Genomic DNA, 230,686 nt, shown 5'->3' on the forward strand with positions numbered 1-230,686 from the left:
ATCCAGTGAACAGCAATGTTCGTGCGGGTTCAAGTCCCGCTCTGAGTACAAGGAACTTCAGTTCGCTAACGCCCGCTGAAGTTTTTTTTAAATTATTAAAATTGATTTATGGAGAATCAATTTCTCCCGATACCTATCGGGACTAAAGGCTACTTTCCCAGTTTGTTCAATGAGCCATCTTTTGCCTGTGATATGTTGCCTTACTGGTGTCCGCGGATTGGGAAATCTTGAACGGTTATCTCTTCAAAAAGTCCTTTGTAACTTAATTTGCTTCCTCTGTATTCCTTTGGAATGGAATTTATATCCTTTAAATAAGATGAAGTATTTCTTCTCCTTTTTGATAAGAATTCAGTTCGAAATAATCAACAATAATTTCTGGTAATAATAATTTGACAAGTTCTAAAAATGATTCTTGTATTTCTATTTAGTTTTGAAATACAAATATCCAAATTTAATATTTCCCCACAACTTTTAGACTTTAACCGTACTATTTGATAAGAGTTTCGTCTGTTACTATATTCCACCCGATATCTATCGGGACTAAAAACTACTTTTCATTATTCTCATTAAGCCATCTTCTACGGGCGATACCAAATTATACTGATGCCCTCGTATAGGGAAATCCTGAAGAATTATCTCATCAAAGAACCCTTTGGAGCTTTATTTTGATCTACGGTATTCTTTAGGAATTTAATTGATTTCTTTCGAATACAAGTGAAGTATCTCATCTCTTTTTCATAAGAGGTAAGTTCAACATATGCTACTATAATCTCGAGTAATAATAATTTGAGAAATTCTCCAAATTAATCTTGCATTTATTTATAATTTTGTAATAAAAAAAATCTACCTTTTAATATTTCCCCAAAACTTTTAGTGTTGTTCCGTTATGAACATTGCTGTTTAACCTCTTTATTTTTAAGTAGTTAAATTTTTATTAAAATTTGATTTGTTCATTGAAAATAAAAGAATACTTTTAAGGATTGAAAATATTATATTGTTATATATTAACTACAAAAATCAGTTTATGAAGAAAAAATTACTTTCATTTTTATTATTTCATATATTATTTGGGTTTACATTAAGTTCAAAAAATTTAAGCAATCATGTTAAATTATATGATATGAATTTTGATGTTTATTCAAAATTGATTTTTCCAGATACAATAAAAAAAAATATAAAATCATCAAGGGTTTCAAAAACTAAAGCTGTTCTAACTCCACCTTCAACGACTGCTGGTAGTTCATGTGGTGATGGTGTTTCTTTAGTTCAGGTTAATGTTTATGCATTTGGAGCTAATAGTTCAGAAACAATTGAATGGTTTACTTCTCAAACTTCAGTAACTCCAATATATACTGGGACAGTTTATAGTCCGAGTATTAGCTCAACCAGAACGTATTATGTACGCAGTCGATCAGGAAGTGATATTAGTATACGTGTGCCGGTTGTCGCTTCTGTTTATGTAGCACCTTCAGCAGTTACTTTGACAGCTTCTCCACCAAATAATACAACAAGCCCTCTATGTTTTGGGACGCCAGTTACTTTTACTGCATCTGGAGGAGCTGATTTGTTTGAATTCTCTGTTGATGGTGTAGTAATGCAAGGTATGTCAACAAATAGAATGTTCACAACTAATACTTTAACTGATGGACAGGTTGTCAAAGTTAGAACTAGATATGCAGTTACCATGGACGGATCTATTACTGAGACATCATGGGGAACTGGAGCTTTAGAGGATAATTTTCTTTCTGCGCCATTATCTGTGAATGCTTCATCAGGATATGTAAATTCTTTGAAAATTAGCGCTTTAGAAGATAAAGTTGTTTTAGGGATTGCGGGTAAAGTTGGAAATAATAGAAGTATTTTGCTGTTTCTTGATACCAAATTAGGAGGGTTTAATTTTTCAAATTATGTAGATGAAGCAGATGGTGATCCATTAGTGAGAGCTTTTAATATTTTTAACAATAATCCCAGTACATTTGATTCTTATTTTCAAGCCGATTATTGTTTAGTTATTTCTACAGATGTAGCTGAAAATAATTATTATGCAAATGTTATTGAATTAAGAACTGGCGCTTCTGTTAAAACCTATTTGGGAAGTGCTGCTACAGGTTTTCCTTCAGCTGTCATGGGTGTTAATAAAAATAATAGTGGAATTAATGATTATAGTCTTGGTTTTGAAGTAGAAGTTTTAAAATCTCTTATTGGTTATACAACAGGAGATATTAAGTTTTTTGCATTGACTATGAATGACAAGGAAGATGGCAGCCAGTTGGTTACTAATTCATTTTTGAGTCCGGAAAGAAGTAGTAATTTAGATTATGGTATTGGTGCTATAGATTATAATAGCAAAGATCCAAATCCTGTTGTTGTTGCTTCAGCGGCATTAACACCTTGTTATTCTGAGGCTAATATTACAATGAATTTTGTTTCTATTCCCACGTCTGCCAGTATAACACAACCAACTTGTGCTTTACAAACCGGAACTATTTTAATTACGACACAACCTGGTGTTGAATACAGTATAAATGGTACCCTTTATCAAGATTCCAATAGTTTTTCGGGATTAGTACCAGGAAATTACACCTTATATGTTAGGAATAAATTAGATACTACTTGTATACTTTCATCAGTAACACCAGTTGATATAAATGCAATTCCAACTCCGCCAGTAACACCAACAAGGGCAAGTGTTGTTCAACCTACTTGCGGAACACCATCAGGAAGTATAGTGATAACAGCACAGACTGGAGTAGAGTATAGTTTAGATGGTGTAGCCTATCAGACTTCAAATACTTTCAGTGGATTAGCACCGGGAAGTTATCCTTTATATGTTAGAAATATAGCTGATACAACTTGTGTAACTTCGTCTGGGTCATCAACAACAATTAATGCAATTCCAACTCCTCCAGTAGTTCCAACTACGGCTAGTGTTGTTCAGCCTACCTGTGGAACACCATCAGGAAGTATTACTATAACTGTACAAACAGGAGTAGCGTACAGTTTAGATGGTATAACGTATCAAAGTTCGAATCTCTTCACAGGATTAACTCCAGGAATTAGTTATACTTTGTATGTAAGAAGTCTTTCGGATGCAACTTGTGTCGCTTCTTCAGCATCAAGAACAACAATTAATCCTATACAAATAGTGCTAGTACCAACAGCAGTTAGCGCGGTGCAGCCAACATGTGCTGTGCAATCAGGAACTATTGTAATAACAACACAACCTGGAGTAGTGTATAGTTTAAATGGTTTAACGTATCAGGCTTCAAATACATTTACAGGATTGGCTCCGGGTAATTATACCTTGTATGTAAGAAACACAGCTGATATTAGCTGTTTAAATACATCAACATCTCCAGTAACTATTAATGCTATTCCAACTCCTCCCGTAGTTCCAACAACTTCTAGGGTTGTTCAGCCAACATGTTCCGTTACATCTGGGACTATTGTAATAGCTACTCAATCTGGAGTAGAATATAGTTTGAATGGCACAACCTATCAAGCTTCAAATACGTTCACGGGATTAGCTTCAAATAATTATATTTTATACGTTAGAAATATTGCTGATAATACATGTTCAGTTCAAAGTCTTACAAGTGTAACTATTAATCCACTTCCTTTATTGCCGTCAACTCCAACTTTGGTTCAAGTTGTGCAACCAACATGTTTAGTGCCATCAGGAAGCATTACAATTAGTACTCAGGCAAATGTTCAGTACAGTTTAGGTAATGGCTACCAAAACAGCAATGTGTTTAATAATTTGGCGCCAGGGAAATATACAATGAGTGTGCGATTTACAAATAGTATTGCATGTATAACTCTAGGTGCTGAAATAACTATAAACGTGATTCCTCCACAAATTCAATTTGAAACAATAGGTGATTGCGAAAATAAAGAATATGTTATAACAGCAAATCCATTATCAGGCTCATATGATCCAAACAATGTTTCTTATCAATGGAAAGATAATTTCGGAGCTCCTGTAGGAACTAATTCAAATGTGTTAAATGTAACTGATGTTATAGCCTCAACTCTAAGCGGACAAGTAGTATTTCCTGTAACATATACCCTTACTGTAACTTCTACAAATACGGGTTGTGAAACATCAAGTAAAGTACTTATAGAGTCTGCTTATTGTAATATCCAAAAAGGTATTTCTCCTGATGGTAATGGTTCAAATGACTTCTTTGATTTAAGATTAATGGATGTTAAAAAACTGGAAATATTTAATAGATATGGTATTAAAGTTTACAGTCAGTCGGATTATACAGACCAATGGAAAGGTCAGTCAAACAAAGGAGAAGATCTTCCAAGTGCTACCTATTATTATGTGATAGAATTCAATAGTGGAGAACCAAAAACAGGTTGGATTTATTTAATCAGAGAAAAACAGTAATTAATATATTTATTTGTCTGTAAATTTTGAATAGACCAATAAACCGAAAAATAAATAGATATGAACAAAAAAATATTGATGTCTCTTTTAATTCTTATTGCTTATATAGATGTAAAAGCGCAACAAGACCCACATTATACTCAGTACATGTATAATATGAATGTTATTAATCCTGCCTATGCAGGTTCTAATGAGAGTATTTCTTTTGGTCTTCTATATAGAAAACAATGGGTAAATATTGAAGATTCACCCGCTTCATTTACTTTTGCAGGTCATACTCCTGCAGGCAAGAATGTTGGTATTGGTCTATCATTTATATCAGATAAGATTGGACCGGTAACAGAACAAAATGTATTTGGAGACTTCTCTTATACTTTAAAATTAAGCGACACGCAAAGATTGGCTTTTGGTTTAAAAGCTGGAGTTTCTTTTCACAAAGTAGGACTTAGGGATATTCAATCGAGTTTGCCAGATCCTAATGAAGGTGTTTTTGGAGAAGACATAAATGACACATCATTTAATTTAGGATCTGGATTGTTTTATTACACAGATAAATATTACGTGTCATTTTCGATTCCAAATATGATTAAATCGGCGCATTTAGATTATAACGGACGTGAATACGGTTCAGATGTAGCTCACTATTTTTTAACAGCTGGTTATGTTTTTGATGTTAATTATGAATTGAAATTCAAACCTTCATTAATGTTAAAATCGGCATTTGATGTATCTCCGTCTTTAGATGTTTCTGCCAATTTTTTATATCAAGAAAAATTTGAGATTGGAGCAACTTATAGATTGGAAGACAGTTTTGGCGGAATGGTCAATTTTGCTATTACACCTGAATTACGAATAGGGTATGCTTACGATCATATTATTTCAGATTTGAAAGTAACTTCCCCATCCTCACATGAATTCATATTATTATATGATTTATTTGAATCGAAAAAAGTTTCACGTTCTCCTAGATTTTTCTAAAATATAATTTTTATAATTAATGAAAAAAAATACACTATTACTGTTTTTTGTGCTTGCAGGTTTTTCACTTTGCGCACAAAATAAAGAGACTAAGAATGCAGATAAATTATTTGAAAGCTACGATTATGTTGAAGCTGTCGAAGGATATTTAGCCTTAGTTGAAAAAGGAAATACAGATGCTTATGTAACTAAACAGCTTGGTTATAGTTATTATTATATGCACAATACCGCAGAAGCCGAAAAATGGTATGCAAAAACTGTACAAACTAAACAGGATGCAGAAACGTATTATAGATACGCTCAAATTTTAAAATCTAACGGGAAATACACGGAGTCTGATACTCAAATGAAAATATTTTCTGGTTTAGTGCCAGACGATTTGAGAGCCAAACAATTCAATAGAAACCCAAATTATCTTTCGGAGCTGTTGAATAAAGAAAAACTTTTTGTTGCGGATAAGATTTCCGTTAATTCTCAAAGATCTGATTTTGGGGCAAGTCTGTATGGAGATGAACTTTATTTTGCAAGTGCCAGAAATGAAAGCAACAAAATATACGGTTGGAATAACGAACCTTATTTAGATATTTTTCAGTCTACTTATAATTCTGATGGGAGTTATTCAGAGCCAATTCCTGTTAATGAATTAAACAGTAGGTTTCATGAAGGTCCGGTAACAATGACCAAAGATGGTAATGTTATTTACTTTTCAAGTGAAAGTTTTCAAGATAAATTATTCGAGAAAGATAAAACGCACAAGCTAAAGTTTGGTCAAGTGAATCTTTACAAAGCAGTTAAAGATAATGGTAAATGGGGAGCCGTTACTCCATTGCCGTTCAATAGTAAGAGTTTTTCTATGGGGAATCCATCCATAGACAAAGATGGCAAAGTGCTTTATTTTGCGTCTAATATGCTTGGCTCAATTGGAGGAACGGACATTTGGAAAGTAACAGTGAATGCTGATGGAACATTTGGAATACCAGAAAATTTGGGAAATAAAATTAACACAGTTGAAGATGAGAATTTTCCTTTTGTAACTGATGATTCTATTTTGTATTTCGCTTCAAATGGACTAACGGGTTTTGGAGGTTTAGACGTTTTTTCTGTTGATTTAAATAAAAATTGGGAACCCAATAATCTTGGAAAACCAATAAATACGGAGAAAGATGATTTCGCTTTTACTTTCAATACAGATAAAAATATAGGATTTGTATCTAGTAATCGTTCCGGTAAAGATGATATTTATAGTGCGACTCCAATTTGTAAGGCCCAAATTTCTGTCGTTGTGAAAAATGCTAAAACGGCAGCTTTTTTAGCAAATTCCAAAGTAGTAGTTTTAGATGTAAACAATACTATTATTGACTCCCAAATGACAAATCGTAGTGGTGAAGTTATTTATAATGTAGAATGTAAAAAGCCGTATAAATTAGAAGTTTTTCAAGATGGTTTTGTAACTAAATCATTTTCTGCAATAAGTGAACAAGGCAAAATATATATTGAAGCAGCATTAGAGCCTATTGATGTTATTGTTACAGAAACAGAAATTATATTAAATCCTATTTATTTTCACTCTAACAAAAGTGATATTACAGATCGCGGCGCAGTAGAACTTGATAAATTAGTTTATGTTATGTCACAAAACGATGCAATTAAAATTCATGTAAAAGCGCATACTGATTCCAGAGGAAAGGATGAGTATAATTTAGATTTATCTGAGAGAAGAGCGCAATCTACTGTTGCTTATGTTATTTCTAAAGGGATCAATTCCGACAGGATTATAGGAACGGGATACGGTGAATCACTACCAAAAATTGATTGTCAAGATAAATGTACTGAATTAGAATATGCCTTAAACAGACGATCTGAGTTTATGTTTGTAAAATGATGTGCTGGATTTTGAGTAAACAAAAAAGGATGCCGAAAAGCATCCTTTTTTGTTTACTATTATATTTTTATTTAACCGTGGATAGTTTCTTGTTTACCATAGTTAGTGATAATTGAAGTTTCAAATTCAATCCATTCCTTCCATCTTTTGTCTACATCAATATTGTCGGCATATTTTCTTGCAAAGCCCAAAAAAGTGGTGTAATGTCCCGCTTCAGAAATCATTAGATCTCTATAAAAAGTGGCTAATTCAACATCTTTTATGTTTTCTGATAAAACTTTAAACCGCTCGCAACTTCTTGCTTCAATCATTGCTGAAAATAGCAATCTGTCACAAAGAGCATCCTTTCGGCTCCCATCTTTTTTCATAAACTTAAAAAGTTCATTTACATAATGATCTTTCCTTTCTCTGCCTAAAGTCAATCCTTTGCTTTTGATTAAATTATGAACTAATTGCAAATGATCTAATTCTTCTTTTGCAATGATTAGCATCTCGGTTACTAATTCTTCTAATTCGGAGTTATAAGTAACCAAACTTATCGCATTTGATGCTGCCTTTTGTTCACACCAAGCGTGATCCGTCAAGATTTCTTCTATATTTGATTCAACTATATTTACCCAACGCGGGTCTGTGGCTAATTTTAATCCTAACATGATGATGAAATTTAATTAAAACAAAATTAGTGTTTTCTAATCTATTTTTGGTCTAAATGACCAGATTGAACTCAAAATAGCATTATTTTGTAATTGAAATTTATAATAGTATGAATCTAGTTCAAAAGCTTTTAATTATTGGTTTTGTTTGGCCAGAACCCAATTCGTCAGCAGCAGGAGGAAGGATGCTGCAACTGATATCACTTTTTAAAGCACAAGGTTTTAGCATTACGTTTGCCAGTCCTGCGCAAAACAGTGATTTCATGGTTGATTTACAAGAATACGAAGTGGATAAAAAATCAATCGAATTGAATAATTCTAGTTTTGATATATTTATCAAAGAATTAAATCCATCCTTAGTTTTGTTTGATCGTTTTATGATGGAGGAGCAATTTGGTTGGCGTGTAGCTGAAAATTGCCCTGATGCGTTGCGAATATTGGATACTGAAGATTTACATTGTTTGCGTTTGGCTCGTCAGAAAGCGTTTAAGGAAAATCGTTCTTTTAGTACAACTGATTTATTTGTAGAAGAGGTTGCGAAACGCGAAATCGCCAGTATTTTACGTTGTGATTTGTCTTTGATGATTTCCGAATTTGAAATGGAATTATTAGAATCTGCATTTAAAATAGATATTTCTTTATTGTATTATTTGCCTTTTTTATTGGAACCAATCATCAGTTCTGAAATGGAGGAACTGCCTTCTTTCGAAAATCGAAAAGATTTTGTTTTCATTGGGAATTTTCTTCATGAGCCCAATTGGAATGCGGTTCAGTATTTAAAGGAAACGATTTGGCCTTTAATAAAAAAGCAAGTGCCAGAAGCTGTTTTGAACGTTTATGGTGCTTATCCGTCGCAAAAAGTACTAGAATTACATAATAAGAAAGAAGGCTTTTTAATAATGGGACGAGCTATTGATGCTCAAGAAGTTGTTCGCGAATCGCGTGTTGTTTTGGCTCCCTTGCGTTTTGGTGCCGGTATTAAAGGAAAATTATTGGAAGCGATGCAATGCGGAACACCAAGCGTAACGACTTCTATTGGTTCAGAATCCATGCATGGTGGGTTGCCATGGAACGGTTTTATTACGACTGATATTGCTGATTTTGCGGATAGAGCAGTACAATTGTATCAAGACAAAACAATTTGGCTTAAAGCCCAACAAAATGGAATTGCCATTATTAATCAACGATATTCTAAAATTTTATTCGAAACTGACTTTAGTACTAAAATAGAATTTTTACGATCTAATTTTGAGCAACATCGGTTGAGCAATTTTATGGGGGCGATGTTGCAACACCATACTTTAAAAAGTACTAAATATATGTCGCGTTGGATTGAGGCGAAGAATAAATAAAATAAAAAATCCCGTCAAGTTTTTAAACAAGACGGGATGTGTGTTTTAAAAACAGAGTTATTACGCAAGCATAGTAACAGGGTTTTCTATAAATTGTTTCAATGTTTGTAAAAATTGAGCTCCAGTTGCACCATCAATTGTTCTATGGTCGCAAGCTAAAGATAACATCATTGTGTTTCCTACAACAATCTGACCATTTTTCACAACCGGTTTTTCTACAATAGCTCCTACGGATAGGATAGCAGAATTAGGTTGATTGATGATTGAGTTGAATTCTGTAATACCAAACATTCCAAGATTAGAAACTGTAAAAGTACTTCCTTCCATTTCTGTAGGTAATAATTTTTTGTTTTTAGCTCTTCCTGCAAGATCTCTGACATTTCCACCAATTTGAGATAAACTCATAGCGTCTGTAAAACGTAATACTGGAACTACTAATCCGTCTTCAACAGCTACAGCTACTCCAATATTTACGTGATGGTTGATGATGATAGCATCTTCTCTCCATTGAGAATTTATTTTTGGATGTTTTTTCAATGCTAATGCACACGCTTTTATCACCATATCGTTGAATGATACTTTTGTATCAGGAACGCTGTTAATGATAGCTCTTGATTTCATTGCTTCGTCCATAGTTACCTCTATTACTAAGTTGTAATGTGGTGCTGTGAATAAAGATTCTGCTAAACGTTTAGCAATGATTTTTCGCATTTGCGAATTCTTGATTTCTTCTGTGAAAACTTCTCCTGCTGGAACAAATGGTTTTGCAGCAGCAACAGTTTCTGCTTTGGCTGGAGCAGCACTTGGCGGTGCTTGAGCAGCGCTAGTTTGTGGTGTGAAGTTTTCGATATCGCTTTTTACAATGCGTCCGTTTTCACCAGAACCTTTTACTTGTGTTAATTGAATTCCTTTGTCACTTGCAATTTTCTTTGCTAATGGTGATGCTAAAATTCGTTGACCGTCAGTTGATGGTTCTTGAACGATTGGTTCCGAAGCTTTTTCTGTTGAAGCAACTTCTTTTTCTTCTGCCACTGCAGGAGCAGCTTGTGTCGCTCCGCCAGTTTTGTAGTTTTCAGCAATTCCGCTAATATCAGTTCCTGCAGGTCCAATGATTGCCAAAAGGCTATCAACAGGTGCAGTATTGCCTTCTTCGATTCCTACATATAATAAAGTTCCTTCGTTGAAAGATTCGAATTCCATTGTAGCTTTATCGGTTTCGATTTCAGCAAGAATGTCACCCTCAGCAACAGCATCACCTACTTTTTTCAACCAAGTAGCTACTGTTCCTTCTGTCATGGTGTCGCTTAAACGAGGCATCGTGATAACTACAACTCCTTTTGGTAATGAAGCTGTTGCAGGTGCTGCAGCTTTAGTAACTTCAGGAGTAGTTGCTGTTTCTTCAGTAACTTTTGTTTCTTCATTAGCTGGAGCTGCATCAGCTGGTTTTCCTGCTAATAATGCTGAAATATCCTCGCCTTCTTTTCCTATAATTGCTAATAATGAGTCAACCGGTGCAGTTTCACCTGCAGGGATTCCTATGTGTAAAAGTGTTCCTTCGTTGAAAGACTCAAATTCCATTGTTGCTTTGTCAGTTTCAATTTCTGCAAGGATATCTCCTTCGCTTACTTTATCACCTACTTTTTTTAGCCAAGTCGCTACCGTTCCTTCCGTCATCGTATCGCTCAAACGAGGCATTGTAATTATTGTTGCCATAATTGATTTATAGTTTATGAGGTAAAAATGGATAGTTCTCTTGTTCGTATACTACATCGTATAGCTGTTGAATTGGTGGGTATTCAGATTCTTCGGCAAATGTTACACATTCTTCCACTAAATCTTTTACTCTTTGATCAATTACTTCGATTTCTTCTTCTGTAGCATATTTTTGATCTTTAATTACATCTAAAACTTGAGTAATTGGATCAATTTTTTTGTACTCTTCTACTTCTTCTTTCGAACGGTATAATTGTGCATCCGACATAGAGTGACCTCTATAACGGTATGTTTTCATTTCTAAGAAAGTTGGTCCGTCTCCACGACGTGCTCTGTCAATTGCTTCAGTCATTGCTTCAGCAACTTTTACAGGGTTCATTCCGTCAACTGGTCCACAAGGCATTTCGTAGCCTAAACCTAATTTCCAGATATCAGTATGATTGGCTGTTCTTTCTACAGAAGTTCCCATGGCATATCCATTGTTTTCAACAATAAATACAACTGGAAGTTTCCATAACATGGCCATGTTAAAAGCTTCGTGTAAAGAGCCTTGACGTGCTGCGCCATCACCAAAATAAGTCATAGTAACACCGCCAGTTTCAAAATATTTGTCTGCAAAAGCTAATCCTGCACCTACAGGAATTTGTCCTCCTACAATTCCATGTCCACCATAAAAACGGTGCTCTTTTGAAAAGATGTGCATAGAACCACCCATGCCTTTTGAAGTTCCGGTAACTTTTCCTAAAAGTTCTGCCATTACGCGTCTAGGATCAACTCCCATACCTATTGGTTGAACGTGATTTCTATAAGCAGTAATCATTTTATCTTTTGTCAAGTCCATTGCGTGCAATGCACCAGCTAATACAGCCTCTTGACCATTGTATAAATGTAGAAATCCTCTAACTTTTTGTTGGATGTATAATGCTGCAAGTTTGTCCTCAAACTTTCTCCAAAGCAGCATATCTTCATACCACTTTAAATATACTTCTTTTGTAACTTCTTTCATCTGAATTTTTCTTTTGCTAAAGTGTTATTGTATTATCAATTTGTACCTATAACGCAAAATAGTTTCCTCCCACAAATTTGCGAAATGCAAAAATAAGACATTCCAAGTAAGAACTAAAATTTAATAGGTAATTTTTGGAATTTTTACAAGAATTTTTTATCGAACATAAATGGAAGCAAGTTTTTTAGGGATTCTGATTTATAAATTGCACCAATTTCTCCCATAAAATAGATTTCTATAGGGGTCTCTTGTTTGATTTCATATTCTGCAATTGATTGTCTGCAAGAGCCACAAGGTGGAATTGGAGCTGTAGTTTGGTTTGAGTCTGAGGCAGCTGTAATTGCCATTTTTAAAATTTTGGCTTCTGGATACATTGCTCCGGCATAAAAAATAGCGACACGTTCCGCACAGAGTCCCGAAGGATAGGCTGCGTTTTCTTGGTTTGAACCTAGTACAGTTTTACCGTTGTCTAAAAAAATTGCAGCTCCAACTCTGAATTTTGAATAGGGTGCATAAGCATTTTTTCGAACTTCAACGGCTTGTGTCATTAAATCCTGAATATCATTTGGTAACTCTTGAATAGAATCGAATGCTTTGAATTGAGTGGTAATTGTTATTTCTTTCATGCTTTTTTAAGGAAAAAAAATCCAAATTTCATCCCGATGCTTCGGGATTGAAATTTGGATTATTATTTGTGGATTTTATTTATGTTTAATACTCGTCATATTTTTCTCCAAAATTGAAGGTAAGAGAAAAACGCAGTGTGTTTTCTAAAGGGTTTGGCGTTTTAGATGCTGAGAATAAATATGAAACATCTACTTTGACTACATTGTATTTGAAACCTGCTCCAAGCGATAAAAATTGGCGAGCTCCTTTTAGCGGACTTTCGTGAAAATAGCCCAAACGCATTGCAAAAGAATCTTGGTATAAATATTCTGCACCTACAGCATAGGTGACTTCTTTTAGCTCTTCGCTGAATCCATCAGGAGCATCACCAAATGATTTGAAAACCCCAGAAGTCCATCCGATGGAACGGTAGTTATTAAAGTCTTCTGAACTGCCAGATTCTCCTTCATCGGTTGTGTCTCCATCACCATTTAAATCAGCTGGAAATTGAGGTGTTGGAACTAACAATTTATTAAATTCAACATTGATAGCAACCTTATTATAGTCGTCTAAAATAAAGTCAAAACCAGTTCCTATTTTTAAATTAGCGGGTAAAAAGTTATTGTTAAAATCATCATTATCATAACTGATTTTTGGACCTAAATTTTGAATATTAAATCCTGCTCTCCATCTTCCGTTGAATTCGTTGTATGCTATTTCTTCGGATTGGTAAAAACCAGCTATATCTACAGCAAATGTACTTGCAGATGAGGCATCGTTATTATCTGAAGCTACTTTTAGATTAGAGTTGATAAATCGTCCTGCAATAGCCATAGAGAATTTCTCACTTAGCTTTAAGGAATAAGAACCATCAATGGCAAACTCGTTTGGAGATACTGTAGGGAAGTCTTCAGTAGGATCTCCTGTTTGACGTAATTCAATATCTCCTAATCCAAAGTAGCGAAGGCTTCCTGCAAAGGCACTTCTTTCGTTCAGTTTTTGGTAATAGGTCAATTGTCCTAGTGATATATCATTAACCAGTGCAGTAAGGTATGGTGTGTAGCTTATAGAAAATCCTTTTTGGTCCGTTGCAAAGGCATATTTTGCCGGATTCCATTGTTGTGAAAAAGCATCGGCTGATGTTGCAACTCCTATGTCTGCCATACCTGCAGCTCTAGCGTCGGCTGCGACTAATAAAAAGGGAACCCCCGGGTTTATAACTCTATCTTGTGCTTTTGTGAAAGAAATTACAAATAAAAAGATAAAAAGTAATGTTATTTTTTTCATTATTGTATGGAGTTTTATTAAACAAATATAATATTTTATTAAAGTATTACAAGTTTTTCAAATTTTTCAACTTTCTTATTTGTTAAACTTGATTTGACAGTTAGTTTGTAGACATAAATGCCTTTCCCTATTTTATCTCCAAAATCATCCTTGCCATTCCAAGTGATTTCTTTTGATAAAAATCCTTCAGTTGTAATAATTTGATTTTTCGTCCAAATCACTTTCCCTGTTACTGTCATTACTTGAACCTGAACGTCCAATGGTTCAAATGGTCTGTTGTGTGTAAACCAAAACTCAGTATAATTAACAAACGGATTTGGATAATTCAACACATGTGTCAAAGTTATCGTTTCATCACCCACCACAATAAACTGAATCTCAGCGGTTATCGGGTTGTTATATACATCCCACGCTTTGAGTGTTATGGTGTGTAATCCGGGAGCTAAATTGCGCAACGGAAATCGGAGCATTCCACTTTTAAAATCGTCTAGTGTTGTTTGATAATAATCATTCAGTACAAAGGGATTACTTACATCTCCATCAAGAATAGCAACAATATCATGGCCTATTCCGCTTGCCGTATTTATTCCGTTTTCATCTTCAAGCAGTGCAACAAGAAATGGGGATTCATTAGTTATTCCGCCAGAAACAAAAGTCTCGTCATTCATATATAACTTAACTCTTGGACTAATATTGTCTGCGGTTGCATTTTCATTTATTCCGCCTATTTTTATTGTTGAATCGTACCCGGTTTCGTTCTGTAATAATTGATTTTTTTTGGAATAAAAACTAATCCTTCCGTTGGCCAATGGGACTCTAATGTCTCTTGGTACAACAAAACTAAACTCAAACTGACCATTAGTGACTGATGCGTTTCCTCTGAATATTGTTTCTCCTAAAACATTGAAATTAATAGGCGGACTATTACCGTCATTGTTATATGTTGTTCTTGAAACTGTTTTGTCAAAAATAGTTGTAGAAACTTCTCCGTTATAATTAGTTAACAAGTTATTGTTTTCATCTGTAACTTCTCCGGTTAGTTTCATTTTTGCCAATGATTTGAAGTCGTCAATGGTTTGGGTAACTGGAATGTCATTTACTTTAGTTAATCTAATTTTGGGTTTTGGAATAGCAAGCATTAATGCTGGATCGCCAATATAAAAAACAACATTGGTTGCTGAATTTGGATTGCTATTTTTTGAAATTCGCAGTGCTTCTGCAATTGAAGTATATTGATTTGAATTGTATGATAATAAATTTCTTGTCAGCAAGTCATTGAAATTTTCTGCGCTGAATTGCCCAATAGAACGAATGGTAGTAATCATTGCTATTGCACCGCCTTTTGGGTTCCAATATGTATATTCTCCAGCTGTTGGTCTTAAAGGATTGTCAAAACGTGAAAATTCACAAGTAATAGTTATGAATAAAGGATACTTATATTGATTGCTTAAGTTTTGTCCGTCTGATTTTTCCCAAATGCGTTCGCTTGATAAGCCATCTTCGCCGCCATGTCCTAAATAATTAAATACCAAAGCCCCTTTTTCGAAAGCATTGAAGAAGTCCGTTCTAGCTTTTGGATATCTGGAACCTCCTGCTGATGCTTCTTGTACATAAGAATCTAAAAGAATTTTAGTTACATTTAAAAATGGTTTCTCGGTAGTAATTGTGTTTGCAAGGATGTTTTGCCTGTTTTGTAAACTGGCATCAGATAGGATGTCTGAATCATCAGAAACTAATGCGAAGTTGTTTCTCCAGCTTCCGTAGGATTTTAGATCATGATATTCTATTACTTTTTTTACCATTTCGTCAGCCTGTTTAGCATCATTGACTAACATTCTGCCTACTGCAATATCTATTCCTCCAAAATACGACACAACATTTCCTTCTGTTGGGTCCATCAGTCCAAAAAAATCATCCGAGGCAAAGGATGATTCGCCAGTTGTGCTGCTGTTTAAAGCGTGATAAATAGGTACAACATTAGTGTTATTTGAGATTCTGTTTTTAAAATCATATGAGGCATCCCCAAAAAGATTGACAAATTTTACTCTTTTCTCTGGTACAGAAGCGTTTTCGTAGATGTATTTGATGCAATTTCGTATTGCAGCAACATCTTGTTTTCCGGATGAAAATTCTTGATATATGGATTCTAAAGGAATTACTTTTACATTTAAACCGGATTGGGTGCGATGGAAAGTAGCTAGTTTTTCAGCTTGAGTAGCTAGAAAGGTTGGTGTTATAATCACGTAATCGATGTCTTGAAATTGACTTTGTCCGTTTCTAAATAATGTTCCTTTTAGATTTTGATTCGCAATTTTCGATCTGGTATCTTTTAAAGGGGTGTAATAGTCCGCAGCATCTAAAGCGATATATTTTCTGAGCTCTCCTAAGTTTGCTTTGAAATTTATTGTGCTCTGATTGGAATTTTCGATTTTGGTTACATTATAAATATCAGTAACATCCCAGATTTGTGGAATATTTGCTGTGTTTGAGATGCTGTAATTCACAATCCCAAAATTTGAACTGGATTGGTCGTATAGAAAATGAAATTGTTTTCCGTAGCCTTGCAGTTTTCGTTTGGCGATAAGTCTGATGTTGTCCAGAAAACCTTTGGAACCTGGAACACCATTGTTATTGTATTTCAATTTTATTTTAATGTTTTCTGTACCGTTGAAACTGGTGTTGTTTGGTAAAGAGCCTAAATAAAACTCCGTTTCGGTATTGTTATTTAAAGCAGGGAAAGAAATAGTTCCGGCTGCTGTACCGTTTGCAGTCGCATTCAAAGAAGTAGGAGTGAATGCAGCTGATGCAGCGGTTAGCATCAGTTTTACAGGAGTTGCAGAGTCAATATTAGGGAAAGTAAAATCGAATTCCTGTTCGTCTTTAACTTCAAATGATTCGCCAAACCATTGACGACCTAATCGCGCTATATTAATAAGGTCTACTTCGTGGTACTGATGATCGTCAAAAGAAGTTACGGTTAAAGTACTGTTTCCGGGAGGTTGAGCTATAGGAGTGATTCTTTTTCCATCGGTGCCCTGAACAGTAATGTAATAATAGGATTTTGTATCGTACAAATTAGTAAAGGTCAGACTTTCGGTATTCCAAGTATCAACTCCTTCGCCATAAAAAAGAATGTAGTCGTCGTTGTTGAAAATTCCGTCAGCTTCACCATCAATTTGAATTGCATTTTCGGTTAGGTCAATTGGATAAAGAACACTGTTTGATAAAGGAAGCATTCGTCCGCCATTACCATAAATTTTTATTTTTCGAGGATCTAATGTATTTACGTCTAATCCTAATTGTTGTAAAAAAGTTTTAGTGATTTTATACACACCGGATTTTTCAATGTAAAATTGATACCAGTTGCCTGTTGCTAAAACAGAATTGACGATGCTATTTGTGTTGGCACTTTTGCTGGATTGTGAAATTCTATTACTGTTGTTTTCCACTTCATAGGAAAAAGACGTAATTCGTTTGAATCCGAAGTCGTCTTTAATTATCGGTGATAGCGTAATGAAAGCTTCTTTGGTGTCTCTTGAAATATTTACTCTTAGATTTGAATTTATGGTTTTAGGAATGTTTTTAGAATCCAAATCGCCAAGTTGATCAGTTGTGATTGTTTCGTACGTAATATTTGTTATTATGACTTTTCCTTCGTTAAAAGAGACTGCTTCTTTTATTTTTAAAGTATAAAGCAATGCCTTTTGAGAAGCATCATAATGAAAGTTGTTTTCAGAAAATTGAGGGATAATGACTTTAAAATCGCCGTAGGACATTTCTTTTTTGTCTGTCCATTCAATTACTGCGTTGTCTTTAATTTGAGCAATACAAACAAAAGGAATCAGGCTTAAATAAACCAAAAGTATTTTTCTCATCGTTTTTTTAACGTGATTAATAGTGAGTTATTATTTATCAGTAAAAATAAACCATTTCGTGTGATTTAAATAATAAATATTATAAATTTGCGTTTTGATATATAATTTATTGTTAAAACTATACTGGCGAAAATTATTTAAAAGTATGATGTTGATTAATGGTTAATTATTATATTGCGGCACTTAAATTATTACCTACTAAAGAGTATGAAAGCAAACAAAATTATGGGCTTACGGTTGTTGATCTCAATCTTATTAGTAATTGGTTTTTCCAGTTGCAGTAAAAAGTCTAGCTCCAAAAATACCTCAAGAGCAACTGGTTGGAATATGGACAGCAAAAAAGCAGGTTCAAGTAAAAAACAACAAGCAGGACCAGGTTTGGTTTTTGTTGAAGGGGGGACTTTTACTATGGGAAAAGTAGAGGATGATGTTATGCATGATTGGAATAATACCCCAACACAACAACACGTTCAGTCATTTTATATGGATGAGACTGAGGTTACTAATTCTATGTATTTAGATTATTTAGATTGGTTGAAAAGTGTTTATCCACCCACAGAAGAAAATTATAAAAACATATACGAAGGCGCCTCACCTGATACGTTGGTTTGGAGAAATAGATTGGGTTACAATGAAACGATGACGAATAATTATTTGAGACATCCCTCTTACGCTGAGTATCCTGTTGTAGGAGTAAATTGGATTCAAGCAGTTGAATTCAGTAACTGGAGAACACAACGTGTAAATGAAGCGCTTTTAGAAAAAAATGGATATCTTAAAAAGAATGCAAAAACATTAGATGTAACTGCTGACAGTAATTTTGATACTGAAACGTATTTGAATTCGCCTACTTTGGCTTACGGAGGAAATGAAGAAATTGTATTAAAAGGAAAAAATGGAGGTAAAAAAACTCCTAAAGCTGGAAAAGACGGTAAAGTTATTGAGCCTAAAAATGTTTATGCACAACGTTCTTCTGGAATACTTCTTCCTGAATACAGACTGCCAACTGAAGCAGAATGGGAATATGCAGCTGCTGCTGATGTAGGACAAAGAGAATATAATATCTACAAAGGTCAGAAAAAATATCCTTGGTCTGGTGGTTACACCCGTTCAGGTAAAAGACAAAGTAAAGGAGATCAGTTAGCTAATTTCAAACAAGGTAATGGAGATTACGGTGGAATTGCAGGCTGGTCAGATGATGGTGCAGATATCACAAATGAGGTTAAAAAATACCCTGCAAATGATTTTGGATTGTATGATATGGCTGGAAATGTTGCCGAATGGGTGCAAGATGTTTACAGACCAATAATTGATAACGAAGCGAATGATTTCAATTACTTTAGAGGAAATCAATACACTAAAAATAAAATTGGTGCAGACGGTAAGGTTGAAATTGTTACTGCAGCTAACATGAAATTTGATACTTTAAGTAATGGTAGAATAGTTGCCAGAAAATTCCCAGGTCAAATTGCTCAAGTTCCTGTTGATGAAAAAGAGACGTATTTGAGACAGAATTTCGATAAAAGTGATAATACTAATTACAGAGATGGTGATAAACAATCTACAAGATATTATAACTTTGGATCTTCTGAATCTGACACTGAAAAACAAAAAGATGAGAAAATCATGTATAACTCTCCTAAACATAATGTTACTACAGATAGTTTAGGTAAAATGGTTAGAAAATATGATAAATCAAGTAAGAGAACAACTTTAATAAATGATGAAGTTAGAGTTTATAAAGGTGGTTCTTGGAGAGATAGAGCTTATTGGTTAGATCCTGCGCAAAGAAGGTATTTTCCACAAGATATGGCTACAGATTACATCGGTTTTAGATGTGCAATGTCTAGAGTAGGTCCTAAAGCAGACAAGAAAAAATCAGCTAGAAATTAAATTTTTTATAAAATAAAAATAAAAGCCCTTTGATTAGGGCTTTTATTTTTTTAAATCGTTTCAAATGGATATTAATTACATTCATAGTTTATTTTTAAAATGTAAATCGGTTTCGATAGATACCCGCAAGATTGAGTTAAATTCTTTATTTGTCGCCATAAAAGGGGAACGTTTTGATGCAAATACATTTGCTAAAGAGGCATTAGATAAAGGTGCTTCTTATGTGATAATCGATGACGAATCTTATTTTATTGACCACAGAACTATCTTAGTCGATGACAGTTTAACAGCATTGCAGAATCTGGCTAAATTTCATCGGGAATATTTGAAACTGCCTATAATAGCGCTTACCGGAAGTAATGGTAAAACAACGACCAAAGAACTGATTCATGTCGTTCTTTCTAAAAAATTCAATACCAAAGCAACTGTAGGAAACCTAAACAATCACATTGGAGTTCCATTGACATTGCTTTCGTTTAATTCAGAAACAGAAATTGGGATAGTTGAAATGGGAGCTAATCACAAAAAAGAAATTGAATTTTTATGTGAATTAGCAAAACCGGATTATGGTTACATCACTAATTTTGGTAAAGCACATTTAGAGGGTTTTGGTGGTGTTGAAGGAGTGATTGAAGGAAAAAGCGAAATGTATAAATACCTTTCGGCAAATGATAAACTTGCATTCATAAATCTGGAAGATCCCATTCAAGTTGAAAAGTCAAGGTCGTTAAAGGCCTATTCTTTTGGAGTTAATAAAACAGATGCGGATGTAAATATTGCCTCAGTTAAAGCAAATCCATTTGTGGCAATAAACTATTCTGATATAACTATTTCAACGCATTTAATAGGCTTGTACAATGCCAATAACATCAATGCGGCGCTAACTATAGGAAAGTATTTTAAAATTGATGATATCGCAATAAAAGAAGCTTTAGAAAGCTATGTGCCTGAAAATAACAGGTCGCAATTATTGACAAAAGGAACTAACCAAATTATTCTGGATGCCTATAATGCAAACCCGAGCAGTATGGCCGTAGCTATTGAGAATTTTATGCAGTTAGAGAGTTCAAATAAAGCAATGATTTTAGGAGACATGTTTGAGTTAGGACAGGAAAGTCAGGAAGAGCATAAAGCAATAGTTGACCTGCTTTCGAATGAAGATAACGTGAAATGTTATTTTATCGGTTCAGCATTTTATGCCAATAAATTTGAAAAAAGCAACTTTTGGTTTTACAATACATTTGATGAATTTTCAAATGATTTTCCAATGACTGAATTCAATAATTGTACTATTTTGATAAAAGGATCCAGGGGAATGGCATTGGAGCGAACTTTAAATTTCTTGACATAAAGAACAGCTGTTTTTATCATAGAAATGCCATCATAGTAATTTATGATGGCATTTTGGTTTTTATTAAATGCTCATTAGAAATCCAATCAGATTTTCTTTTTTATTGAGTCCTAGTTTTTTTCTCAATCGGTAACGCGCCAGTTCTACTCCTCCGTTTGAGATATTCATGATTTCGGCAATCTCTTTCGTTGACATATTCATTAATAGATAGGTTGATAAATCCAATTCTCGGGGAGATATTGTAGGATATTTTTCTTTTAATCTCTTGAGGAAATCAAAATGGACATTTTTAATGTGTTTCTCCAAGTCTTTCCAGCTTTTATCCGCATTAACTTCTTTGGTGATGCTTTTATTCAATTTTGTAAATTGAAATTTGGTAGAATCATCAAAGGATTCAACATTGATGTCTTTTAATTTATAAATGATGCCATTTAGGATTTTGTTTTTCTTAACTACTTGCAGCGAGTTGTTGACTAATTCTTTATCCTTTGCTAAAATCTTAATTTGTAGCTTATCACTTTTCAATTTTTCAATTTCTTTTTCCAGTTCATATTGTTCCTGTCTTATTTTAGATTCTTTCTCTAAATAAAGTCTTCGCTGTTCAATGGTTTCATAATATTTGTTTTTTCTAATTTTCATTTTCACTCTGTTTCGAATGAAAAATACAGAGGCAACAACTAGTAGAATATAAAATAAATATGCTAAAAAATGTCTGTACCAAGGTGGAGAAACGGTAAAAGTAGCAATAGATTCTTCTGATTGAATTCCATGACTATTCCTCACTTTTAATTTCATTTTATAATCACCCTCTCTTAAGTTGGTGTATTCTTTAATTGAAATAGAAGACCACGTGCTCCAACGATCGTCAAAACCTTCCAATTGATAAGAGAATTCTACATTTTCCAGATTTTCATAAGTTGGTGACGAGAATGTAAATTTCACTCGATTTGCTGAATAAGGTATTTTAAGCATCTCAATTTTATTGGATCCATTTCCTAATATTATAGTATCTCCAGGATATGAAAAACTTCGTATAAATGCCATTGGTTTTGATGCGGAATAATTTTGTAGTTTGGAGTTATAATGCGCTAAACCATCGGTTAAACCAATTAATATATTTTCAGGATTAATCGTGTTTATAGATATGTAGTTGTTTACGAGATTGCCGGTTAAACTGGAAAAAGGAGCAATTGTGTTTTTATAGCCGCCACTTTTCTGCTTCATTAAAACGCCTAATGACTCACTAAAAACATACCAGATATTACCATAATTATCTTCGGTTATAGAATGTATTTGTGGAAGGCCTTTGAAAATTGCACTGATTTTTTTATCTTCAAAAAACAAATCTTGCTCCTGTGAATATTTATAAAAACGATTATTAGTTTGAAAGTATAAGTTGTTTTTCATTCGTTGCAAACTTCCTATTCCTTTAACTGAGTTGGATAAATTTTTATGCGTTTTTATAGATTTAAATTTGTTTAAATTTTCAGAGAGCGTTAACTGATAGATTAAATTATCCTTTATTAACCATAAATTATGTTCGTCTATTTCAAACGTATTTGCAGATAGGTCAAATCCTTCTACTCGATTTTTATAGGATAATCCGCTAACTGTTTTTTCAAATATTGTAAATCCATTGTATGTGGATCCTATTAAGTAATTAGGGCGATTAGGAATAGGCTTAAAGCCAAAATGTCCCTTATTGTCTAATGTTTTAATAACTTTTCCTCCAGAAACTAACAATGCTCCTCTATTGTGAGCGCAAATTAGCTGGTCGTCTATCACTTGAATGTTCCAAGCCTGACCAGTAGTTCCTTCAACAAGTTTAAAAGTATCCTCTTTAATGCTGTTGTTCCAAGAATGGTAAAAAAGACCTTGATTAGTAGCTACATAAAGATTTCCTTTATAAGCTACAGAAGCATAAACGGTACTTAAATCATAACTGAATCCAAAATAGGTAAACGGAGAGTTTTCATTGATAAAAGCAATTCCATTGTCTAGGCCAAGCCAAAGATTGTTTTTGTTGTCAATAAATGAAGTTAGGACGGTATTGTTTTGAAGTCCCTTTTTATGGTTGATGTGCTGAATTATATTTCCGTTGAAGTCGCAGATGATCATACCGTCTAATACCGAATTCAGAATGATAAATGTGTCTTTTATAATTACGCCTCCAAGGGAACTGTTTTTTTTGATAAAATAGTTGGCTTCAGTGTCCCAATAAGTGATTTTTTCATTGTCGTATATATAAAGTCCTTTGTCTAAAGTGGTAATAAGAATTTTATTTTCCGGCATTGGAAGCATACCCCAGATTTCTGTAGTGTTTAAAGCGGTAGTTCCTTTTAACGGGAATAATTTTCCGTTTTTATATTCTAATATTCCTGCAGAAATATCCTGAAAATAAAGTTGGTCTTTTACCTGAAATGAAAACTGAAATCTGTTGGGAGACTCAAGTAATTTAAGTTTCTGTTTTTTGAAAATATAGGCTCTTGTAAAAGATTGGAAAATTACTTCTCCTTTATGAATGTGAATTTTCCAGATAAAGTCAATTGCTTTGATGTTGTCAATATTTATCAGTTTTGAAACTGAAAAATAAACTAGTTTTCCTTTAGAATTAGCCTTGAAATATCCAAATTCATCATAGCCTCCTACAAAAATTTTTCCCGAATCATCAATTTTTAAGCATCTGATAGCTGATGCATTTGGAAGACTGTACTTCTTCCATGACGATCCATCAAATTGAAAAAGACCATTGTTATTTGCAAAATATAAATTACCATTTTTATCTTGATCTATACTCCAGTTTTGAGTGCCTCCTTTATAGTCTGTTCTTTTATAATTTCTGATTTCTGGCAAGCCAATGTTTTTTACCTGCCCATAGATAGGTGTTAAAGATGATAAAGTCAAAAAAATTAGAATATGTAGTTTGATAAATCTCATGATTGAAGTCTAAGCTGACAAGTTGATTGTTATTGAAAAAAGACACTATTTTGTTATAAGAAGATGGTTTTTAGATTGTTTTCCATCGAATTCTATAAATTAAACGCAATATCTCTTTATTTTATAAATGTAGTGGTTTTTATTCTAATTAACATTTAAATAACAATGTAAAAATATTCATAAAATGTTTAAATATAGGTATTTATATTTTTTTTGATGTGTTTTTGTTATGTGTTAAAAAACAGTTTGATGTGTTTTTGTAGTAAGTAATTAAAATGAATATAGAAAAAATAACAATAATATTGCTTCAAATTACTAATTAATTAACCAAAATTTTTAGAAATATGAAATTTACAAAACTGTTCATTTTTTGTCTTTTATCTATTCTATTCTCAGTTTATGCACAAGCACAAGATGTTACTGTAAACGGAAAAGTATACGATGAAAACGGGCTGCCCATACCAGGAGTTAGCATTTTAATCAAAGGAACTTCTAAAGCTGCGGCTACGGATTTTGATGGAACCTATCAAATTAAGGTCGATTCAAAAGGTACTTTAGAGTTTAGCTATTTAGGCTATATCACCTCAAAAGAAGCTATTAATGGAAGAAGCCGAGTTGATGTTAGACTTAAACCTTCAACTGAAAGCTTACAAGAAGTTGTCGTAGTAGGTTACGGAACTCAAAAGAAGAGTGTTGTTACTGGAGCAATATCTAGTGTAAAAGCAAAAGATCTTGAAAAAGTGCCAAATGGTCGTATCGAGCAAGCTTTACAAGGTAGAGTTTCCGGGGTTACTATTGCTGCAAGTTCTGGACAGCCCGGTTCTGCATCCACAATGCGCGTTAGAGGGGTAACTACTTTTGGCGATGGAGGTAATAATCCACTCTGGGTTGTTGATGGTGTTGTTGTTGATGGTGGAGGAATAGGATTCCTTAATCAATCAGACATAGAGTCGATAGAGGTGCTTAAGGATGCTGCTTCTGCTGCAATTTATGGTACTCGTGCTGCAACAGGAGTAATTTTGGTGACAACTAAAAAAGGAAAATCAGGAAAAATTTCGGTGAACTACAATGGTTTTTCAGGGATTTCATCACCAGAAAAGATTTTAAATTTACTAAATGCCACACAATATGGTGCTTTGTTAAATGAAAAATCAGTTGCCGCCGGCGGTCCAGCAATATTTCCTAATTTATCTGCTTTAGGTGTTGGTACAGATTGGCAAAAAGCAATTTTCAACACAAGTGCTTTCCGTTATTCTCATGAATTGAGTATTAGTGGAGGAACTGATGTTTCTAATTTTTATGCTTCTTTTGGACTTCAAGAACAAGAAGGAATTGTTTCAACAGAAATATCAAATTACAGCAAAAAGAATTTCCGTTTAAACTCGACACATAAAATATCTAAAATATTTACTTTCGGACAAACTTTAGGTTTTTCGAGACAAAAAACAATTGGTATTGGAAATACAAATAGCGAGTTTGGTGGGCCTTTAAGTTCAGCAATCAACTTGGATCCAACTACTCCTTTGGTAGAAACAGATCCTGTAAAAGCTAATAATGCGCCTTATAGTACTAATCCTGTAATTCGCGATGCAAATGGAAATCCTTATGGAATCTCAAGTTTAGTTGGCCAAGAAATGACGAATCCTTTGGCTTATGCCAAAACAAGATTAGGAAGTTATGGAACTTCAGATGACATCGTTGGTAACGCATATATTGAAGCGGCTATAACAAGTCATATTAAAGTGAGATCAACTTTTGGTGCAAAACTAGCAACATGGGGAGGTCAAGGATTTACACCTGTTTTCTATTTGAGTGCTACTTCAAACGTGCTTAAAAATAACTACAGTAAGTATGAAAATAAGAGTTTTGCATGGAATGTTGAAAACATATTGACATATACAAATAAATTTGGGAATCATAACTTAACGGTTTTATTAGGTCAAGGATCTTATGTTGATAATATTGGTGGAGGTCTTGGCGCTACATTGTTTGGATTACCTGTGACCAATTATAAAGATGCCTCTTTCAACTTTGATATACCTCAATCGGATAGAAGCAGTTATACATTTGATATGACTGAACATAAATTGACATCATTGTTTTCACGTGTGAATTACGATTTTAAAGAAAAATATTTGTTTACAGGGATTATTCGTCGAGATGGTTCAAGCCGCTTTGGAGCCAATAATAAATTTGGGGTATTTCCTTCGTTTAATTTAGGATGGGTTTTAACCAAAGAAGATTTTTGGAAAGAAAGCAAAGTACTTAATACTTTTAAAATAAGAGGTGGATATGGAGTTGTTGGGAATGATGCCATACCAGATTTTAGATATCTTTCTCTAGTTGAAGGAGGTTATAATTATTCTTTTGGAAATTCAGGAGCTATCACTACTGGTTATGCTAACCTTACACTTGACAACCCTGATTTGAGATGGGAGGAAACTTCTCAGGCAAATGTTGGTTTTGAATCGAAACTTTTTAATGACATAAGCTTTACTGTAGATTTATATAAAAAATCAACCAAAGGTATTTTGCGTCCAATAAATATTCCAGGTTATGTAGGTGTTACTGCAAGCCCAATTGGGAATGTAGCTGATATGGATAATAAAGGAATCGAGGTTGAATTAGGGTATAAAAAGACTTTTGGTGACTTTAATTTTTCTGCAAATGGTAATGTTGCATACTTAGAAAACAAAGTGACTTACCTGGCAGCCGATTCTGATTATATTTCAGGAGACGCTTCTTTCCAATCTATGGGACAAGTGACAAGAACGCAAGTAGGACAATCCTATAATTCATTTTACGGATTTAGAACAGCTGGTATTTTTCAAAATCAAGCAGAAATTAATGCTTATACAAATTCATCAGGAGGTTTGATTCAGCCAGCTGCCCGTCCTGGAGATTTCCGTTGGGTGGATACAGATGGTAATGGTTCAATTGGAGATGATGACAAACAATTTTTAGGAAGTAATATTCCAAAATACACTTTTGGTTTGACATTAAATTTAGATTATAAAAACTTCGATTTAATGGCATTTGCTCAGGGAGCTGCAGGAAATGAAATTTTCCAAGGCTTGCGAAGACTTGATGTAGGAAATGCGAACTATCAAACAATAGCTTTAAGCAGATGGACAGGTGAAGGAACTTCAAATGATTATCCTAGGTTGACTAATGATGATACCAATGGGAATTTCGGAAAAATGTCGAATTTTTATTTAGAGGACGGAGATTATCTAAGACTGAAATTAGTTCAACTTGGATATTCATTGCCTAGTAGTGTGGTGAGTAAAATTGGAGCCACTAAAGTACGCTTTTATTTAACTGCCGAGAACTTATTGACTATAACTAAATACACGGGTTATGATCCAGAAATTGGTGGCGGTGTATTCGGGATAGACAAAGGAATTTATCCACAAGCAAGAACATTTATGCTTGGAGCTAATTTACAATTTTAATACAATCAAGAATTATGAAAACGATAAAATTTAAATATTTATTTATTGCAGCAGCTGTGGTTTCATTCGGTTCCTGTACAGAAGAATTTGTTGATGTAACACCAAAAGGGTCATTTCTTTCGGATAATTATTATTCAAATCAAGACCAAGCTACTGCAGCTCTGGTAGGAGTTTATGATGCGATTAGAAAGAATACAGGTGGTTTCGAAAACATGGTAGGTATGATGAATGCTGGTTCTGATGACTTCTACGCAGGTGGAGGTGGTTCGACGGACGGAGCAGGAATTCAGGGTTTTTCTACGCATACACTTACAGGGACAATTGTTCCGGGAAGTTTTTGGAATGATCATTACCAAGGAATTTTTAGAGCAAACACTTTACTATTAAAATTACCGGGTGTTGCAATGCCAGATGATGTGAAAGCGCGATTTTCAGGAGAATCAAAAGCATTGAGAGCCATGTATTACTTCAACTTGGTAAGATTGTTTAAGAATGTTCCATTATTATTGGATCCTTTGACAGCTACTAATATGTATGAAGTTGAACAAGCGACATCAGAAGCAGTCTATGCTCAAATAGAGAAAGATTTAATTGATGCAATAGCCACTTTGCCGACAACAGTTCCTGCTGACACAGAATCTGGACGTCTTACAAAAGGTGCCGCACAAGCTTTGCTTGGAAAAGTGTATTTACAAGAAGGTAAAAAAACCGAAGCAGCTGCTATTCTAGCCTTAGTAAATGGTACGCCGGGAGGAACAAATCAATATGGTAATAAATTGTTGTCCAATTTTAGTGATTTATGGGTAGTTTCTAATAAGTTTAATACCGAGTCACTTATTGAAGTTTCACATACCAGTGCCGGTAATTCTGATTGGGGTTTCTGGGGTTCAGGTAGAGACGAAGGGAATTCATTGAATGTTATGGTAGGTCCTAGAAGTTATTCAAGACCGTCAGGTTCTACAGCACCTGATTTACCATCAGGATGGAGTTTTAATGTTATCACTCAAGATTTATATGATGCCATTAAGTTAGATCCAAGATTTGGAGCTACAATATTAGATTTGAAAGCTCTGAAAGCTGCTGGTAAAGCAGATTATATTGGTGGATATCAAGATACAGGATATTTCTTAAACAAATTTCTTCCTCGAAAAGAAGATGTAAGAACTGGTGGTGGAGCCGCAGAATTGAATTATAGACAAAATTCTTATATCATTAGATTAGCAGATACTTATTTGATGGAAGCCGAAGCATTAGGTTCAGGAGCAAGAGCTCAAGCTTTACTTGATGCAGTTAGATTAAGAGTTGGTTTGCCTTCTGTTCCAGTTACACTGGCAGCCATTAAAAATGAAAGAAGAATGGAACTTGCAGGGGAAGGACACCGATTTTTTGATCTTGTTCGATGGGGTGATGCAGCTACTAAGTTATCAAACAGAGGTTTTGTTGCCGGTAAAGATGAAATTTTCCCAATACCAATAAGAGAACTTCAAGGAACCAAATTGAAACAAAACCCTGGCTATAATTAATAAAAGATAAAATTATGAAAAAGATAAAATTAATTTTCAGCTTTATACTAGTACTGCTTGTAGCTATAAGTTGTACCGTGGAGGGAATCAGCGATGATACGGCTCTTCTAGGAACAGAATCATCTGCTAATCTCAATAAGATATTTGATATCAGCACTGATAATTCAGGAAAAGTAACAATAACTCCTACTGCAGATGGTGCTGTTTCTTTCAAAGTAGAATACGGACATGGAACAGTATCGTCAGTTAAAGTAGCTCCTGGAGCAAGTACAACCCATGTTTATCCAGAAGGAAAATATACGGTAAAAATCACTGCGACATCAATTTCTGGAGCGACAACTGAGCAAACATTCCCGTTAGATGTTGTGTATAGAGCGCCAGAAAACTTAGCTGTTACTTTAAATAAAAACATTCACAATTTAAAAGTAAAAGCCAAAGCGGATTATGCAAAATCGTATTTAGTTTATTTTGGAGATGTTCCTAATGAAGTTGGAACGCCATTAGCTACTGATGGAGAAGTTGCTCATGATTATGCAGTTGCAGGAACGTATAATGTAAAAGTTGTTGCGTTAAGCGGTGGTGCTGCCAAAACGGAAAAAACGACACCAACTATTATTTACAATGCGTACGGGTTACCAATTACCTATGAATTAGCGACTCAAAATTATGGAGTTGGTGGAACTTTTGGCGGAATTTCAACAGCAGTAGTAGCAAATCCTTTTCCAACAGGATTAAACACTAGTGCTACAGTTTGGAAGTATACAAAAACTACCGGAGCTGAAACATGGAGTGGAACTTATTCTACTTTAGATTCTCCAATAGATTTTGCAACAGGAAATAAAATCAAGTTACTGATGTATGCTACAGAAGTGGGTAAAAATCTAAATGTAGAATTAGAATGGGCTGTAGGCGGAACACCTGCAAATGGTGTTGCAGTTTTAAAAGTAGCCAATACTGTTGCCAATTCTTGGCAAGAATTAGTATTTGATTTCAGTACAATTGCAGCAATTCCGGCTAATGCCAAATTTACTCAACTTGTATTTAGATACGATGATTCAGCAAAAGGATCAGGAGAAGTAATTTATATAGACAATATTAGATTAACTAATTAAAAAAAATATGAAAACAAATATCAAATACATTTTAGGGATTTTCATAGTAGCACTAACATTTATTAGCTGCAACGAAGAAGAATATAGTTTGGGCGAATTATCGGCACCAGCAAATGTTGTCATAAATGCTGAGGTTGTCGGAGTAGATGCTACGCATCCAAACGGTGATGGTTCTGGAAGTGTAAAAATTTCGGTAACAGGAGACAATGCTCTTTCGTATAAAATCGATTATGATGCAAGTACTCCATTGGATTTAGTGTATTTACCAACGGGTAAGGCTACTAAGAAATACACTTCTGTTGGGGTAAACACTTATAGAATAACTGTCGTAGCTTATGGCAAAGGAGGATCTTCTACTAATGTTACTAAAGACGTTACTGTAAGAAGTGATTTTACCGTTGCTCCAGAAATTGTTACTGCATTAACGAATAATGCTTCAAAAACATGGGTAGTAGATAAAGGTGTAGGAGGTCATATAGGTGTTGGCCCTTGGAACGTTGCTTCGATCAGACCGGAATGGTGGGCTGGGGGTGTTAATGAAAAAGCAGCCTCTGCAAATTGTTTTTACACAGCTACTTATACTTTTGCTAAAGTAGCTGCTTCGGGAACATACTCCTTGCAAGTTGCTACTCCAGACGGTGCATTTACAAAAACGGGTTCACTAACAACTCTTCCAGGTATTCCGGGTTCAGGAGATGAAGGATGTTATAATTATGGTGGCGGAACTTCTGCTTTTAGTTTTATACCAGCGTCATCAGGTGCACCTATAGTAATCACGAATGCTGATAATTCAACTTCGACTCAAACCAGTATTTTATTATCTGGTGTCAATACTTTCATAGGATATGGCGCAGTTCAAAAAGAATATGAAATTTTGGTTATAACACCAACTTATCTATATGTTCGTGTACAAGGAACCGAAACTGGAAATGCTTGGTATCTAAAATTGAAACCGGCATTGTAAAAAATCATAAAATATAAGCTCAGAGTGATCAAAAATTCTGAGCTTTATTTTAAGCATTAATCTTAAAAAGTTTTTAAAGGATGAGGAATAATCGGGTACTTCAATTTTCGAAAAATAAGAATTATATGTTTTTATTGGCTTTGGCTAATTTTTTCCTGTTGTTTTCTTGCAGTGGTAGCAATAATAGTGAAGATGAAACAGTAACAGTGCCTTCAAATCTTTCGGTTTCAGCGACAGTAGTTGGAGTAACAACACAAAATCCAAACGGCGATGGCAGCGGAATAGTAAATTTTAACCTCAGTGCAACTAATGCGACTTCTTATAAAATTTTACTTGGTAATGGAGAAACTAAAGAGCTAACAAATGGAAGTTTTATTCATACCTATACAACAGCGGGTACTCATACCTATGTTATATATGTGTCAGCATATAATTCAGGACAGTTTGTTTCTTCCACTATTTCAGTAACGGTTTTTGTGGGTTCTGCTTTAGTTTGGTCAGATGAGTTTAATGTCAATGGTGCTCCCGATAGTTCAAAATGGGGTTATGATTTAGGTGCTGGTGGCTGGGGAAACAATGAATCCCAATATTACACGAACAGGCCTGAAAACGTTATTGTTCAAGATGGTTTGTTAAAAATTAAAACGCTGAAAGAAAGTTTTAGCGGAAGCAATTATACTTCGGCTCGAATTCTTTCAAAAGATAAATTTTCGTTCAAATACGGAAGAGTGGAAATTAAGGCAAAACTGGCTTTGGGTGCTGGAACTTGGTCTGCATTATGGATGTTAGGAAGTAACATAAGCACAACTGCTTGGCCCGCATGTGGAGAAGTTGATATTATGGAGCATGTTGGCAACAGCCAAAACAGGGTTCATGGGTCTTTGCATTCTCCCGGACGTTCAGGAAATACACCTGATACAAGCACGGTTATGGTTCCTAATGCTTCAACAGAGTTTCACATTTATTCTATAGATTGGTCAGCAACATCAATTAAGTTTTACGTTGACAATCAATTGTTTTATACGTTTGCAAATTCGGCTAGTCTTCCTTTTAATCAGAATTTTTTCTTAATCATAAATTGTGCAATGGGAGGGAATTTTGGCGGAGCAATTGACCCTAATTTTACGGCTTCCACTTTTGAGGTAGATTATATTAGGGTTTATAATTAAATATGTTTTTGTTAGGTCTTCATTGGGGGCTTCTATTTGTAAGTTGGATAGAAGTTCTAATGAAGAATATGAATTTAAAATAAAAAAATGAATCAGGTAAAAAAAATAATTGTTTCGGTAGTTTTTCTGCTAATGGGAATTTTTTCTAATGGGCAAACATTGAAAGTGATGACGTATAATATTCGCTTAGATGTCGCCAGTGACGGAGAGAATGCTTGGAGTCTTCGCAAAGATTATTTTATTTCTCAAATTCAATTTTACAATCCTGATATTTTTGGAGTCCAAGAAGCAAAGCCCAATCAGGTTATTGATATTGCAACGTCACTTTTGGAATATAATAATGTAGGTATTGGAAGAGACGGAATTGGGCAAGGAGAATCGTCCAATATTTTTTATAAAAAAAAAGATTTACAGTTAAAGAAAGCAATACGTTCTGGCTTTCTGAAACACCCAACACAATTTCAAAAGGTTGGGACGCTGCCTACAATAGAGTTTGTACGTATGCACTGTTTAAAGATTTGAAAACAAAGCAACTCTTTTGGGTTTTTAACACACATTTGGATCACATCGGCGAAGAAGCCAGAACCAAAGGAATCCAATTAATTCTTTCGAAAATTAAGGAACTAAACACAAAAAATTATCCTGTAATTCTTATGGGTGATTTAAATTCAGAGCCTAAAGAGGACAGAATAATACTGCTTAAAAAAGCAATGGATGACGCAAGAGAAGTTTCGAAAGAGAAACCTTTCGGGCCTTATGGAACATTTAATAATTTTAAACACAACCAACCCGTAACTAAATTGATTGATTATATTTTTATTTCGAAGAATAGCATTTTGAAAGTAAAAAAATATGCCGTTTTGAGTGATTCAAAAGACTTGAAATATCCATCAGATCATTTGCCGGTTTATGTTGAAGTAAACTTTAAATAAATTATGAACACTATAAAAAACACTATGAAATTTTTAGTTGTATTAACCCTTACGTTGCTTATGTCAAAGTGTTCTCCGTCTGGAGATACTGTTGATCCGGCTCCAGCACCTACCCCAACTCCGCCAGTGGCAGTCACAAGTGAAATGGATTTTTGGTTGACAAAAGGCAATCAAAGTGCGGTGCTTCAAAAACAAACATCAGTTTTAGCATTTGGCACAGCCTATAATACCTATGCTAATATTGAGGTTGACGATTCTAAAGTGTTTCAAACAATCGATGGTTTTGGATATACCTTAACGGGAGGAAGCGCTCAGGTTATTAATCAATTAAATACCCAAAAGAGACAAGAATTATTAAAAGAATTATTTGGAACCAATGACAATTCTATTGCAATAAGCTATTTAAGAATTAGCATTGGCGCATCCGATTTGAATGCCGCGCCATTTACGTATGATGATTTAGCAAGCGGACAAACGGATATGAATCTGGACAATTTTAGTTTGGCGCCAGATAAAACGGATTTGATTCCAATGCTGAAAGAAATTTTGGCAATCAATCCAAATATTAAAATAATGGCAACTCCGTGGTCGCCTCCAGTTTGGATGAAAGACAATAATGGTTTTGTTGGCGGAAGCTTGAAGCCGGAATATTATGCGGTTTATGCAAAATATTTTGTAAAATACATTCAAACTATGAAAGCCGAAGGAATTGCTATTGATGCTGTTACGCCTCAAAACGAACCCTTGCATCCGGGCAATAATCCTAGTATGTTGATGATTGCATTACATCAGGCTGATTTTATAAAAAATCATTTAGGTCCTGCTTTCAAAACTGCAAACTTATCGACTAAAATTGTGGCATACGACCATAATTGTAACAAACCGGAATATCCTATTGCAGTGCTGAATGATCCAGGAGCAAATCCTTATGTTGATGGTTCTGCCTTTCATTTGTACGAAGGAGATATAAGTGCTTTGTCTACAGTTCACAGTGCTTTCCCCAATAAAAACATCTATTTCACGGAGCAATACACGTCTTCAACAGGAAGTTTTGAAGGGGATTTGAAATGGCATGTAAAAAATGTAATTATCGGCTCGATGCGTAATTGGAGTAAAACAGCATTAGAATGGAACTTAGCCAATAATGCTTCTTTTGGACCAAATACTCCGGGCGGTTGCACCACTTGTAAAGGTGCATTGACAATTAACAGCAGTGATAGTTTTACAAGAAATGTAGGATATTATATCATTGCTCACGCTTCTAAATTTGTTCCTTCAGGTTCTGTGAGAATTTCGAGTAACTTTAGTGGGAATTTGAATAATGTGGCTTTTAAAACGCCTAGTGGGAAAAAAGTTTTAATTGTTGAAAATGATGGAAATACTTCCGAAATTTTTAACATTAAATACAATGGAAATTGGATAACAACTTCACTGGAAGCAGGTTCAGTAGGAACATATATCTGGTAAATAAAATAGATAATAATATCATGAAAAGAATAACGACAGTAGTACTTTTGGCAACATCTTTTTTTGCTTTTTCTCAGCAAAAAAGCCAAGCTAAACTTAAATCTTTTTCTACAAAAGACAAAACGATTACCGTTTATACTACAGCAGAAAATACAAAATTGCGATTAACACAAACCGATAAATTGAGTTTTAGCATTTCCAAACAGCCTTTAGAAACAGAGATTTCTGTTTTTGTGGAACCAACTAAAACATTCCAAAACTTCATGGGAATAGGCGGAGCAATCACGGATGCCAGTGCTGAGGTTTTTGCAAAATTGAGCAAAGAGAAACAACAGGAACTTTTGAATGCCTACTATGATAAAGAAAAAGGTATTGGGTATTCGTTATTAAGAACCACCATTCATAGTTCTGATTTTTCGAGCGGAAGCTACACGTATATCAAAGACGGAGACAAGGATTTAAAAACGTTCAATATTGATCACGACAGACAATATCGCATTCCAATGCTTAAAGAAGCCATAAAAACGGCTGGTGGAAAATTATTGCTTTATGTTTCGCCATGGAGTCCTCCCGCTTTTATGAAAAGCAATGGCAACATGCTAAAAGGAGGAACGTTACTTCCGGAATACTATCAATCTTGGGCAAACTATTATACGAAATTTATCAAAGCGTATGAGAAAGAGGGAATGCCAATTTGGGGATTGACCGTTCAAAACGAACCTATGGCAACCCAAACCTGGGAATCATGTGTGTATTCTGCAGAAGCCGAAAGAGATTTCTTGAAGAATTTCCTTGGGCCAACAATGAAAAAAGAAGGTTTAGGAAGTAAAAAAATTGTGGTTTGGGATCACAACCGTGATTTGATGAACCAGAGAGCCAATGTTATTTTTTCTGATCCGGAAGCTTCAAAATATGCTTGGGGAATGGGATTTCATTGGTACGAAACTTGGGCAGGAGGAGAGCCAATGTTTGATAATGTTCGAAAAGTACACGAAGCTTATCCTTCTAAAAATTTAATGTTTACCGAAGGTTGCGTCGAAAAATTTGATGCTAAGAAATACCAATTTTGGGCAAACGGAGAACGATATGGAACTTCTATGATTAATGATTTTAATAATGGAACTGTGGGTTGGACGGATTGGAATATTCTTTTGGACCAAAATGGTGGACCAAATCACGTAGGGAATTTTTGTTTTGCACCCATTCATGCAGATACTAATTCAGGAGAATTAATTTACACACCTTCGTATTATTACATCGGACATTTTTCAAAATTCATTCGACCAGATGCTAAAAGAGTTAGTACAGCAGTAAGTCGAAGCAGTTTGATAAGTACTTCATTCCTGAATAAAGATGGAAAAATGGTTACTGTAGTAATGAATCATAGCGATAAAAGTGTTACGTATAATTTAATTATTGCTACTGAGAAAACGGTTGTTGTAATTCCTGCTCATGGGATTCAAACATTAGTGTATTAAATTTTAAACGGTCTTATTCTAAAACCTACTTTATGAAGAAAATAGTTTTAATGGTCTTTATTTCTTTTTCAATAGCCTCGTTTGGACAGGGATTTTTACATAGAAATGGACAAGAAATTGTCGATGGAAACGGGAGAAATATTGTGTTGCGCGGTTTGGGATTGGGCGGATGGATGGTTCAGGAAGGATATATGCTTCAAACCGGTTCATTTGCTGGTCCTCAACATATAATTAAGCAAAAAATAACGGATTTAATTGGTGCTAAAAACACCAAAGAATTTTATGATGCTTATAAAGCAAATGGAATAACAAAGAGAGATATTGATTCATTGGCGGCTTGGGGTTTCAACTCTGTTCGTTTGCCAATGCATTACAATTTATACACATTGCCTCTTGAACAAGAAGCGGTTTCTGGTCAGAATACTTGGCTGGAGGAAGGTTTCAAAATGACCGATGATTTATTAAACTGGTGTGCTGCCAATAAAATATATCTGATTTTGGATTTGCATGCAGCTCCGGGTGGACAAGGAAAAGACGCTAATATCTCTGATTATGATTCTGCAAAACCATCACTTTGGGAAAGTACGGCCAATCAGGATAAAATGGTGGCGCTTTGGGAAAAATTAGCAGAGCGTTACAAAGACAATCCTTGGATAGGAGCTTATGATATTATCAATGAACCCAATTGGAATTTTACGGGAACAAATCAAAATGGTTGCGATGAAACATCGAATGCGCCTTTAAGAGCCTTGCAAGTTAGAATTACAAATACCATTCGAGCCATCGATAAAAATCATTTAATTTTCATTGAAGGGAATTGTTGGGGAAATAATTACAACGGAATGTTTCTGCTTTGGGATGAAAATATGGCGTTGAGTTTTCATAAATATTGGAATCAAAATGACACAGCTTCGATACAAAAAATGTTGGATTACAGAACCCAATACAATGTTCCAATTTGGTTGGGAGAAAGTGGTGAAAATTCTAATGTTTGGTTCAAGGAAGCCATCTCTCTAATGGAGACAAATAATATTGGTTGGGCTTTTTGGCCAATGAAAAAAATTGAAAATTTAGCTGGAGTTACTTCGGTTACAAAAACTCCTGAATACGATCAATTGTTGAAATATTGGAATAATGAAAGAGCGAAGCCTACTGTAGATTTTGCCAAAAAAGGAGTAATGGATATCGCTGAAAACTTCAAAATGAAAAATCTTACCATCAGATATGATGTGATTGATGCGATGTTCAGGCAAGTTCAAACAACCGATACTAAGAAATACAAAAATCATTCTTTGCCAGGGAAAGTATTCGCAACAGAATATGATTTAGGACAAAACGGATATGCTTATTTGGATAAAGATGTCGCTAATTATGACGGGACAAAGTTTACTAAATGGAACAAAGGTGGAATGATGCGAAATGATGGAGTTGATATTGAGTCTTGCAATGATACAATGACAAATGGATTTCAGGTTGCTTTTATTGAAGATGGTGAATGGTTGCAATACACCGTTGAGGTGAAAGCTAAAACTACTTTTGATGTTGCTATTCGTTATGCGAGTGAGGCTTCAGGTGGAAAACTTTATTTAGAAGATGAAAACGGGAAAATCTCTGAAATAATAACAATTCCATCTTCAGGCGGAAAAGACAATTGGAAAACGGTGATTTTAAAAAATGTACTTTTAAAACAAGGAACGAATAAAGTTAAAATACATTTCGAAAAAGGAAATTTCAATTTGAACTTTTTGGAATTTAAAAAGGCAAAAAAATAAAAGCGTACAAGACTATAAACTCGTTTCATACTATTCTAAATAGCTAGTGAAACAACAAAGAAATTTGAAATGAAAAAAATAGGAACTACAGTTCTTTTATTGGTTTGTTTTATTGGGTTTTCCCAACAAAAAACAATTGACCAAAAAGTGAATGCTTTGCTAAAGCAAATGACACTCGAAGAGAAAATAGGACAGCTTAATCAATATACGGGAAACAATCAAGCGACTGGACCTATAACCATAAATCCAAATAAGGAAACCGAAATTAAAAAAGGTTTAATTGGTTCGATGTTGAATGTCTTAGGAACTAAATATACGCGACAGTATCAAGAATTAGCGATGCAATCTCGATTGAAAATCCCATTGTTATTTGGTCAGGATGTAGTGCATGGATACAAAACTACTTTTCCACTTCCTTTAGCAGAAGCTGCAAGTTGGGATTTAGAAGCGATGGAACTTTCAGCAAGAATTGCCGCTGTAGAAGCATCTGCAAGTGGAATTCACTGGGCGTTTGCACCCATGGTTGATATTTCTCGTGATCCGCGTTGGGGACGAGTAATGGAAGGTGCTGGAGAAGATACTTATTTAGGTTCAAGAATTGCTTACGCCAGAGTCAAAGGTTTTCAGGGTAATTTAGGCGATGTCAATTCGGTAATGGCTTGCGTGAAACATTTTGCTGCTTATGGAGCCGCTGTGGGCGGGAGAGATTATAACTCGGTTGATATGAGCGAAAGAATGCTTTGGGAAACGTATTTGCCTCCTTTCAAAGCAGCATTAGATGCAGGTGCCGCCACTTTTATGAATTCCTTTAATGATATTAACGGAATTCCGGCTACAGCAAATAAATACCTGCAAAGAGACATTCTTAAAGGAAAATGGAACTTTCAAGGTTTTGTAGTTTCTGATTGGGGTTCGATAGGAGAAATGGTCAATCACGGATATTCAAAAGACAATAAAGAAGCCGCGTTACAAGCCATAACTGCAGGAAGTGATATGGATATGGAAAGCAATGCGTATCGATACCATTTAGCGGAATTAGTTAAAGAAAATAAAGTGCCAATTGCCTTGATTGATGATGCCGTAAAAAGAATTTTGCGCAAAAAATTTGAATTAGGACTTTTTGATGATCCTTATAAATACTCGAATCCGGAGAGAGAACAAGCTGCATTAAACAATCCGGAGCACAGAAAAGCAGCAAGGGATATTGCGGCAAAAAGTATCGTGTTATTGAAGAATGAGAAAAACATTTTACCACTTTCCAAAAACACAAAAACAATCGCTTTTATTGGGCCTTTGGTTAAAGAACACAAGCAAAATATGGGTTTTTGGGCTGTAGAATTGCCAGAACTGGATTATGACAAACAAGTGGTTTCGCAATGGGAAGGTGTTCAAAATAAAGTAAGTAGTTCAACTAAACTGCTTTATGCCAAAGGGTGTGAAATTGAAGGGGATAACAAAGATGGTTTTGCGGAGGCAATTGCTGTTGCCAATCAAGCGGATGTTGTGATTTTGAGTATTGGTGAAAGAGCAGATATGAGTGGCGAAGCTAAAAGTCGCAGTAATATCCATTTGCCTGGAGTTCAGGAAGAACTGGTAAAAGCGATTCAAGCAACTGGGAAACCTGTTGTGGTTTTGATTAACGCGGGAAGACCGCTTGTTTTTAATTGGACTGCAGATAATGTCCCAGCAATTGCTTACACCTGGTGGTTAGGGAGTGAAGCAGGAAACGCCATTGCTGATGTTTTGTTTGGCGATTACAATCCTTCGGGGAAATTGCCAATGTCTTTTCCAAGGGAAGAAGGACAAATTCCTATTTATTACAATCATTTTAATACAGGAAGACCAGCTCCAAATGAAACGGCTTTCAATTATGTTTCTGCGTATACTGATTTAAAAAACAGTCCTAGATTTCATTTTGGCTTTGGATTGAGTTATACCACTTTCGAATATTCAGATTTGAAGTTATCCAAAAATAAAATCAAGAGTACGGAAAGTATCGCCGTTTCATTAAACGTAAAAAATTCTGGAAAAGTAGCTGGTGAAGATGTAGTTCAGTTGTATTTGAGAGACAAAGTTGGATCTGTGGTTCGACCAATAATTGAACTGAAAGATTTTCAAAAGATAAAACTGACTGCAGGTGAAACAAAAACTATCAAATTTATCATTGATAAAGAAAAATTATCTTTTTATAATGTTGCACTACAATGGATTGCTGAGCCAGGAGATTTTGATTTGATGATTGGTTCTTCTTCTTCAGATATTCGTTTGAAAACGACTTTTGAATTACTAAAATAAAAAAACTCAATCGACAGTATTTCTAAGAATACTATCGATTGAGTTCTAAAATAAAAAAAAAGTATTGACTCTACATCTATTGCCTAATGAACTTGTAGTTATGGTATTTAAATTAGGAAAATAGATTTGATACGAGAGAATTTAATCCAGATGTGCTCTATAGACGATATCCAATTAAATTCTTTTTCAATACTTTTTTAACAACAATTAATAACAATTTTTAATTTTGGTTGACAGCTTTCAAAATACCATCCAGATTTTCTTCTGTAAATTTCCCTCCAGATAATAAAAGGAATTTATTTATTGGCATATCGGCTAACATAGCTTCTAAAAATGAAGCTGCTTTTTTCTCATCTTCCGTTTCTGGTTTTTTATTTGCACCAGTGAAACTTTGAACTAGTTGTTCGTATATCGCTTGACTATTTGGAGAATTTTTAAACTCTTTAAATAGTGATTCACGTGTTAGTACTATTTTTGCAGCTTTTGTAGATTCAATAGTGATGGTTTGTTTTAAAGGTAAATCACGAGAGGAACTTCCAATAAGGATATCAAAGTTTCCTGATTTTATAGCCCAATCATGAGATTTTGAATTAAAATAAGCAAAGTCACGAGAAGTTAATTGAAATGTAACTGTTTTTTCTTCTCCGGCTAGCAATGCTACTTTTTCAAAGTGTTTTAGTTCGTTTTCGGGTCTTGCCACCTCGCTTTCTTGTTCATGAACATATAGCTGGACTACTTCTTTTCCCGCAATTTTACCTGTATTTTTCACTTTTACTGAAATGGTGATTGCATCAGAATCTTTAGCTGATGTAGTATTGGCTTTAATATCAGAATACGAAAAAGAGGTGTAACTCAAACCATATCCAAAAGGGAAGTTAGGTTCGATTTTCTTTTTGTCATAATAACGGTATCCAATAAAAATTCCTTCACCATAATTGGCATTTCCATCTTTTGAAGGGAAATCCATTGCAGTTGGAGTGTCTTCCAAGCGTGCAGGAAAGGTTTCAGATAATTTTCCAGAAGGATTTACTTTTCCAGTCAACACGTCAGCAATAGCACCACCACCGGCTTGGCCACCAAGATACGCTTCAACAATTGCAGCAACATCGTTTTTCCATGGCATAGAAACAGCAGCGCCATTCATCAATACCACTACAATGTTTTTGTTAACTTTTGCTACTTCTGAAATCAATTTGTTGTGACCTGCAGGCAAGTCCATGTTATTTCTGTCAAAACCTTCTGATTCATAACTGTCCGGTAAACCAGCAAAAACAATTACTAATTCTGAATTTTTTGCATTTTGAACAGCTTCAGCAATTTTAGCATCATCTGTTTCTCCAGCAGTATTATACCCTGTTGAAAAGGAAAATTGAGTTCCTTTTACCATTTTTTGTAATTCATTCAATGCATTTACAATTTGTGTAGGTCGCACTTGTGAGCTTCCTGCTCCTTGATAACGTGGGTTTTTTGCAAAATCACCAACAATAGCTATCTTTTTCACAGTTGATTGCAACGGTAAAATCGCATTGTCGTTTTTCAATAAAACAATGCATTCGCCACTTACTTGTCTGGCTAATTCATTATGTTTTACTTTATCTACAACAATTCCTTTTTTGTGGCTGTCTTTTGCTTTTAAAGTAATGACAAGTAAATCAGCTACAATTTCGTCTAGTCTGGCTTCCGCCAAAGTTCCTTTTTTTACTGCTTCAACAATTTTTTTATCATTAAATCCTCCGCTTGCAGGCATTTCTAAATGCAATCCGGCATCGACTCCTAAAGCTCTTTCATTTACTGCGCCCCAATCAGAAACCACAAAACCTTGTAAGCCCCATTTTTGCTTTAGCATTTGATTCAATAAATAGGAGTTTTCAGAAGCATATGTTCCGTTAAGTTTATTGTAAGAACACATTACTGTCCATGGTTGTGCTTCTTTTACGGCCATTTCAAAGGCTGGAAAATAGATTTCGTTCAAGGTACGTTCGTCAACATTAGAACTATTAGACATACGTTCTGCTTCTTGACTGTTTGCCGCAAAGTGTTTCATGGAAGTTCCTACGCCTTGACTTTGAACTCCATTTATAAAACCGATAGCAATTTTTCCGGCTAGAACTGGATCTTCAGAAAAATATTCGAAGTTTCTTCCTCCAAGAGGCGAACGCTTCATATTAACTCCGGGTCCTAACAATATTTGAACATCGTTTGCTTGAGATTCAACTCCTAAGGCTTCACCCATTTTTTGTGCCAATGCTGGATTCCAAGAAGAAGCAAGTGCAGATGCTGTTGGAAAGCAAGTGGAAGGAACACTATTAGTAAAATCAAATCCTTCTGCTTTACGTAAACCATGCGGTCCGTCCGTCATAAAAATAGAAGGAATTCCTAATCTGGTAATTGCTTTTGTAGACCAAGCTGTTTCACCAGAACACAAAGAAGCTTTTTCTTCTAAGGTCATTTGTGAAACTAATTTTTTTGCTTTAGCGCGGTAATCTATTACTTGGGCATACGATTGTGATGACAATGTAAGTCCAATAAGTAGTAAAATGATTTTTTTCATAGTCTTTAGTTTGGTTGTTTTTTGGTAACTATTTTAAATAACTAATCATATGTGTTATTTTGACGCAATGTACATCTTTTTTTGATTCACAAAACATTTACTGTAAAATTTCACAATTTTTTTTCATAAATGATTTTTTTTACTATTTTTTTATCTAAATGTGTTTTCTTGTCAAATGGATTTGTTTCTTTGCCGAAATATTTTTTTGTTTAAACCAAAAAGCAACGATGAGTTTTCAAAATTACACGCACTTTTATTTTCTTTAAAAAAATAAACTAAATTGCGTCTTTCAAAGGGTATATTAATTACTAGAATAAATCACATGTTAAAAACCATTTTAGATAACAAGGAAGACTATCAGCCGGGTTTATCGATAGATTGTGTGATTTTTGGATTTCATGACAATCAGCTTAAAGTGTTATTAATAAAAACAAAGTACAGTGATAAATGGGCTTTGCCAGGAGGTTTTGTATCTGTAAACGAGGGTATTGATGAGGCTGCTGTCACTGTTTTACATGGCAGAACAGGATTGAAAGGGATTTTTCTGAGGCAGTTTTCTACCTTTGGAGCAGCTAGAAGATGTAGTGTTGATGTTAGTAATGCTGTTCTGGATTTTTACGGAATACCTTTGGACGAGGGTAAATGGTATGCTAGCCGTTTTGTAACGGTTGGGTATTATGCATTAGTCGATTTTTTACAAACGGTTCCACAACCTGATGGGAAAAATGAAATCGTGGAGTGGATTGACCATAATGTGGTACCGGAATTGATTTTGGACCACAGACAAATACTAGATACGGCATTAGAAACCCTTCGCATGGAGTTAAATCTAATGCCGGTAGGCTATAATTTACTTCCTGAAAAATTTACTATTCCGGAATTACAAAAATTATATGAAACCATTCTAGGAAGAAAGTTAGACCGAAGAAATTTTTTACGTAAAATAACGGCAATAGGCATTTTAACAAAGTTGGACGAAAAGAAAAGTAATGTAGCCCATAAAGCTCCAAATTTATATAGTTTCGATAAAGAAAAATATGAAGAAGTTGTTAAGAATGGATTGACTCAAGGGTGGTAATCTTAAAAATGAACATAAAAAAACTCCATTAGAAATAATGGAGTTTTTGTGTATTGCTATTTTTTTTGTTGGGGTTAACTAATCTTTTTGTTTAACCTCCAACTTTTGAACTTGATCCTATTACAGGAGGGGGAAATATTTGACATAAAAAAAACTCCATTATTTCTAATGGAGTTTATTGCGGGCGATGAGGGGTTCGAACCCTCGACCACTTCCGATAGAATCGGAATGCTATGAGTCAGCTGAACTAATCTTTTTTTGAAATTAGTTCCTGAATTTTAATCCTGCTTTTCCAAGATTTGATTTGTAATTCTCTTTTTTGAGCTAATTCTTTTGTTTCGTGTTTTTCGATATAAACAACTTTCCAATCATTTACGTTGCCGGTAAAACCTTTGCTTTTTTGATTGTGTCGAATTATACGTTCTTCTAAATCAGAAGTGAAACCAATATAATATCTATTTTTAATTCCGCTAAAAAGGATGTAGGTAATGTGTTCCATAAACTATTAGACATAAAAAAACTCCATTATTTCTAATGGAGTTTTTTGTGGGCGATGAGGGGTTCGAACCCCCGACCACTTCCGATAGAATCGGAATGCTATGAGTCAGCTGAACTAATCTTTTTTTGAAATTAGTTCCTGAATTTTAATCCTGCTTTTCCAAGATTTGATTTGTAATTCTCTTTTTTGAGCTAATTCTTTTGTTTCGTGTTTTTCGATATAAACAACTTTCCAATCATTTACGTTGCCGGTAAAACCTTTGCTTTTTTGATTGTGTCGAATTATACGTTCTTCTAAATCAGAAGTGAAACCAATATAATATCTATTTTTAATTCCGCTAAAAAGGATGTAGGTAATGTGTTCCATAAACTATTAGACATAAAAAAAACTCCATTATTTCTAATGGAGTTTTTTGTGGGCGATGAGGGGTTCGAACCCCCGACCCCCTCGGTGTAAACGAGGTGCTCTGAACCAGCTGAGCTAATCGCCCTAGACAATTTGGTTACTTTCGTTTCCGTTATTGCGTGTGCAAATATACGCCACTTTTCTAGATTTGCAAGTAAAAACCAAAAAAATTATAAAATTTCTGCAACTACAAAGGTGCTTCCACCAATGTATATAAAATCAGATTTTGCTGCGTTTTTAATTGCTTTTTGATAAGCTTCTGGAACAGAATTATATACTTCGCCTTTTAAGTCGAAGCTAGCCGCTTTTTGTTTTAAAATTTGAACATCCAGGCCGCGAGGAATATTAGGTTTACAGAAGTAATAGATTGCTTTTTTAGGGAACAAAGGTAGGATTTCATCTAAATCTTTGTCATTTACAACTCCCAAAACAATATGTAAAGTATCAAAATCTTCTTTTTGTATTTGATTCAATACAATTTCCAGTCCGTTTTTATTGTGTGCCGTGTCGCAAATAACTTTTGGGAACTCATTCAATTGTTGCCATCTTCCCTGAAGTCCGGTGTTTTTTACCACGTTCAACAAACCAGATTTTGTATTTTCGAGAGTGATTTTAAATTCGCTCTGACTGTTTAAAACAGTGATAGTTTGTAATACCGTCTTTTTATTGTGTATTTGATAATCGCCAATTAAGTCAGAAGGAAAGGTTTCTAAAATCAAATCAGCAGCAAAATAGATATCCGAATTGCATTCTTTGGCTTTGGCCAAAAAAACAGGTTTTGTTTCAGGAGTGTATTCTCCTATTATTACAGGAATATTTGGCTTTATGATTCCAGCTTTTTCAAAAGCGATTGATTGAAGTGTGTTGCCTAAAAATTGCATGTGATCCAATCCTATATTGGTGATCACCGAAACTAATGGAGTGATGATATTGGTAGCATCTAATCTTCCGCCCATTCCCACTTCAATAACGGCGATGTCTACTTTTTCTTTGGCAAAATAATCGAAGGCTAAACCAACTGTCATTTCAAAAAAACTCATGTCATTGGATTCAAAAAAACTTTTGTGCTCATTGATAAAATCAGTGACAAATTCTTCAGATATATCCTTTCCGTTAATTTTTATGCGCTCCCGAAAATCCTTTAAATGGGGTGAAGTGTACAATCCAACTTTATATCCAGCCTCTTGAAGTATGGATGCTAACATGTGTGATGTCGAGCCTTTTCCGTTAGTTCCCGCAACATGAATGCACTTTAGTTTTTCTTGTGGATTATGAAGATGAGCTATGAGTAAATGCGTGTTGGTTAAATCTTTTTTATAGGCCGAAGCGCCCTGAAGTTGGTACATCGGGAGTTGATTAAACATCCAATTTATGGTTTCCTGATAGTTCATTTTTGTAATAAAATAGTAGTTGTTTAAAATATTTTTCGATTTTTTTAGTTTAATAGTACATCGAAAAGTATCTTTAGTGCAAAATTGAAATAATTTTTAGAATTAATGATTAAAATACAATAATATTATATGTTTAGTTTTATACAATTACAGGCCGACACCATTACCAACGCTGCTTCAAACGTAGTTATCGAAAAAATTGCTCCAAATACCGAAATATCCACTTTAGGATTCCTTTTAAAAGGTGGTGTTTGGCTTATTCCAATCGGGATTCTATTATTTTACACTTTCTATGTGATTATTGAACGTTATTTGTACATCAGTAAAGCATCAAAAATTGATGCACTTTTGATGCGCGATGTTCGGGATAACCTAAATTCAGGAAATCTTGATTTGGCTCGTTCCACTGCTGAAAGAAATAATACGGCTTCGGGTAATATTGTAAAAGAAGGTATTCTTGTTATTGGGCGACCTATTATTGAAATTGAATCCAATATGGATCGTGCTGCAGACATCGAAATAGGAGGGATGGAAAAGCATTTAGGTCATTTGGGACTTATTGCCGGTATCGCACCTACATTAGGATTTATTGGAACTATTTCTGGAGTTATTAAAATATTTTACAGCATTTCGGTAACTGAAAACATTAGTATCGGTAATATTTCTGGAGGATTATATGAGAAAATGATCAGTAGTGGTGCTGGATTAATCGTTGGTATTATTGCCTATAGCGGATACCATTTATTAAACGGCAAAATTGATAATTTTGCTTTAAAAATTCAAAAACAAATATTAGAATTTGTAAATATTATTCAAAGATCATAATATGTCTATAAAAAGAAAAAGAAGATTTCATGCCGAGGTCGCGACTTCTTCATTAAGTGATATTATGTTTTTCCTGTTGTTGTTTTTCTTGATTATTTCAACGTTGGCAAATCCAAATGTTATCAAGATGACGTTGCCAAAAGCACAGTCCAATGAGAAAACAAATAAGCAATACATTAGTTTATCTGTCACAGAAGATAAAAAATTCTATATCGACAAGCAACCTGTTTCATTTGAAGAACTCGAAACGACCTTGATGTCTAAAATGGATGCGACAAAGGACCAGACGGTTGTTGTGAGAATTCCATTCAATTTACAAGTGCAAGATTTAGTTGACGTACTGCAAATAGGAGTGAAGAACAATCTGAAGTTTGTGATTGCCACGAGTCCGAAATAAAAATGATTTCTAAAAAGAAAATTATAATATATTCGATAGGATTTTTAATCCTTGAAACTCTTTTTCTGGGATTATTTATTTATAATATGAAACCTGACCCTAGTGTTTCTATTGCCCTAGTTTTAATAATTCCATTCTTATTTATTTTAAACATAATAGTTGCAACTGTATTATATTTTTTTAAAAAGGAAATTGCAAAGTTATTTTTTGTAAACTCAATAATTTCTCCAATAATATTTTATGCTTTGTGGAGTTTGTGGTTTTTAGATTATCAAGAAAGAAATAATAAAGAGTATTATTTCAAAATTGAAAATAAAAATTTTGAAATTAGTTTGTCAAAAACATCAGATTATTTTTTGATTTCCGATTCCGAAAACATAGGTCGAGTTTATGGGGGGAAATATGAAACAAAATTTGATAGTATAATATTAGTGGACGGGAAAATAAAAATGGCAATTATAAATAACAAATTAATTGGTTTTCCAGAATCATCTAAAGAAATTAAACTGAGTGAAAATAAATAGAAAATGCCTCGATAATTGGAGGCATTTTTTTTATATAATTTAAGTTCCTGAGTAGCTTTTAATTCAAATTGAAGTTATAAACAATCTTCCCGACTTGCTTTTCCTGGGCATCGCTGCTGGCATCCCATCTCGTGTTCATCGCTGCGATTCGGGCTTGGTCTAATAAACATTTTGCTGTGTTTGTTGTTCCTTTTACTCCGGCAACTGCATTTATGGTTCTCCCGTTTCTGTCTACAGAAACTTCTACTACGACTTTTCCTTGTTCGTTACACGTATATTTTGGTGCTGGTTTGGATAATGCTTTTCTGTTTCCTAACGAATATCCAACTCCTCCGCCAGAACCACTTCCGGTTCCACCGCCGCTTCCGGAGCCATATCCGCTACCAGTTCCTATTCCGGTTCCAGTACCATTTCCTCCGCCTGTTCCTCCACCGGAACCACCTGTTCCATAATACCCGTTAGAACTCAAGCTTCCGTTAGATTTTCCTTTGTTTCCGGCTGCCTTGTCATCACCATCGCCACCTTTATTAGAACCTTTTAGAATGCTGGATAAAGCATCATTTGTATTGTTAGAAACTTTAGGTTTTACAACCACTGGTTTTGTTTCTTCTTTTACAACGACTGTTAGTTTTTTAGTTTTTTCTTTCGTCGGAATGACAACAGTTTCCTCGGTGCTGTTTTCCTGAGATAAAATAGCTTCCTCTGGAGTTGATTTTGCAGGAGTTTGTCTGGTTTGGTTTTTTATTTCCAAAACTTCGCTTTTATAATTCGCACCCGAACCTAAATCGCTGTCGCCAAAATTTACCGTAACGCCACCGCCACCTCCACCACCGGCAAGTTCATCCATGTTTGCAGGAGGCCAAAATCGAATGAAAAATAAAATTAACAACATTGTCGCATACAAAAGAATGGATAGTGCTAAGGATTTCTTTTGATCTGATGAAATGGTGGAACTCATTTGTATTTTAAATTTTAAAAAGTGTATTACTAAAAAACGTTGAAAAGTACTAAAAATTGTCAAGAGTAAAAAGCTACGGACAGAATATAAATAAGTTTGCTTTTATTTAAAACTAGAAATAAGAAAAGGGATTAAATAGATTTTAAATCTGCTTAATCCCAGTTCCGATAAATAGAAATAGTGCTATTTTATTTTAAGTAAGTTGTTTTAATGCGATTTCAAAAGCAGTAGCACTAATATTTGTTTTACTTGGGTTTAAAGCATGTGCTTTTTCAATTGCTTTTTTGATAATTTCTGAAGTGTCTTGGAAGATAGCTTCGTCTGTCATTTGAACTTTCTTTTCCATGAAGTAAGCAAAAACACGCGCCATACCACAATTAGAAATAAAGTCCGGAATTAAACTCACTTTATTATCTACATGTTCCATAATTGGACCAAAAAAGATTGCTGTGTCGGCAAAAGGAACATTTGCACCACAAGAAATTACTTCAAGACCGTTCGCGATTAAACTGTCGATTTGCGATTGAGTTACTAATCTGGAAGCGGCACATGGAGTGAATATTTCAGCACCAATGGTCCATATTTTTTGATTGATTTCTTCAAAAGGAATCATGTTTTCGGCAACTAGTTTGTTTCCGTCTTTTGCAAGAAATAAAGTTCTTATTTCTTCGAAAGAGAATCCTTCTTCGTTGATTAATCCACCATCTCTGTCGATAATACCAATTACTTTAGCACCCATTTCGGCTAAGTAAAAAGCAGCAGCTGAACCTACATTTCCAAAACCTTGTACAATTGCTTTCTTCCCTTTTACGTCTCCACCATAAATCGTGTAATAATTACGAACGGCTTCGGCAACTCCGTAACCGGTAATCATATCGGCAACAGTATATTTTCTGGAAACATCAGGTGAGAATTTTGGATTTTCAATCACTTTCACCACACCTTGACGCAATTGTCCAATTCTGTTGATTTTGTCTGCTTCGGTCGGCTTGAAATGACCGTTAAAAACACCTTCTTGTGGATGCCAAACACCACACTCCTCCGTCATTGGGATTACTTCGTGAATTTCATCTACGTTCAAATCACCGCCAGTTCCGTAATAACTTTTTAATAATGGAGAAACGGCTTTATACCAACGTTGCAAAACGCCTTTTTTTCTTGGATCGTTCGGATCAAAATTAATTCCAGATTTTGCTCCGCCAATAGCAGGTCCAGAAACTGAAAATTTCACTTCCATGGTTTTTGCCAAAGACAAAACTTCATTCATATCCAACCCTTTTCTCATTCGTGTTCCACCACCGGCAGCACCACCACGAAGCGAATTGATGACTGTCCATCCTTCGGCTTCTGTTTCAGCATCTTTCCAATGGAAAACTATCTCAGGTTCTTTATTTTCGAATTTCTTTAATAAATCTTTCATTTGTTGCGATATGTTTAATTTTGGCAAATATAAAAAATAGAATAATGTGAAATATGTATTTTTAATTTTATTTTGGAGAATAAATCATTCCAGAGCTGTGATTTGTTTTTGCACCCGTAACGCTGCTTAAAACATTGATTTCTCCACGTAATTTTAAAACGCCAAGTAATGCAAAAATCAATGCTTCTTTGAATTCCAATATTTTAGCTGACGGAATAATGAGTTTCATTCTAGGTACATGGTGCTGAATTCTCTCGATGAGAAAATCATTGTAAGCGCCACCGCCAGTTATAAAAAGGCTTCCGTTTTTATTGGGCAAAGCCAAAGCAATTTGTAAAGCCACGTGTTCCGTGAAAGTGTGGAGCTTGTCTTCAATGGGAATAGGATAGCTTTCGATTAGAGGCAAAATTGTTTCTTTTACAAATTCGAAACCCAACGATTTAGGATGTTTCTTTTGGTAAAAATCCAAAGCATTTAATTCCTGTAATAAATTTTCGTTACAAATTCCGGTTCTCGAGATACTGCCTTTGTCATCATAATCTAATCCCAATTGATTGGCGTAAAAATTCAAAACGGTATTTATAGGTGAAATATCAAAGGCGATTCGCTCTTTGTTTTTTTCGAAAGATACATTTGAAAAACCACCTAAATTCATGCAATAATCGTATTCAGAAAATAAAATCCGGTCGCCAATAGGAACCAAAGGTGCGCCTTGACCGCCAAGTTGTACGTCCTGAACCCTAAAATCACAAACTACGGTTTGATTTATTAAAGTAGCGATTTCGGGTAAATTACCAATTTGTAGTGTGAATCCGTTTTGGGGCTGATGCAGAATAGTATGGCCATGGGAACAAACGGCATCGAGATTTTGTATGTCGTATTTTTTGATAAAATCATAAATAATAACAGCCAATTGTTGCGTGTAGTCTTGATTTAATTTTTCGAGAGCAGCTTCAGAAAAACTAACAGCTATTTTCAATTTGTTTAACCAATCAATGCTATACGAAACGGTTTCTGATTCTAGGATTTGAAAGTCCCATTTGTTGTTTTTGACAGTAAAGACAATGTGTGCCAAATCGACTCCGTCCAGTGATGTTCCGGACATAACACCTATAATAGTATACTTTTCTTTAAACATTGGCTAAATTTACGAAATCGTTTGAAATCTGATATTTAATAATTACTTTTGAGCACAAATTTAAGAACATTTAATTTACAATAAAAATATGGATTTTAATCTAACCGAAGAACATTTAATGATTCAGCAAGCCGCTAAAGATTTTGCTGTAGCAGAATTATTACCGGGTGTTATTGAACGTGATGAACATTCAAAATTCCCAACGGAGCAAGTAAAAATGATGGCCGATTTAGGTTTTATGGGAATGATGGTAGATCCTAAATATGGTGGATCTGGTTTAGACAGTATTTCCTATGTTTTGGCAATGACGGAAATTGCAAAAGTTGATGCTTCTGCAGCTGTAATCATGTCTGTAAACAACTCTTTGGTTTGTGCAGGTCTTGAAAAATATTGCAATGAAGAGCAAAAAATGAAATACTTAGTGCCACTTGCAAAAGGAGAAGTGATTGGAGCATTTTGCTTGTCAGAGCCTGAAGCGGGAAGTGACGCTACATCTCAAAAAACAACAGCAATAGACAAAGGGGATCATTATTTATTAAATGGAACTAAAAACTGGATTACAAACGGATCAACCGCTTCAACGTACATTGTAATTGCTCAAACGGATATTGAAAAAGGACACAAAGGAATCAATGCTTTTATCGTTGAAAAAGGTTGGGCTGGATTTGATATTGGACCAAAGGAAAGAAAAATGGGAATTCGTGGAAGTGATACGCATTCTTTAATGTTTACTGATGTAAAAGTTCCTAAAGAAAATAGAATTGGTGTTGACGGATTTGGATTTGCTTTTGCTATGAATGTTTTAAATGGCGGAAGAATAGGTATAGCATCGCAAGCGTTAGGAATTGCGACAGGTGCTTATGAAATTGCACTAAAATATTCGCACGAGAGAAAAGCATTTGGAAAAGAAATTTTCAATCATCAAGCTATTGCTTTCAAACTGGCTGATATGTATGTGAAAGTTACTGCTGCAAAATTATTGGTAATGAAAGCGGCTTGCGAAAAAGATGAAGGTAAAGATATTGCGCATTCTGGTGCGATGGCAAAACTATACGCGTCAGAAATCGCTTTAGAAGTAGCCAATGAAGCTGTCCAAATTCACGGTGGAAATGGTTACGTCGCTGAATATCATGTGGAACGTATGATGCGCGACTCTAAAATCACACAAATTTATGAAGGAACTTCTGAAATTCAACGAATTGTGATTTCAAGAGGATTGGTTTCGTAAAGAGTACAAAATAGTTGTTTAAGCCCTTTCTAATTTCGGTTAGAAAGGGCTTTGTTTTTTTAATATATTTACGAAAATAATTTTATATGTACGAAGATTTAAAATATTGGTATTTACGCGATCACAAATTGTTTAGAACGTTGAGTTTTGGACAAATAAGACAATTGTGTATCATTACTGGTTTTAAAAAAGCAAATAAAGGCGAGATTATCTATTTTTCTTCTTCGGATTTGCCGAGAATTTTTTTGCTAAAAAAAGGAAATATAAAAATTGTTGCGGTCGATGAAGATGGGAATGAAACTATTAAAGATATTATTCAAAAAGGAGATTTATTTGGAGAGCTGACTTTGGAAGCGGATAGCTTTTCTAATGAATATGCAAAAGTACTTTCGGATGATGTGGCAATTTGTAGTTTTCTAATGTCGGATTTTGAAGATTTATTGTTAAGAAATCCAAGTTTGGCTTTATCCTACACAAAATTTGTAGGACTAAAAATGAAACGGATTAAGAACAGTTATTCTAATTTGATTTCCAAAGATGCAAAAACCAGATTATTTCAGTTCCTAAAAGATTGGGCTGAAAAAGAAGGTGAAAAAATAGATGATAAAGTGGTAATTGAAAATTATCTGACCCAAAATGATATTGCTCAAATTATTTGTACTTCAAGGCAAACTGCAACTCAATTGCTTAATGAAATGGAAGCAAACGGTACAATCATGTACAGTAGGAAAGAAATCATTATTACAGATATCCGTAAATTATAATTATTTTAGTGGAACTGTAATCTAGCCGACAAATCTAGTTGAAATTACACAATAGTTTTACAACATCAAAAAGTAATACTATGAAAAAAATAATTTGTCTGGCTTTATTAGCAATTGGACTATCTGTTCACGCTCAAAATGACTTACCAAAACAGGCAATAGAAATCGCTCCATTACTCATTGGGGAAAAAATTCCTAATGTAACTTTGAAATCTGTAGAAAATACAGATGTTGATTTAATGGAATTAATCAGTAATAAAAGAACAGTTTTGGTTTTTTATCGTGGTGGTTGGTGTCCGTATTGTAATGCACATTTAGCGGCATTGGGTGAAGCCGAAAAACAATTACTGGACTTAGGATATCAAATTATAGCAATAAGTCCGGATGCCCCAAAAAGCTTGAAAGTCACGGATGATAATGAAAAATTAAATTATTTATTACTGTCTGATAGTACAGGCGAGTTGTCTAAAGCTGTTGGAATTGCATTTCGGGCTCCAGAAAATTATAAGGCTACAATAGCTAAAGGTTCCGAAGGTGTGAATAGTTCTTTTTTGCCTGTTCCAGCGGTCTTTTTTTTAAATACAAATGCTGTAATTGAATTTGAACACATTGCCCCAAATTTCAAAAACAGAATTTCAAATGATTTATTGATTGCTGTTGCAAAATCTTTAAATAAATAATCATGAAAAAGCTACTGTTTGTTCTAAGTGTATTGTTTACTCTTTCTGGCTTTGCGCAAAAGTACAGCAAACAAATGACTCATTTTAATCTTGAAAAAAACGTGGCTATTCAAGGATATGACCCTGTGGCTTATTTTAAACAAGGAAAAGCAGTCAAAGGAAAAAAAGAAATAGCAGCATCGCATGAAGGTGTGGTTTATTATTTTTCGATGTCCGTAAATAAAGATTATTTCTTGAAGAATCCTTCAAAATTTGAACCGCAATTCGGCGGCTGGTGTGCTTTTGCTATGGGAGATTCTAATGAAAAAGTGTCTGTAAACCCAGAGACTTTCAAAATTAGTAATGGAAAATTGTATTTGTTTTACAATGCTTTCTTTAATAATACATTGAAAAGCTGGAACAAGAATGAATCTGGATTGATGATGAAGGCTGATACAAATTGGAATAAAATAGTTAAATAAAAAAATAGAAATCATGAAACTATCTCTGTTTTTCTGGTTGCTGAGACTTGTAGTAGCAGTAATTTTATTGCAAACACTGTACTTCAAATTTACGGCCAGTGAAGAGTCGGTTTATATTTTTTCTGCTCTTGGAATAGAACCTTATGGAAGAATTGGCATTGGAATTGCCGAGTTGATTACAGTGATTTTGATTTTAATACCAAGAACTTCATTATTTGGTGCTATAATGGGTTGCGGTGTGATGGTTGGTGCGATTTTTGCTCATCTGTTTGTGCTTGGGATTGAAGTTAAAAATGATGGTGGTACACTTTTTATTTTGGCACTAATTACCTTTCTTTGTTGTATTACTTTGATTTTTAAGGATAGAACTAAAGTGATGAATTTGTTGAATTAAAACTTAAATATGCTAATACCTTCTATTAATAATAGTTTAAACGAACTAATTGATTTGCTAAATCAATTGTCTCAAAAAGAATATTCAAATTCTTGTGCGGAATTAAGTAATGCAACTATTGGGGAGCATACAAGGCATATTATTGAAATGTTTCAGTGCTTAGAAAATCAATATGATTTAGGCATTATGAATTATGATAAAAGAGAAAGAAATATTCGTATTCAAACGGATACTGATTTTGCTATTGAAAACATCGTCTTGATTCAACAAAATTTAGATAAAAAAAATAAAAATATCGAGTTGTTGCAAATTATTGATGGAGAGGAAATTAGAATTGAAAGTAATTATTTCAGAGAATTACTGTATAATCTAGAACATTGTATTCATCATCAGGCGCTTATAAAAGTAGCTATTTTGCAATGTGAAACAGTAACAATTGATCCTAATTTTGGTGTTGCTCGATCTACCATAGAATATAGAAATCAATGTGCACAGTAAGTTTTGTCGCAACAAATGATAAAATTATCATTACTTCAAATCGGGATGAAAAAACAGTAAGACCGAGTGCAATACCACCAAGAAGTTATACTGTAAACGGGAAAAATCTTATTTTCCCAAAAGATCCAAAAGCAGGAGGGACTTGGTTTGTGGCTAATGCAGACGGAACAATTTTAGTGCTGTTAAATGGTGCCGACGAAAAACATGAAGTACAGCTTCCGTATCGAAAAAGCCGTGGCTTGATTGTTTTAGATATGATCAGCAGCTTATCGCCAAAGGATTTCTGGAGCGAAATTGACTTGGAAAACATAGAACCTTTTACGTTAGTTTTATTCCAAGATAACGCTCTTTTCCAATTGCGCTGGAACGGAATAGAAAGGCAAACAACTCCTTTGGATATTCATCAAAATCATATTTGGTCTTCATCGACTTTGTATTCCTCATCGATTCGTGAAAAGCGTGCCGAATGGTTTCATAATTTTATGGATGGAAATTCTGAAATTTCCGAATCACAAATGCACGATTTTCATCGCTACACCGAAGAAGAAAATGATGAAAACGGTTTAGTTATCAATAGAAATAACGAGATGAAAACGTTGAGCATCACACAATCGGTTATTGAAAAAAATAAAGTAGCTATATTGCATTACGATTTGATTGCGCAACAGGATTTTTCGACCTCATTTATCACCGTTTAAACAACTTAATTTGAAACTATTTTTTCATAAAATTACCCATTGGGAATATTGGCCTTTCCAGATTGTTTATATTCCAATTTATTTTCTTTGGTCGTATTATTCCATCAAGGCAAAATCTATTTTTTTCTTCAATGCCTCTAATCCAACTATAAAAAATGGCGGTTTTATGATGGAGTCCAAAAAAGAAATCTACAATTTGATTCCACAACAGTATTACCCAAAAACAGAATTAATAAAAGAAGGAGCCACTCTTGAAGATGTTTTAAATGTCATTGAAGCAGCAAAAATAAAATATCCTTTGATTGCAAAACCAGATATTGGACTGCGAGGTTCTGGGGTCAAAAAAATTAACACAGTTCAAGATTTAAAAGAATATGCTGAAAAAGCAAATTTCGATTATGTAGTGCAGGATTTAATTCCGTACGAGAATGAAGTTGGAATTTTCTATGTGCGTTATCCTCATGTAAAAGTGGGCAGAATTACAGGAATAGTTTCCAAAGAATTTTTGATTATTACCGGAAACGGATTCTCTACCGTAGAAGAATTAATTAAAGAAAATCCTCGGTACGAACTGCAATTAAAGGTTTTGAAACAGGAATACGGAAAAAAACTACTCGATATTCTTCCAAAAGGGGAAAAATTGAATTTGGTACCTTATGGGAATCATGCACGAGGTGCAAAATTCATTGATGGAAGTCATTGGATAACACCAAAATTAACACAAACCATTAACGAAATGTGTCTCCAAATTCCAGGTTTCTACTTTGGTAGATTGGATGTGATGTACAATACAATTGAAGAATTAGAACAAGGATTACATTTTTCAGTTGTGGAACTGAATGGTGCTGCAAGTGAGCCCACACACATTTATGACCCAAAACATTCTTTGTTTTTTGCATGGAAAGAACTTGCGCGTCACATTACGTATATGTATGAAATAAGTGTGGCAAACCATAAAAATGGCGCTCCATATTTACTGCATAAAGATGGGATGAAGGAATACAGAATGCATTTGGAACAAAGCAATAGAATTGTAAATTTCTAAAATTATGAAGGCATTAAAAAACATTTTTGTTGGTTTTTTAGTGAGCTTTATCGGTTCGATACCCTTGGGATATTTGAATGTAGTAGGTTTTGAAATTTATTCAAAACTAGGAATGAACAGTTTGATTCTCTTTTTATTGGGGGTTATTTTTGTGGAGATGTTTGTGATTTATTTCACCTTAATTTTTGCAAAGCAATTGGTCAATAGTAAAAAACTTATGAAAATTATTGATTTTTTTGCCGTTTTCTTTCTGTTGATTTTAGGGTATTCTTTTTATGCTAATTCCAATCAAACAGTTGAAGAACAAGGGATTTTAGAGAAATATGCAATGTACTCTCCTTTCCTTATCGGCGTGTTTTTAAATTGCATTAATTTTCTTCAATTGCCGTTTTGGACCGGTTGGAATCTTTATTTGATGAATGGGAATTATATTTCCATTGTAAAAAAGCTAAAACTGTATTATGTTTCAGGGACTTTGATAGGTACATTTTTTGGGATGTTAACTTTGGTTTTGGTGTTAAACACCTTATCTAAAAACACAACTAGTTTTTCTAAATATGTAATGCCCGTAATAATTCCGTCATTTTTTGTGATTTTAGCTTTTGTTCAAATGGTTAAAGTGTACAAGAAATATTATCGAAATAAAGCCATATTATAAAATAGAAACCTCAATATTATGAAAATAGCATTCCTATCTCTTTCTTTGGTTTTCTTCGGTTGTTTGTCAACACAAGTTATCATTGCCCAATCAGCTAGTGAGGCGCAATTAAAAACAGTTGATATTGAATATAAAGTGAAAGAAAATAATGTTGCCGAAATATTGAAATATTTAGCTTCGGATGAACTGGAAGGACGGGAAACCGGAAAAGCAGGAATGGTAAAAGCTGCTGATTATTTAGAACAAATTTTCAGGGATAATAATGTGAAGCCGTATTTCAAATCGTATCGCGATACGCTATCAACGTTTAAGGGAACTGCTTTCAATATCGTCGGTGTTGTTGAAGGAAACGATCCAGTTCTAAAGAATGAATTTATAATTCTAAGCGCTCATTACGATCATATTGGATTAGATAAAAAAGGGGTGAATGGAGATTTCATTAATAATGGAGCCAATGATGATGCCTCAGGAACAACTGCAGTTGCTGAAATGGCAAAATATTTCAGTATTGCTAAAAACAATAAACGCAGTATTCTTTTTGTGTTTTTTGCAGGTGAAGAAAAAGGCTTGTTAGGTTCTAAACATTTAGCCAAAAAACTGAAAGCACAAGATTTTAAATTGTACACTCAATTTAATATTGAAATGATTGGTGTGCCAATGAAGGGAGAATATCTAGCTTATATTACTGGTTTTGATAAATCCAATATGGCGGGTAAAATAAATGAATACACTGGAAAAAATACGATTGGTTTTCTTCCAAAGGAAGCCGAATATAAATTATTTTACAGATCGGACAACTTCTCTTTTTATGATGTTTTCAAAGTGCCTTGTCAATCTGTGAGTACATTTGATTTTGAAAATTTTGAATTCTACCATCATGTTTCTGATGATTTCAAAGCGATGGATATTCCGCATATGACTTCTTTTATTCAGGAATTATTACCTGCTGTAACGCAAATGGCAAACACGCCAACGCAAGAAATTATAATGTTTAAATAGTTAAGAAACAGCTTGATTCATCTCGTACGCTAAAATAAAGTATTCATTATTGTTGAATTGAAAATCCCCAATAATGGTCCATTTTAGTTTTTCGGTATGCGCTTTTGTAGACGGGATATTGACTTTGTTGATAAAAGTCAAAGCCAATGGATATTTATGGAGCATGTGTTTTCTCATGAACTCAAAAAGTGGGATTATCAATCCCTTTCCACGATATTCCTTGTGAATGCAAATAGGACCGTATTGAAAACTATTGGTAGTGGTGATGTCAAAATCTAAGAAAGTTAGTTCCGGAAACAAGGAACTCATATAGTCGAAAATAGGCCACTGTTTGAAAAAATCCCAACTTCCCGCAAAGATATAAGCAATGATTTTATTATTGTCTTTGGCAATAAATAAGTTGTTTTCATTGATGACTTCGGTTAGTTGCTCAATAGTAAATGGTGTAGTAACAAACCCCGAAGTTTTTTCTTTTTCGGATAAATTAGCTACAAGATACAATTCCTGTAATGCCAATACGCCATCAATATCACTTATTTTTGCAGTTTCAAATTGTATGCTATCTGTCATTTTTCTTAAAATCTAATGTTAATTTGGTTTGTCAAAAATAAGTAAAATTTTAGGAATCTTTAATTTTTATTACAGCAAGAATCCTTTGCGTAAAGCATTAGTTTTTTATCGTTTTTGTTTATTTTTGCTCTATGAAAAATATCATCATCACAGGAACGAGTAGGGGAATAGGATTTGAGTTGGCATTGCAATTTGCTAATGCGGGACACCAAGTGTTAGCCATTTCCAGAAAAATTCCTCAAGCTTTATTGGGTAACGAAAATATTACCTGCCTTTCAGTTGATTTATCCACTGAATCTGAATTAGTGAAAGTAAGCGATTTCCTTTCCAAGTCTTGGAAACAAATAGACGCAGTCATTCATAACGCAGGAAGTTTATTGCTAAAACCTTTTTCAGAAACCACTCAGGAAGATTTTGAAAATATCTATAAAGTCAATGTTTTTGGAGTTGCTAATTTGACTCGAATTTGCCTGCCTTATTTACAAAAAGGAAGCCACGTAGTAACAATAAGTTCTATGGGCGGAATTCAGGGAAGTTTAAAGTTTGCAGGATTGGCTGCATATAGCTCGAGTAAAGGTGCAGTTATTACTTTGTCTGAATTGTTAGCTGAAGAATATAAAGAGCGTGGGATTTCTTTCAATGTTTTAGCTTTGGGTTCCGTTCAAACAGAAATGCTGGCAGAGGCTTTTCCAGGCTATCAAGCACCTATATCAGCGGGCGAAATGGCAAACTATATTTATGATTTTACTTTGACTGGAAATAAATACTTCAATGGTAAAGTACTGCAAGTTTCTTCTACGAATCCTTAATTCATAATTACTTTGAGCGAAACCTTAGCCAGATACATTCCAGAGCATGCGGTAAAACCCGTTTTCGAACTTATTGTTGCCAATCAAGTGCATCTTAAGATTGTAAACGAGCGTCAGACGCGTCATGGTGATTATCGAAAAGGGTTGAATGGAAAGCATGAAATCACGGTAAATTCAAATCTGAATAAATATAAGTTCTTGATTACCTTGATTCATGAAATCTCGCATTTAGTGGCGTTTGAGAAATTTGGAAGAAACATTAAACCTCATGGTAACGAGTGGAAATATTCTTTTCAACGGTTGATGATTCCTTACATTCGACCAGAAATTTTCCCGAATCACTTGTTGCCTTTATTAGCGAGGCATTTCAAAAACCCCACAGCCAGCAGCGATACTGATGCTACTTTGGCATTAGCCTTGAAACAATTTGATCAGCAAAATGATAAGAATTATGTTTTTGAAATTCCGTATGGCAGTGTTTTTCGAATACAAAACGGAAAGATTTTCAAGAAAATAGCGATAAGAACCAAGCGTTTTGAATGCCTCGAAATGAGTTCTGGAAAGACTTATTTATTCAATCCTAATGCTGAGGTAGAATTGTTGAAATCAAGTTAGCCTTCTATTCTTTTAAATATGCTTCTCTTACTTTTTTGAACAAATTTGAAGAATAAACAAAGGCAACGACAGCTTCGTTATCAGTTCTGAAAATTTCTTCTTTGGTTCCTTCCCAAGCTTTTAAACCATCTTTTAAGAATAGAATTTTTTCTCCTATTTCCATCACAGAGTTCATATCGTGCGTATTTATAACCGTTGTGATATTGTATTCTTCGGTGATTTCTTTGATAAGATTATCAATTAAAATAGCTGTATTTGGATCTAAACCAGAGTTTGGCTCATCGCAAAACAGGTATTTTGGATTGTTTACAATCGCGCGTGCAATCGCTACCCTTTTTTGCATTCCTCCTGAAATTTCTGAAGGTAGTTTTTTATGGGCTTCAGTTAGGTTGACTCTTTTTAATACAAAGTCTACGCGCTCCTGAATTTTTGAATTATTGTCTTTGGTAAACATTTTCAACGGGAAGCCTACGTTTTCGGCAACTGTCATGGAATCAAACAAGGCACTTCCTTGAAAAACCATTCCTATTTCAGTACGTAGATCTCTTTTTTCATCTGGATCAAGCTCAGAATATATTCTTCCGTCAAATGAAATGGTTCCGGATTCTGGAGTGTGTATTCCTAAAAGACTTTTAAGTAGAACAGTTTTTCCAGATCCACTTTGTCCAATAATTAAATTCGTTTTTCCTGTTTCAAAAATAGTGGAAACGCCTTTAAGGATTTTGATACCGCCAAATGATTTTTCTATGTTTTTTACTTCTATCATGAGCCAAGTAACAATTGAGTTAATATGTAATTAAAAGTAATTATGGTAACTGATGTCCAAACAAAGGATACAGTACTAGCGCGTCCTACTTCGAGTGCGCCACCTTTCATATAATATCCGTGGAATGAAGGTATAGTTGCTAATAACATAGCAAAAATTAAAGTTTTAAGAAAAGCATAAACGATATGAAACGGAATAAAATCCAATTGTGCGCCATTTATAAATTCATCGCTGGAAGTAAATCCACCATAAACTCCAGCCATCCAGCCACCCAAAATACCTAGAAACATACTGATTCCAATAACAAAAGGATAAAGAAGTAAGGCAATTATTTTTGGGAAAACCAAATAGTTTAGTGAGTTTACTCCCATCACTTCCAAGGCATCAATTTGTTCTGTTACTCTCATTGTTCCAATACTTGACGTGATAAAAGAACCCATTTTCCCTGCCATAATCACCGAGATGAACGTAGGGGCAAATTCTAAAATTACAGATTGTCTCGTAGCAAACCCAATAAGGTATTTTGGAATTAATGGATTAGTCAAGTTTAATGCAGTTTGTATGGCAACAACACCTCCAACAAAGAAAGAAATGAATGCTACAATACCAAGGGAGCCAATAATTAAATCGTCTATTTCCTTAAAAATCAGATTTTTCATCACAGACCACTTTGTCTGTTTGTTGAAAATTTCTTTGAGCATTAAGAAGTATCTTCCTATTTGCGTTATATATCGAATGAGCATCATAGTTTTGTGATTATGGGCTAAATTACAAAAATAGTTATGAGTTATAAGTTATGCGTTCGTTGTTTTCGTTAGAAAATTTTTTCTTTCATTTTCTTCAAACGATACTTGCGAATGAATTTAGCTTGTTCTGCGGTTACTAATAATGGTGTTTTAGCTGCTTTTGCTTTCCAAAAACCTTTGATGTAATCTAAAAAGAGTAACGGTTTCTTTTTCATCATCGCCAGTTTTGCCGAAGCTATGCAAGTGATTAAAAATCCGTAGCCCAAAGTATAAAACGCTTCTCCTTGTTTATAACGGGCCGTTTTATTGTAATTAGCTCCAGTTGGTTTTAAATGCTTCACGATTAAGGAAGCATCGGTAACGACTTTCCAACCGTAAAATTTTGACAATAATTCATCAACAGTATCCCAACCCATAGCCGGTTTTAAATTTCCTATTTGTTGGAAGCATGCTTTTCTATAGGCTTTAAACGCACCACGAATATGATCTTTATCGGTTAGATTTTCCAGAATCCATTCGCCATTTTTTTCAATGTAGGCAAATCCGCCAGCCATTCCTATTGTTGCATCTTTTTCGAGAATGTTTAAGATAGTTTCGAAATAGTTGTTGGGTAGAATTAAGTCGGCATCCAGTTTTACTATAACGTCATACTCATCGTCCAATGTTTCGAATCCTTTATGAAAAGCCTGTATAACTTTACTTCCCGGTAAATGTATGGCACTTGAAGTTTTGTTTACCAAAGAGATAAAAGGATTTTCTTTGGCGTAAGCCGTAACGATTTCGGCAGTTTTATCAGTAGAATTATCATTGACAATCACTACTTTTTTGGGTAAAACAGTTTGAGAAATCAAAGAATCTAAAGTTAAAGCGATGAAAGCTTCTTCGTTATGAGCCGGAATAACAATATAATAATTCATTATTTTATTTTTTCGGCGTAAACAACATAATATCGGTTGGTGAACTTTCTTAATAATGGGCGAAGGCCAAATTTCTTTACTGGATTTGTCCATTTTTCACGGTCTATTATTTTCCAGCCTGTTTTTTCCAAAAGCCAGTCTAATTGCCAATCTTCAAATTCATGATAATGTCTGTCCCACATATCGGTTTTGCTTCGATAAGCTGGTGAAAACCACAAACGCATTGGGATAGATATAAAAAGTTTGTCCGATTTTATTTCGTTTAAAATCGTGTAAGGATTTAGTAAATGTTCAAAGATTTCGAAAGCGGTTACTACATCTTTTTTTTCTGTTGAAAATACGGATTGGTCTTTGTCTAAGTCCTCTCCTGTTGTATTTGTAACTGCAAATCCTTCGGATTTCATGATTTTAGAGAAAGGATTTTCTACACCTAAATCCAATATCGTCTCTGAAGTTGAGACGTGTTTTTTTAGAAATTCTAAAGTATGTTTGAATCTTTTATTGGGAAACGTTTTTTCGTACATGTTTTGTTGATTTTGCCACTAGGGCACCAAGGCACAAATATAGTAATAAATGTGTTTTTGGGCGTTGTTTTTTAGCCCGGATGGGAATGAAAATCCCGGAGCTTCAAAATGTAGTTTTTCAAGGTGCAAAAAGCGACAGAATGAAGCTTTCTTGCACCTTAGAAAAACAAGTTTTGTGGTGAGGAATTGTAGTGTACAGCCGGATTTGCTCCTGATTGTTGTGTTGCTCGAATGATTAATATCTGTAAACAAATGCGTTGATGTTCATTCCTGCTCCCACGGATGCAAAGAGAAGAACATCTCCTTTTTGTATGGATTGGTTTTCTATTTGTCCGCGAATTAACAGATCAAAAAGAGTAGGTACGGTGGCTACGCTGCTATTTCCCAATTCATGGATACTCATGGGCATGATGTCTTTTGGGACGGGTCTGTCGTGTAATTTGTAAAAACGTTGAATTATGGCTTCATCCATTTTTTCATTGGCTTGATGGATAAGAATCTTTTTTACATCATCAATACCTAATCCACTTTTGTCCAGGCAACTTTTCATTGCTGCAGGAACTTGGTTTAATGCAAATTCATAAATCTTGCGCCCATACATTTTTATGTAACGAATGTCTGGATCTAAATCTGGGTTGTATGATTTTCCAAAAAACAAGTAATTAGCTTCATCATTAGCATAAGTTGCACTTTCATAAGCTAGCATTCCAGTTTCGTCATCAGAAGCTTCAATGATAGAAGCGCCAGCACCATCCGAATAAATCATGGAGTCTCTGTCATGCGCATCAACTACTCTCGAGAGCGTTTCAGCTCCAATTACTAGACATCGTTTTGCCATGCCGGATTTTATAAATGCATTGGCTTGAAGTACGCCTTCAATCCAGCCCGGGCATCCAAAAAGGATATCGTAAGCAACGCATTTTGGGTTTTTTATTTGTAATTTATTTTTAACACGTGTGGCTAAACTTGGAATCATATCGGATTGAGTTGTTCCAGATTTTACATCACCAAAATTATGAGCAAAGATGATATAGTCAATCGTTTCCGGATCAATTCCTGCATTTTCTATTGCTTTTTGAGAAGCAAAAAAAGCTAAATCAGAAGAAGTGTATTGGTCTTCGGCATAACGTCTGTGTTCTATACCGGTAATTCCTTTAAATTTATTAATGACTACTTCATTAGGGTATCCAAAAGCTGTACCGTCTTCATTCAAAAAAACATGTTCACTAAAGTCAGTATTGCTTACTTTTTTCTCAGGAATATAACTTCCTATTCCAGTTATTTTTATTTTCATCGGGTTGTTTTTCCAAAAATTCAGGCTAATTTAATGATAAATAAATTAGTACACTCACAAAATTTACTATGCACGCATATAATTATGAAATAATAATTTATTGGCAAAAATATTAATTATTTTATTACGAATCGTAAAAAAAGATGCGATATTTATATCGAAATTGTTGCAAATGATAAAATTGATATTTCGAGTAATTCTAATTCATATTTTATTTGGGTTTAAATATTATTATATGATTGTTTCTAAGCTATGACTTTTTTATGAAAACATTAATTAGAAATTATAATTAGATTAAGTACACAAAAATAAAAAAGAGCCACTAACAAGTGGCTCATAAGGGAACTATTTAATGTTTATTTTTTCTAAATGTATATTTATTTCTTTTAGTTTTTTATCATATTCCAGTAATAAAACATTTCCAACTTTTGCTGGTAAAACTCGAAAATCAGTATTGTTATTATCGCTTTTTAAATAAATTTTATCTTCGGATAGTTGTCCATTATCACAAATTATGGTTTTAAAAGCGCTTTTATTTTTTTCTCCTTTTAATCTTTCATAATCTATGAAACAAGCGTAGAAGCGATCATTTGTTTTATCTAGTTGGGTGTATTCATAATCAAATGCTCCATAGGCTTTTAATGCGTGTGCGTTTAATTGAGGGCTGCCAAAATCAGATAAACTTGGAGCTCTTGATTTTCCTTTTTCAAATTCTTGAATGCCTGTAAGTTTAAAATCAGAGTTGAACTTAAAAACTACAGAATTTGTAATTGTAAGTTGTGTGACACTTGCGCCACCGCCACCACCGCCTAATATGGATAATGTAGTTAGTGCTATACCTCCAGCGCTTGCGGTTCTTTTATAGAATTCTCCAATGGCATAATACTCATTGTTTTTTGTTCTTGCAATATTATGGAAATAGATGTATCCTTTGTCTTCAATGTAATTTCCGCTAACTTTTGCAATTTTAGCAACATCTTCTTTCCAGCTAGTGAAATTTTCTTTTAAAGTTTTTCCTGATAAATCAACAACTTCCGTAAACAGACCTAAACTTTTATCATCAATGATATTATCACCTTCTTTAAAATATTCCCCCATTAAAACAACATTATTGTCTTTGTCAAGGAATGCATTATTAATTAATCTGGGTTTACTGTTTTTGCTATATTCTTTTTCATAGAGTAAAACACCTGTATTTACATCAATAATTTTTGTCTTTAAAGTGAGTTTTCTTGATAAAAGACCTGGTTTTGATGTTTCTAAAGCAACAATTACTTTATCATTTACTTCAATAGGATTTATTGCCAACATTTCTTTTGAATCATCGGGAGAATTATATTCCCATGATTTTCCACCATCAGTTGGGTAGTATTTTAAAGAGTATCCTATTTTCTTATTGTCTTCAAATTTGTTGAAAATGAATCCTTTATTTTCAACAGGAAATATAATATTGAAATCACCTGTTTGTTGCATGTATTGGATATAACGGATTTCTTTGCTTTCTAAAGGAATGTCAATAGTTGGTAATTGGTTTACTTTTTTATCATAGCTTAATAGGCTTATTTTCTTTTCTTTAAAATTAGCCATTGCAAACATTATTCCTTGATTGTTAAAGCTACTTTTCATCAAAAAAGTATTTTTATTGTCAATGTATGTTTTCTTAGCAACTTCCACTAGATTTTTATCTAAAACTTGAATTGCAAACTCACGGTCACCTTTTTTTAGTTTATCTAATTCATAGAAAAAATAATAACCATCAACATCTTTCTCTTTGTTTAGGATAGCTCCTGAATTCTTTACTTTAAAAGTATTGACTTCGTTAATTTTTTTTTCTTGTGCAAATGTCAAATTTGCCACAAAGGAGATTAAAAGTAAAGTACTGATTCTTTTCATAATTGGTTTGTATTTGATTTGTATTAATTTTTATTTAAAATCTTGAAAAAAGTATAAGCATCTTGAAATTCAGTATCGTCTTTGGATATTAATTCATTTTTTTGACAAAAATAATAACCAATTTTCCTTAGGTCTTTTAGCTCAAGATTGTTTAAAAATAACCGTATTTCATTAATGTATTTTTCTTCGGAAAAAGAGTTTACCGGACCTACATATTTTCCGAAGACATGTTTTTCTTTTAAAACGTATACTTTTTTTAATAAGTAAGCGACATAACTATTAAAGGCTTTTTTATCCAATTCATTTTTTTTATGAAGAGATAATAATTGGTATAAGGCAAAGTCTAATTTAGAGTCGTCAAAAAAGATTTTAATGCTATTTTCAGATGTTTTTTTTTGGACTAATTCTATTTCGTTTTTAGTTGTATTTGTGGTGGTGATAGTATAATTGTGAATTAGGTTTTCTATACGAAGTGGAATGTTAGGATGTGTTTTTAAGGAATCTTTGTCAAGTTCTAAATCATTTACACTTTCAGTAGTGTCAAACATTCTGTCTTCTTTTTCAATCCATACTTCTTTAAATGGATATTCTTCAAATGTGAAATTTTGTTTTAAATCGGTTAGATTATTAAAAAGTATACCGTCAGTCATATCCAGTTTTTTTAGAATATTTATTGAAGCCTGTTTGTTGTATTTTGTATTATTAAACATAGTGAAACCAAGTGAGTCAGCTTGGGTCTCTGCACTTCTGCTTCGTTTCATGAAATTAAATTTCAAATCCTTTAATAATAAAGTTACAGCTGACCTTCGACCATATTTTTTATTGGAGGCGGTATTTAGTTGTTGTTTGACGTCCTTAGAGTTGAATGTTTCTAGATATTCTTCGAGAGCTTTGTCATTATGTTTTAAGATATAATGTGCTAATTCATGACAGATGATAAAAGCCATTTCATCATTATTTTCAATAAGTGAGAATAGGCCTAAATTAATAGAGAATATTCCGTTCCCATAACAGGCAGCATTAGGAATGAGTGATTTGTTAATCAGGAAATAAAAATTTTTCGAATCAATTTTGGGATTTGAATGGTATACTTCGGTAAGTATTTTTTGAAGAAATCCATTAATGGTTTTGTCAAAAATAAATGTGCTGTCCTCTACATCTTTTAAAAAAGATACTTTTCTCTCTAAAAGTATTTCTTTCGCTTTCTTTCGTTGATTAGTGCCGAACTCGTTTATTTTAGTATTAGTTATTTTAGTAAGGTAATTTTCCAGCGAATCAATGCTGTTAGGGGAATAACTAAATCCATAATTTTGGGCTTGGCATGTTCCAAAGTACGATAGTAATAGAAATAATAAGAGTTTTGTTTTCAAAATATACTTGTAAGAATTGTTTTGCTAATACAAGTATAATAAAAATGCCTCGATATATCGAGGCATTTTTGTTTTTTTTAAAATTAATTCAAAAATTAATTTTCCATGTACGCTTCAATTGGCGCGCAAGAACAAACTAAATTTCTATCGCCATACGCTTCATCTGCTCTACGAACGGTAGGCCAGAATTTATTTTCGGCAATGTACTCTAATGGAAATGCTGCTGCTTCACGAGTGTATGGGAAATTCCAATTATCAGTGGTTACCATCATCAAAGTATGTGGAGCATTTTTTAGTACATTATTTGGATTGTCTAAAGTAGCGGCTTCAATTTCTTTTCTGATCGCAATCATAGCATCACAAAAACGATCTAACTCCTCTAAGTTTTCACTTTCGGTCGGTTCAATCATTAAAGTTCCAGCAACTGGAAACGAAACGGTAGGAGCATGAAAACCATAATCCATCAAACGTTTTGCAATATCAGTTACTTCAATTCCTTTTTCTTTAAATGGACGGCATTCCAAAATCATTTCGTGTGCCGCACGACCCATTTCTCCAGAATACAACGTATCATAGTGACCGTTTAATTTCTCTTTAATATAGTTCGCATTTAAAATTGCATATTCAGTAGATTGTTTCAAACCTTCACCGCCAAGCATACAGATATAACCATACGATATCAAACAAACCAATGCGGAACCCCAAGGTGCGGCAGAAATAGCTGTAATAGCATTTTCTCCACCTGTTGGAATTACTGGATTTGTAGGTAAAAATGGCACAAGTTGTGATGCAACACATATTGGTCCTACACCAGGTCCTCCGCCACCGTGAGGAATAGCGAATGTTTTGTGTAAGTTTAAGTGACAAACATCAGCTCCAATAGTTGCAGGATTTGTTAATCCAACTTGAGCATTCATGTTAGCACCATCCATATATACTTGTCCGCCGTTATCGTGGATCAATTGTGTGATTTCTTTGATTGCGCTTTCAAAAACACCATGAGTTGATGGATAGGTAACCATCAAACAAGAAAGATTGTCTTTATGAAGAATTGCTTTTTCGCGTAAATCCTCAACGTCAATATTTCCGTTTTCCAATGTTTTAGTAACCACAACTTTCATTCCTGCCATAGCTGCCGAAGCAGGATTTGTTCCGTGAGCCGAAGATGGAATTAAAGCAATATTTCTATGGTGATCTCCTCTAGATTGGTGGTACGCACGAATAACCATTAATCCGGCATACTCCCCTTGAGCACCTGAATTAGGTTGTAATGTTGTTCCTGCAAAACCAGTAATAACATTTAATTGTTGTTCTAATTTAGCCAACATTTCTTGGTATCCTTGCGCTTGGTCTAATGGAGCAAACGGGTGAATATTATTCCATTGTGCCATACTTAGGGGCAACATTTCTGAAGCTGCATTTAGTTTCATGGTACAAGAACCCAATGAAATCATGGAGTGATTTAATGCCAAATCTTTTCTTTCCAACATTTTGATGTAACGCATCAAAGCGGTTTCTGAATGGTGCTTGTTGAAAACATCATGTTGTAAGAACGATGATGTTCTGTTTATCGTTTCCGGGAAATGATTCGTTTCTGATAAACCTTCAATTGTAGTTGCTTGAGTACCTTTTGCGGAAGCGAAAACGGTTACAATTTTATTTAAATCGGCAATACTTGTTGTTTCGTTTAATGAAATTGAAACGGTATTCTCATCGATGTAGTAAAAGTTAATTTCGTTTTGTTCTGCAATCACTTTTACTTTTTGGGCATCAGCTTTAACAACAATAGTGTCAAAGAAAGCAGTATTGGTTTGTTGTAAGCCTAATTTTTCTAATTCATTTGCCAATGTTGCTGCAGATGCATGGACCTTGTCAGCGATATATTGCAATCCTTTTGGACCATGATAAACGGCATACATTCCTGCCATAACGGACAATAGAACTTGTGCAGTACAAATATTTGAAGTTGCTTTGTCACGTTTAATGTGTTGCTCACGTGTTTGTAATGCCATACGCAAAGCACGATTACCGTCAGTATCAACAGTTACACCAATGATTCTTCCTGGCATACTTCTTTTGTATTCTTCTTTTGTAGCAAAAAAAGCGGCGTGTGGGCCACCGTAACCTAACGGAATTCCGAAACGTTGTGTAGTTCCAAGAACTACTGCAGCACCCATTTCTCCCGGAGGAGTCAGTTTTGCTAAACTTAAAATATCTGCAGCAACGGCTACTTTTATTTCGTTTACAGCTGCTTTAGCGATGAAAGCGGTATAATCATGAACTTGTCCAAATTTTCCAGGATATTGAAGGATTGCTCCAAAATAGTCTGATGAAAAATCGAATGTTTCATGGTTTCCTATTACTAATTCAACCCCAATTGGTGTAGAACGTGTTTGTAAAACCGATAAAGTTTGTGGTAATATTTCCTCAGAAACGAAGAATTTATTGATGTTGTTTTTCTTTTGGTCACGTGAACGAACGTCAAAAAGTAACGCCATTGCTTCAGCTGCTGCAGTTCCTTCATCTAATAATGAGGCATTAGCGATTTCCATCCCTGTTAATTCGATAACCATGGTTTGGAAATTCAAAATTGCTTCTAAACGTCCTTGAGCAATCTCGGCTTGATACGGTGTGTAAGCAGTGTACCATCCTGGGTTTTCAAATACATTTCTTTGGATTACTGCTGGGATAATTGCAGCATTGTACCCTAAACCAATGTACGATTGAAAAACTTTATTTTTATTCCCTAATTTCTGGATGTGATTTGCAAACTCATATTCAGTCATTGCAGGTTCCAAGTCCAAATCAGATTTTAAACGAATATCACTTGGGATAGTTTCATGGATCAATTGGTCAAGTGTTGCTGCCCCAATTGTCTTCAACATATGTTCTAGATCATTTTCTCTTGGGCCAATGTGTCTTAATGCAAAAGCGTCTGTTTTCATTATATAAAATGGGTTGTGTGTTTCTTGTTTTAAAAGATTGTAAAAATAAATATTAATCTGCTATTAAAAGACTTTTTTAACTTGATTTTCTGTGAATTTTTCAACTAAAAGCCATTCTTGTTAACACTTTGATTAATTTTGTCTAATGAAGTTTTTGAAACTAATATTCGATTTTTATATTAATAGTAGCATTCACGTGGGTTTGTCTTGTTATGCCTTGGTGAGAATGACGCAACATATGTTCCACATTCCAGTGGATGAACAAGTTGCTAACTTTGCTTTTTTTGGAACAGTTGTAGGATATAATTTTGTAAAATATGATGCGCTGGCCAGAGTTCAAAGATTACAAATGCGCAAGGAGTTAAAAACGATTGCTTTATTTAGTTTTTTTGCTCTTTTTTTGGTCGGATATTATTTTTTTCAACTCCAAAGGACAACTCAAATAGTTGCAGTAGTTTTCTTGAGTATTACATTATTGTATACGCTTTCCTTTTTTCCAAATAAGAAGAATGCCAGGAATTGGGCTGGTGTTAAAATTTATATTGTAGCATTGTGTTGGGTAGGAGTTACGTTGGTTTTGCCGATTTTTAATGCGAATGTCCCAATTACTTCAGACTTTTACTTAAAATGCATACAGCGCTTTATCTTAATTTTTGTGTTGATTCTCATTTTTGAGATTATTGATTTGGCGAAAGACGATCCACATTTAAAAACTGTGCCGCAACAAATAGGAGTGAAACGCACTAAAATAGTAGGGTTGTTGCTTTTACTTCCGTTTTATTTTTTGGAAATATTTAAAAGTAATTTTAACCAAAATCAATTGATTATCAACATGATTTTAGTGATTGTCATTTCTTTTTTTATCCTTTTGGCCAATGAAAAACGGGTAAAATATTATACTTCTTTTTGGGTAGAGAGTGTGCCGATTGTTTGGTGGTTATTGCTTCTCATTTTCTGATAAAGCTTTCAGTGTTTTATTTCTTTCGAGAATAAAATTAATCATGTGATTTTTCAAAAACAAGAAATCAAATAATTCTCCAAAAAAACCATATGGTACTTCGTAATATATTTTGTCTTTCATAACGGTTAATCCGTTTTTTTCGTAAAAAATATGTTCATGACGAAAGGATTTGAATTTCCCTTCCTCCATTTCATCCACAAAATAATCATACAGGTTCATCGCTGTTATTCTACTTTTGTGGGTCAGGTAAAAACCAAAATGTTTCCCGCGCCAAGTAACCGTTTCATTGTAATTGATCAATCCGGAACTAACGCCGTCAATCGCGATTTCGTTTGTACGACTGGCAGATTCTTGGTGTACATCGATGTCCCTGGAAATGTCAAAAACTGTTTGTATGGATGCGTTTATTTTAGTCCAAATTTTTATTATGGTCATTAAAGTTTTATTTTTCGTTTGTCTTCAATAGTGATTTTAGAGCCAACGGCCAGAAATACGGAGGTTGGTTTTAAGTCCTTTATAAAAGCAAATTCTTTTCCATAAACTCCTTCAAAATCAATAATAGATTCGTTGTTGGTTACTTCATATTGTTTCCATCTGGGATGGGTAACTTGGTATTCAAAAGTTTCGTTTTCGTTGATTTTGGTATAGCCAAAATAATGCTCCGTGATAAACTCAGCTTCAGAATCAGGTTCAATTGCAATAGGGTTTGTATGGGTTTCTACCTGGATGGCATTCCAATTGTTATTCGCTTTCCATTGATATATAAATTCTCGGGAGTGTTCATTTACTTTCAAAATATGTTTCATGGGCAAAGTACGGTAATGCTCATTGTAAAAGGTATTGGCGACAAATGAAATTGCATATTTTGGAACGATTTCGCTGATAAAAACTGCACCTCTTTTCCATACACCTTTTTCAAAACGTCTCACGTAAAACCGAAGATTCACCTCTTCGAAATCAGAATGAAACGGTATTTTCATTCCCAAAACACGAACATTTTCAAATAGGAATCCAATAAAACTAACATAACATTTGCCGTTCCAGAAATCTATTTCCGTTCCTGCAGGAACATACTTTTGCAGAATTTCAGGATTGACCACATAATTAATCATTACTAAATTGTTCCATTCGGCTTTTAAAAAACTCATTTTTTGTTAGTTTTAATTTTTTCGAGGTATATAAAATGGTATTAAAAAACCCAAAGTCTGTTACTTCGGGTTTCCAAAAATTATGTTTCTAAACCAATCCCGCTCTTCTTAATAGCGCTTCCGGTTTTGGTTCTTGTCCTCTAAAGCGTTTGTACAAAATCATCGGATGTTCTGTTCCACCTTTAGAAAGGACGTTGTCTTTAAATTTCGTAGCCACTTCTTTATTGAAAATACCTTTTTCCTGAAAATATTCAAAAGCATCAGCATCCAGAACTTCGGCCCATTTATAACTGTAATAACCTGAAGAATAGCCGCCTTGAAAAATATGGGAGAAAGAGGTGCTCATCGCATTTTCTTTTACTTCAGGATACAATTGTGTGGCTGCAAACTGTTCGGTTTCAAAAGCTTTGATGTCTTTGATATTCGAAGGGTCTTGTGCGTGCCATCCCATATCCAATAATCCAAAACTCAATTGACGCATCGTTGCTATCCCTTCTTGGAAACTCGCACTTTCTTTGATTTTATGGACTAATTCCATCGGAATCATTTCGCCAGTTTGATAATGGTACGCAAACAAAGCCAAAGCTTCTGGTTCGTAACACCAGTTTTCTAAAATCTGGCTTGGTAATTCCACAAAATCCCAATATACACTTGTTCCGGATAAACTTGGGTATGTCGTGTTTGCCAACATTCCGTGCAATGCATGACCAAATTCATGAAACAAAGTCGTTACTTCGTTGAAAGTTAATAATGATGGTTTTGTTTCGGTTGGTTTCGTGAAATTGCACACAATTGAAATATGCGGTCTTTCGTTACTTCCCTTTTTGATGTATTGGGATTTAAAAGACGTCATCCAAGCACCGTTGCGTTTGCCTTTTCTTGGAAAAAAATCAGCATAAAAAACAGCAACCAGTTGGTCTTCTTCATCTTTTACTGCGTATGTTTTTACTTCTTCGTGGTATTTATCCACGTCAAAAATTTCTTCGAAAGTAATTCCAAATAATTTTTGCGCTACTGCAAAAGCACCGTCGAGAACTTTTTCTAATTGAAAATACGGTTTTAATATTTCATCGTCCAAATTGAATAATTGCTGCTTCAATTTTTCGGAATAATAGGCGCCATCCCATTTCTCGAGTTGCTCGATTCCGTGTTGCTCTTTTGCGAAAGCAGTCAATTGTGCAAATTCTTTCAAAGCAGCCGGTTTGGCTTTTTCTAGTAAATCATTCGAAAATGTTTTTACTTTCTCCGGGCTTTCAGCCATGCGTTCTTCAAGCACAAAATGAGCATGAGTAGCATAACCTAAAACTTGAGCTCGGTCAAAACGCAATTTTGCAATTTTCAGTACGATTTCCTGATTGTCAAATTCGTTGTTTTGAAAACCTTTGGCACCAAAAGCAATTGCCATTTTCTTGCGTAATTCTCGATTGTCAGCATACGTTACAAATGGGACATAGCTTGGATAATCCAAAGTAAAAATCCAACCTTCCTTTTCTTGGCTTTTAGCCAACGAGCGAGCTGCTTCGATAGTTCCTTCGGGTAAACCGGCTAAATCGGATTCATTGGTAATATGCAATTGATAAGCTTGTGTTTCGGCCAAAACATTTTCGCCAAACTGCAAACTCAATTTCGATAATTCTTTGTCGATTTCTCGCAATTGATTTTTTTTGTCTTCCGGCAAATTGGCTCCGTTTCTGGAAAAGCTTTTGTATTTTTTATCCAAAAGTGTGGTTTGCTCCGGATTGAGATTCAGTTTTTCTCGTTGCTCATACACCGTTTTTACTCGAGCGAATAAATCCGGATTAAGACGAACATCGTTTCCGAATTCAGAAAGTAAAGGTGAAACTTCCTGAGCGATTTTCTGAATTTCATCATTAGTTTCTGCTGAATTCAAGTTGAAAAAGATACTTGAAATTCTGTCCAAAACATCGCCGCTGAACGCTAATGCTTCAATCGTGTTTTCGAAAGTTGGTTTTAAAGGATTTCGTACAATAGCATCGATTTCGGCTTTTGCCAATTCGATTCCTTTTTGAAAAGCAGGAAGAAAATCTTCGTTTTTAATTTTCGAAAAAGGCGCAGTATTGTACTTTGTATTGAAATGGTGTGTTAGGATGCTCATTTGTATTTTGTAATAAAAATAATTCGATGTTTTAAGAAATCAAAGGTACGGATTTAATAAAAAAAATGGGGTTGTCGAGGGAATTGATTTGGATCAAAATAGTGGATTCAAAAGTGTTATTTAAATGTTATTTATTTCGTTTGGCAGTAATAAAGCCTTAAATTGTAAAAAAATGATTGGTTTTATAAAAGACGAATCAGAAAAAATATAATAAATTAAAAGAAAAGATGAATTATCAAATTACAATAAATAGAGCGAATACTGTTGATGAGGTTGAAGAATATTGGACAAGTGAAGATTATATAAAGCTATTGGAAAAATTCGATTATCCGGATGCTGCAGATGCAGATGCTGCCAGTTTAAGAGAATTGTTGTTCATGGCAATTTCTGATTTTGAAGCCAGAGATGCTGCTGTAATTGTACTGGAATACAAATTATCACAAGATTTGAACGAAGGTCAGATTCAGCAAATTTCAAATGATATGTTTTTGGACAAAGTATGTGAGGAATATCCGGAAATAGGATTGCACTCGACTTTGTTTCATATTAATCAATTGCTTTTCAAAGCGTACAACGGTACTTTTCCTAATGCTAAAGCGACGATTATCGAATGTAGTTTGGCGCCAGCAGAAGGTGAAAATGAAAATGAATTGACTAAAGAAAGTATTTTAAAATTATTAAACAATGGATTATCTGGTAGTAATTTGATCAAAAGATTATTTGAGAGCCAAATGACTCAAAACGCGCCTTTCCCAGAAGCCGAAGATATTTTATGGGATGTTAAGACTACGGATAATGTGAATTATACGATTATGACTTCAGAATATTGGTTAAGCAAGGACGATATCATTGCATCAGAATTTGAAGGAATTCTTGAAATTGTAGTTAATGCTGAATAACTGTTTCAAGAACTAAATAAATAAAAAAAACTCCATTATGGAGCTTTTTTTATTTTTTTAGACTTTCAGCAGCTATGTTAACCGCTTCTTTCAATCCTGTTTTGTATTTAATGATTTTTTCCATCACGCTTTTGTTGTGACTTCCTATAATTTGAGCGGCAAGAATTCCTGCATTTTTTGCACCGTTTAATGCTACAGTTGCTACGGGAACTCCACCTGGCATTTGTAAAATGGATAAAACACTATCCCAACCATCGATTGAATTGCTTGATTTTATAGGTACGCCAATTACAGGAAGTGGAGACATAGAAGCTACCATTCCTGGCAAATGCGCTGCTCCGCCAGCACCTGCTATTACTACCGAAATTCCACGAGTGTGAGCATTGTTGCTGAAATCAAATAATTTTTCGGGAGTTCTGTGTGCTGATACAATATCGACTTCTATTTCTATATCGAATGCTTTTAAAATGTCTATTGCTTCTTGCATTACTGGCATATCAGAAATGCTTCCCATGATTACGGCTACTTTCATTATTTTTTATTTTATTTCTGAGAGCATCTCCCAAATGTTTATTTTGAATTCTTTTTGAATGGCTCTTAAATAAGAAATTTGTTTGATATCGTCTTCAATTAATATTTTAAAGAAATCTTCAGCAGGAACACCATATACTAAAAGTTCTTTAGCTTTTCTTTGAATGTATTTTTTTCTTTCATCGGCTAAAATGATATCATCAAGCTTTAGTAATTTAATCAAGTTAATTGCTTCGTTATCATTTAAATCTGAAACGCAATAATCACCACTATCATAAACGATTCTATCTTCAAAATCAATTGCCGTTGGATTCAAAATAGGTTGGTAGTTTTCCCATTTAGATGATTTCTCTATATTCCATTGGTGTTTTACTAAAAACCAATTTGAATAAGAATCGTCAGTAGTTCCTTTCAGAATTGGATTAAAATGCTCAATGTCACGTGCATCAGCTCTTCCTAAATATTCTTCTGTATAAACGCAAAATCCCTTTTGCTCTTTATATAAAATCTTCGAAATTTTTAAATTATTGTTTGAATTTCCTTCTATATAATTCAAATTGGTTTTAATTACTTCTGAATCATCGTGTTTTAGAACTCTCCTCATATCAGAAATTATAAATGTCACCGAGCTTAACAGCTTCTAATAGTAATTCCTTTTTTCTTTTAGGATCGTTTTCGTTTGCCACTGCCTGTTTCAGATTAATATACTTTTGATAGGCTTCCTCACCGTGTTTGTTATAATAGTTTACTTTAAAATCATTTTTCAACATATCATTTGGGTCATCACCTATAGGAGAACTTCCTCTTCTTACGGCTACTTTTCCTTCTTCATTAAAATAAAGAATGAAACGTTCGTCTGGCTCAAATGATGCCGCTATAAATGGCGAATGTGTGGCTACAATAAATTGCGCATTGGGTGCGAGATTTTTATAGTACTCCATCAAATCCATTTGCATATCAGGATATAAGGAACGTTCTGGTTCATCAATTAAAATGATAGCATCTTTAGTGTCGAGTTTAAATAAAGGTAAAAATGAAAGTAATAAACCCTTTGTTCCTGTACTGGTATTTTGGATTGGAATTATTTCGTCATTTTTTTTATTTTTAATAGGAATTGAATATTCGGTATTAATTAAATCAACTTCTAAGTTTAATTTTTCTAAAATTGGATTGAATTTTTCGGCAAAAGCTTCTAATTTATTTGGGTTTTCTTTTTGCCATTTTTGATATTCTGTATTCAGTTTCGTTTGGTCAGCAAGTAATCCTTTATGGATTAGTTCAGACATTTTTTGATAGTGGTTTTTGCGATAGCTTAAAATTTCACTTAAAAGAGATAGCCATATTTTTATATCAACTTCATCATTAAATATAGTAAGAGGTTCATTTTCATTGTTTTTTTTATCACGTATACTTGATAAAGAAAGAGTTGCGTTTTTGGAATATTTTTCGAATAAATCAATAGGATTTTTTGTAAATATATCAATGTTTTTATCAGAGATTAAATTAGCCTTAAAGTATAAAATGGGTTTTTTATCATTTTTAGTTAGTAAGCTATCTTGTCTCTCAGAGATTTTGCCTAGCTTGTGTTCAACATCGTTAACTTTTAATTGATTTGATGATAAATCAATCTCTTTGTTTTCAAATTCAAAAAGAATGTTTCCATCTAATTTTTCAATTTTTTTTGAAAATAAAAATATGTCTTGGTAAAAAACAATATTTTGAATAGCAAAGCATTGCTCATAAATCAACTCCAATAAACCAGTTTTTCCAGTTGCACTTTGTCCAATAAAGCATATTTTATCTAACGATTGACCTTTACGTTCACCACTAAGATACTTGAAATCAAAAGTTAGATTTTCTAAATGTCTATATTGGTCTATATGTAATTTTGAAATTTTCATTTATTGAATTTTTACAAATTTAATTAAAAATGCATTTATAGTTGACTGAAAATCGAATACTGATTATAGGCTACTTATTACTCTAATTGTATTTTTAACATTTTCAGCTATTCTTCGAGCTTCATTGATGTCTGGATTTACTATCGTTACATGTCCCATTTTTCTAAAAGGACGTGTCTGTTTTTTTCCATAAATGTGAGGTGTAACTCCGTTCCAACCTAATATTTTTTCAATATTTTCATACACCACATCACCAGAATAGCCTTCTTCACCTGAAAGATTTACCATAATTCCAGCAACTTTACTATCTGTATTTCCTAAAGGCAAATTAAGAATTGCTCGCAAATGATTTTCAAATTGCGACGTATAACTGGCTTCAATGGAATAATGACCTGAATTGTGTGGGCGAGGAGCAACTTCGTTTACAAGGATTTCATCATCTTCAGTTTGAAACATTTCAACGGCTAATAAACCAACATGATTGAACTTTTCGGAAACATTCAATGCTATTGCTCTTGCTTTTTCAGCTACTTTATCATCAATACGAGCCGGACAAATGACATATTCCACTTGATTGGCTTCGGGATGAAATTCCATTTCTACCACTGGATACGTTTTTATTTCGCCTGATGGATTGCGGCAAACGATAACAGCCAATTCATTTTTGAACGGAACCATTTCTTCAGCAATACATTCTACATTGGCTAAATTGTCTAAATCTGAAATTTGTCGAATCACTTTTACTCCATTTCCATCATAACCAAATTCCGTACATTTCCATACAAACGGTAGTTTTATTTTAGAATCAAGAATGTCAATAATTAGACTTTTTAGATTCTCAAATCGTTTGTAATTTGCAGTTGGAATAGCATGTTGCGTGTAGAAATCTTTCTGTATTCCTTTGTTTTGAATCAGTTTCAATGTTTTTGGCGAAGGATATACTTTCAATCCTTCTTCCTCTAGTTTTACTAAAGCTTCAAGATTTACCAATTCAATTTCGAAAGTTAAAACATCAACTTTTTTACCAAAGTTATACACTGTTTCAAAATCCATTAAATCACCTTTAAAGAATTTATTACAGGCTATCTTGCATGGTGCTTCATCACTTGGATCAAGAACATAAGTTTGTATGTCGAATTTTCGGGTGTCAAACAATAGCATTTTGCCCAGTTGTCCGCCACCGAGAATGCCTAATTTGAAATCAGAAGAAAAATAATTCATGGTGTAGTTGTATGTTTATGCAAAGATACTTTATAATGATTGAATCCGAAAATGCTATTTTATTTTCTTCAAAATTTCTCGCGCTACCGCTTTATAGGCGGCCGAATGATTTGCATAATTTTGTACAAGAATAATTTTTAATTCTGGATGAATCCAATCAAAATGCTTTCCTAATAGGTGTAGGGTTCGAATACAATAGCATTTTGAGGCTACTTTAGTATCCCTTATTAACCAGTCAAAGCAGTTTTCTGTGATTTTTTGCAGGTGATTTTCTGAAAGTTGTATTTCTTTGTTTTTGAAATGAGAAATCACCAAAAGCTGACAAATTTTTGCCATTGGTCGAATCGCACTTTCGTCTTTTAGTTTCCCAATGTTTTCGCAATAAAAATCCAGGTACGTTTGCAACCATTTTAACTTTTCATAAGATACGAATTCTAAAATCCAACAGGCTTTATGTGAGTTTTTATCAGAAACAGTAAAACAAATTGTAATTAATTCGTCAAGAAAATTCGGATTCTCTAAAATATGGTATGCTATTTTTAGTCGGGTTTCTCTGTAAGCTTTAAGGGAATCTAGGTTTTTTTGTAATTCAGTAGGCATCTCTCTTATATTTTGATTTAAAAATACAAATTTAGGATCAAGTATCAATTGTCAAATCCGAATTCTGTATCTTTGCCCATTATTTTAAACACGAAAATAATGATACAACTTCACGATAAACAATTTGTTCCGTTTATTTCTGCCAAAGAAATTGATTTTGCCATCGCTAAAATGGTTGCGCAAGTAGAAGCTGATTTTGCTGATGAAACGCCAGTATTTGTAGGGGTGTTAAATGGAGCTTTTATGGTTGTTTCTGATTTTATGAAACAATATAAAAAACCATGTGAAGTGTCTTTTATCAAAATGGCATCATACGAAGGTACTTCTTCTACTAACGAAGTGAAACAATTAATAGGTATAAATCAGGATTTGACTGGACGTTCTGTTGTCATAATCGAAGATATAGTTGACACCGGAAATACATTAGTAGAACTGAAAGAATTATTCAAAAAGCAAAATGTAAAACATTTTAAAATAGCAACACTTTTTTTTAAACCAGAAGCGTATACAAAAGACATTAAAATAGATTATATTGGAATTAGAATTCCAAATAAATTTATTGTAGGTTTTGGCTTAGACTACGATGGATTAGGAAGAAATTTACCCGAAGTATATAAACTAAAAGAATAACGACACAACAACATGACTAACATTGTTTTATTTGGAAAACCAGGAGCTGGTAAAGGAACTCAAGCAGAGTTTTTGAAAGAAAAATACAAATTAACACATATATCAACTGGAGATGTATTTCGTTTTAATTTAAAAAACGATACAGAACTAGGCAAACAAGCAAGAGTATTTATGGATGCTGGAGATTTAGTTCCAGATGAATTGACTACAAAAATGCTGATTGATGAGGTAAATAAACACCCGGACACTAATGGGATTTTGTTTGATGGATATCCAAGAACAATTTCACAAGCCGAAGCTTTAGACGCATTTCTTACCTCAATTGGTTCAAATGTTGCTGCAACAATTGCGCTCGAAGCCGATGATGAGATTCTGGTAAAACGTCTCTTGGAAAGAGGGAAAACAAGTGGTAGAATTGATGATCAAGATGAAGAAAAAATCAGAAATCGCTACCAGGAATACAATGAAAAAACAGCGCCTTTGATGAGTTATTACGAGGAGCAAGGGAAATTTTTCGCCGTAAATGGAATTGGTTCTATTGCAGAAATTACCGAAAGAGTAAGTAACGTTATTGACAATTTATAGGAGCAATTCCAGCTGTACGTTACAAGTCCTCGCTAAAAATAACATTTTTCTAAGTCATAAAAGGAGCTTCCTTTGGTCGCTCTTTTAGGACAAGAAAAATAGTTTTTTTACCTCCGGGCTTTTCACTTCCATCTGGGCTACACTATTACGCATACAAAAAACCGATTTCAAAAAATTAGAAATCATATTTTAAGATATAAACGAATCAATTAAGAAATTGGAAATAGTAATAATATTTTTTCTAATACTGCTAAATGGGGTTTTCTCGATGTCGGAAATCGCATTGATTTCAGCACGAAAAAATAGACTAGAAACTGCAGCGAAAAAAGGAAATAAGAGCGCTAAAATCGCTTTAGATTTGGCAAATTCACCTAATAAGTTTTTATCAACCGTGCAAATAGGAATTACCTTGATAGGAATTCTTACCGGTATCTATAGTGGAGACAAAATAACAAAAGATGTTGAAACTTTTATAAAAGGATTTGAAGCTTTGGTACCTTACGCGCATCCTGTTGCTGTAGGTATAGTTGTTGTTACTTTGACTTTTTTCTCTCTTGTTCTAGGGGAATTATTACCAAAAAGAATTGGACTAAACCACCCGGAAGCAATTGCAAAAGCCGTTGCGTTACCGATGAAAATAGTTTCAATTGTGACTGCGCCATTTATTTGGTTGTTAACGCATTCTACTGATTTTTTATTGGATATTTTACAAATAAAGCCTACCGCTGACGGTAAAGTAACCGAAGAGGAAATAAAAGCGATAATTAAAGAAGGAACTGAAGGTGGTGAAGTTCAGGAAATAGAACAAGATATTGTGGAGCGCGTTTTCCATATTGGAGACAGAAAAATAAATTCATTGATGACTCACAGGAAGTCAGTAGTTTTTTTACCTTTTCATTCTGATAAAGAGCAGGTTAAGGAATTTATGCTCAAAGAATTGCATTCTATTTATCCAGTTTATGGTGAGAACTATGACGATATAGTTGGAGTCGTTAACCTGAAAAATATTTTCGCCCATTTTGAAAATGAAAACTTCAATTTGTCAGCTATCATGACCGAAGCACCTTTCATGATGGAACAAACGACGGCTTATGTCGCTTTAGAAAATTTTAAAAAGTCAGGAATACATTATGCTTTTGTGTCCGATGAATATGGTGTTTTTCAGGGAGTAATTACTTTGAATGATATTTTGGAAGCATTGGTTGGTGATGCTTCTGATTTTTATAAAGATGATTTTCAGTTGATTGAAAGAGAAGACGGAAGCTGGTTGGTTGATGGGCATTATTCGTTGCATGATTTCTTGACCTACTTTGAATTAGATGAATTAATCAATGATTATGAAGTAACCACAGTGAGTGGATTAATAATGACTGAACTCTCTCATATTCCTAAACAAGGGGAGAAATTAGTTTGGCAAAAATTTGAGCTAGAAGTTATCGATATGGATGGTGTGAAGATTGATAAAGTGATGGTAAAGGCATTAAAAAATTAAATAGCTTAGGATTAAATTGCTCAAAATGAGTACTAAATATTAAAGCTGAACATTGAATATTAGAAAAAATGACTGAAGGGAATTTTGTAGATTACGTTAAAATATATGTTTCATCCGGTAAAGGAGGAAAAGGATCTACGCATTTGCATAGAGAAAAGTTTATTGAAAAAGGTGGGCCAGATGGAGGAGATGGAGGTCGTGGAGGACATGTTTATCTTGTAGGAAACAAAGGTCTTTGGACATTATTTCACCTTAAATTTGCACGTCACATCAAAGCTGGTAATGGTGGAGATGGTAGTGGTGACAGAAGTACAGGTGCTGATGGAGATGATAAATTCATTGAAGTTCCATTAGGAACGGTTGTAAAAGATAAAGAAACTGGAGAAATATTATTTGAAATTACTGAAGATGGTGAAAAGCAAATACTTTCTCGTGGTGGGAAAGGTGGTTTAGGAAACTGGCATTTTAGAAGCTCGACCAATCAAACACCTAGATATTCTCAGCCGGGTTTGCCTGGAGTGGAAATGGATGTGATTTTAGAATTAAAAGTACTTGCTGATGTAGGTTTGGTAGGTTTTCCAAATGCAGGAAAATCAACACTATTATCGGTACTAACATCCGCTAAACCAAAAATTGCGGATTATCCGTTTACAACCTTAAAACCAAATCTTGGAATTGTAGCCTACAGAGATTTTCAATCTTTTGTAATTGCTGATATTCCTGGAATTATTGAAGGTGCTGCCGAAGGAAAAGGTCTTGGACATTATTTCTTACGTCATATTGAGCGTAATTCGACTTTGTTATTCTTAGTTCCAGTGGATACTCCGGATATTAAAGCAGAATACGATATTTTGGTAAACGAATTGACAAAATACAATCCTGAAATGCTGGATAAAGAGCGTTTGTTAGTAATTTCTAAATGCGATATGCTGGATGATGAGTTAAAAGCAGAATTAAAAACAGAATTAGACGTAGCCTTCAAAGACATTCCTTATATGTTTATTTCTTCTGTAGCTCAACAAGGACTAACAGAGTTGAAAGATAAATTATGGAAAATGTTGAATGATTAACATTTTAAATTTTTATACAAACAGGTGTTCTGAAAAGAGCGCCTTTTTTTTGTTTTTATAGGTGTTGTTTGCTGTTATAAGTGTCAAATAAAAATTGCAAGGTTTCAGGGATGTTATTGGCTTGTACCTTCGGGTATTTTATAGCGGAATCAAGCCAATTCCCTATTATTAAATAAAAATCATCTCCAACATCATAAAGAATAGGAACGCCCATTTTTTTGAGCGCTGCTGCATTGCATTCTTGTTCATAATGCTTCCGAATGGGAATCGAAAGTATTTTTTTTTCTAAATACAATGCCTCGGCAGGCGTTTCAAACCCTCCACCGGTAATAATTCCTTCACAATTGATGAGACTTTTATTGAAGTACTCTTGATTAACGGGGAAATAAGTAACGTTTTTTATCGTATGTTTGGTTTGCACATCATTCAAAAACCAATGAAAATGGAAGTTTGGAAGTTTGTTGAATGCTTTTTCTAAACAATCCTTTTGAAAAGAAGGTAGATAAACGGTAATATGGCCTTTGTTTTTTGGTACGGCATTTATGATTTCATCTTTAATAATTGGAGGAAGTATAAAGGAGTCGTATTTGTCAAAATGCAATCCAATATATTGTGGAGAGGGCGCATAATGTTTCAGAATCATTTCTCCCATAATGCTCTTTTTTTCAGGTCTTGGAGTCAAAGGGGATATAAAACTTGCCTGATGTCCAAATTGTATTGAATGTACCTTTTGTAATTTGCAAGCCAAAGAAGTAATCGAATCAAAATCATTGATGACCACGTCGTAGTTTTTAAGCGGTAAAGAATTCGCGTCTTTATATATTTGTTTTGGTTTGATGTTTTTGGCAATATCCCAGTAATTCAAACCGCCACATTTACTATAATGCAGGCTGCAACCTTCGCTTTTGAATTTTATTGGCAAATTTACCTCCAGACTGGCATTGTTACCACTCATAAAAAAATCAACTTCACCAAATTTTTGCAGATAAGGATATAATTGTATCGCTCTGCTGATGTGACCGTTACCCGTTGCCTGAATGGCATAAAATATTTTCATGTGATTTATTTAGAAAGAGGGCATTTATAAAATAGCTAGGATAAGATTTTGATAACAATATTATTGATGATTTTGTCTTCGTTGCTCCCATGATTTCCGATAATGTAAATAAAACGGATTTTTTGATTTGACATTTTTATGATTTGTCTTAATACATTCATGTGTGATTCTGGAAAATAGCTTTTGCTAAAACTCCACATATCGATAGTATCCCCATTTAAAACCGGCATTTTTGATTGAATTGACTAAAATATAGCAGTAATTCTTTAGCTTGACAACCGTATGTTCCTAAGTGTACATCGCTAAATACAACTAAAGGAATTTTTATCTTTCTTTTCATAATTTGTTTTGGCCAAATTAATCACTCTATGTTATGATACTGTTTCTTGTTTATTATTATTTCTCTCAGTATTATTTTGTTTGTTTACTTTTTTATGAATAAAAAAATCTGTTTAATACTTCAAAATTTCCCTATTTTTGAAGAATGAAACATATTTTTTATTTATTTGTATTTCTACCAGTTGTGATGTGGGGTCAATCTGATTTTGATAAAGCTGAAAAACTATATAAGGCCAATAAAATGGATCAAGCCGAGTTGGTCTTTGAATCTATTTTAAAGTCCAGTCCATCTGATTTAAAAACAATTGAATATTTGGGAGATATTGCAGGTCATTATAAATCATGGGATAAAGCGATTGGGTATTATAAAAAACTCAAATTGCTGAAACCATCTGAAGCGGATTATCATTATAAATATGGTGGAGCATTAGGAATGAAAGCCAAAGAATCAAATAAATTCAAAGCGCTTGGGATGATTGATGATGTTAAGGCTTCCTTTGAAAAAGCCATCAGCCTGAATCCAAAACACATTGAGTCGCGTTGGGCATTGATTGAAATATACATTCAGTTACCTGGAATTGTAGGTGGTAGCGAGTCTAAAGCTATAAAATACTCCAATGAATTATTGCGATTATCACCTGTTGACGGTTATTTGTCAAGAGGACATATTGAGGAATATTTTAACCGATATGCTAACGCTGAACAACAATATAAAAAAGCGATAAGTGTAGGAGGTTCTAAAACAAGTTATCAAAAGTTAGCTAACTTGTATAAGACTAAGATGAGAGAGCCTGAAAAAGCAAAAACAGTATTAGAAATATATAATAAAAAAACTCAGGACCGATTATAACTTATCCTGAATCCAAAATCCATAAACCAAAATTAGAATGCGTACACATTTTATAGCTATCGGAGGAAGCGCCATGCACAATCTGGCTTTAGCACTGCACAACAAAGGATATCAAGTTACGGGAAGTGACGATGCGATTTTTGAACCATCAAAATCTAGATTAGATAAAAAAGGAATTTTGCCTCCAGAATTAGGCTGGTTTCCAGAAAAAATAACATCAGCTATCGAAGCTGTAATTCTTGGAATGCATGCAAAAGCAGATAATCCTGAATTACTAAAAGCACAAGAATTAGGACTAAAAATATACTCTTATCCTGAATTTCTTTACGAACAATCCAAAAATAAAACGCGTGTTGTTATAGGTGGTTCTCATGGGAAAACGACGATAACTTCAATGATTTTACATGTAATGCATTACCATGACATTGCTGTAGATTACATGGTTGGCGCACAACTGGAAGGTTTTGATACAATGGTGCATCTTACAGAGGAGAATGACTTTATCGTCTTGGAAGGGGATGAATATTTGTCTTCGCCAATTGATCGCAGACCTAAATTTCATTTGTACCAACCGAATATTGCCTTAATTTCAGGAATTGCCTGGGATCATATTAATGTTTTTCCAACGTATGAAAACTACGTAGAACAGTTCGAAATTTTTATTGGCAAAATTACTAATGGTGGAATTCTCGTTTACAATGAAGATGATGCTGAAGTAAAACGTGTGTCCGAAGCCGCTACGAACCCAATTCGTAAATTAGCATATAATACTCCAAAATATTCTGTTAATGATGGTGTGACACTTCTAGAAACTCCAGAAGGCGATATGCCAATTGAAGTTTTTGGAGCGCATAATCTTAATAATTTGGCTGGAGCCAAATGGATTTGCCAAAACATGGGAGTCGATGAAGCTGATTTTTATGAAGCCATTGCCAGTTTTAAAGGCGCATCAAAACGATTGGAAAAAATTGCCGAAAGCAAAACAAAAGTTGCCTATAAGGATTTTGCGCATTCACCAAGTAAAGTTGCCGCAACTACTAAAGCGGTTAAAGAGCAATATCCAAACAGAACTTTGGTGGCTTGTCTAGAATTGCATACGTACAGCAGTTTGAATGCGGAGTTTCTAAAAGAATATGAAGGTGCATTAGAATATGCGGATAAAGCAGTAGTTTTCTATTCCCCTGACGCTGTAAAAATTAAACAGCTTGAAGAAGTTACATACGACCAAATTGCAAAATCTTTTAATCGTGAAGATTTAATTATTTATACGAATCCAAAAGATTTCAAAGACTATTTATTTAATTTAAATCTTGAAAATTCTGCTTTGTTGTTGATGAGTTCCGGTAATTATGGCGGATTAAACTTTGATGAGGTAAAGGAATTGATAAAGTAAAAGTGATATGAGTGATACTATAAGAATTTCTAAAACTACAAGTGAAAATCCAGATTTTATAAATCTCATTGGCGCATTAGATAAAAGTTTGTGGGAGCGTTATCCGGAATTGAAAACAGATTATTGGGGTAATAATATTATTGAATTAAATCCAAATGTTGTTGTTATTTATTTGGAAAACAATCCTGTAGCATGTGGTTGTTTTAAAAAATACGATAAGGATACAATTGAAATAAAGCGTATGTTTGTTTCTCCTGAAGCCAGAGGAATGGGTTTAGCTCAAAATATTTTACGTGAGCTAGAACTTTGGGCTCATGATTTAGGATATTCATTTTCTGTTTTGGAAACATTATACAAACAAAAAGAAGCCATTGCTTTATATCAAAAAACAGGATATAGTATTGTTGAGAATTACGAACCTTATGTGGGTTTAGAAAATAGTATTTGCATGCGAAAACAAATTTAAATATCAAATGAATGGCTGAAAAATCCTTTTTTCCTATAACAAATTGGTCCGAAGATGATAAGCCACGAGAAAAACTAATGCTGAAAGGCAAAAGTGTTTTAAGTGACGCAGAATTGATTGCCATTTTGATTGGATCAGGAAGTAGAAATGAATCGGCTGTTGATTTGAGTAAAAGAATTTTAGCAAGTGTAGACAATAATTTGAATGCATTAGGAAAATTATGTATTTCACAACTAATGAATTTCAAAGGAATTGGTGAAGCGAAAGCCATTTCGATTATAGCGGCTCTAGAATTAGGAAGACGAAGAAGGGCGGAGGATGCAGTGGAATTAAAGAAAGTGACTTCCAGTAAGATAATTTTCGAAATCATGCAACCTATTATTGGTGAATTGCCACACGAGGAATTTTGGATAATTTATTTGAATAATTCGAATAAAATTATTTCGAAATCCCAGTTGAGTAAAGGCGGTATTACCGGAACATTAGTAGATGTACGCATCGTTTTTAAAACAGCGCTTGAAATGGGCGCGACCGGATTAATCTTGTGCCACAATCATCCATCGGGAACTCTTATTCCAAGTGATGCAGACAAACATATTACAAGAAAATTAAAATTAGCAGGCGATAGTTTAGAAATAAAAGTACTAGATCATTTGATTGTTACTGAAAAAAACTATTTTAGTTTTGCTGATGAAGGAATATTTTAAAACATAAAATGAAACATACTATAATAACTGATGTTTTCTTTGATTTAGATCATACGCTTTGGGATTTTGATAAAAATTCAGAGTTGACATTTGAGACTATTTTTAATAAAAATCATCCCGCAATTGAAACCAAAGTTTTTATTGAAAAATATGTGCCTATAAACCAAGAATGTTGGAAGCTATATCAATATGATAAAATTACGCATGCAGAATTGCGTTACAATAGACTGAAGTATTCTTTTGATGCACTTGATTATTCGATTTCTGATGAAGAAATTGACACTATTGCGAATGATTATATTCGTTTTTTACCCGAAAACAATCATCTTTTTGATGGAACTTTTGAGGTTTTAGAGTATTTGAATCAAAAATATAATCTTCATATAATTACAAATGGATTTGCTGAGGTTCAGTACAAAAAAATAAATAATTCTAATATTGGGAGTTATTTTCAAACTGTCACAAATTCTGAAATGGCTGGAGTGAAAAAGCCAAATCCTATTATTTTTGATTATGCCTTAGATTTGGCCAAAGCCAAAAAAGAAAACAGCATTATGATAGGGGATAGCTTAGATGCAGATGTATTAGGTGCGCTCGACGCTGGATTAGATGCTATTTTTTTTAATGAAAGTAAAATGCATGTCGAAGATCATATTAAACAAATTAATCATTTATTAGAACTTAAAAAATATTTATAAATATGAAAAAGCAATTTCTATTATTGTTATTATTGGTCGTTAGTTATTCCTATTCCCAGTCTGTAAACGATTACAAAGCTGTAATTGTTCCTTTAAAATATGATTTTCTCAAAGGTGAGAACCAATTTCGGTTGAATACATTAACGAAGTTTAATTTAAATAAAGCAGGATTGGTTTCATTTTATGCTAGTGAAACTATACCGGCCGAGTATAATGACAGGTGTAGTTTGTTGTATGTTGATGTGGTTAAAGAAAACGGTTTTTTGACAACAAAACTTTTTATAACGTTGAAAGATTGTTACGGAAAAATAATTTTCCAGTCGATAACTGGAAAAAGTAAAGAAAAAGAATATCAGGTTGCTTATACTGAATCATTGAACGAAGCATTTAAATCTGTTTATGATTTGCAATATAAATACAATGGAAGTGCGACAACTAAAGTCCAATCTTCGATGCAAACAAAGATTGTTAAGCCGATGTCATCTCCTATAGTTGTAGTTGCTAATGTAGTAAGTGAGCCAGTTGTGGTCAATACTGTAGTTGGAGATTCTAATTTATTGTATGCACAGCCTACGGCTACAGGTTTTCAATTGATAGATAGCACACCAAAGGTGATTTTGAAGTTATTCAAAACCTCTCAACCGAATTTCTTTATTGCAATGAAAGACACCGTTCAAGGGTCATTAATTCTAAAAGATAATCAGTGGTATTTTGAATATTATCAAAACGATAAATTAATTTCTGAAAAAGTAGCTGTTAAGTTTTAAACTTCAGAAAGCTGTTATCTAAAATAGTTTCATAAAAAAGGTCTTGAGAAATCAAGACCTTTTTTATGAAATTTAATATCCGTATTTATCTTTCCAACGGTTTTTAAGGAATTCTCTAATGCTGTTTTCTCTGGAATTGTTTCCCGGAAGATAGATTGGAGTTTTGCTTAAAGCCTCCGGTAAAAATTCCTGTTCAGCAAAATTATTAGTGTAATCGTGCGAGTATTTGTATTCTTCACCATAGCCTAATTCTTTCATTAGTTTTGTTGGAGCATTGCGTAAATGAATAGGAACGGGTAAATCTCCAGTTTGTTTTACAAGTTGTTGTGCCGTTCCGATGGCTAAATAGGAAGCATTACTTTTAGGTGAAGTCGCTAAATAAACGGCGCATTGGCTCAAAATAATTCTACTTTCAGGATAACCTATAGTAGCAACTGCCTGAAAAGTATTATTTGCCATAATAAAAGCCGTAGGATTCGCATTTCCTATGTCTTCACTACTTAGAATTAGCATTCTTCGTGCTATAAACTTTACATCTTCTCCGCCTTCAATCATTCGGGCAAGCCAATATACAGCTCCATTAGGATCACTTCCTCGAATGGATTTGATAAAAGCAGAAACTATGTCATAATGTTGTTCGCCGGTTTTGTCATACAAAACGGTATTTTGTTGCACCAAGGCAAAAACACGATCATTTGTAATTACAATTTCATCTTCATTGGACGCATTTATGACAAGTTCAAATATGTTTAATAGCTTTCGTCCATCGCCACCGGAAAGTCTCAGTAGCGCTTCTGTTTCGCTTAAAATAATATTTTTAGTAGACAAATAGCTGTCTGTTCTCATAGCGCGTTCTAACAAAGACTCTAAATCTTTTTTGGTAAAAGCATTTAATACATATACTTGACAGCGGGAAAGTAATGCAGGAATCACTTCAAAGCTAGGGTTTTCTGTAGTGGCACCGATAAGTGTAATCCACCCTTTTTCTACTGCAGCCAGTAAAGAGTCTTGTTGAGATTTGCTAAAACGGTGAATCTCATCGATAAATAAAATAGGATTTTTAGTGGTAAACAAACCACCGCTTTGCTTCGCTTTTTCAATCACATCACGAATATCTTTTACACCAGAATTGATGGCGCTCAAAATATAAAATGGTCGTTTAGATTCTTGCGCAATAATTTGTGCCAATGTAGTTTTTCCAGTTCCCGGTGGTCCCCAAAATATTAATGAAGGGATGATTCCTTTTGCGATTTGTTGCGTCAATGAACCATTTGGTCCTACAAGGTGGGATTGACTGATGTAGTCTTCTAATTGTTGTGGTCGTATGCGTTCTGCAAGTGGTGCTTCCATTTTGTAAAATTACTATATTTCAAACTGAACATGTTTTAGTTTCTGTTTTTTTTTTGGAGCTATTTCTCCCGAAGCTTCGGGATACACTATATCTTTTACATCTCGTTGAAAAAACGAGATATAAAAGGATGCCGTTTCCATCTGGGCTAAGCATCCGTATAAAAAAGCATTTTTAGTTTAAATATGACAAAATAGCATTAAATTGCTTTTGGAGAAGTTTTTGAATTAAAAATTAGAATATAAACTTCTCGCTATTCATGGAAAAGCATTTTAAATTTACCAATTCAGTTATTGGGTTGCCACTTTTTTTTGTGGTATTCCTGTGGTTTGTTTTTTGGCTGGAAATTCGATTTGATTTTGACTTTGTGCAAAATGGTATTTATCCTAGAACTTTTTCAGGTTTGCAAGGTATTTTTTTTAGTCCATTCATTCATGCTGATATGGAGCATCTTTATAATAATTCGGTTCCTTTATTAATTTTATTGGCAGCTTTACAATTTTTTTATGCAGAGCAATCGGTAAAGGTTATTGGATACGGAATTTTAGTTTCGGGATGTATTACTTGGGTTATTGGTAGAGATAATTACCACATAGGGGCAAGCGGATTGATTTATGTTCTCTTTAGTTTTGTTTTTTTTAAAGGCATACAAACAAAATACAATAGATTGGTAGCTTTATCGCTTGCAGTGATAGTCGTGTATGGAGGTTTGGTTTGGTATGTTTTTCCAAGTCCTGAAATTACAGGAAACAAATCTATTTCTTGGGAAGGACATTTGGGAGGATTACTCACAGGTTTTTTTCTTTCGTTAGTTTATAAAACTCCTGAATATAAAAAAGTCATTAAATATGATTGGGAACGCCTTGATTTTGATCCTTCAGAGGATAAATTTATGCAGCGTTTCGATGCTAATGGAAATTTTGTAAATATCCCAAAAATTGAAGAGAACGAAGAGCAAGAGGAATTGTCAACATTTTATATTCCCAGTTTTCTAGTAGTTTATGAGATTGTCACAAAATAAAAAAATGAATCAAAACCGGAGTCTTGATTCATTTTTTTATTTTGTTACTAGCCTCCCTTCCCTTTTGGAAGGGTCGGGTATGGGTTTAACTTCTTTGTCTTACTGCTTCGTATAAAAAAGCACCACAAGCGACAGATACATTTAACGAGCCTATTGTTCCAAACATAGGAAGTTTAGCCTTCTCATCAACAATTTTAAGTACTGATGGGTTTACACCTCTATCTTCCGATCCCATAATGATAGCTACAGGTTCGTTTAATGAAATGTCATAAATGTTTTGATCTGTTTTCTCAGTAGCTGCAACTGTTTTAATTCCACTTGCTTGTAAAAGAAATATAGCATCTTTAATGTGTTCTACTTTACAAATTGGAATATTAAATACTGCTCCGGCTGATGTTTTGACGGTGTCACCATTAACAGGTGCTGAACCTGCCTTTTGAACAATGATTCCATTTACGCCTGTACATTCCGCAGTTCTGATGATAGCGCCAAAATTACGCGCATCAGATATTTGATCTAATATTAAAAACAATGGCTTTTTACCATTTTCGATTACCGATTCTATTAAAGATTCTAAGTCAAAAAAGGAAATAGGAGAGATAGTTGCTACTGCACCTTGATGATTATTAGGTGTTAATCTATTTAACTTTTCAACAGGAACATAGGAAAAGTTGATGTTTCCACGCTTCATTACTTTCATTAAGTCCTTCATCAGTTCGCTGCTTGCTTCCTTTTGAATATAGACTTTGTCTACAGTTGCGCCCGCTTGTATAGCTTCAATTATCGCTCTAATCCCAAATATTTGATGTTCTTTTTCCATGACGCAAAGCTAAGTAAAATGTGTGTAAAAAAAAAACCATCAGCCTAAGCTGATGGTTTTAATATAAATTTAGAGATAATTAAAATTTATCCCAGAAAATTTTAGATGTTAATTTATCTCCACCTGTTACTGTAGCAGCAGCAGCAGTAACGTTAGTTGCATTAACAGTTGCTTCACTTGCAGGATAAGTTAATCTTGTAGGAACAGATTTTATATCGTTGTAAGTCGTTGCAGGAACAACCAAGGCTGGAAAATCTAGTCTTCTCCAAGAATTCCAAGCTTCAAAACCTCTATTGTATAATGCAATCCATGCTTGTTCTCCAATGCTTTTTTTCCAAGCAGCAGTTGAAGTTCCGTTGTAAGGATTTGCAAGTAAATAAGCTGTAGCGTCTACAGTTGCTACGCCCCAGCTGTTCATAGAAGCTGTAACACCATTGTTGTAATGAGTTGCGGCGACCCCTGCAGCTGCAATACCTCTTGCAGCTGCTTCAGCTAGCAAAAATTCTTGTTCACTGTATGCAAGTATTGTTCCTGGGAAAGTTTGAGCTAGAAGTGTATTGTTCACAGTTGAAAAGTTTGTGTAACTGTTAGATGCACCATATATTCCTCCCTTGTAAACAGTAGTGCCTGGCGCAAAAGTGAAGTATTTAGCTCTTCTAGGATCAGATAGAGTTTCTAATTTGTTAACAAAGGTATCAGCAATAACAAAATCTTTTCTTCCACTTGCAACTAAATCCACATATAATGGGTTTGTATTAGGTTGTGCTCCTAAATAATTCAAATTAGCATCATCACTATTGCTTGTCATAATTCCTGCATTGATAGCAGCAGTAGCTTGAGTAGAGGCGTAAGCAGCATCTACATCAGACATGTTTACAGCAAGTCTTAACCTTAGAGTATTTGCAAATTTTTTCCACTTTGCAACATTACCACTATAAATTAAGTCAGCAGAACCAAAACTAGCTTCTGAAGTATTTAGTGCACCTTGAGCTGCAGCTAATCTAGTTATAAGGTCTTTATAGATTGTCTGTGCATCATCGTATTTAGGTAGTGGATGTCCTTCGATGTCTAATGCCTCAGAATAAGGTACATTACCAAAACTATCTACTAAAACACTAAATGTGTAAGCATTCATAATTTCAATGATTGCTTTTTTGTTAGCCAAAATTGCAGCTTCACTTGCGCCAGCTGTAACAACTTTGTTTAGTAACACATTAGATTCTTTGAAATCTCTAAGAACATCTCTGTAAAGAGTGTTAAAGTGAGTGTCTGGAATAGGTCTTGTAGTCAAGTTGTACTGACTTTCATCTGGATAGGTAGTTTCTGTCCATTGTTGCACTAACATTCTGAAAACATTTCTGTTTACAGATGCGTTTACCATTTGATCAACTAAAGTTTTTTGAGCGTTTGTAAATAAAAACTCGGGTTTAGCAGACGTTGGATTTTTTGTATCTGTATTTAGCCCGGTGATATCATCAGTACATGATACGCTCAGCGCTAAAAACGAGATTAATAAAACTATTTTTTTCATAATTTAAAATTTAAATGTTACGTTAACACCAACATTTCTTGTTGTTGGTAAAGAACCTACTGAATATCCTGCAGATGAAGCATTAGCACTCAATCCACTTTCTGGGTCAGCATATGGAAGGTTTTTGTCGATTATCCATAAATTTGAACCTACTATACTAAATTTCATTTCTTGAAGATTCATTCTTGAAACTAAAGTAGTTGGTAAAGAGTAAGTGATATTAACTTCTCTTAATTTAATAAATGAAGCATCATACACGAAAGCTTTACTCGGCGCTCTTCTATATCCTGATACGTTACCGTATTGGTCAGGAGCTGGAGTTCTTGTAGTATTTACTGAGCCATCAGCTTTTACACCAGGTAAGATAACACCACCACCATTAGCTATAGTATTTCTAATTGGGTTCCCTAACTCATTAAGTCCAGCAGTAACATCGTACAGTCCAGTTGCTAAACCGTATGCTTGGTCAAGAGAGAAAATATCTCCACCTTTTTTCATATCGATTAAGAATCCAAAAGATAAATTTTTGTATGTGAATTTGTTACGAACACCACCTAACCAATCTGGATTAACATCACCGATTACATTATTTGCTGATGCATTAACAACATACCTTCCATTTGCTCCAACTACCTTTTCGCCGTTTAAGTAAGTAAAGTCAGTACCTCTGAGTACACCATAAGGCTGCCCTACAGCAGCATTAAGAGTTACCCCTTGTCCAAACTGATTTAATCTTAAGTTTTCAATTCCTTCAGCTAATTTAGTAACTTCATTTTTGTTTTTAGACCAGTTTACAAAAACATCCCAAGCGAAATCTTTTGTTTTAATAGGTGTAACGTTAAATTGAACCTCGATACCTCTATTTTCTACAGTTGCAGCGTTAATGTATCTTGAACTATTACCAGTAGCAGTAGAAAAAGGAACTTGGAAAGCTTCTCCGTTATTTACGTTTTTGTATGCACTTACTTCAAATCCAACTCTTCTGTTTAAAAATTGCATTTCTAAACCAATTTCTTGAGTATTTGTTTTTACTGCTTCTAAGTTTGGATTGTTTTTTGTACCAGCAACAGAATATTGTTGATTAGAACCAAAAGGGTCATTCTTTACATAAGTATCTACTAAAGATAGTCCTGGAGTACCTAATGGGCTTTCAGAATATCCAGCTCTAATTTTACCAAAACTTAACCATGGTTGGTTGATGTGATTTGTGAAAACATAACTTCCAGATGCAGAGTAACTCCAGATTGCATTCTTTCCTGCTGGTAAGCTAGAAAAAGCATCTCTTCTTGCAGTTGCATCTACGAAAAAGTAATCTTTAAATCCTAAAGATGCTGATCCATAATAACTGTTAATTCCTTGGTTAGCTTCTGCTTCTAAAGGAAAAGGAACTTGTTGAACAGAATTTGATAAACTGAACAAGTCTGGAACAATAAGACCGCCTTGAGTAGAGTTTAAAGTAGAAATAATTCTAGTTCTAACTGCTGTTCCTCCAGCAATACCACTAAAACTAATACTTTCAGAGATGTCTTTTTTAAATGTTAAGATGAAATCATAATTTTGTTCAGAAAACGATCTTTGATATTTTTGGTATCCAGAAGTTTCGTCTAATCTGTTGATTCCAAATGCACCAGCGATAGAACCGAATGCTCTTCTTTCTTCACGTAATTCGCTATAAGAATCAGTAGATATTTTTGCTGTAGCAGTTAACCAATCAGCAATTTTATAATCTAATTTAGAGTAACCTATAAAACGGTTTCTTTCGTCAGATTGGAAATTTTTATTTCTGATGAAATAAGGGTTGTCCCAGTAAATTTGAGTTAAATCACTTGGATCAGAATAGTTCCAGTTGATGTTCTGTCCACCAGATCTTTCGTAAACTTGTTTCAATTCCTGAACGTCTACGTTGGTTTGCCACCATTGACGGAACATTGACATGATGTTTTCATTATATCCAGTTGAATTCCTACCTACAGTGTTTTGAGAATTGTAGTTAGCAAAAACACTTGCTGATAATTTGTCTGAAAACTGGTGATTAATTTTAGCACTAATGCTGTTTTTTTTCATATCACTATTTGGAAGAATACCTGTTTGTTTAGAATTGGTGTAATTCAATACAAAATTAGTAGTTTCATTTCCATCTTCTAGCGAAACAGAATTATTGAACGATGTACCTGTTTGGAAGAAGGTAGTTGGGTCATTTTTAGCAGCTACCCAAGGAGTTGCTTTTCCGAAGCTGTCAGACCAAGGAGTGAATGCATTCCAATTGTAAACCATTAAGTTGGGGTCAAATGCTGCCCCATAAGAAGCATCTTCTGAAGTTGGAACTACTAAGTCTTCAACACCATCTCCGTTAATATCTCTTGATAAGAAAAATCCAGATGCATCTTCATAAAAAGGGCCATAACCTGCTCCATATTTATCTTGGTATTTTACAAATGTAGATTTGTCTATAGTACTTCCAACAAATTCAGAAGAGACAGTTATACCTAATCCTTTTTTTGCTCTACCTCTTTTAGTTGTAATCATTACAACTCCATTACCACCTAAGTAACCATATAATGCAGAAGCTGCTGCTCCTTTTAGTATATTTACACTTTCGATGTCTTCAGGATTGATGTCCATTGCAGCATTACCGTAATCATATGTTCCTCCTGCTCCAGCAGCTTGGTTTCCTGTAGTACCCGTTACTAAAGAGTTGTTGATTGGCATTCCGTCAATAACAATTAGCATTTCATTGCTACCAGTCAAACTTTTTACACCTCTAGATACAATACTAGACGATCCGCCAAAGTTATTATTCCTTTTGATATTAACACCGGCAACTTTTCCGGAAAGTTCATTGATGAAGTTTCCACTTCCTGCACCAGAATTTAAGTCTTCTGCTTTAACTTCCTGTGTAGCGTAGCCTAAAGATTTTTTCTCTCTTTTGATACCTAAGGCGGTAACTACTACTCCTTCAAGTTCAACTGAATCATCTTTCAGTTTTACATTTAAATTAGATGTACTAGCTTGCATTTCTTGGGTTTTCATCCCAATGTAGCTAAATACCAAGACTTGGCTTGGAGTTGCTCTGATAGAAAATTTTCCATCAAAATCAGTTTGTGTTCCAGTTTGCGTTCCTTTAACTAATACGCTCACGCCTGGTAAAGGCATTCCTGCATTATCAGAAACAACACCTGAAACAGCTCTTTCTTGCGCAAAGGTAATTTGCGCCACAAGTACTAATAATAGTACTAAGAATCCATTAAACTTTAGTTTCATTTTTTAATATTTTGAATTAGTCTCGCAAACTTCTTAATAATTTGTTAACTTTCCTAATATATAAATCTCTATTTTTTAATGAAATTAAAATTTAACATTATAACAGATGTGGATAATTGTGTTATAAAATTCAATTTGTTGGTTTTGGTTTGTGCCATTTGCCATAGCAAATTTTAATAAGCCATTTTTTGTTTGTAGTCCAAATCCAAGTCCAAGTCCTAGTAGTTTTTCGATATTTTCTTTCTTTTCAATGCTTGAATTGTTCCTGTAAATGCAGTAATCTAGTATGGAATGAACGTATAGATTTGGTGAGAGTGTATGTCTGTATTCTGTAAGAATTGAGGAAGTGAAATAAGCTTGTAAGCTGTTTTCTGTAAAGCCTCTTACGCTGTTGAATCCTCCAAAACGAAAAAGTTCATTTACAATATACCTATTGCTTTGTAAATAATAATTCTGGCTATTGATATGTATGACGTTCTTTTTATTCAAGTTAAAGTTATGGGAGGCTTGAATATTTATAAAAAACTGATTGCTTTTGGTAACGTTTTCTGAGTTGTTTTTGATTTCTCGTTTTCCGATTCCGGTAGTTATGGAGAAAAATGATTTTATTTGAAAAGTATAATTAGATAAGTCTAGTTTTGTGTAATTAAAACTGGATGTTAAAAAAGAATTACTAAAATCGCTTATTGAGGTGCCAGTTGAGTTTTGAATATCACTTGATTCCGTGGTTTGGTATCCTAAATAGAAGCGTTTGTTGTAATTTGTAAAATAGCTTAAATCAATTGCTGTTTTTGTGTTTTGAAAAGTGCTGTCTTGTCTGAATAATTGAATTTGTGCTTTTAATCCTAACGGCGTCTTTTGTAAATATGGAAGTTCAATGCTGGCATTAAATGTTTTTTGATCGTTCCCGTCACTTTTCCAATAAACAGATAATTGTTCTCCCGAGCCTAAAATATTTTCTAGCTTTATGTCTAAGTACCCATTTAGGGTTGTTCTTTTGTTTTCATTGTTTGAAAACCCAATAAAGCCGTCAAAAGTATTGGATTTTCTTTTTTCAAGATATACGTAAACTTTTGTTGTGTCTTTTGTGAATAGAATTTCTGGATATTTTACTTGGCTAATAAAGCCAAATTTTTCAAAATCATTATAAATTTGGTCTACTATTTTTTGATTAAAAATGCTGTTTTTGTATTTTCTGTTTATTTGTACTAAATGTCCACTCGGGAATTTATTTGTTCCATTGTTTTTTGTATAATTTATTGTGATGGAATTTAGAGTTCTTTTTTCGTCTGATTCTAGTTTTAAATCAGCATAAATTTCGGTTTCTATTCTTTTAATATTTATCAGTTTTAGTCTTGCTAATGCAAATCCGTTTTGCTCTAATTTTTGGACAGTTTGTTTTAGAAAAGAATTAATTTCTGTGTAGGCGAGTTTTAAGGTGTCTTTTTTGCTTAGGTCTGATAAGTTGTCTAGGATTTTATTTGTACCTATATATATATGTATGAATTTTATTTTTTTACCTAATGTAAAATTAGCTACATAACTAGAGTCTTTTCTTTTGGCTAATTCTAGTGAAGTATTGTCTATGTATCCTATTTCAGATAGTTTTTCGGAAACTCGGATTATCTCTTCATTAATTGATTTTGTGTTTTTGTGCTCGGAATTGTATTTTAGGGAGTCTATGATTTTTGTTTCTAATGAATTGTTCCCGGTTATTAATAATCGAAAATTTTGCGCAGAAGAACTAAGGCAAAAGATGATGAGGAATAGTAAAACAAAAGAAGATTTCAAATGAGTATGTGTTTTTGATAAAAGTAACGCAAATATCTATTGTTTGGGATAAAAATCAAATGATAAAATAATCTTCTTGAAAATTAATAGATTAACGTTTGTAGAGTAAAAAATATTTTCTACATTTGCAACCCCGTAAAAAGCGGGAATTTAATATAATAAGAAATTTTTAGTATTAATTATGCCAACAATTCAACAATTAGTAAGAACAGGAAGAACTCAGATAACTAAGAAGAGTAAATCGGTTGCTTTAGATTCTTGTCCTCAAAGAAGAGGGGTTTGTACGCGTGTTTACACTACAACACCAAAAAAACCAAACTCCGCAATGCGTAAAGTAGCGCGTGTACGTTTGACAAATGGTAATGAAGTGAATGCTTACATCCCTGGTGAAGGACACAATTTACAAGAGCACTCGATAGTATTAGTTAGGGGTGGAAGGGTAAAAGATTTACCAGGAGTTAGATATCACATCGTTCGTGGTGCGCTTGATACGTCAGGAGTAGCAGGAAGAACGCAAAGAAGATCTAAGTACGGAGCTAAACGCCCAAAAGAAGCAAAAAAGTAATTTAAAAAGCTATTTCTTTTAGAGATGTGATTCGTTACAGCTTTATGGGTATAGCATTTTATTAAAAAAAAGACATGAGAAAAAGAGCGGCAAAGAAAAGACCACTTTTACCAGATCCAAGGTTTAATGACCAGTTGGTAACACGTTTTGTGAACAACTTAATGTGGGACGGTAAGAAATCAACAGCTTTTAAAGTTTTTTATGATGCAATTGACATTATAGAAACTAAAAAGCAAGATGCAGAAAAACCATCATTAGAAATTTGGAAAGATGCCTTAACAAACGTTATGCCTCACGTAGAAGTACGTAGTCGTAGAGTAGGTGGAGCTACATTTCAAATTCCAATGCAAATTAGACCAGACAGAAAAATCTCTATGGCAATGAAATGGTTAATTCTTTATTCAAGAAGAAGAAACGAAAAATCAATGGCTCAGAGATTGGCTTCAGAATGTTTAGCAGCCGCTAAAGAAGAAGGAGCTGCTGTTAAGAAAAGAATGGATACTCACAAGATGGCAGAGGCTAACAAAGCATTCTCCCACTTTAGATTTTAATTCTTAAGAAATGGCTAGAGAACTTAAATATACAAGAAACATAGGGATTGCTGCTCATATTGATGCTGGTAAAACAACAACAACTGAGCGTATATTATTCTATACTGGAAAATCACACAAAATTGGTGAAGTACACGATGGTGCTGCAACAATGGACTGGATGGCGCAAGAGCAAGAAAGAGGTATCACAATTACTTCTGCTGCTACAACTTGTGAATGGAATTTTCCAACTACTCAAGGTAAAATTTTGCCTGAAACGTTGCCTTATCACTTCAACATTATCGATACCCCAGGACACGTTGATTTTACAGTCGAGGTAAATCGTTCCTTACGTGTACTTGATGGCTTGGTTTTTTTGTTTAGTGCTGTTGATGGTGTTGAGCCACAATCAGAAACTAACTGGAGATTAGCTGATCAATACAGAGTACCACGCATTGGTTTCGTTAATAAAATGGATAGGCAGGGTTCTAACTTTTTGATGGTATGTCAACAAGTAAGAGACATGTTGAAATCAAACGCTGTTGCAATTACTTTGCCAATTGGTGAAGAAAATGATTTCAGAGGTGTTGTGGATTTAGTGAGAAACCAAGCTATTGTTTGGGATGATGCTGGAATGGGAGCGACTTATGAAGTTGTTGAGATTCCTGCTGATATGATTGACGAAGTAAAAGAGTACAGAGACATTCTTATTGAGGCAGTTGCTGATTATGATGAGAACTTGCTTGATAAGTATATGGAAGATCCGGATTCTATTACAGAAGAGGAAATCAATACTGCTTTAAGAGCTGCTGTAATGGATATGGCTATCATTCCTATGATTGCTGGTTCGTCTTTCAAAAACAAAGGAGTTCAATTCATGTTAGATGCAGTATGTAAATACTTGCCATCTCCAATGGATAAAGAAGGTATCGAAGGTATTCATCCTGATGATGCTGAATTATTAGAAGAAGATCAAACTAAAATTTTGCGTAAGCCAGATGTTAAAGAGCCATTCGCAGCTTTAGCATTTAAAATTGCTACAGACCCATTCGTAGGTCGTTTAGCTTTCTTCCGTGCTTATTCAGGACGTTTAGACGCTGGTTCTTATGTTTTGAACACCCGTTCAGGAAACAAAGAAAGAATTTCTCGTATCTACCAAATGCACGCTAACAAACAAAATCCAATCGATTATATTGAAGCGGGTGATATTGGGGCGGCAGTTGGATTTAAAGATATCAAAACAGGAGATACATTGTGTGATGAAAAACACCCAATTATTCTTGAGTCAATGAAATTTCCTGCACCAGTAATTGGTATTGCTATTGAGCCTAAAACTAAGGCTGACGTAGATAAAATGGGTATGGCTTTGGCTAAATTAGCTGAAGAAGATCCGACGTTTACAGTTAGAACTGATGAAGCTTCAGGTCAAACAATTATTTCTGGTATGGGTGAGCTTCACTTAGATATCTTAGTAGATCGTATGAGACGTGAATTCAAAGTTGAGGTTAACCAAGGTGAGCCTCAAGTTGAATATAAAGAAGCTTTTACTAAGAAAGCACAACATAGAGAAACTTACAAAAAACAATCTGGAGGTCGTGGTAAATTCGGTGATATCGTATTTATACTTGAGCCAGCGGATGAAGTTGACGGTAAAGCTCCAGTTGGATTGCAGTTTGTAAATGCAGTAAAAGGTGGTAACGTTCCTAAAGAATATATTCCATCAGTTGAAAAAGGTTTTAGGGAAGCTATGAAGACTGGTCCTCTAGCAGGGTACCAAGTAGATAGTTTGAAAGTAACCTTATTAGACGGATCTTTCCACCCTGTGGATTCTGATGCGCTTTCTTTTGAACTTGCGGCAAGAATGGGGTATAGAGAGGTAGCTAAGGCAGCTGGTGCTGTTATATTAGAACCAATCATGAAAATGGAAGTGATAACACCAGAAGAAAACATGGGAGATATCGTAGGTGATATTAACCGTCGTAGAGGTCAGGTGAATGATATGGGTGATAGAGCTGGTGCTAAAACAATTAAGGCAGATGTGCCATTATCTGAAATGTTTGGATACGTAACTACGTTAAGAACGCTATCTTCAGGTAGAGCAACATCTACTATGGAATTTTCACACTACTCTGAAACGCCTTCTAATATTTCGGAAGCAGTTATCAAAAAAGCAAAAGGAAACGCATAATCTTTAAGAAAATGAGTCAAAAAATCAGAATAAAATTAAAATCTTACGATCACATGTTAGTAGATAAGTCTGCTGAAAAGATTGTAAAAACGGTAAAAAGTACCGGTGCAGTTGTTACAGGACCAATTCCATTACCAACTCACAAAAAACTTTTCACTGTTCTTCGTTCTCCACACGTTAACAAAAAAGCGAGAGAGCAATTTGAAGTAATGTCATACAAGCGATTAATTGACATTTATTCATCTTCATCTAAAACTATTGATGCTTTAATGAAACTTGAATTGCCAAGTGGAGTTGAAGTTGAAATCAAAGTTTAAGTAGTTTAAGAGTAAAAAGGAACGCTGTTTTTAAGCGAAAAATATTTTTTTGGTTTGTTTGTAAATAAGTTATACATTTGCACCCACTAAAAAAATAGGATTCGCTTAAATGCTGCGTTCTATATTTATATTTAATAATTAATAATTAATAATTATGTCTGGGTTAATTGGTAAAAAAATCGGCATGACTAGCATTTTCGACGAGAACGGGAAGAATATTCCTTGTACAGTAATCGAAGCTGGACCATGTGTTGTTACCCAAGTCAGAACCAAAGGTGTTGACGGGTACGAAGCGTTGCAACTTGGTTTCGATGACAAAAACGAGAAACATTCCACAAAAGCGGCTTTAGGTCACTTTAAAAAAGCGGGAACTGTAGCTAAGAAAAAAGTCGTTGAATTCCGAGATTTCGCAACAGAACAAAATTTAGGAGATCTAATTGATGTTTCTATTTTTCAAGAAGGAGAATTTGTAGATGTACAGGGTGTGTCTAAAGGTAAAGGTTTTCAAGGGGTTGTGAAACGTCACGGTTTTGGTGGTGTTGGTCAAGCAACTCACGGTCAACACAACCGTTTAAGAGCGCCAGGTTCTGTAGGAGCTTCTTCTTATCCATCTAGAGTATTCAAAGGAATGCGTATGGCTGGACGTATGGGAGGAGATAATGTAAAAGTTCAAAACCTTAGAGTTTTAAAAGTAGTGGCTGAAAAGAACCTACTTGTTATAAAAGGATGTATTCCTGGATGTAACAACTCTTATGTAATCATTCAGAAGTAATGGAAGCAAAAGTATTAGATTTCAACGGAAAAGATACTGGAAGAAAAGTTCAACTTTCTGATTCAGTATTTGGTATAGAACCAAACAATCACGCAGTATACCTTGATGTTAAGCAATATCTTGCTAATCAAAGGCAAGGGACGCACAAAGCTAAAGAAAGAGCTGAAGTAGCGGGAAGTACTCGTAAAATAAAAAAACAAAAAGGAACTGGTACTGCTCGTGCGGGTAGTGCAAAGAATCCATTGTTTAAGGGTGGTGGAACAGTTTTTGGGCCAAGACCAAGAAGTTATTCATTTAAATTGAATAAAAGCTTGAAACGTTTGGCTAGAAAATCTGCTTTCTCAATTAAAGCAAAAGAGTCGAATATTATCGTTCTTGAAGACTTTAATTTTGAAACTCCAAACACTAAAAATTTCATCAACGTTTTGAAAGCTTTAGAGTTAGAGAATAAAAAATCCCTGTTTGTGTTGGGTGATACGAATAAAAATGTATATTTGTCGTCACGCAATTTAAAAGGCTCTAGCGTAGTAAGTAGCTTAGAATTAAGTACTTACGCTATATTGAACGCTAATAATTTAGTGCTTTTAGAGAGTTCTTTGGAGATAATTGAAGAAAATTTAAGTAAATAATAGGATATGAGCATCATAATTAAGCCTATAGTAACGGAAAAAGTAACCAAAGAAAGTGAAGTTTTAAACCGCTTCGGATTCGTTGTTGACAAAAAAGCAAACAAAGTGCAAATTAAGAAAGCTGTTGAAGCTGCTTATGGAGTAACTATTTTGAGTGTTAATACGATGAACGTAAGACCGGATAGAACTACTAAATACACTAAAAGTGGTTTAATTAGTGGAAAGACAAATGCGATTAAAAAAGCAATTGTTCAAGTACAAGAAGGAGAAACAATTGATTTTTACAACAATATCTAAGATAAAATGTCAGTAAGAAAATTAAAACCTATTACCCCAGGTCAGCGATTTAGAGTTGTGAATGGTTATGACGCCATTACAACTGATAAGCCGGAACGCTCTTTGATAGCGCCGATAAAAAACTCTGGTGGTAGAAATAGTCAAGGAAAGATGACCATGCGTTATACGGGTGGTGGTCACAAGCAGAGATATCGTATTATTGATTTCAAACGTACAAAAGAAGGAATTCCGGCTACAGTGAAATCAATCGAATATGATCCAAATCGTACTGCATTTATCGCATTGTTAGCTTATGCTGATGGTGAGAAAACTTATGTTATTGCTCAAAACGGATTGAAAGTTGGTCAGAAATTAGTTTCTGGTCCAGAATCTCAACCTGAAATTGGTAATACTTTACCTTTAAGTAGAGTTCCACTTGGAACTGTAATTTCTTGTATCGAATTGAGACCAGGACAAGGAGCTGTAATCGCTCGTTCTGCTGGAACATTTGCTCAATTAATGGCAAGAGATGGAAAATATGCTACAATTAAAATGCCTTCTGGGGAAACAAGATTAATCTTGTTGACTTGTTCGGCTACAATTGGAGCGGTTTCTAATTCAGACCACCAATTAGTTGTATCAGGAAAAGCTGGTAGAACAAGATGGTTAGGAAGAAGACCTAGAACAAGACCTGTTGCAATGAACCCTGTCGATCACCCAATGGGTGGTGGTGAAGGACGTTCTTCTGGTGGACATCCACGTTCAAGAAATGGAATACCAGCTAAAGGTTATAGAACTCGTTCTAAGAAAAACCCGAGTAACAAGTATATCGTAGAACGTAGAAAGAAATAATAAGATATGGCACGTTCATTAAAAAAAGGACCTTTCGTTCATTATAAGTTAGACAAGAAAGTTCAAGAAAACATCGCAGGTGGAAATAAAGGAGTGGTTAAGACATGGTCTAGAGCTTCTATGATTACTCCAGACTTTGTTGGGCAAACTATCGCAGTTCATAACGGTCGTCAATTTGTACCAGTTTACGTAACAGAAAACATGGTAGGTCACAAATTAGGAGAATTTTCACCAACTAGATCTTTTAGAGGTCATGCTGGAGCAAAAAATAAAGGTAAAAAATAAGAAGCAATGGGAGTTCGTAAAAGAGAAACAGCAGATGCAAGAAAAGAGGCTAATAAGTCTTTGGCCTTCGCAAAGTTAAATAACTGCCCTACTTCACCTAGAAAAATGCGCTTAGTAGCAGATCTAGTAAGAGGTCAGAAGGTAGAAAGAGCACTTAACATCTTAAGATTTAGTTCTAAAGAAGCTTCAAGAAAATTAGAAAAATTGGTTTTATCAGTAATTGCCAACTGGCAAGCTAAAAACCCTGACGCTAATATGGAAGAAGCTGGTTTATTTGTTAAGGAAATCCGTGTAGATGGTGGAATGATGTTAAAAAGACTTCGTCCAGCTCCACAAGGAAGAGCACACAGAATAAGAAAACGTTCTAACCACGTAACAATCGTGCTTGGAGCTATCAATAACACACAAAGCAATTCTTAAGCAGCATGGGACAAAAGACAAATCCAATTGGAAATAGACTTGGTATCATCAGAGGATGGGACTCAAACTGGTATGGTGGAAATGATTACGGTGATAAACTTGCCGAAGATCACAAAATCAGAAAGTATATCCATGCTCGTTTATCAAAAGCTAGTGTATCAAAAGTAATCATCGAGAGAACTTTAAAACTTGTAACCGTTACTATCACTACTGCTAGACCTGGTATTATTATCGGAAAAGGTGGACAAGAGGTAGATAAGTTAAAAGAAGAACTTAAGAAAATTACTGACAAAGAGGTTCAAATCAACATCTTTGAAATTAAAAGACCTGAACTTGACGCGTATCTAGTTGCTACAAGCATCTGTCGTCAAATCGAAAGCCGTATTTCTTACAGACGTGCAATCAAAATGGCTATTGCTGCTTCTATGCGTATGAACGCTGAAGGTATCAAAGTTTTGATTTCCGGTCGTTTGAATGGTGCAGAGATGGCTCGTTCAGAAGGTTTCAAAGAAGGTAGAATTCCTCTATCAACTTTCAGAGCTGATATTGATTATGCTTTGGCTGAAGCTCATACTACTTATGGTAGAATGGGAATCAAAGTGTGGATCATGAAAGGTGAAGTTTATGGAAAGAGAGATCTTTCTCCACTTGCCGGAATGGACAAAAAACAATCTGGTGCTGGTGGTAAAGGTGGTGATTCTCCTAGAGGAGACAGAAAACCTTTTAATAAAGGTGGAAAACCAGACGCTCGTAAACGAAAGTAAATTTTTAAACTAAAGAAAAATGTTACAGCCTAAAAGAACAAAATACCGTAAGGTACAAAAAGGTAAAATGAAAGGGAACTCTCAAAGAGGGCATGAACTTTCTAATGGAATGTTTGGTATTAAATCTGTACATGAAGATGGAATGTTCTTAACCTCTCGTCAAATCGAAGCTGCGCGTATTGCTGCAACTCGTTTTATGAAAAGAGAAGGACAATTATGGATCAAAATATTTCCAGACAAACCTATCACTAAGAAACCTCTTGAGGTACGTATGGGTAAAGGTAAAGGTGCAGTTGAGTATTGGGCTGCTGTTGTTAAACCCGGAAGAATTATGTTTGAAGTTGGAGGAGTACCTTTGTCAGTTGCAAAAGAGGCGTTACGTCTTGCAGCTCAAAAACTTCCAGTAAAAACTAAATTCGTCGTTGCTAGAGATTTCGAAGCATAATTTATATTATATTATGAAACAATCAGAAATAAAAGATCTTTCTGCAGCGGAGTTGCAAGAAAAACTTAGCCAGACTAAGAAGGCATATGCCGACCTAAAAATGGCTCACGCTATTTCTCCAATTGAGAACCCACTTCAAATTAGAAGTGTAAGAAGAACAGTTGCAAGATTAGCTACGGAACTTACTAAAAGAGAGTTGCAATAATTGTAATCTGCTGAAAGATGGAAGAAAAAAGAAATTTAAGAAAAGAAAGAGTTGGTGTTGTTACTTCAGACAAAATGGATAAATCTATTGTAGTTGCTGAAGTGCGTAAAGTAAAGCACCCATTATACGGTAAGTTCGTGTTGAAAACTAAAAAGTATCACGCACACGACGAAAAGAACGACTGTAACATTGGAGATACTGTAAGGATTAGTGAAACGCGTCCTATGAGTAAAACAAAATGTTGGAGGTTAGTTGAAATCCTAGAAAGAGCTAAATAATTATGGTACAACAAGAATCAAGACTAAAAGTAGCAGATAACACTGGAGCAAAGGAAGTTTTAACTATCCGTGTTTTAGGAGGTACCAAAAGAAGGTATGCCTCTGTTGGTGACAAGATTGTAGTTTCTATCAAAGATACTGCTCCTAACGGAAGCGTTAAAAAAGGAGCTGTTTCAACTGCAGTTGTTGTACGTACCAAAAAAGAAGTAAGAAGAGCCGATGGTTCATACATTAGATTTGATGACAACGCATGTGTGTTATTAAATGCTGCTGGTGAAATGAGAGGAACTCGTGTTTTTGGTCCGGTAGCAAGAGAACTTCGTGAAAAACAATTCATGAAAATTGTATCATTAGCACCAGAAGTGCTTTAATTCGTTTTAAGATGATAAAGCTAAAAATAAAAACAGGTGACATTGTAAGAGTAATTGCTGGAGACCATAAAGGTGCTGAAGGTAAAGTTTTACGTGTTTACCGCGAGAAAAACAAAGCGATAGTTGAAGGTGTTAACATGGTTTCAAAACATACGAAACCTAGTGCAAAAAGCCCTCAAGGTGGTATCGTAAAGAAAGAAGCTTCTATACAAATATCTAATATTTCTTTAATTGATCCTAAAACTAAGGAAACAACTAGAGTAGGAATTAGAGTTGAAGGAGATAAGAAAGTAAGATTTTCAAAAAAATCTAATCAAGTACTATAGTAATGGCGTATATACCTAGACTAAAAGAAGAATATAAGAGCAGAGTAATCGCTGCTCTTAAAGAGGAATTCGGATACGTAAACGTAATGCAAGTTCCAAAATTGGAAAAAATCGTTTTAAGTAAAGGAGTTGGTGCAGCTGTATCTGATAAAAAACTAATCGACTATGCAGTTGATGAGTTAACAAAGATCACTGGACAGAAAGCAGTATCTACAATCTCAAAGAAAGACGTTGCGTCATTCAAATTGAGAAAAGGGATGCCTATTGGAGCAAAAGTTACTTTGCGTGGAGAAAGAATGTATGAGTTTTTAGATAGACTTATCACTTCTGCTTTACCGCGTGTTAGAGATTTTAGTGGAATTAAAGCTACTGGTTTTGACGGAAGAGGTAATTATAATCTTGGTGTTTTGGAGCAAATCATTTTCCCAGAAATTGATATTGATAAAGTAAACAAAATATCAGGAATGGATATATCTTTTGTTACTTCTGCAAAAACTGATAAAGAAGCAAAATCACTATTGGCTGAATTAGGTTTACCTTTTAAAAAGAATTAAGATATGGCTAAAGAATCAATGAAAGCCCGTGAGGTTAAGAGAGAAAAAACTGTAGCAAAGTATGCTGAGAAAAGAAAAGCTTTGTTAGAAGCTGGAGATTTCGTAGGTTTGCAAAAATTACCGAAAAATGCTTCTCCTGTTCGTTTGCACAATCGTTGTAAATTAACTGGTAGACCAAGAGGATATATGCGTCAATTTGGTATTTCACGTGTTACATTTCGTGAGATGGCAAATAACGGGTTAATCCCAGGTGTTAAAAAAGCATCTTGGTAGACTGTAACTAAAGTTACGTCAATACAAACACATTTATAAATTGGTTAAAGGTTCATAGGATGAGTATCCTATGAAAACCATAACCGCAAATTAATACACATGTATACAGATCCTATTGCAGATTATTTGACAAGAGTTCGTAACGCTGTGGCTGCAAACCACAAAGTTGTTGAGATTCCTGCATCTAATCTAAAAAAAGAAATAACTAAGATCTTATTTGATCAAGGTTATATCTTAAGTTACAAATTTGAAGACAACGCTGTTCAGGGTTCAATCAAAATCGCTTTGAAGTATGATAAAGATACTAAAGAGTCTGTAATTAAAGATATCCAAAGAATTAGTAAACCAGGTTTACGTAAGTATTCAGCTTCTTCATCAATTCCTAGAATCCTTAACGGATTAGGAATTGCTATCGTTTCTACATCAAAAGGTTTGATGACAGGAAAGAAAGCCAAACAATTAAATGTTGGTGGTGAAGTAATTTGTTACGTTTACTAATCATTAAAATAGTAGAAGATGTCAAGAATAGGTAAAAATCCGGTTGTAATCCCTGCTGGTGTAACTGTTGAAGTTGCAAATGGTATTATTACAGTAAAAGGAAAAAATGGTCAACTTACACAGGAGTTTTCGGACGTTACTGTAACAGTTGAAGACGGTCAAGTTCAAGTTGATAGATCGTCTGATCACAAAGACCAAAGAGCAAAACACGGTTTATATAGATCTTTAATCAACAACATGATTATTGGTGTAAACGAAGGTTTTACTAAATCTTTAGAGTTGGTAGGAGTTGGTTATAGAGCTTCAAATCAAGGACAAAAGTTAGATTTAGCTCTTGGATATTCTCACAATATTGTTTTAGAAGTTGCTCCAGAAGTAACGTTAGAAACAATATCTGAAAAAGGTAAAAATCCAATTGTTAAATTAACATCATTTGACAAACAACTTTTAGGTCAAGTAGCTGCGAAAATCAGAGGTTTCCGTAAGCCTGAGCCGTACAAAGGAAAAGGTGTTAAATTTGTAGGTGAAGTATTAAGAAGAAAAGCAGGTAAATCAGCTTAAAAAATAAGATTATGTCATTAACAAAACCTGAAAGAAGACAACGAATTAGATTCAGAATTAGAAAAACAATTAGTGGTACTGCTACTAATCCAAGACTATCTGTATTTAGAAGTAACAAAGAAATTTATGCTCAATTAATTGATGACGTAAACGGAGTTACTTTATTGGCAGCTTCTTCAAGAGAAAAAGAAATAGGTAACGGTACGAACATTGAAGTTGCTACAGCAGTTGGAAAACTAGTTGCTGAAAAAGCTTTAAAAGCTGGGATAGACGTAGTGACTTTCGATAGAGGAGGTTATTTATATCACGGTCGTATTAAATCATTAGCAGAAGGCGCAAGAGCGGCTGGACTTAAATTCTAATATAGTATGTCTAATAGTAAATACAAGAATGTAGAGTTAGTAAAACCAAGTGGTCTTGAATTAAAAGATCGTTTGGTAAGTGTAAATCGTGTTACTAAGGTTACAAAGGGGGGTAGAGCTTTTGGTTTTTCTGCTATTGTAGTTGTAGGTGATGAAAATGGAGTAGTTGGACACGGATTAGGAAAATCTAAAGACGTTTCTGAAGCAATTGCGAAAGCAGTAGAAGATGCTAAGAAAAATTTAGTAAAAATTCCTTTGAATGGTCAATCAGTTCCTCACGAACAAAAAGGTAAATTTGGTGGTGCACGTGTTTTCTTAATTCCTGCCTCTCATGGTACAGGAGTTATTGCTGGTGGAGCTGTTCGTTCAGTTCTTGAATCAGTAGGAATTCATGATGTATTATCTAAATCTCAAGGATCTTCAAATCCTCACAACGTAGTGAAAGCAACTTTTGATGCTTTATTACAAATGAGAAGCGCTTTTACTGTTGCAAAACAAAGAGGTGTTTCTTTAGAAAAAGTTTTTAAAGGTTAATTCAAGGAAATTATGGCTAAATTATTAGTAAAACAAGTTAGAAGCAAAATCAACTGTCCCCTTACTCAAAAAAGAGGATTAGAAGCTTTAGGTCTACGTAAAATGGGACAAGTTGTAGAGCATGATTCAAACCCTACAATCCTTGGGATGATAAATAAAGTTAAACACTTAGTTTCTGTTGAAGAAGCTAAATAACAAATACTGTTATGAATTTAAGTAACTTACAACCTGCTGAAGGTTCTACACACAATCAAAATAAAAGATTAGGTAGAGGAGAAGGTTCTGGAAAAGGTGGTACTTCTGCAAGAGGTCACAAAGGAGCAAAATCTCGTTCTGGTTATTCTAAAAAGATTGGTTTTGAGGGTGGGCAAATGCCACTTCAAAGACGTGTGCCTAAGTTTGGTTTTACAAACATCAATCGTAAAGATTACGAAGGTGTAAATCTTGATACACTTCAACTTTTAGTTGATAATGGTGTTATTAAAGATACTGTTGATATGACAGTTTATGTTGCTAATCGTTTAGCTACTAAAAATGAAATCGTTAAGATTTTAGGTAGAGGTGAATTGACAGCAAAATTAAAAGTAACCGCTCACAAATTTACTGCTACTGCAAAAGCTGCTATTGAAGCTGCTGGTGGAGAAGCTGTAACAATGTAATTTTTCAATTAATATGAAGAAATTTATTGAATCAATAAGTAATGTTTGGAAAATCGAGGAACTGAAAAATAGAATCCTAATAACATTGGGTTTGCTTTTAGTTTATCGTTTTGGGGCTCAAGTAACCCTGCCAGGTATTGATGCTACACAGTTAGGTAATTTAGCTGGGCAAACTAAAGAAGGAATTGGTTCAATTCTTGACATGTTTACTGGAGGTGCATTTTCTCAAGCTTCTGTTTTTGCTTTAGGAATTATGCCTTATATTTCTGCTTCGATTGTTGTTCAGTTAATGGGAATTGCGATTCCTTATTTACAAAAACTTCAAAGCGATGGAGAAAGCGGTAGAAAAAAGATTAATCAAATTACTCGTTGGTTGACAATAGGAATTACTTTAGTTCAAGGTCCAACTTATATCTATAATTTATATAGAACATTACCTAGTAATGCATTTTTATTGGGATTCAATTCATTTGAATTTTTATTTTCATCAGTAGTTATTTTAGTTACAGGTACAATTTTTGCCATGTGGTTAGGAGAAAAAATTACTGATAAAGGAATTGGAAATGGTATTTCTTTGTTAATCATGGTTGGAATTTTGGCTAGATTACCTCAAGCTTTTATTCAAGAGTTTACAACAAGAGTTACCAATAATAATGGTGGACCGATGTTGTTGGTTATTGAAATTATCATTTGGTTATTAGTTATCATTTGTTGTGTGCTATTGGTTATGGCGATCAGGAAAATTCCTGTTCAATATGCTCGTCGTACAACATCAGGTGATTTTGAACAAGACATGTTGGGTGGAAACAGACAATGGATTCCTTTGAAGCTTAATGCTTCTGGGGTTATGCCAATAATTTTTGCGCAAGCAATTATGTTTATTCCGGCAGCCTTAGCAGGTTTGTCTAAATCAGATGCATCACAATCAATTGTTGGCGCTTTTAGTAATATGTTCGGTTTTTGGTATAATTTTGTATTTGCAACTTTAATAATTGTATTTACTTTCTTTTACACTGCAATCACAGTTCCTACTAATAAAATGTCTGATGATTTAAAGAGAAGTGGTGGTTTTATTCCGGGTATCAGACCAGGAGTTGAAACTTCTGATTATCTTGACAAAGTGATGTCTTTGATAACTTTTCCAGGATCTTTATTTCTTGCTTTGATAGCTGTGTTCCCAGCAATTGTTGTGAGTCTTATGGATGTTCAACAATCTTGGGCAATGTTTTTTGGAGGTACTTCATTAATAATTATGGTTGGAGTTGCCATAGACACAATGCAGCAAATTAATTCATACTTGTTGAATAAACATTATGATGGTTTGATGAAAAGTGGTAAAAATAGAAAAGCAGTAGCTTAACTTATGGCAAAACAATCAGCAATAGAACAAGACGGATCTATCATTGAAGCATTATCAAATGCTATGTTCCGTGTAGAGTTAGAAAATGGACATATTGTAATCGCCCATATATCTGGAAAAATGCGTATGCATTACATCAAATTATTACCTGGTGATAAAGTGAAACTAGAAATGAGCCCTTACGATTTGTCAAAAGCAAGAATTACTTATAGATATTAAAGGATATTCAAAATGAAAGTTAGAGCTTCAGTAAAAAAGAGAAGTCCCGAGTGCAAAATTGTGCGAAGAAAAGGGAGATTGTACGTAATAAACAAAAAGAATCCTAGATTTAAACAAAGACAAGGATAATTATGGCAAGAATAGCAGGGGTAGATATCCCAAAAAATAAGAGAGGTGTTATAGCACTTACCTACATCTTCGGATTAGGAAGCAGTAGAGCTATTGAGATTTTAGAAAAAGCTCAAGTTAGCCAAGATAAAAAAGTTCAAGACTGGAATGATGATGAGATCGGAGCAATTCGTGAAGCAGTGTCAGCTTTCAAAATTGAAGGAGAATTACGTTCTGAGGTTTCTTTAAACATCAAGCGTTTAATGGATATTGGGTGTTATAGAGGTATACGTCATAGAACTGGTCTTCCTTTAAGAGGACAAAGAACTAAGAATAACTCTAGAACAAGAAAAGGTAAGAGAAAAACTGTTGCCAACAAGAAAAAAGCAACTAAATAATAAGTAATATGGCTAAAGCAACTGCAAAAAAACGTAAAGTTATCGTTGAATCAACGGGAGAAGCTCATATTTCTGCTACTTTTAACAATATCATCATTTCTTTGACAAACAAAAAAGGTGAGGTTATTTCTTGGTCTTCAGCTGGTAAAATGGGTTTTAGAGGTTCTAAAAAGAACACTCCATACGCAGCCCAAATGGCAGCAGAAGATTGTAGTAAAGTAGCTCTTGAAGCTGGACTTAAAAAAGTAAAGGTTTATGTAAAAGGACCAGGAAACGGACGTGAGTCAGCTATCCGTTCTTTGCATAACGGTGGAATTGAAGTGACTGAGATTATCGATGTTACTCCAATGCCTCACAATGGATGTCGTCCTCCTAAAAGACGTAGAGTTTAATACTCAAAAAAATATAGTATAACCAAGATTGTATATCGATTATTGAAGGATCAGACCTGAATTCATAATCTCAATCTTAAACAATTTAAAATGGCAAGATATACTGGTCCTAGTACAAGAATCGCTCGTAAATTTGGCGAAGCGATTTTCGGAGACGATAAAGCTTTCGAAAAAAGAAATTATCCTCCTGGGCAACACGGGATGGCTAAAAAAAGAGGAAAAAAATCTGAGTTTGCTATTCAGTTAATGGAAAAGCAAAAAGCTAAATATTCTTATGGAATTTTAGAAAAACAATTCAGAGGATTGTTCAAAAAAGCATCAGCTACCAAAGGAGTTACTGGTGAGGTTTTATTACAGTTGTGTGAAGCAAGATTGGATAATGTTGTTTTTAGAATGGGTATCGCTCCTTCTAGAAGAGGTGCACGTCAAATCGTTTCTCACAGACACGTCACAGTTAACGGTGAAGTAGTTAATATTCCTTCTTACCACCTTAGACCTGGTGACAAAGTTGCAGTTCGTGAAAAATCTAAGTCATTAGAAGCTATCGAACGTTCTTTATCTAATTCAAGTCATGTTTATGAATGGATTACTTGGAACAATGATATCAAAGAAGGAACATTCGTTTCTGTACCTGCGAGACTTCAAATTCCAGAAAACATTAAAGAACAATTAATCGTAGAGTTGTACAACAAATAATAATTGACTTAGTCGAAATTTATGGCAATATTTAATTTTCAGAAGCCCGATAAAGTTATCATGATCGATTCAACCGATTTTGAAGGTAAGTTTGAATTCAGACCTTTAGAACCTGGTTACGGATTGACCGTTGGTAATGCACTTAGAAGAGTTTTGCTTTCAGCATTAGAAGGTTATGCAATAACATCTGTTCGCATTGAAGGTGTAGATCATGAGTTTTCTACTATTTCAGGAGTTGTTGAAGACGTTACCGAAATTATCCTTAATCTTAAACAAGTTCGTTTCAAACGTCAAATTGAAGATATCGATAATGAATCAGTTACTATTTCTGTTTCAGGTAAAGACCAATTAACAGCTGGTGATTTTCAAAAATTTATTTCAGGTTTCCAGGTTTTGAACCCAGAACTAGTTATCTGTAATTTAGACAGTAAAATCAAACTTAATTTCGATTTAACTATCGAAAAAGGTAGAGGTTATGTTCCTGCTGAAGAGAACAAAAAACAGAATGCTGCAATTGGAACTATTTTTACAGATTCAATTTTTACTCCGGTAAAAAATGTAAAATATGCTATTGAAAACTTCCGTGTAGAGCAAAAAACAGATTATGAAAAATTAGTTTTTGAAATAAAAACTGATGGTTCTATCAATCCAAAAGATGCTCTTACTGAAGCTGCAAAAGTTTTAATTCACCATTTCATGTTGTTCTCTGACGAAAGAATTACACTCGAGGCTGACGAAATTGCACAAACAGAATCATATGATGAAGAATCATTACATATGAGACAATTGCTTAAAACTAAGCTTGTTGATATGGATCTTTCTGTAAGAGCTCTAAATTGTTTGAAAGCGGCTGAAGTTGATACACTTGGTGATTTAGTATCGTTCAATAAAAATGACCTAATGAAATTCCGTAATTTCGGTAAAAAATCTTTAACTGAGCTTGATGAACTTGTAGCAGTTAAAAATTTGAACTTCGGTATGGATTTAGCAAAATACAAACTAGATAAAGAATAATCTAAGCCGCAAGGTTTAAATTTACATAGCAATGAGACACGGAAAAAAATTCAATCACTTAAGCAGACAGACTGCACATAGAAAATCTATGTTAGCTAATATGGCTTGTTCTCTTATCGAGCACAAACGTATTAACACTACTGTTGCTAAAGCAAAAGCGCTTAAACAATTCGTTGAGCCGCTTATAACAAAATCTAAAGCAGATACGACTCACAATCGTCGTATTGTTTTTGCTTACTTACGTAGCAAATATGCCGTAACTGACTTGTTCAGAGACGTAGCTGCTAAAGTAGGAGACCGTCCAGGTGGATACACACGTATCATTAAAGTTGGAAATCGTTTAGGAGATAATGCTGATATGGCAATGATCGAATTGGTAGATTTCAATGAACTTTACAATGGGGGTAAAAAAGAAGTTAAAAAAGCAAAAAGCCGTCGTGGTGGTAAAGCTAAGAAAGATGAAGCTATTGAAGCTCCAGCTGCTGAAATTGAAACAACTACAGACACTGCTGAGTAATTATGAAAATAATCATTCAATAAAAACCAAGGATAAACTATTTATAGTTTATCCTTTTTTTTTGACTTTTTCGGAGCAAAAACCTTGGGATTTAATTGCATATTGTCCTGCTGTTCACTACATCTTTTGCTTCTGAAGAAAAAGCAAAAGGATGCCATTTCCATCAGGGCTAGATAAGAATGTTTTTATTTTACAATAAATTTCAAAAACTTGCATCCATTGGTTTAAAGGATTAAATTTGCACAATATTTAACTACAGATGAAACGAGCTTTGCTAGTTCCATGAGACTATTAAAAAATAATAGAAATCAAAGAATGAAATATACAACACGACAAAAAGCAATTCTTCTATTAAGTGACGGAACCATTTTCCACGGAAAATCTATTGGGATAAGTGGGACCACTTTTGGAGAGGTTTGTTTTAACACAGGAATGACAGGCTATCAAGAAATATTCACTGACCCTTCCTATTTTGGTCAATTGATGGTAGCAACCAATGCCCATATTGGAAATTATGGAGTTAACGATTCAGAAGTTGAATCACAAAGCATTAAAATATCAGGATTAGTTTGTAAAAACTTCAGCTTCAATTATTCTCGCGAAGATGCTTCAGGGAGTTTAGAAGATTATTTTATCAAACAAAACTTAATCTGTATATCTGATGTAGATACACGTGCTCTTGTAAGTTATATTCGCGATAATGGAGCTATGAATGCTGTAATTTGCACAGACGAAACTTCTATTGAAGAACTAAAAATTGCATTGGCAAAAGTTCCAGATATGAAAGGTCTAGAATTAGCCTCTAAAGTTTCTACAACGGAGCCTTATTTTTTTGGTGATGAAAATGCAACGTATAAAATCGCAGCACTTGATTTAGGAATAAAAATGAATATCCTTCGTAATCTTGCTAAAAGAGATTGTTATATCAAAGTATTTCCTTTTAATTCTTCTTATCTGGATTTAACTGCATTTAATCCAGATGGTTACTTTTTATCTAATGGACCTGGAGATCCAGAGCCGCTTTCTGGAGCAATTCAAGTTGCAAAAGAAATCCTTGAAAATGACAAACCTTTGTTCGGAATTTGTTTGGGACATCAAGTGATTGGCTTGGCAAACGGAATTTCAACTTATAAAATGTTTAATGGGCACAGAGGGATAAATCATCCTGTAAAAAACATCATTACTGGAAAAGGAGAAATAACTTCTCAAAATCATGGTTTTGCTGTTAATAAGGAAGAACTGGATAATCATCCTGATTTAGAGATTACTCATCTTCATCTAAATGATGGAACGGTTGCAGGAATGCGCATGAAAAATAAAAATTGTTTCTCAGTTCAATACCATCCGGAAGCAAGTCCAGGACCACATGATTCTTCTTATTTGTTTGATCAATTTATAGAGAACATAAAAGGATAAATTAGAATTAATTTCAAAATTAAATAGTAATAAAAAGGGTTTGACTTTTAATTAAGTCAAACTTTTTTTAATTATAATTAGATTCCAAAAGGATATGTTTCCGGGATTTGGTTTCTGTCTGATAGTATGTGTATGGGTTGTAATATACTTGTTTCATCTAAATAAATTAAAGCATCCTATCTTTTTGGCATTATTGTGGGAACATAATTTCCGAATCTTTCGTGTTGAGGATTGTAGACAACTTCTATTGCACGATGTCCTATATAAGATGGAAGACATTTTTCATCCTTTACTTTATTAATTAATAATAATTTGTTTTTGCCATTGCCAGCAAGATGAAAAGCATGTTCCCAACTGCCCACAACTGCTTCGGGAACTTTTTTTTTGTATCGAATCACCCCATTCTCTGCCAGCAACAACACTTCCTTTATAGGAGCCAAATCCTACCGCAACAACTCCATCATTCAAATGTTGTTTTCTCTTATTAGCTGTCCCAGGTTTACCATCCCTTCAGAGGCCACATCTGTAGCACGTTCATCGCCAATGAGGGTGTTGTGCTCTCAAACGATTATTCTTGTATCTTTTTTATGGAATTTAATAAGTCGCTGTATGGTGGCTTCTATTTGTTTATCTCTAATGTTCCAAGAGGCAGAACCTCTTTTTATCATGGTGCGATAATATTTTTCGGCATTTCTGGCAATAAATGCATTTTGTTCTGTGCTTAAAACATTTTCTGCATTGTGGTTGTAATTGGGTACATTTTTAATGATTTCCGTAAGCATGTGTAGGATTTATTTCTCGCATAATTCTGGAGCGTAGCAAGAGGCTCTGGCATAAGATTGCCCTTCGTCTTAATTGTAGGGCTCAAAATATTTAATGGCTGTTTTAGCAACTGCAAGTGCTTTAGGATTTTTTTTTCTAAATATTGAATGATCGAATTCATAGATTCCCTAAAACTGTATACATCCAATCCGTAAAATCCTATTCTTTTATCAGCAGAAAAACTTTCGTTATATACCTTGAGCCAATCTATGAATGCTGCTGTTTCCCAATTTGCCCACATCCAAGTAGGCCATCTTTTAAACTCATTTATAACGCTAAAGATATCTTTCCCGGAATCTAAATATCCTTTTGCATACCGATTTAAACGATAGCAATCCGGCCAATCTCCTTCGACTCCTAGAAATGAAAATCCTTTCTCCTGAATGAGTCGTTGTGTTATTTTAGTTCTCCATGTATAATATTCATGTGTGCCATGTGACGCTTCACCTAAAAGGACATATTTTGCATCTCCTATATAGTCTATTAATGGGTCTAAATCTGTTGAATTTTCCAATGAAGAAGCCGTTTTATTCAATAATGCTACAATTTCACTAGAATTCATTAAATTGTTAAGGTTTTTTAAAGCTTCCATCACTTATTTATTTTTTAATTTAGAAATTGAATTATAAAAATTGCTAATCTGGAATGCTGTAATAGTACGTGGATTTTTTGGTTTTAAAAAAGCTGTATAAATTTAATTTATATAATTGATAATGAGGTTGTTTGTGTTGATTTGTTTGTTGAAATCAATTGGTTTTAGGCTTAAGTAAGTGTCATTAATTTTTAGTTAACGTAGCACGCATTCCCTGAATTAGATTTTAAAGGAATTGAAAAAAATAACATATAATGTAAAAATAAATTCTTAAAAGAGCTTAAATGTTTTGTTTGCCAAAAAATTATAACGTTTTCGTTAATAACATTCATTATTTTCATAAAATCATTCCAAAAGATAGAATATATTTGTATTTTAAAATTTAAAATTTTAGTATATGAGTATTATTATCAAAATTCACGCAAGACAAATTTTCGATTCAAGAGGAAATCCTACAATAGAAGTAGATGTAATTACAGACAATGGTGTTTTAGGAAGAGCAGCTGTACCATCTGGAGCTTCAACTGGAGAACATGAAGCAGTTGAGTTACGTGATGGAGGAAAAGCATTTCTTGGAAAAGGAGTTTTGAGTGCTGTGAAAAATGTGAATACCATTATTTCTGAAGAACTTGTTGGTGTTTCAGTTTTCGAACAAAATCTAATTGATCAAATGATGATTGATTTAGATGGAACTCCAAATAAATCAAACTTAGGAGCAAATGCAATTTTAGGTGTTTCACTAGCTGTAGCAAAGGCTGCTGCTAATGAATTAGGATTGCCTTTATACAGATATGTAGGTGGTGTTTCTGCAAACACGTTGCCGGTACCAATGATGAATATCATCAATGGAGGATCACATTCTGATGCGCCTATCGCGTTTCAAGAATTCATGATTTTCCCTGTGAAAGCAACTTCTTTCTCACATGCCATGCAAATGGGAACTGAAATTTTTCATAGCTTGAAAAAAGTGTTACATGATAGAGGACTTTCTACAGCAGTAGGTGATGAAGGTGGTTTTGCACCAAATTTAGCTGGAGGAACTGAAGACGCTTTAGATACTATCAAAAAAGCTGTTGAAACTGCGGGTTATACTTTTGGAGATGAAATCATGATTGCTTTGGATTGTGCTTCTGCTGAGTTTTATGTAAATGGAAAATACGATTATTCTAAATTTGAAGGAGAAACTGGTAAAGTAAGATCTTCTGCTGAACAAGTAGAATATTTAGCTGAATTAGTAGCTAAATATCCTATCATTTCTATTGAAGATGGAATGGATGAAAATGACTGGGATGGATGGAAATTACTTACAGAGAAAATTGGAGATAAAGTACAGTTAGTAGGTGATGATTTATTTGTTACAAATGTAACACGTTTGTCTACTGGTATCGAGAAAGGAATCGCTAATTCAATCCTTATTAAAGTAAACCAAATTGGAACTTTGACTGAAACTATTGCAGCTGTTAATATGGCTAAAAATGCAGGCTACACTTCAGTAATGTCACACCGTTCAGGAGAGACTGAAGATAATACAATTGCAGATTTAGCAGTAGCTTTGAACTGTGGTCAAATAAAAACAGGTTCAGCATCTCGTTCTGATCGTATGGCAAAATACAATCAATTATTAAGAATTGAGGAAGAATTAGGAAATACAGCTTATTTTCCTGGTAAAAACGCTTTCAAAATCAAATAATTTCTTATGATATTTTTATTTAAAGCCATTCACGTATTGTGAGTGGTTTTTTTTTATAATATTTAACAATTTCATTGTATTATTCTCTTTTTAATTAGTGTTTAATTCCCTAGATTTGATAAATTATTATTTTAAAAGTTTATTTTCAATTATATTATGTCAAAAATAGCAACATTAGAAATTGATGGTAAAAAATTTGAACTGCCGATCATTGTAGGAAGTGAAAATGAAGTTGCCATTGATATTAACAAATTACGTGATTTGTCAGGTGTGATTACACTTGATCCAGGTTATAAAAATTCAGGTTCTTGTAAAAGTGAAATTACTTTTTTAGATGGAGAGCTTGGAATCCTTCGATACAGAGGATATTCAATTGAGGATTTAGCTGAGAAAGCAGATTTTCTAGAAGTATCATACCTTTTAATTTTTGGGGAACTGCCTACTGTTGATCAGTTAGCGCAATTTGAAACCGATATTAGAAAATATACTTTGGTCAACGAAGAAATGAAAAACATAATTGATGGTTTTCCTAAAACCGCTCATCCAATGGGAGTTTTAGCTGCTTTGACAAGTGCATTAACAGCATTTAACCCTAAATCGGTTAATGTTGAGAATGAGAAAGAAATGTATGAGGCTGTGTGTAAAACTATGGGTAAATTCTTGGTTATAGCAACTTGGACGTATAGAAAAAGCATGGGTTATCCTTTGAATTATTATGATAATACAAAAGGATATGTAGAAAACTTTATGCGTTTAATGTTTGAATTACCTACAGAACCTTACACTGCAAATCCTGTAGTCATTGATGCATTAGATAAATTATTTATTCTTCACGGAGATCATGAACAAAACTGTTCTACATCTACAGTGAGAATGGTAGGTTCTTCTCATGCAGGATTATTTGCATCCATTTCTGCTGGAGTTTCTGCGCTTTGGGGGCCATTGCATGGAGGAGCAAACCAAGCAGTTCTTGAGATGTTAGAAGAAATCCATAGAAATGGTGGAGACGCTGATAAATATATGGCTAAAGCCAAAGACAAAAATGATCCTTTTAGATTGATGGGTTTTGGTCATAGAGTCTATAAGAATTTTGATCCAAGGGCGAAAATTATAAAAAAAGCTGCTAACGAAGTTTTAGCAACTTTGGGAGTTGAAGACCCAATTCTTGCGATCGCTAAGAAACTCGAAGAATCAGCTTTAGAAGATGAGTATTTCAAATCAAGAAATTTATATCCTAACGTAGATTTTTATTCTGGAATTATTTACAGAGCTTTAGGAATTCCTACAGATATGTTTACGGTAATGTTTGCAATAGGACGTTTGCCAGGTTGGATCGCACAATGGAAAGAAATGCGTGAAAATAAGGAGCCTATCGGAAGGCCAAGACAAGTTTATACAGGGCACCCTTTAAGGGATTTTGTACCAACAGATAAAAGATAAAATCAGTTTAAAAAGCTTCACTAATTAGTGAAGCTTTTTTTATATTTGCCAAAAGCGATAATACATGTCAAAGTTAAATATAAAGAATGAAACTTCAAGGCTTAGAGCAGTTGTTCTAGGGTCAGCGGTCAATAATGGACCTACGCCAAAGGTTGAAGATGCCTACGATCCAAAATCATTAGAGCATATTTTAGCAGGTACATATCCTCTAGAGGAAGATATGATAAATGAAATGGAAGCATTTAATACTGTACTAAAAAAATATGATGTGATTGTTTATCGTCCGGAAATGATTGAAAATTACAATCAAATATTTACAAGAGATATTGGTTTTGTAATTGATGACTTTTTTGTGAAATCAAATATTTTACCAGATAGAGAGCGTGAATTAGATGCTATTCAATATATAATTGACCAAGTTGATCTTAAAAAAGTGGTGCGACCTCCAGAGGAAGTTCACATAGAAGGTGGTGATGTGATATTGTGGAACGATTATATTTTTATTGGAACCTATAAAGGTAGTGATTACAAAGATTATATTACTGCACGAACGAATGTGCAAGGAGTGCAATATATTAAGGATTTGTTCCCAAATAAAATTGTTAAAGAATTTGATTTGGTAAAATCTAAAATTGAAGCCCGCGACAATGCATTGCATTTAGATTGTTGTTTTCAACCGGTAGGGAATGATAAAGGAATTATCTATAAAAATGGTTTCCGTGAAGAAGCAGATTATTTGTTTCTGGTAAATCTTTTTGGAAAAGAAAATTTATTTCACATTACCAGAGAAGAGATGTACAATATGAATTCTAATGTTTTTTCTATTGATACTAATATTGTCGTTTCTGAAAGAAACTTTACAAGACTTAACAATTGGTTGCGTGGAAACGGTTTTGTGGTTGAAGAAATTCCATACGCAGAAATTGCAAAACAAGAAGGATTATTACGGTGTTCTACCTTACCTTTAATTAGAGAATAAATATTTGTTTAAGGTTTAAAGCTTAATGGTGCTCAACATTAAGCTTTAAACTATTAAACTTTAAACTAAAAATATATGAAACAAACAACAAATTCCATATTGATGATTCGTCCGGTTGCGTTTAGAATGAACGAACAAACGGCAGTAAATAATTATTATCAAAAAGTATTAGACGGACTTTTACCCGCAACTGTAAATACTAAAGCGCAAAAAGAATTTGACGCTTTTGTCGAAAAACTAACAGCAGTTGGTGTAGATGTTACCGTTGTAGATGATACGTTGAATCCAGATACTCCAGATAGTATTTTCCCAAACAACTGGATTTCTTTTCACGAGAATGGTGATGTAGCTTTATATCCAATGTTTGCTGAAAATCGCCGTCACGAACGTCGTGAAGAGATATTAGATTTATTGGAAGAAAAAGGTTTTGTAATTCATAATATTATAGATTACACTTCCGCTGAAGAAGATGGATTTTTCTTGGAAGGAACTGGAAGTTTGCTATTGGACAGAGTTAATGCTAAAGCGTATTGCGCATTGTCTCCCAGAGCTGATGAAGAATTATTTATCGAATTCTGTGAAGATTTTGATTATGCACCAGTAATTTTTGAAGCTTTTCAAACTGTTGATTCAGAACGAAAACTGATTTACCATACCAATGTGATGATGTGCTTAGGAGAAACTTTTGCAGTCATTTGTGCAGATTGTATCGATGATAAAAAAGAGCGCAAAATGGTTTTGGATAATCTAAAAGAAAATGGAAAAGAAATCATTTTGATCACTGAGGCCCAAATGAATAATTTTGCGGGTAATATGCTTGAAGTTCGTGGAGCAAATGATAAAATATATTTGGTCATGAGTGCAGCTGCTCATCAAAGTCTAACTCCAAAACAAATAGAACAATTAGAAAAGCATGCTGAAATTTTGAGTTCAAGTCTGGATACCATTGAGGCTTGTGGCGGAGGTAGCGCCAGATGTATGATGGCTGAAATTTTCTTGCCAAGAAATTAAAAAAAAGAAAACCGGATACGATTCTCACAATCTTATCCGGTTTTTTTTAATTGTAATATGAATTTAGGAGAGATTCCCTTTTATGATATTGATAATAGCACTTACAATATATTGAATTCCTATTGCAATTACTATGAAACCCACAATCCTGGAAATAGCAATAATTCCGGAAGCTCCAAGTATTTTTGCTAAATAATGAGCACTTTTAAGGATAATAAAAATAGCAACTGCAATGGCAAGAATAGCGATGGAAGATATAATTATCTCCATAGTTGTATTGTGTTCTTGGTAAAATGCGATAAGTAGAGAAATAGATCCAGGACCAGCAAGCATAGGAATTGCAAGTGGAGTCAAGGCAATGTCATTTCTTTGTTGCGCATCAGTTTCTGCTTTTTTATTAATACCTCTCTTCTTGGTGAATTTTCCGGAAAGCAATGAAAATCCAGAACTCACAATAATAATTCCACCGGCAATTCTTAGTGCATCAATACTGATTCCAAAAAAAAGTAATACATATTGACCAATAAAAAACGAGACGATAAGGATGATAAATACATTTATCGCCGTCCATAAAGAAATTCTGGAACGCTCCTTTTTGGTGTCATTTTGGGTCAGTCCTACAAAAATAGGAACGGTACCAATAGGATTTAAAACCGAAAAAAGTGCGACAAACAGATAAATAAATAGATCCATATTTTGTTTTTTAATAGTGTAAAAGTACTCTTTTTTTACTTTTTAATGTTAGCGTAATGTTTTTTCTTACTTTTATAACTAAACCTGATAATTGCTAAACTCATGGGTCTTTTTTTATTACTTTTGCAAAATATAATTACAGAAAATGATAAAAAATAAAAAAACGCTAGTTCTTGGAGCTTCAACAAAACCTGCTAGATATTCTTTCATAGCGATTGAAAAACTGGTTGATAAAGGACATTCAGTTCTTGCTATCGGTCAAAACGCGGGTGAAGTAGCCGGAATAAAAATCCAGACTAAAGCTATTCCACTAAAAAATATCGATACAGTTACGCTTTACTTAAATCCTTTGCGTCAGCGTGATTACTATAATTATATCGTTGAGGCACAACCAAAACGTGTTATTTTTAATCCAGGTACCGAGAATCCGGAGTTCTATCAATTGTTGAAATTAAATGACATCAAAGTCGAGATAGGGTGTACACTGGTTATGTTGGCAACAAATCAATATTAGTTTTTTTGGAGCTATTTCCAGCTATATATTATAATCTTTTGTAAAGCTGGAAGCTTTCAAAAGGCTTCCAGCTTTATAAAAGGATTTTTACTTCAAACGAAGTTCACTGAACTCCTATGAAAATTAAAATTAAGTGAAGTAATCTGGGCTAAAATTAAAATCGTGTTTCAGATGTGGCATTCTTGCTGATCAATAACAATCCAAGAAAAGTGATTAGTCCGTTTACGATAATCAATTCGTTATCGAAAACATATCCGAAAAATATTGCTTTAGAATTTTCATTGATAAAGTACGTTACAGCAGGAGATAATAAGCAAATGATAGGAACATATTTGTCTTTGACTGTTTTTGATTTTACAAATAATCCAAAACAATATAATCCCAAAAGCGGGCCGTAGGTATAGGATGCAACCCTGAAAATCATAGCTACAACAGAACTGTCATTAATAGCATTAAAGAAAATTATCACCAGAAACATTAGGAACGAAAAGGCAATATGAACAAAATGTCTGGTTCGTACTACATTTGGTTTTCCTTGATTTTCTACTTTATCCATTCCTAAAAAATCAACACAAAACGAAGTTGTCAGTGCTGTTAGCGCGGAATCCGTTGTGGCAAAAGTTGCGGCCGTTAATCCTAATAAGAAAATAACTGATGGAATTAGTGATAAATGGTTAAAGGCAATTTCTGGGAAAAGCAAATCGGTTCTGGGTTTTCCGGTGATTAAATCTGTTGGTACCTCAATCCCGTTTTTAGTAGCAAAGATGTAAATTAAAGCTCCCACACCGAGGAAAAAAATATTGATAAGTACAAATATTCCAGTGAACGTAAACATGTTTTTTTGTGCTTCGCCAATGTTCTTACAACTCAGGTTTTTTTGCATTAAATCCTGATCTAAGCCTACCATGGCAATAGTAACAAAAATTCCTCCCAGAATTTGTTTTGCAAAATGAAACTTACTCGACACAAAATCCTCAAAGAAAAATACTTTTGAATAATTACTATTTTTTACTTCTTCAAAAGCTTCAAAAGCATTCAAATTTAAACTTCTGCAAATAAAAAAAATTGTCAAGAAAACCGAAGTGACCAAGAAAAAAGTTTGCAAAGTGTCCGTAATAATAATGGTTTTCAATCCGCCACGATACGTATACGCAAATATTAAAGCCAGCGAAATTAAAACCGTTACTGCAAACGGAATTCCATAATAATCAAAAACAAAACGTTGCAAAACAATCACGACAAGGTACAATCTGAATGCAGATCCAATGGTTCGGCTAATCAGGAAAATGGTTGCGGCGGTTTTATAGGAGTAAATCCCTAATCGTTGTTCGATGTAACCGTAAATGGAAGTCAAATTCATTCGATAATACAGCGGAAGCAAAACTTTGGCGATTATTATAAAACCTATAGCATTCCCCAGAACAAACTGAAAATACTTGAATTGTTCCCCGTTTGGAGAACCTACTTCTCCCGGAACGGAGATAAATGTCACACCGGAAAGTGCAGTTCCAATCATTCCAAAAGCAACCAAGTACCATTTGGAGTTTTTATTGGCTTTAAAAAAAGCATCGTTTCCGCTGTCTTTTTTGCTGACAGCATGGGAGATGTAAAATAAAATTCCAAAATAAACGATTATAAGTATTAGAATGGTGCTGGGAGTCATTTTGTATAAATATTGTTTGGACCAAATTACATAAATAATCTTCAAATTTTCAAATTATCTATCCCGAACGTTCGGGACAAATTAACTACTTTTGCTGTTATGGAATTTTCTTCAAAACTTATAGAAAAAGCAGTTAACGAAATGTCTCAGTTGCCGGGAATTGGTAAAAGAACAGCACTTCGGTTGGTGCTACATTTGCTAAAACAGCCAAAAGAACAAACAGGTTTTTTATCTCAGGCCTTGCTTGCAATGCGTGAGGATATTAAATATTGTAATAGCTGTCATAATATTTCGGATAGTCTACTGTGTGAAATTTGTGCTAACCAAAGTAGAAATCACCAAATCATTTGTATTGTCGAGGATATTCGTGATGTCATGGCAATTGAAAATACGGGGCAGTTTAGAGGGATTTATCATGTTCTTGGTGGTAAAATTTCTCCTATTGACGGGGTTGGTCCCAGTCAGTTGAACATTACTACATTAGTTGAGAAAGTGAAATCAGGTAATGTAAGTGAAATAATCTTTGCTTTAAGCTCCACAATGGAGGGTGACACCACTAATTTTTACATTTATAAACAAATTGCTGATTGTGAAATAATTATATCGACAATTGCTAGAGGGATTTCGGTAGGAGATGAACTTGAATATGCTGATGAAGTTACCTTGGGAAGAAGTATTTTGCAAAGAGTACCTTTTGAAAAGTCGTTTAAAAATAATTAATCCATTTAATGAATAGTGATGCTTTTTAAATAGTAAATGAAAAGCTATATTTGTCGTTAAAAATATTGAAAATGAGCAAATCCGTATTCTGTTTATTACTAACCATAAGTGTTTTATTCACTTCTTGCATTTCTACCCAAGATTTAATTTATCTTCAAAAGAAAGATAATTCACAAGATAATATTGTTATTACAGCTATAGAATCAAAACCGTATAGATTACAAACTAATGACGTTTTGAGTATCACGATAAAAGCTATTGACCCTAAATTAGTCGCTATTTTTAGTCCTTCAAATGATGGAGGTGCTGGAGGTAAATCTGAGTCAGGATTGTATTTTGATGGTTTTACAGTGGATGACCATGGAAATATAAGGATTCCAGTTTTAGGAGAGTTAAATGTAATCGGTTACACGCTGGACGAAATCAGAGTTAGAGTTGAAAAGCAATTATTGGCAGAGTATTTTAATAAGGAAGCTAATATTTTTGTAACCGTTAAATTAGCAGGTTTGCGTTATACTATCAATGGAGAAATTGGGGGGCCAGGTACAAAAACAATGTTTCAAGAGCAGGTAAATATTTTGGAAGCTATTGCTAATTCTGGAGATATTACTATCACTGGAGATAGAAAAGCAGTAACAGTTATGCGAAAAACGCCAACTGGTGTAGAAATGCACGATTTAGACCTCACGGATATAAATGTAATGCAATCCCCTTATTATTATTTGCAGCCTAATGATTATATTTATATAAAACCACTCAAGCAAAAAACTTGGGGAACTGGAAAAACAGGAATAGAATCTTTGAGTACAATCATTACACTATTGTCTTTAGCCACAACCACTTTCTTACTATTAAAAAATTAAAACAGCACTCAAAAAATGTTAGATATAAAAGATTTTTCGATTTTTGAAAACCAAGTAAGCTTTGACTTTAAGGGTTTTTTAATAAAAATTGGAAGTTATTGGAAGTGGTTTTTGATAAGTTTATTAATCACTTTCACGATTGCTTATCAGGTAAATATTCGTAAAGAAAAAATTTACGGTATGGAAACACTTATTTCCGTAAAAGAAGAAAGTAATCCCCTTTTTACTTCAAATACCAGTTTAGTCTTTAATTGGGGAGGTACTTCGGATCAAGTTCAGACCATATCAACAACTTTGCAATCTAGGTCGCACAATGAACTGGTTGTAGATAAGTTACAATATTATATTAATTACTTAGTTCAAGGGGAATATAATTTAGTAGATGCTTATGGATCAGTTCCTTTTTATATCAATATTGACAAGTCAAAAGGGCAATTAACAGGGACTTTAATAGGGATTAAATTTATTAGTGAAGATATATATGAAATTAGAATTCCTTTTGCAAGTAAAAATGTATCTTTAATTTCCTATTCTGACAATTCATACAGTAATACAGCTGTAGCAACAGGAGATTTTGTAAAAAGATATAAGGTTGGCGAAAAAGTTTCTTTGCCTTTTTTGAATTGGAAGTTACAAATTAATGAAAATCCTGGCTTCTATAAAGGAAACGAATATTTTGTACAGTTTAATGATTTTAACGGAACGGTATCAGGGTATAAAGGTATAAGCGTTAGGTCAGACGATAAAGGAGGTTCAATAATTACCTTAGGTATGCAGGGAACTAATAAAGCAAGAATGGTTGAGTATTTAAATGCGACTGTTAAAATGCTTATCAAGAGACAATTGGATAGTAAGAACCAGTTTGCGACAAATACTATAGCTTTTATAGATAGTACATTAGTCACGATGGAATCCCAGCTTAAGGAAACAGGAAATGAGTTAAAATCCTTTAGAAAAGGTAAAAACATTTATGATATTGAAGAAGGTGGAGGTAAATTTTCAGAAAAGATTTTGGAATTTGACGTCAAAAAAGACGAGATTAATCGTAAAATGGCTTATTATAATTCATTAAAAGCATACTTAAAAAACAGTGTAAACTACGCAAAACTTCCTGCACCTTCAGTAGCTGGAATAGAAGATCCAAATATTGTAGTAAATATTTCAAAGTTAATAGCATTATCTACTCAAAGATCAGAAATGGCTTATGCTGTAAAAAGCGATAAAATATTTAAGGATTTTGATAATCAAATGGAGGCTATTAAAAATGTTTTGTTAGAGAATATAGCTACTGCCAAAGCATCTCTTCAATATGATTTAGCTATGGTGAGCAGTAAAATAAATGAGGCTGAAAGTACTATAAAGGGACTTCCGGATGATCAGCAAGAGCTCATTAAGATTAAAAGAAAATATGATTTGAGTGATAATATTTATAGCACTTTTCTTCAAAAAAGAAGTGAAGCAGATATTGTTAAGGCGGCAAATTTATCAGATGTTCATTTTATAGATCCTGCTAAGGATGTTGGCGGGGGACTTATAGGTCCAAAAACATCAGTTAATTATGTATTGGCTTTATTTCTGGGCATACTTTTTCCATTGGTTTTTGTATTTGCAGTTTTCTTTATCAATAATTCGATACAGAATGCTGAGGATATCAGTAAGATGACAAAAATCCCTTTAATAGGTGTTGTTGGAGTCAATAAAGAGAATACTAATTTAGCTGTTTACGACAAGCCAAAATCAGCTTTATCAGAATCTTTTAGAGCCATTCGTTCATCTCTTCAATTTCTATATAAGCAACAAAATTTAGATGGAGCAAAGACACTAATGATTACATCCTCTGTGAGTGGTGAGGGAAAAACATTTTGTTCTATAAATATCGCTACGGTATTTGCACTTAGTGAGAAAAAAACAGTTGTTATTGGTCTGGATTTAAGAAAGCCTAAGCTGTCCGTTGAATTTAATTTATCAAATGATGTTGGTATTGTAAATTATCTGATAAAACAAAAAACAATTGACGAAATCATCAATCACACACACATACCTTTTTTAGACGTTATTTTATCAGGTCCAATTCCCCCTAATCCGTCTGAAATGATTATGAGTCAAGGAATGGGAGAGTTAATAGAAGAGTTAAAGAAAAAATACGATTATATAATATTGGATACACCTCCAGTAGGATTGGTGTCAGATGCTTTAGAACTAGCGCAATATTGTGATGTTACCTTATATATAGTAAGACAGAATTTTACTAAAAAAGATATGATTACGCTGTTAAACAACAGGGTGAAACGCGGAGAGTTAAATAATGCTAGTATTGTTTTAAATGGTTTGGAGAATAAAGCAAAATATGGTACGGGTTACGGCTATGGTTATGGTTACGGCTATGGTTATGGAACCTATGCTAATGGATATTATGAAGAGGGTAAGACTAAAAGTATTTATCAAAGAATAGCACAGAAGATTTTGAAAAAACAAACTAAATAATTGATTGTTTTAAAATTAGGTACAAATGAAAATAGAAACAAAAAGTTCCGTTTTAATTACGGGTGGGGCAGGATTTATAGGTTCTAATCTTTGTGAATATTTTTTATCTAAAGATTATAAGGTTATTTGTTTTGATAATTTTGCAACTGGATATAGACATAATTTAAAAGATTTTATAAATCATCCCGATTTTCATTTGATAGAAGGCGATATCCGTAATGGAGCAGAATGTCAAAATGCTGTACAAGGAGTAGATTATGTTTTACATCAGGCAGCTTTGGGTTCTGTACCCAGATCTATTAATGATCCAGTTGTTACAAATGATGTAAATGTCTCCGGTTTTTTGAACATGTTAGTAGCATCAAGAGACGCAAAAGTGAAACGATTTATATATGCGGCAAGTTCCTCCACCTATGGTGACTCAGAAGCTTTGCCTAAAGTTGAAGCCGTAATTGGAAAGCCACTTTCTCCGTATGCAATTACAAAATATGTAAATGAGCTATATGCTGAAATATTTAGCAGAACCTATGGTTTAGAGACAATCGGGTTGCGTTATTTTAATGTTTTTGGTCGAAAGCAAGATCCTAATGGAGCATATGCAGCGGTCATTCCCAAATTTGTAATGCAATTGATGCAATTGGAAAGTCCAAAAATAAATGGGGATGGCAATTATTCCCGTGACTTCACTTACATCGATAATGTAATTCAAATGAATGAGCTGGCTATACTGACAAAAAATCCAGAGGCGATAAATACGGTATACAATACTGCCTATGGAGATAGAAATACGTTGAATAATTTAGTAGATTATTTAAAAGATTTCTTATGTGTTTATGATGAAAGAATTGCTACTGTCGAGATAGAATACGGCCCTAATAGATCTGGCGATATTCCACATTCTTTGGCAAGTATTGACAAAGCTAAATCGTTGTTGGGATATCATCCAAAATATTCGATGCAAGAAGGATTGAAAGAAGCTGTTGAATGGTATTGGAATAATCTTAAATAAATTTTTAAGAAAAATAATGTAGTAAATTAAAATATATTTGCAAAATTAAAAATTTGAATAAATGAAAATTACAAAAATTTGTTGCATAGGAGCAGGATATGTTGGAGGTCCAACGATGGCTGTCATTGCTCAAAAATGCCCGCAAATACAAGTTACAGTAGTAGACTTAAATGAAGAACGAATTACTGCATGGAATGATGAAGATGTAAATAATATACCTATTTATGAGCCAGGTTTAAGCGAAATTGTTGCTGAAGCCAGAGGAAGAAACTTGTTTTTTTCTACTAATGTGGAAAAAGCTATAGACGAAGCTCAAATTATTTTCATATCGGTAAATACACCTACTAAAACCTACGGAAAAGGAAAAGGTATGGCAGCTGATTTGAAATATATTGAATTGTGTGCAAGACAAATTGCCAAAGTTGCCAAAGACAACAAAATTGTTGTAGAAAAATCGACACTGCCTGTTAGAACTGCTGAGGCTATTAAAAGTATTTTAGACAATACAGGGAATGGAGTACAGTTTCAAATTTTATCAAATCCAGAGTTTTTAGCTGAAGGAACTGCTGTTCAAGATTTATTGAATCCTGATAGGATTTTAATTGGAGGCGATTTATCTGTAGAAGGACAGAAAGCGATTCAGGCTTTAGTTGATGTATATGCAAATTGGGTTGCCACGGACAAAATATTAACCACTAATGTTTGGTCTTCTGAGCTTTCTAAATTGACAGCTAATGCTTTTTTAGCACAAAGAATTTCTTCTATAAATGCCATGTCAGAGCTCTGCGAAAAAACAGGTGCTGATGTAAATGAAGTTGCAAGAGCTATAGGAATGGATAGTAGAATAGGTTCGAAATTTCTTAAAGCCTCTGTTGGGTTTGGAGGTTCTTGTTTTCAAAAAGACATATTGAATTTGGTTTATATCGCAAAATCATATGGATTACATGAAGTAGCTGATTATTGGGAGCAAGTAATTATAATGAATGATCACCAAAAAAGACGTTTTTCAAACAACATTGTTCAAACTCTTTATAATACAGTTTCAGATAAAAAAGTAACTTTTCTAGGTTGGGCTTTCAAAAAAGATACTAATGATACCAGAGAGTCGGCTGCTATCTATGTTGCTGATGATTTGATAAATGAACATGCGAAAATTGCTGTTTACGATCCTAAGGTGTCTAATAAAAAAATTATTGACGATTTAAATTATTTAGAAACGAGAAGTGCTGAATTAAATAGTACTAGTGTCAAGTCTTTTGATAATCCCTATGAGGCATGTTATAATGCTCATGCTATAGCTGTACTTACGGAATGGGATGAGTTTGTTAAGTATGATTGGCAAAAAATATACGATTCTATGCAAAAGCCTGCTTTTATTTTTGATGGGAGAAACCTGTTGAATGCTTCAGAATTAAGAGCTATTGGTTTTGTATATCAAGCTATAGGTTCGTAAAAAAAATAGATTATTTTAGTCTATTTCCCATAAACAAAAATGAGAAAGATACATAGTACTGTTGTCAAATGAATTGTAGACATATTGTCTCATGTAGAAGTTTATTCCGATTAATCATACTAAAACTAGTAGTGTAATACAAAATATAAGATGAATTGGTATGTAGTTTATACAAAGCCTAAATGGGAGAAAAAAGTTGCAGAACAATTAAAAAATAAAGGAATTGAGTGCTATTGTCCTTTGATTACGCAAGTTAGGCAATGGTCAGACAGAAAGAAAAAAGTAGAAGTGCCTCTATTTAATTCCTATGTTTTTGTTCAATTGCCAGATTCTGAACGGAATGCTGTGTTCCAGTCAGTAGGAGTGGTGCGTTATTTATTTTGGTTAGGAAAACCGGCTGTTGTCCGCGACGAAGAGATTAGTGTTATTAAAAAATGGCTAAATCCCTCTGAGGGTAATGAGGTTTCAGTATTTTCTTTTCAAATAGGAGATGCTATACAATTGGATTCCGGACCATTTTCTAATCAAAAAGCAATTGTTCAAGAGGTTACTAATACCCATTATGTGTTGGTTTTGGAATCGTTAGGTTGTGTCTTAAAAATGAAGTATAAATAGTAGCTGTTATCACAATTTTTAGGAAGTGATATTCGATTCCTTATTTAACGTGTCTACGATTTTTAAAAATGTGAAAACTTAGCTCAATAAACATGCCCCAAAAAGTTAGACACTATTTGGGGCATTTTTATGGAAAAAAAAGTAAAATAGGTTTATATCTGTTTGTTTCGAATTGCAAAAAAATAGAATTGGTGCATTTTATATTTACATAATTGATATGCTTTAAGTTTCATAATTCCCATCAGGTATTTAAGCCCTATAAATGCTAATTTGAAATCTTTTTTTGATATTTTTTTATCACCTATTTAGGTGATTTTTTTTGGGTGGTTTAATTAGTTTTGGATATCTTACTTTCTGAATTTCAGCTGTTTATGTTTTTGTTCAGTTTTTGTAGAAGTATCGTTGTGTTTTGAAAGGTAAATAATAGATAAAAAATCGGCATATTGTACCTATATTTGACCTCTTAAATTATTTTGGTTTCAGCTCATTTTTGTGAGTATGAATCGCGAAGCAGTGTAATAAAGTTAACGATGGTTACTTATAATTATTCAAAAAATGAATTCTAATACAAAAATAGCAGTAATTGGTTTGGGTTATGTAGGGTTGCCATTGGCAAGGTTGTTTGCAACCAAGCATGCTGTTGTTGGATTTGACATCAATCAATCTAGGGTTAGTTCATTAAAATCAGGGACTGATACTACATTTGAAATTGATGATGTCACGCTGCAAAAAGTGCTAATGGATGTGTCAAGTAATGCTATTGGTTTATACTGCACTACTGATGTTAACGATATTGTAGATTGTAATTACTATATTGTAACAGTTCCCACTCCGGTTGATAAAAATAATCGCCCAGATTTGACCCCATTATACAGATCAAGTGAAACTGTAGGGTCAGTCTTAAAAAAAGGGGATATTGTTATTTATGAATCTACCGTTTATCCTGGGGTAACGGAGGAAGAATGTGTTCCTGTTTTAGAGCGGGTTTCTGGATTGAAATTTAATGTAGATTTTTTTGCGGGTTATTCTCCTGAAAGAATTAATCCGGGAGATAAGGAACATACAGTTGATAAAATTTTAAAAATAACTTCAGGTTCCACTTTAGAGATTGGTCAAAAAGTAAATGAATTATATAAGTCCGTTATTACTGCAGGAACTTACTTGGCACCATCTATAAAGGTTGCAGAAGCCGCCAAAGTAATAGAAAATTCTCAACGGGATATCAATATAGCTTTTGTAAACGAGTTAGCTAAAATATTCAATTTGATGAATATCGATACGCAAGCTGTTTTAGAGGCAGCAAGAACCAAATGGAATTTCCTGCCTTTTAAACCGGGCTTAGTTGGAGGTCATTGTATAGGAGTTGATCCTTATTATTTGGCGCAAAGAGCCCAAGAGTTTGGATATCATCCCGAAATTATATTAGCGGGCAGACGATTGAATGACAGTATGGGCGAATATGTAGCTTCTCAAGTAGTAAAGCTGATGATTAAAAAAGGAATTTCGGTTAATGGAGCGACAGTTTTGATGCTTGGAATTACTTTTAAAGAGAACTGTCCAGATGTTCGTAACACAAAAATTGTGGATGTAATAACAGCTTTAACGGATTACGGAATTACTGTAACCACTTATGACCCTATGGCAAATCCATTAGAAGTAAAAAAAGAATATAACTTGGTTACTACAAATTTAATACCAACTGAGTTGTTTGATGCCGTAATTCTGGGTGTAGCACACCATCAGTTTTTGGATTTAGACTTGACCAAATTACAAAATTCGACTAGTTTGTTATATGATGTAAAAGGAGTTTTGGGTGATGCAGCTGATGGGCGATTATAGAATATCATCAAAAAAAATAATAGGATCAAATAGCAATTTATAGTAAAGATTTAAAAGTTCAGCATGGAAAATAAGTCTTCAATTACACATGTCATTCTAACTGGCGGAGTAGGTAGCAGGTTATGGCCTTTATCCCGAAAAAGTCAACCGAAGCAATATCTAGATTTGTTTGATGGTAAGTCATTGTTTGAAATGACTGTGGAGCGTAATCGTAATGTTGCGAATAAAATTATGGTTGTGGGCAATATTGATAATTGCCACTTGAGTAGGAAAGTGATGGAGAAATCAAATACTCCCTATTTAGACATTGTTGAATCCACTCCTAGAAATACAGCTGCTGCAATAGCTTTTGCCGCTTTTGCTTCGGATCCAGAAGATGTTTTAATTGTAACCCCCTCTGATCACATTATTGATGCCATGGAAAATTATGAAGCAGCAATCAATGAAGCAGTGGAAAAAGCTTCCAAAGGATATATTGTAACTTTCGGAATTGTACCCACTAAGCCAGAAATAGGATATGGTTATATAGAACGCAAAGGAGATGATGTGATTTCTTTTCGAGAAAAACCAAACCAAGTTACCGCAAAAGATTTCATCGCCAAAGGAAATTTTTTATGGAACAGTGGTATGTTTTGCTTCAAAGCAAGTGTTTTTTTGGAGGAGTTACAATTGTTTCAACCTGATGTATATGAGAAATCTAAAATTGCTTGGCGGAATAATAATAATGGTTCTTTAGATTTACAGTTGTCTCTAGAAATTCCTTCTATCAGCATTGATTATGCGGTTATGGAAAGAAGTAAAAAAATAAAAGTAGTATCTTCAAAATTCATTTGGTCTGATTTAGGTTCTTTTGAGTCAGTTTATGACTATCTTGTTTCTACAGGGCATTCTGTTGATAAAAATGGAAATATGGTTATTGGAACGGATAATTATACCGCTTTTGTAGGATTGAAAAACACCATTTTTGTTTATACGGAAACCGCTAATTTAATTTTGCATAAAGACAGCTCACAAGATGTTAAGAATATTTACAATCAGTTGGAAAGAGAAAATCCAGACTTGTTGAATTAAAAATATGAGGAAAGAGGCTAAAATTTATATTGCCGGACACAATGGAATGGTTGGTAGTGCCATCTGGCGAATTTTGTCTGCAAATGGGTACACTAATTTATTAGGAGTCTCCAGTAGTGAATTGGATTTGAGAAATCAACAAGCTGTTACTGATTTTATAACAGCCGAAAATCCGGAAGTTATTATTGATGCTGCTGCACGAGTTGGAGGAATATTGGCCAATAATAATTTCCCGTATCAATTTATTATGGAAAATATGCAAATCCAAAATAATCTGATTGATGCCGCATTGCAAACTGGTGTAGAAAAGTTTATTTTTTTGGGAAGTTCCTGCGTATATCCAAAACTAGCGCCTCAACCGTTGAAAGAGGAATACCTGCTCACGGATACTTTAGAACCTACTAACGAATGGTATGCTATTGCAAAAATTACCGGTGTCAAAGCCTGCGAAGCCATTAGGAAACAATTTGGAAAGGATTATCTAAGTCTTATGCCCACTAATCTATACGGTACACATGATAATTTTGACTTAAGTACATCCCATGTTTTGCCGGCCATGATGCGAAAATTTCATGAAGCTAAGGCAAATAACCATGCTCCCGTAACCCTTTGGGGCAGCGGAACGCCTATGAGAGAATTTCTATTTGTAGACGATATGGCTCAGGCGGTTGTTTTTGCTTTAGAAAACAAGTTACCGGATTATTTATACAATGTGGGTACAGGAGAAGATTTGACTATAAAACAATTGGCTGAAACGATTCAGAAAATTACGGGGCATCAAGGCAAAATTATTTGGGATGCCACAAAACCAGATGGGACACCAAGAAAATTAATTGATACAACTAAGATGCATAATCTAGGATGGAAACATCAAGTGAATCTTGAACAGGGAATTCAAAAAACCTACGATTGGTTTTTAGAGAATATGGATGAGTTTAAGGAAATGAAGATGTAAATCTCTGAAAGTCTATCGTCAATTTTTTTTTAATCAAGAATACTATTTCAAGAACAAAATATTGTAATAAAATCACGACAAGACTATGAGTATAGCACAAAAAATAGCCTTTATAACGGGAGTTACAGGACAGGATGGAGCTTATTTAAGTGAGTTTTTATTAAAAAAAGGATACATTGTTCACGGATTAAAAAGGCGTTCTTCATTATTTAATACTGATAGAATTGATCATTTATATCAAGATCCTCATGTTGATCACCGCAATTTCTTTTTGCACTATGGTGATATGACCGATGGGACAAATTTAATTCGTTTGATTCAGCAAATTCAACCGGACGAAATCTATAATTTGGCAGCTATGAGTCATGTAGCGGTTTCTTTTGAAACACCTGAATATACAGGAAATGCTGATGGATTAGGAACATTACGTATTTTGGATGCGGTTCGACTGTTAGGGCTAGAAAAAAAGACGCGTATTTATCAAGCTTCTACATCTGAATTGTATGGTAAAGTACAGGAAGTACCACAGTCTGAAACGACTCCTTTTTATCCACGTTCCCCTTATGCTGTAGCAAAAATGTATGCTTTTTGGATTACTATCAATTATAGAGAGGCTTATGGGATGTATGCGTGTAATGGTATTTTATTCAATCACGAATCACCTATTAGGGGGGAAACTTTTGTGACTCGTAAAATTACTAGAGCTACTTCCAGGATTGCTTTAGGATTACAAGATAAATTGTATTTAGGTAATCTTGATGCCAGACGTGACTGGGGTCACGCCAAAGATTATGTTCGTATGATGTGGATGATTTTACAGGCTGATGAGGCAGAAGACTGGGTAATCGCTACCGGAAAAACTACGTCTGTTAGAGATTTTGTACGTATGAGTTTTGCTGAGGTTGGTATTGAATTAGAGTTTAAAGGTGAAGGTGTTGAGGAAAAAGGATATGTAAAAGTGTGTGCCAATCCTGAGTTTCAATTGGAAATTGGTACAGAAGTTTTAGCGGTCGATCCTAAATATTTCCGACCAACTGAAGTTGATTTGTTGATTGGCGACCCTACTAAAGCACAGTCTAAACTAGGATGGAAATGTAAGTATGACTTGCCAGGGTTAGTCAAAGATATGATGTTGAGTGATCTGAAATTAATTCAGAAAGAGCAGTACTTGAAAGATGGAGGATATACCACTTTAAATTATTTTGAGTAACCGAGTTAAAAAATAAATTTGTAAACTAATTATATAATAAAATATGTTTAAAATACTTGATTGTACTTTGCGTGATGGAGGATATTATACAAATTGGGATTTTGATAGGCATTTAGTCGAAACCTATTTGACGGCTATGGATAATTTGCCAGTTGAGTATTTAGAAGTTGGATATCGAAGTCCAAAACTTTCTGGATATTATGGAGAATATTTTTATTGTCCAGATTTTGTGTTAAAAAAATTATCACGCTTGTCTAATAAAAAATTAGTTATCATTTTAAATGAAAAGGATATAGAATTAGACACAGTAGAAGAATTATTGAAACCGTGTATTGGCATAATCACAATGGTTAGAATTGCAATAGATCCTGAGCAATTGTTAAGAGCAATCGATTTAGCTAAAAAAGTAAAATCGATGGGGTTTGAGTTAGGGTTTAATGTTATGTACATGTCTAAATGGAAAAACTTACCAGAATTCTTATCTAATCTAAAGTATGTTGATGGTGTGGCTGATTATTTTTATATGGTTGACTCTTATGGAGGTGTTTATCCAGAAGATGTAAAAGAAATTTTCGGACTTGTCCGCTCTCAAATGAGTACGAAGATTGGCTTCCATGGACATAATAATTTAGAACTGGCCTTAATAAATACTTTGACCGCCATTGAATGTGGTGCAGATATGGTCGATGCTACTATTACTGGTATGGGAAGAGGTGCGGGAAATTTAAAAACAGAACTTTTATTGACAGCTTTAAATCAGCGAAATAATCTAGATGTTGATTTTAATGCCCTTTCTTCAGTTACAGATGCTTTTGTGCAATTACAAAAAAAACATGAATGGGGAACTAATTTGCCATATATGGTCTCTGGAGCCAATTCATTACCACAAAAAGATGTGATGGATTGGGTAGGAAAACGATATTATTCAATAAATAGTATTGTTAGAGCACTACATCAACAAAAGAATCGAGATAGTGTCAAATATCCTATATTTAAAGCAAATAAATCATACAAACAAGGATTGATAATTGGTGGGGGTGTAACAGCTGTAGAAAAAGCGGAGGCAATTCTAGAGTTTGCAAATCAATTTGGAAATGAAATTGCAATTATACATGCAAGTTCAAAAAATTCTATGGCATATATTAATGCTAAAGGAGAGCATTTTTATTGTTTAGTGGGTAACGAAGGAAATAGACTAACGTCTGTTTTTAAAAATATAGATGAATTTAAGGGTACTTGTATTTTGCCACCTTCTCCACGTAAGATGGGAACATTTGTTCCCAAAAAATTAATCGATGATACTAATGAATTATCAGAAGTTAATTTTACAAATTTGTTAAATGATTCGCACACAGTAATCGCTTTACAAACAGCAATTAACTTAAACATAGAGAATTGTTTTCTGATTGGTTATGATGGTTACATAAGTGAAAATGTTGGAAACAAAGAACAAGAACTTTTTATTGAAAACGAAACTTTATTTTCTAAGGCACAAGAGGCGGGTATGGTACTAACAGCATTAACGCCTACTAAGTATAAAAATCTTAACGCTGATTCAATTTATGCTAAAATTTTATAAATAATGAAAACGGTTCTTATTATACCAGCAAGATATAAATCATCTAGATTTCCGGGTAAACCACTAATTGTTTTAGCTGGAAAAACCATGATTCAAAGAGTATGGGAACAATGCGCTAAAGCAATCAATCCAAGTCAAATTTATGTAGCCACTGAGGATGAGAGAATTTTAAAACATTGTAATGAAAACGGAATGCAATGTCTTTTAACTACTGATAAATGTTTAACCGGAACAGATCGTGTAGCAGAAGTAGCAAAACTAATTGATGCTGACTATTATATAAATGTTCAAGGAGACGAACCTGTTATAAATCCTAATGACATAAGAGAAATTATTAACATATTACCTATTTCAAAAGGAAATATTCTAAATGGTTATTGTGAGATTGATAATTTGGAAGATTATAAAAGTGTATCCGTTCCTAAAGTTGTCATGCGTCAAGATGAAAGATTATTATATATGTCAAGGGCCCCAATACCAGGAAATAAAAACAATGTTTTTAATGTAGGTTTTCGACAGGTATGTATTTATGCCTTTCCAAAAAAAGCATTAGAGGGTTTTACTCAGGTTTTGACAAAAACGCCAATGGAAGAGGAAGAGGATATTGAAATTTTGCGTTTTCTAGAAATGGGTTATGAAGTTCAAATGGTTAAAATGTCAAAAGAATCTATTCCTATTGACCATCCAGAAGATGTTGAAAAGGTTTTAAAAAAATTACAAAATGGTTGAGAAATTTAAAACAATTCTTTGGGATTTTGATGGCGTTATAATGGATTCCATGCCTATACGGGATAAAGGTTTTGAAATCGTTTTAAAAGATTATCCTAAAGAACAAGTTTCTCTTTTGATGGAATATCATAGAAATAATGGAGGACTTTCTAGATATATTAAGTTCAGATATTTTTTTGAAGAAATAAGAAAAGAATCTATTACGGATGCAGAGATTAAAGTGTTAGCTGATGAGTTTTCAGTAGTAATGCTTGAAAATCTCTTGGATTCTAATCTATTGATTGAAGATTCATTAAAGTTTATTATGGACAATTATTCAAAATATAATATGCATATTGTTTCAGGATCAGATGGAAACGAATTGAGGTATATTTGTGAAGCTTTGGGTTTATCAAAATATTTTATTTCGATTCATGGTTCTCCAACTCCTAAAAAAGAATTAGTAAAGCAAGTTATGATTGGTAATAATTATAATAAATTTGAAATATGTTTGATAGGTGATTCTTTTAATGATTTTGAAGCTGCGAAAGCTAATGATATTTTATTTTATGGGTACAATAATAAGAAATTGTTAAACTATTCTGTTAGATACATTCCGTCTTTTTCTGAGATTACTTAATTGGATCTATAAAATAATTACTTTAAAACCAATTTTTAGTTTTTTTACAAATAATACATTTATTTAGAAATGCAAAAAAAATACCTACTCATTTTGTCCGTTCTTTTTTTATATTTTTTTACTAGTTGTAGTTCTGATAAAGATTTATTATCAGATAAACCATCAGATGATTTAACTGTCAAAAGTGATGATTACATAGGTCAGGATTTTACGTTGTTGCCACAAGGTCATGTGCCAGATTCAGATGTATATATTGAAGGTGGAATACTTCAAAATCAAGGTAGTAATTTAAATTATAACAGAACTAATAGAAAATGGCAAGGTATAGCGTCAGTGGGGAAAGATCGATTAGGTAATTTATATGCCGCTTGGATAAGTGGAGGCATTTGGGAAGGAAATGAAAATTATATTACAGTGTCTCTGAGTAAAGACAAGGGGAGAACCTGGAATCACGACAAACTGGTCTTTTTTGTTAATCCGGAAGATTCTACAAGAGTGATGGATGCTAGTTTGTTTAATGATAAGTTTGGTAATTTATATTTAGCTTGGGCTAAGCATATAGAGAAAAAGAAGGTTATAAGTAAGATATGGGCTGAGACTTGGTATTCTAAATTGAGGTTGTCGGAAACAAGCGGAACTATCGCTCATACAGCTCCCAGAAGGCTTGCAACAGGAATTATGATAAACAAACCATTTAATTCTGTATTTTCGGATCAAATGGTATTTCCTATAGCCGTTTGGTATGCTGGTAATCCTATGTTACAACAACCTTTTATGTACAAAGGAAATTATGCTCCAAATAATTTGGTTGATTTTACTAAAGTGGGGGGAATAACAATGAATGTTTCTAAACAACATATGATTTATGAACACATGTTTGTTGAATTGAAAAATTCTACTTTTTTAGGCATGACAAGGGCTATAGATGGCATTTATTATTCTAAAAGTAAGGATGGGAAAATTTGGGATGTGGGAAAAAAATTCACTGACCTTGGAGCTAATAACTCCTCTCGTTTTCATTTGGCTAAGCTACAGTCGGGTCGCCTGATAATCATATTTAATAATGCCACGACTAGGACAAATATGTCAATTTATCTTTCTGAAGATGATGGTGAGACTTGGCCTTATAAAATGGTTATTGACACAAATGAAAATGTTTCATATCCTGACATGATTGAAACAGAACCAGGAGTATTGAATATTGTTTATGATTATGCAAGGGTACCTTTGGGTATTATTAATTTTGTTCAAGTAAAAGAAGGGGATATTATTAAAAATGATAAGTCTGAAGTTTTTAGAACAAAAATAAGTTCGCTCAAATAGTAATCTGTTCATTGTTTTAATATCAGTACAATTTTAAGGTTCAGCATAGTAGTTTATGAGTAAATACAAGCAGTTAGGTAAAAACACAGTTTTAGTTTTTGTGGGTAATATTGGAAGTAAGATGATTGCTTTTTTGATGCTTCCTTTCTTTACTAAATGGCTAACCGTAGAAGAGTATGGGACTTCTGACAATGCTATGATTTATGTTAGTCTTTTAATAGCAATAGTCACATTGAGTATTTCTGAATCGATTTTCATTTTTCCTAAAGATAAAGATCTTAAAAGTCAAAAACAATATTTTTCGTCTGGATTATTATATTCATTGTTCTTGTTAATAGTTACTGGCTTTTTGTTATTTGGAATAAAGGAATTTTTACTGGAGGTAAATATCCTTAAAAGTATTACAAATAATATCAGCTACATTTATCTGTTAGTAGTAGCTTTATTTCTTCAAACTTTTTCACAGCAATTTTCTCGAAGCATAAACAATATTAAAGTATACGCAATTTCTGGAGTTGTATTAACATTTCTTACGGCTATTCTTTCTCTTTTTCTTATTCCTCAATATGGCCTAGTAGGTTTTTTTATTGCTCAAATACTTTCTTTTTTTATTTCAGCACTGTATACTTTTATTCATTCAAAATCATATCAATACTTTTCTTTTAAGGTATTAAATTTTGAAAAATACAGGCAAATGATAACATATTCTATTCCATTAATCCCAAATGCTATAATGTGGTGGTTAGTTGCTTCTTTAAACAGACCTTTAATGGAAGAATATTTAGGAATGCATGCTATTGGATTATTTGCGGTTGCTTATAAGTTTCCTTCTTTAATAAATATTTTGTTTTCTGTTTTTATGGTTTCATGGCAGATTTCTGTGATTGAAGAATATCAAAAAGAGAGTTATGAAAAATTCTATAATCAAATTCTAAAGTTAGTTTTCAGTCTATTGGTCTTTTGCGTTATTATGCTGAGTGTTTTGGGTAAAACTTTGATAGGTTTTGTTGCAGATATTAAGTTTTTTGAGGCATGGCAATATATTCCTATACTTTCTCTTTCTTCGTTGTTTGCTGCAGTTTCTGGTTTTGTAGGAACTAATTTTTCAGCAACAAGAGAGAGTAAATATTATTTTTATTCCAGTGTTTGGGGTGCCTTAATTGCTGTGGTTTTTAATATAATTTTAATCCCAATTTGGGGTTTATACGGCGCCGTAACTGCAATTGTTTTGTCCCATTTAATAATGGCAATAACAAGGGTTAAATATTCTTGGAAAATTGTAAAAATAAGCAATTTTTATTTTTATTTATTGATGTCGTTAATTAGCTTAATAGTTGTTTTAGTATCAACATTTATTAAAAATGATACTATAGCAATAAGTACAACTGTTGTTTGTCTTGTTTTATTTACGCTGATGATACGTAAAGATTTAATCCAAGGATTCCAATTAATAAAACTAGTTTTTAAAAAACAATAATTTTCATTTTAAATAGAAAAATATCAATATGTCAATTAAAAAAATTATTAAGCCTATTTTCTTTTTTGTGCTCAATATTTTCATAGATAAAAATTCAATATTAGATGTTAGAAAAAACAGAAATTATCTAGATCATTTATGGTATACACTACGTTTTAGGTTAGCAGGATTAGAAATTATTTTTACTAAAAATGAAAAAAAACTACACTCTTTTAAAAACAAACACAAAGGTGAAAGATGCTTTATTATTGGTAATGGTCCATCTTTGAATAAATTAGATTTAACATTATTGAAAGGGGAAACAACATTTGGGGTTAATGGTATTTACTTGAATCAAGAAAAAATGGGTTTCTTACCCACATATTATGTTATTGAGGATTATTTGATAGCCGAAGATCGCGCTTCTGAGATAAATGAATTGAAAGGACCTGTTAAGTTTGTACCTACTTTTTTAGATTATACGCTTAAAAAAGATTGTAACACTATCAATTTTAATGCATATGTCAATTACTCGGATAAAATATTTGAACCTCTATTTTCTGATAATTGTTTGAGAAAAATTGGTGTTGGAGGTAGTGTAACTTTTATGTGTCTTCAATTAGCTTATTATATGGGATTTGACCAGGTATACATGATTGGCTTTGATCATAATTATGCTAAATTAGAAAAAACAGATTCTTCTATTATAGTTACAGAGGAAAATGATGAAAATCATTTTACCCCTAATTATTACACTAAAGGCGAGAGATGGCATGACCCTAATGTTGAGAGAATGGAAAAAGGTTTTACTGTTGCAAGAAATCATTTCTTAAATAACAATAGGAAGGTTTGGAACGCTACTTACAAAGGACATTTAGAGGTCTTTGAACGTAAAGATTTCGAAAAAATATTTATTTAAATATCTAATTAAGTGACTGATACAAATACCTATATATTCTATACTTTATTCTTAATACTTTTGATATTTTTCTCAAGTAAATTAATATCAAAAAAGATTGGAGCAAATAACAATTTTGAGATAGATTTTGCTAGACCAGGAATTTATTTTTTTATGTTGATGTATGCCTTAGTTATTGGTTTAAGGTACAAAGTAGGTTTGGATTATATAGGTTACACTGGATGGTTTAAAGAACTCAGTCGTTCAGGTCGTTTTCCAGTTGATAATGATTTTGGATTTATTTGGTTGAACCAATTTTTGGTAGAATTTGGATTCGAAAGTTATTCTTTATTTATTGTTTTTGCTTTTTTACAAATTTTATTTCTTCTTTTGTTTCTTAAAAGAATTCCATTTATACGATCTTGGTATTTCTTTTTCTTTTTTACCAGTCTTCTTTTTTTTGTTAGCATGAATGCTATGCGACAGACACTTGCCTTTTTAATTTTTATGTATTGTGTGCAGCTGTTTACAAATAAAAAATACTATTTTGCTATTTTTTTTGGGGTTTTCGCCTTTTCCATACACAAAACAGTGATATTACTTTTTGTATTGCTCCCAATCTTAAAATTTGAATGGTTTAAGAATGTTAAGCTACAAATAATAATACTTTTTTTATCGGTATTTATACTTCCAAGTTTTTTTATGGTTTTTCTGGATTACGCCTCTCCCTTCATTAATTTACTAGGTTATAGTTATTATATTGAGAACCTAGATTTAATGAACGAAATCACGGAGGAGAATAAAAGAGGTGATGGTTTGTCTATTTTTTTATTCTTTTTTATAGATTTGTTTATTATTCTTTTTTATGAAAAGTTAAAAGAGAAATTCAATAGCTATAATTTTATTCCATTTTATAATCTTTTTTTTGTTGGATTGATTATGTCAAGGGTTTTTGCTAATAATTTTATTCTGGCTAGGATTGCAGATTATTTTATACATTTCCGGGTTGTTATGCTTGCTTTTTTAATGTTTTATATTTTTAATATTTTAAAGTATCCAGTCAATAGAATAGTAAAGCCTGTAGCAATTATCATTTGCATGGCGATGCTTTTGTTTTATTACAAAGCGATTTATAATAATGCTGCAGGTATTGCTCCAATCCAATTCATTTTCAATCATGATTAAATACAGTATTATTATTTGCTCTTACAATAGATTCGAATTATTAACAGAAACCATAGATTCTGTTTTAAGTGTTTTAAAAAACAGAGAGGATTCAGAAATTCTAATAATTGACAATAAGTCAACTGATCTCACACCGTCTATCGAGGGCAAATATTGTTCAAATAGTACCGTTAAATATTTTCTTGAAACCCAGCAAGGATTGTCTCATGCGCGTAACAGAGGTATTAAAGAAGCTTTGGGAGAAATATTAGTTTATTTGGATGATGATATTGAATTGGTTGAAAATTACTTTAATATTTGTGATGAAATATTCTTAGATGATTCTATTTCTATTTCGGGAGGAAAAGTCCTTCCTTTTAAAACAAAAATCCCTGATTGGTTGCCTCATAAATATTATTTTTTAGTTAGTATTTATGATATGGGGAATCATTGCAAATTAGTTAAATATCTTATGGGAGGTAATTTTGCAATACGAAGAAATGCTGCCTTGAACGTTGGATATTATAATGTCGCTTTAGGTCGAAACGGTAAGGTTCTGGCTGGAGGTGAAGAAATAGATTATCAGAACAGAGCCAATTCTATTGGATATGAAATGTTTTATCACCCTGAGCAAAATATTCTTCATAAGATAAACGAAAAGCTCAATAAAAATTATGTTTTAACCTATTCAAAAGAACTTGGTAAATCAGAAAGAATTATAGATGAATCAATTTCAAAAGGCAGAGTCATCAAAAAGATTATTAAATCACATGTTGCCATGTTGATGTCTAGTTTTTTAATTGATTTAATTATGGAAGAGAAAAAAAGAAATTATTTAAGAATAATAAACGAATATGGAAAAGGATATGTCGGTTCAAAATAATGAAATGAGAATAGGAATTGATGCCAAGTGGTATTTTGAAGGACCCGCAAGTGGTAAAATGGTTATTCGAAATCTAGTAAATGAAATTTGTAAATTAAAAAGTAATTTAAATTTTTACATAATTCTTGATAAAAGATGTAAAGGTTTAAAACTAGATTTTGAAACTTCGAATGTACGAAAAGTATACGTTTGGAATGGAAATAATCTTTTGTCAAATGTTTTTTTTGTTCCTAATATTGCAAAAAAATATAATTTAGATGCTGTTCTGTATCAAACTTCCGTTTCCTGTTTTGGAAAACATAAAAAAATTGCATACATCCATGATTTAATTTATATTTCTCATCCTCAATATTACACTTTTATTGAAAGAATTTATCTAAAACCGCTTAAGTTTTTAGCAAGATTTTCAGATTTTATTATCACAGTTTCAGATTTTGAGAAATCACGTTTTAAAGATTTAAATTTTTCTAATAAAAAAATTGAAGTACTCCATCATGGTTTTGATCCAAAGTTTAAAGAAATAACATCATTTGCTAGTGAATCATTAAAAGATATTAAAGATAGATTTGCGCTTCCAGACTCATTTGTATTGTATGTAGGGAGGATAAATAGTAGAAAAAATGTTCCTTCTTTAATTAAAGCTTTTGCAAAAGTTAATTGTTCAATTCCTTTAGTACTGGTTGGTAATAAGGAGTGGAAAACAGATAATATTGACTCATTAATTTCAGAACTTAAATTGACAGATAGAATTATTCAAACTGGACCTCTTTTTGGAGATGAATTGGCCAAAGTTTACGCTTTGAGTACTGTTTTTTGTTTTCCATCTTTTGAAGAGAGTTTTGGTCTTCCACCGCTAGAAGCTATGGCATCTGGAATTCCAGTTGTAGTATCTAATAGCTCATCTTTGCCAGAAGTGTGTGGAGAGGCGGCTATTTATGTTAATGCTAATGAATCTAAAGATATTGCTGACGCTATTTCACAGTTATTAATAGATAAGGTGCTTTATAATAAGCATAAACAACTTTCTTTAGATCGAGCAAAATTATTTTCATGGACAAAGACTACACAAAATTTGATTGAAATCTTAGAGTCTAGATACGTTAAATAAAAATGATTAATAGTATAATTAGAAAACTTAAAAAGTCAGATACTTATTCTGTAGATTCAGATCTAAGTTCATTGGATATTCTTATCATTATAAAGAAAAGAATATTTCAAGTTATTCGCGGCCTTTTTATTAAACCTTTTCTAAAAAAAAGTAGAGGTGTTATTTTTAAGGGTAAAAATGTCACAATTGAACATTTAAATAAGATTAGTTGCGGTGAAAATTTAATAATTGAAGATAATGTTTTCATTAATGCATTGTCAAAAGCAGGAATTAGTTTGGGTTCTAATGTAACGATACAAAGAGACTCAATTCTGATTTGTACAGGTGTAATTAGAAATTTAGGTGTAGGGATTATTATAGAGGATAATGTTGGGCTAAATTCTAGAGTTTATCTTGGCGGACAAGGTGGAATTGAAATCGGTAAAAATGTTATCGTAGGCCCTGATGTAAAGATTTTTAGTGAAAATCATAATTTTGCAAACAAAGAGATACTAATAAAAGAACAGGGAGAAACTCGAAAAGGTGTTAAAATAGGAAGTGACTGTTGGATAGGTTCAGGTTCAATTATTCTTGATGGTGTTAATCTTGGTAATGGTTGCATAGTAGCCGCAGGTTCTGTTGTAACTAAGTCTTTTTTACCTTTTTCGGTTATAGGTGGTGTTCCTGCAAAAATCATTAAACTGAGAGAATAGAGATGAAAATAGCAATCTTAGGAACTCGTGGAATTCCTAATCATTATGGAGGTTTCGAGCAATGTGCAGAATATCTTGCTTTGGGACTTGTAAAACGAGGATTTGAAGTCCTTGTATATAATTCTCATAATCATCCTTATCAAGGAAAGGTATGGAATGGTGTTCAAATTGTGCATTGTTATGATCCCGAAAATACAATAGGAACAGCTGGTCAGTTTATTTATGACTTGAATTGCATTTTAGATGTTAGAAAACGCCACTGTGATGTTATATTACAATTGGGTTATACGAGTAGTTCTATTTGGGGCTGGTTAATGCCAAAGAAAGCTGTTGTTACCACCAATATGGATGGATTAGAATGGAAGCGTACTAAATATTCAGAAAAAATTAAAAAATTTCTTCAATATGCTGAATCTCTTGGCGTGAAATACAGCGATCATTTAATATCAGATTCTATAGGGATTCAAGATTATCTTAAAGACAAGTACAAGGCAACTTCTACTTACATCGCGTATGGTGCTACATTATTTGAGACGCCAGATTCTAGTATTCTTGCAGCTTATAATTTGATTGTGAATCAATATGATATGCTTATCGCCCGACTGGAACCGGAAAACAGTATTGAAGTTATATTAGATGGAGTAGTACAGGCTAATGTTTCTAGACCTTTTCTAGTAATTGGCAATCATGAAACCACTTATGGAAATTATTTAAAAAACAAGTTTTCTAATCATTCTCAAATTCAATTTATAGGTGGTATTTATAATATTGAAGTTTTGAATAATTTACGCTATTATTCTAATATCTATTTTCATGGACATACTGTAGGAGGCACTAATCCATCGCTATTGGAAGCTATGGCATCCAATAGTTTGATTTGTGCCAATGATAACCCGTTTAACAAATATATTCTTGGAGAGGATGCTATATATTTTCAAAATGCAAATGATGTATCGAATCATATCTTAAATGTAGTATATGATCAGGATCAATATCAGCTGATGTTACAAGAAAATAGTAAAAAAATTACAACTGTCTATGATTGGGAAATTATTTCCGATCAATATGCAAATCATTTTTTTAATATTGAAGGAATCTTTAATAGGTAGTGTTTTTATTATTCTATTATAATAAATGTGTTTTATTTGATTACTAAAAAAAACGACATCTATGCAATGATTTAAAACTTTGTTCAATTTATTTTTACAAAACAAATTGAACAAAGTTTTGAGCTTGAAGTATTATTCATAAAAAATTACAAAACAAACCTACTATTTTTCTTTGTATGTCACTTTTAAAAAAACTTGCTAGTTACCGTTTTTCGCGATATTTTAAACTTTGTTTTCTCATATGGGACATCGTTCTACTAAATCTAGCGATTATTTTTTCTCTTCTTATTCGTTATGACAATTTAGATCGGTTGGATTTGAAAGAAGTACAAACCATTTCCCTATTGTCTAATGTTTTTTGGATTGTATTGTTGCTTTACAAGGATTCGTATCGGATAGTTCGTATTGAAAGAATTGAATCTATATTGATGCGCGCCATTCGTATGATAGCAATTCATGCGGCCTTAATTGTTTTGCTTATTGTAGTTTTGAAATTTTCAGATATTTCGCGCTTACGACTATTGGGTTATTATATACTATTTTTTGTTTTCTTATTTGTATCTCGAGTAGCGTTTATGAAAGGCTTAAAGTACATACGGGCCCAAGGATATAATTTCAAAAATGTTATTATAATAGGAGCGAATGACACTGGAGAACATATGCGTAAAATTCTATCCAAAGACCTTACCTATGGGTATCGCGTGTTGGGTTTTTTTGATGATAAAGTTGATCCTTTTGCTTTTATATCCTCCCCATTATTAGGTGGTTTTGATGCTATTCAAGATTATATCAGTACTGAAAATGTAGATGAAATGTATATTGCACTCCATATTGACAGTATTAAAACGATTAACTATCTCACAGAACTTTGTGAACGTTATATGGTACGGATAAAATTCATCCCTGATTTTCAGCTCTACACGAAGTCCCGTAAGGTAGAAATCAGTTTTTACGAGAATACTCCAGTTTTAATGCTTAGGAAGGAGCCCTTAGAAATCACTTCTAACCTTCTGATGAAAAAAGCATTTGATCTTTGTTTTTCCTTAAGTGTTATTGTATTAATTTTTCCTTGGCTTTTTCCTATCTTGATGCTTTTAATCAAATTAGATTCTCCAGGACCTGTTTTTTTTAGACAGGATCGTTCCGGAAGAGATAATCAAGCGTTTGGGTGTTTAAAATTTAGAACAATGCGAGTAAATGCTTCTGCTGATACAATGCAGGCTACTTTGGGGGATAAACGAGTGACTAGAATAGGAGCGTTTCTGCGCAGAACTAATCTGGATGAACTGCCTCAGTTTTTTAATGTCTTTTGGGGGAATATGTCAGTGGTTGGGCCACGACCACACATGTTAAGGCATACGGAACAGTATTCGGAACTAATAAATAACTACTTGGTGCGTCATTATGCTAAACCCGGAATTACAGGATGGGCTCAAGTCAATGGTTTTCGCGGTGAAACAAAAGAATTAGTAGACATGAAGGACAGGGTGGATTATGATATCTGGTACATCGAAAACTGGAGCTTACTATTAGATTTAAAAATTATTTTCCGTACTGTTGTTAATGTGTTTAAAGGGGAGGAAAAGGCTTATTAGTTTTCAGTCTCCGTTTTCAGAAATTAGGTTTATTGGTCCTTTTTTAGTGATCAGCGTTTAGTGTTCGGTAGAAGCCTCTTTATTATAATATATTTGTCAGACAAAGGAGTTCTCGTATTCAACAGTAAAACGAAAATGTGGCCACTTCGACCGTTGGTTTTGCTTGGGATTGTCCCTCGAAATGACAGACTGAAAGTGTTTTTATTTGGTCAATATAAAATTTGAAGCTATCATAAATACAGGACGCGTAAATTATGTAAAATTTAGTGTACAAATGTCTTTTGTTTCTAGTCATGATACAAGGTTTAATGCTTATATTTGCAACTTTTAAAAATTAAAATCCTATAAAATAAGGGTGAAAATTATTTTGTCATAAAGATGAATGATTGTTTGCGACCCGAGTTTTTATAAACTGACTAAGCAATTGCAGATGGCTATAAAAATAAATAAATATCAACCTATGAAATATTTTTCCTTGTTACAAAAATCAATCTCCTTGTTTTTGGTTTTGTTTCTTCTTTCTTGTGCTTCCCGAAAAGATATTATTTATTATCAGGATATAGATAGTTCAACTTCTCAGGTGAAGTCAAATTCTTATGAAATTAAAATTCAACCGGATGATTTATTAATGATTATCGTTTCAGCTGATGATCCTGAAATTGCTCTACCATTCAATTTAACATCGAGTTTTATAGCCAATGCATCTAGACCGGATTTACTTGGTCAACAATCAACCCAACTTTATTTAGTAGATTCTAATGGACTTATAGAGTTTCCAGTATTAGGTAAATTAAAAGTTAGTGGAATGAGTCGTACAGAAGTGCTCAAGATGTTGAAAGATAGGATTGCAATTTATATAAAAAATCCTATTATCAATCTTCGTATTATGAACTTTAAAGTTTCGGTTCAAGGAGAGGTAACTTTGCCAGGAACTTATAATGTTTCTTCTGAAAGGATTACTTTAATTGAGGCTTTGACGATGGCAAAGGATTTAACTATTTATGGGAAAAGAAATAATATTTTGGTAATAAGAGAAATAGATGGAGTGAAATCGTATAACCGTGTTGATATTACTAAATCAGATTTTATTAATTCTCCTTTTTATTATTTAGCTCAAAACGATGTGGTTTATGTTGAGCCTAATAAAAATAAGATAAATGGTGCTGCTATTGGTCCAAATACGGGTGTAATTATTTCTATTACTTCTTTATTGATTACTTTAATTACGCTAATTGTTACCACATCAAAATAAATTTATTACATGGAAAATAATATATTAAATGAAGATTTAGAGAATGATTTTCAATTAAAAGAGATTATCAATAAATATAGTATTTATTGGAGATGGTTTGTAATTGGCGCGTGCGTCAGTTTATTATTGACTTTTTTATATTTGAGATATACAGTACCTCAATATCAGGCTTCAACCACCATTTTAGTTAAAGACGAGAAAAAAGGAGGGATGCTTTCAGAATTATCTGCTTTTGCTGATTTGGGAATGGGAGGCGGTCTAAAAAGTAATGTTGATAATGAGATTGAAATTTTAAAATCAAGGACATTAGTCGAAAGTACCGTAAAAAAGTTAAATCTTAATGTTGCCCAAATTGTTAGAGGTAATGTGGTGGATAGAGAAATTTATAAGAAAACGCCAATAGACGTTTATTTTGTTGATAAGACAAATCGATTTTATGAAAATAAAATGGTTTTAAAATATACAGCATTAACACCAAATACCTTTGAATTAGAAAATGAACTAATAAAAGATACTAATAATGTAATACTAAATAATAAAAAAGTATTTAAATATGGTGAGCTAATCCCCTCTAAATATGGTCATTTTATTATTTCGAAGTCTAAGTTTGTTGTAAGTGCTCAAGATAAGGGTATGTCCATCAGTATTGTTTTAACTCCCCTGGAGGATGTGGTTGACACTTTTAGAAAACAATTAAAAGTGGAGTCTATAAGTAAGACGAGCAGTGTAGTAGAAATTTCTATTACCAATCCAGTTATAAAAAAAGCAGAAGCATTTTTGGATAATATGATTCAAATTTATAATGATGATGCCGCTGCAGATAAAAACTTTATTTCAGAAAACACTTCTTTGTTTATTGCGGATCGACTGAAATTAATTACTCAAGAGTTGGACGGTGTAGAACAGGATGTGGAAAGTTTTAAAAAATCCAATAACCTGACTGATATAGAGACAGAGGCTAAACTTTTTATAGAGGGTTCTAGTGAGTATGATAAAAAAGGGGTCGAAACTGAAATTCAGTTAAATGTGGTAGCTTCTATGCTGGACTATATGAAAAAAAGCTCTAGTTCAGACTTGTTACCCAGTAATGTTATTTCAGCTGATGGAGATGCCTCTGGGTTAATTAGTTCCTACAATAAATTGGTTTTAGATAGAAATCGTATTTTAAAATCAGCTACAGCTGAAAATCCATCAGTAGTTAAAATGGATCAGCAAATAGCGTCTTTGAAATCTACTGTTACTGCAAGTTTGCAAAGACTAAAATCTACTTTAAGTATTCAAAAAAGAGATTTAAATTCGAATGAAGGTATTTTGAATGCTAAAATTGGAAAGATACCTGTACAAGAGCGTCAGTTTAGAGTTATTGCCAGACAGCAAAAAGTAAAAGAAGAATTGTATTTATATTTATTACAAAAAAGAGAAGAGACCGCTATTTCTTTGTCTGCAACAGAACCAAATGCACGAGTGATAGATGCTGCTAAAGCGGGGAAACGACCTGTTTCTCCTAAGAAAAATATCATTTATTTGGCAGGCTTGTTGTTCGGATTGTTAGTCCCATTTGGTGTTATATACACTAAAGACTTATTGGATACAAAAATAAAAAGTCGTTTAGATCTTGATGGGAAAACATTAATTCCATTTATAGGTGATGTTCCTACCTCTGATAATCCCTCAGAAATCATGAAGTCAGAGAGCAGAACTAGTTCTGCTGAGGCTTTACGTATTATCAGGACTAATCTTGAGTTTATGGTCAGTAAAGTTCCTGATGCATTGGCTAAAACTATTTTTTTAACGTCTACTTTTCCTAAAGAAGGAAAAACTTTTGTGTCAGTTAATCTGGCAGCTACGTTTGCATTGTCTGGAAAAAAAGTATTGTTGATAGGTTTAGATATCAGAAATCCAAGATTGGATGAATATCTAAATTTACCGGATCGTGGTGTTACTAATTATTTATCTTCAAAAGATTTACAGCTTAGTGATTTAATTGTAAAACAGGATGGTTTTGAAGATTTTCATGTTTTACCTGCAGGTGTAATCCCGCCTAATCCCGCAGAACTATTAATGAATAAGAAAGTAGAGACTCTTTTTAATACTTTAAAAAGCCAGTATGATTATATTATTGTGGATACTGCTCCTGTGAGTTTGGTTACAGATACTTTATTGATTGCCAAACATGCGGATTGCTTTATTTATGTAGCTCGCGCTAATTTTTTAGAAAAGCGTATGCTAACTATTCCAAATACATTGTTTAAAGAGCAAAAATTGCCTAATATGTGTTTGTTGCTTAATGATACCGATTCAACAAAAGGATATGGTTATGGATATGGTTATGGTGTAAAAGTAGAAAAAGAACCTTGGTATAAAAAAATATTGAAGTTATAGCATTACAAACTTTTTAAATAAAGAGGAAAAAGTTTACTTGATATTTTTATTTTGTAAACTTTTTTTTATTTAATACCATTTTTTCTTATGGAATTCACGGATTTTTGCCATATAAAAGCAATTGTTCTTATTTTCGCAAAAGAAAGTAAGATTGTCGTACGGTACTTTAGTTAAAATCAATCAAATGACTTTTTTGATTTACATTTCCTACCGAAACTATAGATTTTACTATAATTTTACTCTAGCTTTGTAGAAATTTAAAAAAAAAAGGGTAGGTCTATTATGTGACTTACTCCTGCGTAGCTGTGCGTACTTTTTAATACTAACAAATTGGATATATTTTTATTAAAAAAAAATATGCAGTTAACAGATTAGGAATTTAATACAATTAAATTTTATAATAGACATGAAAAAAATAATTATTGCTCTTGTATTGTTTGTAGCTCTTTTTCAATCCTCAACCTTGATGGCGCAAGATTTACTTAAAAGTTCTGATTTAAGTACTCTGAAAGTAGATTATTTGTCGGATAGTGATATTGCAAAAGTAAAATCACAGCTATTAAAAAATAATATGACAGTAGAGCAAGCGGAGCCTATGGTCTTAGCTAAAGGAATGCCTGCAAGTGAATTTGCTAAGTTAAAATTGCGTTTACAGGGAGATTCGAGCTTGTCAAGTCTTGATAAAAAGGAAGGCGTAAATGATGAAATTGAAACAAAAGAGCTCACCAGAAAGCAAGAAAAAATAGTTAATACTAAAGTAAAAGATACTATTAATGCATTAGTTTTTGGGTCTGAACTTTTTGACAATCCTACTTTAAATTTTGAGCCTAATTTAAAATTAGCAACACCAGTAAACTATGTTTTAGGTCCTGGAGATGAATTACAGATCAGTGTATATGGCATACAGGAGTTTAATGCCAGTGTACCTGTCACTATTGAAGGTAAAGTAAATATTCAATATGTTGGTCAAATTCCAGTATCTGGAATGACAATTGAAGCGGCTACACAGAAAATAAAAGGTGCTATAGCTAGAGTGTATAGTACAGTTGCTTCAGGACAATCTCAAGTTGGTGTAAGTTTAAGTCGTATCAGAACCATTAGAGTGACCATAATTGGCAGTAGACAGCCAGGTAATTATTCAATATCTTCATTGGCAACGGTTTATAATGCTTTGTTTTTAGGAGGAGGTCCGGGTAAAAATGGGAGTTATAGAAATATAGAATTGTTAAGAGATAATAAAGTATACAGAAACATTGATATTTATCGTTTTCTTGTAAATGGAAACCAATCCGATAATGTGGGCTTAAAGGATAATGATGTTATCAGAATTCCAGCATACAACCAACGCGTTACTGTTGAAGGGCAGGTAAAACGTCCAGGTGTTTTTGAGATGAAAAAGGGGGAGACATTTTCTGATTTACTATCCTTTGCCTCTGGTTTTAATGAATCTGCTTATACTGCCTCTGTAAATGTATTGCAAAAAACAGATAAAGAATTTAAAGTAACAGATATTAATAGTCCAGAGTTTACTACTTATAAACCACTTTCTGGTGATGTTTTTAGAGTATCTAAAATTTTAAATCGATTTGAAAACCGTATTAAAATTGAAGGAGCTGTTTTTAGACCTGATACCTATTCTTTTTATGAAGGTATGCGAATTTCTGATTTGATTACTAAAGCTGACGGCTTGAAAGAGGACGCATATAGCAATAGAGCGAGAATCATTCGATTACAATCTGATTTGACAACAGAAATTGTAAATATCAATTTGACTAAGGCCTTAGCGGGTGACCTTGCAGCAGATGTTCCTTTAAAAAGAGAGGATATAGTAACTGTATATTCTATTTTAGATTTTGTAGAGGAATATAAAATAACAATTGACGGTGAGATAAAAAACCCAGGGGTTTATGATTATTATCAGAATTTGACACTAAATGATTTATTTGTACAAGCTGGAGGCTTGACAGGATCTGCTTCAAAAAGAGTAGAGGTAGCCCGAATGATTATGTCAGAAGAGATTGATGATGCTGACCCTAGTAAAGCATTATTATTTAATATTGAAATTACGGCTAATGATAATGAGCAATTGAAAAATTTTGAATTGCAACCTTTTGATGTAGTGAATATCCGTAAAATGGCGGTTTATGAAAAACCGGAATCGGTTACTATTAGTGGTGCCGTAAATTATGCAGGTAAATATGTTTTAGTAAACAAGAAAGACAGAGTGTATGATATAGTGCAGCGAGCTGGCGGTTTGACTTCTTTGGCAAACATTGAAGGAGTTAAAATTAAACGACCAATTCAAGCGAAGCAAATCGAAGAACTTGAAAATGTAAATCTGAATTTGGGTAAACAAGATAGTATCAAAAAAAAGTTGACTAAAAAATTAAAAGAGGATTTGAAGTTTGCTATCATACCAGTAGATTGGAAATCGATTGTTAAAAATCCAAAAAGCAGTACGAATGTTACCTTGTTTGCTGGAGATGAAATTGAAGTTGCAGCTTTTAATGAAGGTGTAAAAGTTACCGGAAATGTACTATTGACTTCTGAGATTCCTTATGAAAAAGGTAAAGGATTTGGTTATTACTTAAGTGCTGTTGGCGGAGTGGACAATAAAGGTTGGAAGAGAAAATCCTATATTATTTATCCAAATGGGAAAGCGGCAGTAGCACATTCATTCCTATTTATTAGATCCTATCCTAAAGTAACACCGGGATCTCAAATTATAATTCCTGAAAAACCAGAAACGAGGAAGATGGGTACGGGTGAGTTTGTAAGTATAGCTGGTGTTTTGGCCAGTTTAGCAGGAGTTATTATTGCTATATTGAGATAATAAGCAGTAATCAGTGTTCAGTGAGTGTTAAATAGGAAGAAGTTTTTGTCCAGTGTATTCTATCTATCGCCCATCGAAACGTGATAATGAACCTCGAAAATGCCTAACGAAAATTGACCATCGAATAACAAAAATATATGAACGAAAAACATGCTAAAGACGAAATATCGTTAAAAGAACTTATTGAAAAAGGAAAGGAATGGTTTTCTTATTTGCTTTCGCAATGGAAGGTTATTGTTTTGGCGGGGGTTATAGGCGCGGGATTAGGTCTTGCCTATTCTTTTAGTAAAAAACCAGTCTACACGGCCAGTTTGTCTTTTGCTTTGGAAGACGAAAAAGGCGGCGGTGGTTTGGGGAGTGCCCTTGGATTGGCAAGTTCGCTTGGATTAGATCTTGGTGGTGGAGGAGGTAGCATTTTTACCGGCTCTAATTTGACGGAGTTGTTCAAGTCCCGTGCAATGGTAGAACAGACGTTGTTGAGTCCCGTCATTGTTGACGGAAAGTCTATATCCTTGGCGGAGATGTATATTCAGAATAATGGATGGAGAGACCAATGGAATGATACACCAAAATTTAAGGCTATTCAGTTTTTACCCGATACTAAGAGAAAGTATTTTACCCGAGTCCATGACAGTATTTTAGGGGTTATGTATCAAAATTTGTCTCAAAGCGGATTGGTAGTGGGACAAAAAGATAAAAAAATAGCAATCATTACAATTGATGTGTCTTCAACTAATGAATTGTTTTCTAAATATTTTACTGAATCTTTGGTCAAAGAAGTATCCGATTTTTATGTCATGACAAAAAGTAAAAAAGCACGTGAGAATATGGATATTTTGGAACGTCAAACCGATTCTATTCGTGGGGCACTCAATGGTGCCATTACCGGTGTTGCTGTTGCTAATGATAATACTTTTGGATTGAATCCTGCCATGAATGTGCGCCGAGCTCCTTCTGCACGCAGACAGGTGGATGTTCAGGCCAATACTGCGATATTAACCGAGTTAGTTAAACAAACTGAACTAGCCAAAGTTACTTTGCGTAAAGAAACCCCATTAATTCAAGTTATTGATCAACCTATTTTGCCTTTGAAGAAAGAAAAGTTTGGTAAGGCAAAAGGTATTATACTAGGCGGGGTTTTAGCGGGTTTTTTGATTGTGTCTTTTTTGATTGGAAGAAAGATATTAAAACAACTGTAATATTATTATTTTGATATTACTGCTCTTAATTAATTTTTAATAGCTTATAAGTGAAAATTCTAATTACTGGTATTAAAGGTTTTTTAGGTATAAATCTAATAGAAAAATTAGATAAGCATGAAGTATTTGGATTAGGAACTCAAGAGGAAACCGTAGGTAAAATTCAAGTCTTTAACTCTAACGATTTAGATAAATTAGAGCAAGATTTTGATTTAGTTATCATTTGTCATGCAGCTGTTGAATCTGGAACCACTACTCTTTCAAATGATAATTTATTTAATGTAAATGTTTCATTGACAGAAAGAATAATTTATAAATTCAACAATGCTTTTATAATATACATATCTACAACATCTGTATATGATTTCAATTTTGACTTTATAACAGAAACTTCAAATATTAATCCTCAGTCAAATTATTCCTTGTCTAAATTATGGGGTGAAAAAATAGCTTCAATCAACAAAAAAACAGTAATCCTACGATTATCTTCAATGTTCGGAATAGGAATGAAAGAGAATACTTTAATTCCTAATTATGTAAATCAAGCTTTAAATGGTGGTATAATTGAAGTATGGGGAAAAGGGGATAGACTTCAAAACTATGTTCATGTTGATGATGTTATTCAATATATTGATTTAATAATACAAAATAAAGAAAACTTATACGGCAAAATACTTTTGGGTGTTTCTAAGAAACAGTATTCAAATTTAGAAATTGCACACATTATATTAAACTATACAAAAGGAAAAATTAAATTTGTTAATGAAGATAATTCTAAATCTTTTTGTTACAATAATAATTATACTAGAAATCTTTTAAATTGGAAATCTCAAATAGAAATAGAAGATAGATTAAAAAAATATATTGAATGGAAAAAAAAATATTAGTTACCGGGATTGGTGGAAATGTTGGACAAGGTATTCTAAGGAATATTAGAGATTGTTTTCCGGAAGTAATAATTGTAGGAGTTGATATTGCAATTTTTACCTCGGGAAATTTCCTATGTGATAAAACTTTTCAAGTTCCTTATTCTTATGAGGATAATTATATTAAAGTTATTCAAAGTATTGTTGAAGAAGAAAAAATCGATTTAATTATACCTTCTACGGATTATGAAGTTTATTATTTAGCTTTGAGCAAATGCGCTTTAAAAACTAATGTTGTTGTCAGTGACTATCAAATTGCAAAAATATACTTAGATAAGTACGAAACCTTTTTACATCATAGCAAACATAATATACCTTTTGCAAAGTCATGGTTGCCAAAAGACTATGATTTTTCTGAAAAGGAAATTATAGCAAAACCAAGAGAAGGAAGAGGATCAAGAGGAATTTTGATAAATCCTTTGAATCCCTCAGAATTACCAGAAGGGTATATGATTCAACCCTTGGTAAAAGGGAAGGAAATTACTACTGCAGTCTATGTCACAAAAGAAAACTTTCTTCATTCTATTTTCACAATGGAAAGGGAATTATCTAATGGTACTACTTCTAAGTCTAAAGTTATATTCGATTATGACAATGATTTGAGGATAATAATTCAAAAAATGATAGACTTAGGAGGTTTAAAGGGAAGTTTCAATTTACAATCTATAGTTACAATAACTGGAGAAATAATTCCATTTGAAGTAAATTGCAGAATTTCCGGTACAAATTCAATACGGCATAACTTAGGTTTTCAAGATGTTAAATATGCTGTTCAAGAATATTTATTTGATATTAAACCAGATGAAGCAAAACCAATTAAAGGAATTGCGACTCGTATTTTGCTTGATGTTGTTTATCCTGAAGCTGAGGATGAAAATAATCTCAATAATAAATTTTCACAACACGTTTTATATTAAATAGATAATGATTAAATATATTTTCTTTGATGTTTCTGGAACTATTTTAGGGAAACCAATTTTATTTCAGAAAATTAATGAGGCTTTAAATACCTTTGGGTACATAATTTCGCTTGATGAAATAAAATATAAACATAAATTGTTGTCAGAAATTATTCATTTCCCAGATAGAACAGATGTTGAATTTTATAATTATTTTAATGCCGAACTTCTCCGTTTATTAGGTGTTATTCCAACAGAGGAATTATTGTCAGCCATTTTTGAAAGCTGTACTTATTTACCTTGGGAAAAATTTGAAGACTCCAAAGTTTTGACCGAAATTGAAATTCCAATCGGAGTAATTTCAAATTTTAATGGCACCTTAAAAGATAAATTGAATCAATTTTTCGGCCCTGTTTTTAAAGATATTCTTGTTTCTGAAGAATTAGGAATTGCGAAGCCTAAAATTGGATTTTATCAGAAGGCTTTAGATACAATTGGTTATGATGCCAGTGAGATCTTGTATATTGGAGATTCGATGAAATTAGATATTGAGCCGGCAAGCCAATTAGGTATCAAGAGTTTATTAATAGATCGTGATGATTTTTATCAGAAATCAAGTTATAAAATCAGCAGTCTTAATGAAATTTTAAAGTATATTTAATGAAATCACTTGCAATAATTGGTTGTGGTGACTTAGGTCAGCAAATTGCTTATTATGCCATTTCTGACAATCATTATGATAAAGTAATCTTTTTTGATGACTTTTCAACTAGTAAAACAGTAAATGGATTTTTAATAGCCGGTAATTCTGATTGTGTTGAAAAAGAATTTTTGCTTAAGAGTTTTGATGAATTAATTATTGGTATAGGATATAAACATTTAGAAATCAGAAAAAAAATGTATGAGAGATTTGATGGAAAAATTCCATTTGGAAAAATTATACATTCATCTTCCTGGTTAGATAAAAGCTCAAAAATTGGTTTTGGATGTGTCATTTATCCCAGATGCAGTATTGATGCAAATGTTGTCATAGAAAATAATATAATAATTAACATAGGATGTACTGTAGCACATGATACAAGAATACAAAACCATTGTTTTCTTTCTCCAAGAGTGGCTTTAGCAGGTTTTATAGATGTTGAAGAACAATGTGTTTTAGGAATTAATTCTACAATTATTGATAATATAAAAATTATCGCAAAAACACAAATTGGCGGAGGGACAGTTGTAATAAAAAGTATTGAGAAACCGGGGTTATATGTTGGTAATCCAATGAAATTTGTAAGATAAAATTATAATTTAATTTATACAGTATTAAGAGAATGATACCATTTAATAAGCCTTATCTAACAGGTAAAGAAACACACTATATTTATGATGCTGTAAATTCTGGAAAAATTTCCGGAAATGGTAAGTATACTCAAAAATGTCAATCTTTTTTTGAATCTAAATATGGTTTTAAAAAATGTTTATTGACAACATCTTGTACAGATGCACTAGAGATGGCTGCTATTTTAGCTGACATTAAAGAAGGAGATGAAGTAATTGTGCCAAGTTTTACATTTGTTTCTACTGCGATTGCATTTATTCGTCAGGGGGCAAAAATTGTCTTCGCAGATTCCTATAGCGATAATCCAAATATTGATGCTGATAAAATTGAAGTATTGATAACTGATAAAACAAGAGCAATCGTGCCTGTTCATTATGCAGGTGCTTCTTGTGATATGGACAAGATCATGGAACTTGCCAGTAAATATAACCTACTAGTTATTGAAGATGCAGCACAAGCAATTGATAGTTTCTATATTGGAAAAGATGGTGTTAAACGGGCATTGGGATCTATTGGGCATCTGGCTGCTTTCTCCTTTCATGAAACAAAAAACATTATATCTGGTGAAGGAGGAATGTTAACTATTAATGATGAAAGATTTATACATAGAGCAGAAATAATTTGGGAGAAAGGAACAAATAGAGCTGAGTTTTTTAGAGGAGAAGTAAATAAATATGGATGGGTTGATACTGGATCATCATTTTTACCTTCTGAAATTATAGCAGCTTTTCTTTGGGCTCAAATTGAAAATTTAGACTCTATACAACAAAAAAGAGTCATGCTCTGGTCTTACTATTTTTCAGAGATTAGTAAATTGGAAATAGATGCTTTTAAATTGCCAATTGTGCCCGAGTTTGCTACAAACAATGGGCATATGTTTTATTTGACATGTTTAGATGGAAGCGTGCGTGAAAAGTTAATACAAAGTCTTAAAGAAGAAGGTTTCCATGCAGTGTTTCATTACCTATCTTTGCATTCTAGTGAATTCTATAAAGATAAACATGATAAAAGAGAACTTTTAAACTCAGATCATTATACAGATTGCTTAGTTCGTTTACCACTTTATTTTGAATTAGAGCAAAATGATTTGGATGCTATTGTACAATGTATAAAGAATAATTTTAAATAAAGTGAGTTTAAAAATTGAATCTTTATTACGTTATTTTAAAAATGAAGACCGATCAAAAAATATTCAAGCTAATGTTATAGGTTCTATAATATTAAAAGGAATAAGTATTTTTCTTAGCCTTTTAATAGTACCAATAACTATAAATTATATCTCACCTTATCAATATGGGGTATGGATCACTATATCTTCTATCATTGGGTGGTTAAGCTTTTTTGATATTGGATTTGGAAATGGACTTAAAAATAAATTTGTTGAAGCCGTCACTCATGGTAAAATAAAACTAGCGAGAATTTATGTAAGTACAACTTATTCAATTTTAATATTAATAATTTTTGGCATTTGGTTTTTATCAGTTATACTTTCCAGATTTGTTGATTGGCCTAAATTCTTAAATGTTAAGGGAATCAATAACGAGGATTTTTTTCATATAATACTAATTGTTCTTTCAACCTTTGCGTTTCAGTTTATTTTTGGATTGATTAATACTATTTTATCAGCTCTTCATAGGCCGGTAATAACATCTCTGATAAACGTAATTAGTCAATTCTTAATTTTAGTCGGAATATTTGTATTATCTAAATTAAGCTCAGGTTCAATTATAAATCTTAGTTTATTAATAGGGCTTGTAAATACCTCAGTTCTTTTAGTTTTTTCTCTTTATTTATTTTCAACTTCGCTAAATAAATACTCACCAAAATTAAAATATGTTAGGTTTAAGTATGCCAAAGGTTTGTTAAGCTTAGGATTGAATTTTTTTATTTTGCAGATTATTTCAATCATATATTATGAAACAAATAATATTATAATAACAAAATCATTAAGTCCTCTGGATGTTACAATTTATAATCTGGCATTTAAATATGTTTCAATTATAGGAATGTTTTTTAGTATTATTTTAGCTCCTTTTTGGAGCGCATTTATAGAGGCCAGAGTGCTAAATGATTTGGCATGGATGCGATTGGAAACAAAAAAATTATATAAAGTATTTACTCTGTTCTTTTTTGGAACTATTGTACTTGTTTTTTGTTCACCATTTGCTTATAAAATATGGTTTGGAAAAAGCGTAACAGTACCGCTTCAGTTAACCATATATATGGGTATCTGGCAAATTTTTAATATGTGGAATTCATTACATTCTACTTTAATATATGGATTTGGAAAAATTAGATTACAAATAATTGCTTCAGTAACAGTTGGGATATTAAATATCCCGTTAACTATTTTTTTTTGTATGAGATGGGGTTTAAATGGAGTTGTTTTGTCGCAAATTATTCTGGCGGCTTTAATTTCATGGATCGGACCACTTCAATTGAGTACCTTATTTAATAAAAAGGCATATGGAATCTGGAATAAATAAAAAACCAAATATTCTAATTATAACCAGTTTTTTATCTAATGATAATTCTTCACAAATGATTTGGGACGTTACTAAGTCTCTTGAAGATCATTATTGTGTTGATATTTTGTCAAAATATCCAGTAAAAAAAGAGTTTTTTAATATATATTCTGCCTATAGTAATTATGAAAAATTAATTCATAGTTATTTTAATATTTTAGAAAGTAAATTTAAAAGTTTTAAAAAGAAAATAATAAAGTCTGTAGAAAAAAAAACGCTCCCATATTATTTTTTTGGAATTAATGAAGAAAATCCTCCGGTAAATCCTAAAAGGATTGTAAGTAAAATAGATAAGGAATATGATTTTATTTTAATTTTTTTTTGGCAAGGATTGTTAACTTCAAAAACGTTACAGGAAATATATAAAAAAACTAAAAAGCCTTTATTGTTAATTGCTGCTGATATGTTTCCAATGACAGGAGGATGTAGTTATTTCTGGGACTGTGACAGATTGAAAAATTCATGTGGTAAATGCCCGGGGATCTCTTCAAATAATGAAAATGATACCACAAGAAAGAATTTTTTATTTAAAAAAGAAATATTAAGTAATTTAAATTGTGTTTTTTTAGGTAATTCATGGCAAATAAATCATGCAACAAAATCAGGATTGTTCAAAAATATGGAAAAAATTTATCCTATTGTCGATGAAGATGTATTTAAGCAAAGAGATAAATTACTATTGAAACAAAAGTTTAATTATTCTAATAAGATAGTTTTATTTTTTGGAGCATTAGGTGTTAACGACCCACGCAAAGGGTTTCAATATTTATTAGACTCTTTGAAATTGCTTTCAGAATTAAGGCCGGATTTAATTAAAAATATAGTTTTGTTAGTTGCCGGAAGTGGAGATAAAGTTGAAGGCTTAGATAAATTTGAAGTAAAATACACAGGCCATCTTACATTTGATCAATTAGCAGAACATTATGCCTTGGCTGATGTTTTTCTCAGTCCTAGCATACAAGATGCCGGACCAATGATGCTTAATCAAGCTCTTATGTGTGGTACACCTGCAGTTGCATTTAAAATTGGAACAGCTTGCGATATTATAAATGAGAATACCGGATATTTAGCAAAATATAAAGACAGTAAAGACTTTTGTAACGGAATAATTCAAATAATTACTAAGTCAGATACTGAACTTCAGCAAATTTCTGAAATTTGTAGAATTCAATCGCTGGAAAGATCCTCGTATAAAGGATTTCGAAATGGAATTTTAACTTCTTTTAATAAAATTAAAAGTAACTAATTAAGTAATCAGCTTTTTAATGAAACAAAAAATATTAAACATATTTATAAATTGTGTTTCCTTTTTTTTCTCTCTTTCGAGCTCTTTAAAATTTATGGATAAATTTAATTTATTATATTCTTTATGGATTAAAAAAAATTTCAGAAAAGCAGTAAATGTAAGTGTTAGGTATCCAATATATTTAAGGGGTTCACAATATATTACCATTGGAGTTGATTTTGATTGTGATCAGAGATTAAGATTAGATGCAATTGATGAATTTCTAGGAGAAAAATTTTCTCCGGAAATTATAATAGGAAATAATGTTTCGATTCAGAAAGATTGTCACATTGGAGCTATAAATCGTGTAGTTTTAGGAAACAATGTGCTAGTAGCTAGTAAGGTTTTTATAACAGATCATTCACATGGACAAGCTACGAAAGAAGATATCCTTTTTCCACCATCACAGAGAAAATTATTCAGCAAAGGGCCGGTAATAATTGAAGATAATGTTTGGTTAGGGGAGGGTGTTGTTGTTTTGTCTGGCGTAACAATTGGAGAAAACAGCATAGTTGGTGCAAATGCAGTAGTAACGAAATCAATACCTAAAAATAGTATAGTAGGAGGTAATCCTGCCAGAATAATAAGAGAAATTAGTTGATGGAAGAAAAAAAAGCAAGAGTAATAGCGTTTTATTTACCTCAATATCATCCAATACCTGAAAATGATCAATGGTGGGGGAAGGGGTTTACGGAATGGACAAATGTTGGAAAAGCAAAATCATTTTTTAAGGGTCATTACCAACCGAGAATACCTGCAGATCTGGGATATTATGATTTGCGAGTGCCAGAGACTCGAAAAGCTCAGGCAGATATGGCAAAGGAATATGGTGTAGAAGGTTTCTGTTATTGGCATTATTGGTTTGGTAACGGAAAAAGATTAATAGAAAGGCCATTTAATGAAGTACTCTCTTCTGGGGATCCTGATTTTCCTTTTTGTTTAGCCTGGGCAAACGAAACATGGAAAGGTTTTGATCATGGATTGAAGAATAGAAATATATTAATAGAACAGCTATATCCCGGAGTTGAAGACTATACAGATCATTTTTATGCAGTTCTTCCGGCATTTAAAGATAAAAGGTATATTACCGTAAATGAGCAACCCTTATTTATGATTTATAAACCTCTAGCGATAGAAGAAATCAAGGTTTTTATGGAAACATGGAAAAAGCTTGCGGTTGAAAATGGTTTACCGGGTATATATTTTGTAGGGCATCACAATGATCTTAGAAATAGCTTAAATGATGTTATAGTTACAGGTGTAGATGCAGTGAATACAACACGACTTAATAATTATATTATTAACCATAGGTCATTTATTGAAAAAGCGATTAGCCGAATAAAAAGAATTTTTATTGGAAATGCCGCAGCTTATGCTATTCCATATAAAATAATGTCTAAATTTTTTTTAGTTAAAGAAGAAGATGTACTGCCAAATGTATTTCCTAGTATTATTCCAGGTTGGGATCATACTCCAAGAAGTGGGCGTGAAGGATTGGTGATGACAGAATCTACTCCGGAATTGTTTGAAAAACATGTGAAAGAAGCATTAGAATTAGTTCGTGATAAAGATGATGAAAATAAAATAATTTTTATCAAATCCTGGAATGAATGGGCTGAAGGTAACTATATGGAGCCTGATTTAAAATGGGGAAAAAAATATCTTGAAGCCTTTAAAAGACAAGTTGTTAAATAACCAAAAGAGAATTAATGAAAATTTCGGTTATTATACCCGTTTTTAATGCGGAGAATTATTTAAAGAGATGTTTAGATAGTGTTCTTAATCAAACACTTCGAGATATTGAGATAATTTGTATTGATGATTGTTCAGCAGACAGTTCGTTTGAAATTTTGCAGAATTTTGCAAAAATGGACTCTCGTTTAACAATTCTTAGAAATGTTAAAAACATCGGGCAAGGCCTAACAAGAAATAAAGGAATAGATTTAGCTAAGGGTGAATATATTGCTTTTGTGGATTGTGATGATTGGATAGAAACTGACATGTATCAGTCTCTTTATGAAAAAAGCGATTATGAAAAGTATGATTTAATATGCTGTAATTTAGTTTTTGATTTTCCAGGTGGCACTAAGGGAATACCAAAAATGCCTCTTTCTGAAGTTATTACACAAAAATTTCTTATTAATGAAGCACTAAATCCAACGATACAGTTTTTTTCGCCAAATTCACCTTGCGATAAAATATTCAAAAGAGAATCAATTGAAAGATTGAAACTAAGATTTGAAAGCGAACGAGTTTTTTTATATGAAGACAAACTTTTTAATTTAATATTTTTAGCTTCAAATCCATCTTTTTATTTTGAAACAAAAGTCTTTTATCACTACATGATAAGATATGGTAGTACAATGACATCTTACAAAAAAGATTTTGCACAAAAATATTTTTTGATGGATGAAAAGGTAAAAGAACTTTTGATTAATTACAATTTACTTAATGATGAACAATCTAAAAGGTTAAGTAAAAGTTTATTTGAAATAACATTTGTTTTATGTTTAAATGCATTAGTTTATAATAAATCTTTAAAAGGGAAATTCCTTGATTTTTATACTTTGATTAATGATAAAAGAATTTCGTCAAATGCAAAATTGTTTAAAATACAGGATATACCGGAATCTTCTTCAAAGCTTAAAGGTTTCGTGAAAAAAATCTGTTTTTTGATATTGAAATATTTAAAATAATTTAAGCAAACTATAAATTGATATTTATTTATTTAAAAAAATCAAAAAAGAATCTGAAATGCTTTCTTATAATGTTATTTAATAATTATGTATGTTTAGTTCAATAATATTATATAATGCATTATTGTTGTTTTCTGTATTATTTGCCTATTTGGGGGTAATAATGGAAAATAAATCCATTGGAAATTTTTTTAAAATGTGTTCGATGCTTGTTCTTATTATTCCTGCTTCGGTTAGATATGGGATAGGAACTGATTATTTTAGCTACGAGAATATATATAATAATATTATTGATGGTAAAGAAATTGAAACAGAGCCTTTTTTTTGGTTAATAAACTATATGGTTTCTATTTTTGATGGCGGCTTAAATTGGGTACTAGCAATATCATCTTTTATTTTTATTGCTTTTATATATAAAAGCTTTAATAAAGAGGTATTAGTTTTAGGTGTTTTTTTTTCTTTCTTGATGCTCTATTCGGATTCTTATAATGCTGTTAGGCAGGTTATTGCGGTGTCAATTTCTTTGTATGCGACTTCTGTTCTACTTGAAAATGATAAAAAAGCAACATTAAAGTTTTTACTATTAATTTCTTTAGGAACGTTATTTCATTTCTCTTGTATTTTTAGTGTTTTAATTTTATTACTCATACGAATTAAAATACCTCGAATTTTAAGCATTTGTATATTTATCTTCTTTTGGTTTTTTTCTCCAATTATTGCAGGTAAATTATTAACTTTTCCTCTCGTAGAAGCTTCAAAATATGCAGTTTATGCAGATATGGATGAGTTTTCTGCTTCACAGGAACTAGGGACGGGATTAGGTTTTTTATTGCAGATTTTACCTCCTTTAATTGTAGTTTTTTTTAAAGAGAAAATTTTTCAAGATGAATTTGTACAAAAATTTTACGGAAACTGTGCATTATTTCTTATAATCATAAAAATGATGGCTATCCATTTAGTAATATTATATCGATTTGTTGACAGTTTTGATTTTTTGTATGTCTTAATGATGGTAGAAATATGTAAAAATTATAAAAAATCATGGTTTAATTTGGGAGTCGCAAGTATTTCTATTTTCATAGGACTTCTGTTTTTTGAATATTTTTTAATTAAAGGAATAAATGAAATTGTTCCTTATCAAATGATTAATATTTTATAAAAAAAATCAATAAAATAATCATTAATTAGTAGTTGATATAAAAGTAGTAGAGTGAAAATTATATATTGTATTCATAGTACTTGCAATTCCGGAGGAATGGAACGTGTACTTTCTAATAAGGTTAATTATTTATCAAGTTTACCAAATTATGAGATTTTCATCATAACAACGGGCCAAAGAGGAAGACCTCATTTTTATGATATAAATCCAAGTGTTAAATGTATAGATTTAGACATCAATTATTCTGAAACGGTTATTTCTAATCCATTTAAGAGAATTTATAAGTCATTTGGGAAATATTTAAAACATAAAAATAAATTAAAAGAAATACTATTCAAGTTAAAAGCAGATATCGTTATTTCAATGTTTACTAATGATGTAAATTTTCTTTATAAGATAAAAGACGGATCTAAAAAAGTTCTTGAAATTCATTTTAGCAGAGAGTTTCGACTATTAGCAAATCGTAAAGGTATTACGAGATTACTCGATGTTTATATGACAAATTTTAACGATAAGTTAGTTGCCAAATATGATCGTTTCGTTGTTTTAACCAAACAAGATAAACAAAGTTGGAAGAATCATAAAAATATTTCAGTTATATACAATTCAGTCACAAATAGTGATAATAAGATTGTTTCCTCATTAGAAAATAAAAAAATTCTTGCAATAGGTCGTTTGTCATTTCAAAAAAATCTGGAACTATTAATCGAATTATGGAGTGAAATATCTAAAATTCACCCAGATTGGAGTTTGACAATTGTAGGAACCGGTGATTCTAAAGAATTAAAGAATAAAATAAGAATGATGAATTTAGAGAATGTAATCAATCTTGTTTCGTCAACTAATGCAATAAATGATTATTATATAAATAGCTCTTTGTATTTAATGACATCCAGATTTGAAGGTCTGCCGATGGTTTTATTGGAAGCTCAAAATTTTGGATTACCTATTGTTTCGTTAGATTGTAAATGTGGGCCAAATGAAATCATTACTGATGGTGAAGATGGTTTCTTAATTAAGATGGAAGATAGCTCTGGATTCATTAAGAAAACATCGATGTTAATTGAAAATGATTCAATGCGAAAAGAATTTGGAAAAAAAGCAAAAGTAAATTCATCAATGTTTTCAGAAAAAGTAATAATGAAACAATGGACTTCATTGTTTGAAGAATTAGTAAACTAACAAAGAATGAAAGTACTGCTTGATAATATTATTTTTTCGCTTCAAAAATCAGGAGGGGCATCTGTAGTTTGGCAGCAGCATCTTCAAAGATTGCTTTTAGATAGTGATTTTGAATCTTCTATTATTGAATTTGACAATGCTTCGGATAATCTTTTTAGAAAAGAATTAGATATTGACACTACTATAATCAAAGAATGTAATTCACGCTTTTTAGCTTTAAAAAGGTATTTAGACATTGAGAGCCAAATGAATGAAAAACACTTATTTCATTCTTCTCATTATCGACTTGATACATCTAAAAATGCAACAAACGTAACTACGGTTCATGATTTTACTTACGAGTATTTTAGAAAAGGTATTAAACAAAAAGTACATTCCTGGCAAAAATACAATGCAATAAATGGCTCAAAAGGAGTTATTTGTATTTCGAATAATACTAAAAATGATTTGCTTAAATTTCTTCCAAATTTTGATAAAAGCAAAATTCGTGTAATATATAATGGTGTAGATGAGTCTTTTAAGCCTCTTGGTTTAAATTCTAAACTTGATTTTATATCCCCGTTTGAAGAGGGAAGCTATGCGATTTATGTAGGAGATAGAAAATCACTGCATAAGAATTTTAATGTTGCTGTTGAAGCTTGTTCAATAGCTAAAATTCCACTTGTTATGATTGGAGGAGGAGTTTTAGATATTGAAGAGGAATCTTATTTAAAGCTGAAACTGAGAAATGTAGGTTTTAAATGTATTACCGGTGTTACAGCGATAAATTTGAATTTTTTTTATAACAGTGCAAAAGTCCTGTTGTATCCATCTTTATATGAAGGTTTTGGAATACCGATAGTAGAAGCTCAAAAAGCAGGATGCCCGGTAATAGCTGTAAACACATCATCAATACCTGAAGTTATAGGGAATTCTTATTTAGCATTAACCGACGCAAGTGCGGTGTTGATTGCTGAAAAAATAAAAGAAATTTCTTCAAGCGAAACTTTAGTTAGAGAATCTATAGAGATGGGATTTGAAAAAGCTAATTCTTTTAGTTGGCAGAAAACTTATGATGATACAAAAGAATTTTATAAAGATTTAGGATAATGGGAAAGTATGGTATTTTTGGTTTTTCAAAATTGCTAGTATCGGTAATTTATACTAAATTATTTTTTAGACATGCCAGATTGATTAGATTACCTTTTGATATTAGAAATAAAAACTATATCAAAATTGGACGAGGTTTTACAACCGGTTTTGGATGTAGAATTGAAGCATATCCAAAAGATAAACGTAAAGTTTTATTTATTGGAAAAAATGTGCAAATGAATGACTATGTTCATATTACAGCAATGGAAAGTGTTGTAATAGGAAACAACGTGCTTATGGCAAGTAAAATTTATATTTCTGATTGTTCACACGGCAGTTATTCTGGAAACACAAATGATAGTAATCCAGATTCAATACCAGCAGAAAGAACATTATTCTCTAAGCCAGTTGTTATCAAAGACAATGTATGGCTAGGTGAATTTGTTTCTGTTTTGCCAGGAGTTACAATAGGTAAAGGAACTATTGTTGGAGCAAATTCAGTAGTTTCAAAAAATTTGCCTGATTATGTAATTGCAGTTGGAACTCCAGCAAAACCAATAAAAAAGTATAATTTTGAAACCCAAAAATGGGAAAAAATATAAATATCGTGGACATGAAAAATATATTAATAACAGGAGGAGCAGGGTTTATAGGAAGTAATCTTGCCGTAAAATTAATAAACAAAGGACATAAAATAACGGTCTTAGATAATCTTTCGCCACAAATTCATGGAGATAATCCAGAACAACATTCTCCATTGTATAAAAGTATTGCAGATAAAGTAAAGTTTATAAAAGGTACTGTAACATCAAAACAAGACTGGATTAAAGCTATTGAAGGACAAGATATCATTGTGCACTATGCAGCCGAAACCGGGACTGGTCAGTCCATGTACGAAATACAAAAATACATTGACGTAAATGTTAACGGTACCGCTATAATGTTAGACTTACTGGCCAATACAAAACACCAAGTAAAGAAAGTAGTTATTGCTTCATCCCGATCCATTTATGGCGAGGGAAAGTATATTAATGAAAGAGGTGAAAGTGTTTACCCACAACACCGTACATCAGAGTTTATGGATGGTGGTGATTTTGAGGTTAAATTTTCAGGTTCAGAAATTTTAAAATTAGTAGGGACAGACGAGGAATCTAAAATTCATCCCTCTTCGGTTTATGGAATTACCAAGCAGAATCAAGAGCAGATGATTATGACTGTTTGCCCTACATTGGGAATTGCACCAGTAGCATTCCGTTACCAAAATGTTTTTGGACCAGGACAATCTTTAAAAAATCCTTATACAGGAATTTTATCTATTTTTTCTACTCAAATTAAAAATGGAAATGGTATTAATATCTTTGAAGACGGAAAAGAAACACGTGATTTTGTGTTTATAAATGATGTAGTAGATGCAACAATTTTAGGAATAGAAAAGGATACCGCAGATGGAGAAGTTTTTAATGTAGGTACAGGAGTTGCCACAGACGTTATTAGCGTTGCGACTAATCTAATCAAAAATTATGGAGTTGATGTTCCACTTACGATCAGTGGCAATTACCGATTGGGAGATATTCGCCATAATTATGCTGACTTAACTAAAATTAAATCTAAATTAGGTTTTGAACCTAAGTATTCTTTTGAGGCAGGATTAAAAGAGTTTACAAACTGGGTAAATACTCAAGAGGTAGAAAAGGATAACTATCAAAAATCGATAGATGAAATGAAAGCAAAAGGGTTGTATAAATAATGAACTTAAAAGATAAAATTTCAGGTAAAAAAATATTGTTTTTCTCCGTTCAAACTTTTAATCTTGAAAAAGAGATTAAGCAAAAAATGGAGGAAAATGGTGCAATTGTAACTTATTATGATGAAAGACCTTCTAATAATAATTTTACCAAAGGAATAATTAGACTAAAAAGAAGCCTTTATCAAAAAAAAATTGATGAATACTATCATGGTATTTTAAAGGATACAGAGCGTGTTTCTTTTGATTTTTTATTTGTTAACAGAGGAGAGATAATCACGGTAGAATTTCTTAAAAAGTTTAAGCAGCAGCAACCTAATTGTGAATTAATATTTTTTACTTGGGATTCTTTTACAAACCATGCGCATCCCACTACAATACTAAAATATTTTCACAAAAGATTTAGTTTTGATTTAGAAGATGCTGAAAAATATAATATTGGCTTTAGGCCGCTATTCTATTTAGATAAATATAAAAACTTCAAAAAAAATAATGTATCTAATGAAAAATATGATCTTTTGTTTTTAGGAACAGCACATTCAGATCGTTATTTGATTAGTACTGAAGTTTCAAATTGGTGTTCTACAAATGGACTTACAACTTTTACTTTTTATTATATGCATAGCAAAGCTGTATATTGGTATAAAAAATCATTTGATAAAAGTTTTAAAGAATTTGATTACAAAAAATTAAGTTTTAATAGTCTCAGCACTGATGAAATTGTAAATCTTTACAAAATGTCTAATGTGATTTTAGATATCAATCATCCTGGTCAAAAAGGATTGACGATGCGTACATTTGAGGCTATTGGATCTGGTAAGAAAATGATAACTACAAATGCGGAAGTTAAAAAGTATCCATTCTATTCTCCGGATGTTTTTTACGTGATTGATAGAAATGATATTGTTTTAGATAAAAGTTTCTTTTCTAGTCCAATTACAGATGTTACAGAAAGTATGTATTATAAATGTTCTGTAGAAGGTTGGTTGTTAGATATTTTTGTAAAGTCTGAAGAAGAAGATTGGAAAGGTCTAATGAGTAATTAAGTATTGTCGAGATTTTTATATCAAGAATCTCAAAGCTTATTTTTGAAAATCTATCCAAAAAATTCGGTAGTGCGCAAATATGAAACAGGAGCGAATAAAAGCCAAAAAAATGTATAAAATATTTTTTGAACTCTACCATAACGTACGCTAATAAGTTAGGATGGTTTTTTGATTCTTACTAAAATAAATAAATAAGGAGGCTTTATCTCAATTCAAATAAATGAAAATTATAATCACAGGAGGCACAGGATTTGTAGGTAACAATCTTCAAAACTATTTAAATGCTACATATGAAATAGAAACTATGAGTGTTCGTTATGAACATGATCAGCAATTTGATATTAAGGCAGACATAGTAATACACCTAGCTGGCAAAGCGCACGATTTGAAAAAAGTTTCCAAACCAAAGGATTATTACGAAGCTAATTTTGAATTGACCAAGCAATTATTTGATGCTTTCATAGTATCAGAGGCATCCATTTTTATTTTTATGAGTACGGTAAAAGCGGTGGCAGATGAAGTTAAAGGAATATTAAGCGAAGACGAAATACCTGATCCCAAAACTCATTATGGGATTGCAAAGCAGCAAGCTGAACAGTACATTTTGAACAAAGAAGTCCCAGAGGGTAAACGGGTTTATATTTTAAGACCTTGTATGATTCATGGTCCTGGTAATAAAGGGAATTTAAATTTATTGTATCAATTAGTTGCTAAAGGATTGCCATGGCCACTTGGGGATTTCAAAAATAAGCGATCTTTTTTAAGCATTGAAAACCTTTGTTTTGTTATTAAAGAATTATTAGAAAATAGCGCTATACCTTCAGGAGTCTATCAGGTTTCAGATGATGTGCCTTTGTCAACGAATCAATTGATTCAATTGCTTGGGACGAGTTTAAATAAAAAAAGTAACATTTGGAATATAAGCTCCTCTTTGGTTAAAGGGGTTGCTAAACTAGGAGATTATTTGCATTTTCCACTCAACTCAGAACGCTTACAAAAATTAACGGAGAATTATGTGGTTAGTAATCGGAAAATTGTAACAGCAATGGGTAAACCTTTACCAATACAATCAGAAGAAGGTTTATTAAAAACATTTCAATCATTTAAAAAATAATTATAATATGACTATTGAAAAAACAGTTATACAAGATTTAGTAATAATAACTCCTAGAGTTTTTGAAGACTCAAGAGGATACTTTTTCGAAGCCTACAACCAAGCTCAATTTCATGAAAATGGAATAAAATATCAATTTATTCAGGACAACCAATCATTTTCAAAGCGTGGTGTAATTCGCGGATTACATTTACAAATTAATCCTTTTGCGCAAGCTAAATTGGTTCGCGTTTTAGAAGGAGAAATCCTGGATGTAGCAGTAGACTTGCGAAAAAATTCACCTACTTATGGGCAGCATTTCAGTGTGGTTTTGAGTGCGGATAATAAAAAACAATTAATGGTACCTCATGGCTTTGCTCATGGTTTTTCGGTTTTAAGTGAAACGGCCTCAGTAATGTATAAAGTAGATCAACTGTACCATAAAGAAAGTGAGAGAGGAATTCGTTATGATGACCCGACTCTTGCCATAGATTGGCAATTAGATTCTAAAGAGATTATTGTATCAGAAAAGGATTTGATTTTGCCTAGTTTTAATGAAATAGATTGGAGTTTTGAATAATAAAGAAAAAATTTTAGTTACGGGCGCTAAAGGACAATTGGGCTCTGAATTAGCTGTATTGTCAAAAACGCATACTCAGTTTGAATGGGTTTTTACTGATAGAGAAGAACTGGATTTGAGTAATTTAGGAGCTTTAGAAACTAAATTAGGCACTATAAGTCCTCAGTTTATTATTAATTGTGCTGCTCATACTGCTGTGGACAGGGCAGAGTCTGAGCGAGAACTGTCAGATGTTTTAAACCACCAGGCAGTTGCAGTGTTTGCAAAATGGAGTCAGATCAATGACTGTAAATTGATTCATGTTTCTACGGATTATGTTTTTGACGGTACTGCAGCTACTGCATTGACTGAAACTGCCTCAACGAATCCTATTAATGTTTATGGTATGACTAAGTTGGAAGGAGAAAAGGCTTGTTTACAAGAAAATCCAAATTCAATCATAATCAGGACTTCTTGGGTATATTCCAGTTTTGGAAATAATTTTGTAAAAACGATGTCCCGATTAATGCAAGAAAGAGATAGCTTAAATGTTGTAAATGATCAGATAGGAAGCCCAACTTATGCCGCAGATTTGGCTCAGGCTATCATGACAATATTGGTAAATGCTGATTGGCAGGCAGGTATTTATAATTTTTCTAATGAGGGAGAGATCAGTTGGTATGAATTTGCATTAGCAATTAAAGAATTAGGAAATTTTGATTGTGAGGTTAGCGGAATCTCCTCTTCCAATTATCCTACACCAGCAAAACGCCCTCAATATTCTTTATTGGATAAAACTAAAATAAAAGATACTTTTGGAGTTGTCGTACCGAATTATAAAGATAGTTTAGAAAAATGTTTAAAAATTATATAAAATGAAAAAAATAGTAATCACTGGTGGTGCCGGTTTTATAGGATCTCACGTTGTACGACTTTTAGTTAATAAATATCCTGATTATCAAATTTTTAATTTAGACGCTTTGACTTATGCGGGGAATTTAGAGAATATTGCCGATATTGAAAAAGCTTCTAATTATACTTTCATAAAAGGAGATATCGTTGATGCTACATTTATAGATCAATTATTTGCCGAACATCAGTTTGATGGAGTTTTGCATTTAGCTGCTGAATCTCATGTGGATCGCTCCATAACTGATCCGTTATCTTTTGTGAAAACAAATGTGATAGGAACTATGAATTTATTGAATGCCGCCAAAACAATTTGGAACGGAAATTATGAAGGGAAACGTTTTTATCACATTAGCACTGATGAGGTATATGGAAGTTTGGGTGCCGAAGGGTTATTTACAGAAACTACAGCTTACGATCCTAATTCTCCTTATTCTGCTTCAAAAGCGAGTTCAGATCATTTTGTAAGAGCCTACGGAGAAACATATGGTTTGCCTTATGTATTGACAAATTGTTCCAATAATTATGGACCTTACCATTTTCCTGAAAAATTAATTCCTTTGTTTATTAATAATATTATTCAAAATAAACCTTTACCCGTTTATGGCGATGGGAAATACACACGTGATTGGCTTTTTGTTGAAGATCATGCCGTAGCGATTGATCTGGTTTTCCACGAAGGTAAAAACCACGATACCTACAATATTGGGGGTTTCAATGAATGGCAGAATATTGATTTAGTTAAATTGCTTTGCAAAATAATGGACGACAAGTTAGGAAGGGCAGCGGGAACATCTGAACAATTGATCGCTTATGTAAAAGATCGTCCCGGACATGATTTGCGCTATGCCATTGATGCTAGTAAGATAAATAAAGAGTTGGGATGGAAACCATCGGTTACTTTTGAGCAGGGATTGGAACGAACCGTAAATTGGTACTTAGAAAATCAAGGATGGTTGAATAATATTACTTCAGGCGAATACGCAACCTATTACGAAAAACAATATAATTAGTCAAAAACCAAAAAAAAATAAAATCGCTATTAAAATTTTTGCATAAGCAAATACCAATGCATAAAAAAGCGATTCCATAAATGACCAATAATAAATAAATTTAAAATTTATGAAAGGAATTATATTAGCAGGAGGCTCCGGAACCCGTTTGCACCCATTAACTTTAGTGATGAGCAAGCAAATGATGCCTGTGTATGACAAGCCTATGATTTATTATCCATTGTCTACTCTGATGATGGCTGGAATTAATGAAATATTAATTATTTCTACGCCACACGACTTACCTAATTTCAAGAAGTTATTAGGAGATGGAGCTGCCATAGGTTGTCAATTTAGTTATGCAGAGCAGGCTATCCCTAACGGATTAGCTCAAGCTTTTGTTATTGGTGAAGAATTTATAGGAAACGATAGTGTAGCGCTTGTCTTAGGAGATAATATTTTCTTTGGGGCTAATATGCATGAGTTATTGCAATCCAATACTAATCCTGAAGGCGGGGTCGTGTTTGCATATCACGTTTCTGACCCTGAACGCTACGGTGTAGTTGAGTTTGATTCTAATTTTAAAGCACTTTCGATAGAAGAAAAACCTTTGGAACCCAAATCAAATTATGCAGTACCAGGTTTGTATTTTTATGATAATTCAGTAGTTGAAATTGCCAAAAATATCAAGCCAAGTGCTCGTGGAGAATATGAAATTACTGATGTGAACAAAGTATACTTAGAAAAAGGAGCTTTGAAAGTGGGTATTTTAAGCAGAGGAACGGCTTGGTTAGATACAGGGACTTTTAACAGTTTAATGCAGGCTGGACAATTTGTTCAGGTTATTGAAGAACGTCAAGGTCTTAAAGTAGGTTGCATCGAAGAAATCGCATGGAGACAAGGCTTTATTACTGAGCAACAACTTAAAGAACTGGCTGAGCCTTTGAAAAAATCGGGTTATGGAGAGTATCTTTTGGGATTGTTGAGGCATAAGTTGTAAGTTCAGGGATTAGTATTTGGGGATTAGTGAGCGATAATCACATTCAAGTGGTCAGTAATTAGTAATCAGATTTTAGAGTTCAATAACAGCGTAGACAGAGTATTAAATATGATATATTTTGCATTAATTATTGTATTGATTGGTATTGAGCTTTTTTATTTTAAAATAGCTGATAAATACAATATCATCGATAAACCCAATAGTAGATCATCCCATAGTTCTATTACTTTAAGAGGTGGCGGAATTATTTTTCCAATAGCCATAAGTATAGCATGTTTGTTAGGGTATATCTCTTGGCCGGTAACACTTGGAGTAGTATTGGTCGCAGTGGTTAGTTTTATTGACGATGTCAAGCCCTTACCACAATTGCCAAGATTTATTTCACATGTACTAGCTGTAGGTTTGGTTTTTTATGAGCTGCATTTATTTTATGAGCCTTTGTGGCTACTTCCTGTAGTTTTTGTTGTACTGATAGGTTGGGTAAACGCATTTAACTTTATGGATGGTATTAATGGAATAACTGTTTTGTATGCTTTAACAGCCATAGCTAGTTTTTCTTTTTTACCCATCAACGAAGCTAGTTTGCCATTATTAATTACAATGGGATTATCTTGCTTGGCTTTTGGGATATTTAATGTTCGTAAAAAGGCAAAAACCTTTGCCGGTGATGTAGGTAGTATCAGTATGGCGCTTTTTTTGGGGTATTTTATGATAAAAACGATTATTGACTCAGGGCAATTGGGGTACATTCTTTTCTTTTCGGTTTATGGAATTGATGCTGTTATTACTATCATTAGCAGATTACTTAAAAAAGAAAATATATTTCAGCCACACCGATCTCACTTGTATCAATACCTAGCCAATGAAGTGGGCTACTCCCACATCTTAGTTGCTTGTATTTATGCGGGATTTCAATTAGTGATAAATGCATTGGTTGTTTATATGGATGTCAAAGGGTATTTAACACTATTTTTTGTAATTGGATTTTTACTACTACTGACTGTTATTTATTTACTTGTTCGAAATTTCGTTCTTCGTAAAATGGTTATTGTGAATTCTTAATTCGTTTTTGCTTGTTTTTCATCAAGAATGAAATACTTTTGAAGTATGATAAAACGTTTTTTTGATATTGTTTTTTCCCTCTTCACTCTTGTCTTATTTTTTTGGGTTATATTGATTTCTTGGCTGTTAGCTGTTGTCGATACGCATACGAATGGAATCTTTGTTCAAGAGCGTATTGGTCAATATGGTAAGAAATTTAAAATATATAAACTCCGTACCATTTCAATTTCATTGTCTTCAGAAAATTATCATATTTCCAACATAGGCAAGCTACTTCGATATTATAAACTAGACGAATTGCCTCAACTGTATAATATTCTAAGAGGTGATATGAGCGTGGTGGGTCCAAGACCAGATTTACCGGGTTACTATGATTTGTTAGAAGGTGAAAACCGTAAAATATTAGAATTAAAGCCAGGATTAACTAGTTTAGCTTCACTTAAATATAATAAAGAAGAATTCTTGTTGGCAAACAAGGAGTCTCCTTTAGCTTATAACGACAGTGTTATTTTCCCTGATAAAGTACGACTTAATCTAGCGTATTATTACAACCGAAGTTTTGGTGGGGATATAGTAATTGTTTTTAAGACAGTTTGGTTTACTTTTTTTAAAATATAGTAAGTTAACAGTAAAAAAAAGAAGATTGTACAATCAAATCATAGAGGTGTTTTTTTATTACTGTAATAACATTAATTCTCATAGATTTTATTTTCTAGAAGATGGAAAAAAATAAAATTTGGCTTTCACCACCTCATATGGGAGGCAACGAACAGAAATACATCCAAGAAGCATTTGATTCCAATTGGATTGCTCCTGTTGGGCCAAACATAGATTTTTTTGAACAAAATTTAGAAAACTATTTAGGATCACATCATGTTGCAGTTTTAAATTCAGGAACTGCTGCGATTCACTTGGGATTAATACTTTTAGGAGTTCAGGCGGGAGACGTAGTAATTTGTCAGAGTATGACTTTTTCAGCATCTGCCAATCCTATTTTATATCAAGGTGCAACTCCTGTTTTTATTGATAGTGAGCTTGAAACTTGGAATTTATGTCCCATTGCGCTTGAAGAGGCCATTCTAGACAGTAGGTCTAAGGGTGTTACCCCAAAAGTAATTATTGCTGTACAATTATACGGCACTCCGTATCAAATAGAAGCTATAAGAGCAGTCGCTGATAAATACTGTATTCCCATTCTTGAAGATAGTGCTGAAGCCTTGGGAAGCCGTTATAAGGGTCAAAAGTGTGGTACTTTTGGCGATATAGCCGTTTTATCTTTTAATGGAAGTAAAATTATAACTACTTCCGCCGGTGGAGCCATTATAACTACTTCTGAGGCATTAAAAAATAGAGCTATTTTTTTGGCAACGCAAGCCAAAGATGATGCGCCACATTATCAGCACAGTGAAATAGGATATAATTACAGAATGAGCACTATATGTGCAGGTATCGGTCGCGGCCAAATGGAAGTGTTGGATTATCATATCGGTTTAAAAAGAGCGATACATGATTTTTATATAGCATTATTTAGGGATATAAAAGGGGTAACCGTTTTCGAAGTACCCAACACTAATTATGAAGCTAATTATTGGTTAAATACTATTCTAATAGATCCAATAGAAACGAATGGAATCACTAGGGAGACTTTACGACTAGAGCTGAGAGCGGAAAATATTGAATCCCGACCTTTATGGAAACCGATGCATTTACAACCTGTTTTTTGTAACTACCCCTTCTATGGAAGTGGTATTGCGTCAAAACTTTTCGATAATGGACTTTGTTTGCCATCAGGCTGTAATCTGACTGAAGCAGATTGTGAAAGGATAAAAAGTGTTGTTTTAAAATTATTTGTAAAATAGAAAGTAACTAGTTTGTAAATAGACTGTTACTTTGTAGTGTACTTGTTTCGATTAATCAATTTTAAAATTGAATTGATTGTTTGCTTTTTTCAATTTATTAATCGTTAATTTTGCTTTAGTAAAAGCAGTAAAGTTAAAAATATATCTATTTTGAATACTACTAAAAACATGGGTTCATCATCAGTAAACCCAAATTTTTTTTCAAGAGAAAACTTGAAGTTCAGCATTCATAATTTGCGCTATCTTCCCAGATGGATCATTGTTATGATGGATTTTTCGGTTTTGGTACTGTCGTTCTTTTTCACCATTCTTATTTTTAAAGGAACGGGGTTAGATTATATTACTAACCCGCACAGTTTTAGGTTTATAGTGGCCTTGTTTGGCGTAAATATTTTCTTTTTCTGGTTGTTTAGGACCTATTCCGGGATCATCAGGCATTCTTCTTATATTGACGCCGTTAAGCTTTTGTTCTCACAAATGGCAGTTTTAGTCCTGTTTCTTTTTTTTAATTTTGCATACGAGTTGTTGTATGGAGAGAAAGCATTTTTAAATACTGCTTTTTTCATAAACATAGTACTTTCCTTTTGTGGATTATTTTTATACCGGGTAATAATCAAACAAACTTTTGAGATCTATTTTTCAGAACAAGGGACGAATAAATTAATCAGAACCATAATCTATGGTACAGATGCCAATGCTATATCGGTAGCTAATGCTTTAAAATTTGAAACACCCTCCCGATTTAAAATTGTTGGGTTTGTTGATAAGAATAATCAAAATGCAACAAAGCGTATGCTGGATTTGCCAATTTTGATTAAAAAGAAAAAATTGCCACCATTAATGCGTTCCGTAAACGCTCAAGCTGTTATCATTGCTGACAAAAGTTTGTCAAAAGAGGAACAATTAGTAATTGTAGATCAATGTTTAGAATTCAACTATACGGTATATACTGTGCCATTAATTTCTGATTGGGAGAATCAAAAAGAGATTAGCCAAAAAGTAAAAAATATTCAAATTGAAGATTTACTGGAAAGAAAACCTATCGTATTAGATAACAAATCGATTTCTAAACAATTAAAAGATAAAACTGTTTTGATCACTGGTGCCGCAGGATCAATAGGTAGTGAAATTGTGCGCCAGGTATTAGGTTTTAGTCCTAAGGTTGTTATTATTTTAGATCAGGCCGAAACGCCATTGCATCACATGTGTCTTGAAATGGGTGGTTTAGAATCTAGTTCTAAAATGCATGCTATAATCGCTGACGTAAGGAATAAAGAAGCTATGAATAGCGTTTTTAAAAAATATGAGCCTCAAGTAGTTTTTCACGCAGCAGCTTATAAGCATGTCCCTTTGATGGAAGAAAATCCTTCTCAGGCTATTCTTACCAATATAGCGGGTACTAAAAATATTGCCGATTTGTCATGCCTTTACAAAGTCAAAAAATTTGTAATGGTATCTACTGACAAAGCAGTAAATCCTAGTAATGTCATGGGTGCCAGTAAAAGAATTGCTGAAAAATATGTGCAATCTTTACAATTGAAAAATAAAAATAACGGTGAAAAGAATGCTACTAAATTCATTACCACTCGTTTTGGAAATGTTTTAGGATCTAACGGATCAGTTGTTCCGTTGTTTACTAAGCAAATTGCAAATGGAGGACCTATTACGATTACACATCCAGATATCATAAGGTATTTTATGACGATACCTGAAGCGTGTCAATTAGTTTTAGAGGCGGGAGCCATGGGTAATGGAGGAGAGATTTATATATTTGATATGGGCAAGCCAGTTAAAATTATCGATCTGGCCCGAAAGATGATCAAGTTAGCTGGTTTTATACCTGAAAAAGATATCAAAATTGAAATTGTAGGATTGAGACCCGGGGAGAAATTATATGAAGAATTATTGAATGATACCTCAAAAACACTTCCAACGTATCATGAAAAAATTATGATTTCTGAAGAAATTTCAGAAGAGTTTGAGGTTTTAGGTACACATATTGAAGAGCTTATAAGCATTGCAAATCATTTTGATAATGATCAAATTGTACTAAAAATGAAACAAATTGTACCTGAGTTTAAAAGTATGAATTCAACTTTTGAGTTGTTGGATAAGTAACAAAAAAATTATTAGATTGAAAGGGCCCAAAGTGATATTGCTTTGGGCCCTTTTTATTTATAAAACAACGATTATCACAATTTGAAAAATTGATTATTGGCTATTACTTCTTTAAGTGGAGTGCTGTCTTTCAGATTTATTTTTTGTTTGAAGGCAGCAATATGATTATCATGGTGTACATCAGAACCTACGTAGGTATACATTCCTTTTTGTAATAATTGCTCTGCAATTTTAGTGATTGCAGCGCCATAGTACCCAACTACTGATAATAAATTCAGCTGGAATAAACAGCCTGCTCTTTTTAGTTTAAGGTATTCGTTAAAATTATTATGATAAAATAAGTACCGTTCCGGATGTGCCAATACGGGAATGTAACCTGCCACTTGTAAGTCAAATAGTATAGAGTATAACTGAATTGGAGGGTTTATGTATGACATTTCTACAAGAACATAGTTCTCTTTTAGAGTCAATAAATTATGTGATTCAAAAAGCCTTACAAACTGATCGTCCATAAGATATTCAGCAGCCGTATTAAAAGGAACAGTAATGTTATTCTTTTCCAGTTCTAAAACTGTTGTGGCTTTCTTTTCCAGAATTTGTTCATGTGTGTTGTCCCAAACATGTTGGATAATGTGCGGAGTGGTAATAAACTCCGAAATCCCCATGTCCAGTAATGCTTGAGTTAATCTTAGCGTATCTCCAAAACTTTTTGCACCATCATCTATACCCGGTAACAAATGAGAGTGTATATCAATATGGTGATCTGGAATTAAATCTTTGAGTATGGGTTTTGATTGGAAGAATGTTAACATACTGCAAAGATAATGAAAAGTGTTTGGTTTTTTGGAATCAATATGCAGGTTTGAGTGTTTTTATCCTCCATAAACGATGATGCAGTTTAGTAGATAAATACTACTACAGCCATGCTCATACATTGATTTATGTAATACGAAAATAATACTTGGAAATTAAAACGAAAGGATGGTTAATAACAGTCCATTATTTTTTCTTTTCTTCGTCAACAATTAGTTTTAAAGAATTGATATAATCAGTGTCAAATTCTATAACTCTTATTTTGTTTTGCTTAAAACTCATTTCGCCGTCAAATTTACCCTCGGTCCCTAAAAAATTTATTACCAGTTCTTTCTCGTTTAGGTCTATTAGTTTGCCGAGATAAACTGCTTTATCTGACTTTTTTGTAATCTGAAAAATTTCATATTTATTCGCTAGAAAGGGTATAATTGAATGCAAATCTTTAAGAGGGATTATTTCCTCTGCGCTTGTTTTAAGACCCTTAAGTTTGATTACTCTTTCTGTGAATTCATGATCTTTGTCTTGAATAATTGATTTTACATTTTTGTTCCTTAGTATCGTGTATCCATCAATTATAAAATCTACAGGGTTATTTTTTAATAAAATCCAATCTTCAGTCCAATCGATAAGAAAACCACTAAAGATGTCTTTTTTGTCTTCAAATTCTATTGAAATTAATTGTCGTACGTATTTTTCCATTGTGTGTTTTGGGTTTCGATAGTATTTTACAACTACTGTAAGTTCGTCTGAAGTGACTGTATAATGCCTTTAAAAAGCTTATTTTAATTTAATCAGTACGTAAATGTATTGGATTTAAATCACAATTAAAATTCTTTCTATAAAAAGTTGCTTCATGGTTTTCAAGAGGAAATCATTTCTGAAAAGTGTAAAAAATTAGTAAAAGGACTCAGAAGATTCTGCCAAAAAATAGATGGATAAGCTTCTTGTGTATCAAAGTTGTCGATAGGTTGTTAATTGTTGGTGTTATTTGTAATGTAATAGTATATTCGCTGAAAATATCTCTTACACCAGATTGGCTTTGCCTTAAAACTGTTAGTTAGAGCAGCGAAGCGTATCCAAAAGTTTCGTTTTTACCGTGAATTTTATCTCATTTAACTTTAGTAGTAGATATTATTTAAGAATTAATAGAATACGTCACTATTTTTAAGGAAATACCAAATACAAATTATTTATATTTGCTTCGTAATGATACCGTTTAGTTAGTAAAGTAAAATAGCTTCTGTCTCTCGACTCCGCTCGAATTGAGATGTTCAAAATGACAAAAATTAACTTTAGGGATTTAGATTAAACCAATGAACCAACCCGAACAAACCAATACCACGTGGCTGTTTGAAATAACACCTAAAAATAAATTCTTCTCACTTAATCTCAAGGAAGTTTGGCAATACCGTGATTTGCTGTTGCTTTTTGTAAAAAGAGATGTGGTGACGGTTTATAAACAAACGGTTTTAGGACCACTATGGTATCTCATACAACCTTTATTTACTTCTCTAACTTTTACTATTGTTTTCAATAATCTTGCTGGAATCAGTACGGGGAATGTACCTCCTTTTTTATTCAATCTGGCAAGTATAACCGTTTGGAATTATTTTACGACTTGTCTTAACGGTACTTCCAATACGTTTGGTAATAATGCAGGCATTTTTGGTAAAGTTTACTTTCCACGGATTATCGCCCCATTGACTGTAGTTATTTCTAACTTGATTAAGTTTGTCATTCAACTATTAATTTTTTTGGCTTTTTATATCTATTTTTATGCTAAAGGAGCTTCTATTCATTTTACTGGTGCTACCGTATTTTTTCCGTTTATTATTGTATTAATGGGAATGTTAGGCTTAGGCTTGGGAATGATTATATCTGCTTTGGTCACTAAATATAGGGATTTAACGTATTTAATAGGTTTTGGAGTGCAGCTATTGATGTATGTTTCTGCGGTAGTGTATCCTATGAGTTTAATCCAAGAGAAAATGCCGGACTATGTTTGGATTGTTAAATATAATCCGCTGGCTTATTGTATTGAAACAACACGTTATATGTTACTGGGTATTGGAGAATTACCGGTTTGGGGAATGATTTACACCTTTATAGTTACAGTAGTTGTTTTATTAATTGGAATTGTATTATTCAATCACACCGAAAAAAGTTTTATTGATACAGTTTAGTGAAGAGTGAGAAGTGAAGAGTGAGAAGTGAAGAGTGAGAAGTGAATAGTGAGAAGTGAAAAGATTAGTTTATTATGACAAGCAATCTACTTACAATTCATTATTTACAAAAAAAAATAGGATATGGACCATAAAGATTTGGATGTTTGGAAGAGGAGTATGGATTTAGTAGTTAAAGTCTATCAAATTACAAAGCTGTTTCCTGACACTGAGAAGTACGGTTTATCAAGTCAAATGAGAAGGGCTGCTGTATCGATTCCATCAAATATTACCGAAGGAGCAGCGCGAAAAGGCGATAAGGAGTTCATACAGTTTCTGTATATTTCCATTGGGTCACTTTCAGAGTTAGAAACTTAATATTTAATTGCGATGCGATTAGAATTTATAACAAAAGAGGATGCTTTTGAATTGCAACTTATGGAGGTTAAGAAACTTTTGATTGGATTTAAGAATTATATAAATAGGAAGTGAAAGGTGAGAAGTGAATAGTGAACAGGTAGAAGTTAGTAGTGAAAGGTGAGAAGTTAATAGTGAACAGTTAGAAGTGAAAAGTGATTATTAATTATTTCCTTTCACCACTCAAGATTCACCATTCACGATTTACCATTCACGATTTACCACTCACTTTCACGATTCACGATTCACTTCTCACTAAAAAAAATGAAAGACATTATATTAAAGGCCGAGAACATCTCTAAGCAATACCGCTTAGGTCAAGTGGGTACTGGAACGTTAACGCATGACTTGAACCGCTGGTGGCACCAGCTTCGCGGGAAAGAAGATCCGTATTTAAAAATTGGAGATACTAATGACCGCACTATAAAAGGGACAAGTGATTATGTATGGGCGCTACAGGATATCAATTTTGAGGTAGAACGTGGCGAGGTAATTGGGATTATTGGAAAAAATGGAGCAGGGAAATCTACTTTATTAAAGATTTTATCCCGCGTTACAGCTCCTACAACCGGTAGTATTAAGTTTGGTGGTCGTGTGGCTTCATTACTTGAAGTAGGAACCGGATTTAACGGTGAAATGACCGGCAGGGAAAATATTTACCTGAATGGCGCTATCTTGGGAATGACTAAAAAAGAAATCACGGCAAAACTCGATGAAATTATTGATTTCTCTGGTTGTGAACGCTACATTGACACACCCGTAAAACGCTACAGCAGTGGTATGTATGTGCGTTTGGCTTTTGCAGTTGCGGCATTTCTAGAGCCTGAAATTTTGATTATTGATGAGGTTTTGGCGGTGGGTGATGCTGAGTTCCAGAAGAAAGCTATTGGTAAAATGCAGGAAATTTCCAGAGCAGGAGGGAGAACAGTTTTGTTTGTGAGTCATAATCTTTTAGCTGTAAAAAGTTTGTGTACAAAAGGAATATTAATGGAATATGGTAGGATTGTTAAAACTGGCTCTATTAATGAAGTTGTAGATTACTATTTGTCAAAATCAAATGATTTAGTGAAATCATTTGTTGATATTCAAACAGAGTCTAGAGGTTTTAAAGTAAATTCAATAGAGGTGAGTAATAATGGTATTGATGGAAATTTTAATATCAACAAGGATTTGATTTTTGAGATTAGTATAACTTGCAAAAGAAATATTGAAGCAATAAATATCAATATTTTTATGAATACTATTGAAGGATCAACAATTTTTGCTACTTGTTCTCCTGCTGAAAAACAAGAAATTGGTTGTTATATTTTCAAATGTATCATTCCTAAAAATACTTTAAATGATATTTTATATTCTATAGATGTGATGGTAGTTGAAAATGGACCAGTCATATTACATAGTTTAAAAGAGGTTTTAACTATTGAAGGAATTGAAGAAAAACGTGATGCAGCCTGGTTAGATAAGTTTCCAGGATTAATTCGACCGCAATATTTTGAATGGAATAAAACAAAATTACAATGATTGATTTTAAAAAAGCGTTAGAGAATAAAATAAAAAATTCTTTAAGTAATAATTATGGTATTGAAAACTATGATGTATTTAGATTTGGAGAATATCGTGAAAAGATGGAAATACATTCAGGTGCTAAAAAGCCTATAAACCTGCGAAAAGCTCTAAAAAATCTAATTAAAAAACTTATTGGGTATGACTCAAATAGAAATTTTTTTATATCTAAAGGCAATGAATATGTAACAACTTATGAATTTCAAATCCAAAGCATTTGGGATAATATAAGTAAAAAAGACCAGGAGTTATTTGTTAGTTTAATTGCTTATAGAATTTTAGGATATAAAAAAGTAAAATTACCTCGAAATAATGTAGCATATTGGGAAGCAATTAAAACTGCTAAGTTATTATCAAATCCCGAAGATGTCTATGATCCTCATTTTATGCATTTTATATTAGAAAAATTTGATTTGAAACCAATAGGGTTTGATATAAAATTTTATTTTTCAGATATTGGAGTTGCTATTGATTTTGTAATAGAACAATATTCTTATAAAATAAATGATAAAAATATAGTTTATGTTGAAAGTGGAGATACCGTATTAGATGTTGGAGGATGTTGGGGTGATACAGCACTATATTTTGCTAATAAATCCGGTAGTAATGGAAAGGTGTATTCCTTTGAATTTATTCCTGATAATATTAAATTATTTGAAATCAACACTTCTTTAAATCCAAACCTGTTTTCGCAAATAGAATTAGTACGTAATCCTGTTTCTAATACCAGCGGAGAATTAATTTATTTTAAAGATAATGGGCCTGGTAGTTCTGTTTCATTTAAGCCTTTTGAAGGACAAACGGGTACTGCATCAACAATCTCTATTGATGATTTTGTGAAATCAAAAAAAGATATTAAAATTGATTTTATAAAAATGGATATTGAAGGTGCAGAGCCTATTGCATTAGAAGGTGCTATAGAAACGATTAGGAAATTTAGGCCAAAATTAGCTATTGCAATATATCACAGCATGGATGATTTTTTTAACATTCCTAATTGGATATTGGATTTGGATTTAGATTATGAAATTTTTATTGGGCATTATACGATTCATGCAGAAGAAACAGTTTGTTTTGCTAAACCAAGAAATTAATACGTAATGATTAACGTAACCCAAACTTTTTTACCCCCTATAGAGGAATACAATGCCTATTTGAAAAGTGCTTGGGATAACCAATGGTTAACCAATCGAGGTGAATTGGTTTTGGAACTTGAAGATAAACTTAAAAAGCATTTAGCGGTATCCAATATTATTGTAACCAATAATGGAACAATACCTTTGCAAATTGCTTTAAAATTATTAGGAAAAAAAGGAGAGATTATCACAACTCCATTTAGTTATGTTGCCACTACGGCTGCTATTGTCTGGGAACATTGTACACCAGTTTTTGTTGACATAGATCCTGATTATTTAACGATTGATGAAACTAAGATAGAAGCAGCCATTACAGATAAAACAACTGCTATTTTAGCAACACACGTTTTTGGGAATCCTTGTCATGTGGATGCAATTGAAGTTATCGCAAAAAAACACAATCTTAAAGTAATCTATGATGCTGCGCATTGTTTTAATGTAACCTATAAAAGAAAGTCTTTATTTGATTATGGAGATGTGAGTACTTGTAGTTTTCATGCGACTAAGTTGTTTCATACCGGTGAAGGAGGAGCCATGTTTACGAATGATACGGATTTACAGCATCAATTATTCTATAGTCATAATTTTGGACACAACGGACCATTGGGTTTTTATGGGCTGGGAATTAATGGAAAAATGTCTGAATTGCAAGCAGCTATGGGATTAGCTGTTTTGCCTTATATGGATACTATTACTAAAGAAAGAAAAAAAGTGGTTGATTATTATAATTCAGTGTTAGATTTTTCAAAACTTAAAACTTTAAAAATAAGAGAAAATACAAATTGGAACTATAGTTACTATCCTATTATTTTTGAGAGTGAAGAACAGCTTTTAAGAGTTGAGATGATTTTAAAAGAGAATCAAATTTTACCAAGGCGTTATTTTTATCCCTCTTTGAATACGATTGATTACACTGACGGGCTACCCATGCCGATTTCTGAGAGTATAGCTTCAAGAATTATGTGTTTACCTTTATATGTTGGATTAACAATTGTCGAACTTGAGAAAATAGTTATAAATATTAATACGGTTTTGTAATGAAAGTAGCCATAATGCAACCTTATTTTTTTCCATATATTGGATATTTTCAACTAATAAATGCCGTGGATAAATTTGTAGTTTATGATAATATAAAGTTTACAAAAAAAGGATGGATAAATAGAAATAGAGTTCTAGTAAATGGAAAGGATAATTATCTTACTTTACCATTAAAAAAAGATTCTGATTTTCTAAATATAAATCAACGATTCATAGCGAAATCGTATTTAAAAGATAAAACTAAAATCATAACAAAGATAAAAGAGTTGTATAGAAAAGCTCCACAGTATAAAGTTGTTTTTCCCATTATTGAAGTTATTATGAATGATAACGAAGAAAACTTATTTGATTTTATTTTAAATTCTTTAAAAAAAATTTGTAGTTATTTAGAAATAACGACGGATATTGTCATTGCTTCTTCCATTGCAATAGAACATTCTTTAAAATCCCAAGATAAAGTTATTACTATTTGTAAAGCGCTTGATTCAACTCATTATTTGAATCCAATTGGAGGAATTGAATTATATTGTAAAGATGATTTTAATAAAATTGGAATAAAACTTAATTTTATAAAATCAATAAATATTGAATATCAACAATTCACCAGTGAATTTGTACCATGGCTTTCTATAATTGATGTCATGATGTTCAATTCTTTAGAAGAAATAAAACAAATGCTAAACGAATACGAAGTATTATGAAAGCTATAGGTGGTTATTTTGGTTTAGAATTACACGATGGTTTTGAATATCATGCGGATGCGATTCGATTAAATACGGGTAGAAATGCATTAGAATATATTCTTATTGCAAAAAAATACAAAAAAATATATTTACCATATTTTACTTGTAAAGTACTTTTAGAGCCTATAAAAAATAACTGTATTAGTTATGAATATTATTGTATAAATGAAAATTTTGAAGCTGATTTTAATTTTGATAATCTAAAGGAGGAGGAATGTTTTCTCTATACTAATTATTTCGGTTTCAAAGAAGAATACATTTTGAGTTTAACTAAAAAATGTAATAATTTAATCATAGATAATGCTCAGGCTTTTTATGCAAAACCTGTACAAGGAATTACTACTTTTTACTCACCTAGAAAATTTTTTGGGGTTCCAGATGGGGCTTATTTGTATACAGATATAAAAATGGAAACGCCGTTGAAAAAAGATTATTCATCACAAAGATTTGAACATTTGCTTGAAAGAATCGATAAAAGTGCAGAAGTGGGATATTCTAAATTTGTTGAAAATGATGATTCTTTGAGTGATTTGCCGCTTATGGAAATGTCAAATATCACCCAGAAAATGCTACAATCTATTGATTATAATCATATTGCCGTAAAAAGATGCGAAAATTTTAAATTTTTATCAAAACATTTAAAAGGGATTAACAAAATAGATTTTGAGTTAAATGAAAATCATATTCCAATGGTTTATCCTTTTTTTTCAGATGATATAAGTTTGAGAAAAAAATTAATGGTAAACAAAATATATACTGGGCAATATTGGAAAGAAGTTCAAAATTTAGTTCAGATGAATAGTGTAGAATACCAATTTGCAAACCATTTAGTTCATCTTCCTGTTGATCAAAGATATAATGAAATAGATTTAAAAAGGATTGTTGATTTATTAATGTAATATGGAGGTAGCAATTAGGTTGCTGGAAGAGAATGATGCGAAAGTATCTTATTTGTGGAGATGTAATCCTGAAATTTGGAAATATACAGGATCTAAACCACCTCAGTCAATTACTTACGAAATGGAGAAGGAATGGATTCAAAAAGCTTTAAAAAGAGAAGATGAGATAAGATTTGCAATATGTGTTGGAAATGAGAATGAATATGTAGGGAATGTTCAGCTTACAAATATTAATGAGACTGATGCTGAATTTCATATTTTTGTTGGCAAAAAAGAATTTCACAACAAAGGAGTTGGTACAAAGGCAACCAATTTAATTTTAAATTACTCTGATGAAGTTTTAAAATTAAAAATGGTGTACTTATTTGTAAATAAGAATAATATTGGAGCCATAAAAGCCTATCAAAGATGTGGGTTTTGTGAAGTAGAAAGCGATAAAGAACAATTGAAATTAATTATAAAACTAAATGAATGAATGTTAATTTAATTGAATTGGAAAATAAAGGATATACTATCATTCCTTCTTTTTTTGACAAAATTTATATGAATGCTGTTTCAGAATCTATGGATTATAGTTATGAATTGTGCAGAGAAATTCAAATAAAAAATGGGATTGATGCTGTTACAGATGGTACTGTCCATCATCTACTAGCAACAGATGATAGTATATATTTAGAAATTTTACAAAAAATAAGCCTTTCTCCTCTTTATGAATTTATAAAAACTTATTTTAAAGGAAATTGTGTGTTAAATAGTTATGGTGGAGTAATAAATATTACTTCAAAACCATCTTATGTAGCAAATATACATAGAGATATTCGTTTTTTTTCTGGAGATTTTCCGTTGATGCTAAACATGTTGATTATGCTTGATGATTTTACATTAGAAAATGGTGCTACTTATCTTTTTGCGAAATCTCATTTAAAAGAAGATAAGCCATCTAACGAGGAATTTTATGAAAAATCAGATAGAGCAGTAGGCAAAAAAGGAGATATTCTGTTCTTCAATTCTAATTTATGGCATGCTGCAGGGATCAATACTACCAATCAAAAACGTAGAGCAATTACAATTACATTCACCAAGCCATTTATGAAACAACAACTTGATTATTCACGCGTTATAGGCTATGAAAATGTTGAGAAATTAAGTATTGAACTTCAACAATTAGTTGGTTTTTATTCCAGAATCCCTTCGAATCTTGAGGAATGGTATCAAAAACCAGAACAGCGATTTTATAGACCTGGACAAGATTAAATAAAATTAATAATAAGAATTGATGAGTGTAAATAGAGATTATAATAAAGAGCTTCAAGATACAACGGATCATAAATATGCATATAATTTTGATTTTGATGTTATGCATCCTTTTATGATAAAAGCATTTAAGCCTTTTTTTAGAGATGGAAATTTTCTTGAATTAGGAAGTTTTAAAGGAGATTTTACAAGAAAATTTTTGCCTTATTTTAGCGATATTACTTGCGTTGAAGCTTCTGACGATGCTGTTGAAATAGCACGAAATGAGTTTGGCACGAAAGTGAAATTTGTAAACTCCTTATTTGAAACGGCTACATTACCAATGAAATATGATAACATTGTACTTACGCATGTTTTGGAGCATGTAGAGGATCCAATCAGTGTTTTAAAGCGAATTAATGAGGAATGGTTGTCAGATTCTGGACGATTTTTTCTTGTTTGCCCTAATGCTAATGCGCCATCGAGACAAATTGCTGTGAAAATGGGATTAATAAGTCATAATTCAGCAGTTACTTCATCAGAAATGGAACACGGTCATAATATTACTTATACATTAGATACTTTAGAGCGAGATGCTAAAGCGGCGGGTCTCAATGTAGTTTATCGATCAGGAATATTTTTTAAAGCATTGGCTAATTTTCAATGGGACGAATTGCTGCAAACAGATATTATTTCTAAAGAATATTTAGAGGGATGTTATCAATTAGGACAACAATATCCAGATTTGTGTTCCAGTATTTTTTTAATGTGCGAAAAAGGAAAGTAAAGTATGAAAACACCATTACTTTCAATATGTTTAATTACGTATAATCATGAAAAATTCATTCGTCAAGCTATAGAGGGAGTCTTGATTCAAAAGGTAGATTTTGATTGGGAATTAATTATTGCCGACGATTGTTCTACTGATAGAACAAAAGAAATTATACTTGAATATAAAGAAAAGCACCCTGATTTTATAAAATTAATTTTACAAGAAAAAAATGTTGGTGCAGCGAAAAATTGGATGGATTTAATAACTACTCCAAAATCAAAATACATAGCCTATTTTGAAGGTGATGACTATTGGAGTGATCCTTTAAAATTACAAAAACAAATTGATTTTTTAGAACAGAATGAAGAGTATAATATAGTTTGGACAAAATTTAATAAAATAAATGCTACTGGGGATTTATTAGAAAGTAACATGCCGCAGTTTGAAAAAAAATTAGAAGATGTAACAATTGAAAATTTTTTTGAAAATTACAGAACATGGACTTTAACTTGTTTGTTTAGAACTAAAATTATTAAAAAATATGATCTAAAATCATTGAAATATTCAAAGGATAATTCACTTTATTTTTTAGCCTTAAAAAACTCTATGGGAAGAGTGTTAGATTTTAATAGTGCATGTTATAGAATTCATGAAAATGGAGTTTGGAGTTCTAATTCCGAATTAGAAAAATCAATGTCAAATTTTTTTAACTTTGATGAAATAAGAAAGAAAATTGTCAATGATAAATCAATAGATATTTATTTGGAATCTAATTTAATTGATATTGTTAATAAAATTAAAGTGTCGAAGTTGGTGGAAACTAAGGTTTATCGTAAAGTATTTTTATCGGTGATGATTAATCTAAAATGGAAATGGAAATTAATTTTTTTGAAAATGTATTTTATTGCAATTTCTTCAAATTTATTTTTTATAAAAACTAATAATAATAAATAATGTTTAATACACCTGTTTTATATTTAGTTTTTAATAGACCTGAAGAAACTAGTAAAAGTTTTGAAGTAATACGCAAATTGCAACCGAAAAAACTATTTGTAGCTGCTGATGGGCCTAGAAAAGATAATTTAAATGATTTTTTAAATTGTGAAAAAGTTAAATCAATTATTTTAAATAATATAGATTGGGATTGTGAAATAAAAACATTAATCAGAAATGAGAATTTGGGTTGTGGAATAGCGGTTCAAAATGCTTTAAATTGGTTTTTTGATGAAGTTGAAATGGGAATAATAATAGAAGATGATATTATACCGCATAACTTTTTTTTTATGTATGCTGAATTATTACTAAATAAATATAAGTATCACGAGGATGTTTTTTCTATAAATGGGTGTAGTTTAGCTTATGAAAATAGTGATTATGATTATGGAATAACTCGCTATTTTAATATGTGGGGATGGGCAACTTGGCGTCGTTCAAATGAATTAGTACGGATTACTTGGCCACTTTATAATAAAGAATCTGATTTTAATAAGGATAGCGAAATTTTACAGATGTTGAAATTGCCAATATTACTACCTCAAAAGGAGTGGTTTAATAATTGGAGTTATCTTTTTGATAATACAAAAAAAAATAAAATTGATACATGGGATTACCAATGGATATATACTTGTTTAAGAAATCAAATGATTTGTATTCGTCCCAATTTTAATATGATTACTAATATTGGATTTAATGAAAATTCTACACATACACTACAGGCATCTCATTTTAAATTGATAGATATTAAGATTGATGTTTTAAATAGAGATTTGAAAAACTTAAAAGGGTTTTTTAAAATTGAGAGCGTTTATGAAATTATAAATGTTGCTGAATATTGGAATGGTATTAAAATAAGTTATGTGAGTTTTTTTAAAAAGAATATGGGATTTTTGATAAGTAAAATTGAAAAATTAAAAAATTAAAAAATTAATTAATGTTTAAACTCTCCATTATAACCATAAACTATAACAACTTTCTTGGTTTGCAAAAAACCGTAGAAAGTGTCACGAGCCAAACTTGGCAAGAGTTTGAGTACATAGTTATTGATGGCGCTTCGACAGATGGGAGTAAAGCTTATATTGAAAGTCAAAACCAGCACATTGATTATTGGATTAGCGAACCTGATAAAGGTATTTACAATGCAATGAACAAAGGGATTGCAAAAGCTACCGGCGAATATTTACTTTTTTTGAATAGTGGAGATCATTTATATTGTGAAGATGTTCTGAAAAAAAATAAACACACACTTTTGGATTTTGATTTAATTACTTTTGATTTAAAAATAATAGGACAGGACACTGAAAAGAATATAGTTTTTCCTCAGCAGATTAAATTTTTAGATTTATATGTAAGTTCATACTATTCATTACTTCATCCAGTAACATTTATAAAAAAAGAACTTTTTAATACCGTTGGTTTATATGATGAAAAGTATAAAATAATTTCAGATTGGAAATTTTTTATGTTAGCATTATTTAAATTCAATTGCAGCTATAAAAAGATAGAAGCTAAATTGACTACTTTTTATTTAGGAGGGATAAGTTCTGGAGGCATAAATCAAATTGAAAGAGATAAGTTTTTGAATGAAGAATTTAAATACTTTATAGAAGATTATGATGAGATGATTCAAAATCAGGCTCTTTTGAATTCTAATCGTTATAAAATGCTTGATGAAATGGAAAGTACAACCTTTGGTAAAAAAGTAGCTTCCTATTTTTTAAGAAGTTATGTTGTACTTTTTAGCAGAAAAAAACTTAAAGATATTATTAATTGTAAGGTTAATAAAAATCATGTCTGACAAAATTAACTTATCAGTTATTATTCCGGTTTACAATTGTGAGCACTTTATTGAGAAAACGATAGCCTCAGTAATCACACAACTCGAAGTAACTGAAATTGTGGTCGTAAATGATGGTTGTACTGATAGAACAGGATTACTTTTGGATCAATTGCAACTACAAAATCCAATACTTAAAATATACCATCATCAAAATAAATCGAATAAAGGACGTTCTGCCAGTAGAAATCTTGGAATACAAAAAGCAACTGGAGATTTCATTGCTTTTCTGGATGCCGATGATTATTTTTTGCCTAATCGATTTACAAATGATATCAAAGTATTTCAAGAAAACGAAAACTGTGATGGGGTTTATAATGCGGTTGGATTTCATTTTTATAGAGTTGCAACAGATGAGGAATTACAAACGCATCAATTGTACACGGTAAACCAAAAAATAAAACCCGATTTCCTTTTTGAAGCTTTATTGTCGGGTAAGTACGGTCATTTTCAAATTGACGGATTAACGGTTAAAAAATCAGTTTTTGATACCATTGGTTTTTTTAATGAAGCTTTAGTCGTTATGGAGGATACTGATGTTTTCTGGAAAATGGCTTTGAAATGTAGGTTATTAACCGGAATTATTGACCAACCAGTAGCAATGCGCGGGGTACATGATAATAATGTTTTTGATCAAGCTGATTTGTATAAAAACAATGTAATGCTACTCTATGAATCATTGTTGGGTTGGTGCTGTAAAAACAAAATTGCATCGAATACAATTGATATTTTATTAAAAACGATTTGGATTATAAAGCATAAAGAAAAAAACAAACTGTATCAGGATATCGATTATTGGGCAAAATTATTTTTCCCCCATCTCCAACTGTTTTTTTCAATTTTAAGTATCAAATATTTCCCTGTAATTAGGCTTAGAAAAGAACTTTTCCCATTTTTATATCCCAAAACTATAAACCAACAATAAAATGCCTTTTTCAGTATCAGTAATTATTCCGGCTTATAATGTGGAGCAATTTATAGAAGCAGCAATTGTTTCTGCAGTCAAACAGCCTGAAGTGAATGAAGTTATTGTTGTTGACGATGGGAGTACAGATAACACGTTGCAAATTATTAAAACCTTGCAAGTGTCTAGTGCTAAAATCAAAATTTACCATCATGAAAATCATACTAACAAAGGCCGTTCTGCGACTAGAAATTTAGGTATTAAAAATAGCAGTGAAGATTATATCGCATTTCTGGATGCCGATGATTTTTACTTACCCAATCGTTTTATTAATGATAAAAAGGTTTTTCAAGAGGACGCTAAATGTGAAGGAGTTTATAATGCCGTTGGATTTCATTTTTATAGAGCACTAAATCCTTTGGAAGAAGGAACATTTAAATTGAGCACCGTTTCTCAAAAAATAAAATCGGAAGAACTTTTTCACGCCGTGATTTCGAGTAAATTTGGGTATTTGCATTTAGATGGATTGACGGTTAAAAGATCTGTTTTTGATAGGATCGGTTATTTTAATGAATTGTTGCCAGTTGCTGAGGATTCGGATATTATTTATAAAATGGCCCTAAAGTGTCGTTTAGAATCTGGAATTATTGATATTCCTTTGGCCAAAAGAGGGATTCATGAAACTAATATTTTTAACCAAGAAGCTATTTATAAAATATATAATATCAAGTTGTATGAATCTATTATTTCCTGGAGTTGTAAAAATGGTATTTTGATTCAGCATATTGATAGCACTCTAAACTGGTTATGGGTTTTTAAATTTAGGGAAAACAACAGCTTGATAACTGATACTTTGTATTGGTCAAAGCTTTTTTTTACAAACCCAAAAATTTCATTTACGTATTTAAGTGTCAAATATTTTCCAATTATTAGACTAAGACAAATTCTTTTTCCATTTTTGTACCGAAAGAATTAAAACAAATAGAAATTTGAAACCTAAAATTTCCATAATCACCGTCAACTACAATAATCTTGAAGGCTTGCAGCAAACCATTGAGAGCGTTTCCAGTCAGACCCAGCAAGAGTTTGAGCATATCATTATTGATGGTGGATCAACGGATGGAAGCGTGGCGTATATTGAAAGTAACGCCCAATTATTTAAATATTGGGTAAGCGAGCCAGACAAAGGGGTTTATCATGCCATGAATAAGGGAATTACTAAGGCCTCTGGGGAGTATTTACTTTTTTTGAACAGTGGCGATCATTTTTACAATAAGAAAGTATTAGAAAAAAACCAACATTTCTTAATAGATTATGATCTAATTTATTTTAATATGTATGTGAGTGGCGAGAATAAAAAAATAATTAAAGAGTATCCTGATACATTATCATTTGCTTATTTTTTAAAAGATAATTTGCCACATCCATCAATATTTATAAAGAAAGAATTATTTCAAACTGTCGGATTATTTAAAGAGGACTTTAAAATTGTTGCCGATTGGAAATTCTTTATTGATAGTGTTTGTAAGTATAATGCTTCATATCTTCATATTAATAATACGTTGACAACCTTTTATTTAGATGGAATCAGTTCGTTGCCAGAAAATAAGGTAATTATTGATACTGAAAAACAGGAAGTATTACAATCTGATTATTCGGCATATATGCAAGATCTAGAGGATGTACTAAAATATATGACAATAGTTCATAGTCTAAGACGATCAAGAATAATTAAGTGGCTAATTCGATTTGGGCTATTAAATAAAATTTAAAATGAATACACTCGTATCTATTATTGTTCCCTGCTACAAACAAGCGCATTTTTTAAAAGAATCTCTACAATCAGTACTCGATCAAACTTATGTACATTGGGAATGTATTATTGTCAATGACGGAAGTCCAGATAATACAGCTATAATTGCTAAACAATGGTGCGAAAAGGACAGTAGATTTAGCTATTTATATAAGGAAAATGGAGGTTTGTCCAATGCGCGTAATGCAGGAATTGCAATTTGTAAAGGAGAATTTATTGTTGCTTTGGATGCAGATGATATACTGCATCAAGATTATTTAATTAAATTATTACCTGAATTATTAAATGATGAATCCCTTGCCATAGTTTCTAGTCATAGAGTTTTTTTTCGGGATAATAAAACAAATGTTTTCTTTCACGAAAAAGCGGTAGGTACGACTTATCATGCTTTAATTTTTGAAAATATTTTGATGCCTTCATCGATGTATAGAAAAAAATATTGGGTAGAAGTAGGCGGATATGATGAAAATATGAAGCATGGTTTTGAAGACTGGGAATTTTGGATTGCAGTTACTAAGACGGGTCGTAAGTTCAAGTTTGTAGAAGAATATTTATTCTTCTACAGAAAATCAAAAACATCAATGTTAATTGATACATTAAAAAATCATCGAATAAATATTTTAGAATATGTTTTAAAAAAACATAAAGAAATTTATGTAGGACATTTTGATAATACGATGGAGTATCTTTTCTTTTTAATTAATTTGTATAAGCAATCAGAGATAAAAGCTAAAAATTCGCTAGAATATAAAATTGCAAGAATAATTACCAAGCCCATTAGGATAGTACAAAAGATAATGAAAAATAAATAAATTTTCAATGATTTCAGTTGTTATAAGGAATAAAAATCAATCCGTTGCGCTCTCTTTTTTGTTGAAAAATTTGACAGAAAGATATCGTGATGACATTGCGGAGATCATTGTTATCGATAATCTATCTACTGATTCCAGCAAGGAAGTTACGGAACAATTTGGGGCACGTTTCGTTAGTATCAAAAATTTTAGTTTTGGCAGCAGTGCTAATGTGTGTGCCAGAGAAGCTCGATTTCCTGTAGTGGTTATTTTTAGTGCACATTCGTATCCTGTCAGCCATGATTTTTTTAGGTTAATACAAGCGAAATTTGAAAATAATCCTAATTTAGCCGGATTACGGTGTTTGCACAATACCAATGATTATAAAAATTTTATCAATAAGATTCCAGCAGCAATTGATCCTAATAAATCAGGGTTGATTTTCTCAGGCTCGGCTTTTAGTAAAGCAATTTGGGAGAAACATCCTTTTAGAGAGGATGTGGCTACCTTTGAAGATAAGGAATGGACCACCAGAGTTTTAAAAGAAGGATATGAAATTGATTTTGTAGCGGCAATATTTAGTTATGAAATCAAGCGAAGCCGGAGGCAATTATTTTTTCGATTCAAGAATGATATAGTAGGAAATTATCAGTTGTGGCATCAAGATATTAGTTTATTGCAAGCTATTAAAGGATTGTTGGTAGGTGTTTTTTATTTAGTAAAATCTTTTGTCTTAGACTTGTGGTATATGGTTTTACGGTTTTTATATTTGGTTAAATTTATTTATAATAAGCCAGATAAGTTTTGAAAATGATTATAAAAGAATTTAAATTTTTAGGGGTTGAAAATATAATTAATTAGCTATTGTGCTAACTAACAGTGAATAATGACACAAGCCATTTTGATTACTGCTTACAAAAACTATCATCATTTAGAAGAAATTATTACTTTTTTTGATGATGATTTTGAAATTTACATTCATATAGATAGAAAGAGTATAATAACAAAACAGGAATTGTTGCGGTTAGAACAATATGATATAGTAAAATTAATTTCTCAAAAATATAAAGTAAATTGGGGTGGTTTTAACCATTTAAGAAGTATTGTTTATTTATCTGAAATGGCACTCAAAAATCCCCAGAATTATTATTTTCATTTGATAAGTGGTCATGATTTTCCAATAAAAAAGGTTTCGGATTTTAAGAAGTTCTTCAGGAATACAGATAAAGAATTTATTGATTGTTTTGAAGTTCCTTTTTCTGGATGGGGTACTACTGGTGGATTAGACCGGTTAGAATATTATAATTTATATGATTTGTTTAATTGGAAAATAGCTTTTCAAAAAAGAATAATAAAAAAAATCATTCATTGGCAAAAAAAAGTAGGTTTTAAAAGAAAAATGCCTCTCAATATAACAAAATTCTACGGTGGCTCAACTTGGTGGAGTTTATCTAGAGCCTGCTTGAATTATGTTGTTGTTTATTCAAAACAAAATAAAAATGTTTTCACAAGATTTAAACACACCTTTTGTTCCGAAGAATTTTATTTTCAAACTGTATTAATGAATTCTAGTTTCAAATCTAAAATTTGTATTGATAATTTGAGGTATATTGACTGGTCAAATAGGAATGGAAATAATCCATCTGTTTTGGACGAAACAGATTTTGAAAAAATATGCCATTCAAATTCGTTTTTTGCACGCCGATTCGAATATCCAATGGCATTAAAAATTAGAAATAAAATTAAAATTTTTTTAAATTGATTTTTAAATTTCATCAATTTAAAAGGAGGATCTTTTTGCCGAACATTGAAATACATATCTATAAATAATATAATGACTAAAAATAATAATTTTGATTTCCTAAGGTTTTTGTTTGCACTTTTAGTAGTTGTTTCCCATTCTTATCCGTTGTCAGGAGATAATGAGCGTTCTCAATGGATTTATCAAATTACAAATGGGCAAATCGTTTTAGCTCAAATAGGATTAAGTGGATTCTTTATTATTAGCGGGTATTTTATTTTTCAAAGTTTGGAGCGCAGTAAAGATCTTTTAGATTATTTCAAGAAACGTTTTTTGAGACTTTTTCCAGCTTTGGCAGTAGTTTTGATACTTTCCATTATTTTGGTCCCCTTTGTATATGAAGGAGAAGTTTCTTTTTTTAAAAATACATCAGTTTATACCTATGTACCCTATAACCTTAGTTTGTTTGGTTTTCAGTCCAGTATAAAAGGGATATTTGATACCAACGCCTATCATGCTATTAATGGGTCTTTATGGACTATTCGATATGAGTTTAGTTTATATATAGCAGTAGCATTGCTCTTCTTTTTTAGAACACAAAAACAGCTGGTAACTTTTATGCTTTTAGTTGGTTTTACTATTTTTATGCTGCTTTATACTTTTTGTCTTAATAGATTTGGAGGCTCATCTTTATTTGGATTGCAAGGAATACATGTACTCAACTTAGGAACTTTTTTCATTAGCGGCAGTTTGTTGGCATCATTACAATTTGAAAAGATAAAACATAAGAGTATAATTTTGGGTATATCAATTTTGATTTTAGTCCTATCCCTTTATTTTAATTGTTATGATTCGGTCAAGCATCTTGTTTTCCCTATTGCTGTTCTACTAATAGGTTTTATTCCTTTACCTTTTATACGTACTTTTGGAAAATTTGGGGATATGTCGTATGGAATTTATATCTATAGTTTCCCTATTCAACAAACGTTGATGTACTTTTTTAAATTGAAAACATATGAATTACTAATTTTTTCTGTTATGATTTCGATAGTTTTTGGGTGTCTATCTTGGCATTTAATAGAAAAAAGAGCATTGAAATATAAAAGGGAGTTTATTTTAAATAAAGAAGATAAAGAAAAATTCGATTGGGGAAAGATTGTAAATGTTTAATTAATTAGTGGTAGTTTAGAGCATTAATATATTGCGAATAAATTTAGCTATTTTGTCCTTTCAAAGAAGAAGAAATCACACAACGTGAGTAACTAAAGAGATTTTTCATTTTACATTAGGTTCTACAGATTTGAGAGGTAGAAAAATTTAAAAGAGTTTTAACTCTACAGGAATATTGATTCTTTATAATCCTGATAAAATTAGATCATAAATATATTTGATGAAAAAAGATATTAAAAAATATAAAAAGGAGTGGTTCATTGATTTGAAACCTGAAATCTTGCCCATTTCCGTTTATATTATAAGAAAGTCATTGTTAGCCGCTGTTGCTGAGTTGAAACCTAAATTGAATGGTAAAGTACTTGATTTAGCATGTGGAATTATGCCCTATAAAGAATTTTTAATGTCTGATAAAATTGAAAATTATATAGGGATTGATTTAGAGCCAAGCGAATATCATCATGATGTAAAACCTGACTTTTATTGGAACGGGATGGAAATTCCATTAGAAGATTCATCAGTAGATTTTGTTTTGGCTACTGAATTTTTAGAGCATTACTTTGATACCGCTACTATTTTAAAAGAAATTAAAAGAGTTTTAAAACCAGGAGGTATCTTCTTTTTTACAGTACCTGGAATTTGGCCACTGCATGAAGAACCATACGACTATCATAGATTTACTCCTTTTGCATTAGAAGAGCATTTTAAACGAGCTCAATATACTTCATCAGTAATTAAACCTTTAGGTGGGTTTTATTATCATTTTGCCTTATCAATAGCCTTGTTTTTTGAATTTAGATTTTCTAAAAAATATAGAAATATTATGAAGCCATTTGTAAGTGTATTTGCAAATTTTTTAATTAAGAAAGATAATAAATCGCAGCAATTACCCTTTAAAAACGGACAAATGTATTCTGGGTTATATGGTTTTGCTACTAAATGATTTATTAATAATAAACCAAAGAAGTTTTGACATCCATATCAAAATTACAGTAAATAATTTCGCTTTTTCCTTTGCCTTATTGAAAGTAAGTTTTCTTGCAGAACCCTTGTCGGGAAGTGATGAAAACAAACTTTGTTTGTGAGCATTTAATAGAAAAGAAAGCGTTGCTATTTAAAAATGTAATATGATTTGAATACTAGTTTCTTCTGTTAGGTTATGATTGACACTGGTATCATTTGAATAAATAAATAAACACACACACACAATGTTTATAAAAATACTCCAAGCCCTAAAAAAAGAATATCGTACGATAAAAAATTTAGTAGCGCCACATCCCTTATTTTCTACTATTGATAAATTTAAATTATCAAAGATTAAAAGAGATACTAATAAAAAAGGATTCATTTATTTAAAGCCCAAAGGTTTGTTGCATACTATTAAAATTCGTAGAAATTTTATTGACAAAGAAGTTGTGCACTATGTGTTACAAGATCAGTATCATTTGCCTCCCACGTTGTCAAAAATTTCAGCTAATCCTGTAATTCTTGATTTAGGCAGTAATATTGGTTTTACAATAGTACATATGAAACACATCTATCCTACTTCAAAAATTATTGGATATGAAATGAATAGAGAAAATTACCTTCTTGCTAAACGAAACACCAAGTTTTATGATAATGTGACGGTAGTTAATACAGCGGTATGGATAGAAGATGCGACAGTAACGTATAGAAATACGGCAAATTATGATTCGTATGCCATTTTAAATGACATAGGAAAAAAAGATGCAGATGAGTTAATAGAGGTGCCGTCACTCAAACTGGCCAGCATCATAAAAAATCATAATCTTACTCATATTGATTATTTAAAAATGGATATTGAGGGGGCCGAGAAAGCGATTCTGGAGTCTGAGGATTTAAGTTGGATGGACAAAGTGGGTGCGATGAATATTGAAATGCATTTGGATAGAAATAATGATCTAAACGAATTTCTAGCGATTATTGAAAATAGAGGATTTACTGTTTGGAAGGATTCTAAGCATTGGTCAAGTATTTTTGCAGTGAGGAATAATCTTTGATTTATACTATTGTTGTAATCAAAATAATGAATATTGACACGTTAAAATAAGACCTATTAGTATTGTTTTAAAGAAATCAAAATGAATAATAAGATATCTGTAATCATACCCTGCTATAATCAAGCCCTTTTTTTAGAGGAAACATTACAATCTGTTTTAAATCAGACTTATTCTAATTGGGAATGTATTATAGTAAACGACGGTAGCTCTGATAATACTGAAGAAGTGGCACTTGCCTGGTGTGAAAAAGATTCGAGATTTACCTATTTGTACAAAGAAAACGGGGGGTTAAGCAGTGCCAGAAATGCAGGAATAGCAGTTTCAAATGGAGAGTATATTCAGTTGCTGGATTCAGATGATTTGATTGTTAAAGAAAAATTTGAACTTCAAATTTTAGATTTGCAAGAAAGTCAAATTGCGGTTTCAAACTATTTCTCTTTTCAAGACGGTAATATAGAGATAATTGCAGAGAATAGGTATCTTTCGCCTTTTCTATCTGAAAATGATTTTAAAAATGAAATAATTTCTGATTGGGAATATCTAAAATCGATACCCTGTCATAGTGTTTTATTCAAGAAAGCGCTACTTGATAAACATGATATTCGATTTGATGAGTCCTTGCCAAATCATGAAGATTGGGTGTTTTGGGTGATGTTGTTTTATTTTTCGGATACTATTAAAAACAATAAACAAGTTCTGGCTTTATATCGTATAAGGACTCATTCCATGAGTGTTGATTATAAATTGATGAAGATTGGTTTCTTAAAAGCTGCGCAAAAACTAGAACGATTTTTTCATATTCAAAAGAATACAGCATTAAAGAAGCAGGTAAAAAAAAAATATAAAGAAATATATAACAAAGGCAGAAGATCAACTGTCAATAGGCTAAAATCAAAAATTTATTTACTCAAGTCTTACTGCAGGAATTATGTCAGAAAAAATTAAGCCAATAGCAATTTATCTTCCCCAGTTTCACCCGGTACCTGAAAACGATCAATGGTGGGGAAAAGGGTTTACAGAATGGACCAATGTGACTAAAGCTATACCTAAATTTGATGGTCATTATCAACCCCATTTGCCAGCTGATTTAGGTTTTTATGATTTAAGACTTGAAGAAGCTCGATTAGCACAAGAAGCTTTGGCTAAACAACATGGTATTTACGGATTTTGCTACTATCATTATTGGTTTAATGGTAAAAGAATGCTCTATGAGCCATTAGATAGGAAGTTAAAAAATCCCAAAGAAGATTTTCCTTTTATGATGTGTTGGGCTAATGAAAACTGGACCAAAATATGGAATGGTGGTGATAAAGATGTTTTATTACATCAGGAATATAGTGTTGAGGATGATTATAGCCATATTAAGGTTTTAATTTCTTATTTTAAAGATTCTCGTTATATTAAAGTAAAAAACAAACCTATTTTTATTATTTACAGACCAAAATTGTTTCCTGATATGAAAGCTACAATTAAATTGTGGCGGGAGGAAGTTATCAAGGCTGGTTTTCCAGGTTTGTATATTGGTTTTGCTGAAACCAAGGAGTATTTTAATGGAACAAATGAAGATGGTTTTGATTTTTCATTCAATTTTCAACCAGATTTTGCTATTAGGCCTTCTGATTATAAAGATTCTTTATTTAAAAGATATTGGTTTGCTTTATTAAAAAAATGCGCAATCTCATATAAAAACAAGTATCAATTTATTTATGATTATGAAGAATTTGTAAATCTTCAAATAAAAAATAAATTTAAAGATAATTCCTATCCCTCAATAACTCCTATGTGGGATAACTCAGCAAGGAGGAAAATATTTTATTTTATACTTCATAATTCTACTCCTTCTAAATATAAAAAATGGTTAGATCATATTCTTTCTAATTATCAATGGGAAAAAATGCCAGAGTCATTTTTATTCATTAATGCTTGGAATGAATGGGCTGAAGGAAATCATTTGGAACCTTGTCAGAAATGGGGTAGTGGCTATTTGAAAGTTACTAAAGAAAGTATTGATGAATTTCAAGAACAAAATAATCATGAATAAACCAGTTGTAAGTGTTTTTATCCTTACTTACAATCAAGAACAGTTCATAGCTCAAACATTGGATAGTATCTTGATGCAAAAAACCAATTTTAATTATCAATTGGTTATTGGAGAAGATTGCAGTACGGATTCAACAAGGACTATTTGTGAAAATTATGCGGTTAAATATGGTGATAGAATTATGTTGCTGCCAGCTTTAGAAAAAAACATAGGTCTTATTAATAACTACATGAGAACAATCGCGGAGTGTAATGGTAAATATATTGCTATTTGTGATGGAGATGATTATTGGATTGATGACTATAAACTACAAAAGCAAGTTGACTTTTTAGAACAAAATCCAGATTATTCAATAGTTTATACAGCGCTTCAAAGACTATTTCCTAATGGTGAAATAAAAGAATACAATTATCATTTGAATAAGAGAGTATTAAATTTTGATGATTTGATTTTTGATAATTTCATGCATTCAGTGACAGTAGTTTTTAAAAACGTATTAAACGAAAAAAATAGACTACCAGAATGGATTTTAAAATTTCCATTTGGGGATTGGCAAACGTATCTTTGGACGATAAAAAATGGTGGGAAAATTCATTTTTTGAAAGATGTAACAGCCTCTTACAGGATGGATATTGGTCTGTCTGCAGTATACATGAAAAAAAATAGTGCTTTTTTGAAGAGGCTTATTTCTCTTTTGGAGGAGGTGTATCAGGATGAGCATTTTTATCATAAAAAAGAAATTATAGCAAAGAGTATTTTTAATAAAAAAAGAAATTTGATGACCAGTTTGAATAGAGAAAAAAGTTATTTCAAAGGATTACTTTTGTTTTTAGTTCTTTTGCTAAAAACGAATGGGAAAATTAAATTGTCCAAATTATATCTTTATTCTATTTATAAAAGTATTTAATATAAAGAAACTAAAAACTAATGAAAATACTTATGGTAGCCATACCGAATCATCATTTTTTTCAATGGGTCAACCAGTTGAAAGAGTCGGGCTATGAGGTATATTGGTTTGATGTTACCGATGGCGGTAACAAGGTAGACAGAATAGATTGGGTGCGTCAAATAAAAGGATGGAAATTAAAGTATAATTATCCTTTAAGACATTTTTTTAAAAATAAATTCCCTCAAATTTATAAAGGGATTCAAAAATACAATGAAAGAAAAATAGCTGCTGTTTTTGAGAAAGTGCTTAAAGAAATTCAGCCAGATATGGTGCATTGTTTTGAAATGAGATTAGCGGGGTTTCCCATTTTAGAAATAATGGAACGGAGACCAAATCTAAAATTCATTTATTCCTCTTGGGGTAGTGACATTTATTTTTTTAAAGAGTTAGGGGTTCAAGAAGAACAATTTAGCCGATTTTTGACAAGAGTCGATTATTTAATTACCGATTGCAAAAGGGATTATGAAATTGCAAAACAAAATGGTTTTAAGAATATTTTTTTGGGAGCGTATATTGGCAATGGAGGATTAACCATTGAAGAGAAGTATATTCAAGCTATAAATGAACGAAATGTTTTTATCATTAAAGGGTATGAAGATGGAGTAGGTAAAGCTTTAAAAGTGATTGAAGCTATAGAGTTATTGCCTTTACAATTATTTACAAATTTGCAAATAATTATTTATAGTGCTGATATATCTGTTCAAGAAAAAGTAGAGAATTCCTCTTTTTTTAAATTATTAAAAGTAAAAATATATATAAGAGGTCAATTTATTGCAAATGCTGATTTGTTGGAAATTATGGGGAAAAGCAAGATACATATTGCGAATAGTATTTCAGATGGTCTTCCAACTAGTAGTGTAGAAGCAATGGGCATGGGAGCTTTTCCGATACAGTCTAATCCAGGGAAAGTTTCGGAAGAAGTCATAACGCATGGAGTAAATGGTTTTTTGATTGAAAATCCTTTAGATACTGCCGAAATTGCAAATTGGATTGAAAAAGCAATTTTAAATCAAGAATTGAGGATAAATGCACAAAAATATAATGTTGATTTTGTGAATAAAAATTACAATAGGGAGTACTTGAAAACAGAGATTGTACAATTATACAAAGGTATTTTATCATAAATAATGGAAGTGTCAATACTTATCGTAACTAAAAATAGACCGGACGAACTGGAAATTACCTTAAATAGACTAATCGGTTTACTTGATTTGGCACTTCATGAAGTATTAGTTTTTATTGATGGTTGTAAAAAAACGGAAGAGTTAATTACAAAATATCCATGGGTGCAATGGGAAAATTCAGAAATAAGTATCAGTGCTTCGCCTGCAAGAAATAAGTTGTATAAAAAAGCAACAGGTAAAATTTTTATAGGATTAGACGATGATGCACACCCTTTGAGCAAAGATTTTATTACTCAAACACAATCCGTTTTTTTAGAAAATGAAAGAATTGGTATTATTGCTTTTCAGGAAATTAGAGGTATTTTTATTTCAGATGAAGAAGCTTTGATAAGGGCTGAGCCGAAAATGGATAGTTATCCAACAAATGATTTTGTAGGATGTGGTTTTGCGATAAAAAAAGAAGTATATAATAGCACAAATGGTTTTCCCGTTTGGATTGATATTTATGGCGAAGAATCTTGTTTGGCTATTGAAGTATTAGATTTAGGTTATGATATAAACTATGATAATACAATAATTGTGAATCATAGAGTGGATAAAAAGAAACGGTTAGGGCAGGGCAGGAATTACTTTCGCTTCGAAAAGCAACTCAAAAACACTATCTATTATTATGTGGTGTATTGTCCAAATCCCATGCTAAAAATAGGAAGATTACTATTTCATAATTTTAAAAAATATGGACTTTACAATTTTACATATTTTAAGTTGTTTTGGAGCGCCCTTTTTAGTGTAACAAAAGAGTTACATGCTGTTTTACAATTTAGAAAACCAGTGCAAGAAAGTACTTTAGCAAAAATGAAAACTGTAAAAGGAATAAAATATTAAGTTGTAACTAATACTAATTAAAACTATTTTTGAAACAAAAGCGAAAAAAATATAATTATGAAAAAAATAGGTATCATTCCGCTTCGCAAAGATTCTAAAGGAATTCCAGGGAAAAATAAAAAGAAAATGGTTGGGCGTCCCTTGTTTTCTTGGGTGCTCACTGAAGCTATTTTTTCTGATTTGGATGCCGTTTATGTGTTTACAAACGATACGGAAATCATTAGTTATGTAGAGCGGGAATACTCTTGGACCAATAAGGTATTTGCGGTGTTGCGTAACGAAGAAAATGCAAATGATACCGCTTCTACTGAGAGTACCATGATGGAGTTTTCTGAGAAAATTAATCATGATTATGCTGTTTTATGTTTGCTTCAAGCGACTTCCCCGTTAACATTGGCAGCTGATATCAATAAAGTATTGGATAAAATCACCACAGAAAAATTTGATACAGCACTTAGTGTGGTAAAAACGCATCGTTTTACCTGGAATAGTGATGGAACGCCACAAAATTATGATGTGTTCAACAGACCCAGAAGACAAGATTTTGAAGGATTATTAATAGAAAATGGTGCGGTATATGCTACCAAAAAAGAACTTTTTCTACATTCTAAAAATAGAGTCAGCGGTACTATTGGATTGGTAGAAATGCCAGAGGAAACTTTGATGGAGATTGACAGCCTCTCCGACTGGAATATTGTTGAAAATCTATTGATGGAACGACAAAAAGCAATGAAAACCAATCAACGGATTCAATATTTAGTACTGGACGTTGATGGTGTTTTTACAGATGGAGGAGTCTATTATAATGAAGCGGGGGAAATGGCCAAAAAGTTTGATATGCGCGATGGTATGGGATTAGAAATTTTAAGAGAAAATAATGTGGAAGTGATCACGTTGACTTCTGAAAATTCTAAACTGGTTGCACAACGTATGGTAAAACTGCAAATTAAAGAGGCGTTTTTTGGTGTCAAGGATAAATATTCTTTTTTAAAGCAATTCCTAGCCACTAAAAACAGTAGTTTTGGCGCTGTTGCTTATGTAGGGGATGATGTGAATGATCTGACTAATATGTGTAGTTCCGGTTGGTCTTTTGCTCCAGCAAATGCGACTGCTGTTGTGAAATTAAACGCTGATTTTGTACTTGGTACTGCTTCAGGAGCCGGAGCGATTAGAGAAGTTTGTGAAATGGTATTAAAGTATAATAAAAGATATGACTGAGTATAAAAAACCGTATGTAATTGCTGAAATTGGCTGTAATCATAAAGGAGATATAGAAATTGCAAAAGAATTGATAAAGATTGCTAAGATATTTTGTAATGTTGACGCCGTAAAATTTCAAAAAAGAAACAATACCGAATTGTTGACTGAGGAGCAATACAATGCACCACATCCTAATGCCAGTAACTCTTATGGCGATACTTATGGTGCGCACAGGGAATTTTTAGAATTTGATGTAAATCAGCATCGAGAGTTAAAAGATTATTGTGAATCTATAGGAATTACGTATTCCACTTCAGTTTGGGATACGACTTCAGCCAAAGAAATAGCTTCTTTGAACCCAGAATTTATAAAAATACCATCCGCTTGTAACAATAATTTTGATATGTTGGGTTGGTTGTGTGATCATTACCAAGGGGAAATTCATATTTCGACCGGGATGACCACTAAAGACGAAGCGGATACGCTAGTCAATTATTTTGTTGAAAAAGGCAGAAATAAAGACTTGGTGTTGTATAATTGCACTTCAGGCTATCCAGTACATTTTGAGGATGTGTGCTTGTTAGATATTAATTTGCTAAAGCAAAAATATGGTGCTATTGTAAAACATATTGGTTTTTCCGGACATCATTTAGGAATAGCGGTAGATGTAGCTGCTTATACATTGGGAGCCAATATAATCGAAAGACATTATACAATAGACCGTACTTGGAAAGGTACTGATCATGCTGCTTCATTAGAACCTATGGGATTGCGAAAATTAGCGAGAGACTTAAACGCAGTTCACAGTGCTTTGTCCTTTAAATCAATGGATATTCTACCTATAGAACAAGTGCAGAGGGATAAGTTGAAGAATAAAAAGTAGTATAACTGTCCGCTAAGCAGAGCAAAATTTCTATTATATTTTTAAACTATTAAGAAATTAAGAAATTAAGAAATTAAGTTTTAACCTTAATAAACCTTAATTTCTTAATGGTTTAAAGAGAAAAAGAACTTTATTTTTTATAAAAAAAATAAAAAATTAGATCGGTATTAGTAACAGATAGCCGCAAAAAAATCAATAATTAAACCCCAAACGAGCTTGATTAATTAGATTATGAGTAAAAAAATATTTGTTTTTTTTCCTGACGGAGTGGGTTTACGTAATTTTGCGTTTACTCAATTCAAAGCAATGGGAGAACAAAAAGGACATCAAATTGTCTATTGGAATAATACCGTTTTTTCTCTAAAAGAGGAGTTGGGTTATGATGAGGTTAAAATTGAGAACCATAGAATAAATAGGTTAACGCCAATCTATTCCCGCATTAGAAAACACATCGAATTGAATGTTTCTCAAAAAAAATTTAGGGATGATGTGTATACTACGTATAAATTTCCTTTTAGTTACACAGGTTTAAAAAATACAATGATAACGCTTTATACGAAATTGCTTATCGGATTGAATTCATCAGAAAAAGGGATTTTGCGCATTCGAAAACGAATCAATAGTCTAGAACGTACCACTGAAAAATACCAGTATTGTAAAGCACAGTTGCAAGAACACCAACCGGATTTGGTGTTTTGTACCACACAACGCGCCACGCAATCCATTGGCGCTTTATTGGCGGCCAAAGATTTAGGGATTCCTACTGTTGCTTTTGTGTATTCTTGGGACAATGTGCCTAAGGCGATGCAAGTGGTGGAAACGGATTATTATTTTGTTTGGAGTGATTTAATGAAATGGGAAGTTTTAAAATATTATCCCTTTGTACAGGAATCTCAAGTTATTGTTACCGGGACTCCACAATTTGAACCGCATTACGATAGCCGATTGTTGCAAGAAAGAGACGTTTTTTTTGCCCAAAATAATTTAGAAACCGCCAAGAAATACATTTGTTATTCCGGTGATGATGAAACCACTTCGCCATTGGATCAATATTATTTAGAGGATTTGGCTCATGCTGTACGCAGCTTAAACAGCAAAGGAAAAAACTTGGGGATTATCTATAGAAAATGCCCCGTTGATACCACTAATCGATATGATGCTGTTTTGCATGCGAATGCTGATGTAATTGTCGCAATAGACCCAATCTGGAAACCTATGGGAAAACAATGGAATGAAATTTTGCCCACTAAAGAAGATTTAGCGCTCTTGTATAATATTTGTGCCCATTCTGAATTTGTGACCAATGTGTGTTCCTCTACAGTTTTTGATTTTGTGGCCCATGAAAAACCGTGTATCTATTTCAATTACGAGCAACCCCAATTAAAAAAGGGCATTCGAGACATCGGACAAAATTATAAGTATGTTCATTTTAGAAGTATGCCCAGTACTGAAGCAGCAGTGTTTTGTACTGATAAAAAAGAGTTGGAAAATTTAGTAAGTCAAATCTTAGAAGGGAAACTATCAAATGTTTCAGAAGGGAAAAAATGGTATGAAATTGTGGCTGGTGTAACTCCAACAAAAGCTTCAGAAAAAATATGGGAAAATATTGATGCAATTTTAAAAAGATAAAAATTTGAGTTATTACTTTTAGTCCTTTATGAAAAAATTTGTAATTCAAATTATTGGTGTTTTAATTGTAACTCTAATGCTACTGTTAGTACTCGATTTTATGTATACCACTATTTATGAAAATGCTAAGCCAAGGACTAAATTCCAGTATTTGAGAAGTCTAAAAAGTACAAAAGTTAATTATATATTTTTAGGTTCATCAAGAGTTGAAAATGGAATTGATCCATTTATTGTAGAAAATAAAACTAAAAAAAAATGCATTAATTTAGGGTATGAAGCTGCTAAATTAGGAGATATTTTTACGGTTTTGCAATTATTGAAGTCGTATGCGATTGTCTCTGATACCGTATTTATTCAAGTTGATTATATTTTTGACATTAAAGGTCACTCCATTAATTTACCATATGAAATGGCACCTTTTATTAAGGAAAATCAAATAACAAAAGATTATTTGATTGATTATGTAGGAAAAGACCCTGGCCTGTACTATGTTCCCTTTATAAGATATTGTGGAAGCGATCAAAAGATTGGATTTAGAGATGTTTTTGCTAACGTCATAGGTAAGAAAACGACAGTAGTCGCAAATAAAGGGTATAGTCCTTTGGCACCAAGAATCAATGAAAGTAAACACACGAAACATTTTTCTTTACCAGCTTCTATTGCATCACATAGTCCTTATTATGAAAAAATAAAAAAATTTGGTGCTGCAAACAATATAAAAATTGTCTTTTTTTGTGCTCCTTTTTGTAGACATACTAAAAATTTGGATTACATAAAAAAATTGAAAACTAAAATTCCATATTTATATGATTTTTCTAATGCCGTAGCTGACGATTCGATGTTTGTTGACTGTTTTCATTTGAATGAAATGGGGGCAAGTAAATTCACTGAGATTTTAGTAAAAAAAATAATAAATAATAAAAATAAAATTTAGGCATGTTTTTTAATTCCCTATCCTTCGCTGTATTTCTGCCCATCGTATTCCTGTTGTATTGGTTTGTTTTTAATAAAACTAAAAGCACTCAAAATGCAGTTCTCATTATAGCGAGTTATTATTTTTATTCTTGTTGGGATTGGCGTTTTTTGTTTCTATTGGTTTTCTCTACTTTTTTAGATTACTACACTGGGATTCGAATCGAAAAAGCAAAAACTGAGACTGGACGTAAATTTTGGTTTTGGTTGAGTATCAGTATCAACCTTGGTTTTCTGGGTATATTTAAATATTACAATTTTTTTGCTGATTCTTTTTCTGAGTTATTGAATGGGTTTGGATTACAAACAAGTCCTTTGTTGCTGAATGTAGTTTTACCTGTGGGTATTTCGTTCTATACCTTTCACGGATTATCCTATGTTATTGATATCTATTTAAAAAGAATCAAAGCCGAATATAATTTTGTAGATTATTCCTTGTTTGTCAGTTATTTTCCATTGCTTGTTGCCGGCCCCATAGAGAGAGCCACGCATTTATTGCCACAAGTAAAAGTAAAACGTAGTTTTGACTATCAAAAAGCCAAAGAAGGAATCTACCAGTTTATCTGGGGATTGGTAAAAAAAGTAGTTATTGCCGATACTTGTGCGACCTATGCCAATGCCATTTTTGATAATTACGAATCCATGAATTCGCTGTCATTGTTATTGGGAGCCGTTTATTTTGCGTTTCAGATATATGGTGATTTTTCCGGTTATTCAGATATGGCTCTGGGAATGTCAAAATTATTTGGAATTGATTTGTTGCGTAATTTTAACTATCCTTATTTTTCCAGAGATATAGCGGAATTTTGGCGTCGATGGCATATTTCCCTATCGTCTTGGTTTCGGGATTATTTGTACATTCCTTTAGGAGGAAGCAGTGGTGGTATGGCGATGAAAATTCGAAATACCTTTGTGATTTTTTTAGTCAGTGGTTTTTGGCATGGCGCTAATTGGACATTTATAGCTTGGGGATTTATAAATGCCTTGTATTTTTTACCGTTGCTGCTTTTAAAAAAGAATCGGTCTAATATGGAAACGGTTTCATTGTATTGGAATTGGAGCTCTTTTAAAGTAATTTTAAGTATGATTAGTACTTTTTCATTAACCTGTTTGGCCTGGGTGTTTTTCAGGGCAAAATCGATAGGAAATGCTTTGGACTATATTGGTCGTATTTTTACGAATCAGCGTTTTTTACCGCAGTATTTAGAAAATGAGCGCTATAATTATGAAATTGTTTTGTTGACTGGCATTTTTGTAGTAGTTGAGTGGAAAAGCCGAACGCAGGTGGAACCTATTTCTGGAAGATACAGTAGTCTTAAATTAGCATTATGTATTGCAGCTATCGTTGCTTTAGGAACCTATTCTGATTATAAAGAATTTATTTATTTTCAATTTTGATATTAATAAGGAGATTGATTTTAAGGAACATCTAGATTATAATTCGTTTCTGCTTATTATACACTTTAGCAGTAATAAAGCGTCTCGACTGTACTTAGTCATCGCTTAAGATGAGCTTCAGTCGAGTTGTCAAATCGAGTCCTTCGGCTTCGCTCAGGACGGGCTTCAGTCGAGTTGTCAAATCGAGGGCAGTCGAGATTCGTTTAGTAATAGAAGTCGTCTCGACTGCGCTCGACGTGACAAGAATGGGTACGATGTCAAATCGAGTCCTTCGACTTCGCTCAGGACGGGCTTCAGTCGAGCTGTCAAATCGAGTCCTTCGGCTTCGCTCAGGACGGGCTTCAGTCGAGATGTCAAATCGAGCGCAGTCGAGATTCGCGTAATAAAAAAAGTGATATGAAATTCTATTATGTATATATTCTTCTTTGTAACGATGATTCGCTCTATATAGGAGTAACTTCTGATATTGACAGGAGATTTATCGAGCACAATGCCGGTAAATATCCAGACGCCTATACACATAGTAGAAGACCTGTGAAGTTAGTCTTTTATCAGGATTTTACAGAGCCGAATCAGGCTATTGAGTTTGAAAAAAAATTAAAAAAATGGAGCAGGGTTAAAAAACAGGCATTAATTGATGGGAATTTTGATAAATTACAAGATTTGTCAGAATGCAGGAATGCAACACACCATCAATATAAACCAGATGTGGAAGAATAGTTTGACTACCTGGCTCGATTGTAATTCGTAATAGCACAGTATAAATTTTCGATGTGACAAAGCGTCTCGACTGCGCTCGACCTGACAAAGCGCAACTCAGTTAAGAAATCGAGTCCTTCGGCTTCGCTCAGGACGGGCTTCAGTCGAGCTGTCAAATCGAGTCCTTCGGCTTCGCTCAGGACGGGCTTCAGTCGAGCTGTCAAATCGAGTCCTTTGGCTTCGCTCAGGACGGGCTTCAGTCGAGCTGTCAAATCGAGCCCTTCGGCTTCGCTCAGGACGGGCTTCAGTCGAGTTGTCAAATCGAGCTCAGTGGAATAAAAAGCGTCTCGACTGTAGTTCGTCTCCGCTCAGTATAAACTTTCAACTTTACAAGAAAAGGCAAGTTGTGAAATCCAATGTAGTTGAGTTGTAAAAGCGAGCGCTTTCAATAACGTAAATAATTAGAATTTAAGATGAAACGGTTTTTAATTTTTACCATCAAAATGCTTTTGCTGACCTTATTTGTGTTGGTTGCATTAGATTTAGTATATACAAAAGTGTATTTACAATCCTCCAATAGAGGGAAAATAGAGAATGTCTTTAATTCAAAAGGCAGGGCTTATGATGTAGTAATTTTAGGATCCTCCAGAGCTAATAATCATTTTGTTGCTCCGATGTTTGAAGACAAAGGATTGAAGGCTTTTAATTATGGTATGAGTGGCGGGCATTTGTTTGAAGCCTCATTGCTGCTCAAATTAATGATAGAACGGAAGTATGTCATAAAAGATGTGATACTTGAAGCTGATTTGAACTTGTCTAATGAGAAGGAATCTGAGAGTGTGGCATCTAAGTTTATGCCTTATATTCACGATTCTAAAGTTATTGCAGCTCATTTTGCACAACAGCCTGATTTTTGGGTTAACTATTACCTTCCTTTTTACAGGTATATTGTTTTTGAACCTCAAATTGGGTTTAGAGAAATGTATAACGCTGCACTAAAAAAACCAACCAAGTTATTGGATCATCTAGGCTATTATCCGTTGGGTAAAAACCCGAATGCCAATATGAAAAATGATTTGACTAATCTAAAACCCTTGCATAATAAATACTATGAAGAAATAAAGCATCTTTGCAAAATAAATAATATTAACCTAATAGCCGTTATGACACCCATGTGTACTAATACCAAAGGATTAAATTATTTTGAGAAAGTGCATCAAATGTATCCCGAAATTCATAATTATGAAAAAGCGGTAGAGGGTGATGAATATTTTTCCTCCTGTGGGCATATGAATGATACCGGGGCACGCAAGTTCACGTCCATAATTTTACATGATTTTTTTAAATGAAGTAAAGTATGAAAGGCAAAGAAATATAATCTTTGTAATCATTTTAGTAATTAGAAAACTTGGTAAAAAATCTCCGGATTTCTTGGATTATTTCAAAAAATATACAATCACAATTTTAAAAAGAATAAAATAGCATGAATATCAAGAATATATTTAAAAATTTATTTGGTATAAATAATATAAAATTTATTAAGTCATGGTTTGTAAGTTCAAATGAGAAGATTCTTATTGAGCAAAGACGCAATTTTTATAATCAATTCCTTAAACCGGGAAGTGTCTTTTTTGATATTGGAGCAAATTATGGTAACAGAATTGAGCCCTTAATAAATGATAATATCAAAATTATTGCAGTTGAACCGCAGATTGAATGTGTTAGGTATTTAAGAAAAAAATACGGAAAAAAAATTACAATACTTCAAAATGGTGTTGGTGAAGAAATTAAAACTCAACTGATGTATATTTCAACTAATGCTAATATTTTATCTTCATTTTCAAAGGACTGGATTGATTCAACTAAAAATAGCGGAAGATTTAAAAAGATTAACTGGGATAAAACTCGAAAAATTGAAATGATCACTTTAGATTATTTGATTGAAACATACGGGAAACCAGATTTTATTAAAATTGATGTTGAGGGTTTTGAATTGGAAGTGCTAAAAGGTCTTTCTCAAAATGTGAATGTACTATCTTTGGAATATACAGTACCTGAGAGAAAAGAGGCGTTAATTGATTGTTTACATTATTTAAATAACTTGTCTAATACAAATGTTTTATTCAATTATTGTATAACAGAGAATACAGAATTTGCCTTACCGCAATGGATTGGTTTTAATGAATTAATTATGATTGTTAACACAAATACATTTTTAAATACTCAATTTGGAGATGTTTATGTGAAATTCAATCAATAATTGTAACAAGTATACTATGCACATTGCCTTTCTAACTCCTGAATATCCCCACGAAAGAGTAGCTCAAGCTGCCGGTATTGGTACTAGTATCAAGAATTTAGTAGTTGCTTTGACCAAAGAAAAAGTCAAAGTTTCAGTATTTGTATATGGCCAGCAAGAGGATGCGGTAATTGTAGCGGATGGAATAACCATTCACTTGATAAAAAACCGAAAATACAAATTCATGGGTTGGTATTATCATAGAAAATACCTCCAGAACTACCTAAATAAGCACATCCTGTCTGAACAAATTGATGCTGTAGAAGCACCTGACTGGACTGGAATAACTGCTTTTATGCGTTTGAAAGCTCCATTGGTGATTCGGTTTCATGGTAGCGATACTTATTTTTGCCATATCGAAAAACGACATCAAAAAGTAAAGAATTTTTGGTTTGAAAAATTAGCAACTAAAAAAGCCAAGGCCTTTATTGCACCTACTGCTTATGCGGGAAATGTTTCCAGGGAATTATTCGGAATAAAAAATAAACGGGTACAAACCATTCATTACGGACTGGAATTGAGCCGTTTTGAAAATCCAAATCCTGCACTTTTTGAAAAGGGATTGCTATTGTATATAGGCACATTAATACGCAAGAAAGGCGTGTTTGAACTGCCTGAAATTTTTAAAAAAGTTAGGTTGCAATTTCCTGAAGTAAAGCTTATTTTAATTGGTGGAGATTCTTCAGATGTACAAACAGGCAGCCATTCGACCTGGCAACTGCTTCAAAAAGAATTTGATATAAATGATTTAGAAAAAGTAAGTTACCTCGGGAAAATACCTTATCAGGATGTTCAAAACTACATCAAACAAGCACACGTTTGTATCTTTCCCAGCTTTGCAGAAACTTTAGGTATGGTAACTATAGAATCAATGGCACTGCAAAAGCTGGTGGTTAATACTAATATTGGTTGGGCGCAGGAATTAATCGTAGATGGTGAAAGTGGTTTTCTGGTACATCCGCACGATCATTGTCTTTATGCTGATAGAATAATTTCGTTGTTAGACGACATAGACCTCTGTTTTTCAATGGGGGTAAAGGCAAGAAAACGTGTAGAAGCTGTTTTTGACATAGAAAAAATTGTGCAACAAAACATCCTTTTTTATCAATCTATAATTGGCCAATCGTGATTGTATTGTATCATCAAAATAATCGTGTAACTAAAGTTGTGTATAATCATAATGCATCGGTTGCTGTTGAGGTGCATTCGAGTATTGCTGAAGTACTTATGACATTGTCATATCAATTTCCTCAGGAGCCAATCGTCTGGTGCCATCAATTGCTGGAAAACAGTTTGAATGTGGATAAGATTACAACGCTTTTTCATCATAATAAAATGATGCTTTCGTATACCGCAACTGATACTGGTTTCTTAGGAAATGGAATAGGTTTTGTAGAAGAATCCCCTTTTATTAAAGTCAATAAAAAGTGTAGGTATCCTACTTGGCTTATGAGCAGTGATGTTGGAGTGATTCATGCTTCAGTACTAAAAATGATTGGAGATACTATAAAAGCCGACGCTAATTTTGATTACTTTTTAAACTCCCTGTCAAAGGTTGGGATGATTTTGGGGTTATTGTGTTATTCAGAACCTCAATTACTGTTGAAAAATCGACCACTACCCAATCCTCAAAAAGCCAATTTGTTTGTTTTATTTCAATTTGTAAAACAGCATTATAAAAAACGTTGGATTGTATTGTTGTTTTTCAATTTGCTGATTTTTGAAAAAAGATTTCCATTATTACCATTGCTGTATTCGTTGTTTTTTAAAAGCAGAAAGAAAAAGGAACTGAATTTAGATGCTATTCCGGTTCAATCTACTTTGACTGTTGCAGATAAAAAAACAATTGACGTTATTATTCCTACTATTGGTAGGAAAAATTATTTATATGACGTTTTGTACGATTTGGCCCAACAAACCCATTTGCCGGTTCATGTGATAATTGTAGAGCAAAACCCGCAACCAGGCAGTGTTTCAGAGTTGGATTTTTTGACGAATCAAACCTGGCCTTTTAACATCAAACATACTTTTACCAATCAAGCTGGTGCTTGTAATGCTCGTAATTTGGCTATAAGCCAAGTGGAAAGTGAGTGGGTATTCTTGAATGATGATGATAATCGTTTTGACGAAAAGTTATTGGAAACATTCTTACATAAAGTAAATCAATATGGAGTTTCCACACTAACAACGGCTTACCTTCAGCAAAATGAACCACAACGTTACAGCATTACGAATCAGTCGGGAATATTTGGTTCAGGAAATAGTTTTGTAAAAGCCAGTTGTTTAGCAACTGTATCTTTTGATATGGCCTTAGAGTTTGGTTATGGGGAGGATATTGATTTTGGAATGCAGTTGCGTAATAGCGGATTTGATGTTATTTATTTCCCGGAAATACGTATTTTGCATCTTAAGGCTCCCATGGGTGGGTTCAGAATCAAAGTAAAACAATTGTGGGATGATGAAAAAATACAACCTAAACCATCGCCTACTATTATGTATGTTTTTTTGAAACATTATACACAACAGCAACTTTTGTGCTACAAATTAGTTTCCTTTTTTAAAATATTAAAAAAGGAACCGGTAGCGAATTACCTTCTGTTTTTTAAACAATTTGAAAAAAAATGGAACATGAGTCTCAATTGGGCTAATAAGTTATAAATATGGGAAGTAATGAAATTAAAATAAGTTTTCTCGTCACCCATTATAACAGACCTGAAGATTTGTTACAATGTTTAACAGCGATTAAAAGCCTAAATGTATCAAATTCTGAGATTGTGGTTTGTGACGATGCGAGCCAAGAAGAACACTTAAAAACAATACAAGACTACGAAATTGATCAATTGATTCTTTCTAAAACTAATCAAGGACTTGCTGCGAATATCAATAAGGGTATCAAAGCTTGTAAGGGAGAATATATTATTTATTGTCAGGAAGATTTTCTTTTGTCTCCTCAAATCAGTAGTGTTTTATCGGAATGTTTGGATTTATTACAGCAGGGAAAAGTGGATTTGATTCGGTTTACATCAAATTTTGCATTTAATAAATTAGTTCCTTTAACAAATGCAGTTTCTGTGATTCCGAAATTTTCATTCCAAAATTTTTTACAGAATTACTATCAATACAGTGATCATCCCTTTGTGACCAAAAAAAGTTTTTATGATCGATATGGTACTTACTTAGAACAGACCTCCGGGAGGTATGGTGAAACTGAATATGCAATTCGAATACTTAAATCGAATGCTAAAATTGGAATAACCAATCAAAGATTGGCATCAACAATAGAGGGAAGTCAATCAGTTTTAGTGAACGAAAGTATAGCCGCGAATAAAGAGTATACTTTAAATAAAAAATGGGTTAAAATTGCCAGAGCATTCCGATTATATTTAGAATGTATTCTTTATAATAAATCCAAAAGAGGATTGGTAACCTATAAAAATTTTAGAAAATAATACATGCTAAAAATTTACACAGACCAACACTTTATTACACCGGAAAACCGAAGATGTGTTTTTCCGTTGTTGTTTGATTTGTGTTATACAAAAAATGAGCAGTTGTTAAGCAAGTATGAGTTGGTCACCCAAATGGAGGAAGCAGTTGTTGTAATTGTACCGTTAGATATCAGTGAGTATTTTCAAAAAAAACAGAAGCAATGGCTTTTTGATTATATAGACAAAGCTATTGCATTGCATAAAAAAGTATGGGTTTATACCGCTGGTGATTATGGATTTAGTATAAATAAAAAGGTTTATACTTTTAGATTAAGTGGTTTTAATTCAAAGTTTGATGCAAATACTTTTATTTTGCCTTCCTTCATTGAAGATCCTTATACTACTATTCAAAACCAATGTCAACCTATTCCTAAAAATCCACTACCCAGAATTGGTTTTGTAGGTCACGCAAGTAACTCTTGGACTAAATGGGTAAAAGAAGTATTAGTCTTTTTATTACACAATTACAAGCGACTGACCAAAGTGCTTTTTACCGATTATCAGAATTTTTATCCTTCTAGTATAAAGCGATACAAGTACTTGTCTTTATTGCAGAAAAATAATCAAATTAAAACTGATTTTGTTTTTAGAAATCAATACCGAGCCGGAGTAAAAACAGCACAGGATAAACAGAAAACAACTCAGGACTTTTTTAAAAATATAGCTGCCAATCCCTACATATTTTGTCTTAGAGGGGCAGGTAATTATTCTGTACGATTTTATGAAACCCTTGCCATGGGAAGGATTCCTTTTGTTATAGATACTGATTTTAGATTACCTTTGAAAGGAATTGTCAATTGGGAAGAGCATTGTATTCTTGCTACGGATACAAACATTTGTGAGGCATTAATAGCTTTTCATCAAAAAACAACTGCTGAAGATTTTGAAAAGATGCAAGTTAAAAATCGTAATTTGTGGCTTCAATTATTGAATAGAGAATCGTATTTTACAACGCTTTCTACTCTTTTTAACGAAAAAATATAAATGAAATTTGCTCTGATTGTTTGCACCTATATGCGTCCGAAACCTCTTTTGCAATTACTGCAATCTGTTATCGGGCAAACGGTTTATCCTGATGAAATTATAATTGTTGATGGTTCCTTAAATCAGGATACCGAAACAGTTTTGAATCAAAATCCTTTCCGAAATTTACACTATCATTTAGTAGCCACTGAACACAGAGGGCTTACCAAGCAACGTAATTATGGTGTAGGAAAATTAAATGAAGGAATTGATATTGTTTGTTTTTTAGACGATGATACCGTTTTAGAAAAAGACTATTTTGAACAAATTTTGAAAACCTACACGGATTATCCGCAAGCGTTGGGTGTGGGAGGTTACATTTGCAATGAGAATAAATTTCAATTTGTAGGACCTAATTATCAGCCTACAATCCAAGAATTTTATTTTGACGGATGGAAGCAAAAGGACGGAAGCCGATTTGTGCTACGAAAAAAATTAGGGTTGGACAGTGATTGTCCACCGGGTTATTCCTCACTGTATTCTCATGGGCGTAGTGTAGGTTTTTTACCTCCAAATGGCAAAACGTACGAAGTGGAAATGTTGATGGGCGGGGTTTCCTCTTTTAGAAAAAAAGTATTTGAAACGCTGCATTTTTCCACTTATTTTGAAGGCTATGGCTTGTATGAAGATGCTGATTTTACCTTAAGAGTCGCTAAAATAGGTAAGTTATACTTGAATACAGCGGCCAGACTACACCATTATCATGATGCTGCAGGAAGGCCTAATCAATATAAATATGGTACAATGGTGGTGCGTAACGGATGGTATGTGTGGCGTACTAAAAACCCAAGCCCTACATTAAAACATCGGTTGAAATGGCATGCTATTACTTTGCTTTTAATCGGAATACGGTATAGTAATGTGCTTACGACAAGCAATAAAAAAGAAGCCTTAACAGAAGCTTTAGGAAGAACTGCGGGGTGGTGGAGTTTATGGATTAATAAGCCGAAGTAAGTTTTAATGAAAGTAATGCATTCCATATTTAGTTCCCAATAGGTAATGACAAGATTATGAAAGAAATACAAGTATTGAATATTCCTAATTTTTATTCTTCTTACTATTTGTTAGGATTGAGTCAAGAGTATAAGGTCAAATTCAAAATGGACCCTAGTTTTGCTAAGTTCAATAACAAGCCCCTACTGATTTTTAAGGTTAATAATACAATAGCCGTAATAGATAATGATGATCCTACAGGAGTTCATCCCGAATTATATGATTTAGCCAGTATTTATTTTGTGACTAATAAGCTTATCAATCACGATTCTTATAAACAGCCAAAAGTTAAACCACTTTACCCTCATTATCCCGTTAATATTGTTCTGCTTTATTGCCGTGTTTTTGGATTAGGTTTATTTCGTTATTTGAAATTAAAAGAGGTATTGCAACAAATTTATATTCTTCTAAGAAGGCCTTTGTATGTGCAGTACCAAAAAAGTTTAAAAAAAGATAATTTTATTTTTTTCTCTTCTAATATTTGGAAAAAGGAACCAGAAACCAATCAAATTCGTGCTGAGTTTATACGTTTTTGTAAATCAGATAACAGAATAGTATTTAAAGGTGGATTTATACCCCGCTCTGATGGGAATAATTATGGATTTGATAATGAACTTAACGATGAAAAATATTCTCCTAGAATGTTCTCAAAGTTAAGCGCCAGAACTAAAATTGCATTAAATAACCCTGCAGTATGTGGAGCGGTGAGTTGGCGATTAGCTGAATATTTAAATCAAGGTTTATTTGTTTTATCATTTCCTTTTAAAATTGAATTGCCTAAAAATTTAACACAGCATACTGAAGCTCATTTTATAGAAAAAACTACAGAATTTAAACCACTTTTTGATAAAATAATTGATAATACGGACTATCATGAAACAATAGCCGCTAATGGTAAAATCTATTTTGATAGGTTTTGTACCCCATTGGCACAAGCAAAATATGTGGTTGAGTCTGTATTAAATAGCGAGTCAACTTTAATAAACGATTCAAAACTGTAATAGTTATAATATGAAGTTCGCAATATTTACCCATGTTCCACATTCTAAAGCTGATAATCAATATTATGCTTATGCGCCCTATGTTAGAGAAATGAATGTTTGGGGGGGAAATGTAGATGAATTAGTTATTGTTGCTCCTTTTTTTATTGGTGATACAACTGCAATTGACAATTCGTATGTACATCCCAAAATAGAGTTTATATCCGTATCAAATTTTGATATCCTATCGCTTAAATCTATTTTGCGGACTATTCTAAAACTGCCTGGTTTACTAATGGTTATTTTTAAAGCCATGCAATCTGCCGATCACATTCATTTGCGCTGTCCCGGCAATATTGGTTTGTTAGCTTGTATAGTACAAATTGTATTTCCGAATAAGCCTAAAACTGCAAAATATGCAGGTAATTGGGATCCTAAATCCAAACAACCTTTGACATATAAATTGCAACAATGGATTTTGAATAATACTTTTTTAACCCGAAATATGCAGGTTTTGGTTTACGGTCAGTGGGAAGGCATGAGCCAAAATATAAAACCTTTTTTTACGGCTTCCTATACAACCCATGATATAGTACCTGTTGCTCAAAAAAGTCTAAATGAAATTGTTGACTTTGTTTTTGTTGGTGCCTTAGTACAAGGTAAACATCCGTTATATGCTATACAATTAGTAGAAAATTTGCATCAAAAAGGATATGCAGTGAGATTGAATCTTTATGGAGATGGGGTGGAACGAGAAATGCTGGAGGATTATATTGCAATACATACTTTAGAAAAGATTGTTTCATTACAAGGAAACCAATCACAGGAAATTGTTAAGAAAGCCTATCAAAGCAGTCATTTTGTAGTATTACCTTCTGACAGTGAAGGCTGGCCCAAAGTAATCGCGGAAGGTATGTTTTGGGGTTGTGTTCCTCTAGCTACTGCAGTTTCTTGTGTTCCGTTTATGTTAGATTATGGTAAAAGAGGGATTTTATTGGAGCAGGATTTAGAGATTGATAGTGCTAAAATTGA

At 32.9% G+C, this 230,686-nt stretch carries 220 protein-coding genes, 2 tRNA genes and 1 pseudogene (1 of these 223 cut by a window edge); 176 read left to right on the forward strand and 47 right to left on the reverse strand.

Translation table 11 applies throughout. The annotated features are described in order from the left end of the window. Window positions 1–1,024: 1,024 nt before the first annotated feature. From ACNQF6_RS06935 to ACNQF6_RS06945, 3 genes are read left to right on the forward strand one after another with little or no spacing between them, the layout of a single operon-like run. Entirely contained in the window at window positions 1,025–4,396 is a 3,372-nt protein-coding gene (locus tag ACNQF6_RS06935) for a gliding motility-associated C-terminal domain-containing protein (RefSeq protein ID WP_417964506.1), read from the forward strand. 60 nt (window positions 4,397–4,456) lie between these two features. Next, window positions 4,457–5,374, forward strand: a complete 918-nt coding sequence (locus tag ACNQF6_RS06940) for a PorP/SprF family type IX secretion system membrane protein (RefSeq protein ID WP_417964508.1) — start codon at window positions 4,457–4,459, stop codon at window positions 5,372–5,374. Between the two features lie 19 nt (window positions 5,375–5,393). Beyond that, the gene (locus ACNQF6_RS06945) at window positions 5,394–7,256 is read left to right on the forward strand and encodes an OmpA family protein (RefSeq protein WP_417964510.1); all 1,863 of its coding nucleotides are present in this window, start codon (window positions 5,394–5,396) and stop codon (window positions 7,254–7,256) included. Between the two features lie 71 nt (window positions 7,257–7,327). On the opposite strand, the gene ACNQF6_RS06950 is transcribed toward ACNQF6_RS06945, so the two are convergent. Then, window positions 7,328–7,909: a MiaE family protein gene (locus ACNQF6_RS06950; protein ID WP_099713544.1), complete on the reverse strand. Its 582-nt coding sequence runs from the start codon at window positions 7,907–7,909 to the stop codon at window positions 7,328–7,330. Window positions 7,910–8,019: 110 nt separating this feature from the next. Between ACNQF6_RS06950 and ACNQF6_RS06955 the strand changes: the two genes are divergently transcribed. Next, window positions 8,020–9,261 carry a glycosyltransferase gene (locus ACNQF6_RS06955; protein WP_417964512.1) on the forward strand — a complete coding sequence of 414 codons (1,242 nt, stop codon included), beginning with the start codon at window positions 8,020–8,022 and terminating at the stop codon, window positions 9,259–9,261. 60 nt (window positions 9,262–9,321) lie between these two features. On the opposite strand, the gene ACNQF6_RS06960 is transcribed toward ACNQF6_RS06955, so the two are convergent. The 5 genes from ACNQF6_RS06960 to porU all read right to left on the reverse strand — a co-directional run bounded on the left by ACNQF6_RS06960 (window position 9,322) and on the right by porU (window position 17,748). Beyond that, window positions 9,322–10,974 (reverse strand): pyruvate dehydrogenase complex dihydrolipoamide acetyltransferase, encoded by a 1,653-nt coding sequence (locus tag ACNQF6_RS06960; RefSeq protein ID WP_417964514.1) that lies wholly within the window; start codon window positions 10,972–10,974, stop codon window positions 9,322–9,324. Between the two features lie 7 nt (window positions 10,975–10,981). Continuing rightward, window positions 10,982–11,980, reverse strand: coding sequence for a pyruvate dehydrogenase (acetyl-transferring) E1 component subunit alpha (pdhA, locus tag ACNQF6_RS06965; protein WP_417964516.1), 999 nt, complete (start codon window positions 11,978–11,980; stop codon window positions 10,982–10,984). A gap of 143 nt (window positions 11,981–12,123) precedes the next feature. Continuing rightward, on the reverse strand, window positions 12,124–12,606 hold the full coding sequence (cdd, locus tag ACNQF6_RS06970) for a cytidine deaminase (protein WP_417964518.1): 483 nt from the start codon (window positions 12,604–12,606) through the stop codon (window positions 12,124–12,126). Window positions 12,607–12,691: 85 nt separating this feature from the next. Next, window positions 12,692–13,873, reverse strand: a complete 1,182-nt coding sequence (porV, locus tag ACNQF6_RS06975; protein ID WP_417964520.1) for a type IX secretion system outer membrane channel protein PorV — start codon at window positions 13,871–13,873, stop codon at window positions 12,692–12,694. 38 nt (window positions 13,874–13,911) lie between these two features. After that, the gene (gene porU / locus ACNQF6_RS06980; protein WP_417964522.1) at window positions 13,912–17,748 is read right to left on the reverse strand and encodes a type IX secretion system sortase PorU; all 3,837 of its coding nucleotides are present in this window, start codon (window positions 17,746–17,748) and stop codon (window positions 13,912–13,914) included. A gap of 207 nt (window positions 17,749–17,955) precedes the next feature. On the opposite strand from porU, the gene gldJ reads away from it, so the two are divergent. Together gldJ and ACNQF6_RS06990 are read left to right on the forward strand one after the other, a co-directional pair. Then, window positions 17,956–19,641 carry a gliding motility lipoprotein GldJ gene (gldJ, locus tag ACNQF6_RS06985; protein WP_417964524.1) on the forward strand — a complete coding sequence of 562 codons (1,686 nt, stop codon included), beginning with the start codon at window positions 17,956–17,958 and terminating at the stop codon, window positions 19,639–19,641. A 64-nt stretch (window positions 19,642–19,705) separates the two neighbouring features. Beyond that, on the forward strand, window positions 19,706–20,992 hold the full coding sequence (locus ACNQF6_RS06990) for a UDP-N-acetylmuramoyl-tripeptide--D-alanyl-D-alanine ligase (protein WP_417964526.1): 1,287 nt from the start codon (window positions 19,706–19,708) through the stop codon (window positions 20,990–20,992). A gap of 63 nt (window positions 20,993–21,055) precedes the next feature. On the opposite strand, the gene ACNQF6_RS06995 is transcribed toward ACNQF6_RS06990, so the two are convergent. Next, the gene (locus tag ACNQF6_RS06995; RefSeq protein WP_417964528.1) at window positions 21,056–23,929 is read right to left on the reverse strand and encodes a triple tyrosine motif-containing protein; all 2,874 of its coding nucleotides are present in this window, start codon (window positions 23,927–23,929) and stop codon (window positions 21,056–21,058) included. A gap of 344 nt (window positions 23,930–24,273) precedes the next feature. On the opposite strand from ACNQF6_RS06995, the gene ACNQF6_RS07000 reads away from it, so the two are divergent. The 10 genes and pseudogenes from ACNQF6_RS07000 to bglX all read left to right on the forward strand — a co-directional run bounded on the left by ACNQF6_RS07000 (window position 24,274) and on the right by bglX (window position 40,096). Beyond that, window positions 24,274–27,384: a SusC/RagA family TonB-linked outer membrane protein gene (locus tag ACNQF6_RS07000; protein WP_417964530.1), complete on the forward strand. Its 3,111-nt coding sequence runs from the start codon at window positions 24,274–24,276 to the stop codon at window positions 27,382–27,384. Between the two features lie 14 nt (window positions 27,385–27,398). Continuing rightward, complete coding sequence (locus ACNQF6_RS07005; protein ID WP_417964532.1) at window positions 27,399–28,907, forward strand: RagB/SusD family nutrient uptake outer membrane protein; 1,509 nt, start codon at window positions 27,399–27,401, stop codon at window positions 28,905–28,907. A gap of 14 nt (window positions 28,908–28,921) precedes the next feature. Continuing rightward, window positions 28,922–30,019 carry a hypothetical protein gene (locus ACNQF6_RS07010; protein WP_417964534.1) on the forward strand — a complete coding sequence of 366 codons (1,098 nt, stop codon included), beginning with the start codon at window positions 28,922–28,924 and terminating at the stop codon, window positions 30,017–30,019. A gap of 7 nt (window positions 30,020–30,026) precedes the next feature. Next, window positions 30,027–30,983, forward strand: coding sequence for a hypothetical protein (locus ACNQF6_RS07015; RefSeq protein WP_417964536.1), 957 nt, complete (start codon window positions 30,027–30,029; stop codon window positions 30,981–30,983). An 80-nt stretch (window positions 30,984–31,063) separates the two neighbouring features. Next, complete coding sequence (locus ACNQF6_RS07020; RefSeq protein WP_417964538.1) at window positions 31,064–32,152, forward strand: family 16 glycosylhydrolase; 1,089 nt, start codon at window positions 31,064–31,066, stop codon at window positions 32,150–32,152. Window positions 32,153–32,284: 132 nt separating this feature from the next. Continuing rightward, window positions 32,285–33,084: pseudogene (locus tag ACNQF6_RS07025) on the forward strand (endonuclease/exonuclease/phosphatase family protein). A 3-nt stretch (window positions 33,085–33,087) separates the two neighbouring features. Beyond that, window positions 33,088–34,551 carry a glycoside hydrolase family 30 protein gene (locus tag ACNQF6_RS07030; protein WP_417964539.1) on the forward strand — a complete coding sequence of 488 codons (1,464 nt, stop codon included), beginning with the start codon at window positions 33,088–33,090 and terminating at the stop codon, window positions 34,549–34,551. A gap of 20 nt (window positions 34,552–34,571) precedes the next feature. Further along, complete coding sequence (locus ACNQF6_RS07035; protein WP_417964541.1) at window positions 34,572–36,029, forward strand: glycoside hydrolase family 30 protein; 1,458 nt, start codon at window positions 34,572–34,574, stop codon at window positions 36,027–36,029. A 32-nt stretch (window positions 36,030–36,061) separates the two neighbouring features. Beyond that, a complete protein-coding gene (locus tag ACNQF6_RS07040) occupies window positions 36,062–37,801 on the forward strand; it encodes a cellulase family glycosylhydrolase (RefSeq protein WP_417964543.1) in 1,740 nt (579 codons plus the stop codon). A gap of 69 nt (window positions 37,802–37,870) precedes the next feature. Then, a complete protein-coding gene (gene bglX / locus ACNQF6_RS07045; RefSeq protein ID WP_417964545.1) occupies window positions 37,871–40,096 on the forward strand; it encodes a beta-glucosidase BglX in 2,226 nt (741 codons plus the stop codon). A 220-nt stretch (window positions 40,097–40,316) separates the two neighbouring features. Here the strand turns inward: bglX and ACNQF6_RS07050 are convergent, their stop codons facing one another. Beyond that, window positions 40,317–42,647: a glycoside hydrolase family 3 C-terminal domain-containing protein gene (locus ACNQF6_RS07050; RefSeq protein WP_417964547.1), complete on the reverse strand. Its 2,331-nt coding sequence runs from the start codon at window positions 42,645–42,647 to the stop codon at window positions 40,317–40,319. A 322-nt stretch (window positions 42,648–42,969) separates the two neighbouring features. Here ACNQF6_RS07050 and ACNQF6_RS07055 point away from each other — a divergent pair, with 322 nt between their 5' ends. Beyond that, the gene (locus ACNQF6_RS07055; protein WP_417964549.1) at window positions 42,970–43,725 is read left to right on the forward strand and encodes an NUDIX hydrolase; all 756 of its coding nucleotides are present in this window, start codon (window positions 42,970–42,972) and stop codon (window positions 43,723–43,725) included. Between the two features lie 247 nt (window positions 43,726–43,972). Here ACNQF6_RS07055 and ACNQF6_RS07060 read toward each other — a convergent pair whose 3' ends face one another. From ACNQF6_RS07060 to ACNQF6_RS07080, 5 genes are all read right to left on the reverse strand, one after another. Beyond that, window positions 43,973–44,224 (reverse strand): GIY-YIG nuclease family protein, encoded by a 252-nt coding sequence (locus tag ACNQF6_RS07060; RefSeq protein WP_417964551.1) that lies wholly within the window; start codon window positions 44,222–44,224, stop codon window positions 43,973–43,975. A gap of 48 nt (window positions 44,225–44,272) precedes the next feature. Beyond that, a tRNA-Arg gene (locus ACNQF6_RS07065) sits at window positions 44,273–44,344 on the reverse strand. Further along, window positions 44,339–44,590 carry a GIY-YIG nuclease family protein gene (locus ACNQF6_RS07070; protein ID WP_417964551.1) on the reverse strand — a complete coding sequence of 84 codons (252 nt, stop codon included), beginning with the start codon at window positions 44,588–44,590 and terminating at the stop codon, window positions 44,339–44,341. The genes ACNQF6_RS07065 and ACNQF6_RS07070 overlap by 6 nt, the downstream gene beginning before the upstream one ends. A gap of 49 nt (window positions 44,591–44,639) precedes the next feature. Next, window positions 44,640–44,714, reverse strand: a tRNA-Val gene (locus ACNQF6_RS07075). 85 nt (window positions 44,715–44,799) lie between these two features. After that, window positions 44,800–46,020, reverse strand: coding sequence for a bifunctional folylpolyglutamate synthase/dihydrofolate synthase (locus ACNQF6_RS07080; protein WP_417964553.1), 1,221 nt, complete (start codon window positions 46,018–46,020; stop codon window positions 44,800–44,802). 129 nt (window positions 46,021–46,149) lie between these two features. On the opposite strand from ACNQF6_RS07080, the gene ACNQF6_RS07085 reads away from it, so the two are divergent. The 3 genes from ACNQF6_RS07085 to ACNQF6_RS07095 are packed head-to-tail and all read left to right on the forward strand — an operon-like array spanning window position 46,150 to window position 47,766. After that, entirely contained in the window at window positions 46,150–46,845 is a 696-nt protein-coding gene (locus tag ACNQF6_RS07085) for a MotA/TolQ/ExbB proton channel family protein (protein WP_417964555.1), read from the forward strand. A gap of 1 nt (window position 46,846) precedes the next feature. Then, complete coding sequence (locus tag ACNQF6_RS07090) at window positions 46,847–47,242, forward strand: ExbD/TolR family protein (RefSeq protein ID WP_282711824.1); 396 nt, start codon at window positions 46,847–46,849, stop codon at window positions 47,240–47,242. 2 nt (window positions 47,243–47,244) lie between these two features. Beyond that, window positions 47,245–47,766: a hypothetical protein gene (locus tag ACNQF6_RS07095; protein WP_417964557.1), complete on the forward strand. Its 522-nt coding sequence runs from the start codon at window positions 47,245–47,247 to the stop codon at window positions 47,764–47,766. A gap of 58 nt (window positions 47,767–47,824) precedes the next feature. Here ACNQF6_RS07095 and ACNQF6_RS07100 read toward each other — a convergent pair whose 3' ends face one another. From ACNQF6_RS07100 to ACNQF6_RS07110, 3 genes are all read right to left on the reverse strand, one after another. Further along, a complete protein-coding gene (locus ACNQF6_RS07100) occupies window positions 47,825–48,724 on the reverse strand; it encodes an energy transducer TonB (RefSeq protein WP_417964559.1) in 900 nt (299 codons plus the stop codon). 193 nt (window positions 48,725–48,917) lie between these two features. Next, window positions 48,918–50,144, reverse strand: a complete 1,227-nt coding sequence (locus ACNQF6_RS07105) for a Glu/Leu/Phe/Val dehydrogenase dimerization domain-containing protein (protein WP_417964561.1) — start codon at window positions 50,142–50,144, stop codon at window positions 48,918–48,920. Window positions 50,145–50,211: 67 nt separating this feature from the next. Beyond that, complete coding sequence (locus ACNQF6_RS07110; RefSeq protein WP_417964563.1) at window positions 50,212–51,282, reverse strand: anhydro-N-acetylmuramic acid kinase; 1,071 nt, start codon at window positions 51,280–51,282, stop codon at window positions 50,212–50,214. Window positions 51,283–51,370: 88 nt separating this feature from the next. On the opposite strand from ACNQF6_RS07110, the gene ACNQF6_RS07115 reads away from it, so the two are divergent. The 10 genes from ACNQF6_RS07115 to ACNQF6_RS07160 all read left to right on the forward strand — a co-directional run bounded on the left by ACNQF6_RS07115 (window position 51,371) and on the right by ACNQF6_RS07160 (window position 58,707). After that, on the forward strand, window positions 51,371–52,510 hold the full coding sequence (locus ACNQF6_RS07115; RefSeq protein ID WP_417964565.1) for an acyl-CoA dehydrogenase family protein: 1,140 nt from the start codon (window positions 51,371–51,373) through the stop codon (window positions 52,508–52,510). Between the two features lie 86 nt (window positions 52,511–52,596). Beyond that, complete coding sequence (locus ACNQF6_RS07120) at window positions 52,597–53,274, forward strand: Crp/Fnr family transcriptional regulator (protein ID WP_417964567.1); 678 nt, start codon at window positions 52,597–52,599, stop codon at window positions 53,272–53,274. An 80-nt stretch (window positions 53,275–53,354) separates the two neighbouring features. After that, complete coding sequence (locus tag ACNQF6_RS07125) at window positions 53,355–53,954, forward strand: peroxiredoxin-like family protein (protein ID WP_417964569.1); 600 nt, start codon at window positions 53,355–53,357, stop codon at window positions 53,952–53,954. Window positions 53,955–53,956: 2 nt separating this feature from the next. After that, window positions 53,957–54,415: a YHS domain-containing (seleno)protein gene (locus ACNQF6_RS07130; RefSeq protein ID WP_417964571.1), complete on the forward strand. Its 459-nt coding sequence runs from the start codon at window positions 53,957–53,959 to the stop codon at window positions 54,413–54,415. Window positions 54,416–54,428: 13 nt separating this feature from the next. Further along, on the forward strand, window positions 54,429–54,809 hold the full coding sequence (locus ACNQF6_RS07135; RefSeq protein WP_417964573.1) for a DoxX family protein: 381 nt from the start codon (window positions 54,429–54,431) through the stop codon (window positions 54,807–54,809). A 9-nt stretch (window positions 54,810–54,818) separates the two neighbouring features. Further along, complete coding sequence (locus tag ACNQF6_RS07140; protein WP_417964575.1) at window positions 54,819–55,307, forward strand: DinB family protein; 489 nt, start codon at window positions 54,819–54,821, stop codon at window positions 55,305–55,307. Next, complete coding sequence (locus ACNQF6_RS07145; protein ID WP_417964577.1) at window positions 55,295–56,005, forward strand: NRDE family protein; 711 nt, start codon at window positions 55,295–55,297, stop codon at window positions 56,003–56,005. Before ACNQF6_RS07140 ends, ACNQF6_RS07145 begins: the two co-directional genes overlap by 13 nt. Window positions 56,006–56,015: 10 nt before the next feature. After that, window positions 56,016–57,050 carry an ATP-grasp domain-containing protein gene (locus ACNQF6_RS07150; RefSeq protein WP_417964578.1) on the forward strand — a complete coding sequence of 345 codons (1,035 nt, stop codon included), beginning with the start codon at window positions 56,016–56,018 and terminating at the stop codon, window positions 57,048–57,050. Window positions 57,051–57,054: 4 nt separating this feature from the next. Continuing rightward, entirely contained in the window at window positions 57,055–57,708 is a 654-nt protein-coding gene (locus ACNQF6_RS07155) for a hypothetical protein (protein ID WP_417964580.1), read from the forward strand. Window positions 57,709–57,726: 18 nt separating this feature from the next. After that, window positions 57,727–58,707 carry a M28 family peptidase gene (locus ACNQF6_RS07160; protein WP_417964582.1) on the forward strand — a complete coding sequence of 327 codons (981 nt, stop codon included), beginning with the start codon at window positions 57,727–57,729 and terminating at the stop codon, window positions 58,705–58,707. Here the strand turns inward: ACNQF6_RS07160 and ACNQF6_RS07165 are convergent, their stop codons facing one another. After that, the gene (locus ACNQF6_RS07165; protein WP_417964583.1) at window positions 58,708–59,277 is read right to left on the reverse strand and encodes a GNAT family acetyltransferase; all 570 of its coding nucleotides are present in this window, start codon (window positions 59,275–59,277) and stop codon (window positions 58,708–58,710) included. Between the two features lie 131 nt (window positions 59,278–59,408). On the opposite strand from ACNQF6_RS07165, the gene ACNQF6_RS07170 reads away from it, so the two are divergent. Together ACNQF6_RS07170 and ACNQF6_RS07175 are read left to right on the forward strand one after the other, a co-directional pair. Then, window positions 59,409–60,086 (forward strand): SDR family NAD(P)-dependent oxidoreductase, encoded by a 678-nt coding sequence (locus ACNQF6_RS07170; RefSeq protein ID WP_417964585.1) that lies wholly within the window; start codon window positions 59,409–59,411, stop codon window positions 60,084–60,086. Between the two features lie 12 nt (window positions 60,087–60,098). Continuing rightward, window positions 60,099–60,701 (forward strand): SprT-like domain-containing protein, encoded by a 603-nt coding sequence (locus ACNQF6_RS07175; protein WP_113636767.1) that lies wholly within the window; start codon window positions 60,099–60,101, stop codon window positions 60,699–60,701. A 4-nt stretch (window positions 60,702–60,705) separates the two neighbouring features. Here ACNQF6_RS07175 and ACNQF6_RS07180 read toward each other — a convergent pair whose 3' ends face one another. The 8 genes from ACNQF6_RS07180 to gcvP form a co-directional block, all read right to left on the reverse strand. Next, the gene (locus tag ACNQF6_RS07180) at window positions 60,706–61,467 is read right to left on the reverse strand and encodes an ABC transporter ATP-binding protein (protein ID WP_417964587.1); all 762 of its coding nucleotides are present in this window, start codon (window positions 61,465–61,467) and stop codon (window positions 60,706–60,708) included. After that, complete coding sequence (locus ACNQF6_RS07185; protein WP_417964589.1) at window positions 61,464–62,213, reverse strand: MlaE family ABC transporter permease; 750 nt, start codon at window positions 62,211–62,213, stop codon at window positions 61,464–61,466. The genes ACNQF6_RS07180 and ACNQF6_RS07185 overlap by 4 nt, the downstream gene beginning before the upstream one ends. A 68-nt stretch (window positions 62,214–62,281) precedes the next feature. Beyond that, on the reverse strand, window positions 62,282–63,130 hold the full coding sequence (locus ACNQF6_RS07190; protein ID WP_417964591.1) for a glycosyltransferase family 2 protein: 849 nt from the start codon (window positions 63,128–63,130) through the stop codon (window positions 62,282–62,284). Then, window positions 63,130–63,654: a methyltransferase gene (locus ACNQF6_RS07195; RefSeq protein ID WP_417964593.1), complete on the reverse strand. Its 525-nt coding sequence runs from the start codon at window positions 63,652–63,654 to the stop codon at window positions 63,130–63,132. The genes ACNQF6_RS07190 and ACNQF6_RS07195 overlap by 1 nt, the downstream gene beginning before the upstream one ends. A gap of 235 nt (window positions 63,655–63,889) precedes the next feature. Further along, complete coding sequence (locus ACNQF6_RS07200; protein ID WP_417964595.1) at window positions 63,890–64,948, reverse strand: 3-oxoacyl-ACP synthase III family protein; 1,059 nt, start codon at window positions 64,946–64,948, stop codon at window positions 63,890–63,892. A 345-nt stretch (window positions 64,949–65,293) separates the two neighbouring features. Beyond that, window positions 65,294–66,841: a DUF6770 family protein gene (locus ACNQF6_RS07205; RefSeq protein WP_282729683.1), complete on the reverse strand. Its 1,548-nt coding sequence runs from the start codon at window positions 66,839–66,841 to the stop codon at window positions 65,294–65,296. A 23-nt stretch (window positions 66,842–66,864) separates the two neighbouring features. Beyond that, window positions 66,865–68,211: a M48 family metallopeptidase gene (locus ACNQF6_RS07210; protein WP_417964598.1), complete on the reverse strand. Its 1,347-nt coding sequence runs from the start codon at window positions 68,209–68,211 to the stop codon at window positions 66,865–66,867. A 95-nt stretch (window positions 68,212–68,306) separates the two neighbouring features. Further along, window positions 68,307–71,156, reverse strand: a complete 2,850-nt coding sequence (gene gcvP, locus ACNQF6_RS07215; RefSeq protein ID WP_417964600.1) for an aminomethyl-transferring glycine dehydrogenase — start codon at window positions 71,154–71,156, stop codon at window positions 68,307–68,309. A 145-nt stretch (window positions 71,157–71,301) separates the two neighbouring features. On the opposite strand from gcvP, the gene ACNQF6_RS07220 reads away from it, so the two are divergent. Then, window positions 71,302–72,114 (forward strand): UbiA prenyltransferase family protein, encoded by an 813-nt coding sequence (locus ACNQF6_RS07220; RefSeq protein WP_417964602.1) that lies wholly within the window; start codon window positions 71,302–71,304, stop codon window positions 72,112–72,114. On the opposite strand, the gene ACNQF6_RS07225 is transcribed toward ACNQF6_RS07220, so the two are convergent. The 3 genes from ACNQF6_RS07225 to ACNQF6_RS07235 form a co-directional block, all read right to left on the reverse strand. Next, the gene (locus ACNQF6_RS07225; RefSeq protein WP_417964604.1) at window positions 72,094–72,552 is read right to left on the reverse strand and encodes an SRPBCC family protein; all 459 of its coding nucleotides are present in this window, start codon (window positions 72,550–72,552) and stop codon (window positions 72,094–72,096) included. The genes ACNQF6_RS07220 and ACNQF6_RS07225 overlap by 21 nt on opposite strands. Further along, entirely contained in the window at window positions 72,552–73,265 is a 714-nt protein-coding gene (locus ACNQF6_RS07230) for a YqjF family protein (RefSeq protein ID WP_417964606.1), read from the reverse strand. The genes ACNQF6_RS07225 and ACNQF6_RS07230 overlap by 1 nt, the downstream gene beginning before the upstream one ends. Window positions 73,266–73,353: 88 nt before the next feature. Beyond that, window positions 73,354–75,381, reverse strand: coding sequence for a M3 family metallopeptidase (locus tag ACNQF6_RS07235; protein WP_417964607.1), 2,028 nt, complete (start codon window positions 75,379–75,381; stop codon window positions 73,354–73,356). A 227-nt stretch (window positions 75,382–75,608) separates the two neighbouring features. Between ACNQF6_RS07235 and ACNQF6_RS07240 the strand changes: the two genes are divergently transcribed. Further along, window positions 75,609–76,280, forward strand: coding sequence for a hypothetical protein (locus ACNQF6_RS07240; RefSeq protein WP_417964609.1), 672 nt, complete (start codon window positions 75,609–75,611; stop codon window positions 76,278–76,280). 49 nt (window positions 76,281–76,329) lie between these two features. Here the strand turns inward: ACNQF6_RS07240 and purE are convergent, their stop codons facing one another. The 5 genes from purE to ACNQF6_RS07265 all read right to left on the reverse strand — a co-directional run bounded on the left by purE (window position 76,330) and on the right by ACNQF6_RS07265 (window position 80,533). Continuing rightward, window positions 76,330–76,815 carry a 5-(carboxyamino)imidazole ribonucleotide mutase gene (purE, locus tag ACNQF6_RS07245; protein WP_199074816.1) on the reverse strand — a complete coding sequence of 162 codons (486 nt, stop codon included), beginning with the start codon at window positions 76,813–76,815 and terminating at the stop codon, window positions 76,330–76,332. A 3-nt stretch (window positions 76,816–76,818) separates the two neighbouring features. Next, the gene (locus tag ACNQF6_RS07250; RefSeq protein ID WP_417964611.1) at window positions 76,819–77,415 is read right to left on the reverse strand and encodes an HNH endonuclease domain-containing protein; all 597 of its coding nucleotides are present in this window, start codon (window positions 77,413–77,415) and stop codon (window positions 76,819–76,821) included. A gap of 1 nt (window position 77,416) precedes the next feature. Further along, window positions 77,417–78,712 (reverse strand): AAA family ATPase, encoded by a 1,296-nt coding sequence (locus tag ACNQF6_RS07255; protein ID WP_417964613.1) that lies wholly within the window; start codon window positions 78,710–78,712, stop codon window positions 77,417–77,419. Window positions 78,713–78,775: 63 nt separating this feature from the next. Further along, complete coding sequence (locus tag ACNQF6_RS07260; RefSeq protein WP_417964615.1) at window positions 78,776–79,933, reverse strand: 5-(carboxyamino)imidazole ribonucleotide synthase; 1,158 nt, start codon at window positions 79,931–79,933, stop codon at window positions 78,776–78,778. 54 nt (window positions 79,934–79,987) lie between these two features. Next, on the reverse strand, window positions 79,988–80,533 hold the full coding sequence (locus ACNQF6_RS07265; protein ID WP_417964617.1) for a hypothetical protein: 546 nt from the start codon (window positions 80,531–80,533) through the stop codon (window positions 79,988–79,990). A 99-nt stretch (window positions 80,534–80,632) separates the two neighbouring features. Between ACNQF6_RS07265 and hpt the strand changes: the two genes are divergently transcribed. From hpt to obgE, 4 genes are all read left to right on the forward strand, one after another. Beyond that, window positions 80,633–81,163, forward strand: coding sequence for a hypoxanthine phosphoribosyltransferase (gene hpt / locus ACNQF6_RS07270; protein WP_417964619.1), 531 nt, complete (start codon window positions 80,633–80,635; stop codon window positions 81,161–81,163). Window positions 81,164–81,175: 12 nt separating this feature from the next. Then, complete coding sequence (locus ACNQF6_RS07275) at window positions 81,176–81,748, forward strand: adenylate kinase (protein ID WP_417964621.1); 573 nt, start codon at window positions 81,176–81,178, stop codon at window positions 81,746–81,748. 217 nt (window positions 81,749–81,965) lie between these two features. Beyond that, entirely contained in the window at window positions 81,966–83,240 is a 1,275-nt protein-coding gene (locus ACNQF6_RS07280) for a hemolysin family protein (protein ID WP_417964623.1), read from the forward strand. Between the two features lie 68 nt (window positions 83,241–83,308). After that, entirely contained in the window at window positions 83,309–84,310 is a 1,002-nt protein-coding gene (gene obgE, locus ACNQF6_RS07285) for a GTPase ObgE (protein ID WP_309756124.1), read from the forward strand. 55 nt (window positions 84,311–84,365) lie between these two features. On the opposite strand, the gene ACNQF6_RS07290 is transcribed toward obgE, so the two are convergent. Continuing rightward, the gene (locus ACNQF6_RS07290) at window positions 84,366–85,367 is read right to left on the reverse strand and encodes a glycosyltransferase family protein (RefSeq protein WP_417964625.1); all 1,002 of its coding nucleotides are present in this window, start codon (window positions 85,365–85,367) and stop codon (window positions 84,366–84,368) included. A 35-nt stretch (window positions 85,368–85,402) separates the two neighbouring features. Beyond that, entirely contained in the window at window positions 85,403–85,597 is a 195-nt protein-coding gene (locus tag ACNQF6_RS07295; RefSeq protein WP_417964627.1) for a hypothetical protein, read from the reverse strand. Window positions 85,598–85,851: 254 nt separating this feature from the next. Here ACNQF6_RS07295 and ACNQF6_RS07300 point away from each other — a divergent pair, with 254 nt between their 5' ends. Genes ACNQF6_RS07300 through ACNQF6_RS07325 form a run of 6 tightly spaced genes read left to right on the forward strand, consistent with a single transcriptional unit; the run spans window position 85,852 to window position 90,587 of the window. Then, window positions 85,852–86,556, forward strand: a complete 705-nt coding sequence (locus ACNQF6_RS07300; RefSeq protein WP_417964629.1) for a tetratricopeptide repeat protein — start codon at window positions 85,852–85,854, stop codon at window positions 86,554–86,556. 37 nt (window positions 86,557–86,593) lie between these two features. Beyond that, the gene (locus ACNQF6_RS07305) at window positions 86,594–87,949 is read left to right on the forward strand and encodes a UDP-N-acetylmuramate--L-alanine ligase (RefSeq protein ID WP_417964631.1); all 1,356 of its coding nucleotides are present in this window, start codon (window positions 86,594–86,596) and stop codon (window positions 87,947–87,949) included. A 7-nt stretch (window positions 87,950–87,956) separates the two neighbouring features. Continuing rightward, window positions 87,957–88,415: a GNAT family N-acetyltransferase gene (locus ACNQF6_RS07310; RefSeq protein WP_417964633.1), complete on the forward strand. Its 459-nt coding sequence runs from the start codon at window positions 87,957–87,959 to the stop codon at window positions 88,413–88,415. Window positions 88,416–88,426: 11 nt separating this feature from the next. Then, window positions 88,427–89,122 (forward strand): RadC family protein, encoded by a 696-nt coding sequence (gene radC, locus ACNQF6_RS07315; protein WP_417964635.1) that lies wholly within the window; start codon window positions 88,427–88,429, stop codon window positions 89,120–89,122. An 8-nt stretch (window positions 89,123–89,130) separates the two neighbouring features. Next, complete coding sequence (locus tag ACNQF6_RS07320) at window positions 89,131–89,820, forward strand: YjjG family noncanonical pyrimidine nucleotidase (RefSeq protein WP_417964637.1); 690 nt, start codon at window positions 89,131–89,133, stop codon at window positions 89,818–89,820. Window positions 89,821–89,822: 2 nt separating this feature from the next. After that, a complete protein-coding gene (locus ACNQF6_RS07325) occupies window positions 89,823–90,587 on the forward strand; it encodes a hypothetical protein (protein ID WP_417964639.1) in 765 nt (254 codons plus the stop codon). Between the two features lie 72 nt (window positions 90,588–90,659). Here ACNQF6_RS07325 and ACNQF6_RS07330 read toward each other — a convergent pair whose 3' ends face one another. Beyond that, a complete protein-coding gene (locus ACNQF6_RS07330; protein WP_417964641.1) occupies window positions 90,660–91,937 on the reverse strand; it encodes a replication-associated recombination protein A in 1,278 nt (425 codons plus the stop codon). A gap of 257 nt (window positions 91,938–92,194) precedes the next feature. Between ACNQF6_RS07330 and ACNQF6_RS07335 the strand changes: the two genes are divergently transcribed. Then, window positions 92,195–92,956: a rhomboid family intramembrane serine protease gene (locus ACNQF6_RS07335; protein WP_417964643.1), complete on the forward strand. Its 762-nt coding sequence runs from the start codon at window positions 92,195–92,197 to the stop codon at window positions 92,954–92,956. A gap of 85 nt (window positions 92,957–93,041) precedes the next feature. Here the strand turns inward: ACNQF6_RS07335 and rlmB are convergent, their stop codons facing one another. The 4 genes from rlmB to ACNQF6_RS07355 all read right to left on the reverse strand — a co-directional run bounded on the left by rlmB (window position 93,042) and on the right by ACNQF6_RS07355 (window position 100,359). Further along, the gene (gene rlmB, locus ACNQF6_RS07340) at window positions 93,042–93,776 is read right to left on the reverse strand and encodes a 23S rRNA (guanosine(2251)-2'-O)-methyltransferase RlmB (protein WP_035668140.1); all 735 of its coding nucleotides are present in this window, start codon (window positions 93,774–93,776) and stop codon (window positions 93,042–93,044) included. A 79-nt stretch (window positions 93,777–93,855) separates the two neighbouring features. Next, the gene (locus ACNQF6_RS07345) at window positions 93,856–95,307 is read right to left on the reverse strand and encodes a SusD/RagB family nutrient-binding outer membrane lipoprotein (protein WP_417964645.1); all 1,452 of its coding nucleotides are present in this window, start codon (window positions 95,305–95,307) and stop codon (window positions 93,856–93,858) included. Between the two features lie 3 nt (window positions 95,308–95,310). Beyond that, window positions 95,311–98,568, reverse strand: a complete 3,258-nt coding sequence (locus tag ACNQF6_RS07350) for a SusC/RagA family TonB-linked outer membrane protein (RefSeq protein ID WP_417964646.1) — start codon at window positions 98,566–98,568, stop codon at window positions 95,311–95,313. 84 nt (window positions 98,569–98,652) lie between these two features. Continuing rightward, window positions 98,653–100,359 (reverse strand): BamA/TamA family outer membrane protein, encoded by a 1,707-nt coding sequence (locus ACNQF6_RS07355; protein ID WP_417964648.1) that lies wholly within the window; start codon window positions 100,357–100,359, stop codon window positions 98,653–98,655. Window positions 100,360–100,540: 181 nt separating this feature from the next. Between ACNQF6_RS07355 and rpsL the strand changes: the two genes are divergently transcribed. The 33 genes from rpsL to carA all read left to right on the forward strand — a co-directional run bounded on the left by rpsL (window position 100,541) and on the right by carA (window position 119,143). Then, window positions 100,541–100,924 (forward strand): 30S ribosomal protein S12, encoded by a 384-nt coding sequence (gene rpsL, locus ACNQF6_RS07360; RefSeq protein ID WP_007136570.1) that lies wholly within the window; start codon window positions 100,541–100,543, stop codon window positions 100,922–100,924. Between the two features lie 74 nt (window positions 100,925–100,998). Continuing rightward, window positions 100,999–101,475: a 30S ribosomal protein S7 gene (gene rpsG, locus ACNQF6_RS07365; protein ID WP_143391055.1), complete on the forward strand. Its 477-nt coding sequence runs from the start codon at window positions 100,999–101,001 to the stop codon at window positions 101,473–101,475. Between the two features lie 10 nt (window positions 101,476–101,485). Then, window positions 101,486–103,642 carry an elongation factor G gene (gene fusA, locus ACNQF6_RS07370; protein WP_417964650.1) on the forward strand — a complete coding sequence of 719 codons (2,157 nt, stop codon included), beginning with the start codon at window positions 101,486–101,488 and terminating at the stop codon, window positions 103,640–103,642. Window positions 103,643–103,653: 11 nt separating this feature from the next. Beyond that, complete coding sequence (rpsJ, locus tag ACNQF6_RS07375; RefSeq protein ID WP_011963470.1) at window positions 103,654–103,959, forward strand: 30S ribosomal protein S10; 306 nt, start codon at window positions 103,654–103,656, stop codon at window positions 103,957–103,959. Window positions 103,960–104,113: 154 nt separating this feature from the next. Continuing rightward, window positions 104,114–104,731 (forward strand): 50S ribosomal protein L3, encoded by a 618-nt coding sequence (gene rplC, locus ACNQF6_RS07380; RefSeq protein WP_417964652.1) that lies wholly within the window; start codon window positions 104,114–104,116, stop codon window positions 104,729–104,731. Further along, window positions 104,731–105,360 carry a 50S ribosomal protein L4 gene (gene rplD, locus ACNQF6_RS07385; protein WP_035668126.1) on the forward strand — a complete coding sequence of 210 codons (630 nt, stop codon included), beginning with the start codon at window positions 104,731–104,733 and terminating at the stop codon, window positions 105,358–105,360. The genes rplC and rplD overlap by 1 nt, the downstream gene beginning before the upstream one ends. A gap of 6 nt (window positions 105,361–105,366) precedes the next feature. Then, window positions 105,367–105,657, forward strand: coding sequence for a 50S ribosomal protein L23 (gene rplW, locus ACNQF6_RS07390; protein WP_035668124.1), 291 nt, complete (start codon window positions 105,367–105,369; stop codon window positions 105,655–105,657). Window positions 105,658–105,663: 6 nt separating this feature from the next. Beyond that, window positions 105,664–106,488: a 50S ribosomal protein L2 gene (gene rplB, locus ACNQF6_RS07395; protein ID WP_035668122.1), complete on the forward strand. Its 825-nt coding sequence runs from the start codon at window positions 105,664–105,666 to the stop codon at window positions 106,486–106,488. A gap of 6 nt (window positions 106,489–106,494) precedes the next feature. Then, on the forward strand, window positions 106,495–106,773 hold the full coding sequence (gene rpsS, locus ACNQF6_RS07400) for a 30S ribosomal protein S19 (protein WP_007136562.1): 279 nt from the start codon (window positions 106,495–106,497) through the stop codon (window positions 106,771–106,773). A 6-nt stretch (window positions 106,774–106,779) separates the two neighbouring features. Continuing rightward, the gene (gene rplV / locus ACNQF6_RS07405; RefSeq protein WP_113636701.1) at window positions 106,780–107,193 is read left to right on the forward strand and encodes a 50S ribosomal protein L22; all 414 of its coding nucleotides are present in this window, start codon (window positions 106,780–106,782) and stop codon (window positions 107,191–107,193) included. A gap of 5 nt (window positions 107,194–107,198) precedes the next feature. Next, window positions 107,199–107,957 (forward strand): 30S ribosomal protein S3, encoded by a 759-nt coding sequence (rpsC, locus tag ACNQF6_RS07410; RefSeq protein WP_035668118.1) that lies wholly within the window; start codon window positions 107,199–107,201, stop codon window positions 107,955–107,957. A 19-nt stretch (window positions 107,958–107,976) separates the two neighbouring features. Then, entirely contained in the window at window positions 107,977–108,402 is a 426-nt protein-coding gene (gene rplP / locus ACNQF6_RS07415; RefSeq protein WP_007803637.1) for a 50S ribosomal protein L16, read from the forward strand. Window positions 108,403–108,415: 13 nt separating this feature from the next. Next, window positions 108,416–108,607, forward strand: coding sequence for a 50S ribosomal protein L29 (gene rpmC, locus ACNQF6_RS07420; RefSeq protein WP_035668115.1), 192 nt, complete (start codon window positions 108,416–108,418; stop codon window positions 108,605–108,607). 17 nt (window positions 108,608–108,624) lie between these two features. Then, window positions 108,625–108,885, forward strand: coding sequence for a 30S ribosomal protein S17 (rpsQ, locus tag ACNQF6_RS07425; protein ID WP_039110222.1), 261 nt, complete (start codon window positions 108,625–108,627; stop codon window positions 108,883–108,885). A 2-nt stretch (window positions 108,886–108,887) separates the two neighbouring features. Continuing rightward, a complete protein-coding gene (rplN, locus tag ACNQF6_RS07430; protein WP_026717863.1) occupies window positions 108,888–109,256 on the forward strand; it encodes a 50S ribosomal protein L14 in 369 nt (122 codons plus the stop codon). Between the two features lie 11 nt (window positions 109,257–109,267). Beyond that, window positions 109,268–109,582: a 50S ribosomal protein L24 gene (gene rplX, locus ACNQF6_RS07435; protein ID WP_282711769.1), complete on the forward strand. Its 315-nt coding sequence runs from the start codon at window positions 109,268–109,270 to the stop codon at window positions 109,580–109,582. Between the two features lie 2 nt (window positions 109,583–109,584). Then, the gene (gene rplE / locus ACNQF6_RS07440; protein ID WP_099713443.1) at window positions 109,585–110,136 is read left to right on the forward strand and encodes a 50S ribosomal protein L5; all 552 of its coding nucleotides are present in this window, start codon (window positions 109,585–109,587) and stop codon (window positions 110,134–110,136) included. A gap of 3 nt (window positions 110,137–110,139) precedes the next feature. After that, window positions 110,140–110,409: a 30S ribosomal protein S14 gene (rpsN, locus tag ACNQF6_RS07445; RefSeq protein ID WP_026707007.1), complete on the forward strand. Its 270-nt coding sequence runs from the start codon at window positions 110,140–110,142 to the stop codon at window positions 110,407–110,409. Between the two features lie 99 nt (window positions 110,410–110,508). Beyond that, a complete protein-coding gene (gene rpsH / locus ACNQF6_RS07450) occupies window positions 110,509–110,907 on the forward strand; it encodes a 30S ribosomal protein S8 (RefSeq protein WP_417964654.1) in 399 nt (132 codons plus the stop codon). A gap of 18 nt (window positions 110,908–110,925) precedes the next feature. Continuing rightward, window positions 110,926–111,468, forward strand: a complete 543-nt coding sequence (rplF, locus tag ACNQF6_RS07455; RefSeq protein ID WP_282711763.1) for a 50S ribosomal protein L6 — start codon at window positions 110,926–110,928, stop codon at window positions 111,466–111,468. Window positions 111,469–111,479: 11 nt separating this feature from the next. After that, on the forward strand, window positions 111,480–111,830 hold the full coding sequence (gene rplR / locus ACNQF6_RS07460) for a 50S ribosomal protein L18 (RefSeq protein ID WP_039110219.1): 351 nt from the start codon (window positions 111,480–111,482) through the stop codon (window positions 111,828–111,830). A gap of 6 nt (window positions 111,831–111,836) precedes the next feature. Beyond that, window positions 111,837–112,364 carry a 30S ribosomal protein S5 gene (rpsE, locus tag ACNQF6_RS07465; RefSeq protein ID WP_417964656.1) on the forward strand — a complete coding sequence of 176 codons (528 nt, stop codon included), beginning with the start codon at window positions 111,837–111,839 and terminating at the stop codon, window positions 112,362–112,364. A 12-nt stretch (window positions 112,365–112,376) separates the two neighbouring features. After that, window positions 112,377–112,559 carry a 50S ribosomal protein L30 gene (gene rpmD, locus ACNQF6_RS07470; RefSeq protein ID WP_027310825.1) on the forward strand — a complete coding sequence of 61 codons (183 nt, stop codon included), beginning with the start codon at window positions 112,377–112,379 and terminating at the stop codon, window positions 112,557–112,559. 11 nt (window positions 112,560–112,570) lie between these two features. Beyond that, window positions 112,571–113,023 (forward strand): 50S ribosomal protein L15, encoded by a 453-nt coding sequence (gene rplO / locus ACNQF6_RS07475; RefSeq protein WP_066081007.1) that lies wholly within the window; start codon window positions 112,571–112,573, stop codon window positions 113,021–113,023. Between the two features lie 13 nt (window positions 113,024–113,036). Then, window positions 113,037–114,383 (forward strand): preprotein translocase subunit SecY, encoded by a 1,347-nt coding sequence (gene secY / locus ACNQF6_RS07480; protein ID WP_099713440.1) that lies wholly within the window; start codon window positions 113,037–113,039, stop codon window positions 114,381–114,383. A gap of 3 nt (window positions 114,384–114,386) precedes the next feature. Continuing rightward, window positions 114,387–114,602 (forward strand): translation initiation factor IF-1, encoded by a 216-nt coding sequence (gene infA, locus ACNQF6_RS07485; RefSeq protein ID WP_007136545.1) that lies wholly within the window; start codon window positions 114,387–114,389, stop codon window positions 114,600–114,602. Between the two features lie 12 nt (window positions 114,603–114,614). Then, window positions 114,615–114,731 (forward strand): type B 50S ribosomal protein L36, encoded by a 117-nt coding sequence (gene ykgO / locus ACNQF6_RS07490; protein WP_008992256.1) that lies wholly within the window; start codon window positions 114,615–114,617, stop codon window positions 114,729–114,731. Between the two features lie 2 nt (window positions 114,732–114,733). After that, the gene (gene rpsM, locus ACNQF6_RS07495; protein ID WP_039110216.1) at window positions 114,734–115,108 is read left to right on the forward strand and encodes a 30S ribosomal protein S13; all 375 of its coding nucleotides are present in this window, start codon (window positions 114,734–114,736) and stop codon (window positions 115,106–115,108) included. Window positions 115,109–115,116: 8 nt separating this feature from the next. After that, a complete protein-coding gene (gene rpsK, locus ACNQF6_RS07500; RefSeq protein ID WP_024981527.1) occupies window positions 115,117–115,500 on the forward strand; it encodes a 30S ribosomal protein S11 in 384 nt (127 codons plus the stop codon). A 90-nt stretch (window positions 115,501–115,590) separates the two neighbouring features. Next, window positions 115,591–116,196 (forward strand): 30S ribosomal protein S4, encoded by a 606-nt coding sequence (gene rpsD / locus ACNQF6_RS07505; RefSeq protein ID WP_282711735.1) that lies wholly within the window; start codon window positions 115,591–115,593, stop codon window positions 116,194–116,196. 21 nt (window positions 116,197–116,217) lie between these two features. Further along, a complete protein-coding gene (locus ACNQF6_RS07510) occupies window positions 116,218–117,210 on the forward strand; it encodes a DNA-directed RNA polymerase subunit alpha (protein ID WP_039110214.1) in 993 nt (330 codons plus the stop codon). A gap of 31 nt (window positions 117,211–117,241) precedes the next feature. Further along, window positions 117,242–117,727: a 50S ribosomal protein L17 gene (rplQ, locus tag ACNQF6_RS07515; RefSeq protein WP_417964659.1), complete on the forward strand. Its 486-nt coding sequence runs from the start codon at window positions 117,242–117,244 to the stop codon at window positions 117,725–117,727. Window positions 117,728–118,042: 315 nt separating this feature from the next. After that, window positions 118,043–119,143 (forward strand): glutamine-hydrolyzing carbamoyl-phosphate synthase small subunit, encoded by a 1,101-nt coding sequence (gene carA, locus ACNQF6_RS07520; RefSeq protein WP_417964661.1) that lies wholly within the window; start codon window positions 118,043–118,045, stop codon window positions 119,141–119,143. A gap of 176 nt (window positions 119,144–119,319) precedes the next feature. Here carA and ACNQF6_RS07525 read toward each other — a convergent pair whose 3' ends face one another. The 3 genes from ACNQF6_RS07525 to ACNQF6_RS07535 all read right to left on the reverse strand — a co-directional run bounded on the left by ACNQF6_RS07525 (window position 119,320) and on the right by ACNQF6_RS07535 (window position 120,557). Next, entirely contained in the window at window positions 119,320–119,583 is a 264-nt protein-coding gene (locus ACNQF6_RS07525; RefSeq protein WP_417964663.1) for an erythromycin esterase family protein, read from the reverse strand. Between the two features lie 120 nt (window positions 119,584–119,703). After that, window positions 119,704–119,925 (reverse strand): erythromycin esterase family protein, encoded by a 222-nt coding sequence (locus ACNQF6_RS07530; protein ID WP_417964665.1) that lies wholly within the window; start codon window positions 119,923–119,925, stop codon window positions 119,704–119,706. Next, window positions 119,865–120,557: an erythromycin esterase family protein gene (locus ACNQF6_RS07535; protein ID WP_417964667.1), complete on the reverse strand. Its 693-nt coding sequence runs from the start codon at window positions 120,555–120,557 to the stop codon at window positions 119,865–119,867. The genes ACNQF6_RS07530 and ACNQF6_RS07535 overlap by 61 nt, the downstream gene beginning before the upstream one ends. A gap of 397 nt (window positions 120,558–120,954) precedes the next feature. Here ACNQF6_RS07535 and eno point away from each other — a divergent pair, with 397 nt between their 5' ends. The 4 genes from eno to ctlX all read left to right on the forward strand — a co-directional run bounded on the left by eno (window position 120,955) and on the right by ctlX (window position 125,677). Beyond that, a complete protein-coding gene (eno, locus tag ACNQF6_RS07540; RefSeq protein WP_417964669.1) occupies window positions 120,955–122,247 on the forward strand; it encodes a phosphopyruvate hydratase in 1,293 nt (430 codons plus the stop codon). Window positions 122,248–122,403: 156 nt separating this feature from the next. Then, window positions 122,404–123,687, forward strand: coding sequence for a citrate synthase (locus ACNQF6_RS07545; protein WP_417964671.1), 1,284 nt, complete (start codon window positions 122,404–122,406; stop codon window positions 123,685–123,687). Between the two features lie 64 nt (window positions 123,688–123,751). Then, window positions 123,752–124,666 carry a dimethylarginine dimethylaminohydrolase family protein gene (locus ACNQF6_RS07550; protein WP_417964673.1) on the forward strand — a complete coding sequence of 305 codons (915 nt, stop codon included), beginning with the start codon at window positions 123,752–123,754 and terminating at the stop codon, window positions 124,664–124,666. A 75-nt stretch (window positions 124,667–124,741) separates the two neighbouring features. Further along, window positions 124,742–125,677, forward strand: a complete 936-nt coding sequence (gene ctlX / locus ACNQF6_RS07555) for a citrulline utilization hydrolase CtlX (protein WP_417964675.1) — start codon at window positions 124,742–124,744, stop codon at window positions 125,675–125,677. A gap of 63 nt (window positions 125,678–125,740) precedes the next feature. Here the strand turns inward: ctlX and ACNQF6_RS07560 are convergent, their stop codons facing one another. Next, complete coding sequence (locus tag ACNQF6_RS07560; protein WP_417964677.1) at window positions 125,741–126,370, reverse strand: MarC family NAAT transporter; 630 nt, start codon at window positions 126,368–126,370, stop codon at window positions 125,741–125,743. Window positions 126,371–126,518: 148 nt separating this feature from the next. On the opposite strand from ACNQF6_RS07560, the gene ACNQF6_RS07565 reads away from it, so the two are divergent. Further along, the gene (locus tag ACNQF6_RS07565) at window positions 126,519–126,884 is read left to right on the forward strand and encodes a CoA-binding protein (RefSeq protein WP_099716185.1); all 366 of its coding nucleotides are present in this window, start codon (window positions 126,519–126,521) and stop codon (window positions 126,882–126,884) included. Window positions 126,885–127,038: 154 nt separating this feature from the next. Here ACNQF6_RS07565 and ACNQF6_RS07570 read toward each other — a convergent pair whose 3' ends face one another. Further along, window positions 127,039–128,547 carry a sodium:solute symporter gene (locus ACNQF6_RS07570; RefSeq protein ID WP_417964679.1) on the reverse strand — a complete coding sequence of 503 codons (1,509 nt, stop codon included), beginning with the start codon at window positions 128,545–128,547 and terminating at the stop codon, window positions 127,039–127,041. 99 nt (window positions 128,548–128,646) lie between these two features. On the opposite strand from ACNQF6_RS07570, the gene recR reads away from it, so the two are divergent. The 51 genes from recR (at window position 128,647) to ACNQF6_RS07825 (ending at window position 187,042) form a co-directional block, all read left to right on the forward strand. Then, a complete protein-coding gene (gene recR / locus ACNQF6_RS07575; protein ID WP_417964681.1) occupies window positions 128,647–129,267 on the forward strand; it encodes a recombination mediator RecR in 621 nt (206 codons plus the stop codon). 71 nt (window positions 129,268–129,338) lie between these two features. Continuing rightward, a complete protein-coding gene (locus tag ACNQF6_RS07580; RefSeq protein ID WP_417964683.1) occupies window positions 129,339–130,130 on the forward strand; it encodes a polysaccharide biosynthesis/export family protein in 792 nt (263 codons plus the stop codon). Between the two features lie 15 nt (window positions 130,131–130,145). Next, entirely contained in the window at window positions 130,146–132,614 is a 2,469-nt protein-coding gene (locus ACNQF6_RS07585) for a polysaccharide biosynthesis tyrosine autokinase (protein ID WP_417964685.1), read from the forward strand. 25 nt (window positions 132,615–132,639) lie between these two features. Continuing rightward, complete coding sequence (locus ACNQF6_RS07590; protein WP_417964687.1) at window positions 132,640–133,623, forward strand: SDR family oxidoreductase; 984 nt, start codon at window positions 132,640–132,642, stop codon at window positions 133,621–133,623. Window positions 133,624–133,684: 61 nt separating this feature from the next. Continuing rightward, a complete protein-coding gene (locus ACNQF6_RS07595; protein WP_417964689.1) occupies window positions 133,685–135,076 on the forward strand; it encodes a UDP-glucose 6-dehydrogenase in 1,392 nt (463 codons plus the stop codon). Between the two features lie 150 nt (window positions 135,077–135,226). Then, window positions 135,227–135,691: a UpxY family transcription antiterminator gene (locus ACNQF6_RS07600; RefSeq protein WP_417964691.1), complete on the forward strand. Its 465-nt coding sequence runs from the start codon at window positions 135,227–135,229 to the stop codon at window positions 135,689–135,691. Between the two features lie 555 nt (window positions 135,692–136,246). Continuing rightward, a complete protein-coding gene (locus ACNQF6_RS07605; protein WP_417964693.1) occupies window positions 136,247–137,530 on the forward strand; it encodes a nucleotide sugar dehydrogenase in 1,284 nt (427 codons plus the stop codon). Window positions 137,531–137,593: 63 nt separating this feature from the next. Beyond that, window positions 137,594–138,601 carry a mannose-1-phosphate guanylyltransferase gene (locus tag ACNQF6_RS07610; RefSeq protein WP_417964695.1) on the forward strand — a complete coding sequence of 336 codons (1,008 nt, stop codon included), beginning with the start codon at window positions 137,594–137,596 and terminating at the stop codon, window positions 138,599–138,601. A 4-nt stretch (window positions 138,602–138,605) separates the two neighbouring features. Beyond that, window positions 138,606–139,556 carry a GDP-L-fucose synthase family protein gene (locus ACNQF6_RS07615; protein WP_417964697.1) on the forward strand — a complete coding sequence of 317 codons (951 nt, stop codon included), beginning with the start codon at window positions 138,606–138,608 and terminating at the stop codon, window positions 139,554–139,556. Window positions 139,557–139,641: 85 nt separating this feature from the next. Further along, window positions 139,642–140,766, forward strand: coding sequence for a GDP-mannose 4,6-dehydratase (gmd, locus tag ACNQF6_RS07620; protein WP_417964699.1), 1,125 nt, complete (start codon window positions 139,642–139,644; stop codon window positions 140,764–140,766). Window positions 140,767–140,809: 43 nt separating this feature from the next. After that, window positions 140,810–142,345 (forward strand): aldolase catalytic domain-containing protein, encoded by a 1,536-nt coding sequence (locus ACNQF6_RS07625; RefSeq protein ID WP_417964701.1) that lies wholly within the window; start codon window positions 140,810–140,812, stop codon window positions 142,343–142,345. 3 nt (window positions 142,346–142,348) lie between these two features. Further along, window positions 142,349–143,074, forward strand: a complete 726-nt coding sequence (locus tag ACNQF6_RS07630; protein WP_417964703.1) for a 3-deoxy-manno-octulosonate cytidylyltransferase — start codon at window positions 142,349–142,351, stop codon at window positions 143,072–143,074. After that, window positions 143,067–143,693, forward strand: coding sequence for an HAD family hydrolase (locus ACNQF6_RS07635; RefSeq protein WP_417964705.1), 627 nt, complete (start codon window positions 143,067–143,069; stop codon window positions 143,691–143,693). Before ACNQF6_RS07630 ends, ACNQF6_RS07635 begins: the two co-directional genes overlap by 8 nt. A 69-nt stretch (window positions 143,694–143,762) precedes the next feature. After that, complete coding sequence (locus tag ACNQF6_RS07640) at window positions 143,763–145,016, forward strand: sialidase family protein (protein WP_417964707.1); 1,254 nt, start codon at window positions 143,763–143,765, stop codon at window positions 145,014–145,016. Window positions 145,017–145,071: 55 nt separating this feature from the next. Continuing rightward, window positions 145,072–146,493 carry a lipopolysaccharide biosynthesis protein gene (locus ACNQF6_RS07645; protein WP_417964709.1) on the forward strand — a complete coding sequence of 474 codons (1,422 nt, stop codon included), beginning with the start codon at window positions 145,072–145,074 and terminating at the stop codon, window positions 146,491–146,493. A 28-nt stretch (window positions 146,494–146,521) separates the two neighbouring features. Further along, complete coding sequence (locus tag ACNQF6_RS07650) at window positions 146,522–147,391, forward strand: 6-hydroxymethylpterin diphosphokinase MptE-like protein (RefSeq protein WP_417964711.1); 870 nt, start codon at window positions 146,522–146,524, stop codon at window positions 147,389–147,391. Window positions 147,392–147,544: 153 nt separating this feature from the next. Beyond that, entirely contained in the window at window positions 147,545–148,555 is a 1,011-nt protein-coding gene (locus ACNQF6_RS07655; protein WP_417965030.1) for an EpsG family protein, read from the forward strand. After that, window positions 148,548–149,417 (forward strand): glycosyltransferase family 2 protein, encoded by an 870-nt coding sequence (locus ACNQF6_RS07660; RefSeq protein WP_417964713.1) that lies wholly within the window; start codon window positions 148,548–148,550, stop codon window positions 149,415–149,417. Before ACNQF6_RS07655 ends, ACNQF6_RS07660 begins: the two co-directional genes overlap by 8 nt. Window positions 149,418–149,421: 4 nt before the next feature. Continuing rightward, entirely contained in the window at window positions 149,422–150,525 is a 1,104-nt protein-coding gene (locus ACNQF6_RS07665; protein WP_417964715.1) for a glycosyltransferase family 4 protein, read from the forward strand. Between the two features lie 2 nt (window positions 150,526–150,527). Beyond that, window positions 150,528–151,217: an acyltransferase gene (locus tag ACNQF6_RS07670; RefSeq protein ID WP_417964717.1), complete on the forward strand. Its 690-nt coding sequence runs from the start codon at window positions 150,528–150,530 to the stop codon at window positions 151,215–151,217. A 2-nt stretch (window positions 151,218–151,219) separates the two neighbouring features. After that, window positions 151,220–152,326, forward strand: coding sequence for a DUF1972 domain-containing protein (locus ACNQF6_RS07675; protein WP_417964719.1), 1,107 nt, complete (start codon window positions 151,220–151,222; stop codon window positions 152,324–152,326). A 176-nt stretch (window positions 152,327–152,502) separates the two neighbouring features. Next, complete coding sequence (locus ACNQF6_RS07680) at window positions 152,503–153,921, forward strand: undecaprenyl-phosphate glucose phosphotransferase (protein WP_417964721.1); 1,419 nt, start codon at window positions 152,503–152,505, stop codon at window positions 153,919–153,921. A gap of 460 nt (window positions 153,922–154,381) precedes the next feature. After that, window positions 154,382–155,173: a polysaccharide biosynthesis/export family protein gene (locus tag ACNQF6_RS07685; protein ID WP_417965032.1), complete on the forward strand. Its 792-nt coding sequence runs from the start codon at window positions 154,382–154,384 to the stop codon at window positions 155,171–155,173. A 9-nt stretch (window positions 155,174–155,182) separates the two neighbouring features. Continuing rightward, window positions 155,183–157,555 carry a GumC family protein gene (locus tag ACNQF6_RS07690; protein ID WP_417964722.1) on the forward strand — a complete coding sequence of 791 codons (2,373 nt, stop codon included), beginning with the start codon at window positions 155,183–155,185 and terminating at the stop codon, window positions 157,553–157,555. A gap of 406 nt (window positions 157,556–157,961) precedes the next feature. Continuing rightward, window positions 157,962–160,388: an SLBB domain-containing protein gene (locus tag ACNQF6_RS07695; protein ID WP_417964724.1), complete on the forward strand. Its 2,427-nt coding sequence runs from the start codon at window positions 157,962–157,964 to the stop codon at window positions 160,386–160,388. A gap of 137 nt (window positions 160,389–160,525) precedes the next feature. Continuing rightward, a complete protein-coding gene (locus ACNQF6_RS07700) occupies window positions 160,526–161,587 on the forward strand; it encodes a Wzz/FepE/Etk N-terminal domain-containing protein (RefSeq protein WP_417964726.1) in 1,062 nt (353 codons plus the stop codon). Window positions 161,588–161,637: 50 nt separating this feature from the next. Continuing rightward, window positions 161,638–162,474, forward strand: a complete 837-nt coding sequence (locus tag ACNQF6_RS07705; protein ID WP_417964728.1) for an NAD-dependent epimerase/dehydratase family protein — start codon at window positions 161,638–161,640, stop codon at window positions 162,472–162,474. Further along, window positions 162,456–163,430 carry an ATP-grasp domain-containing protein gene (locus tag ACNQF6_RS07710; protein WP_417964730.1) on the forward strand — a complete coding sequence of 325 codons (975 nt, stop codon included), beginning with the start codon at window positions 162,456–162,458 and terminating at the stop codon, window positions 163,428–163,430. The genes ACNQF6_RS07705 and ACNQF6_RS07710 overlap by 19 nt, the downstream gene beginning before the upstream one ends. Before the next feature lie 7 nt (window positions 163,431–163,437). Then, window positions 163,438–164,073 (forward strand): HAD family hydrolase, encoded by a 636-nt coding sequence (locus tag ACNQF6_RS07715; protein ID WP_417964732.1) that lies wholly within the window; start codon window positions 163,438–163,440, stop codon window positions 164,071–164,073. After that, complete coding sequence (locus ACNQF6_RS07720; protein WP_417964734.1) at window positions 164,073–164,702, forward strand: acetyltransferase; 630 nt, start codon at window positions 164,073–164,075, stop codon at window positions 164,700–164,702. The genes ACNQF6_RS07715 and ACNQF6_RS07720 overlap by 1 nt, the downstream gene beginning before the upstream one ends. A 32-nt stretch (window positions 164,703–164,734) precedes the next feature. Further along, window positions 164,735–165,871 carry a dTDP-4-amino-4,6-dideoxygalactose transaminase gene (rffA, locus tag ACNQF6_RS07725; protein ID WP_417964736.1) on the forward strand — a complete coding sequence of 379 codons (1,137 nt, stop codon included), beginning with the start codon at window positions 164,735–164,737 and terminating at the stop codon, window positions 165,869–165,871. 1 nt (window position 165,872) lies between these two features. Continuing rightward, on the forward strand, window positions 165,873–167,228 hold the full coding sequence (locus tag ACNQF6_RS07730) for a lipopolysaccharide biosynthesis protein (RefSeq protein WP_417964738.1): 1,356 nt from the start codon (window positions 165,873–165,875) through the stop codon (window positions 167,226–167,228). Further along, window positions 167,209–168,513: a glycosyltransferase gene (locus tag ACNQF6_RS07735; protein WP_417964740.1), complete on the forward strand. Its 1,305-nt coding sequence runs from the start codon at window positions 167,209–167,211 to the stop codon at window positions 168,511–168,513. The genes ACNQF6_RS07730 and ACNQF6_RS07735 overlap by 20 nt, the downstream gene beginning before the upstream one ends. Window positions 168,514–168,532: 19 nt before the next feature. Next, entirely contained in the window at window positions 168,533–169,153 is a 621-nt protein-coding gene (locus ACNQF6_RS07740; RefSeq protein ID WP_417964742.1) for a DapH/DapD/GlmU-related protein, read from the forward strand. Next, entirely contained in the window at window positions 169,153–170,247 is a 1,095-nt protein-coding gene (locus ACNQF6_RS07745) for a glycosyltransferase WbsX family protein (RefSeq protein ID WP_282742999.1), read from the forward strand. The genes ACNQF6_RS07740 and ACNQF6_RS07745 overlap by 1 nt, the downstream gene beginning before the upstream one ends. A gap of 14 nt (window positions 170,248–170,261) precedes the next feature. Then, a complete protein-coding gene (locus tag ACNQF6_RS07750; protein ID WP_417964744.1) occupies window positions 170,262–171,248 on the forward strand; it encodes a glycosyltransferase family 2 protein in 987 nt (328 codons plus the stop codon). 91 nt (window positions 171,249–171,339) lie between these two features. Further along, window positions 171,340–172,407 (forward strand): EpsG family protein, encoded by a 1,068-nt coding sequence (locus ACNQF6_RS07755; protein ID WP_417964746.1) that lies wholly within the window; start codon window positions 171,340–171,342, stop codon window positions 172,405–172,407. Between the two features lie 51 nt (window positions 172,408–172,458). Next, window positions 172,459–173,589: a glycosyltransferase family 4 protein gene (locus ACNQF6_RS07760; protein WP_417964747.1), complete on the forward strand. Its 1,131-nt coding sequence runs from the start codon at window positions 172,459–172,461 to the stop codon at window positions 173,587–173,589. Between the two features lie 6 nt (window positions 173,590–173,595). Continuing rightward, entirely contained in the window at window positions 173,596–174,678 is a 1,083-nt protein-coding gene (locus ACNQF6_RS07765) for a glycosyltransferase family 4 protein (protein ID WP_417964749.1), read from the forward strand. Further along, window positions 174,678–175,262, forward strand: a complete 585-nt coding sequence (locus ACNQF6_RS07770; protein ID WP_417964751.1) for an LbetaH domain-containing protein — start codon at window positions 174,678–174,680, stop codon at window positions 175,260–175,262. Before ACNQF6_RS07765 ends, ACNQF6_RS07770 begins: the two co-directional genes overlap by 1 nt. A gap of 11 nt (window positions 175,263–175,273) precedes the next feature. After that, the gene (locus ACNQF6_RS07775; RefSeq protein WP_417964753.1) at window positions 175,274–176,407 is read left to right on the forward strand and encodes an NAD-dependent epimerase/dehydratase family protein; all 1,134 of its coding nucleotides are present in this window, start codon (window positions 175,274–175,276) and stop codon (window positions 176,405–176,407) included. Continuing rightward, complete coding sequence (locus ACNQF6_RS07780; RefSeq protein ID WP_417964755.1) at window positions 176,407–177,450, forward strand: WaaS/CpsH family glycosyltransferase; 1,044 nt, start codon at window positions 176,407–176,409, stop codon at window positions 177,448–177,450. The genes ACNQF6_RS07775 and ACNQF6_RS07780 overlap by 1 nt, the downstream gene beginning before the upstream one ends. 220 nt (window positions 177,451–177,670) lie before the next feature. Then, window positions 177,671–178,564 carry an NAD-dependent epimerase/dehydratase family protein gene (locus ACNQF6_RS07785; RefSeq protein ID WP_417964757.1) on the forward strand — a complete coding sequence of 298 codons (894 nt, stop codon included), beginning with the start codon at window positions 177,671–177,673 and terminating at the stop codon, window positions 178,562–178,564. 7 nt (window positions 178,565–178,571) lie between these two features. Beyond that, window positions 178,572–179,123, forward strand: a complete 552-nt coding sequence (gene rfbC / locus ACNQF6_RS07790; protein WP_417964759.1) for a dTDP-4-dehydrorhamnose 3,5-epimerase — start codon at window positions 178,572–178,574, stop codon at window positions 179,121–179,123. Further along, complete coding sequence (rfbD, locus tag ACNQF6_RS07795) at window positions 179,116–179,976, forward strand: dTDP-4-dehydrorhamnose reductase (RefSeq protein ID WP_417964761.1); 861 nt, start codon at window positions 179,116–179,118, stop codon at window positions 179,974–179,976. The genes rfbC and rfbD overlap by 8 nt, the downstream gene beginning before the upstream one ends. Before the next feature lies 1 nt (window position 179,977). Further along, a complete protein-coding gene (gene rfbB, locus ACNQF6_RS07800) occupies window positions 179,978–181,024 on the forward strand; it encodes a dTDP-glucose 4,6-dehydratase (protein WP_417964763.1) in 1,047 nt (348 codons plus the stop codon). A 109-nt stretch (window positions 181,025–181,133) separates the two neighbouring features. Next, window positions 181,134–182,003 carry a glucose-1-phosphate thymidylyltransferase RfbA gene (gene rfbA / locus ACNQF6_RS07805; protein ID WP_417964765.1) on the forward strand — a complete coding sequence of 290 codons (870 nt, stop codon included), beginning with the start codon at window positions 181,134–181,136 and terminating at the stop codon, window positions 182,001–182,003. 108 nt (window positions 182,004–182,111) lie between these two features. Then, entirely contained in the window at window positions 182,112–183,065 is a 954-nt protein-coding gene (locus ACNQF6_RS07810; protein WP_417964767.1) for an MraY family glycosyltransferase, read from the forward strand. A gap of 45 nt (window positions 183,066–183,110) precedes the next feature. Continuing rightward, window positions 183,111–183,683 (forward strand): sugar transferase, encoded by a 573-nt coding sequence (locus ACNQF6_RS07815; RefSeq protein ID WP_417964769.1) that lies wholly within the window; start codon window positions 183,111–183,113, stop codon window positions 183,681–183,683. Window positions 183,684–183,784: 101 nt separating this feature from the next. Further along, entirely contained in the window at window positions 183,785–184,924 is a 1,140-nt protein-coding gene (locus tag ACNQF6_RS07820) for a DegT/DnrJ/EryC1/StrS family aminotransferase (protein WP_417964771.1), read from the forward strand. Window positions 184,925–185,092: 168 nt separating this feature from the next. Further along, a complete protein-coding gene (locus ACNQF6_RS07825; RefSeq protein ID WP_417965034.1) occupies window positions 185,093–187,042 on the forward strand; it encodes a polysaccharide biosynthesis protein in 1,950 nt (649 codons plus the stop codon). Between the two features lie 74 nt (window positions 187,043–187,116). Here ACNQF6_RS07825 and ACNQF6_RS07830 read toward each other — a convergent pair whose 3' ends face one another. Together ACNQF6_RS07830 and ACNQF6_RS07835 are read right to left on the reverse strand one after the other, a co-directional pair. After that, a complete protein-coding gene (locus tag ACNQF6_RS07830; RefSeq protein ID WP_282742983.1) occupies window positions 187,117–187,854 on the reverse strand; it encodes a tyrosine-protein phosphatase in 738 nt (245 codons plus the stop codon). 187 nt (window positions 187,855–188,041) lie between these two features. Next, on the reverse strand, window positions 188,042–188,554 hold the full coding sequence (locus ACNQF6_RS07835; protein ID WP_417964773.1) for a hypothetical protein: 513 nt from the start codon (window positions 188,552–188,554) through the stop codon (window positions 188,042–188,044). Between the two features lie 614 nt (window positions 188,555–189,168). Between ACNQF6_RS07835 and ACNQF6_RS07840 the strand changes: the two genes are divergently transcribed. From ACNQF6_RS07840 to ACNQF6_RS08045, 42 genes are all read left to right on the forward strand, one after another. After that, window positions 189,169–190,038 (forward strand): ABC transporter permease, encoded by an 870-nt coding sequence (locus ACNQF6_RS07840; protein WP_282742981.1) that lies wholly within the window; start codon window positions 189,169–189,171, stop codon window positions 190,036–190,038. 123 nt (window positions 190,039–190,161) lie between these two features. Further along, window positions 190,162–190,395, forward strand: coding sequence for a four helix bundle protein (locus ACNQF6_RS07845; RefSeq protein WP_417964776.1), 234 nt, complete (start codon window positions 190,162–190,164; stop codon window positions 190,393–190,395). Window positions 190,396–190,698: 303 nt separating this feature from the next. Further along, entirely contained in the window at window positions 190,699–191,955 is a 1,257-nt protein-coding gene (locus tag ACNQF6_RS07850) for an ABC transporter ATP-binding protein (protein WP_417964778.1), read from the forward strand. After that, on the forward strand, window positions 191,952–193,091 hold the full coding sequence (locus ACNQF6_RS07855; protein WP_417951914.1) for an FkbM family methyltransferase: 1,140 nt from the start codon (window positions 191,952–191,954) through the stop codon (window positions 193,089–193,091). Before ACNQF6_RS07850 ends, ACNQF6_RS07855 begins: the two co-directional genes overlap by 4 nt. A gap of 6 nt (window positions 193,092–193,097) precedes the next feature. Continuing rightward, a complete protein-coding gene (locus ACNQF6_RS07860) occupies window positions 193,098–194,171 on the forward strand; it encodes a DegT/DnrJ/EryC1/StrS family aminotransferase (protein ID WP_417951913.1) in 1,074 nt (357 codons plus the stop codon). Then, window positions 194,171–194,872, forward strand: coding sequence for a WbqC family protein (locus ACNQF6_RS07865; RefSeq protein WP_417951912.1), 702 nt, complete (start codon window positions 194,171–194,173; stop codon window positions 194,870–194,872). The genes ACNQF6_RS07860 and ACNQF6_RS07865 overlap by 1 nt, the downstream gene beginning before the upstream one ends. Then, window positions 194,869–195,813 (forward strand): hypothetical protein, encoded by a 945-nt coding sequence (locus ACNQF6_RS07870; RefSeq protein ID WP_417951911.1) that lies wholly within the window; start codon window positions 194,869–194,871, stop codon window positions 195,811–195,813. The genes ACNQF6_RS07865 and ACNQF6_RS07870 overlap by 4 nt, the downstream gene beginning before the upstream one ends. Window position 195,814: 1 nt before the next feature. Continuing rightward, complete coding sequence (locus tag ACNQF6_RS07875) at window positions 195,815–196,288, forward strand: GNAT family N-acetyltransferase (protein ID WP_417951910.1); 474 nt, start codon at window positions 195,815–195,817, stop codon at window positions 196,286–196,288. Then, window positions 196,285–197,067, forward strand: coding sequence for a phytanoyl-CoA dioxygenase family protein (locus tag ACNQF6_RS07880; RefSeq protein WP_417951909.1), 783 nt, complete (start codon window positions 196,285–196,287; stop codon window positions 197,065–197,067). The genes ACNQF6_RS07875 and ACNQF6_RS07880 overlap by 4 nt, the downstream gene beginning before the upstream one ends. A gap of 22 nt (window positions 197,068–197,089) precedes the next feature. Beyond that, window positions 197,090–197,833: a class I SAM-dependent methyltransferase gene (locus ACNQF6_RS07885; RefSeq protein WP_417964782.1), complete on the forward strand. Its 744-nt coding sequence runs from the start codon at window positions 197,090–197,092 to the stop codon at window positions 197,831–197,833. A gap of 3 nt (window positions 197,834–197,836) precedes the next feature. Beyond that, a complete protein-coding gene (locus ACNQF6_RS07890) occupies window positions 197,837–198,772 on the forward strand; it encodes a glycosyltransferase (protein WP_417964784.1) in 936 nt (311 codons plus the stop codon). Continuing rightward, the gene (locus ACNQF6_RS07895; RefSeq protein WP_417951906.1) at window positions 198,772–199,737 is read left to right on the forward strand and encodes a nucleotide-diphospho-sugar transferase; all 966 of its coding nucleotides are present in this window, start codon (window positions 198,772–198,774) and stop codon (window positions 199,735–199,737) included. Before ACNQF6_RS07890 ends, ACNQF6_RS07895 begins: the two co-directional genes overlap by 1 nt. An 11-nt stretch (window positions 199,738–199,748) precedes the next feature. Continuing rightward, on the forward strand, window positions 199,749–200,612 hold the full coding sequence (locus ACNQF6_RS07900; RefSeq protein ID WP_417951905.1) for a glycosyltransferase family 2 protein: 864 nt from the start codon (window positions 199,749–199,751) through the stop codon (window positions 200,610–200,612). Continuing rightward, entirely contained in the window at window positions 200,605–201,576 is a 972-nt protein-coding gene (locus ACNQF6_RS07905; RefSeq protein ID WP_417964786.1) for a glycosyltransferase family 2 protein, read from the forward strand. The genes ACNQF6_RS07900 and ACNQF6_RS07905 overlap by 8 nt, the downstream gene beginning before the upstream one ends. A 1-nt stretch (window position 201,577) precedes the next feature. Beyond that, complete coding sequence (locus ACNQF6_RS07910) at window positions 201,578–202,531, forward strand: glycosyltransferase family 2 protein (protein ID WP_417964788.1); 954 nt, start codon at window positions 201,578–201,580, stop codon at window positions 202,529–202,531. A gap of 13 nt (window positions 202,532–202,544) precedes the next feature. Beyond that, window positions 202,545–203,327: a glycosyltransferase family 2 protein gene (locus ACNQF6_RS07915; RefSeq protein ID WP_417964790.1), complete on the forward strand. Its 783-nt coding sequence runs from the start codon at window positions 202,545–202,547 to the stop codon at window positions 203,325–203,327. A 1-nt stretch (window position 203,328) separates the two neighbouring features. Further along, the gene (locus ACNQF6_RS07920; protein WP_305627606.1) at window positions 203,329–204,180 is read left to right on the forward strand and encodes a glycosyltransferase family 2 protein; all 852 of its coding nucleotides are present in this window, start codon (window positions 203,329–203,331) and stop codon (window positions 204,178–204,180) included. A gap of 7 nt (window positions 204,181–204,187) precedes the next feature. Then, complete coding sequence (locus ACNQF6_RS07925; RefSeq protein ID WP_417964792.1) at window positions 204,188–204,967, forward strand: glycosyltransferase family 2 protein; 780 nt, start codon at window positions 204,188–204,190, stop codon at window positions 204,965–204,967. Between the two features lie 78 nt (window positions 204,968–205,045). Further along, window positions 205,046–205,921 (forward strand): beta-1,6-N-acetylglucosaminyltransferase, encoded by an 876-nt coding sequence (locus tag ACNQF6_RS07930; protein WP_417964794.1) that lies wholly within the window; start codon window positions 205,046–205,048, stop codon window positions 205,919–205,921. A gap of 72 nt (window positions 205,922–205,993) precedes the next feature. After that, window positions 205,994–207,070 (forward strand): acyltransferase family protein, encoded by a 1,077-nt coding sequence (locus ACNQF6_RS07935; RefSeq protein WP_417964796.1) that lies wholly within the window; start codon window positions 205,994–205,996, stop codon window positions 207,068–207,070. A 220-nt stretch (window positions 207,071–207,290) separates the two neighbouring features. Next, a complete protein-coding gene (locus tag ACNQF6_RS07940) occupies window positions 207,291–208,013 on the forward strand; it encodes a class I SAM-dependent methyltransferase (protein ID WP_417964798.1) in 723 nt (240 codons plus the stop codon). Between the two features lie 265 nt (window positions 208,014–208,278). Next, complete coding sequence (locus tag ACNQF6_RS07945) at window positions 208,279–209,091, forward strand: FkbM family methyltransferase (RefSeq protein WP_417964800.1); 813 nt, start codon at window positions 208,279–208,281, stop codon at window positions 209,089–209,091. Between the two features lie 81 nt (window positions 209,092–209,172). Then, window positions 209,173–210,036 carry a glycosyltransferase family 2 protein gene (locus ACNQF6_RS07950; RefSeq protein WP_417964802.1) on the forward strand — a complete coding sequence of 288 codons (864 nt, stop codon included), beginning with the start codon at window positions 209,173–209,175 and terminating at the stop codon, window positions 210,034–210,036. Continuing rightward, a complete protein-coding gene (locus tag ACNQF6_RS07955; protein WP_305627613.1) occupies window positions 210,020–211,132 on the forward strand; it encodes a glycosyltransferase WbsX family protein in 1,113 nt (370 codons plus the stop codon). Before ACNQF6_RS07950 ends, ACNQF6_RS07955 begins: the two co-directional genes overlap by 17 nt. Next, window positions 211,101–212,039, forward strand: a complete 939-nt coding sequence (locus tag ACNQF6_RS07960; protein ID WP_417964805.1) for a glycosyltransferase — start codon at window positions 211,101–211,103, stop codon at window positions 212,037–212,039. The genes ACNQF6_RS07955 and ACNQF6_RS07960 overlap by 32 nt, the downstream gene beginning before the upstream one ends. Window positions 212,040–212,059: 20 nt before the next feature. Then, window positions 212,060–213,205 carry a glycosyltransferase family 4 protein gene (locus ACNQF6_RS07965; protein WP_417964807.1) on the forward strand — a complete coding sequence of 382 codons (1,146 nt, stop codon included), beginning with the start codon at window positions 212,060–212,062 and terminating at the stop codon, window positions 213,203–213,205. 3 nt (window positions 213,206–213,208) lie between these two features. After that, window positions 213,209–214,090, forward strand: a complete 882-nt coding sequence (locus ACNQF6_RS07970; RefSeq protein WP_417964809.1) for a glycosyltransferase family 2 protein — start codon at window positions 213,209–213,211, stop codon at window positions 214,088–214,090. Between the two features lie 57 nt (window positions 214,091–214,147). Continuing rightward, complete coding sequence (locus ACNQF6_RS07975; RefSeq protein ID WP_417964811.1) at window positions 214,148–215,308, forward strand: cytidylyltransferase domain-containing protein; 1,161 nt, start codon at window positions 214,148–214,150, stop codon at window positions 215,306–215,308. Beyond that, window positions 215,301–216,173 carry an N-acetylneuraminate synthase family protein gene (locus ACNQF6_RS07980; protein WP_417964813.1) on the forward strand — a complete coding sequence of 291 codons (873 nt, stop codon included), beginning with the start codon at window positions 215,301–215,303 and terminating at the stop codon, window positions 216,171–216,173. Before ACNQF6_RS07975 ends, ACNQF6_RS07980 begins: the two co-directional genes overlap by 8 nt. A 231-nt stretch (window positions 216,174–216,404) precedes the next feature. Further along, the gene (locus ACNQF6_RS07985) at window positions 216,405–217,802 is read left to right on the forward strand and encodes a glycosyltransferase family protein (RefSeq protein ID WP_417964815.1); all 1,398 of its coding nucleotides are present in this window, start codon (window positions 216,405–216,407) and stop codon (window positions 217,800–217,802) included. A 28-nt stretch (window positions 217,803–217,830) separates the two neighbouring features. Beyond that, window positions 217,831–218,736 carry a hypothetical protein gene (locus ACNQF6_RS07990; RefSeq protein WP_417964816.1) on the forward strand — a complete coding sequence of 302 codons (906 nt, stop codon included), beginning with the start codon at window positions 217,831–217,833 and terminating at the stop codon, window positions 218,734–218,736. 2 nt (window positions 218,737–218,738) lie between these two features. Continuing rightward, window positions 218,739–220,172 (forward strand): MBOAT family O-acyltransferase, encoded by a 1,434-nt coding sequence (locus ACNQF6_RS07995; protein WP_417964818.1) that lies wholly within the window; start codon window positions 218,739–218,741, stop codon window positions 220,170–220,172. Window positions 220,173–220,568: 396 nt separating this feature from the next. After that, window positions 220,569–220,892 carry a GIY-YIG nuclease family protein gene (locus ACNQF6_RS08000; RefSeq protein ID WP_417964820.1) on the forward strand — a complete coding sequence of 108 codons (324 nt, stop codon included), beginning with the start codon at window positions 220,569–220,571 and terminating at the stop codon, window positions 220,890–220,892. A 452-nt stretch (window positions 220,893–221,344) separates the two neighbouring features. Continuing rightward, the gene (locus ACNQF6_RS08005; RefSeq protein ID WP_417964822.1) at window positions 221,345–222,220 is read left to right on the forward strand and encodes a hypothetical protein; all 876 of its coding nucleotides are present in this window, start codon (window positions 221,345–221,347) and stop codon (window positions 222,218–222,220) included. Window positions 222,221–222,354: 134 nt separating this feature from the next. Beyond that, window positions 222,355–223,131 (forward strand): FkbM family methyltransferase, encoded by a 777-nt coding sequence (locus ACNQF6_RS08010; protein ID WP_417964824.1) that lies wholly within the window; start codon window positions 222,355–222,357, stop codon window positions 223,129–223,131. A gap of 16 nt (window positions 223,132–223,147) precedes the next feature. Beyond that, window positions 223,148–224,299, forward strand: coding sequence for a glycosyltransferase family 4 protein (locus ACNQF6_RS08015; protein ID WP_417964826.1), 1,152 nt, complete (start codon window positions 223,148–223,150; stop codon window positions 224,297–224,299). Next, entirely contained in the window at window positions 224,296–225,828 is a 1,533-nt protein-coding gene (locus ACNQF6_RS08020) for a glycosyltransferase family 2 protein (protein ID WP_417964828.1), read from the forward strand. Before ACNQF6_RS08015 ends, ACNQF6_RS08020 begins: the two co-directional genes overlap by 4 nt. A 2-nt stretch (window positions 225,829–225,830) precedes the next feature. Further along, a complete protein-coding gene (locus ACNQF6_RS08025; protein WP_417964830.1) occupies window positions 225,831–226,619 on the forward strand; it encodes a glycosyltransferase family 2 protein in 789 nt (262 codons plus the stop codon). A gap of 3 nt (window positions 226,620–226,622) precedes the next feature. Further along, window positions 226,623–227,642 (forward strand): hypothetical protein, encoded by a 1,020-nt coding sequence (locus tag ACNQF6_RS08030; RefSeq protein ID WP_417964832.1) that lies wholly within the window; start codon window positions 226,623–226,625, stop codon window positions 227,640–227,642. Further along, on the forward strand, window positions 227,643–228,635 hold the full coding sequence (locus tag ACNQF6_RS08035; protein WP_417964834.1) for a glycosyltransferase family 2 protein: 993 nt from the start codon (window positions 227,643–227,645) through the stop codon (window positions 228,633–228,635). It begins immediately after the preceding gene. Window positions 228,636–228,691: 56 nt separating this feature from the next. After that, window positions 228,692–229,675 carry a hypothetical protein gene (locus ACNQF6_RS08040; protein WP_417964836.1) on the forward strand — a complete coding sequence of 328 codons (984 nt, stop codon included), beginning with the start codon at window positions 228,692–228,694 and terminating at the stop codon, window positions 229,673–229,675. Window positions 229,676–229,685: 10 nt separating this feature from the next. Further along, window positions 229,686–230,686, forward strand: partial view of a glycosyltransferase gene (locus ACNQF6_RS08045; RefSeq protein WP_417964838.1) — the 5' portion only. 115 nt of this gene lie beyond the right edge of the window; 1,001 of the gene's 1,116 nt are visible here — the first part of the coding sequence; its start codon is at window positions 229,686–229,688; its stop codon lies off the right edge, out of view.

The organism is Flavobacterium pasteuri, from assembly GCF_048286615.1.
Classification (GTDB): Bacteria; Bacteroidota; Bacteroidia; order Flavobacteriales; family Flavobacteriaceae; genus Flavobacterium.

What these genes read in the sequence shown, in the direction of transcription:
- ACNQF6_RS07660 (WP_417964713.1), top strand. Translation starts at nt 148,548, where the DNA reads ATGATTAAATACAGTATTATTATTTGCTCTTACAATAGATTCGAATTA.
- rpsE (WP_417964656.1), top strand. Translation starts at nt 111,837, where the DNA reads ATGTCTAATAGTAAATACAAGAATGTAGAGTTAGTAAAACCAAGTGGT.
- ACNQF6_RS07140 (WP_417964575.1), top strand. Translation starts at nt 54,819, where the DNA reads ATGCTAATACCTTCTATTAATAATAGTTTAAACGAACTAATTGATTTG.
- rplF (WP_282711763.1), top strand. Translation starts at nt 110,926, where the DNA reads ATGTCAAGAATAGGTAAAAATCCGGTTGTAATCCCTGCTGGTGTAACT.
- ACNQF6_RS07885 (WP_417964782.1), top strand. Translation starts at nt 197,090, where the DNA reads ATGAGTGTAAATAGAGATTATAATAAAGAGCTTCAAGATACAACGGAT.
- ACNQF6_RS07590 (WP_417964687.1), top strand. Translation starts at nt 132,640, where the DNA reads ATGAAAATAGAAACAAAAAGTTCCGTTTTAATTACGGGTGGGGCAGGA.
- ACNQF6_RS08005 (WP_417964822.1), top strand. Translation starts at nt 221,345, where the DNA reads ATGAAACGGTTTTTAATTTTTACCATCAAAATGCTTTTGCTGACCTTA.
- ACNQF6_RS07035 (WP_417964541.1), top strand. Translation starts at nt 34,572, where the DNA reads ATGAAAAGAATAACGACAGTAGTACTTTTGGCAACATCTTTTTTTGCT.
- ACNQF6_RS07835 (WP_417964773.1), bottom strand. Translation starts at nt 188,554, where the DNA reads ATGGAAAAATACGTACGACAATTAATTTCAATAGAATTTGAAGACAAA.
- ACNQF6_RS07920 (WP_305627606.1), top strand. Translation starts at nt 203,329, where the DNA reads ATGAATACACTCGTATCTATTATTGTTCCCTGCTACAAACAAGCGCAT.
- rpsN (WP_026707007.1), top strand. Translation starts at nt 110,140, where the DNA reads ATGGCTAAAGAATCAATGAAAGCCCGTGAGGTTAAGAGAGAAAAAACT.
- rfbA (WP_417964765.1), top strand. Translation starts at nt 181,134, where the DNA reads ATGAAAGGAATTATATTAGCAGGAGGCTCCGGAACCCGTTTGCACCCA.
- rpsD (WP_282711735.1), top strand. Translation starts at nt 115,591, where the DNA reads ATGGCAAGATATACTGGTCCTAGTACAAGAATCGCTCGTAAATTTGGC.
- ctlX (WP_417964675.1), top strand. Translation starts at nt 124,742, where the DNA reads ATGAAACAAACAACAAATTCCATATTGATGATTCGTCCGGTTGCGTTT.
- rplX (WP_282711769.1), top strand. Translation starts at nt 109,268, where the DNA reads ATGATAAAGCTAAAAATAAAAACAGGTGACATTGTAAGAGTAATTGCT.
- rpmC (WP_035668115.1), top strand. Translation starts at nt 108,416, where the DNA reads ATGAAACAATCAGAAATAAAAGATCTTTCTGCAGCGGAGTTGCAAGAA.
- ACNQF6_RS07750 (WP_417964744.1), top strand. Translation starts at nt 170,262, where the DNA reads ATGAAAATTTCGGTTATTATACCCGTTTTTAATGCGGAGAATTATTTA.
- ACNQF6_RS06960 (WP_417964514.1), bottom strand. Translation starts at nt 10,974, where the DNA reads ATGGCAACAATAATTACAATGCCTCGTTTGAGCGATACGATGACGGAA.
- ACNQF6_RS07550 (WP_417964673.1), top strand. Translation starts at nt 123,752, where the DNA reads ATGTCAAAGTTAAATATAAAGAATGAAACTTCAAGGCTTAGAGCAGTT.
- ACNQF6_RS07200 (WP_417964595.1), bottom strand. Translation starts at nt 64,948, where the DNA reads ATGAAAATAAAAATAACTGGAATAGGAAGTTATATTCCTGAGAAAAAA.
- rpsH (WP_417964654.1), top strand. Translation starts at nt 110,509, where the DNA reads ATGTATACAGATCCTATTGCAGATTATTTGACAAGAGTTCGTAACGCT.
- ACNQF6_RS07610 (WP_417964695.1), top strand. Translation starts at nt 137,594, where the DNA reads ATGGAAAATAAGTCTTCAATTACACATGTCATTCTAACTGGCGGAGTA.
- ACNQF6_RS07350 (WP_417964646.1), bottom strand. Translation starts at nt 98,568, where the DNA reads ATGAAACTAAAGTTTAATGGATTCTTAGTACTATTATTAGTACTTGTG.
- obgE (WP_309756124.1), top strand. Translation starts at nt 83,309, where the DNA reads ATGACTGAAGGGAATTTTGTAGATTACGTTAAAATATATGTTTCATCC.
- rpsK (WP_024981527.1), top strand. Translation starts at nt 115,117, where the DNA reads ATGGCTAAAGCAACTGCAAAAAAACGTAAAGTTATCGTTGAATCAACG.
- ACNQF6_RS07125 (WP_417964569.1), top strand. Translation starts at nt 53,355, where the DNA reads ATGAAAAAAATAATTTGTCTGGCTTTATTAGCAATTGGACTATCTGTT.
- ACNQF6_RS07115 (WP_417964565.1), top strand. Translation starts at nt 51,371, where the DNA reads ATGGATTTTAATCTAACCGAAGAACATTTAATGATTCAGCAAGCCGCT.
- rplR (WP_039110219.1), top strand. Translation starts at nt 111,480, where the DNA reads ATGTCATTAACAAAACCTGAAAGAAGACAACGAATTAGATTCAGAATT.
- ACNQF6_RS07990 (WP_417964816.1), top strand. Translation starts at nt 217,831, where the DNA reads ATGAAAAAATTTGTAATTCAAATTATTGGTGTTTTAATTGTAACTCTA.
- ACNQF6_RS07625 (WP_417964701.1), top strand. Translation starts at nt 140,810, where the DNA reads ATGTTTAAAATACTTGATTGTACTTTGCGTGATGGAGGATATTATACA.
- rpsM (WP_039110216.1), top strand. Translation starts at nt 114,734, where the DNA reads ATGGCAAGAATAGCAGGGGTAGATATCCCAAAAAATAAGAGAGGTGTT.
- ACNQF6_RS08030 (WP_417964832.1), top strand. Translation starts at nt 226,623, where the DNA reads ATGCTAAAAATTTACACAGACCAACACTTTATTACACCGGAAAACCGA.
- ACNQF6_RS07860 (WP_417951913.1), top strand. Translation starts at nt 193,098, where the DNA reads ATGATTAACGTAACCCAAACTTTTTTACCCCCTATAGAGGAATACAAT.
- ACNQF6_RS07305 (WP_417964631.1), top strand. Translation starts at nt 86,594, where the DNA reads ATGCGTACACATTTTATAGCTATCGGAGGAAGCGCCATGCACAATCTG.
- ACNQF6_RS07980 (WP_417964813.1), top strand. Translation starts at nt 215,301, where the DNA reads ATGACTGAGTATAAAAAACCGTATGTAATTGCTGAAATTGGCTGTAAT.
- rplN (WP_026717863.1), top strand. Translation starts at nt 108,888, where the DNA reads ATGGTACAACAAGAATCAAGACTAAAAGTAGCAGATAACACTGGAGCA.
- ACNQF6_RS07785 (WP_417964757.1), top strand. Translation starts at nt 177,671, where the DNA reads ATGAAAATTATAATCACAGGAGGCACAGGATTTGTAGGTAACAATCTT.
- ACNQF6_RS07120 (WP_417964567.1), top strand. Translation starts at nt 52,597, where the DNA reads ATGTACGAAGATTTAAAATATTGGTATTTACGCGATCACAAATTGTTT.
- ykgO (WP_008992256.1), top strand. Translation starts at nt 114,615, where the DNA reads ATGAAAGTTAGAGCTTCAGTAAAAAAGAGAAGTCCCGAGTGCAAAATT.
- ACNQF6_RS07050 (WP_417964547.1), bottom strand. Translation starts at nt 42,647, where the DNA reads ATGAAAAAAATCATTTTACTACTTATTGGACTTACATTGTCATCACAA.
- ACNQF6_RS06950 (WP_099713544.1), bottom strand. Translation starts at nt 7,909, where the DNA reads ATGTTAGGATTAAAATTAGCCACAGACCCGCGTTGGGTAAATATAGTT.
- ACNQF6_RS07910 (WP_417964788.1), top strand. Translation starts at nt 201,578, where the DNA reads ATGCCTTTTTCAGTATCAGTAATTATTCCGGCTTATAATGTGGAGCAA.
- ACNQF6_RS07650 (WP_417964711.1), top strand. Translation starts at nt 146,522, where the DNA reads ATGTCAATTAAAAAAATTATTAAGCCTATTTTCTTTTTTGTGCTCAAT.
- ACNQF6_RS07735 (WP_417964740.1), top strand. Translation starts at nt 167,209, where the DNA reads ATGGAATCTGGAATAAATAAAAAACCAAATATTCTAATTATAACCAGT.
- pdhA (WP_417964516.1), bottom strand. Translation starts at nt 11,980, where the DNA reads ATGAAAGAAGTTACAAAAGAAGTATATTTAAAGTGGTATGAAGATATG.
- porU (WP_417964522.1), bottom strand. Translation starts at nt 17,748, where the DNA reads ATGAGAAAAATACTTTTGGTTTATTTAAGCCTGATTCCTTTTGTTTGT.
- ACNQF6_RS07605 (WP_417964693.1), top strand. Translation starts at nt 136,247, where the DNA reads ATGAATTCTAATACAAAAATAGCAGTAATTGGTTTGGGTTATGTAGGG.
- ACNQF6_RS07170 (WP_417964585.1), top strand. Translation starts at nt 59,409, where the DNA reads ATGAAAAATATCATCATCACAGGAACGAGTAGGGGAATAGGATTTGAG.
- rplW (WP_035668124.1), top strand. Translation starts at nt 105,367, where the DNA reads ATGAGCATCATAATTAAGCCTATAGTAACGGAAAAAGTAACCAAAGAA.
- radC (WP_417964635.1), top strand. Translation starts at nt 88,427, where the DNA reads ATGGCTGAAAAATCCTTTTTTCCTATAACAAATTGGTCCGAAGATGAT.
- ACNQF6_RS07845 (WP_417964776.1), top strand. Translation starts at nt 190,162, where the DNA reads ATGGACCATAAAGATTTGGATGTTTGGAAGAGGAGTATGGATTTAGTA.
- ACNQF6_RS07095 (WP_417964557.1), top strand. Translation starts at nt 47,245, where the DNA reads ATGATTTCTAAAAAGAAAATTATAATATATTCGATAGGATTTTTAATC.
- recR (WP_417964681.1), top strand. Translation starts at nt 128,647, where the DNA reads ATGGAATTTTCTTCAAAACTTATAGAAAAAGCAGTTAACGAAATGTCT.
- ACNQF6_RS07235 (WP_417964607.1), bottom strand. Translation starts at nt 75,381, where the DNA reads ATGAGCATCCTAACACACCATTTCAATACAAAGTACAATACTGCGCCT.
- rpsS (WP_007136562.1), top strand. Translation starts at nt 106,495, where the DNA reads ATGGCACGTTCATTAAAAAAAGGACCTTTCGTTCATTATAAGTTAGAC.
- secY (WP_099713440.1), top strand. Translation starts at nt 113,037, where the DNA reads ATGAAGAAATTTATTGAATCAATAAGTAATGTTTGGAAAATCGAGGAA.
- porV (WP_417964520.1), bottom strand. Translation starts at nt 13,873, where the DNA reads ATGAAAAAAATAACATTACTTTTTATCTTTTTATTTGTAATTTCTTTC.
- ACNQF6_RS07020 (WP_417964538.1), top strand. Translation starts at nt 31,064, where the DNA reads ATGAGGAATAATCGGGTACTTCAATTTTCGAAAAATAAGAATTATATG.
- ACNQF6_RS07890 (WP_417964784.1), top strand. Translation starts at nt 197,837, where the DNA reads ATGAAAACACCATTACTTTCAATATGTTTAATTACGTATAATCATGAA.
- ACNQF6_RS07290 (WP_417964625.1), bottom strand. Translation starts at nt 85,367, where the DNA reads ATGAAAATATTTTATGCCATTCAGGCAACGGGTAACGGTCACATCAGC.
- ACNQF6_RS07310 (WP_417964633.1), top strand. Translation starts at nt 87,957, where the DNA reads ATGAGTGATACTATAAGAATTTCTAAAACTACAAGTGAAAATCCAGAT.
- ACNQF6_RS07160 (WP_417964582.1), top strand. Translation starts at nt 57,727, where the DNA reads ATGAAAATAGCATTCCTATCTCTTTCTTTGGTTTTCTTCGGTTGTTTG.
- rpmD (WP_027310825.1), top strand. Translation starts at nt 112,377, where the DNA reads ATGGCTAAATTATTAGTAAAACAAGTTAGAAGCAAAATCAACTGTCCC.
- ACNQF6_RS07300 (WP_417964629.1), top strand. Translation starts at nt 85,852, where the DNA reads ATGAAACATATTTTTTATTTATTTGTATTTCTACCAGTTGTGATGTGG.
- ACNQF6_RS06995 (WP_417964528.1), bottom strand. Translation starts at nt 23,929, where the DNA reads ATGAGATTTATCAAACTACATATTCTAATTTTTTTGACTTTATCATCT.
- ACNQF6_RS07545 (WP_417964671.1), top strand. Translation starts at nt 122,404, where the DNA reads ATGTCAAAAATAGCAACATTAGAAATTGATGGTAAAAAATTTGAACTG.
- ACNQF6_RS07985 (WP_417964815.1), top strand. Translation starts at nt 216,405, where the DNA reads ATGAGTAAAAAAATATTTGTTTTTTTTCCTGACGGAGTGGGTTTACGT.
- ACNQF6_RS07595 (WP_417964689.1), top strand. Translation starts at nt 133,685, where the DNA reads ATGAAAATTACAAAAATTTGTTGCATAGGAGCAGGATATGTTGGAGGT.
- ACNQF6_RS07560 (WP_417964677.1), bottom strand. Translation starts at nt 126,370, where the DNA reads ATGGATCTATTTATTTATCTGTTTGTCGCACTTTTTTCGGTTTTAAAT.
- ACNQF6_RS07840 (WP_282742981.1), top strand. Translation starts at nt 189,169, where the DNA reads ATGAACCAACCCGAACAAACCAATACCACGTGGCTGTTTGAAATAACA.
- ACNQF6_RS07060 (WP_417964551.1), bottom strand. Translation starts at nt 44,224, where the DNA reads ATGGAACACATTACCTACATCCTTTTTAGCGGAATTAAAAATAGATAT.
- ACNQF6_RS07010 (WP_417964534.1), top strand. Translation starts at nt 28,922, where the DNA reads ATGAAAAAGATAAAATTAATTTTCAGCTTTATACTAGTACTGCTTGTA.
- ACNQF6_RS07965 (WP_417964807.1), top strand. Translation starts at nt 212,060, where the DNA reads ATGAAAATACTTATGGTAGCCATACCGAATCATCATTTTTTTCAATGG.
- ACNQF6_RS07110 (WP_417964563.1), bottom strand. Translation starts at nt 51,282, where the DNA reads ATGTTTAAAGAAAAGTATACTATTATAGGTGTTATGTCCGGAACATCA.
- rplV (WP_113636701.1), top strand. Translation starts at nt 106,780, where the DNA reads ATGGGAGTTCGTAAAAGAGAAACAGCAGATGCAAGAAAAGAGGCTAAT.
- ACNQF6_RS07195 (WP_417964593.1), bottom strand. Translation starts at nt 63,654, where the DNA reads ATGTACGAAAAAACGTTTCCCAATAAAAGATTCAAACATACTTTAGAA.
- ACNQF6_RS07000 (WP_417964530.1), top strand. Translation starts at nt 24,274, where the DNA reads ATGAAATTTACAAAACTGTTCATTTTTTGTCTTTTATCTATTCTATTC.
- ACNQF6_RS07225 (WP_417964604.1), bottom strand. Translation starts at nt 72,552, where the DNA reads ATGACCATAATAAAAATTTGGACTAAAATAAACGCATCCATACAAACA.
- ACNQF6_RS07665 (WP_417964715.1), top strand. Translation starts at nt 149,422, where the DNA reads ATGAGAATAGGAATTGATGCCAAGTGGTATTTTGAAGGACCCGCAAGT.
- rpsC (WP_035668118.1), top strand. Translation starts at nt 107,199, where the DNA reads ATGGGACAAAAGACAAATCCAATTGGAAATAGACTTGGTATCATCAGA.
- ACNQF6_RS07770 (WP_417964751.1), top strand. Translation starts at nt 174,678, where the DNA reads ATGGGAAAGTATGGTATTTTTGGTTTTTCAAAATTGCTAGTATCGGTA.
- ACNQF6_RS07925 (WP_417964792.1), top strand. Translation starts at nt 204,188, where the DNA reads ATGATTTCAGTTGTTATAAGGAATAAAAATCAATCCGTTGCGCTCTCT.
- ACNQF6_RS07205 (WP_282729683.1), bottom strand. Translation starts at nt 66,841, where the DNA reads ATGAAAAGAATCAGTACTTTACTTTTAATCTCCTTTGTGGCAAATTTG.
- ACNQF6_RS07295 (WP_417964627.1), bottom strand. Translation starts at nt 85,597, where the DNA reads ATGCCGGTTTTAAATGGGGATACTATCGATATGTGGAGTTTTAGCAAA.
- ACNQF6_RS07265 (WP_417964617.1), bottom strand. Translation starts at nt 80,533, where the DNA reads ATGCCTACTGAATTACAAAAAAACCTAGATTCCCTTAAAGCTTACAGA.
- gldJ (WP_417964524.1), top strand. Translation starts at nt 17,956, where the DNA reads ATGAAAGCAAACAAAATTATGGGCTTACGGTTGTTGATCTCAATCTTA.
- ACNQF6_RS07695 (WP_417964724.1), top strand. Translation starts at nt 157,962, where the DNA reads ATGAAAAAAATAATTATTGCTCTTGTATTGTTTGTAGCTCTTTTTCAA.
- ACNQF6_RS07940 (WP_417964798.1), top strand. Translation starts at nt 207,291, where the DNA reads ATGAAAAAAGATATTAAAAAATATAAAAAGGAGTGGTTCATTGATTTG.
- ACNQF6_RS07850 (WP_417964778.1), top strand. Translation starts at nt 190,699, where the DNA reads ATGAAAGACATTATATTAAAGGCCGAGAACATCTCTAAGCAATACCGC.
- ACNQF6_RS07810 (WP_417964767.1), top strand. Translation starts at nt 182,112, where the DNA reads ATGATATATTTTGCATTAATTATTGTATTGATTGGTATTGAGCTTTTT.
- ACNQF6_RS07640 (WP_417964707.1), top strand. Translation starts at nt 143,763, where the DNA reads ATGCAAAAAAAATACCTACTCATTTTGTCCGTTCTTTTTTTATATTTT.
- rplO (WP_066081007.1), top strand. Translation starts at nt 112,571, where the DNA reads ATGAATTTAAGTAACTTACAACCTGCTGAAGGTTCTACACACAATCAA.
- ACNQF6_RS07090 (WP_282711824.1), top strand. Translation starts at nt 46,847, where the DNA reads ATGTCTATAAAAAGAAAAAGAAGATTTCATGCCGAGGTCGCGACTTCT.
- ACNQF6_RS07830 (WP_282742983.1), bottom strand. Translation starts at nt 187,854, where the DNA reads ATGTTAACATTCTTCCAATCAAAACCCATACTCAAAGATTTAATTCCA.
- rffA (WP_417964736.1), top strand. Translation starts at nt 164,735, where the DNA reads ATGATACCATTTAATAAGCCTTATCTAACAGGTAAAGAAACACACTAT.
- ACNQF6_RS07330 (WP_417964641.1), bottom strand. Translation starts at nt 91,937, where the DNA reads ATGGAAGCACCACTTGCAGAACGCATACGACCACAACAATTAGAAGAC.
- ACNQF6_RS07530 (WP_417964665.1), bottom strand. Translation starts at nt 119,925, where the DNA reads ATGCTTACGGAAATCATTAAAAATGTACCCAATTACAACCACAATGCA.
- infA (WP_007136545.1), top strand. Translation starts at nt 114,387, where the DNA reads ATGGCAAAACAATCAGCAATAGAACAAGACGGATCTATCATTGAAGCA.
- ACNQF6_RS07100 (WP_417964559.1), bottom strand. Translation starts at nt 48,724, where the DNA reads ATGAGTTCCACCATTTCATCAGATCAAAAGAAATCCTTAGCACTATCC.
- ACNQF6_RS07960 (WP_417964805.1), top strand. Translation starts at nt 211,101, where the DNA reads ATGAATTTCAAGAACAAAATAATCATGAATAAACCAGTTGTAAGTGTT.
- ACNQF6_RS07165 (WP_417964583.1), bottom strand. Translation starts at nt 59,277, where the DNA reads ATGACAGATAGCATACAATTTGAAACTGCAAAAATAAGTGATATTGAT.
- ACNQF6_RS07930 (WP_417964794.1), top strand. Translation starts at nt 205,046, where the DNA reads ATGACACAAGCCATTTTGATTACTGCTTACAAAAACTATCATCATTTA.
- ACNQF6_RS07745 (WP_282742999.1), top strand. Translation starts at nt 169,153, where the DNA reads ATGGAAGAAAAAAAAGCAAGAGTAATAGCGTTTTATTTACCTCAATAT.
- ACNQF6_RS07585 (WP_417964685.1), top strand. Translation starts at nt 130,146, where the DNA reads ATGTTAGATATAAAAGATTTTTCGATTTTTGAAAACCAAGTAAGCTTT.
- ACNQF6_RS07780 (WP_417964755.1), top strand. Translation starts at nt 176,407, where the DNA reads ATGAACTTAAAAGATAAAATTTCAGGTAAAAAAATATTGTTTTTCTCC.
- ACNQF6_RS07935 (WP_417964796.1), top strand. Translation starts at nt 205,994, where the DNA reads ATGACTAAAAATAATAATTTTGATTTCCTAAGGTTTTTGTTTGCACTT.
- fusA (WP_417964650.1), top strand. Translation starts at nt 101,486, where the DNA reads ATGGCTAGAGAACTTAAATATACAAGAAACATAGGGATTGCTGCTCAT.
- ACNQF6_RS07815 (WP_417964769.1), top strand. Translation starts at nt 183,111, where the DNA reads ATGATAAAACGTTTTTTTGATATTGTTTTTTCCCTCTTCACTCTTGTC.
- ACNQF6_RS07005 (WP_417964532.1), top strand. Translation starts at nt 27,399, where the DNA reads ATGAAAACGATAAAATTTAAATATTTATTTATTGCAGCAGCTGTGGTT.
- rpsG (WP_143391055.1), top strand. Translation starts at nt 100,999, where the DNA reads ATGAGAAAAAGAGCGGCAAAGAAAAGACCACTTTTACCAGATCCAAGG.
- ACNQF6_RS08040 (WP_417964836.1), top strand. Translation starts at nt 228,692, where the DNA reads ATGAAAGAAATACAAGTATTGAATATTCCTAATTTTTATTCTTCTTAC.
- ACNQF6_RS07865 (WP_417951912.1), top strand. Translation starts at nt 194,171, where the DNA reads ATGAAAGTAGCCATAATGCAACCTTATTTTTTTCCATATATTGGATAT.
- ACNQF6_RS07740 (WP_417964742.1), top strand. Translation starts at nt 168,533, where the DNA reads ATGAAACAAAAAATATTAAACATATTTATAAATTGTGTTTCCTTTTTT.
- hpt (WP_417964619.1), top strand. Translation starts at nt 80,633, where the DNA reads ATGATACAACTTCACGATAAACAATTTGTTCCGTTTATTTCTGCCAAA.
- rpsQ (WP_039110222.1), top strand. Translation starts at nt 108,625, where the DNA reads ATGGAAGAAAAAAGAAATTTAAGAAAAGAAAGAGTTGGTGTTGTTACT.
- ACNQF6_RS07765 (WP_417964749.1), top strand. Translation starts at nt 173,596, where the DNA reads ATGAAAGTACTGCTTGATAATATTATTTTTTCGCTTCAAAAATCAGGA.
- rfbC (WP_417964759.1), top strand. Translation starts at nt 178,572, where the DNA reads ATGACTATTGAAAAAACAGTTATACAAGATTTAGTAATAATAACTCCT.
- ACNQF6_RS06990 (WP_417964526.1), top strand. Translation starts at nt 19,706, where the DNA reads ATGGATATTAATTACATTCATAGTTTATTTTTAAAATGTAAATCGGTT.
- ACNQF6_RS07085 (WP_417964555.1), top strand. Translation starts at nt 46,150, where the DNA reads ATGTTTAGTTTTATACAATTACAGGCCGACACCATTACCAACGCTGCT.
- ACNQF6_RS07880 (WP_417951909.1), top strand. Translation starts at nt 196,285, where the DNA reads ATGAATGTTAATTTAATTGAATTGGAAAATAAAGGATATACTATCATT.
- rlmB (WP_035668140.1), bottom strand. Translation starts at nt 93,776, where the DNA reads ATGGAAAAAGAACATCAAATATTTGGGATTAGAGCGATAATTGAAGCT.
- rpsJ (WP_011963470.1), top strand. Translation starts at nt 103,654, where the DNA reads ATGAGTCAAAAAATCAGAATAAAATTAAAATCTTACGATCACATGTTA.
- ACNQF6_RS07635 (WP_417964705.1), top strand. Translation starts at nt 143,067, where the DNA reads ATGGTTGAGAAATTTAAAACAATTCTTTGGGATTTTGATGGCGTTATA.
- ACNQF6_RS07715 (WP_417964732.1), top strand. Translation starts at nt 163,438, where the DNA reads ATGATTAAATATATTTTCTTTGATGTTTCTGGAACTATTTTAGGGAAA.
- ACNQF6_RS07145 (WP_417964577.1), top strand. Translation starts at nt 55,295, where the DNA reads ATGTGCACAGTAAGTTTTGTCGCAACAAATGATAAAATTATCATTACT.
- ACNQF6_RS07030 (WP_417964539.1), top strand. Translation starts at nt 33,088, where the DNA reads ATGAACACTATAAAAAACACTATGAAATTTTTAGTTGTATTAACCCTT.
- ACNQF6_RS08025 (WP_417964830.1), top strand. Translation starts at nt 225,831, where the DNA reads ATGGGAAGTAATGAAATTAAAATAAGTTTTCTCGTCACCCATTATAAC.
- ACNQF6_RS07685 (WP_417965032.1), top strand. Translation starts at nt 154,382, where the DNA reads ATGAAATATTTTTCCTTGTTACAAAAATCAATCTCCTTGTTTTTGGTT.
- ACNQF6_RS07070 (WP_417964551.1), bottom strand. Translation starts at nt 44,590, where the DNA reads ATGGAACACATTACCTACATCCTTTTTAGCGGAATTAAAAATAGATAT.
- ACNQF6_RS07015 (WP_417964536.1), top strand. Translation starts at nt 30,027, where the DNA reads ATGAAAACAAATATCAAATACATTTTAGGGATTTTCATAGTAGCACTA.
- ACNQF6_RS07675 (WP_417964719.1), top strand. Translation starts at nt 151,220, where the DNA reads ATGAAAATAGCAATCTTAGGAACTCGTGGAATTCCTAATCATTATGGA.
- ACNQF6_RS06955 (WP_417964512.1), top strand. Translation starts at nt 8,020, where the DNA reads ATGAATCTAGTTCAAAAGCTTTTAATTATTGGTTTTGTTTGGCCAGAA.
- ACNQF6_RS07335 (WP_417964643.1), top strand. Translation starts at nt 92,195, where the DNA reads ATGGAAAAGCATTTTAAATTTACCAATTCAGTTATTGGGTTGCCACTT.
- ACNQF6_RS07825 (WP_417965034.1), top strand. Translation starts at nt 185,093, where the DNA reads ATGGGTTCATCATCAGTAAACCCAAATTTTTTTTCAAGAGAAAACTTG.
- ACNQF6_RS07870 (WP_417951911.1), top strand. Translation starts at nt 194,869, where the DNA reads ATGAAAGCTATAGGTGGTTATTTTGGTTTAGAATTACACGATGGTTTT.
- rplQ (WP_417964659.1), top strand. Translation starts at nt 117,242, where the DNA reads ATGAGACACGGAAAAAAATTCAATCACTTAAGCAGACAGACTGCACAT.
- rplD (WP_035668126.1), top strand. Translation starts at nt 104,731, where the DNA reads ATGGAAGCAAAAGTATTAGATTTCAACGGAAAAGATACTGGAAGAAAA.
- ACNQF6_RS07775 (WP_417964753.1), top strand. Translation starts at nt 175,274, where the DNA reads ATGAAAAATATATTAATAACAGGAGGAGCAGGGTTTATAGGAAGTAAT.
- ACNQF6_RS07325 (WP_417964639.1), top strand. Translation starts at nt 89,823, where the DNA reads ATGAAAAAGCAATTTCTATTATTGTTATTATTGGTCGTTAGTTATTCC.
- ACNQF6_RS07710 (WP_417964730.1), top strand. Translation starts at nt 162,456, where the DNA reads ATGGAAAAAAAAATATTAGTTACCGGGATTGGTGGAAATGTTGGACAA.
- ACNQF6_RS06940 (WP_417964508.1), top strand. Translation starts at nt 4,457, where the DNA reads ATGAACAAAAAAATATTGATGTCTCTTTTAATTCTTATTGCTTATATA.
- ACNQF6_RS08010 (WP_417964824.1), top strand. Translation starts at nt 222,355, where the DNA reads ATGAATATCAAGAATATATTTAAAAATTTATTTGGTATAAATAATATA.
- ACNQF6_RS07535 (WP_417964667.1), bottom strand. Translation starts at nt 120,557, where the DNA reads ATGGAAGCTTTAAAAAACCTTAACAATTTAATGAATTCTAGTGAAATT.
- eno (WP_417964669.1), top strand. Translation starts at nt 120,955, where the DNA reads ATGAGTATTATTATCAAAATTCACGCAAGACAAATTTTCGATTCAAGA.
- ACNQF6_RS07670 (WP_417964717.1), top strand. Translation starts at nt 150,528, where the DNA reads ATGATTAATAGTATAATTAGAAAACTTAAAAAGTCAGATACTTATTCT.
- ACNQF6_RS07570 (WP_417964679.1), bottom strand. Translation starts at nt 128,547, where the DNA reads ATGACTCCCAGCACCATTCTAATACTTATAATCGTTTATTTTGGAATT.
- ACNQF6_RS07855 (WP_417951914.1), top strand. Translation starts at nt 191,952, where the DNA reads ATGATTGATTTTAAAAAAGCGTTAGAGAATAAAATAAAAAATTCTTTA.
- ACNQF6_RS07345 (WP_417964645.1), bottom strand. Translation starts at nt 95,307, where the DNA reads ATGAAAAAAATAGTTTTATTAATCTCGTTTTTAGCGCTGAGCGTATCA.
- ACNQF6_RS08000 (WP_417964820.1), top strand. Translation starts at nt 220,569, where the DNA reads ATGAAATTCTATTATGTATATATTCTTCTTTGTAACGATGATTCGCTC.
- ACNQF6_RS07600 (WP_417964691.1), top strand. Translation starts at nt 135,227, where the DNA reads ATGAATTGGTATGTAGTTTATACAAAGCCTAAATGGGAGAAAAAAGTT.
- ACNQF6_RS07240 (WP_417964609.1), top strand. Translation starts at nt 75,609, where the DNA reads ATGAATTATCAAATTACAATAAATAGAGCGAATACTGTTGATGAGGTT.
- ACNQF6_RS07230 (WP_417964606.1), bottom strand. Translation starts at nt 73,265, where the DNA reads ATGAGTTTTTTAAAAGCCGAATGGAACAATTTAGTAATGATTAATTAT.
- ACNQF6_RS06945 (WP_417964510.1), top strand. Translation starts at nt 5,394, where the DNA reads ATGAAAAAAAATACACTATTACTGTTTTTTGTGCTTGCAGGTTTTTCA.
- ACNQF6_RS07130 (WP_417964571.1), top strand. Translation starts at nt 53,957, where the DNA reads ATGAAAAAGCTACTGTTTGTTCTAAGTGTATTGTTTACTCTTTCTGGC.
- bglX (WP_417964545.1), top strand. Translation starts at nt 37,871, where the DNA reads ATGAAAAAAATAGGAACTACAGTTCTTTTATTGGTTTGTTTTATTGGG.
- rplE (WP_099713443.1), top strand. Translation starts at nt 109,585, where the DNA reads ATGGCGTATATACCTAGACTAAAAGAAGAATATAAGAGCAGAGTAATC.
- ACNQF6_RS07260 (WP_417964615.1), bottom strand. Translation starts at nt 79,933, where the DNA reads ATGAATTATTTTTCTTCTGATTTCAAATTAGGCATTCTCGGTGGCGGA.
- rplP (WP_007803637.1), top strand. Translation starts at nt 107,977, where the DNA reads ATGTTACAGCCTAAAAGAACAAAATACCGTAAGGTACAAAAAGGTAAA.
- ACNQF6_RS07655 (WP_417965030.1), top strand. Translation starts at nt 147,545, where the DNA reads ATGTTGATGTATGCCTTAGTTATTGGTTTAAGGTACAAAGTAGGTTTG.
- ACNQF6_RS07255 (WP_417964613.1), bottom strand. Translation starts at nt 78,712, where the DNA reads ATGAAAATTTCAAAATTACATATAGACCAATATAGACATTTAGAAAAT.
- ACNQF6_RS07755 (WP_417964746.1), top strand. Translation starts at nt 171,340, where the DNA reads ATGTTTAGTTCAATAATATTATATAATGCATTATTGTTGTTTTCTGTA.
- ACNQF6_RS07220 (WP_417964602.1), top strand. Translation starts at nt 71,302, where the DNA reads ATGAAGTTTTTGAAACTAATATTCGATTTTTATATTAATAGTAGCATT.
- rplC (WP_417964652.1), top strand. Translation starts at nt 104,114, where the DNA reads ATGTCTGGGTTAATTGGTAAAAAAATCGGCATGACTAGCATTTTCGAC.
- ACNQF6_RS07190 (WP_417964591.1), bottom strand. Translation starts at nt 63,130, where the DNA reads ATGAATTATTATATTGTTATTCCGGCTCATAACGAAGAAGCTTTCATC.
- ACNQF6_RS07950 (WP_417964802.1), top strand. Translation starts at nt 209,173, where the DNA reads ATGAATAATAAGATATCTGTAATCATACCCTGCTATAATCAAGCCCTT.
- ACNQF6_RS07630 (WP_417964703.1), top strand. Translation starts at nt 142,349, where the DNA reads ATGAAAACGGTTCTTATTATACCAGCAAGATATAAATCATCTAGATTT.
- ACNQF6_RS07995 (WP_417964818.1), top strand. Translation starts at nt 218,739, where the DNA reads ATGTTTTTTAATTCCCTATCCTTCGCTGTATTTCTGCCCATCGTATTC.
- ACNQF6_RS07580 (WP_417964683.1), top strand. Translation starts at nt 129,339, where the DNA reads ATGAGCAAATCCGTATTCTGTTTATTACTAACCATAAGTGTTTTATTC.
- ACNQF6_RS07275 (WP_417964621.1), top strand. Translation starts at nt 81,176, where the DNA reads ATGACTAACATTGTTTTATTTGGAAAACCAGGAGCTGGTAAAGGAACT.
- ACNQF6_RS07155 (WP_417964580.1), top strand. Translation starts at nt 57,055, where the DNA reads ATGAAGGCATTAAAAAACATTTTTGTTGGTTTTTTAGTGAGCTTTATC.
- ACNQF6_RS07055 (WP_417964549.1), top strand. Translation starts at nt 42,970, where the DNA reads ATGTTAAAAACCATTTTAGATAACAAGGAAGACTATCAGCCGGGTTTA.
- rfbB (WP_417964763.1), top strand. Translation starts at nt 179,978, where the DNA reads ATGAAAAAAATAGTAATCACTGGTGGTGCCGGTTTTATAGGATCTCAC.
- ACNQF6_RS07875 (WP_417951910.1), top strand. Translation starts at nt 195,815, where the DNA reads ATGGAGGTAGCAATTAGGTTGCTGGAAGAGAATGATGCGAAAGTATCT.
- ACNQF6_RS07185 (WP_417964589.1), bottom strand. Translation starts at nt 62,213, where the DNA reads ATGATGCTCATTCGATATATAACGCAAATAGGAAGATACTTCTTAATG.
- ACNQF6_RS07180 (WP_417964587.1), bottom strand. Translation starts at nt 61,467, where the DNA reads ATGATAGAAGTAAAAAACATAGAAAAATCATTTGGCGGTATCAAAATC.
- ACNQF6_RS07955 (WP_305627613.1), top strand. Translation starts at nt 210,020, where the DNA reads ATGTCAGAAAAAATTAAGCCAATAGCAATTTATCTTCCCCAGTTTCAC.
- ACNQF6_RS07135 (WP_417964573.1), top strand. Translation starts at nt 54,429, where the DNA reads ATGAAACTATCTCTGTTTTTCTGGTTGCTGAGACTTGTAGTAGCAGTA.
- ACNQF6_RS07645 (WP_417964709.1), top strand. Translation starts at nt 145,072, where the DNA reads ATGAGTAAATACAAGCAGTTAGGTAAAAACACAGTTTTAGTTTTTGTG.
- ACNQF6_RS07105 (WP_417964561.1), bottom strand. Translation starts at nt 50,144, where the DNA reads ATGAAAGATTTATTAAAGAAATTCGAAAATAAAGAACCTGAGATAGTT.
- ACNQF6_RS07080 (WP_417964553.1), bottom strand. Translation starts at nt 46,020, where the DNA reads ATGAACTATCAGGAAACCATAAATTGGATGTTTAATCAACTCCCGATG.
- ACNQF6_RS07680 (WP_417964721.1), top strand. Translation starts at nt 152,503, where the DNA reads ATGTCACTTTTAAAAAAACTTGCTAGTTACCGTTTTTCGCGATATTTT.
- gcvP (WP_417964600.1), bottom strand. Translation starts at nt 71,156, where the DNA reads ATGAAAACAGACGCTTTTGCATTAAGACACATTGGCCCAAGAGAAAAT.
- ACNQF6_RS07970 (WP_417964809.1), top strand. Translation starts at nt 213,209, where the DNA reads ATGGAAGTGTCAATACTTATCGTAACTAAAAATAGACCGGACGAACTG.
- gmd (WP_417964699.1), top strand. Translation starts at nt 139,642, where the DNA reads ATGAGTATAGCACAAAAAATAGCCTTTATAACGGGAGTTACAGGACAG.
- ACNQF6_RS07905 (WP_417964786.1), top strand. Translation starts at nt 200,605, where the DNA reads ATGTCTGACAAAATTAACTTATCAGTTATTATTCCGGTTTACAATTGT.
- carA (WP_417964661.1), top strand. Translation starts at nt 118,043, where the DNA reads ATGAAATATACAACACGACAAAAAGCAATTCTTCTATTAAGTGACGGA.
- ACNQF6_RS07975 (WP_417964811.1), top strand. Translation starts at nt 214,148, where the DNA reads ATGAAAAAAATAGGTATCATTCCGCTTCGCAAAGATTCTAAAGGAATT.
- ACNQF6_RS07720 (WP_417964734.1), top strand. Translation starts at nt 164,073, where the DNA reads ATGAAATCACTTGCAATAATTGGTTGTGGTGACTTAGGTCAGCAAATT.
- ACNQF6_RS07900 (WP_417951905.1), top strand. Translation starts at nt 199,749, where the DNA reads ATGTTTAAACTCTCCATTATAACCATAAACTATAACAACTTTCTTGGT.
- rpsL (WP_007136570.1), top strand. Translation starts at nt 100,541, where the DNA reads ATGCCAACAATTCAACAATTAGTAAGAACAGGAAGAACTCAGATAACT.
- ACNQF6_RS07690 (WP_417964722.1), top strand. Translation starts at nt 155,183, where the DNA reads ATGGAAAATAATATATTAAATGAAGATTTAGAGAATGATTTTCAATTA.
- ACNQF6_RS07040 (WP_417964543.1), top strand. Translation starts at nt 36,062, where the DNA reads ATGAAGAAAATAGTTTTAATGGTCTTTATTTCTTTTTCAATAGCCTCG.
- rplB (WP_035668122.1), top strand. Translation starts at nt 105,664, where the DNA reads ATGTCAGTAAGAAAATTAAAACCTATTACCCCAGGTCAGCGATTTAGA.
- ACNQF6_RS07250 (WP_417964611.1), bottom strand. Translation starts at nt 77,415, where the DNA reads ATGAGGAGAGTTCTAAAACACGATGATTCAGAAGTAATTAAAACCAAT.
- cdd (WP_417964518.1), bottom strand. Translation starts at nt 12,606, where the DNA reads ATGAAAGAAATAACAATTACCACTCAATTCAAAGCATTCGATTCTATT.
- ACNQF6_RS07945 (WP_417964800.1), top strand. Translation starts at nt 208,279, where the DNA reads ATGTTTATAAAAATACTCCAAGCCCTAAAAAAAGAATATCGTACGATA.
- ACNQF6_RS07320 (WP_417964637.1), top strand. Translation starts at nt 89,131, where the DNA reads ATGAAACATACTATAATAACTGATGTTTTCTTTGATTTAGATCATACG.
- ACNQF6_RS07895 (WP_417951906.1), top strand. Translation starts at nt 198,772, where the DNA reads ATGTTTAATACACCTGTTTTATATTTAGTTTTTAATAGACCTGAAGAA.
- ACNQF6_RS07700 (WP_417964726.1), top strand. Translation starts at nt 160,526, where the DNA reads ATGAACGAAAAACATGCTAAAGACGAAATATCGTTAAAAGAACTTATT.
- ACNQF6_RS06935 (WP_417964506.1), top strand. Translation starts at nt 1,025, where the DNA reads ATGAAGAAAAAATTACTTTCATTTTTATTATTTCATATATTATTTGGG.
- ACNQF6_RS07615 (WP_417964697.1), top strand. Translation starts at nt 138,606, where the DNA reads ATGAGGAAAGAGGCTAAAATTTATATTGCCGGACACAATGGAATGGTT.
- ACNQF6_RS07820 (WP_417964771.1), top strand. Translation starts at nt 183,785, where the DNA reads ATGGAAAAAAATAAAATTTGGCTTTCACCACCTCATATGGGAGGCAAC.
- ACNQF6_RS07510 (WP_039110214.1), top strand. Translation starts at nt 116,218, where the DNA reads ATGGCAATATTTAATTTTCAGAAGCCCGATAAAGTTATCATGATCGAT.
- ACNQF6_RS08035 (WP_417964834.1), top strand. Translation starts at nt 227,643, where the DNA reads ATGAAATTTGCTCTGATTGTTTGCACCTATATGCGTCCGAAACCTCTT.
- ACNQF6_RS08015 (WP_417964826.1), top strand. Translation starts at nt 223,148, where the DNA reads ATGCACATTGCCTTTCTAACTCCTGAATATCCCCACGAAAGAGTAGCT.